This window comes from Agrobacterium sp. 5Ca39, assembly GCF_055382365.1.
This window is the reverse complement of sequence record NZ_AP026437.1, coordinates 586,644-817,329: the sequence shown is the minus strand read 5'-3', so window position 1 is coordinate 817,329 and position 230,686 is coordinate 586,644. Positions and strand designations below refer to the sequence as shown.

201 protein-coding genes and 1 riboswitch (2 of these 202 only partly in view) are annotated in these 230,686 nt (G+C 59.5%); of the genes, 93 read left to right on the top strand and 108 right to left on the bottom strand.

Annotation, left to right across the window (positions count from 1 at the left end):
- The 3 genes in view from ACZ47E_RS17490 to ACZ47E_RS17480 are tightly spaced (at most 2 nt apart) and all read left to right on the top strand, a layout consistent with a single transcriptional unit that may run on beyond the window.
- Positions 1-399, top strand: the final stretch of a protein-coding gene (locus tag ACZ47E_RS17490; protein ID WP_022563733.1) for an ABC transporter ATP-binding protein. The gene continues 705 nt to the left of window position 1, outside the view; the window shows 399 of its 1,104 coding nt (coding positions 706-1,104); its start codon lies beyond the left edge, outside the window; the stop codon is at positions 397-399.
- A 1-nt stretch (position 400) separates the two neighbouring features.
- The gene (locus ACZ47E_RS17485) at positions 401-1,396 is read left to right on the top strand and encodes a carbohydrate ABC transporter permease (protein WP_112765364.1); all 996 of its coding nucleotides are present in this window, start codon (positions 401-403) and stop codon (positions 1,394-1,396) included.
- Between the two features lie 2 nt (positions 1,397-1,398).
- Positions 1,399-2,448 carry a carbohydrate ABC transporter permease gene (locus ACZ47E_RS17480; RefSeq protein ID WP_022563731.1) on the top strand — a complete coding sequence of 350 codons (1,050 nt, stop codon included), beginning with the start codon at positions 1,399-1,401 and terminating at the stop codon, positions 2,446-2,448.
- Between the two features lie 90 nt (positions 2,449-2,538).
- On the opposite strand, the gene ACZ47E_RS17475 is transcribed toward ACZ47E_RS17480, so the two are convergent.
- Positions 2,539-5,238: a DNA translocase FtsK gene (locus tag ACZ47E_RS17475; protein ID WP_034498134.1), complete on the bottom strand. Its 2,700-nt coding sequence runs from the start codon at positions 5,236-5,238 to the stop codon at positions 2,539-2,541.
- A 375-nt stretch (positions 5,239-5,613) separates the two neighbouring features.
- Between ACZ47E_RS17475 and ACZ47E_RS17470 the strand changes: the two genes are divergently transcribed.
- The 10 genes from ACZ47E_RS17470 to ACZ47E_RS17425 all read left to right on the top strand — a co-directional run bounded on the left by ACZ47E_RS17470 (position 5,614) and on the right by ACZ47E_RS17425 (position 13,341).
- Entirely contained in the window at positions 5,614-7,221 is a 1,608-nt protein-coding gene (locus ACZ47E_RS17470) for an ABC transporter substrate-binding protein (RefSeq protein WP_034498136.1), read from the top strand.
- A 9-nt stretch (positions 7,222-7,230) separates the two neighbouring features.
- The gene (locus ACZ47E_RS17465) at positions 7,231-8,220 is read left to right on the top strand and encodes an ABC transporter permease (protein WP_112765366.1); all 990 of its coding nucleotides are present in this window, start codon (positions 7,231-7,233) and stop codon (positions 8,218-8,220) included.
- A complete protein-coding gene (locus tag ACZ47E_RS17460) occupies positions 8,217-9,047 on the top strand; it encodes an ABC transporter permease (RefSeq protein ID WP_112765367.1) in 831 nt (276 codons plus the stop codon). Before ACZ47E_RS17465 ends, ACZ47E_RS17460 begins: the two co-directional genes overlap by 4 nt.
- A complete protein-coding gene (locus ACZ47E_RS17455; protein WP_112765368.1) occupies positions 9,044-9,844 on the top strand; it encodes an ABC transporter ATP-binding protein in 801 nt (266 codons plus the stop codon). Before ACZ47E_RS17460 ends, ACZ47E_RS17455 begins: the two co-directional genes overlap by 4 nt.
- Positions 9,841-10,620 (top strand): ABC transporter ATP-binding protein, encoded by a 780-nt coding sequence (locus tag ACZ47E_RS17450; RefSeq protein WP_077986378.1) that lies wholly within the window; start codon positions 9,841-9,843, stop codon positions 10,618-10,620. The genes ACZ47E_RS17455 and ACZ47E_RS17450 overlap by 4 nt, the downstream gene beginning before the upstream one ends.
- A gap of 9 nt (positions 10,621-10,629) precedes the next feature.
- Complete coding sequence (locus ACZ47E_RS17445) at positions 10,630-11,748, top strand: pyridoxal-phosphate-dependent aminotransferase family protein (protein ID WP_112765369.1); 1,119 nt, start codon at positions 10,630-10,632, stop codon at positions 11,746-11,748.
- A gap of 164 nt (positions 11,749-11,912) precedes the next feature.
- Positions 11,913-12,101 carry a hypothetical protein gene (locus tag ACZ47E_RS17440; RefSeq protein WP_003506556.1) on the top strand — a complete coding sequence of 63 codons (189 nt, stop codon included), beginning with the start codon at positions 11,913-11,915 and terminating at the stop codon, positions 12,099-12,101.
- 66 nt (positions 12,102-12,167) lie between these two features.
- Positions 12,168-12,656, top strand: a complete 489-nt coding sequence (locus ACZ47E_RS17435; protein ID WP_112765370.1) for a helix-turn-helix domain-containing protein — start codon at positions 12,168-12,170, stop codon at positions 12,654-12,656.
- Between the two features lie 14 nt (positions 12,657-12,670).
- A complete protein-coding gene (locus tag ACZ47E_RS17430) occupies positions 12,671-13,075 on the top strand; it encodes a VOC family protein (RefSeq protein ID WP_112765371.1) in 405 nt (134 codons plus the stop codon).
- Between the two features lie 56 nt (positions 13,076-13,131).
- Positions 13,132-13,341, top strand: coding sequence for a hypothetical protein (locus ACZ47E_RS17425; RefSeq protein WP_112765372.1), 210 nt, complete (start codon positions 13,132-13,134; stop codon positions 13,339-13,341).
- Positions 13,342-13,505: 164 nt separating this feature from the next.
- Here ACZ47E_RS17425 and ACZ47E_RS17420 read toward each other — a convergent pair whose 3' ends face one another.
- Positions 13,506-15,317, bottom strand: coding sequence for an IlvD/Edd family dehydratase (locus ACZ47E_RS17420; protein ID WP_035208190.1), 1,812 nt, complete (start codon positions 15,315-15,317; stop codon positions 13,506-13,508).
- 525 nt (positions 15,318-15,842) lie between these two features.
- Here ACZ47E_RS17420 and ytfQ point away from each other — a divergent pair.
- The 5 genes from ytfQ (at position 15,843) to ACZ47E_RS17395 (ending at position 21,394) form a co-directional block, all read left to right on the top strand.
- Positions 15,843-16,802: a galactofuranose ABC transporter, galactofuranose-binding protein YtfQ gene (ytfQ, locus tag ACZ47E_RS17415; RefSeq protein ID WP_464017066.1), complete on the top strand. Its 960-nt coding sequence runs from the start codon at positions 15,843-15,845 to the stop codon at positions 16,800-16,802.
- Positions 16,803-17,101: 299 nt separating this feature from the next.
- Positions 17,102-18,625, top strand: a complete 1,524-nt coding sequence (locus ACZ47E_RS17410; RefSeq protein WP_112765373.1) for a sugar ABC transporter ATP-binding protein — start codon at positions 17,102-17,104, stop codon at positions 18,623-18,625.
- The gene (locus ACZ47E_RS17405) at positions 18,625-19,665 is read left to right on the top strand and encodes an ABC transporter permease (protein WP_162699263.1); all 1,041 of its coding nucleotides are present in this window, start codon (positions 18,625-18,627) and stop codon (positions 19,663-19,665) included. Before ACZ47E_RS17410 ends, ACZ47E_RS17405 begins: the two co-directional genes overlap by 1 nt.
- Positions 19,662-20,642: a galactofuranose ABC transporter, permease protein YjfF gene (gene yjfF / locus ACZ47E_RS17400; RefSeq protein ID WP_333898647.1), complete on the top strand. Its 981-nt coding sequence runs from the start codon at positions 19,662-19,664 to the stop codon at positions 20,640-20,642. Before ACZ47E_RS17405 ends, yjfF begins: the two co-directional genes overlap by 4 nt.
- Positions 20,643-20,659: 17 nt before the next feature.
- Positions 20,660-21,394: a FadR/GntR family transcriptional regulator gene (locus ACZ47E_RS17395; protein ID WP_006697251.1), complete on the top strand. Its 735-nt coding sequence runs from the start codon at positions 20,660-20,662 to the stop codon at positions 21,392-21,394.
- Between the two features lie 65 nt (positions 21,395-21,459).
- On the opposite strand, the gene ACZ47E_RS17390 is transcribed toward ACZ47E_RS17395, so the two are convergent.
- Complete coding sequence (locus ACZ47E_RS17390) at positions 21,460-22,677, bottom strand: MFS transporter (protein ID WP_022563720.1); 1,218 nt, start codon at positions 22,675-22,677, stop codon at positions 21,460-21,462.
- A gap of 184 nt (positions 22,678-22,861) precedes the next feature.
- Between ACZ47E_RS17390 and ACZ47E_RS17385 the strand changes: the two genes are divergently transcribed.
- The 4 genes from ACZ47E_RS17385 (at position 22,862) to ACZ47E_RS17370 (ending at position 26,119) form a co-directional block, all read left to right on the top strand.
- Positions 22,862-23,800 carry an AraC family transcriptional regulator gene (locus ACZ47E_RS17385; RefSeq protein WP_035208187.1) on the top strand — a complete coding sequence of 313 codons (939 nt, stop codon included), beginning with the start codon at positions 22,862-22,864 and terminating at the stop codon, positions 23,798-23,800.
- Positions 23,801-24,123: 323 nt separating this feature from the next.
- A complete protein-coding gene (locus ACZ47E_RS17380; RefSeq protein ID WP_035208332.1) occupies positions 24,124-24,477 on the top strand; it encodes a DUF1304 domain-containing protein in 354 nt (117 codons plus the stop codon).
- 4 nt (positions 24,478-24,481) lie between these two features.
- A complete protein-coding gene (locus ACZ47E_RS17375) occupies positions 24,482-25,753 on the top strand; it encodes a glycerate kinase type-2 family protein (protein ID WP_464017065.1) in 1,272 nt (423 codons plus the stop codon).
- A 114-nt stretch (positions 25,754-25,867) separates the two neighbouring features.
- On the top strand, positions 25,868-26,119 hold the full coding sequence (locus ACZ47E_RS17370) for a hypothetical protein (RefSeq protein WP_112765376.1): 252 nt from the start codon (positions 25,868-25,870) through the stop codon (positions 26,117-26,119).
- An 86-nt stretch (positions 26,120-26,205) separates the two neighbouring features.
- Here the strand turns inward: ACZ47E_RS17370 and ACZ47E_RS17365 are convergent, their stop codons facing one another.
- The 6 genes from ACZ47E_RS17365 to ACZ47E_RS17340 all read right to left on the bottom strand — a co-directional run bounded on the left by ACZ47E_RS17365 (position 26,206) and on the right by ACZ47E_RS17340 (position 32,851).
- Complete coding sequence (locus ACZ47E_RS17365) at positions 26,206-27,393, bottom strand: Gfo/Idh/MocA family protein (protein WP_035208184.1); 1,188 nt, start codon at positions 27,391-27,393, stop codon at positions 26,206-26,208.
- Positions 27,394-27,414: 21 nt separating this feature from the next.
- Positions 27,415-28,467 (bottom strand): sugar phosphate isomerase/epimerase family protein, encoded by a 1,053-nt coding sequence (locus tag ACZ47E_RS17360; RefSeq protein WP_112765417.1) that lies wholly within the window; start codon positions 28,465-28,467, stop codon positions 27,415-27,417.
- Between the two features lie 144 nt (positions 28,468-28,611).
- The gene (locus tag ACZ47E_RS17355) at positions 28,612-29,685 is read right to left on the bottom strand and encodes an ABC transporter ATP-binding protein (protein ID WP_006697244.1); all 1,074 of its coding nucleotides are present in this window, start codon (positions 29,683-29,685) and stop codon (positions 28,612-28,614) included.
- 17 nt (positions 29,686-29,702) lie between these two features.
- Complete coding sequence (locus ACZ47E_RS17350; RefSeq protein ID WP_022563716.1) at positions 29,703-30,551, bottom strand: carbohydrate ABC transporter permease; 849 nt, start codon at positions 30,549-30,551, stop codon at positions 29,703-29,705.
- Positions 30,544-31,482 carry a carbohydrate ABC transporter permease gene (locus tag ACZ47E_RS17345; RefSeq protein ID WP_004438845.1) on the bottom strand — a complete coding sequence of 313 codons (939 nt, stop codon included), beginning with the start codon at positions 31,480-31,482 and terminating at the stop codon, positions 30,544-30,546. The genes ACZ47E_RS17350 and ACZ47E_RS17345 overlap by 8 nt, the downstream gene beginning before the upstream one ends.
- A 67-nt stretch (positions 31,483-31,549) precedes the next feature.
- Positions 31,550-32,851: an extracellular solute-binding protein gene (locus tag ACZ47E_RS17340; protein WP_034498157.1), complete on the bottom strand. Its 1,302-nt coding sequence runs from the start codon at positions 32,849-32,851 to the stop codon at positions 31,550-31,552.
- Between the two features lie 196 nt (positions 32,852-33,047).
- On the opposite strand from ACZ47E_RS17340, the gene ACZ47E_RS17335 reads away from it, so the two are divergent.
- The 3 genes from ACZ47E_RS17335 to ACZ47E_RS17325 are packed head-to-tail and all read left to right on the top strand — an operon-like array spanning position 33,048 to position 36,058.
- Positions 33,048-34,247, top strand: a complete 1,200-nt coding sequence (locus ACZ47E_RS17335; protein WP_004438840.1) for an ROK family transcriptional regulator — start codon at positions 33,048-33,050, stop codon at positions 34,245-34,247.
- A 51-nt stretch (positions 34,248-34,298) separates the two neighbouring features.
- Positions 34,299-35,399 carry a Gfo/Idh/MocA family protein gene (locus ACZ47E_RS17330; protein ID WP_107340042.1) on the top strand — a complete coding sequence of 367 codons (1,101 nt, stop codon included), beginning with the start codon at positions 34,299-34,301 and terminating at the stop codon, positions 35,397-35,399.
- Positions 35,400-35,416: 17 nt separating this feature from the next.
- Positions 35,417-36,058: a ThuA domain-containing protein gene (locus tag ACZ47E_RS17325; RefSeq protein ID WP_003506506.1), complete on the top strand. Its 642-nt coding sequence runs from the start codon at positions 35,417-35,419 to the stop codon at positions 36,056-36,058.
- Positions 36,059-36,191: 133 nt separating this feature from the next.
- Here the strand turns inward: ACZ47E_RS17325 and ACZ47E_RS17320 are convergent, their stop codons facing one another.
- The gene (locus ACZ47E_RS17320; protein WP_112765378.1) at positions 36,192-37,550 is read right to left on the bottom strand and encodes an amidase; all 1,359 of its coding nucleotides are present in this window, start codon (positions 37,548-37,550) and stop codon (positions 36,192-36,194) included.
- A gap of 302 nt (positions 37,551-37,852) precedes the next feature.
- Here ACZ47E_RS17320 and ACZ47E_RS17315 point away from each other — a divergent pair, with 302 nt between their 5' ends.
- The 3 genes from ACZ47E_RS17315 to ACZ47E_RS17305 all read left to right on the top strand — a co-directional run bounded on the left by ACZ47E_RS17315 (position 37,853) and on the right by ACZ47E_RS17305 (position 42,090).
- Positions 37,853-40,195 (top strand): EAL domain-containing protein, encoded by a 2,343-nt coding sequence (locus ACZ47E_RS17315; protein WP_112765379.1) that lies wholly within the window; start codon positions 37,853-37,855, stop codon positions 40,193-40,195.
- Between the two features lie 29 nt (positions 40,196-40,224).
- Positions 40,225-41,118: an amino acid ABC transporter substrate-binding protein gene (locus ACZ47E_RS17310; RefSeq protein ID WP_108081225.1), complete on the top strand. Its 894-nt coding sequence runs from the start codon at positions 40,225-40,227 to the stop codon at positions 41,116-41,118.
- Positions 41,119-41,187: 69 nt separating this feature from the next.
- Entirely contained in the window at positions 41,188-42,090 is a 903-nt protein-coding gene (locus ACZ47E_RS17305) for an amino acid ABC transporter substrate-binding protein (RefSeq protein WP_112765380.1), read from the top strand.
- A 39-nt stretch (positions 42,091-42,129) separates the two neighbouring features.
- On the opposite strand, the gene minE is transcribed toward ACZ47E_RS17305, so the two are convergent.
- The 3 genes from minE to minC are packed head-to-tail and all read right to left on the bottom strand — an operon-like array spanning position 42,130 to position 43,966.
- Complete coding sequence (minE, locus tag ACZ47E_RS17300) at positions 42,130-42,390, bottom strand: cell division topological specificity factor MinE (protein WP_004438814.1); 261 nt, start codon at positions 42,388-42,390, stop codon at positions 42,130-42,132.
- Positions 42,387-43,202: a septum site-determining protein MinD gene (gene minD / locus ACZ47E_RS17295; RefSeq protein ID WP_004438810.1), complete on the bottom strand. Its 816-nt coding sequence runs from the start codon at positions 43,200-43,202 to the stop codon at positions 42,387-42,389. The genes minE and minD overlap by 4 nt, the downstream gene beginning before the upstream one ends.
- Positions 43,203-43,237: 35 nt before the next feature.
- The gene (minC, locus tag ACZ47E_RS17290) at positions 43,238-43,966 is read right to left on the bottom strand and encodes a septum site-determining protein MinC (protein WP_022563707.1); all 729 of its coding nucleotides are present in this window, start codon (positions 43,964-43,966) and stop codon (positions 43,238-43,240) included.
- Positions 43,967-44,372: 406 nt separating this feature from the next.
- Between minC and ACZ47E_RS17285 the strand changes: the two genes are divergently transcribed.
- From ACZ47E_RS17285 to uxuA, 7 genes are all read left to right on the top strand, one after another.
- Positions 44,373-45,059, top strand: coding sequence for an HAD family hydrolase (locus tag ACZ47E_RS17285; protein WP_045534486.1), 687 nt, complete (start codon positions 44,373-44,375; stop codon positions 45,057-45,059).
- 368 nt (positions 45,060-45,427) lie between these two features.
- Positions 45,428-46,144: a FadR/GntR family transcriptional regulator gene (locus tag ACZ47E_RS17280; RefSeq protein WP_004438798.1), complete on the top strand. Its 717-nt coding sequence runs from the start codon at positions 45,428-45,430 to the stop codon at positions 46,142-46,144.
- A gap of 62 nt (positions 46,145-46,206) precedes the next feature.
- Complete coding sequence (locus ACZ47E_RS17275) at positions 46,207-47,181, top strand: sialic acid TRAP transporter substrate-binding protein SiaP (RefSeq protein ID WP_004438795.1); 975 nt, start codon at positions 46,207-46,209, stop codon at positions 47,179-47,181.
- 60 nt (positions 47,182-47,241) lie between these two features.
- On the top strand, positions 47,242-47,814 hold the full coding sequence (locus ACZ47E_RS17270; RefSeq protein ID WP_035208172.1) for a TRAP transporter small permease: 573 nt from the start codon (positions 47,242-47,244) through the stop codon (positions 47,812-47,814).
- Positions 47,815-47,818: 4 nt separating this feature from the next.
- Positions 47,819-49,225, top strand: coding sequence for a TRAP transporter large permease (locus tag ACZ47E_RS17265; protein ID WP_112765381.1), 1,407 nt, complete (start codon positions 47,819-47,821; stop codon positions 49,223-49,225).
- 69 nt (positions 49,226-49,294) lie between these two features.
- Complete coding sequence (locus ACZ47E_RS17260; RefSeq protein ID WP_112765418.1) at positions 49,295-50,362, top strand: L-idonate 5-dehydrogenase; 1,068 nt, start codon at positions 49,295-49,297, stop codon at positions 50,360-50,362.
- Positions 50,359-51,567 carry a mannonate dehydratase gene (gene uxuA / locus ACZ47E_RS17255; protein WP_112765382.1) on the top strand — a complete coding sequence of 403 codons (1,209 nt, stop codon included), beginning with the start codon at positions 50,359-50,361 and terminating at the stop codon, positions 51,565-51,567. The genes ACZ47E_RS17260 and uxuA overlap by 4 nt, the downstream gene beginning before the upstream one ends.
- Positions 51,568-51,591: 24 nt before the next feature.
- On the opposite strand, the gene ACZ47E_RS17250 is transcribed toward uxuA, so the two are convergent.
- A complete protein-coding gene (locus ACZ47E_RS17250; RefSeq protein WP_112765383.1) occupies positions 51,592-51,945 on the bottom strand; it encodes an antibiotic resistance protein VanZ in 354 nt (117 codons plus the stop codon).
- Positions 51,946-52,188: 243 nt separating this feature from the next.
- Here ACZ47E_RS17250 and ACZ47E_RS17245 point away from each other — a divergent pair, with 243 nt between their 5' ends.
- Positions 52,189-53,700 (top strand): aldehyde dehydrogenase (NADP(+)), encoded by a 1,512-nt coding sequence (locus ACZ47E_RS17245; RefSeq protein ID WP_112765384.1) that lies wholly within the window; start codon positions 52,189-52,191, stop codon positions 53,698-53,700.
- A 53-nt stretch (positions 53,701-53,753) separates the two neighbouring features.
- Here ACZ47E_RS17245 and ACZ47E_RS17240 read toward each other — a convergent pair whose 3' ends face one another.
- Genes ACZ47E_RS17240 through ACZ47E_RS17225 form a run of 4 tightly spaced genes read right to left on the bottom strand, consistent with a single transcriptional unit; the run spans position 53,754 to position 58,620 of the window.
- A complete protein-coding gene (locus ACZ47E_RS17240) occupies positions 53,754-54,752 on the bottom strand; it encodes a TRAP transporter substrate-binding protein (protein ID WP_045534491.1) in 999 nt (332 codons plus the stop codon).
- A gap of 15 nt (positions 54,753-54,767) precedes the next feature.
- Entirely contained in the window at positions 54,768-56,600 is a 1,833-nt protein-coding gene (locus ACZ47E_RS17235; RefSeq protein WP_045534493.1) for a TRAP transporter large permease, read from the bottom strand.
- A 29-nt stretch (positions 56,601-56,629) separates the two neighbouring features.
- On the bottom strand, positions 56,630-57,757 hold the full coding sequence (locus ACZ47E_RS17230; protein ID WP_022563695.1) for an LLM class flavin-dependent oxidoreductase: 1,128 nt from the start codon (positions 57,755-57,757) through the stop codon (positions 56,630-56,632).
- On the bottom strand, positions 57,754-58,620 hold the full coding sequence (locus ACZ47E_RS17225; RefSeq protein WP_112765385.1) for an ABC transporter substrate-binding protein: 867 nt from the start codon (positions 58,618-58,620) through the stop codon (positions 57,754-57,756). Before ACZ47E_RS17225 ends, ACZ47E_RS17230 begins: the two co-directional genes overlap by 4 nt.
- A 213-nt stretch (positions 58,621-58,833) precedes the next feature.
- On the opposite strand from ACZ47E_RS17225, the gene ACZ47E_RS17220 reads away from it, so the two are divergent.
- Both ACZ47E_RS17220 and ACZ47E_RS17215 read left to right on the top strand, forming a co-directional pair.
- Entirely contained in the window at positions 58,834-59,199 is a 366-nt protein-coding gene (locus tag ACZ47E_RS17220; protein WP_004438767.1) for an ArsR/SmtB family transcription factor, read from the top strand.
- A 1-nt stretch (position 59,200) separates the two neighbouring features.
- Positions 59,201-59,830, top strand: coding sequence for a glutathione S-transferase family protein (locus ACZ47E_RS17215; protein ID WP_022563693.1), 630 nt, complete (start codon positions 59,201-59,203; stop codon positions 59,828-59,830).
- 4 nt (positions 59,831-59,834) lie between these two features.
- Here ACZ47E_RS17215 and ACZ47E_RS17210 read toward each other — a convergent pair whose 3' ends face one another.
- Together ACZ47E_RS17210 and ACZ47E_RS17205 are read right to left on the bottom strand one after the other, a co-directional pair.
- Positions 59,835-61,670 carry an ABC transporter ATP-binding protein gene (locus tag ACZ47E_RS17210; RefSeq protein ID WP_045534550.1) on the bottom strand — a complete coding sequence of 612 codons (1,836 nt, stop codon included), beginning with the start codon at positions 61,668-61,670 and terminating at the stop codon, positions 59,835-59,837.
- A gap of 211 nt (positions 61,671-61,881) precedes the next feature.
- Positions 61,882-63,078: an aminotransferase class V-fold PLP-dependent enzyme gene (locus ACZ47E_RS17205; protein WP_022563691.1), complete on the bottom strand. Its 1,197-nt coding sequence runs from the start codon at positions 63,076-63,078 to the stop codon at positions 61,882-61,884.
- An 88-nt stretch (positions 63,079-63,166) separates the two neighbouring features.
- On the opposite strand from ACZ47E_RS17205, the gene ACZ47E_RS17200 reads away from it, so the two are divergent.
- Positions 63,167-64,003 carry an IclR family transcriptional regulator gene (locus ACZ47E_RS17200; RefSeq protein ID WP_004438758.1) on the top strand — a complete coding sequence of 279 codons (837 nt, stop codon included), beginning with the start codon at positions 63,167-63,169 and terminating at the stop codon, positions 64,001-64,003.
- Positions 64,004-64,009: 6 nt separating this feature from the next.
- On the opposite strand, the gene ACZ47E_RS17195 is transcribed toward ACZ47E_RS17200, so the two are convergent.
- The 5 genes from ACZ47E_RS17195 to ACZ47E_RS17175 all read right to left on the bottom strand — a co-directional run bounded on the left by ACZ47E_RS17195 (position 64,010) and on the right by ACZ47E_RS17175 (position 69,260).
- Positions 64,010-64,504 (bottom strand): RidA family protein, encoded by a 495-nt coding sequence (locus tag ACZ47E_RS17195; protein ID WP_004438756.1) that lies wholly within the window; start codon positions 64,502-64,504, stop codon positions 64,010-64,012.
- Positions 64,505-64,586: 82 nt separating this feature from the next.
- Entirely contained in the window at positions 64,587-65,810 is a 1,224-nt protein-coding gene (locus ACZ47E_RS17190) for an amidohydrolase/deacetylase family metallohydrolase (RefSeq protein WP_004438755.1), read from the bottom strand.
- Position 65,811: 1 nt separating this feature from the next.
- A complete protein-coding gene (locus ACZ47E_RS17185; protein WP_004438752.1) occupies positions 65,812-66,687 on the bottom strand; it encodes an ABC transporter permease in 876 nt (291 codons plus the stop codon).
- Positions 66,687-67,628: an ABC transporter permease gene (locus tag ACZ47E_RS17180; RefSeq protein WP_006698531.1), complete on the bottom strand. Its 942-nt coding sequence runs from the start codon at positions 67,626-67,628 to the stop codon at positions 66,687-66,689. Before ACZ47E_RS17180 ends, ACZ47E_RS17185 begins: the two co-directional genes overlap by 1 nt.
- Before the next feature lie 105 nt (positions 67,629-67,733).
- Positions 67,734-69,260, bottom strand: coding sequence for an ABC transporter substrate-binding protein (locus tag ACZ47E_RS17175; protein ID WP_034498193.1), 1,527 nt, complete (start codon positions 69,258-69,260; stop codon positions 67,734-67,736).
- Positions 69,261-69,687: 427 nt separating this feature from the next.
- Between ACZ47E_RS17175 and ACZ47E_RS17170 the strand changes: the two genes are divergently transcribed.
- The 4 genes from ACZ47E_RS17170 (at position 69,688) to ACZ47E_RS17155 (ending at position 77,124) form a co-directional block, all read left to right on the top strand.
- The gene (locus ACZ47E_RS17170) at positions 69,688-70,812 is read left to right on the top strand and encodes a glycosyltransferase family 4 protein (protein ID WP_034498196.1); all 1,125 of its coding nucleotides are present in this window, start codon (positions 69,688-69,690) and stop codon (positions 70,810-70,812) included.
- A gap of 396 nt (positions 70,813-71,208) precedes the next feature.
- Positions 71,209-72,405, top strand: coding sequence for a polysaccharide biosynthesis/export family protein (locus ACZ47E_RS17165; RefSeq protein WP_006698533.1), 1,197 nt, complete (start codon positions 71,209-71,211; stop codon positions 72,403-72,405).
- A gap of 283 nt (positions 72,406-72,688) precedes the next feature.
- Positions 72,689-73,987 carry an efflux RND transporter periplasmic adaptor subunit gene (locus ACZ47E_RS17160; protein WP_034498197.1) on the top strand — a complete coding sequence of 433 codons (1,299 nt, stop codon included), beginning with the start codon at positions 72,689-72,691 and terminating at the stop codon, positions 73,985-73,987.
- A complete protein-coding gene (locus ACZ47E_RS17155) occupies positions 73,984-77,124 on the top strand; it encodes an efflux RND transporter permease subunit (RefSeq protein ID WP_006698535.1) in 3,141 nt (1,046 codons plus the stop codon). Before ACZ47E_RS17160 ends, ACZ47E_RS17155 begins: the two co-directional genes overlap by 4 nt.
- Here the strand turns inward: ACZ47E_RS17155 and ACZ47E_RS17150 are convergent.
- The 5 genes from ACZ47E_RS17150 to ACZ47E_RS17130 form a co-directional block, all read right to left on the bottom strand.
- Positions 77,121-77,669 (bottom strand): invasion associated locus B family protein, encoded by a 549-nt coding sequence (locus ACZ47E_RS17150; protein ID WP_006698536.1) that lies wholly within the window; start codon positions 77,667-77,669, stop codon positions 77,121-77,123. The genes ACZ47E_RS17155 and ACZ47E_RS17150 overlap by 4 nt on opposite strands.
- A 32-nt stretch (positions 77,670-77,701) precedes the next feature.
- Positions 77,702-81,673 (bottom strand): autotransporter domain-containing protein, encoded by a 3,972-nt coding sequence (locus tag ACZ47E_RS17145; protein WP_112765388.1) that lies wholly within the window; start codon positions 81,671-81,673, stop codon positions 77,702-77,704.
- Positions 81,674-81,879: 206 nt separating this feature from the next.
- Positions 81,880-82,404 carry an NADH-dependent FMN reductase SmoA gene (smoA, locus tag ACZ47E_RS17140; RefSeq protein ID WP_006698538.1) on the bottom strand — a complete coding sequence of 175 codons (525 nt, stop codon included), beginning with the start codon at positions 82,402-82,404 and terminating at the stop codon, positions 81,880-81,882.
- Entirely contained in the window at positions 82,404-83,297 is an 894-nt protein-coding gene (locus ACZ47E_RS17135; protein WP_006698539.1) for an aldo/keto reductase, read from the bottom strand. Before ACZ47E_RS17135 ends, smoA begins: the two co-directional genes overlap by 1 nt.
- The gene (locus ACZ47E_RS17130) at positions 83,297-84,454 is read right to left on the bottom strand and encodes an LLM class flavin-dependent oxidoreductase (protein ID WP_004438724.1); all 1,158 of its coding nucleotides are present in this window, start codon (positions 84,452-84,454) and stop codon (positions 83,297-83,299) included. Before ACZ47E_RS17130 ends, ACZ47E_RS17135 begins: the two co-directional genes overlap by 1 nt.
- Positions 84,455-84,555: 101 nt before the next feature.
- Here ACZ47E_RS17130 and ACZ47E_RS17125 point away from each other — a divergent pair, with 101 nt between their 5' ends.
- The 11 genes from ACZ47E_RS17125 to thiD all read left to right on the top strand — a co-directional run bounded on the left by ACZ47E_RS17125 (position 84,556) and on the right by thiD (position 96,098).
- Positions 84,556-85,260: a GntR family transcriptional regulator gene (locus tag ACZ47E_RS17125; RefSeq protein ID WP_022563683.1), complete on the top strand. Its 705-nt coding sequence runs from the start codon at positions 84,556-84,558 to the stop codon at positions 85,258-85,260.
- 334 nt (positions 85,261-85,594) lie between these two features.
- A complete protein-coding gene (locus ACZ47E_RS17120) occupies positions 85,595-86,671 on the top strand; it encodes an ABC transporter ATP-binding protein (protein ID WP_006698542.1) in 1,077 nt (358 codons plus the stop codon).
- A 47-nt stretch (positions 86,672-86,718) separates the two neighbouring features.
- Positions 86,719-87,969 (top strand): ABC transporter substrate-binding protein, encoded by a 1,251-nt coding sequence (locus tag ACZ47E_RS17115; protein ID WP_022563682.1) that lies wholly within the window; start codon positions 86,719-86,721, stop codon positions 87,967-87,969.
- 172 nt (positions 87,970-88,141) lie between these two features.
- Entirely contained in the window at positions 88,142-89,053 is a 912-nt protein-coding gene (locus tag ACZ47E_RS17110; protein ID WP_162699264.1) for a carbohydrate ABC transporter permease, read from the top strand.
- 4 nt (positions 89,054-89,057) lie between these two features.
- Entirely contained in the window at positions 89,058-89,915 is an 858-nt protein-coding gene (locus ACZ47E_RS17105; protein ID WP_006698545.1) for a carbohydrate ABC transporter permease, read from the top strand.
- Between the two features lie 11 nt (positions 89,916-89,926).
- Positions 89,927-91,918: an alpha-glucosidase gene (locus tag ACZ47E_RS17100; protein WP_022563680.1), complete on the top strand. Its 1,992-nt coding sequence runs from the start codon at positions 89,927-89,929 to the stop codon at positions 91,916-91,918.
- A gap of 36 nt (positions 91,919-91,954) precedes the next feature.
- Positions 91,955-92,057, top strand: a riboswitch (TPP riboswitch).
- Between the two features lie 128 nt (positions 92,058-92,185).
- Complete coding sequence (locus ACZ47E_RS17095) at positions 92,186-92,971, top strand: ABC transporter permease (RefSeq protein ID WP_006698546.1); 786 nt, start codon at positions 92,186-92,188, stop codon at positions 92,969-92,971.
- Positions 92,968-93,918 (top strand): ABC transporter substrate-binding protein, encoded by a 951-nt coding sequence (locus ACZ47E_RS17090; RefSeq protein WP_108081219.1) that lies wholly within the window; start codon positions 92,968-92,970, stop codon positions 93,916-93,918. The genes ACZ47E_RS17095 and ACZ47E_RS17090 overlap by 4 nt, the downstream gene beginning before the upstream one ends.
- Positions 93,915-94,655: a hydroxyethylthiazole kinase gene (locus tag ACZ47E_RS17085; RefSeq protein ID WP_108081218.1), complete on the top strand. Its 741-nt coding sequence runs from the start codon at positions 93,915-93,917 to the stop codon at positions 94,653-94,655. The genes ACZ47E_RS17090 and ACZ47E_RS17085 overlap by 4 nt, the downstream gene beginning before the upstream one ends.
- Positions 94,642-95,304 (top strand): thiamine phosphate synthase, encoded by a 663-nt coding sequence (gene thiE, locus ACZ47E_RS17080; RefSeq protein ID WP_108081217.1) that lies wholly within the window; start codon positions 94,642-94,644, stop codon positions 95,302-95,304. Before ACZ47E_RS17085 ends, thiE begins: the two co-directional genes overlap by 14 nt.
- Positions 95,301-96,098 carry a bifunctional hydroxymethylpyrimidine kinase/phosphomethylpyrimidine kinase gene (gene thiD, locus ACZ47E_RS17075; RefSeq protein WP_006698550.1) on the top strand — a complete coding sequence of 266 codons (798 nt, stop codon included), beginning with the start codon at positions 95,301-95,303 and terminating at the stop codon, positions 96,096-96,098. Before thiE ends, thiD begins: the two co-directional genes overlap by 4 nt.
- Positions 96,099-96,114: 16 nt before the next feature.
- On the opposite strand, the gene ACZ47E_RS17070 is transcribed toward thiD, so the two are convergent.
- Positions 96,115-96,573, bottom strand: a complete 459-nt coding sequence (locus ACZ47E_RS17070) for an Lrp/AsnC family transcriptional regulator (protein WP_004438693.1) — start codon at positions 96,571-96,573, stop codon at positions 96,115-96,117.
- Positions 96,574-96,700: 127 nt separating this feature from the next.
- On the opposite strand from ACZ47E_RS17070, the gene alr reads away from it, so the two are divergent.
- Positions 96,701-97,867 carry an alanine racemase gene (gene alr / locus ACZ47E_RS17065; protein ID WP_034498210.1) on the top strand — a complete coding sequence of 389 codons (1,167 nt, stop codon included), beginning with the start codon at positions 96,701-96,703 and terminating at the stop codon, positions 97,865-97,867.
- Positions 97,868-97,874: 7 nt separating this feature from the next.
- Entirely contained in the window at positions 97,875-99,131 is a 1,257-nt protein-coding gene (locus ACZ47E_RS17060; protein ID WP_006698552.1) for a D-amino acid dehydrogenase, read from the top strand.
- 66 nt (positions 99,132-99,197) lie between these two features.
- Here ACZ47E_RS17060 and ACZ47E_RS17055 read toward each other — a convergent pair whose 3' ends face one another.
- Positions 99,198-99,908 carry a GntR family transcriptional regulator gene (locus ACZ47E_RS17055; RefSeq protein WP_004438680.1) on the bottom strand — a complete coding sequence of 237 codons (711 nt, stop codon included), beginning with the start codon at positions 99,906-99,908 and terminating at the stop codon, positions 99,198-99,200.
- Positions 99,909-100,087: 179 nt separating this feature from the next.
- On the opposite strand from ACZ47E_RS17055, the gene ACZ47E_RS17050 reads away from it, so the two are divergent.
- On the top strand, positions 100,088-100,591 hold the full coding sequence (locus ACZ47E_RS17050) for a BA14K family protein (protein WP_004438678.1): 504 nt from the start codon (positions 100,088-100,090) through the stop codon (positions 100,589-100,591).
- Between the two features lie 127 nt (positions 100,592-100,718).
- On the opposite strand, the gene ACZ47E_RS17045 is transcribed toward ACZ47E_RS17050, so the two are convergent.
- Both ACZ47E_RS17045 and ACZ47E_RS17040 read right to left on the bottom strand, forming a co-directional pair.
- Complete coding sequence (locus ACZ47E_RS17045) at positions 100,719-102,083, bottom strand: sigma-54-dependent transcriptional regulator (RefSeq protein WP_034498212.1); 1,365 nt, start codon at positions 102,081-102,083, stop codon at positions 100,719-100,721.
- Position 102,084: 1 nt separating this feature from the next.
- Entirely contained in the window at positions 102,085-103,926 is a 1,842-nt protein-coding gene (locus ACZ47E_RS17040; protein WP_034498214.1) for a sensor histidine kinase, read from the bottom strand.
- A 236-nt stretch (positions 103,927-104,162) separates the two neighbouring features.
- On the opposite strand from ACZ47E_RS17040, the gene ACZ47E_RS17035 reads away from it, so the two are divergent.
- Together ACZ47E_RS17035 and ACZ47E_RS17030 are read left to right on the top strand one after the other, a co-directional pair.
- A complete protein-coding gene (locus ACZ47E_RS17035; protein WP_004438672.1) occupies positions 104,163-105,509 on the top strand; it encodes a dicarboxylate/amino acid:cation symporter in 1,347 nt (448 codons plus the stop codon).
- 183 nt (positions 105,510-105,692) lie between these two features.
- Positions 105,693-106,130, top strand: coding sequence for an EamA family transporter (locus tag ACZ47E_RS17030; protein ID WP_034498216.1), 438 nt, complete (start codon positions 105,693-105,695; stop codon positions 106,128-106,130).
- Between the two features lie 40 nt (positions 106,131-106,170).
- On the opposite strand, the gene ACZ47E_RS17025 is transcribed toward ACZ47E_RS17030, so the two are convergent.
- Positions 106,171-107,523 (bottom strand): aspartate aminotransferase family protein, encoded by a 1,353-nt coding sequence (locus ACZ47E_RS17025; RefSeq protein WP_006698559.1) that lies wholly within the window; start codon positions 107,521-107,523, stop codon positions 106,171-106,173.
- A 36-nt stretch (positions 107,524-107,559) separates the two neighbouring features.
- A complete protein-coding gene (locus ACZ47E_RS17020; RefSeq protein ID WP_034498544.1) occupies positions 107,560-108,294 on the bottom strand; it encodes an SDR family NAD(P)-dependent oxidoreductase in 735 nt (244 codons plus the stop codon).
- A gap of 231 nt (positions 108,295-108,525) precedes the next feature.
- Here ACZ47E_RS17020 and ACZ47E_RS17015 point away from each other — a divergent pair, with 231 nt between their 5' ends.
- Both ACZ47E_RS17015 and ACZ47E_RS17010 read left to right on the top strand, forming a co-directional pair.
- Positions 108,526-110,172: a GNAT family N-acetyltransferase gene (locus tag ACZ47E_RS17015; RefSeq protein ID WP_034498218.1), complete on the top strand. Its 1,647-nt coding sequence runs from the start codon at positions 108,526-108,528 to the stop codon at positions 110,170-110,172.
- A 57-nt stretch (positions 110,173-110,229) separates the two neighbouring features.
- A complete protein-coding gene (locus tag ACZ47E_RS17010; protein WP_022563668.1) occupies positions 110,230-111,384 on the top strand; it encodes an amidohydrolase in 1,155 nt (384 codons plus the stop codon).
- Between the two features lie 28 nt (positions 111,385-111,412).
- On the opposite strand, the gene ACZ47E_RS17005 is transcribed toward ACZ47E_RS17010, so the two are convergent.
- The 5 genes from ACZ47E_RS17005 to bcsN all read right to left on the bottom strand — a co-directional run bounded on the left by ACZ47E_RS17005 (position 111,413) and on the right by bcsN (position 120,515).
- Positions 111,413-113,740 (bottom strand): cellulose synthase, encoded by a 2,328-nt coding sequence (locus tag ACZ47E_RS17005; RefSeq protein WP_162699254.1) that lies wholly within the window; start codon positions 113,738-113,740, stop codon positions 111,413-111,415.
- Positions 113,731-114,786, bottom strand: a complete 1,056-nt coding sequence (locus tag ACZ47E_RS17000) for a glycosyl hydrolase family 8 (RefSeq protein WP_034498225.1) — start codon at positions 114,784-114,786, stop codon at positions 113,731-113,733. Before ACZ47E_RS17000 ends, ACZ47E_RS17005 begins: the two co-directional genes overlap by 10 nt.
- On the bottom strand, positions 114,783-117,272 hold the full coding sequence (locus tag ACZ47E_RS16995; RefSeq protein ID WP_034498227.1) for a cellulose biosynthesis cyclic di-GMP-binding regulatory protein BcsB: 2,490 nt from the start codon (positions 117,270-117,272) through the stop codon (positions 114,783-114,785). Before ACZ47E_RS16995 ends, ACZ47E_RS17000 begins: the two co-directional genes overlap by 4 nt.
- Positions 117,269-119,458, bottom strand: a complete 2,190-nt coding sequence (gene bcsA, locus ACZ47E_RS16990) for a UDP-forming cellulose synthase catalytic subunit (RefSeq protein ID WP_108081212.1) — start codon at positions 119,456-119,458, stop codon at positions 117,269-117,271. The genes ACZ47E_RS16995 and bcsA overlap by 4 nt, the downstream gene beginning before the upstream one ends.
- A gap of 67 nt (positions 119,459-119,525) precedes the next feature.
- Complete coding sequence (gene bcsN / locus ACZ47E_RS16985) at positions 119,526-120,515, bottom strand: cellulose biosynthesis protein BcsN (protein ID WP_162699255.1); 990 nt, start codon at positions 120,513-120,515, stop codon at positions 119,526-119,528.
- A gap of 336 nt (positions 120,516-120,851) precedes the next feature.
- Here bcsN and ACZ47E_RS16980 point away from each other — a divergent pair, with 336 nt between their 5' ends.
- On the top strand, positions 120,852-122,033 hold the full coding sequence (locus tag ACZ47E_RS16980) for an AGE family epimerase/isomerase (RefSeq protein WP_034498233.1): 1,182 nt from the start codon (positions 120,852-120,854) through the stop codon (positions 122,031-122,033).
- A 53-nt stretch (positions 122,034-122,086) separates the two neighbouring features.
- Here the strand turns inward: ACZ47E_RS16980 and ACZ47E_RS16975 are convergent, their stop codons facing one another.
- From ACZ47E_RS16975 to ACZ47E_RS16955, 5 genes are read right to left on the bottom strand one after another with little or no spacing between them, the layout of a single operon-like run.
- Positions 122,087-123,049, bottom strand: a complete 963-nt coding sequence (locus ACZ47E_RS16975) for a glycoside hydrolase family 26 protein (RefSeq protein ID WP_004438632.1) — start codon at positions 123,047-123,049, stop codon at positions 122,087-122,089.
- Positions 123,050-123,062: 13 nt separating this feature from the next.
- Complete coding sequence (locus ACZ47E_RS16970; protein WP_034498547.1) at positions 123,063-123,566, bottom strand: DUF995 domain-containing protein; 504 nt, start codon at positions 123,564-123,566, stop codon at positions 123,063-123,065.
- 14 nt (positions 123,567-123,580) lie between these two features.
- On the bottom strand, positions 123,581-125,512 hold the full coding sequence (locus ACZ47E_RS16965; protein ID WP_333898818.1) for a glycosyltransferase family 2 protein: 1,932 nt from the start codon (positions 125,510-125,512) through the stop codon (positions 123,581-123,583).
- Complete coding sequence (gene galE / locus ACZ47E_RS16960; protein ID WP_022563658.1) at positions 125,509-126,492, bottom strand: UDP-glucose 4-epimerase GalE; 984 nt, start codon at positions 126,490-126,492, stop codon at positions 125,509-125,511. The genes ACZ47E_RS16965 and galE overlap by 4 nt, the downstream gene beginning before the upstream one ends.
- 1 nt (position 126,493) lies before the next feature.
- The gene (locus ACZ47E_RS16955) at positions 126,494-127,516 is read right to left on the bottom strand and encodes a UDP-glucuronic acid decarboxylase family protein (RefSeq protein WP_108081210.1); all 1,023 of its coding nucleotides are present in this window, start codon (positions 127,514-127,516) and stop codon (positions 126,494-126,496) included.
- Between the two features lie 392 nt (positions 127,517-127,908).
- On the opposite strand from ACZ47E_RS16955, the gene ACZ47E_RS16950 reads away from it, so the two are divergent.
- A complete protein-coding gene (locus ACZ47E_RS16950) occupies positions 127,909-128,256 on the top strand; it encodes a hypothetical protein (RefSeq protein ID WP_006698574.1) in 348 nt (115 codons plus the stop codon).
- Between the two features lie 42 nt (positions 128,257-128,298).
- On the opposite strand, the gene ACZ47E_RS16945 is transcribed toward ACZ47E_RS16950, so the two are convergent.
- Positions 128,299-129,069: a helix-turn-helix domain-containing protein gene (locus ACZ47E_RS16945; protein ID WP_022563657.1), complete on the bottom strand. Its 771-nt coding sequence runs from the start codon at positions 129,067-129,069 to the stop codon at positions 128,299-128,301.
- A 915-nt stretch (positions 129,070-129,984) separates the two neighbouring features.
- On the opposite strand from ACZ47E_RS16945, the gene ACZ47E_RS16940 reads away from it, so the two are divergent.
- The 5 genes from ACZ47E_RS16940 (at position 129,985) to ACZ47E_RS16920 (ending at position 137,344) form a co-directional block, all read left to right on the top strand.
- Entirely contained in the window at positions 129,985-130,950 is a 966-nt protein-coding gene (locus tag ACZ47E_RS16940; protein ID WP_006698576.1) for a hypothetical protein, read from the top strand.
- A gap of 149 nt (positions 130,951-131,099) precedes the next feature.
- Positions 131,100-133,121, top strand: a complete 2,022-nt coding sequence (locus tag ACZ47E_RS16935; RefSeq protein ID WP_037091123.1) for a hypothetical protein — start codon at positions 131,100-131,102, stop codon at positions 133,119-133,121.
- A 68-nt stretch (positions 133,122-133,189) separates the two neighbouring features.
- A complete protein-coding gene (locus ACZ47E_RS16930) occupies positions 133,190-135,397 on the top strand; it encodes a type I secretion system permease/ATPase (protein WP_022563652.1) in 2,208 nt (735 codons plus the stop codon).
- An 8-nt stretch (positions 135,398-135,405) separates the two neighbouring features.
- Positions 135,406-136,764, top strand: a complete 1,359-nt coding sequence (locus tag ACZ47E_RS16925) for an HlyD family type I secretion periplasmic adaptor subunit (RefSeq protein ID WP_022563651.1) — start codon at positions 135,406-135,408, stop codon at positions 136,762-136,764.
- Positions 136,765-136,849: 85 nt separating this feature from the next.
- Positions 136,850-137,344: a hypothetical protein gene (locus ACZ47E_RS16920; RefSeq protein ID WP_004438593.1), complete on the top strand. Its 495-nt coding sequence runs from the start codon at positions 136,850-136,852 to the stop codon at positions 137,342-137,344.
- On the opposite strand, the gene ACZ47E_RS16915 is transcribed toward ACZ47E_RS16920, so the two are convergent.
- From ACZ47E_RS16915 to ACZ47E_RS16900, 4 genes are all read right to left on the bottom strand, one after another.
- Positions 137,341-138,609, bottom strand: coding sequence for an O-antigen ligase family protein (locus tag ACZ47E_RS16915; RefSeq protein WP_034498243.1), 1,269 nt, complete (start codon positions 138,607-138,609; stop codon positions 137,341-137,343). The two genes, ACZ47E_RS16920 and ACZ47E_RS16915, sit on opposite strands and share 4 nt — an antisense overlap.
- A gap of 7 nt (positions 138,610-138,616) precedes the next feature.
- Positions 138,617-139,873, bottom strand: a complete 1,257-nt coding sequence (locus ACZ47E_RS16910; RefSeq protein ID WP_022563649.1) for a polysaccharide biosynthesis/export family protein — start codon at positions 139,871-139,873, stop codon at positions 138,617-138,619.
- A 184-nt stretch (positions 139,874-140,057) separates the two neighbouring features.
- Positions 140,058-140,738: a sugar transferase gene (locus tag ACZ47E_RS16905; RefSeq protein WP_004438583.1), complete on the bottom strand. Its 681-nt coding sequence runs from the start codon at positions 140,736-140,738 to the stop codon at positions 140,058-140,060.
- Between the two features lie 616 nt (positions 140,739-141,354).
- Positions 141,355-141,903 (bottom strand): cupin domain-containing protein, encoded by a 549-nt coding sequence (locus ACZ47E_RS16900; protein WP_004438580.1) that lies wholly within the window; start codon positions 141,901-141,903, stop codon positions 141,355-141,357.
- Between the two features lie 146 nt (positions 141,904-142,049).
- On the opposite strand from ACZ47E_RS16900, the gene aptA reads away from it, so the two are divergent.
- Positions 142,050-143,384 (top strand): omega-aminotransferase AptA, encoded by a 1,335-nt coding sequence (gene aptA / locus ACZ47E_RS16895; RefSeq protein ID WP_034498245.1) that lies wholly within the window; start codon positions 142,050-142,052, stop codon positions 143,382-143,384.
- Between the two features lie 209 nt (positions 143,385-143,593).
- Here aptA and ACZ47E_RS16890 read toward each other — a convergent pair whose 3' ends face one another.
- From ACZ47E_RS16890 to ACZ47E_RS16865, 6 genes are all read right to left on the bottom strand, one after another.
- A complete protein-coding gene (locus ACZ47E_RS16890; protein ID WP_022563647.1) occupies positions 143,594-144,520 on the bottom strand; it encodes a homocysteine S-methyltransferase family protein in 927 nt (308 codons plus the stop codon).
- Between the two features lie 17 nt (positions 144,521-144,537).
- Positions 144,538-145,227, bottom strand: a complete 690-nt coding sequence (locus ACZ47E_RS16885) for an ABC transporter permease (protein ID WP_022563646.1) — start codon at positions 145,225-145,227, stop codon at positions 144,538-144,540.
- A 12-nt stretch (positions 145,228-145,239) separates the two neighbouring features.
- On the bottom strand, positions 145,240-145,962 hold the full coding sequence (locus ACZ47E_RS16880) for an ABC transporter permease (protein WP_034498247.1): 723 nt from the start codon (positions 145,960-145,962) through the stop codon (positions 145,240-145,242).
- Between the two features lie 19 nt (positions 145,963-145,981).
- A complete protein-coding gene (locus ACZ47E_RS16875) occupies positions 145,982-146,755 on the bottom strand; it encodes a transporter substrate-binding domain-containing protein (RefSeq protein WP_022563644.1) in 774 nt (257 codons plus the stop codon).
- Between the two features lie 23 nt (positions 146,756-146,778).
- Positions 146,779-147,558, bottom strand: coding sequence for an ABC transporter ATP-binding protein (locus tag ACZ47E_RS16870; RefSeq protein ID WP_022563643.1), 780 nt, complete (start codon positions 147,556-147,558; stop codon positions 146,779-146,781).
- A 210-nt stretch (positions 147,559-147,768) separates the two neighbouring features.
- Positions 147,769-147,969: a hypothetical protein gene (locus ACZ47E_RS16865; RefSeq protein ID WP_022563642.1), complete on the bottom strand. Its 201-nt coding sequence runs from the start codon at positions 147,967-147,969 to the stop codon at positions 147,769-147,771.
- A 368-nt stretch (positions 147,970-148,337) separates the two neighbouring features.
- Between ACZ47E_RS16865 and ACZ47E_RS16860 the strand changes: the two genes are divergently transcribed.
- The 3 genes from ACZ47E_RS16860 to ACZ47E_RS16850 all read left to right on the top strand — a co-directional run bounded on the left by ACZ47E_RS16860 (position 148,338) and on the right by ACZ47E_RS16850 (position 149,626).
- A complete protein-coding gene (locus tag ACZ47E_RS16860) occupies positions 148,338-148,865 on the top strand; it encodes a DUF4142 domain-containing protein (RefSeq protein WP_004438555.1) in 528 nt (175 codons plus the stop codon).
- A 176-nt stretch (positions 148,866-149,041) separates the two neighbouring features.
- Positions 149,042-149,209, top strand: a complete 168-nt coding sequence (locus ACZ47E_RS16855) for a hypothetical protein (RefSeq protein ID WP_022563641.1) — start codon at positions 149,042-149,044, stop codon at positions 149,207-149,209.
- A gap of 114 nt (positions 149,210-149,323) precedes the next feature.
- On the top strand, positions 149,324-149,626 hold the full coding sequence (locus tag ACZ47E_RS16850; RefSeq protein ID WP_022563640.1) for a DUF982 domain-containing protein: 303 nt from the start codon (positions 149,324-149,326) through the stop codon (positions 149,624-149,626).
- Positions 149,627-149,789: 163 nt separating this feature from the next.
- Here the strand turns inward: ACZ47E_RS16850 and ACZ47E_RS16845 are convergent, their stop codons facing one another.
- The 4 genes from ACZ47E_RS16845 to ACZ47E_RS16830 all read right to left on the bottom strand — a co-directional run bounded on the left by ACZ47E_RS16845 (position 149,790) and on the right by ACZ47E_RS16830 (position 153,006).
- A complete protein-coding gene (locus ACZ47E_RS16845) occupies positions 149,790-150,575 on the bottom strand; it encodes a L,D-transpeptidase (protein WP_022563639.1) in 786 nt (261 codons plus the stop codon).
- Positions 150,576-150,594: 19 nt separating this feature from the next.
- Positions 150,595-151,650, bottom strand: coding sequence for a L,D-transpeptidase family protein (locus ACZ47E_RS16840; RefSeq protein WP_464017064.1), 1,056 nt, complete (start codon positions 151,648-151,650; stop codon positions 150,595-150,597).
- Positions 151,651-151,825: 175 nt separating this feature from the next.
- Positions 151,826-152,611, bottom strand: coding sequence for an SDR family oxidoreductase (locus ACZ47E_RS16835; RefSeq protein ID WP_034498250.1), 786 nt, complete (start codon positions 152,609-152,611; stop codon positions 151,826-151,828).
- Positions 152,608-153,006, bottom strand: a complete 399-nt coding sequence (locus ACZ47E_RS16830) for a hypothetical protein (RefSeq protein WP_464017063.1) — start codon at positions 153,004-153,006, stop codon at positions 152,608-152,610. Before ACZ47E_RS16830 ends, ACZ47E_RS16835 begins: the two co-directional genes overlap by 4 nt.
- 91 nt (positions 153,007-153,097) lie before the next feature.
- Between ACZ47E_RS16830 and ACZ47E_RS16825 the strand changes: the two genes are divergently transcribed.
- Positions 153,098-153,682 carry a DNA-3-methyladenine glycosylase gene (locus ACZ47E_RS16825; RefSeq protein ID WP_108081208.1) on the top strand — a complete coding sequence of 195 codons (585 nt, stop codon included), beginning with the start codon at positions 153,098-153,100 and terminating at the stop codon, positions 153,680-153,682.
- Here ACZ47E_RS16825 and ACZ47E_RS16820 read toward each other — a convergent pair.
- The 3 genes from ACZ47E_RS16820 to ACZ47E_RS16810 all read right to left on the bottom strand — a co-directional run bounded on the left by ACZ47E_RS16820 (position 153,679) and on the right by ACZ47E_RS16810 (position 155,452).
- Entirely contained in the window at positions 153,679-153,837 is a 159-nt protein-coding gene (locus ACZ47E_RS16820; RefSeq protein WP_004438532.1) for a hypothetical protein, read from the bottom strand. The two genes, ACZ47E_RS16825 and ACZ47E_RS16820, sit on opposite strands and share 4 nt — an antisense overlap.
- A gap of 230 nt (positions 153,838-154,067) precedes the next feature.
- Complete coding sequence (locus ACZ47E_RS16815; RefSeq protein WP_006698591.1) at positions 154,068-154,265, bottom strand: hypothetical protein; 198 nt, start codon at positions 154,263-154,265, stop codon at positions 154,068-154,070.
- A 173-nt stretch (positions 154,266-154,438) separates the two neighbouring features.
- On the bottom strand, positions 154,439-155,452 hold the full coding sequence (locus ACZ47E_RS16810; RefSeq protein WP_108081207.1) for a substrate-binding domain-containing protein: 1,014 nt from the start codon (positions 155,450-155,452) through the stop codon (positions 154,439-154,441).
- A gap of 270 nt (positions 155,453-155,722) precedes the next feature.
- Between ACZ47E_RS16810 and ACZ47E_RS16805 the strand changes: the two genes are divergently transcribed.
- From ACZ47E_RS16805 to ACZ47E_RS16780, 6 genes are all read left to right on the top strand, one after another.
- Complete coding sequence (locus ACZ47E_RS16805) at positions 155,723-156,988, top strand: ABC transporter substrate-binding protein (protein ID WP_004438522.1); 1,266 nt, start codon at positions 155,723-155,725, stop codon at positions 156,986-156,988.
- 63 nt (positions 156,989-157,051) lie between these two features.
- Entirely contained in the window at positions 157,052-158,026 is a 975-nt protein-coding gene (locus tag ACZ47E_RS16800; RefSeq protein ID WP_004438520.1) for a carbohydrate ABC transporter permease, read from the top strand.
- Entirely contained in the window at positions 158,023-158,856 is an 834-nt protein-coding gene (locus tag ACZ47E_RS16795; protein ID WP_004438518.1) for a carbohydrate ABC transporter permease, read from the top strand. The genes ACZ47E_RS16800 and ACZ47E_RS16795 overlap by 4 nt, the downstream gene beginning before the upstream one ends.
- 10 nt (positions 158,857-158,866) lie before the next feature.
- Entirely contained in the window at positions 158,867-159,895 is a 1,029-nt protein-coding gene (locus tag ACZ47E_RS16790) for an ABC transporter ATP-binding protein (protein WP_034498255.1), read from the top strand.
- A 55-nt stretch (positions 159,896-159,950) separates the two neighbouring features.
- Positions 159,951-160,736 (top strand): ThuA domain-containing protein, encoded by a 786-nt coding sequence (locus ACZ47E_RS16785; protein ID WP_004438513.1) that lies wholly within the window; start codon positions 159,951-159,953, stop codon positions 160,734-160,736.
- A gap of 18 nt (positions 160,737-160,754) precedes the next feature.
- Entirely contained in the window at positions 160,755-161,804 is a 1,050-nt protein-coding gene (locus tag ACZ47E_RS16780; protein ID WP_022563630.1) for a Gfo/Idh/MocA family protein, read from the top strand.
- Positions 161,805-162,045: 241 nt separating this feature from the next.
- On the opposite strand, the gene queE is transcribed toward ACZ47E_RS16780, so the two are convergent.
- The 9 genes from queE to ACZ47E_RS16735 form a co-directional block, all read right to left on the bottom strand.
- Positions 162,046-162,801, bottom strand: coding sequence for a 7-carboxy-7-deazaguanine synthase QueE (gene queE / locus ACZ47E_RS16775; RefSeq protein WP_034498256.1), 756 nt, complete (start codon positions 162,799-162,801; stop codon positions 162,046-162,048).
- The gene (gene queD / locus ACZ47E_RS16770; protein ID WP_004438504.1) at positions 162,798-163,154 is read right to left on the bottom strand and encodes a 6-carboxytetrahydropterin synthase QueD; all 357 of its coding nucleotides are present in this window, start codon (positions 163,152-163,154) and stop codon (positions 162,798-162,800) included. The genes queE and queD overlap by 4 nt, the downstream gene beginning before the upstream one ends.
- On the bottom strand, positions 163,154-163,864 hold the full coding sequence (gene queC / locus ACZ47E_RS16765; protein ID WP_034498257.1) for a 7-cyano-7-deazaguanine synthase QueC: 711 nt from the start codon (positions 163,862-163,864) through the stop codon (positions 163,154-163,156). The genes queD and queC overlap by 1 nt, the downstream gene beginning before the upstream one ends.
- Positions 163,865-164,014: 150 nt before the next feature.
- Positions 164,015-165,148, bottom strand: coding sequence for a Gfo/Idh/MocA family protein (locus ACZ47E_RS16760; RefSeq protein ID WP_022563627.1), 1,134 nt, complete (start codon positions 165,146-165,148; stop codon positions 164,015-164,017).
- Positions 165,149-165,171: 23 nt separating this feature from the next.
- Positions 165,172-165,936 carry a sugar phosphate isomerase/epimerase family protein gene (locus ACZ47E_RS16755; protein ID WP_464017062.1) on the bottom strand — a complete coding sequence of 255 codons (765 nt, stop codon included), beginning with the start codon at positions 165,934-165,936 and terminating at the stop codon, positions 165,172-165,174.
- 55 nt (positions 165,937-165,991) lie between these two features.
- Positions 165,992-167,080, bottom strand: a complete 1,089-nt coding sequence (locus tag ACZ47E_RS16750; protein WP_034498259.1) for an ABC transporter ATP-binding protein — start codon at positions 167,078-167,080, stop codon at positions 165,992-165,994.
- Positions 167,081-167,085: 5 nt separating this feature from the next.
- Positions 167,086-168,027 (bottom strand): carbohydrate ABC transporter permease, encoded by a 942-nt coding sequence (locus ACZ47E_RS16745; protein WP_004438490.1) that lies wholly within the window; start codon positions 168,025-168,027, stop codon positions 167,086-167,088.
- Entirely contained in the window at positions 168,020-168,922 is a 903-nt protein-coding gene (locus ACZ47E_RS16740) for a carbohydrate ABC transporter permease (protein WP_004438488.1), read from the bottom strand. The genes ACZ47E_RS16745 and ACZ47E_RS16740 overlap by 8 nt, the downstream gene beginning before the upstream one ends.
- Positions 168,923-169,063: 141 nt before the next feature.
- Positions 169,064-170,296: an ABC transporter substrate-binding protein gene (locus ACZ47E_RS16735; protein WP_034498262.1), complete on the bottom strand. Its 1,233-nt coding sequence runs from the start codon at positions 170,294-170,296 to the stop codon at positions 169,064-169,066.
- 222 nt (positions 170,297-170,518) lie between these two features.
- Between ACZ47E_RS16735 and ACZ47E_RS16730 the strand changes: the two genes are divergently transcribed.
- A complete protein-coding gene (locus ACZ47E_RS16730) occupies positions 170,519-171,241 on the top strand; it encodes a CPBP family glutamic-type intramembrane protease (RefSeq protein WP_108081205.1) in 723 nt (240 codons plus the stop codon).
- Between the two features lie 57 nt (positions 171,242-171,298).
- Here the strand turns inward: ACZ47E_RS16730 and ACZ47E_RS16725 are convergent, their stop codons facing one another.
- From ACZ47E_RS16725 to ACZ47E_RS16715, 3 genes are read right to left on the bottom strand one after another with little or no spacing between them, the layout of a single operon-like run.
- Positions 171,299-172,729 (bottom strand): mannose-1-phosphate guanylyltransferase/mannose-6-phosphate isomerase, encoded by a 1,431-nt coding sequence (locus ACZ47E_RS16725; RefSeq protein WP_004438481.1) that lies wholly within the window; start codon positions 172,727-172,729, stop codon positions 171,299-171,301.
- On the bottom strand, positions 172,726-172,950 hold the full coding sequence (locus ACZ47E_RS16720) for a hypothetical protein (RefSeq protein ID WP_034498265.1): 225 nt from the start codon (positions 172,948-172,950) through the stop codon (positions 172,726-172,728). Before ACZ47E_RS16720 ends, ACZ47E_RS16725 begins: the two co-directional genes overlap by 4 nt.
- A 56-nt stretch (positions 172,951-173,006) precedes the next feature.
- Positions 173,007-175,436: a glucose/quinate/shikimate family membrane-bound PQQ-dependent dehydrogenase gene (locus tag ACZ47E_RS16715; RefSeq protein ID WP_045534382.1), complete on the bottom strand. Its 2,430-nt coding sequence runs from the start codon at positions 175,434-175,436 to the stop codon at positions 173,007-173,009.
- Between the two features lie 399 nt (positions 175,437-175,835).
- Between ACZ47E_RS16715 and ACZ47E_RS16710 the strand changes: the two genes are divergently transcribed.
- The 8 genes from ACZ47E_RS16710 to ACZ47E_RS16675 all read left to right on the top strand — a co-directional run bounded on the left by ACZ47E_RS16710 (position 175,836) and on the right by ACZ47E_RS16675 (position 185,457).
- Positions 175,836-176,735: a LysR family transcriptional regulator gene (locus ACZ47E_RS16710; RefSeq protein WP_081093338.1), complete on the top strand. Its 900-nt coding sequence runs from the start codon at positions 175,836-175,838 to the stop codon at positions 176,733-176,735.
- Positions 176,736-176,895: 160 nt separating this feature from the next.
- The gene (locus ACZ47E_RS16705) at positions 176,896-179,184 is read left to right on the top strand and encodes an NADP-dependent malic enzyme (protein WP_034498268.1); all 2,289 of its coding nucleotides are present in this window, start codon (positions 176,896-176,898) and stop codon (positions 179,182-179,184) included.
- A 224-nt stretch (positions 179,185-179,408) separates the two neighbouring features.
- A complete protein-coding gene (locus ACZ47E_RS16700) occupies positions 179,409-180,248 on the top strand; it encodes a transporter substrate-binding domain-containing protein (RefSeq protein WP_004438468.1) in 840 nt (279 codons plus the stop codon).
- A gap of 187 nt (positions 180,249-180,435) precedes the next feature.
- A complete protein-coding gene (locus ACZ47E_RS16695; RefSeq protein WP_035208545.1) occupies positions 180,436-181,179 on the top strand; it encodes an amino acid ABC transporter permease in 744 nt (247 codons plus the stop codon).
- A complete protein-coding gene (locus ACZ47E_RS16690) occupies positions 181,176-181,958 on the top strand; it encodes an amino acid ABC transporter permease (RefSeq protein WP_108081204.1) in 783 nt (260 codons plus the stop codon). The genes ACZ47E_RS16695 and ACZ47E_RS16690 overlap by 4 nt, the downstream gene beginning before the upstream one ends.
- Positions 181,959-181,970: 12 nt before the next feature.
- The gene (locus ACZ47E_RS16685; protein WP_108081203.1) at positions 181,971-182,768 is read left to right on the top strand and encodes an amino acid ABC transporter ATP-binding protein; all 798 of its coding nucleotides are present in this window, start codon (positions 181,971-181,973) and stop codon (positions 182,766-182,768) included.
- Positions 182,769-182,772: 4 nt separating this feature from the next.
- Complete coding sequence (locus ACZ47E_RS16680) at positions 182,773-184,128, top strand: MmgE/PrpD family protein (RefSeq protein ID WP_108081405.1); 1,356 nt, start codon at positions 182,773-182,775, stop codon at positions 184,126-184,128.
- A gap of 9 nt (positions 184,129-184,137) precedes the next feature.
- On the top strand, positions 184,138-185,457 hold the full coding sequence (locus tag ACZ47E_RS16675; RefSeq protein WP_022563613.1) for an LLM class flavin-dependent oxidoreductase: 1,320 nt from the start codon (positions 184,138-184,140) through the stop codon (positions 185,455-185,457).
- 81 nt (positions 185,458-185,538) lie between these two features.
- Here ACZ47E_RS16675 and ACZ47E_RS16670 read toward each other — a convergent pair whose 3' ends face one another.
- A complete protein-coding gene (locus tag ACZ47E_RS16670) occupies positions 185,539-187,275 on the bottom strand; it encodes a methyl-accepting chemotaxis protein (protein ID WP_464017061.1) in 1,737 nt (578 codons plus the stop codon).
- A gap of 318 nt (positions 187,276-187,593) precedes the next feature.
- Here ACZ47E_RS16670 and ACZ47E_RS16665 point away from each other — a divergent pair, with 318 nt between their 5' ends.
- Entirely contained in the window at positions 187,594-188,847 is a 1,254-nt protein-coding gene (locus ACZ47E_RS16665) for an NAD(P)/FAD-dependent oxidoreductase (RefSeq protein WP_108081201.1), read from the top strand.
- A 50-nt stretch (positions 188,848-188,897) separates the two neighbouring features.
- Here ACZ47E_RS16665 and ACZ47E_RS16660 read toward each other — a convergent pair whose 3' ends face one another.
- A complete protein-coding gene (locus tag ACZ47E_RS16660) occupies positions 188,898-189,431 on the bottom strand; it encodes a hypothetical protein (RefSeq protein WP_045534371.1) in 534 nt (177 codons plus the stop codon).
- A gap of 66 nt (positions 189,432-189,497) precedes the next feature.
- A complete protein-coding gene (locus ACZ47E_RS16655; protein ID WP_004438441.1) occupies positions 189,498-189,722 on the bottom strand; it encodes an aa3-type cytochrome c oxidase subunit IV in 225 nt (74 codons plus the stop codon).
- 413 nt (positions 189,723-190,135) lie between these two features.
- On the opposite strand from ACZ47E_RS16655, the gene ACZ47E_RS16650 reads away from it, so the two are divergent.
- Entirely contained in the window at positions 190,136-190,675 is a 540-nt protein-coding gene (locus ACZ47E_RS16650) for a TRAP transporter small permease subunit (protein WP_022563609.1), read from the top strand.
- Positions 190,676-190,706: 31 nt separating this feature from the next.
- Positions 190,707-192,188 carry a TRAP transporter large permease gene (locus tag ACZ47E_RS16645; RefSeq protein WP_108081200.1) on the top strand — a complete coding sequence of 494 codons (1,482 nt, stop codon included), beginning with the start codon at positions 190,707-190,709 and terminating at the stop codon, positions 192,186-192,188.
- 369 nt (positions 192,189-192,557) lie between these two features.
- Here ACZ47E_RS16645 and ACZ47E_RS16640 read toward each other — a convergent pair whose 3' ends face one another.
- Complete coding sequence (locus ACZ47E_RS16640; RefSeq protein ID WP_003510333.1) at positions 192,558-193,655, bottom strand: TRAP transporter substrate-binding protein; 1,098 nt, start codon at positions 193,653-193,655, stop codon at positions 192,558-192,560.
- 293 nt (positions 193,656-193,948) lie between these two features.
- On the opposite strand from ACZ47E_RS16640, the gene ACZ47E_RS16635 reads away from it, so the two are divergent.
- On the top strand, positions 193,949-194,704 hold the full coding sequence (locus ACZ47E_RS16635) for a gamma-glutamyl-gamma-aminobutyrate hydrolase family protein (RefSeq protein WP_045534367.1): 756 nt from the start codon (positions 193,949-193,951) through the stop codon (positions 194,702-194,704).
- An 81-nt stretch (positions 194,705-194,785) separates the two neighbouring features.
- Here the strand turns inward: ACZ47E_RS16635 and ACZ47E_RS16630 are convergent, their stop codons facing one another.
- The 19 genes from ACZ47E_RS16630 to ACZ47E_RS16540 all read right to left on the bottom strand — a co-directional run bounded on the left by ACZ47E_RS16630 (position 194,786) and on the right by ACZ47E_RS16540 (position 219,257).
- Entirely contained in the window at positions 194,786-195,817 is a 1,032-nt protein-coding gene (locus ACZ47E_RS16630) for an ABC transporter permease (protein WP_022563607.1), read from the bottom strand.
- Between the two features lie 32 nt (positions 195,818-195,849).
- Positions 195,850-197,391 carry a sugar ABC transporter ATP-binding protein gene (locus ACZ47E_RS16625; protein ID WP_004438421.1) on the bottom strand — a complete coding sequence of 514 codons (1,542 nt, stop codon included), beginning with the start codon at positions 197,389-197,391 and terminating at the stop codon, positions 195,850-195,852.
- A 236-nt stretch (positions 197,392-197,627) separates the two neighbouring features.
- The gene (locus ACZ47E_RS16620) at positions 197,628-198,557 is read right to left on the bottom strand and encodes a sugar ABC transporter substrate-binding protein (RefSeq protein WP_108081199.1); all 930 of its coding nucleotides are present in this window, start codon (positions 198,555-198,557) and stop codon (positions 197,628-197,630) included.
- A gap of 503 nt (positions 198,558-199,060) precedes the next feature.
- Positions 199,061-200,503, bottom strand: a complete 1,443-nt coding sequence (locus ACZ47E_RS16615) for a M20 family metallopeptidase (protein ID WP_045534364.1) — start codon at positions 200,501-200,503, stop codon at positions 199,061-199,063.
- Positions 200,504-200,630: 127 nt separating this feature from the next.
- Positions 200,631-202,175, bottom strand: coding sequence for an ABC transporter substrate-binding protein (locus tag ACZ47E_RS16610; RefSeq protein WP_464017060.1), 1,545 nt, complete (start codon positions 202,173-202,175; stop codon positions 200,631-200,633).
- 29 nt (positions 202,176-202,204) lie between these two features.
- A complete protein-coding gene (locus ACZ47E_RS16605) occupies positions 202,205-203,047 on the bottom strand; it encodes a serine hydrolase (RefSeq protein WP_045534363.1) in 843 nt (280 codons plus the stop codon).
- 13 nt (positions 203,048-203,060) lie between these two features.
- On the bottom strand, positions 203,061-204,695 hold the full coding sequence (locus ACZ47E_RS16600) for an ABC transporter ATP-binding protein (protein ID WP_108081197.1): 1,635 nt from the start codon (positions 204,693-204,695) through the stop codon (positions 203,061-203,063).
- Positions 204,692-205,510: an ABC transporter permease gene (locus ACZ47E_RS16595; protein WP_004438408.1), complete on the bottom strand. Its 819-nt coding sequence runs from the start codon at positions 205,508-205,510 to the stop codon at positions 204,692-204,694. The genes ACZ47E_RS16600 and ACZ47E_RS16595 overlap by 4 nt, the downstream gene beginning before the upstream one ends.
- Positions 205,507-206,451: an ABC transporter permease gene (locus ACZ47E_RS16590; RefSeq protein WP_004438407.1), complete on the bottom strand. Its 945-nt coding sequence runs from the start codon at positions 206,449-206,451 to the stop codon at positions 205,507-205,509. The genes ACZ47E_RS16595 and ACZ47E_RS16590 overlap by 4 nt, the downstream gene beginning before the upstream one ends.
- A 178-nt stretch (positions 206,452-206,629) precedes the next feature.
- A complete protein-coding gene (locus tag ACZ47E_RS16585) occupies positions 206,630-207,535 on the bottom strand; it encodes a LysR family transcriptional regulator (RefSeq protein ID WP_022563601.1) in 906 nt (301 codons plus the stop codon).
- Between the two features lie 104 nt (positions 207,536-207,639).
- Positions 207,640-208,584 carry an isoaspartyl peptidase/L-asparaginase family protein gene (locus tag ACZ47E_RS16580; RefSeq protein ID WP_034498298.1) on the bottom strand — a complete coding sequence of 315 codons (945 nt, stop codon included), beginning with the start codon at positions 208,582-208,584 and terminating at the stop codon, positions 207,640-207,642.
- Between the two features lie 44 nt (positions 208,585-208,628).
- Positions 208,629-210,167, bottom strand: a complete 1,539-nt coding sequence (locus tag ACZ47E_RS16575) for a hydantoinase/oxoprolinase N-terminal domain-containing protein (RefSeq protein WP_464017059.1) — start codon at positions 210,165-210,167, stop codon at positions 208,629-208,631.
- Positions 210,164-211,240 (bottom strand): DUF917 domain-containing protein, encoded by a 1,077-nt coding sequence (locus tag ACZ47E_RS16570; protein WP_045534354.1) that lies wholly within the window; start codon positions 211,238-211,240, stop codon positions 210,164-210,166. The genes ACZ47E_RS16575 and ACZ47E_RS16570 overlap by 4 nt, the downstream gene beginning before the upstream one ends.
- 117 nt (positions 211,241-211,357) lie before the next feature.
- Complete coding sequence (locus ACZ47E_RS16565) at positions 211,358-212,953, bottom strand: ABC transporter substrate-binding protein (protein WP_464017058.1); 1,596 nt, start codon at positions 212,951-212,953, stop codon at positions 211,358-211,360.
- Between the two features lie 43 nt (positions 212,954-212,996).
- Positions 212,997-214,130 (bottom strand): DUF917 domain-containing protein, encoded by a 1,134-nt coding sequence (locus ACZ47E_RS16560; protein ID WP_464017057.1) that lies wholly within the window; start codon positions 214,128-214,130, stop codon positions 212,997-212,999.
- Positions 214,123-215,679, bottom strand: a complete 1,557-nt coding sequence (locus ACZ47E_RS16555) for a hydantoinase/oxoprolinase N-terminal domain-containing protein (RefSeq protein WP_464017056.1) — start codon at positions 215,677-215,679, stop codon at positions 214,123-214,125. Before ACZ47E_RS16555 ends, ACZ47E_RS16560 begins: the two co-directional genes overlap by 8 nt.
- A 17-nt stretch (positions 215,680-215,696) precedes the next feature.
- Positions 215,697-217,343 carry a nickel ABC transporter ATP-binding protein NikE gene (gene nikE, locus ACZ47E_RS16550; RefSeq protein WP_464017055.1) on the bottom strand — a complete coding sequence of 549 codons (1,647 nt, stop codon included), beginning with the start codon at positions 217,341-217,343 and terminating at the stop codon, positions 215,697-215,699.
- 4 nt (positions 217,344-217,347) lie between these two features.
- Positions 217,348-218,229, bottom strand: a complete 882-nt coding sequence (locus ACZ47E_RS16545) for an ABC transporter permease (protein WP_004438385.1) — start codon at positions 218,227-218,229, stop codon at positions 217,348-217,350.
- On the bottom strand, positions 218,229-219,257 hold the full coding sequence (locus ACZ47E_RS16540; RefSeq protein ID WP_464017054.1) for an ABC transporter permease: 1,029 nt from the start codon (positions 219,255-219,257) through the stop codon (positions 218,229-218,231). Before ACZ47E_RS16540 ends, ACZ47E_RS16545 begins: the two co-directional genes overlap by 1 nt.
- Positions 219,258-219,392: 135 nt before the next feature.
- Between ACZ47E_RS16540 and ACZ47E_RS16535 the strand changes: the two genes are divergently transcribed.
- Positions 219,393-221,744, top strand: a complete 2,352-nt coding sequence (locus tag ACZ47E_RS16535) for a helix-turn-helix transcriptional regulator (protein ID WP_464017187.1) — start codon at positions 219,393-219,395, stop codon at positions 221,742-221,744.
- Between the two features lie 3 nt (positions 221,745-221,747).
- Here the strand turns inward: ACZ47E_RS16535 and ACZ47E_RS16530 are convergent, their stop codons facing one another.
- The 9 genes in view from ACZ47E_RS16530 to ACZ47E_RS16490 are tightly spaced (at most 57 nt apart) and all read right to left on the bottom strand, a layout consistent with a single transcriptional unit that may run on beyond the window.
- Positions 221,748-222,458 (bottom strand): ribonuclease activity regulator RraA, encoded by a 711-nt coding sequence (locus ACZ47E_RS16530; protein WP_003506768.1) that lies wholly within the window; start codon positions 222,456-222,458, stop codon positions 221,748-221,750.
- A 34-nt stretch (positions 222,459-222,492) separates the two neighbouring features.
- Positions 222,493-223,290 carry an NAD-dependent epimerase/dehydratase family protein gene (locus tag ACZ47E_RS16525; protein WP_464017053.1) on the bottom strand — a complete coding sequence of 266 codons (798 nt, stop codon included), beginning with the start codon at positions 223,288-223,290 and terminating at the stop codon, positions 222,493-222,495.
- Between the two features lie 10 nt (positions 223,291-223,300).
- Positions 223,301-225,025, bottom strand: coding sequence for an L-arabinonate dehydratase (gene araD / locus ACZ47E_RS16520; RefSeq protein WP_464017052.1), 1,725 nt, complete (start codon positions 225,023-225,025; stop codon positions 223,301-223,303).
- Positions 225,026-225,062: 37 nt separating this feature from the next.
- On the bottom strand, positions 225,063-226,142 hold the full coding sequence (locus ACZ47E_RS16515; protein WP_464017051.1) for an ABC transporter ATP-binding protein: 1,080 nt from the start codon (positions 226,140-226,142) through the stop codon (positions 225,063-225,065).
- Between the two features lie 19 nt (positions 226,143-226,161).
- Positions 226,162-227,205, bottom strand: a complete 1,044-nt coding sequence (locus tag ACZ47E_RS16510; protein ID WP_035208507.1) for a carbohydrate ABC transporter permease — start codon at positions 227,203-227,205, stop codon at positions 226,162-226,164.
- Positions 227,198-228,166: a carbohydrate ABC transporter permease gene (locus ACZ47E_RS16505; protein WP_004438359.1), complete on the bottom strand. Its 969-nt coding sequence runs from the start codon at positions 228,164-228,166 to the stop codon at positions 227,198-227,200. Before ACZ47E_RS16505 ends, ACZ47E_RS16510 begins: the two co-directional genes overlap by 8 nt.
- Positions 228,167-228,223: 57 nt before the next feature.
- A complete protein-coding gene (locus ACZ47E_RS16500) occupies positions 228,224-229,495 on the bottom strand; it encodes an ABC transporter substrate-binding protein (RefSeq protein WP_035208505.1) in 1,272 nt (423 codons plus the stop codon).
- A gap of 22 nt (positions 229,496-229,517) precedes the next feature.
- Complete coding sequence (locus ACZ47E_RS16495; protein WP_464017050.1) at positions 229,518-230,591, bottom strand: Gfo/Idh/MocA family protein; 1,074 nt, start codon at positions 230,589-230,591, stop codon at positions 229,518-229,520.
- Positions 230,588-230,686: the 3' portion of a Gfo/Idh/MocA family protein gene (locus ACZ47E_RS16490; protein ID WP_312939412.1), read on the bottom strand. The gene runs 918 nt beyond the window's last position; only the last 99 of its 1,017 coding nucleotides appear in the window; its start codon lies off the right edge, out of view — the gene reads right to left on this strand; the stop codon is at positions 230,588-230,590. The genes ACZ47E_RS16495 and ACZ47E_RS16490 overlap by 4 nt, the downstream gene beginning before the upstream one ends.

Below are 230,686 nucleotides of genomic sequence, written 5' to 3'. Positions count from 1 at the left end.
TCGCCGCGCATGAACATGCTGAAGGGCACCATCATCAAGCGCGACGACGGCACCATTTCCATCGATGCCGGCTATGGCGTGTCGCTTCCCTGCCTCGTCGATCCGGCAACCGTCAGCCCCGGACAGGCGGTTCTGGCGGGCATCCGACCCTCGCATTTCACCATCGCGGATGCCGGCCTGCCCTTCGAGGTGCAATACCACGAAAGCCTCGGCACCGAGACCTATCTCTACGGCAATATCAAGGGTGAGAAGGACCAGATCATCGTGCATCAGGCCGGCCATTTCGCGCCAGCCTCCGGCGCGGTGCTGAAGGTCATGCCAGCACGGGAGAAGGTTCATGTCTTTGATCCCGCCACCGAACTGGCGCTGCCGCGCCTAACGGGCGAAGGGAGAGGGTAGCATGGCCAATCCGACCCTTGCGAGACTGTCCGACCGCGCGCTTGACGCCGTTATGGCGATTGCCGAGGTGCCGCTCAACTTCATCGAGCGGCTGATCGGCAAAAGGCGCATGCCCTATATCTTCCTGATGCCGAACCTCGTTCTTTTTGGCATCTTCACCTTCCTGCCGATTGCGATTGCCGTCGGTTATGCCTTCACCGGCGGCACCGAACTTTTGATCACCGACCGCCCCTTTGTCGGTTTGGAGAATTTCGGCAAGCTGCTGGATTGCCAGAGCTATATGGACCCGGGAAGCTGCCGGGAATCGCTGTTCTGGACGGCGATCTGGAACACGCTTTGGTTTGTCGGTTTCAATGTCATCGCCACGTTGCTGGTCGCGCTCATAACCGCCCTCATCCTCAACAGGGCGATAGCCGCGCGCGGTTTCTTCCGCGCCATGTTCTTTTATCCCGTCCTGCTGTCGCCCGTCGTCATCGGCCTCATCTGGAAATGGTTTCTGGACCGCAACGGCCTGCTCAACGCCTTCTTCCAGATGCTGGGCGTGCCGCCGGAAATCTTCCTGCTGGATGTCGGCTGGTCGCGCTTTTTCGTGGTGGTCGTTTCGGTCTGGTTCCACATGGGCTTTTATACGCTGATCCTGCTCGCCGGCCTTCAGACCATCCCGAAGGATCTCTACGAAGCCGCCGCCATCGATGCCGCCTCGCCCCGGCGCACGCTTTTGCGCATCACCCTGCCACTTCTCGGCCCCAACCTGCTCGTCGTGCTCATCCTGTTGATGATCCGCTCGGTGCAGATATTTGATGAAGCCTGGGTTTTGACGAATGGCGGCGGGCCAGGCACGGCCAATACATTCGTGGTGCAATATATCTATCAAATGGCCTTCGGCAGCGATCTCAGGCTGTTTGGCCTTGCCTCCGCCGCGTCGGTGCTGATGGGCCTTGTGCTTCTCGCACTGACGCTCGTGCAGCTGCGCCTTGGCAAAAAGATGGAGTCCTGACCATGTCCAATGCCGTCTCTTTCCTCACGCGCACCCGCCGTCCCGGCCGGATCGGCCTCACCGATATCCTCTCCTGGGTCTGGCTCATCGGCGGCACACTCGCTGTCCTCATCCCGGTTGTCTGGGCCGCCATGTCGTCGCTGAAACCGGAGGCTGAAATCACGCGGTTTCCGCCAAGCCTCCTGCCGCGCGCTGCCGTGCAAGTGGAGGTTCAGGGCTACGACAGGCCGCTCAGCCTGTGGAAGGCCACCATCGACGGCGCAGAGCGTGAGATGGCCATGGTCCGCCGCATCGGCCTCAAAGCTCAGATGGTGGACCCAGCCAATCCGGGCCCGCCAATCAGTGTCGACACACGGGAAATAACGCCAGTTCAGAAGCTGACCATCGCGACGGAGAACTTCACCGATCCCCTGACACAGTTCAGCTTCCTGACCTTCCTCAAGAACTCGGTCTTCGTCACCGTCGTCGCAACGGTCCTGACGCTGATCGTCAACGCCATGGCAGCCTTTGCGCTCTCCAAATACCGTTTCCGTGGCGAAAAGGCGATCTTCGTGCTGATCATCTCCACCCTGATGATCCCGCTCACCGTCGTCATGGTGCCGGCCTATCTCGTCATCGTCGGTGTCGGTCTCGTCGATAATCTCTGGGGTGTCATCATTCCCACCGTCGCAACGCCGACAGGCGTCTTTCTGCTCCGGCAATATATGCTGACCATCCCCGATGAGCTGATCGAGGCGGCGCGCGTCGATGCCGCCAGCGAATTCCGCATCTTCTGGCGCATCATCCTGCCGCTGACGGCCCCGGCGCTCGCGGTTCTCGCCATATTCTCGGTTTTGTGGCGCTGGAACGACTTCCTCTGGCCGCTAATCGTTCTCAGCAGCCGTGAGAATTTCACGCTGCAGGTGGGGTTGAACGCCTTTCAGGGCGAGTTCTCGGTGCAATGGCACTATATCCTCGCCATGACCTTCCTCAGCCTGGCACCCGTCACGGTCGTGTTCCTGTTCCTGCAGCGCTACATCACAACAGGCATCGCCGGAACGGGAATGAAATAGGCTTCGCAGACATTAGCGCCGAACGCCACAGAAAGAAAAAGGGAGATGTTGTTTGCAACATCTCCCTTCGTTCATTTGGTGACGCGATGATCAGTCGTCGGAGCCCATCGCATCGTAAGGGTCGCGCTCGCCGGCGATGATGGCGCGCTTGCCGACATGGTTGGCAGGTCCGACGATGCCTTCCTGCTCCATTCGCTCCACCAGCGAGGCGGCGCGGTTATAGCCCACCGAAAGGCGGCGCTGGATATAGGAGGTCGAGCACTTCTTGTCGCGCATCACGATTTTGACGGCCTTTTCATAGAGGTCATCGCTGTCGTCGTCGCCCATCGAGGTCTTGTCGAAGACAGCCGTATCCTCTTCCGCCTCTTCTTCCGCTTCCTCGGCATCTTCCGTGACCGTGCCCAGATATTCCGGACGACCCTGCGTCTTCAGATGCGCCACGACCTTTTCAACTTCCTCGTCGGACACGAAGGGGCCGTGAACACGGGCGATGCGGCCACCGCCCATCATGTGCAGCATGTCGCCCTGGCCGAGCAGATGCTCCGCCCCCTGCTCACCAAGGATCGTGCGGCTGTCGATCTTCGAGGTGACCTGGAATGAGATGCGGGTGGGGAAATTGGCCTTGATAGTGCCCGTGATGACATCGACCGAGGGACGCTGGGTTGCCATGATGAGATGGATGCCGGCGGCGCGCGCCATCTGCGCCAGACGCTGGATCGCACCTTCGATCTCCTTGCCGGCGACCATCATCAGGTCGGCCATTTCATCGACGATGACAACGATATAAGGCATCGCCGTCAGGTCCATTTCCTCCTGCTCATAGACCGCTTCGCCGGTGGCGCGATCGAAGCCGGTCTGCACATTGCAGAACACCGTCTCGCCCTTGGCACGGGCAGCAGCGGCCCTTGCATTGTAACCATCAATATTGCGCACGCCGAGACGCGACATCTTGCGGTAGCGGTCTTCCATTTCACGCACCGCCCACTTCAACGCCATCACCGCCTTTTTCGGATCGGTGACGACAGGCGTCAGGAGATGCGGAATACCGTCATAGACCGAGAGCTCGAGCATCTTCGGGTCGACCATGATCAGGCGGCATTCTTCCGGCTTCAGGCGGTAGAGCAGCGACAGAATCATGGTGTTGATGGCGACGGACTTGCCCGAACCGGTGGTACCGGCGACCAGAAGGTGCGGCATCTTCGCAAGTTCGGCGATAACCGGTTCGCCGCCGATGGTCTTGCCGAGGCAAAGGGCAAGCTTCTGGCGTGTCTCGGCGTAATCCTGCGCCTCGATCAGTTCGCGCAGGTAAACCGTCTCGCGCACCGGGTTCGGCAGCTCGATGCCGATGACATTGCGGCCGGGCACGACCGCAACGCGAGCCGAGAGCGCCGACATGGAGCGCGCGATATCGTCAGAGAGACCGATGACACGCGAGGACTTGACGCCAGGGGCGGGCTCGAATTCATAGAGCGTGACGACAGGACCAGGACGGACATCGATGATCTCACCCTTGATGCCGAAATCCTCCAGCACGCTTTCGAGTAGACCGGCGCTCTGTTCCAGGGCTTCCGGTGTCATGGTCGTGGTCTGCTGGACGCGGGCTTCCTGCAGGAGGTCAATCGAAGGATACTCATATTCCCCATCGGCGAAGACAGGTGCTTCACGGAACATGGGCTGAGAAGACTGGATAGGCGCTCGCGGCGTAAAACGCGGCTCGGCAACGATCCTTTCCGCCGGCTGAACCTGCTCTGCAAGCTGCTGCGGCGCGACAACCATGGCAGCTTCCGCTATCAGCTGCGACGCGAACTCCTGTTCGGGAGCCACGCCGGCGGCTGGAATGAATGTCTGCCGTACGCCAATTTCCCGATAGAGCCGGATGGCGGAGCCGCCGGGTACGGTGACGACAGGTGGCTCGGCCGAAAGGACAACCGGGGCGGCTGCGGGCGAGACGGGAGCGACAGCCACTGCGGATGAAGGCGCTGTCAGAACGGTGTTTACAGGCGCCGGAGCTGCGGGCGCCGAAACGGAAAATGCGCTCCGCACCTGGGCGGTAAGAGCTTCAGCCGCATCGCCGGGCAGATCAAGCGTCATCACTTCCCAGAACAGCTCATCCGGCAGATGGGCGGCAAAGGCGGGAATGGAAGCCTGCGTCTCAGCTTCCGGCTGCGCGGCAGGTTGCGGCTCAAACGTCTGCGGCGCTGCGGGTTCCGCATCGGGCGCGGCAGACGTCGATGAAGATGGATCCCGCACGGCTGCGGCTGCCTCTTCCGCCTGTTTACGGGCAAGCTCCAGCCGCAATTTGTAAGTCAAGGCGCGAGCACCGCGGGCGTCGGGCGGCTGCGGCAGAAACGGCATGCGCGGCGGCGCCATGCGTTGCTCGGCCGGCTTCTCGGCGGGCTGGGGTGCCGGCGCATCCTGGCGAGCAGCCGTCTCGGGCTCTGCGGCAGCCGGTACGGAGGCAGCGGGCGCCTCCTCGTCCGGGATATTCGGCGTCTCCACCGGCATACGCCGGTTAAAGACGCTCTCCGGCGTGCGGGTAAAGCGGACATTCGGGCCAAGCACGAAGGCATTCTGCCAGCCGGGCATCTCGGCGCGGCCTTCGATGGCATCGGCTGCGATCACGTCAGCATTCTGCCGCGGCGCTGCACCTGCAGCCGTCACGATCGTCCGCTGCCCCGCAGGCGTCTGGACACCGGCATGACGGGCATTTTCGCTCCCCTCCCCTACGCTATTGGACGAATTCTGAAATCTGGATCGGGAGAAGCTCATGGCAGCGTGCACACTCATCATAAACGTACATATTTCGGTCTCCTTGAAATAAAAAATAAAGGTTAATTACCCCTTTCCAAACGGGGTCGTACCGACGGATTTTCAACCGCTCCACAAGTTCGCAGCGCCATCCGCTGCCTCGCAAAACACATATCAAACGATTGGTTTCATTCGGTTATGTCGAGTTTTCCGCCGTGAATTCGCCGCTGATGGCGGACTGGAGAACCGAATTTTCCGAGACGGGGCATATTGTTTCCGCAAAGCTCTCCGCAACGTAAAATCATTGCTGTAAAGGGCGCGAATTAACGTGGACACTGCCGAGGTTGCAGCCTTAAGATCGGCACGCCGCGGGCCAAGCGGAAAAGCCCGCCTCGCCCTCATTCCGGAGTGAAATTCATGTCGCCTGTCCAGCTTTCCCGCCGCTCGCTTCTCAAGACCTCGCTCGCGCTGGCCGCAACCACAGGATTGGCGGGAATTACCGTCGCACAGGAGAAATCCGGCGGGCGACTGATCGTCGCGGCCGATTCGGAACCGAAAAACCTCAATCCGGCCATCGTTGCCTCCAACGGCGTGTTTTACATCGCCAGCAAGATCGTCGAGCCCCTGGCCGAGGCCTCCTTTAACGGCACCGACGGGCTGGAGCCGCGACTTGCGACGGAATGGCAGGGAGCCGATGACGGGCTCAGCGCCACCTTCAAGCTGCGCGAGGGTGTGACATGGCATGACGGCAAGCCATTCACCTCGGCGGACGTTGCGTTTTCGGCGCTTTCCGTCTGGAAACCGCTGCAAAATCTCGGGCGGCTGGTCTTTGCCAATCTCCAGACGGTGGAAACGCCTGATGACCACACGGCAATTTTCCGCTTTTCCAAACCCACGCCGTTCCAGCTCATCCGCAATGCGCTGCCGGTGGTTACCAGCGTCGTGCCGAAACACCTCTATGAGGGTACCGACATCGCCACAAATCCGGCCAATACCAAACCGGTGGGCACCGGGCCTTTTGTCTTTTCCGAATATAAACCCGGCGAATATTACCGCCTGACGAGGAACCCGAACTATTGGGGCAAGGGTCAGCCGCAGCTCGAGGAAATTATCTATCGCGTCCTTCCCGACCGGGCCGGCGCGGCCTCTGCGCTGGAAGCTGAAGAAATCCAGCTGGCCGCCTTTTCAGCCGTGCCGCTCGCCGATCTTGCCCGCATCGCCAAGGAGCCCGGCATAAAGGTTATTGCGGATGGCTATGAGGCACTGACCTATCAGCTGGTGGTGGAAATCAACCATCGCCGCAAGGAACTGGCGGATCTCAAGGTCAGAAAGGCGATCGCGCACGCCATCGACAGGAAATTCGTCATCGACAAGGTCTTTCTCGGTTACGCCACTGCATCGACCGGCCCCGTACCGAAGAATGCGCCGGAATTTTACACGAATGACGTTGAGACCTATGATTTCGACGTCGCCAAGGCCAACGCTCTCCTGGATGAGGCGGGTTATCCGCGTGGTGCGAATGGAACACGTTTTTCGCTGAAGCTTCTGCCCGCGCCCTACTTCAATGAGACCCGCCAGTTCGGTTCTTATCTGCGGCAGGCGCTTCAGGAAATCGGGATTGATGCAGAACTGGTGAACAATGACGCCGCGGCGCACCAGAAGGCCGTTTACACCGACCACGCCTTCGATCTCGCCATCGCGCCGCCGGTGTTCCGCGGTGATCCCGCAATATCGACCACGATTCTCGTCCGTTCCGGCATTCCGGCCGGCGTCGGCTTCTCCAATCAGGGCGGCTACGAGAACAAGACGCTGGACGAATTGATCGACAAGGCGGCGATAACAGTGGATGCCGCCGCGCGCACGGCGCTTTACAAGGACTTCCAGAAACAGGTCGCGGCCGATCTGCCGCTGATCAACGTCGCCGAGTGGGGTTTCATCACTGTGGCGCGCGATACGGTCAAACATGTCGCCAGTAATCCTCGGTGGGCGGTGTCCAACTGGGCGGATACGGCGGTGGATACCTGAGGCAACGCCGTGAGACGTGCGGCGAAATTGCTGCGGCGAAGGGCATTCACCGCCATTCCGGTGCTGCTGATCGTGCTCGTCTTCACCTTCCTGCTGCTTGAAAACGCATCGGGTGACGCGGTCGACGCCTATCTCGTTTCCATCGGCGGCGGCGATGCCGGGCTGCGCGATGCGCTGCGTGAACAATATGGTCTGAACGGCTCCGTGCTGGCCCGTTTCTGGCTCTATGCGAGTTCGGTGCTGCGGCTTGATCTCGGCTGGTCGCTTGCCTTTGACCGGCCTGTGCTGGGGCTGATCCTGGAAAGGCTGCCGAACACGCTTCTTCTGATGGGCAGTGCGACAACGCTCGCCTTCATCCTCGGCACAGCACTCGGCATCGTGGCGGGCGCGCGTCCGGGCGGGGCGACAGACCGCGCGCTTTCCACACTCTCACTCGCGCTTTACGCCACGCCCGGCTACTGGCTTGGGCTCGTGCTCGCCATCGTCTTCGCGGTGAAATTCAGATGGCTGCCTACCTCCGGCATCGAAACCATCGCTTCGGGCAAGCACGGCATGGCGAGGGCGGTTGATATCGGCCGCCATCTCGTGCTGCCGGTCGCCAGTCTCGGGCTGATCTATCTTGCGCTTTTCCTGCGCGTGATGCGCACCGCCATGGCGGCGATCTGGCCGTTGGATTTCGTGCTCTTTGCCCAGTCCAAGGGGCTTTCAAAACGACGGATCGTGCTGCGCCACGTCGCCCGCAACGCCGCCCTGCCGCTTGTCACCGTGCTTGGCCTGCAGGCGGCCACCATGCTGGGCGGCAGCGTGGTCATCGAAAGCGTTTTTGCCATTCCCGGGTTTGGTCGGCTGGCGCAGGAGGCCGTCACTGGCCGAGACGCCCCGTTGTTGATGGGCATTATCCTGACGAGCGCGGTTTTTGTCATCCTCGTCAACCTCTCCGTCGACATTGTCCATTCCGTGCTCGATCCGCGCATTGGCAGCGGGGAACAAGGCGCATGAGTTTCGCTTTCCGGCTCCTGCGCAGTTTCGAAGGCATGACGGGAACCGTCATACTGGTGCTGTTTTCCCTGACGGCGCTTGCCGCACCCGCCGTCTTTCCAGGTGACCCGCTGGCCATCGTTGGCGAACCGCTGATTACGCCTTTTACGGATGCGGCCCTACCGCTCGGCACCGATCGGCTGGGCCGCAACGTGCTGGCCGAGCTCGCCCATGGTGCGCAGGCCTCCCTGCTCGTCGGCATAGGCGCCGCCGCAGCCGCGCTGATTATCGGCACCGTCATCGGCACCATTGCCGGATTTGCCGGCGGCGTTGTGGACGAAGCATTGATGCGCGTCACCGACGCCTTCCAGATCGTCCCGAACTTCCTGCTAGCGCTCGCCTTCGTCAGTACAATCGGCCCCTCCATGCCGATTGTCATACTCGCCATTGCGCTTGGCGCATGGGCGGATCCGGCGCGGTTGATGCGGGCGCAGGTCTTGAGCATCCGCGAGCGCGACTATGTTCAGTCCGCCCGCGCCATCGGCATGCACCCGCTTGAGATCGCATTCAGGCAGATCCTGCCAAATGCCCTGCCGCCGGTCATGGCGCTTGCCGCCATCATCGTCGCCGCGGCCATTTTGACCGAAGCCGCCCTATCCTTCCTCGGGCTCGGCGATCCCAATATCGTTACCTGGGGTTCGATGATCGCAGAAGGACGCAATGTCCTTCGCTCGGCCGCGTTTTTGTCGGTCATTCCCGGCATCGGCCTTCTGGTTATGGTTCTCGGCGTTCATCTTCTCGGTGAAGGCATCAACAAGGCGATGGCGACAGGGAGGCGAGCGCCATGAGCGGAAATGCGCTGTGCCGGATCGACGACCTCAGCGTTTGGTATGCGGCAAGTGATGCGCCGGCATTGCAGAATGTCTCGCTGACGATCCGGCAAGGCCAGAGGCTGGCGATCATCGGCGAAAGCGGCTCGGGGAAATCGACGCTCGGCAAGGCGATTGCGGGGCTTCTTCCCGGACATGCAAAGGTTTCCGGTGATATTTCGTGGAGCCGCGATAGCCTGTTCCACGGCAGGCCGCTGCCAGGGCGGGATATCGGCACGATCTTTCAGGATACAGGCGCAACGCTGAATCCGGTCCTCACCATCGGCGAACAGGTGGCGGAAGGGGCTGTCCGGCATCTAGGTCTCTCATGGCGGCAAGCGCGCGATCTTGCCCGCGATCTTCTGGAGCGGGTTCGGCTGCCGCACCCTTCCCACCTCATCCGGGCCTATCCACACCAGCTCTCCGGCGGCCAGAGGCAACGCGTGACGATTGCCGCCGCCATTGCAGCCAGCCCTTCAATCCTGATTGCCGATGAAGCCACGAGCGCGCTCGATACGGCTAGCCAAGCCGCCATCGCCACGCTGCTGGACGATCTGGTGCGGCAGGAAAACAAGACGCTGGTCTTCATCACCCATGATATCGGCCTTGCGTCCAGCCTTGCCGACGAGATTGCGGTTCTGCGCTCGGGATTGCTGGTGGAACATGGCCCGACGAGGCGGGTGCTGTCCGCACCCGTCCATGACTATACGCGTGCGCTGCTTGCCGATTACCTCGATCTGTCCACGCCGCCGCTGGTCAGCGAGGCCGCGTCATGAACGATGCCCTGCTCACCGTCGACGGCTTGTCCAAGACCTACCGCACCGGCGCAAGAAGGGTGGCGGCGCTCTCCGACATCTCTTTTTCGCTTCGGCCCGGTGAGACGCTGGGACTTGCCGGTCCCTCCGGCTGCGGAAAATCCACGCTTGCCCGCATTCTCATGCGATTGATCCCGGCCGACGAAGGCACGATCCTTTTCAGGGGCCACAATTGGCTGACACTGGACGGCGGCAAGCTTCGCGCCGCCCGCCAGCACATGCAGATGGTGTTTCAAGACACTCATGGCGCTTTCAATCCACGCGCCAGCGTCGAAGATGCCATCGGCGAACCGTTGCGCATTCATCGCACGGTCGCAAGACGCGAGCGTGCGGCGGAAGTCCGCCGCCTTCTCGACCGCGTTGGCCTGCCCGCCAGCTATGCCGGCCGCTCGGTCTTCGAGCTTTCCGGCGGCCAAAGGCAGCGCGTCTCGATCGCACGGGCGATTGCGCTCAAGCCGTCGCTTCTCATCCTGGACGAAGCCGTCTCCGCGCTCGATGTTTCGGTTCGCCGGCAAATCCTTGAACTGCTGGTGGAAATACAGCGAGAGACGGCGGTTTCCTGTATTTTCGTCTCCCATGATCTCGCGGTCATTCGCGCCGTCTGCCACCGCGTCGCCATCATGGAAGCAGGAAGGATCGTTGAAATCGGCCGGACAGGAAATATCGTCTCGGCGCCGCAATCCTCGACCGCCAGAACCCTGATCGACGCCGCACCGCGCCTGACCATCACCACGTAAGGAAAAGACATGCCCGCTCCGGATTATGCATTGCTGCTCGACCCACCCGCTTTTCCTGCCGAGCGTTATGCTGCCCTTGCCGACCGGCTGGCCGCGCTGATGAGCACAAGCAACGACGTGCTGCTGATACAGGCGGAAGCCGTGCTGGCACTCGAAGCCGCAGCCACCAGCCTTGCGCGACCGGGCCTGAAAGCGCTCAACATTGTCACCAGCCCTTATGGTACGTGGTTTGGCGGCTGGCTGGAAAAGGGCGGCGCGACCGTGCGCAATCTGACCGCCAGCCCGGCAAGGCCGGTCACCCTGGAGGAAGTGGAACGGGAGCTGGACGAAGGGCCGGATTTCGACCTTCTCGCCATCGTCCACGCGGAATCGGCAAGCGGCATCCTCAACCCCCTGCCCGCCATCGCCGCGCTCGCCCGGGAACGGGGCATCGTGACCCTTGTGGACGCCGTCGCGTCCATTGGCGGACATGCTTTCGACGTCGACCGTTTAGGTATCGATATCGCCGTCATCGGCCCGCAAAAGGCGCTGGCCGGCCCCGCCGGCATTTCCACCATTTCCGTCAGCGAAAGGGCCTGGACGCTTCTTTCGCATGACGGCGCTCCTGACAACTCCATGCTCTCGCTTATGGACCAGAAAAAACTCTGGCTCGATGCCGGTCGCGGCGCACTGCCCGGAACGCCCGCCCCGCTGGAGTTTTACGCGCTGGAGGCCGCCCTCGACAGGATCGAGTCAGAAGGGCTGGCATCCGCCAATCGACGCCACAAAACGGCAGCGACGGCCACCCGAAACGGCCTCAGGGCGCTTGGCATTCCAACCTGGGTGGAAGAGGCGCACGCTTCCGCCCTCGTTTCCACGGCGATCCTGCCTGATACCCTCGAAGCCAGGGCATTCCTCGCGGCTGTGTCCCAGAAGCAAGGCGCGGACATTTCCGGTGGCGTCGGCCCCGGCGCGGAACGGTTGATCAGGCTTAATCACACCGGTCGGAGAGCGCATCGGGATGCAGTGAAAGCCAATATCCTGGCCTTCTCCGGCGCCCTGAAAAGCCTCGGCCACGCTGCAAATACCGATTTCGCGCTGGAAGCCGCAGAAAAAACCTATTTAGACGCACCTGCGGATGGCGTTTAACGGTGTCGAAGAACATTCATTGCGCAAAATCCGCTCGCGATGGAACGCCGCTCACGACATTGTTGTTAAAAATGGTAGACAAATTCCTCCGCCAATCTTGACGAAATCATGGCAACGCGCGAAACTTAACGCTACGTTAACTCGCGTGAAGAAGGGAAACGGCCATGGTAGCAGGGTTCAACATGCTCTCCTTTGACCTCTTTGGCATCGGCCGAAGGATGCCCGTCGTCAATGAGCGGGTGGAGACCGAGTTTCAGGACAAAACACCGCGCAGACCCGACGACGAATCGCATGATGACGATCGCGATCAGGAATATGAACTGTTTTTCTGGTCGCTTTACCCGGTGATCTGAGCGTCCGCCGGCGACTTGCAGCCGTGAACCTTGCCAAGGACCGCCGGTTCATTCAATGATTGCCGCATGCGCCGGTCCGGAAATGAAAAGAACTCTGCAAACAGAGACTTGAAACTGCTGCGCCGCCTTCTGCGGGCCAAGGATCATATGGACGCGGCGCCACAAGAGGCGTGGCCTGTTTCACGCCTTGCAAGCGTCAGCGGCGCCTCACAGGCGCACTTCGCGAGATCGTTTCGCGATGCTTTCGGCATACCCCCTCACCGCTATCTGCTGACCCGCCGGGTGGAGCGGGCCGTGGCGCTGTTGCGTGACACGGATCTTCCAGTCATCGAGATCGCGCTGCAAACCGGCTGGAACAGCATCGGCACGTTCGGCCGTGTTTTCCGCGACGTGACGGGGGAAAACCCGAGTGAGTTGCGGCGCAGGATGCGGCTTTTGGCCGCCGACCTTGAGCAGGTTCCCCATTGCTTCGTCAGCGCCGCGCATCGCCCCCATCTCACAATCGCAGTTTCGGAGAAGCGCCGGCGAACGGAAAGCGGTAGGCACGGTGAGTGAAAGGGAGATAGCTCATGAAAAATGGTGTTCAAGTCGTCGGGCTTTACGTTCATGACCAGGACGAGGCACTGCAATTTTATGTCGAAAAACTTGGATTTCGTGTGCATACGGACGCACGCAACGGCGATTATCGCTGGTTGACCGTGCAACATCCGGACCAGCCGGATTTCCAACTCGGCCTGTTTCGGCCGCAGGCCCCGACCGTTGACGAAGCAACAGCGCAGGATCTGAACGAAGCCGTGGCCAAGGGCGCCATGCCGCCTTTGGTTCTGGTGGTCGAGGATTGTCAGAAGGCCTTTCACGCCATGCACAAACGCGGCGTCGAATTCACCCAGGAACCGATCACGCGTTACGGCTCGGTAGATGCGAGTTTCCGCGACCCTTCCGGCAATGGCTGGAAGCTCGTCCAGGCCCGTTGAGGCAACCGTGTGTCACATTCCATCATGGATGCTTTTTCTCGGGGGCGACTTTGATCTTGCAAAAATGGATAAGGCAGAGCCATCGGTGGCTGGGCATTCTGCTGACCGTCACCATTCTGGCGAACCTCGCTTCGATGGCTTTCGGCCCGACACCACCGGTAATCGTTTATGCCCCGCTTATTCCGCTGACTTTGCTTGTCTTTAGCGGGCTCTACATGTTCTTCTTGCCTTATATGGGAAAGCCGCTCTACCCCTCGAAGGAGTAGGCAGGCGGGGGACGGGGCGCTGTATGCCTCACACATCAGGAACATTGCGGCGGTTTTGAAGAGTGACGCTTATCGAATGTCCGAAAATATTCAGCCCCGGGGCGGCACCCCGAGGCTGATCTTTAGCTGATTTTTAAAAGCGACCGGCCGAAACGGCCTTGCCTTTAGTGGTTGTCGCGCGGCAGGCCCTTGGTCTGGGCGATGCGCTGGTACTTTACCGCCGGTTCCAGAACCGCGCCGGTTTCCATCTGGCTGACGATGCCGCGCTGGATTTCCTGCCATGGCGTCTGGTGGTCAGGGAACTTGTAGCCACCCTCTGCATGCAGAGCCTCGTAACGCTTGGCCAGTTCTTCACCAGAAATCAGGATATCCGCCTTGCCGCGGCCCACATCGATGCGGACGCGGTCGCCCGTCTGCAGGACGGCGAGACCGCCGCCGGCCGCCGCTTCCGGCGAGGCATTGAGGATGGACGGGCTGCCCGACGTGCCGGACTGACGGCCGTCACCGATGCAGGGCAGCGAGTTGACGCCTTCCTTCAGCAGATAATCCGGAGCGCGCATGTTCACGACTTCTGCCGCGCCGGGATAACCGATCGGGCCGGCACCGCGCATGAACAGGATGGTGTTGGCGTCGATCTTCAGCGACGGATCGTCGATGCGGTGATGGTAGTCTTCCGGACCGTCGAACACCACGGCACGTCCTTCGAAAGCTTCGGGATCGTTCGGGTTGGAAAGGTAACGGTTGCGGAACTCTTCCGAAATCACACTCGTCTTCATGATGGCGGAGGAGAACAGGTTGCCGCGCAGAACGCGGAAGCCGGCGCGCTCCTTGAGCGGCTGTTCATAGGGGCGAATAACCTTTTCGTCCTCGATGATCGCGCCACGGCAGTTTTCGCCGATGGTCTTGCCGTTGACCGTCATGGCATCTTCCATGATCAGCCCCTGGGTCATCAGCTGGTTGACGACAGCAGGAACGCCACCGGCATGGTAATAATCCTCGCCGAGATACTCACCGGCCGGCTGCAGGTTAACGAGCAGCGGTACGTCTTCACCATAGGTCTGCCAGTCATCCACTGTCAGCTCGACGCCGACGTGACGTGCAAGGCCGTTCAGGTGGATCGGTGCGTTGGTGGAGCCGCCAATCGCCGAGTTGACGCGGATGGCGTTGATGAACGCATCCTTTGTCATGATGTCCGATGGCTTCAGGTCTTCCTTGACCATTTCGACGATACGCAGACCGGTGAGGTAGGAGACTTCCTGGCGGTCGCGATAAGGCGCCGGGATGGCGGCGGAGCCTGGAAGCTGCATGCCCAGCGCTTCGGCAAGCGAATTCATGGTCGTCGCCGTGCCCATGGTGTTGCAATAGCCGGTCGACGGAGCCGAGGAAGCGACAAGCTTGACGAAGCCCTGATAATCGATCTCACCCTTCGCCAGCAGTTCGCGCGCCTTCCAGACGATGGTGCCGGAACCGGTGCGTTCACCGCGGAACCAGCCGTTCAGCATCGGGCCGACGGAAAGGGCGATGGCCGGAATGTTGACGGTGGCCGCTGCCATGAGACAGGCAGGCGTGGTCTTGTCACAGCCGATGGTCAGAACGACGCCGTCGAGCGGATAGCCATAAAGCACTTCCACGAGGCCGAGATAGGCGAGGTTGCGGTCGAGACCTGCGGTCGGCCGCTTGCCGGTTTCCTGGATCGGGTGAACCGGAAATTCGATGGCGATGCCGCCAGCTTCACGGATACCTTCGCGCAGGCGGTTTGCCAGTTCCAGATGGTGACGGTTGCAAGGAGAAAGGTCCGAACCCGTCTGCGCGATGCCGATGATCGGGCGGTCGGACTGAAGCTCGGCCTGGCTGAGACCGAAGTTCATGTAACGCTCGAGATAAAGCGCGGTCATATCCGCATTTGCGGGGTTGTCGAACCAGGCGCGCGAGCGAAGCTTGCCTTGTGTTGCAGGCAGTTTGTCGGATGTAGTCATGATGCAGGTCTCCAGCCGGAAGTGGCCAACGGTAAAATATTACGAAATGCGACAAGCTTATGTTGTGCGCAAGGAAAATGGAATCAGCTTTCGGAGAACACGCATAACCGACAGAGCAGCGCCAGACGAGTGACCTGAAGCCGTTCTTCGGATTTAGCCGAATATTTTTCGGTATTTATGGTGATACCGGTGTCGCGCAACGGCCTCTCCCTCCCATGCCTTGCGGGAATGCGGCTAGCTCTTCGGCTCCCCGCTCCGCCTTTTATAAAGTCTCTTTATTTGTATTACTATTAGAGACAATCGCCTTCTGTCAAGTCGCCTCTGAGGCCACGTCAGGCCAGTTCCGCAAGCCGAAAAATGAGGCTTTCTTTCGTTCAACCCATTGATTCATCGCATTTTATGGCGAAAATTCACCGCAGTTCACCGAAGCCAAATTGCGGAAAGGCTAAAAAATCGCTTTTCAAGAGTATTACTATATGCTCATAGTGATCGCGTCACGCTGACATCATCTCTGGGAGGATTAAGATGAGAAAAGCTCTCGCGACAGTTACTGTCGCCGTTTCGCTGTGCCTTGCATCAAGTGTTTCCGCCAAATCGCTTACAGTCGGCTTCTCGCAGATCGGTTCGGAATCCGGCTGGCGCGCGGCTGAAACCACCGTTACCAAACAGCAGGCCGAGAAGCGCGGCGTCACGCTTAAGTTCGCCGACGCGCAACAGAAGCAGGAAAACCAGATCAAGGCCGTCCGCGGCTTTATCGCGCAGGGCGTCGACGCAATCCTGATTGCACCGGTCGTCGCAACGGGCTGGGATGCTGTCCTGAAGGAAGCCAAGGAAGAGAAAATCCCGGTCATCCTGCTCGACCGCCAGATCGAGGCTCCCGATGATCTTTACCTGACCGCAGTTACCTCGGACCAGGTCCACGAAGGCAAGGTTGCCGGTGACTGGCTGGTGAAGGACGTCGGTTCCAAGGATTGCAAGGTGGTGGAATTGCAGGGCACGACTGGCTCCTCGCCCGCCATCAATCGCAAGAAGGGCTTCGAGCAAGCCATCGCTTCGCACGCCAATATCAAGATCGTCCGCTCGCAGACGGGTGACTTTACCCGCACCAAGGGTAAGGAAGTGATGGAAAGCTTCATCAAGGCCGAAGGCGGCGGCAAGGACATCTGTGCCGTCTACGCCCACAATGACGACATGGCCGTTGGCGCGATCCAGGCGATCAAGGAAGCCGGTCTCAAGCCCGGAACCGACATCAAGGTCGTGTCGATCGACGCCGTGCCTGACATCTTTAAGGCCATGGCAGCCGGTGAAGCCAACGCCACCGTGGAACTGACGCCCGACATGGCCGGCCCGGCATTCGACGCGCTCGAAGGCTATCTGAAAGACAAGAAGGCTCCGGCGAAGTGGATTCAGACCGAATCCAAGCTCTACACGGCATCTGACGACCCGATGAAGGTCTACGAGGCGAAGAAGGGCCTGGGTTACTAAGCCATTCTTTGCAGAAACGGCGCGTTGATTGCGCCGTCTCTTTCTGTTGAGGAGAGCGAAACCTCTCCGATCCAGTCTGCAGAATGATCTCGTATGGAGCGAGCGCATGCCACTTGTTTCTTCTCCCCGTCCGGGGAGAAGTCCGCGGCAGTGGGATGAGGGGGCAAGCCTGGAGATGTCAGGAGAGCTTGCCCCTTCATCCGACCCTTCGGCCCACCTTCTCCCCGGCGGGGATGAAGAAATACGCCGCTCCCTGCCGATTGCTCTACCAAAACCCATTGCAATACGGAAACTGCTCAATGTCCGAAACGGCACCACTTCTGGAAGCACGCGCCATCGGCAAATCCTTTTTAGGGATCACGGCGCTGGATGGCGTCGACTTTTTGCTTGGGCACGGCGAAATCCATGCCCTGCTCGGCGAAAACGGCGCGGGCAAATCGACGCTGATCAAAATCCTGACGGGCGTCTACAGCCGCGGCAGCGGATCAGTCTTTCTGGAAGGCAGCGAAATCTCGCCCGCCAATGTGGGTGAGGCGCAGGCCCTTGGCATCGGCACCGTCTATCAGGAGGTCAACCTTCTCGAAAACCTCACCGTTGCGGAGAACCTCTACCTTGGCCGCCAGCCGCGGCGCTTCGGGCTGATCGACCGCAGCACGATGCAAAAGAATTCGCAGGCGCTGCTTTCCCAGTACGGCCTTTCCATTGACGTCAACGCCCTTCTCTCCAGCTATTCCGTCGCCATCCGTCAGATCATCGCCATCGCCCGCGCCGTCGATCTTTCCGGCAAGGTGCTGGTGCTGGACGAACCGACCGCCAGCCTCGACGCTCATGAGGTTGAAATGCTGTTCGGCGTACTGAAAAAGCTGCGGGCGCGCGGTATCGGTATCGTAATCATCACTCATTTCCTCAATCAGGTCTACGATATCGCCGACCGGGTGACGGTGCTGCGCAACGGTCGGCTTGTCGGCACACGCGAAATCAGCAGCCTGCCGCGTTCCGAGTTGATATCGATGATGCTCGGCCGGGAACTTCAACAGATTACCCATGACCATCAGGCGACTGAAGAAACAATCGCCGAAGGCGAGCCAAGCATTCGCTTCGAAGGTTATGGCAAACGCGGCAGCGTCTCTCCCTTCGATCTCGGGATACGCCCCGGGGAAATCGTCGGCGTGGCAGGGCTTCTCGGCTCCGGCCGGACCGAAACGGCATTCCTGCTCTTCGGCATAGACCGCCCCGACACGGGCAAAGCAACGATCGACGGGCAGGCGGTGACGATCTCTTCTCCCGAGGCGGCGATTGCGGCCGGTTTCGGTTTCTGTCCCGAAGAACGCAAGACGGACGGCATCATTGGTGATTTCTCCGTGACCGACAACATCGCGCTGGCCCTTCAGGCCCGGCAGGGATGGGCGCGGCCGCTGTCGCGCCGGCAAAAGGCAGAGCTGGCGGAAGGTTTCATCAAATCCCTTGATATCCGCCCGGCCGACCCCGACCGGCCGATCAAGTTCCTGTCCGGCGGCAACCAGCAGAAGGCCATCCTGGCCCGCTGGCTGGCCACCCATCCCCGGCTTCTGATCCTCGATGAGCCGACACGCGGCATCGATATCGGCGCCCACGCGGAAATTCTCAAAATGATCGAAAAACTCTGCAGCGAGGGCATGTCGCTTGTCGTCATATCCTCCGAACTGGAAGAACTCACCGCCGTGGCGCATCGTGTCGTCGTGCTTTCCGACCGCCGGCATGTCAGCGAGCTGAAAGGCGGCGAAGTGACGGCCGACAATATCATGCGTGCGATCGCAGATGCGGCCAGAACGGAGGCGGCATGATGACGGCAGTCAATCGGCGTCTTAGAAGACTTGCACCGCAGCTTGCTGCGCTTTTCATCATTCTCGCAGCGATTACAATCATTTCGCCCGGCTTCCTCAATGTGTCGTTTCAAAATGGCAGGCTCTATGGCAGTCTGGTGGATATTCTTGTGCGCGCCGCCCCCGTGACGCTGCTCACCATCGGCATGACGCTGGTCATCGCGACCAAGGGCATCGATCTTTCCATTGGTGCTGTCATCGCCATCTGCGGCGCCGTCGCCGCCACTCTCATCAGCAATGGACATTCCATTCCCGCCGTCATCGCCATTTCGCTTGGCGTGGGAATTGTCTGTGGCCTCTGGAACGGCGTGCTGGTTGCCCTTCTCGACATACAGCCCATCATCGCCACGCTGATCCTCATGGTGGCAGGGCGCGGCATCGCGCAGCTCATCACCGAGGGCGTCATCCTCACGTTCAACAATGACAGCTTTTCCGCGATCGGCTCCGGCGCATTTGCCGGTGTGCCCCTGCCCGTCATCATCTGGATAACGGCCGCGCTCCTGATAGGCTTTCTCGTTCGCAAGAGCGCACTCGGTTTCCTGATCGAAGCGACCGGCATCAATCGCCGCGCAGCGGCTCTTGCCGGTGTAAGGGCGCGCTTTCTGCTGTTCTTCGTCTATGCCGTTTCCGGTCTTTGCGCGGCGATCGCCGGCATGATCGTGACGGCGGATATTCGTGGTGCGGATGCCAACAATGCCGGCCTTTGGCTGGAATTGGACGCCATATTGGCGGTGGTCATCGGGGGCACTTCACTAAATGGTGGCCGCTTCTCCATCACCGCATCGCTGATCGGCGCGCTCATCATCCAGACCATCAATACCGGCATCCTCGTCTCGGGCTTTCCGCCGGAATTCAACCTCATCATAAAGGCCGGCATCATCATGGTGGTGCTGACGCTGCAATCTCCGGCGATCATGGCCGTCCTCGGTTTCGTGAAAGCGCCAAAGCAGCACGCCAAAACCGCCACCAACGGTATGACCAAGGAAGGAACCGCGCGATGATCCACAGCCGCAACCTGCCCTTCCTCACCACGCTGACGATTTTCGTCGTCGCCTATCTTCTTTGCGTGATGCAATATCCGGCGATCTTTTCGACGCGGGTGATCGGAAATCTTCTTACCGACAACGCCTTTCTTGGCATAGCCGCCGTCGGCATGACTTTCGTCATCCTGTCAGGCGGCATCGATCTCTCAATTGGTTCCGTCATTGCCTTCACCAGCGTCTTTGTGGCCGTCCTGGTCGGCAATTATAACATCCATCCGCTGCTTGCCTTCGCCATCGTGCTTTTGATTTCCACGCTGTTTGGCTGCCTCATGGGCGCGATGATCCGCTTTCTGTCCATCCCGCCCTTTGTGGTGACACTCGCAGGCATGTTCCTGGCGCGCGGGGCTGCCTATCTGATCTCCACCCAGTCGGTGCCGATCTCACATCCTTTCATCGATGCGATACAGGGCTTTTATTTCCGCTTTCCAGGCGGCGGCAGGCTGACGGCGCTCGCCATGCTCATGCTTCTCGTCTTCGCCGCCGGCATGCTGATCGCAAGCCGCACGCGCTTCGGCGCCAATGTCTATGCGCTGGGCGGCAATCCGCAATCTGCCGAGCTGATGGGCGTGCCGATCGGGACCACCACCATTGGCATCTATGCACTTTCCGGCTTTCTCTCCGGCCTCGCTGGCATCGTTTATACGCTTTACACCTCGTCAGGTTACTCGCTGGCGACGGTGGGCGTGGAGCTGGACGCGATCGCCGCCGTCGTCATCGGCGGTACACTTCTGACCGGCGGCACGGGATTGGTCGCGGGAACCTTTGTGGGGCTTTTGATCCAGGGCCTGATCCAGACCTACATCGTTTTTGATGGAACCCTGTCCTCCTGGTGGACGAAAATCGTCATCGGCGTGCTGCTTTTCGTGTTCATCGTGTTGCAGCGCGCAATCATCTGGTATTCAAACAGGAGACTGGCCGGACCGCATCCGGCATAACGCAAACGGAGGCTTGCTTGGGGCTGCTCGAAACGACGATTAGCGGGCGAAAACGCCGGAACAGCCACGCGCATGTGGTTTCCGAACTCGGCAGCGCCATCGTCTCGGGCAGGATCGCCGAAGGCTCTCTGCTGCCCAACGATGCGGAGCTCTCCATGCGTTTCGGCGTCTCGCGCACGGTGCTGCGCGAAACCATGAAGACGCTGGCGGCCAAGCGGCTGGTGGAACCGAAGGCGAAGGTGGGCACCCGGGTGCTCGACCGTTCGAGCTGGAATTTCTTTGATCCAGATGTGCTGGGCTGGCGCTGCGAAGCCGGCATCGACCAGGAATTTGTGAAGCACCTAGCCGAAATTCGGCTGGCGCTGGAGCCGGCGGCGGCGGCGGCAGCAGCTCTCCAGGCCTCCAATGAAGACATTGTCTCGCTTTACGTCATCGCCGCAAAATTCGACAATCCGCAGCATACGCCGGAGAGCATCGCCAAGGTGGATCTCGAGTTCCATCTTGCCGTCGCGCATATGTCCGGCAATCCCTTCATGCGTTCGGCAAGCGGGCTGATCGAGGCGGCGCTTGCCATCTCATTCCAGCTTTCGTCACCGGCCGCATCGCCCGGCACCATCGCGGAGATCGCATCCAACCACCTTCGCATTGTCCACGCCATCGCGGCGCGGGACGCGGATGCGGCGGTGAAGGCCATGCGGCATGTGATCGAAGTGGGCAAGGACCGGACGCAGAAGGCGATCAAGACGGTTTGAAACCCGAAACCAGTCGTAGCGAAGGCGGGCCCACAAGAATGCAGGCCCTTCCTCTCGCCAGGTCCTCAGCCCTGCGATGCCTCTACCTGCGGCACCACGCCGCGCCGCGACGCCATCAGCGAGGCGCCGAGAAGGGCTGCGATGGCCACGAAGACGAACACCATGGTTGCGCCCTGGAGATCGATCAGCAGGCCGCCAAGAACCGCACCGCTGGAAATAGCGATCTGGAATGTCGTAAGCAGCAGCGCACCCGCGCTCTCGGCCTCATCCGAGGCAACACGCGTGATGAAACTCTGCACGCTGACGGGCAATGCGCCGAAGGCAAAACCCCAGGAGGCGATGGCAAGGCCCGCAACAACGGGAGATGCGCCGGCGATCACCAGGATGGAAGCCGATGCGGCGATCAGCGTCGCGGCGAAGGTCACCGCCCAGGCCGTGTTCTTTTCGGCGAGGAAACCACCGAAAAGATTGCCGAAGAAACCGCCGATACCGTAAATCAGCAGAACAAGCGAAATCGCCTCCACGCCAAGCTGCGGCACGTCTTCCAGGAAGGGTCGGACATAGGTGAAGCCGGCAAAGTGGCCCGCAACGATAAATAGCGTCGTCAAAAGACCGATCCGGACCTGCGTTCGCTGAAGCAGCCGGAACATGGTGGAAAGGCCGGGGGCACCGGCCGGCGGCAGCGAAGGCACGGTGAGCAATTGCACGGCGAGCGCAATGACGCCGAGCACGCCGGCAACGACGAAGGCCGATCGCCAGCCGAGCGTCGCGCCAATCCACGCGCCCACCGGTGCCGCACACACGGTTGCGACGGAGACCCCGGTAAGGATGATGGCCATGGCGCGTGGCATTTTTTCAATCGGCACGAGCCGCAACGCCAGCGCCGCCGACATGGCCCAGAAGCCGCCAAGACCGATGCCCAGCAGGACGCGCGAGGCAAAGAGCATGAAAAGCCCATTGGCAAAGGCGGCCAGTGTGCTGGAGATTATCAGCAGCGTGGTCAGCCCCAGCAGGGTCCAGCGCCGGTCAATGCCGCGTGTGCCGATGACGACACCCGGGCCCGCAACCGCAGCGACCAGCGCCGTGACGGTTATGGATTGTCCGGCAATGCCGGAGCTAATGGAGAGATCGGCCGATAACGGCGTCAGGAGGCTGACGGGCAGGAATTCCGCCGTTACCAATCCGAAAACGCCGAGCGAAAGTGAAACCACAGCGGCCCATTTCGCATCCGGCTCGTGTCTGCGCGGCGTATATTCCAGTTCGTTTATGGTCCGGCTATTCATGAAAATCTCCTGATGCGCATTCCCGGAACGCGTCGTGAAACGGAAAGGGTAAGGCGAGGAAGCCGGTTGGGAGCCCCGCTTCGACGACTGCAAATCGATGCAAGCAGGCTATGCGTGACAGCCCGGCGTTTCCATGCTAGAAAATCCGTATTCCTTAACCAATCGTCCGAATATGCGAGATACCATGAACGATGCCCTGACGGAAATGTTGCGTGGCCTTAGGCTTGACGGTGTGGAATATGGCCGCTGCCGCATGGCCACCCCCTGGGCGACGGCTTTTCCCGAACAGGAGGCGGCGCGGTTTCATTTCATCGGCGTGGGGCATGCGAAATTGCAAAAACCCTCGGGTGAATGGCTGACCCTGACATGTGGCGACGCCGTGCTTCTGCCGCGCGGGCATGCACATGTGCTGGCGAGCGGTGAAAAGGTGGCCCCTTCCCCCTTCGACCGGTTCGGCAAGAAGGAAGTGTGTCAGGGCATTTTCGACATGGAGTGCGCGAGTGCGGGTGGCGATACCGTGGCTTTCACCGCTTCGATGCGTTTCAACATGGATAACCTGCATCCGCTGCTGCAGCTGATGCCTGACGTGATGCTGACCAGCGATCTGGCCAAAAGCGATCCGGCCATTCCCCATCTTCTGGAAGCCATGACGCGGGAGGTCGAGCTGAACCGCGTCGGCGCGGGTGGCATTCTGGCGCGGCTGGCCGATGTGCTGACTGCAACGCTGATCCGTACTTGGGTGGAATATGGCTGCGGCGATTCCAGCGGCTGGCTTGCCGCCGTGCGCAATCCCGAACTCGGCCGCGTGCTCGCCGCCATTCATCTCAACCCCGAAAAGGACTGGAGCGTGGAAGAACTCGCCTCCCTGATGGGCGCGTCCCGCTCAAGTTTCGCGGAACGTTTCACCCGCGTGGTAGGAGAAAGCCCCGCGCGTTATGTGGTTCGGGTGCGCATGCATCAGGCGCGGCTGTGGCTGCGAGAGGGCATGCGGGTGACGCTAGCGGCCGAAAAGCTCGGTTACGATTCCGAGGCCTCTTTCAGCCGCGCCTTCAAACGGGTAATCGGCGCACCACCCAGCCAGTTCCGCAGGAAAGATGCGGCAGGGCTGGAGGATGCGGCTTAAGACGCGCCCTCTCGGCGGATATCACAGACTTGGCGGAAATTACGGGAAAGGATCTTTATCCGCTCCACCGCATCTTTCTCATGGGCGGCCGGCGGCGGTCTTTCCCTGATTGTGCGGTGATCCGCTTATTCATATTTTTTCTTGATTTGTTCCTATTTCCCGCAAAGAGTCAAACAGCAGTTGGCGCTCTTCACCAGTTCGTACGGGAAGAGAGGATTCTGGCCTTGCGGCTATCTGTTGCACCGTTAAAACGGAATGATCCGTTTGCCACCTGTTACCCTGACAGACCGGGCGACGGGCATCAGGGTTTGGAGGAACCGATGATGATCGCCAGCTTTCTGATCGCCGTGATCGCGGCAATTCATATTTACATCGTCATCCTGGAAATGCTGCTTTGGGAGAAGCCTGCCGGTCGCAAGGCCTTCGGTCTTTCCGCGGATTTTGCCCGGCAGACGAAAGTGCTGGCCGCCAATCAGGGTCTTTATAATGGCTTTCTCGCAGCGGGGCTGACCTATGGGCTCACGCAGGGTGACGACGGGCTGAACTTCAAAGTCTTCTTCCTGAGCTGTGTGCTGGTGGCCGGTATTTTTGGCGCCGTGACAGCCAATATCAAAATCCTGTTTATTCAGGCATTGCCGGCATTGTTTGCGCTCGGCTTCCTCTGGATCGGAGTATGAACAAATGACCGCATGGAACGATACGTCCGCAAGAGACGCTCTCAACCGCATCTTCATGACCGCAGTAACCAGCGCCGATCCCTCTAAAGTGTTGCAACAACACCTGCCCTCCCCGCCTAGAGGGCGGTGTGTGGTGGTTGGCGCAGGCAAGGCTTCCGCCGCAATGGCCGCAGCGCTTGAGGCGGCATGGCCAAGTGTCGATCTTTCCGGCGTGGTGGTGACGCGTTACGGCCATGCCGTCCCGACCGGGCGCATTGAAATCATCGAAGCCTCGCATCCGGTGCCGGACGACAGGAGCGCCGAAGCCGCAAAACGTATTCTCGCCGCCGTTGAAGGGTTGACTGCAGACGACATGGTCATCGCGCTGATTTCCGGCGGTGGTTCGGCGCTGATGGTCTCACCCGCCGAGGGAATGACGCTTGCGGACAAGATGGCGGTCAACCGCGCTTTGCTTGCCAGCGGCGCCACGATTTCCGAAATGAACGCCGTGCGCAAGCACCTCTCCCGCATCAAGGGCGGGCGACTGGCGATGGCCGCCAAACCGGCGAGGGTCGTTTCCCTGCTGATCTCCGACGTGCCGGGCGACGATCCCTCGGAAATCGCCTCGGGCCCGACGGTCGCCGATCCGAGCGATATTGAAACCGTGCGGGAAATCGTTTCCCGTTATGCGCTCGATCTTCCCGAAAATGTGCGCAAAGTGCTGGAAAAGGGCGAGGAAACCCCGAAGGCCGGCGATATCGCGGAAGATATCCGGCTCATCGCCGCCCCCTCGCTCGCCTTGCAGGCGGCAGCGGATGAGGCGGTGAAGCTTGGCTTAACGCCGCTCATCCTCGGGGATTCGCTGGAGGGTGAATCCAGGGATGTCGGCGCGGTCATGGCCGGTATCGCGATTTCCGCCCGCCGCAAGGGCCTGCCACTCAAAGGCCCGGCCGTTTTGCTTTCCGGCGGCGAAACCACGGTTACGATCGGCAAGGGGCCGGCCGGCAAGGGCGGCCGCAACACGGAATTCCTGCTGAGCCTTGCGCTGACGCTCAAAGGTGCTGATGGCATATGGGCCATTGCCGGCGATAGCGACGGCATAGACGGAGTGGAGGATGCCGCGGGCGCCGTGGTGACGCCGGACACACTTGCCCGTATGCGCGCAGCCGGCGTCGATCCGCGCCAGTCACTCGTGAGCCACGACAGCTATACGGCTTTCAGGGCGGCAGGAGATCTTGTCGTGACCGGCCCAACGCTCACGAATGTCAATGACATCAGGGCGATTTTGATCGGCTGAAGCGGGGCATTGGCAGAGACTACTGAGCTTCCGGCACGTGCTCGTAGAGGAGCACGTTTTGACTATGCTCTCGGACAGGAGTAATCTGGCGAGATATCCTTTGGAGCCTCAGCCATGCGTCCTGGAGTGCTCATACTTGGCTTGGCCATCGCCCTTATCCCAGCTTTGGCGGATGCCCATAATTGCAAATGCCGAAATCGCGGTGTCATTTTTCAGCTCGGCCAGACGTCCTGCCTCAGAGTCGATGGCGGGTCCTATCTGGCCCGCTGCGAGATGAAACTCAACGTTTCCTCCTGGACCAAAATCCAGGACGGCTGCCCCGTGACGCAACGTGTGGAGTCGATATCGTCCAGCGCTTATCACTGAGTTTTGTGCCCCAGTCTATGAAGGGCTAGCACATCAGCTTTTTTCTTCTCCCCGTGGCGGGGAGAAGAAATACGCTGCAACTCGCCTCAGAGCTTCACCCAGCCACCGTTCTTCTTGCCGGACTCGATGCAGGCCGTAACAAAGGCGACACCCTTTACGCCATCATCGACGGTCGGGTAAATCACGGCCTTGTCGAGCACCGAGCCGGTGCGGCGGGCTTCGATGGCATGCGCCGCCTCGGTATAGATCGTTGCGAAGGCTTCGAGATAACCTTCCGGGTGGCCGGAAGGGATGCGGGTGACGCGTGCTGCGGCAGCCCCTGCCCCGGCACCGCCGCGGGTGATCAACTGCTTCGGCTCGCCAAGCTTCGTGAACCAGAGATAGTTCGGGTCGGCCTGCGTCCATTCGATGCCGGCCTTGTCACCATACACACGAACTTTCAGCCCGTTTTCGTGGCCGACCGCAACCTGGCTGCACCAGAGCAGCCCCTTTGCCGGCTGCTTGCCACCCTTCGGCTTGAAACGCAGCATCACATGCGCATTGTCGTCCAGCCGGCGGCCTTCGACAAAGGTATGCACATCTGCCGCCAGTTCGTCGACTTCCAGACCGGAAATGAAGCAGCCGAGATTATAGGCATGCGTGCCGATATCGCCTGTGGAACCACCCGCACCGGATTGGGCCGGGTCGGTGCGCCAGACAGCCTGTTTGGCACCCGTCTGCTCGATGGGTTCCGCCAGCCAGTCCTGCGGATACTCCATCTGCACCAGACGGATCGTGCCGAGAGCGCCGGATTCCACCAGTTCCCGTGCATGCCGCACCATCGGATAGCCGGTGTAATTATGCGTCAGGATGAATAGCGCATCGGCCTTGTCGGCGACGTCCTTCAGCTTTTTGGCGTCCTCCAGATTGGAGGTCAGCGGCTTGTCGCAGATGACATGGATGCCACGCTCCAGAAACGCCTTCGCCGCCGGATAATGCACGTGGTTGGGCGTGACGATCGCCACCGCCTCTATGCCATCCTCGCGTAGCGCCTCCTTTTCGGCCATCTCCTCGAACGAGCCGTAGCAACGCTCGGGATCGAGCCCCAGTTCACGACCGGAGGCGAGGGATTTTTCCGGGGTCGAAGACAGCGCCCCTGCCACGAGATCGAAACGGTTGTCGAGCCGCGCCGCCATGCGGTGAACACCACCGATAAAGGCACCCGAGCCGCCGCCCACCATGCCAAGGCGAATCCGCTTGTTCGCCTTGTCGGTTGTCTTTCCTTCAATAGCCATAATGTTTCCTCTGCAATGCTCTCAAAGCCCAAGCATACGGCGGTTGGCCGCATCGTCGGTGCCACCAGATGCGAAATCGTCAAAGGCTTTTTCCGTGACGCGGATGATATGCGCCTTGACGAATTCAGCCCCTTCGCGGGCGCCGTCTTCAGGATGTTTCAGCGCACATTCCCACTCGACCACGGCCCAGCCGTCGAAATCATTGGCGGCCATTTTCGAGAAAATCGCACCGAAATCGACCTGCCCGTCGCCCAGCGAACGGAAGCGGCCGGCCCGTTCCACCCAGCCCTGATACCCACCGTAAACGCCCTGCCGTCCGGTCGGGTTGAACTCCGCATCCTTGACATGGAACATCTTGATGCGGTCTTTGTAGATATCGATATTATCGAGATAATCGAGGCATTGCAGCACGTAATGCGAGGGGTCGTAGAGCATGTTGGCACGGGGGTGGTTCCTCACCCGTTCCAGGAACATCTCGAATGTGACGCCATCATGCAGATCTTCACCCGGGTGGATTTCATAGCAGACATCCACACCCTGCTCATCGGCATAATTGAGGATCGGCGTCCAGCGTTTGGCAAGTTCGTCAAAGGCTGTTTCTACAAGACCGGCCGGGCGTTGCGGCCACGGGTAGACGAAAGGCCAGGCGAGCGCGCCGGAAAAGGTCGCATGCGCCTTGATGCCGAGATTTCTGGAGGCTTTCAGCGCAAACTTCACCTGCTCCACCGCCCATTGCTGACGCGCTTTCGGGTTGCCACGCACTTCCGGTGCGGCAAAACCGTCAAAAGCCTCGTCATAGGCTGGATGAACCGCAACAAGCTGGCCCTGCAAGTGGGTGGAAAGCTCGGTCACTTCCACACCGTTCTGGCGCGCGACACCGGCGAATTCGTCGCAATAGTCCTTCGATTCCGCCGCTTTCTTGAGATCGATCAGCTGCCCGGCCCAGGTCGGCACCTGCACGCCGGCATAGCCTTTTTCCGCCGCCCATTTGGTAATGCCGTCCCAGCTGTTGAAGGGGGCCGCATCACCGGCGAACTGACCGAGAAAAAGACCCGGTCCCTTGATCGTTCTCATAAAAATCTCCTCCTGCATCGATACAGTTGCGCGGTAACTCCGCTTTTTTCCCAATCACCAAGCTAACCGCTCGTGATTTTCAGACAAGCCCCAAAAGCGAAGGGGCAAGAGAATTTCAGCATTTCATCAAGAACATCTGGGCACTTAAAGCGCCAGTCCGCTCGCCCTGTCGAAGACGTGCACGCGCTCATGGTGCACGGTGGCGGCAAAGGGGGTGTTGACCTTCACCGGCTGCTCACCATCCACCACTGCCGTGACTTGATCGCCCGCCAATTCGAAGACCACATGGGTCTGCGCGCCGGTTGGCTCCACCAGCACCGTTCTGCCGGTAAGCGAGATATCTCCCCCAATCGCGGAACCGATATGTTCGGGGCGAAGCCCGATCGTCACGGGCTGGCCGCGCTTGACCTTGCGGGAGGCGGCAATGCGGATCGCGGTTCCGTCCTTCAGCCGGGCGGCGGGCTGGTCACCCTCGCCATCCACCACGCCTTCTATAAGGTTCATCGCGGGCGAACCGATGAAGGCGGCGACGAAGAGATTTGCCGGCGTCTTGTAAAGCTCAAGCGGTGTGCCCTGCTGCTCGATGCGGCCGTGATTGAGCACCACGACCCGGTCGGCCAGAGTCATAGCCTCGATTTGGTCATGGGTGACATAGATGGAGGTCGTGCCGACCTTCTGGTGCAGCGCCTTGATTTCGCTGCGCATCTGCACGCGCAGCTTGGCATCGAGGTTAGAGAGCGGCTCATCGAACAGGAAGACAGCGGGGTTGCGAACGACAGCGCGGCCCATGGCGACACGCTGGCGCTGGCCGCCGGAAAGCTGCGACGGCTTGCGGTCCAGCAGCTTGCCGAGATCAAGCATACGGGCAGCTTCCGCAACACGCTCTTCAATGACGTTTTTCGGCTGGCCGGCAAGCTTCAGATTGAAGCCCATGTTTTCAGCCACCGTCATATGCGGGTAAAGCGCGTAGGACTGGAACACCATGGCGATGTTGCGCTCGCGCGGGGTCATGCCGTTGACCACCTTGTCGCCGATGAGAATATCGCCATCGGTGATTTCTTCCAGCCCGGCGATCATGCGCAGCAGGGTGGATTTGCCGCAACCGGAAGGGCCGACCAGCGCGATGAATTCTCCATCAGCAATATCGAGCGATATGCCGTGAATGACATCGAGCGCGGCATAGGACTTGCGGATCTCTCTAAGTTCGACGGAAGCCATATTTTGCTCCTTTCACGTCACGATTTGACGGCACCGGCCGTCAGGCCCGCGATGATGTGTTTCTGTGCGAGGAAGAAGACGATGACGGTCGGCAGGATCGTCAGCGTGATGAAGGCGAGAACGAGCTGCCACTCCGTGCCGAATTCGCCGCGATAAACCATGATGCCGAGCGGCCAGGGATATTTCGATTCCGAATTCAGCATGATCAGCGGCAGGATGTAGCTGTTCCAGCTGCCGACAAAGGAAACGATGCCAACGGTCGCCACGATCGGCCGCGAAAGCGGCACGGAAATATGCCAGAAAAAGCGCAGATAGCCGCAGCCATCCACAAAGGCCGCCTGAAACAGCTCGTCGGGCAGATTACGGAAGTAATTGCGGAACAGGAGAATGCTCATGCCGAGGCCAAAGGCCACCTGCGGCAGCACCACGCCCCAATAGGTATCGAGCAGGCCAAGATCGCGAATGCGGATGAAGAGCGGCAGAATGGCTGTGGCCGCCGGGAACATCAGCCCGAGCAGGAAATAATTGAGCAGGAAAGACGAGCCAAAGAACTTCACATGCGCGAAAGTGAAGGCCGCCATGGCCGAAACTGTCAGCGTCAGGAACACCGTCAGCAGTGCGATGACGAGCGAATTGAAAATCTGCAGCCAGTAGCGTTTGCCAAGCAGGATATCGCCGTAATTGGCCCATTGCCATTCGGCCGGAATTCCGAACGGGTTAACGCGCAGGTCTCCCAGCGTCTTGAAGCCACCGAGCGCCGTCGTCAGAAGCGGGATGAGCACGATGGCCGCAATCAGGCTCAATGAAATATAGAGATAAAGCTTGGTTTGCAGCGGCATGCGGACGGAAGTGGATGTGTCAGTCATGGCGCATGAAAATCCTTTTGTAACCGAAGGCGAGCGTCACGCAGATGACGAAGAGAACGACGCCAACCGCGCTGCCAAGCCCCACCTGCATGCGCATGACGCCGTAGGTGTAGAGGAAGGTGACCATGGTCTGCGTGGAGTTGGACGGGCCACCGCCGGTCAGCGGCATGATCATGTCGAACAGCTGCAATGAGCCGATGACCGCGAAGAAGACGGAAAGGCGCACCGTGGAGCCCAGCATCGGCAGCGTGACGTAACGGAATTTCTGCCAGCCGGACGCGCCGTCGATTTCGGCCGCTTCCAACACGTTCTTGTCGACGGATTGAAGGCCGGCGATGAACAACATCATGTGGAAACCGAAATATTTCCAGACGATGACGCCGAGCACGGCATAGATCGCCACATCCTTGTCAGCCAGCACATAGGGATTGGCGAAACCGAAGAAATTGGAAATGGCGGCAAACAGGCCATAATCGCCATCATAAACGAAACGCCAGATCAGACCCGCCGCGACGTCAGCCAAAACGTAAGGCAGGAAGAATACCAGCCGGAAGGCGACGACACCGGGAATGCGGTGCGCCAGCATCATGGCGAGCCAGATGGCCAGCGGAATCTGGATCAGGATCGAAATGAGGATGATGAGGCCGTTATTGATCAGGGCCTGCGAGAATGCGGCATTGCCGAAAAGCACCTGGAAATTCTTCAAGCCGACAAAATCGGTCGGCGTGCCGTAGCCGTTCCAGCGATAAAGGCTGTACCACGCCGCCTCGCCCATGGGCAGGATGACAAACAGGGTAAAGAGCAAAAGTGCGGGCGGCAGGAAGACCAGAAGGGTCAATGCCCGGTCATGCGCGACCGAACTTTGCTTGCGCCTGGCCTTGGCCGCGCCGCGCGCCGGTATGGACGCAGAAGTCATGGAAATATCCGTCATCTCTATCCGCTTTCATGGAGGCAGATAAGCAGCGCCGCACATTCGCGGCGCCGCCATGGAAACCAGATCAGCGCAGTTCGAATGCGTCTTGAATCTGCTGGGCGCCCTCTTCGGCAGTCATCTGGCCGGAAACGATCTCAACCGAGATATCGTTGACGACACGACCGACGGCAGCGCCGAGCGTCTGGTCGAAGAAGTTCTGGTGCCAGGTGGAAGCAGCCAGCTGCTTGGCGGAATCCGCCAGCAGCGGGTTCTTCACCGCACCGGCAGCCCCTGTGGCAACCGGCAGGATCATACCGGCGGTCGCCATTTTCTCTTCGCTTTCCTTGCTGGTCAGGAAGGTGGCGAAATCGACAGCCTCCTTGGAGGCGTTCTTGGTGAGCGCCCAGCCGTTCAGGCCGCCCAGAGTGTCTGTAGCCTTGCCTGCGCCGCCTTCGACCACTGGGAAAGCGAAGCGACCGATATTTTCAGGGGCCAACCCCTTGCCGTCGCCGGCATTCTTGCGCTGGTTCGCTTCGGTATTGTCAAAGCCGAGAATGATTGCGGCCTTGCCATCGCCAAAGACGCCCAGTGCCTGTGGCCAGGTTGCACCGAGATACCCCGGCTGGAAGGGTTCGAGCTTGCCGAACTCGGCCAGTTGCTCTCCCGCCTTGATAATCGCCGGATCCATAAAGCCTTCGCCTTCACCCTTGCGGGCTGCGTCAAACACGGCCTGGCCGCCATTGCGCATCACGAGATAGCTCCAGTAGAAGTGGATCGGCCATTTCTCACCGCCGCCACCTGCAATCGGCACGATGCCGGCGTCTTTGATCTTCTTCACCGTCGCGCTGAAGTCCGCCCAGGTCTTGATGTCTTCGGCCTTCACACCGGCCTTGGCGAAAAGCTCCTTGTTATAGAAGAAGCTGACGAGGCTGACACGATAAGGTACGGCCCAGACCTTGCCGTCGAAAGACAGGCCGTCAATTGCGGAAGCGTTATAGGCCTGGCGCAGCTTGCCGCCATCGGCGTCGAAAACCTCCGTCAGATCCTTCAGCGCACCGGTTTTGGACTGTTCCTCAAGAACGCCGCCGCCCCAGCTATAGAAGAAGTCCGGAACATCGTTCGATTGCAGCAAGGTCGGCAATTTTGCCTTGAAGGCTTCGTTTTCGAGGAACTGCAGTTGAACATCCACATCGGGGTGCTTGGCCTCGTATTCCTTGGCAATTTCTTCCCAGACAGCCACGGATTTCGGGTCCAGCTCAACATGCATCCATTTAACGACCGTCGCGGCCGAGGCGCTTGCTGCGCCGAGCATGAGAGCAATGCTTGTCGTTGCGGCAAAGCCTGTCAGCCTGCCGCTCAGGCTTGCGCCTGCGTGCCAAATCGTCATGATGGTGATCCTCCCTCGGGGATTTCCTCATTTATTCCCCAATGCGGATTAATTCACATTAGCCCTCGCCCAATGTCAAGGCACTATGCCGATTTTTTGCGCGAACAGCTTGACACACCCCTCCCCTACACCGTTATTTAATCCGCAACCCGACGTAAATCGGTTCTCGAACCGGCATTGATCGCAGCAGGACCCCATGAAGACCGCAGACCCCGAACTAATGCGCGCGATCAACAGGCTGAGCGTGCTGGACAGCATCCGCCGACATGGGCCCATTTCCCGCGTTGAGATCAGCGAACGCACCCAGCTTTCCACCACGACCGTTTCCGCCATTACCGCCTCACTTTTGGATGACGGGCTCATCCTGACCCGGCACCTGGGCGATATCCGCACCGAAGGTGGGCGCGGCAGACCGCGTGTGATGCTGGAACTGAATCCGGATGCCGCCCGCGTTGTGGGCGCCAAGATTGCCGCAAACCGCATGGTCTTTGTCGTCACCGATTTTTGCGGCAATGTACTCTCCACGCTTGCCTTGCCGATCCGGGTAGACCGTCAGCCCATCGGCGTCATCGCCGATCTGGTGGAGGACGGCGTAAGACGTTGCGTCGTCGATGCCGGTCTATCGCTTGAGGATGTGGACATGGTCTGTCTCGGCCTGCCCGGCGTCATCGAACATCGCACCGGCAAGATTCGAAGCAGCCCGATTTTGCGGGAAGTGAATGTTAATTTCGCTGAGGAAATGACAGCACGGCTGAATTCGCCGACCATTATCGAAAGTGACGCCCACGCGATCACGCTTGCCCATCACTGGTTCGGCCATGCGCGCGATCTCGAAGACATGGTGCTGATTTCGCTGGAACAGACGCTCGGCCTTGGCGTGCTGCACCAGAACCAGCTCTTCCGTGGCGCGGGCGGTCTCAGCCACAATCTGGGTGACCTCGTCATCGGCCTTGCCAATGAAGGCACGGTGCGGCTGGCGAGCCAGGCCGGTGAAAACGCAATTTTGGGCTCCCGCCCGGCGGATGGGCGTTTTGCCGAAGCGATCCGGCTCGGCCGTGGCATGCAACATGCTCATGCGCTGATTGCGGCCGAAGATCACGACCTCATCACGGCCGCCTTGCGAGCCGGTGCCGCCCTCGGCCTGACACTTGCCAATATCGTCACGCTGTTTGCACCGCCGCGGGTCATCATTACCGGCTCCAGCCTCGAACTTGGCGAACCTTTCATCGCCAGCATTCGCAACAGCTACAATGCCGCAGTGCCGCCATCTCTGGCCGGTGTGGCGGAACTGGTTTTCGATGTTGCAAGCGACGAATTGTGGGCGCAGGGGGCCGCGGCCGTTGCGCTTTACGAACTTTACGAATCGCCATGGAACACGACCGGGCCAGCGCTCTAACCCGCAGGGGTAAGCACAGGCCAAGGCATTTCTGATTTACGGGAGGATTATATGAACAAAGTCGGCATCGGCATCATTGGCTGCGGCAACATTTCCAGCGCCTATCTCAAGGCCATGGCTTCGTTTCCCATTCTCGACATTCGCGGTCTTGCGGATATGAACGAGCAGGCGGCAAAGGCCCGCGCCGACGAATTCGGCCTCCAGGCGGCAAGCATCGACGCACTTCTCGCCGATCCCTCGGTGGAGATCATCGTCAACCTGACGATCCCCAAGGCGCATGTGGAAGTGGGTCTGCGCGCGCTGGACGCCGGCAAGCACGCCTATTCGGAAAAACCGTTGGGCATCAATTTCGCCGAAGGCAAACGCCTTGCGGACGCGGCAAAGGCAAAGAGCCTGCGTATCGGTTCGGCTCCGGACACCTTCCTCGGCGGCGGGCACCAGACAGCGCGCCGGTTGATCGACGAGGGTGTGCTTGGCCAGCCCGTGGGCGGCACCGCCACCTTCATGTGCCCCGGCCATGAACGCTGGCACCCCAACCCAGCCTTCTATTATGAGGTTGGTGGCGGGCCGATGCTGGATATGGGACCCTATTACATCACCGATCTCGTCAACCTGTTCGGCCCGGTCGCCAGGGTGGCGGGTTTTGCCATTGCCCCCCGCAACGAACGCCTCATTACAAGTGAGCCAAAGAACGGCGAAAAGATCCCCGTCCATGTCGCCACCCATGTGTCCGGCGTGCTGGCCTTCGAGAATGGCGCCGTTGTGCAGGTGGGTATGAGCTTCGATGTCGCCGGCCACAAACATGTGCCGCTGGAACTCTACGGCACGGAAGGTACGCTGATCGTCCCCGATCCCAACCATTTTGGCGGCGAAGTGCAATTGTTGAAGAAGGGCGGACAGTTCGAGCCGCAGACCCTGTCTTCGCCCTATGCAGACGGAAATTACCGTTCGATCGGCGTCGCCGACATGGCCTACGCCATCCGCGAGAACCGTCCGCACCGCGCCAATGGCGATCTTGCCCTCCACGTGCTGGAAGTCATGGAAGCCTTCCAGACGGCGTCAGATAGCGGCACGACCGTTTCCATCACCACCAAGGCGGAACGTCCTGCTCCGCTTGAAACATCGCTGGTCGACGGCCAGCTCGGCAAATAATCCCGAGGAGGAAATAAATGCGCGAAGCACTCATCGTCTGGGGCGGCTGGAGCGGCCACGAGCCGCAGGAATGCGCCACCATCGTCAAGGACATTCTGGAGGAGGACGGTTTCAAGGTCTATGTCGAGCACAGCACCGAGGCTTTCGCCGATCCGTCGGTGCATGATCTCAGCCTTGTTGTGCCTATTGTCACCATGTCAAAGATCGAGAAGGAAGAAATCAAGAACCTGACGGCGGCTGTTGAAAACGGCGTCGGCATCGCCGGCTTTCATGGTGGCGCGGGCGACAGTTTTCGCGAATGCGTGGAATACCAGTTCATGATCGGCGGGCAATGGGTCGCCCATCCCGGAAATATCATTGACTACACGGTCAACATCACCCGCCCTGACGATCCGCTGATGGAGGGGATTTCCGATTTTCCTTACACGTCAGAGCAATATTACATGCATGTCGACCCCTCCAACGAGGTTCTGGCGACGACGAAATTCACCGGTGACCACGCCTGGTGGATCGACGGCGTGGTGATGCCGGTGGTCTGGAAACGCAAATACGGCAAGGGCCGCGTGTTTTATTCGGCGCTCGGCCACCAGGCCAAGGAATTTTCCGTGCCGCAGATGAAAACCATGTTCCGCCGCGGCGCCAACTGGGCGGCGCGTTGAGGTTATCGGCAGCCTCTCCCTCGCAACGTCATCCTCGGCCTCGCGCCGAGGATCGGCAGCAAATCCTCGGGACAGGCCAGAGGATATCGGGGGATAGGTTCCACGTTCCCGACAAGCCGAGAAGATGAACACCTCAAGCCCGAACAATTTCTTCCATCGCCATCGCCGCCCCCAGCACATGGTCATCCGTACCGTCCAGGCCTGAAAGCAGCACACCGACCGGCATGCCTGCGTCACCCGTTCCACAGGGGATCGAAACACCGCAGAGATCGAAGAAGTTACCGATCTGCGTGTTGCGCAGGGTTTTTGCATTCATGGCGAAAAAAGCATCGTCACTTTGGAGAAGCGGCGCGACCCTGGCCGCAACATGCGGCAATGTCGGCGACAGCAGCAGTTCGCCTTTCCCCATCATTCCCGAAAACGCCGCAGTCATGCGTTCACGCGCATCGACGATGGCTATGTAATCCGGCACTGAAATATTGGCCCCCAGCTTCGTTCGTGCGACAACGCGCGGGTCCATGTGCGCGGCATCAGCACCTTCCAGCCGGGTTTTGTGCAGGGCGAAGGCCTCCGCGGTCACCAGCGCGCCCTTTTCCTTGATAAGCTCGAACAGTTCCGAAAAAATCGGGAATGCCTCTCGCCGCACCGAGGCACCGGCGCGGACAAGACGGTCTATCGCCTGCTCGAAAGCGGCCGCGACTTCGTCCTCGATTCCGTCGAAAAATACGGTCTCGGGCACCACAAGAGAAAGGCTGGAAAGTGGCACGCGCTGCACATCGGCGGCAGTCCTACCCCGCATGGCGGCATCCACCCAGACCGCATCCTGAACCGTGCGGGTGAGGGGCCCGAGCGAATCGAGACTCTTCGCCAATGGATATACGCCGCGCATCGAATAACGGCCGCGGCTGGCCTTGTAGCCTACCACGCCATTGAAAGCGGCGGGGATGCGGACCGATCCGCCGGTATCCGTGCCGATCGCCACCGGCACCAGACCGGCCGCCACGGCCACGCCCGCACCGGAGGAGGAGCCGCCGGGCAGACGGTGTCCATCCTTGGAAAGGGGATTGCGCGGCGTGCCGTAATGCGGATTGATGCCAAGACCGGAAAATGCAAACTCGCTCATATTCGTTCGGCCGATGCAGATCATGCCGGCCTGTTTCAGCGCGGTCACCACATCAGCGTCCCGCGACGCAGGCTCATCATCCGCAAGCACGGTCGATCCGGCCGTGGTCACCGTTCCCTCCAGATCAAAAAGATCCTTCCAGGCCACGGGAATGCCGTCGAGAAGCCCGCGGGAACGGCCTTCGCGAATGCGTGTCGATGCGGCCTCCGCTTCGGCGGCGGCCCGCTCCGCCGTCAGCCCTATGAAAATGGCCTGATCGGCCTCCTGACGGATCGCATCGACTGTCTCTTCCACCAGGGCGCGCGGATCAAGGTGGCCACCCTGGATGAGAGCGGAAAGCTGCGCGATGTTCTTGCCCCTGTGAGCCATGACGAAATTCCCTAAAATCGGCGTATGATGCCCAACATGCCGTTTATGCAAGGCTTGGCAAGGCCGGTCGCGGGATTTTCCCGGGCGGCCGTTGCCGCCACTGGAACTCGGCTGCCAGAGTCTATTTCTCAACCTGAAGTGCAAGGAAGGACAACTTATATAAGCAGCGACTGTAAAAAGACGGATTAATTCTTAATCGCATCTAAACTTTGTTGAATTATTTAGCAGACACCATTGAAGTGCATGCCCTATAAAAATTCCATAAAACAATCATAACGCGACATCGCGGGGGACTATCGCGAATGGAAGAGACTGCCTATCGGGGGATGGATAGACAGGTAGAGCCCGGCCACATGCTTCGCTCAACGACGCCGCCGGAAAAGGGCCGGTCGTCGCGGCGGCGCTCGCTCGCCAGCAAGATCACCCTGATTTTCCTGGGTGGGGTGATTTTCGCCTACAGCATCGGCGCGCTTGTGGGCTGGTACATGTTCGTTGCCGCCGCCAGCGAACAGTGGCTCAATCAGGCTCGCGTCAACTCCCAGATTGCCAGCGCCACCCTTCGAAGCATCTACACCTATGTCAGCGTAACGGCTGATGCCGATGGCCAGGTCAACGGCATTTTGACCGACAAGCCCATCGGCGACGATGAATCCATTCTCGTTACGGGCTTCAATCCAAGCGATGTTCTCGCGCTCATAGGCGCCCAGACGAAAAATGCCGTCTGGCTGTTCCGCTATGATGACGCCGATTCCGGTTTCAGGCAGATCGCAGCCGCCTTCGACAACGCTACAGACGATGATGAAAAACCGCTCGCTACCGACCCGATCTTCGCCAGAGATGCCGTGGCGGCGCGCTTCGCGACGGGGTTTGCAACCATAGGCGACTCCAGCCACTATATCGGCCTGCTGCCGATCATCAGTACGGAGACGAAAAAGCCGATCGGCGCGGTCGCCGTCAGCATCGGTGGTTCGGATGCGCTTTATGGTGCGCAGCGCAAACTGATCTACAATTCGCTCATCGCGCTGATCGTGGTGCTGACCGTGACAGGTGTTCTGGTAACGGTGATCGCGCGGCATTTCCTGAAACCCGTACCGGCGCTGGTGCAGGCGACCCTGCGGATCGCCCGCGAGGAAACCGATGTCGCAACCCCCTTTCAGGATCGACGGGATGAAATCGGCGACATGGCAACCGCCATCGAGACGCTGCGCGAAGCCGTTCTGGAACGCGGACGCCTGCGGCAGATACGCGACATGGCGCAGCAAATGGAGCACATGGCCCATCACGATGCGCTGACCGGGCTTCCAAACCGGGTGCTGCTGATGAAGACGCTGGAAAACCGCCTTGAGCATCTCTCCGCGTCCGGCCAGCTGTTCAATGTCATGCTGCTGGACCTCGACCGTTTCAAGGCCGTTAACGACACGCTCGGGCACGCGGCCGGCGACGCCCTGCTGGTGGCTGTCGCTTCGCGGATCTCCTCCGTCCTCGGAGAAAACGACATGGTGAGCCGCCTGGGCGGCGATGAATTCGCGATCATACAGTCGACAAGCGGCGACTTTGAGAGCGATGCGGCGATGCTGGCAGCGCGGGTGGTGCATGCCGTGTCGCGCAGTTTCGCGCTCGAAGGCAGCGACATCAGCATCGATACCAGCATCGGCATCGCCTGTGCGCCCGGTCACGGCACATCGGCCACACAGCTGCTGCAACATGCCGATCTCGGCCTTTACCGGGCGAAATCCATGGGTTGCGGCTATTTCGTCTTCTATGAGCCAGGCATGGACATGGCTGCGCAGCACAAGCACGCGCTGGAAATAGACATGAAATCCGCCCTCGAAAACCATGAGTTCGAGCTGCATTACCAACCCGTGGTCAATCTGCAGAGCGGCCGCATCGTCGCGTATGAAGCGCTTGCCCGCTGGCGCCACAGCAAGCTTGGCCTGATCTCTCCGGACCGCTTCATCGCGCTTGCGGAAGAAAACAACTTCATCAGGCCCTTGGGCGAGTGGGTTTTGGCGCAGGCCTGCATGGATGCAATGACCTGGCCGAAGGATATCAGACTTGCCGTCAATCTATCCGCCGTTCAGCTTTGCAATGACGATATCGTCCCCATTGTGGACCGGGCGCTTGAAGCATCCGGATTCCCGGCCGAACGGCTTGAGCTGGAAGTGACGGAAACGGCCATGCTTGAGCGCGACAGCAGCACGCGCGTTCTAAAAATGCTGAAGGAAAGAGGCGTCCGCCTCGCGCTTGATGATTTCGGCACCGGTTATGCGGGGCTCAGCACGCTCACCCACGTCGCTTTCGACAAGATCAAGATCGACCGCGAATTCGTTTCCGGCCTTCCGACCAATCCCATGTGTTCGGCTATCGTCAACACCGTCATCGACATGGCCGAACAGATCGGGCTGAAGGTGACCGCCGAGGGGGTGGAAAACATGGAGCAAGTCGAGGTGCTCAAACTTTCCGGATGCGACGAGGCCCAGGGCTATTATTTCGCCGAGCCTGCACCGCTTGCGCAGGTTCTAAAAAACCGTGCGGTCATCGTCCAAGTGGGAAGAACCGAAATCGCCGATCGAGCCGCGCAAACGGGCCACGATGCCGGACGACCGACACAGGAAACCTATTGCCCTTCACAAAAAGCGATTTGAGAAACCGGCCGCCGGCCAAGAGGACATAAATGCGTATTGCAGTCTATTGCCTTTTCCTCACATGCTTTGCCCCCCTCACCCCGCTGCAGGCCGCCGGTGAAGGCGACACGCTTCAGCAGATCGCCAGGACCGCAAAAATCCGCATCGGCTATCGTGAGGCTGAACCTCCCTTTTCCTATCAGCTGCCGAACGGAGAAGTGACCGGTTTCTCAACCGATCTCTGCAGGACGATCAGCGAGGACATTCGCAAGTCCCTGAAACTCGACAAGCTCGACGTCGAATATGTCAAGGCCACGCCCGCCACCCGCTTCATCCTTGTCCGCGGCGGTCAGATCGATATCGAATGCGCCGCCACGACCAATAATAGCGACCGTCGCAGGATCGTGGACTTTTCCTATCCGAATTTCATGACGGCAACACAGTTTCTCTCGCGCAAGCAGGACAATCTGAAAAGCCTCGCCGATCTGGCAGGCAGGTCAGTCACATCCGCCTCCGGAACCGTTAATATTGAGCAGCTCAATGCCGTGAACCGCGAGAAGAACCTTAATATCTCCGTCATGCCGACGAAAACCAACGAGGAAGCCTTCGCCCTCGTCGTTTCCGGCAAGGCTTCGGCTTTCGTGATGGATGGTATCCTGCTGGCGGCGCTGGCGGCGACATCTGAAAATCCGGATCTTTATGCGCTTTCCGAGGAGACGCTGAGCGCACCCGAACCCTATGGGCTGGTCTTCCGTCGCGACGACCCGGCCTTCAAGGCGGTCGTCAACGACAGTCTGAAACGGATTTTCACTGGCCCCGCCATTCATGATCTCTATGAAAAATGGTTCACCAGACCCATTCCGCCAAACGGCATGAATCTGAACCTGCCGATGGCAGCAGCTCTGAGACAGGCCTACGAACAACCGAAAGAATATCAGGATTAAGGTGCTCGCACCCCCGCCTCCATTTTCATGAAAACACGTTTCGACAGATACTTTAGCTGGAGATGCGCGATGCAGAGATCGACATTATGGCTTGCATTAGGAATTTTTAGCCTTTTATCCACTTATGCGGCCGGGCAGGAAGTGCAGCCGCCGACACTCGAGACCATTGCTAGAACCGGTATCATCCGGCTGGGTTATGCCGATCGCAATATCCCCTTTTCGTATCTCGGCACCGGCCCGGAGCCGATCGGCTACAGCATCGAGCTTTGCCTCAAGGTGGTGGATTCCATCAGGGAAAAACTGGATTTGCCGGGACTGAAGGTCGACTTCGTCAAACGCACGCCCAGCAATCGGATCACGCTTCTCAATGACGGCACGATCGACATGGAATGTGTGGCGAGCACGAACACGGAAGAACGGCGCAAGGCCGTATGGTTCTCCTACAGCCACTTCATCACCGGTACGCGATACGTGGCGCTGAAATCGAGCGGCCTGAATACCGTCGCGGATCTTGCCGGGCGTACCGTGGTGGTAACGACGGGAACCATCAATATCGGCCAGTTGAACGTGCTCAATCGCAAACTGGGGCTGAACATCGCCGTGCTGCAAAATGACAGCACCGAAGGCGGTTTCGAGATGGTGACGGAAAACCGTGCTTCGGCTTTCGTCATGGACGATATTCTTCTGCGATCCTTCGTCGCCGAAACAGGCAGGCCTGAGGATTACGCAATTTCAAATGAATATCTTGCGCCACCTCAACCCTACGGCCTGATGCTTCGCCACGGCGATACCGGTTTCAGAGATGCCGTCAACGAGGCCCTGGGTGAAATCTATGCGAGCGGTGAAATCGAGAAAATCTACGAGAAATGGTTCAACGCTCCGATCCCGCCGAACGGGATGAACCTTCAGCGCCCGCTTCCGGACGATCTCGCTGACGCGTTTCGAAATCCCGTGGATACGACCGCGCAATAAAACGCCGCCCCGGTTGGGGCGGCGTCTTTCATGCCTATGTCACGCGGCGCGGAGATCTGCGCCGAGCGGAATTTCGACGTCGATCTCGAGAATCGAGAAATGTTCGTCGCGATCCATCTTCACGTGCACACGGTCGCCGTCGATCTGTACATGCTTGGCAATGACGCCGAGAATTTCTTCCCGCAGGATGGCGACAAGATCAGAGCCCGATGAGGCCCGCTCATGGGCGAGCAGCACTTGCAGGCGCTCACGCGCAAGCGGTGCCGACTTCTGTTTGCGAAAAAGATTGAAGAGACTCATGCAGCCCTCCTTGCGAAGATCTTGGAGAAGATGCCACGCTTTTCGCCCGGAATAACCACCGGAATATCTTCCCCCGATAGGCGGCGGGCAGCGTCGAAATAGGCCATGGCCGGCGCGCAACGGGCATCTGCGAGCGTGACCGGCGCACCGACGTTGGAGGCGCGCAGCACATCCGAACTCTCGGGAATGATGCCAATCAACGGGATCGACAGGATTTCGAGAACGTCGTCGACCTTCAGCATATCACCCCGCTCCGCACGCGCAGAATCATAGCGGGTAATGAGAAGGTGTTTTTCCATGCGCTCGCCGCGCTCGGCCTTCAGCGTCTTTGAATCGAGCAGGCCGATGATGCGGTCGCTGTCGCGCACCGAGGAGACTTCAGGATTGGTAACGACCACAGCCACATCTGCATGGCGCATGGCCAGCGTCGCGCCGCGCTCGATGCCGGCGGGGCTGTCGCAGATCACCCAGTCGAAGTGCTTCTTCAACTCGTTGATAACCCATTCGACACCTTCCGGCGTCAGATTGTCCTTGTCCCGCGTCTGCGAGGCGGGCAGCAGGAACAGCGTCTCCAGGCGCTTGTCGCGGATCAGCGCCTGCGTCAGCTTGGCATCGCCCTGAATAACGTTGACGAGATCGTAGACCACGCGGCGTTCAGCACCCATGACGAGATCGAGGTTGCGCAGACCGACATCGAAATCGACAACCACGACCTTCTCTTTATTCTGCGCCAATGCGGCGCCAAGCGCTGCGGTCGAGGTGGTCTTGCCGACCCCGCCCTTGCCGGAAGTTACAACGACTACCTTCCCCATATGGCTCTCTCCTGTTCGTGCGTGTTTATCTGTTATCAGCCGAGTTTTGCGGCCTTGATCGTATCGTCTTCCAGCCAGAGCTGAACGGGTTGCCCGCGCAGCTTGTCGTCAATGTCCTCAGCCACCTTGTAGACGCCGTCGATTGCCAGAAGCTCGGCCTCCAGCTTGCGGCAGAAGATGCGCGCAGAGACATTGCCGAGCGAACCGGCCATGGCCCGCCCGCGAAGCGCGCCATAAACATGGATCGAACCGCCAGCGATGATCTCCGCCCCCGAGGCGACCGAGCCGATGACGGTCACGTCACCTTCGGGAAACATGATCGACTGGCCGGAGCGCACGGGCTCGTTGATGACGAGCGACTGCACGACGGCGCGGATTTCACCCGATGTACGGGGCTTTTCCTCCGGCAATTCGGCAACCACGGCGACCGGCTCGACCTCGACATCGGAAGCCGGCTTTCCGCCCTTCAGCGATGGGGGCATGCCCGGCTCGATCATCGAGGGACGAACGCCCTCGATGCCCATGATGCCGACATTGCGCTCCCTGAGCGCCGCCAGCAGGTCCTTCAGACCCGCCTTGTCGAGCGACAGTTCCGAAACATCGAGGACCACCGGCCGCGACAGGAAGAAGCCCGCCGAACGCGCCGCGAGATCATCGAGCCTTTCCAGCCATTGAGCGACCGGAGCTTCGGGGGACAGGACGACTGCGAGGAAGGAGCGGCCTTTGATGCGGATGGAACGCTGGTCTGTTAGCACTTTGGTCATCTTGGTAAACAAATCGTTGACAATTAGGTACCTCGAATATGGTTAACAAATAGTTAACGCCACCCTCAAGAGAGGGAAATCGTTAAGAAAATTCCGCTTTCGAAACTCTCATGCAGAACCTTCAATAACATCTGTTATCCCTTTGAATCCGGTACCTTCCCTGGCATATGAAGGCAAAGGATAACAGCGCATCCTTGCTGCAGGCTGACTCCGGGTGTGGCTCTGTTCACCGCCGCCCTGCCTGCCGACGACCTCGACTCGCGTGAGTCTGACCGCCTCCGATTCCGGGACAACATCTCCCACCCGCAGCAGATGACCATCGGCCCTTGGCGGCCGAAAAACGATTCCGTTATGCCTGACAATACTGTAGAGACAGGCGAGGCCGACAGTTCAACGGAAGAATGATATGCACAGCAAAGTCCCGCCGCAAAAGCAGATTTTTTCGCAACAGTTTGCGGCCTTCCTGTTCGACATGGATGGCACACTCGTCAATTCGATCGCCGTCGTCGAGCGCGTATGGCGGGAGTGGGCAGTGGCGAATGGCATCGAGCCGAATGCCTTCCTGCAGCGCATTCACGGCATGCGAGCTTCGGAAGTTATCCGCCGTGAGGCCATTCCGGGTCTCGACGTGGATGAGCAGGCCGAAATGATCCTTCGTGCAGAGATGGATGATGTGGATGGCATTGTTCAGATACCGGGCGCCGGCGCTTTCCTACAGTCGCTGCCGGCGGGCAAGTGGGCTATCGTGACGTCGGCCGTACGTGAACTGGCTGAACGCCGGCTCGCTGCGGCGGGCATTGCACCGCCGCCTGTCATGATCTGTGCGGAAGACGTGGTGAACGGCAAACCCGATCCTGAAGGCTATCGAAAAGCGGCCGAAAAGCTCGGCGTATCACCGCAAGACTGCATTGTCTTCGAGGACGCCCCCGCCGGCATCCAGGCGGGGGAAAACATGGGGGCGTCAGTGGTGGTCATCAACGCCACCCATTTGCATCCTATCGAGACGCCACACCTTTCCATTGGCGGCTATGGTGAGGTGAATGTAATTATCGACGGTAAAGACGGCCTGAAGCTGGCGACGGGCAGGGGCTGAAAAGCCTGCCCTCAAAGGGAAAGAAGCGATCGCTTGCCAGCCGATGTCGCGAACTGCTGGCAAGCCATCGCGCCCCGACATCATCCAAAACATTGAGAGAGGCAAAGTTTGCGACTTTGCCGTCGTTCTCCACCCAAGGAATCCGGCTGCCCGGCCAGCTCGCGGACAGAATGAGGAAATGGCAGAACCCCCGGGAGCCAGAGCCCCGGGGAGCGTGACAATACCGCCCCGCTGAGCCTCCTGACGACCTCCGTATATTTTTCATTAACGTCTAATTGACAGCGTCGCCCAAATGCGCCCTAATGAAATTGGTAAGACAATCTTACCGCTTGCGCGATTGGGGGAGACTTTCGCGCTGGGAGGACATCATGTTTGTGGCTCTTGAGCCGCGCCGCCTTTACCGGCTGGTTGCGGAACAAATTCGCTTGCTCATCGAAAGCGGGGAACTGACGGACGGTCAGCGCCTGCCGGCGGAACGCGACCTTGCGGAACGCTTCGGCGTATCACGCCCCACGGTGCGGGAAGCGCTTATCGTTCTTGAAGTGGAAGGCCATATCCATATTCGCATGGGTTCGGGCGTTTATGTAAACGCAACCGGCAAACAGGGGAAAGAAAAGCCAACAGTGCCGGATGCGCATGGGCCTTTCGAAATCCTGCAGGCGCGTTGCATCATCGAAAGCGCTATCGCGGAGGAAGCCGCACGGCTCGCCACGCCGGAATGCATCGTCAAACTGGATGACATCATCGAGCGCATGGCCGGCGCACTCGACAATTCACCGCAGGCGCTCAATCTCGACCGGGCCTTTCACACCGCCATCGCCGACATCATCGGCAACTCGGCGCTCAACCGCTTTACCGGCCTGATCTATGACGAGCGCAGCCTGTCACCCTTTTTCGAAAAGCTCGCCAGCTATTTCGAAGGTCCGCACACCTGGAACCTCGCCGTGCAGGAACACCGGGTCATCCGCGACGCCATTGCCGCGAACGATCCGGAAGGTGCCCGGGAGGCGATGCGGCAGCATCTGACGCTGTCGCAGAAGAGATTTTCCGAAAGTTTCGGGGAGGAAACGCTCGGAGAAGAATAACCGCCGCCACAACCGGCGACGGGAAAAACGGAAATCTGGCTTTAATTCGGGAGGAGTTAAGAATGAAAATCAGATTGTCGACTTTGATGGGCGCAACAGCGGCCATCCTGCTCTCGGCGCTTGCGGCGCAGGCGCAGACCGCACTGAAATGGGCACATGTCTACGAGACCTCAGAGCCGTTCCATACGGATTCGGTCTGGGCCGCGGAAGAGATCGCCAAGCGCACCGATGGCCGCTACAAGATCGATGTCTTTCCGGCCTCGCAGCTCGGCAAGGAAGCCGATATCAATCAGGGCCTGAAGATCGGCACGGTTGATATCATCATTTCCGGGTCGAGCTTTGCCGCGCGTGACTTCAAGCCGATCGGCGTCACCTATTTCCCTTACATCTTCCGCGATCCGAGCCATCTGATCGCCTATACCAAAAGCGATATCTTCAAGCGGCTCGCCAAGGGTTACGAAGACAAGACCGGCAACCATATCGCTGCCGTCAGCTATTACGGCACACGCCACACAACATCGAACAAGCCGATTGCCACCTGCGCCGACATGGGCGGGCTGAAAATGCGCGTGCCTGATGTTCCCGCCTATCTCGCCATGCCACGCGCCTGCGGCGCGAACACCACGCCGATTGCCTTCGCGGAAGTCTATCTGGCGCTCCAGAATGGCACCGTCGATGCGCAGGAAAACCCGCTGACAACCATCGAGGCAAAGAAGTTCTTCGAAGTGCAGAAGAACATCGTCCTGACAGGCCATATCGTCGACCACCTCAACACGGTGATCTCGAAGAACCTGTGGTCCAAGCTCTCAGATGAAGACAAGAAAATCTTCACCGAAGTCATGCAGCAGGCCGCCGAGCGCACCACCAAGACCATCGAAGGCCGCGAGAAAAGCCTCGTCGAGGACTTCAAGAAGCGCGGCCTGACCGTCGCCGAAGTCGACAAGGCCGACTTCGAGAAGAACGTCCTCGAAAAAGTGAAGTTCGAGGATTTCGGTTACGACAAGGCCGACTGGGAAGCCATTCGCGCCGTCAAGTGAAGCAAGATCCGGTGCGGCCCTCTTGCCGCACCGCCCTTTCTCTCCAGACGGGATATCTCAATGTCGCAGGAAATTCATACTCAGGTCACGCCTGAGGAACTCGCCCATACGTTCGACGAGGCGCCGCCGGAGGTCGATCTCAAGGTTTATTCATTCGAAGACTGGGTCACGCTTGGCCTCTTCTGGCTGATGACAGGTTGCGTGTTCCTCCAGTTCTTCACCCGCTACGTACTCAATGACAGCTACGCCTGGACGGAAGAAATCGCCGTCAACTGCCTGATCGGCGTCGTCTTTTTAGGTTCGGTCATGTGCGTGCGCATGTCGCGCCACATCCAGGTGGATGTGCTTTATCACTACGTGCCGCCGCAGGTGGCCCGCGCCATGTCGATCCTCGTCGATGTGCTGCGGATCCTGTTCTTCGCCTACACCTCTTGGCTGATGTGGCGCTACATGGAAATCGTCGCGGATGAGGAGATGGTCACCGTGGCCCTACCGCGCAGCATCGTCTTTTATACGGTTCTGGCCGCTTTCGTTCTGATGTTCTTCCGGTCGGTACAGGTCTTCATCGCCAATATGCAGCGTGGTTATTCCGTGCTGGAGCGGCCCGAAGAATTCCAGAGCGCGGGGGATTGATCGCATGCTGCTTCTCATCGGCTCCTTTCTTCTCCTGATGGTGATCGGCCTGCCAGTCGCCATTTCCATGGCCTCGGCTTCTCTGCTCTACATCGTGTTTTATAATGTCGCGCCCGATATCATAGCGGCGCAGCGCCTGATCGCGGGTGTGGAAAGCTTCCCGCTGTTGGCCGTGCCATTTTTCATCCTTGCCGGCAACCTGATGAATACGGCAGGCGTGACAGGACGTATCTATTCCTTCGCCGTCGCGCTCGTCGGCTGGATGAAGGGTGGTCTCGCCCAGGTCAACATCATCGGTTCGGTGATCTTTTCCGGCATGTCGGGCACCGCGCTTGCAGATGCGGCCGGTATCGGCACCATCGAGATCAAGGCCATGAAGGACCACGGTTATCCGGTCGAAGCGGCCGTCGGCGTCACTGCCGCTTCCGCAACGCTCGGCCCGATCTTCCCGCCATCGCTGCCCTTCGTCATCTACGGCATGATGGCTAATGTCTCGATTGGCGCGCTGTTCATGGCCGGCATCGTTCCGGGCGTCGTCATGACGCTTCTGATGATGATCACGGTTGCCGTGTTCGCCTATATCAAGGGCTGGGGCTCAGATACGCCGTTTAACCTCAGAACCATTTTCGGCGCGTCACTGGAAGTCCTTATCGTCATGATGGTGCCACTCGGCATCTACATCCTCACGGCGCTCGGCCTTTCCCTCAACCTGTCGATCCTGATCGTACTGGTCATCCTGCTCGCCTGCGACTGGTATTTCGACTTCTCCGCCGTGATGGCGCTGATGACGCCCGTGATCCTGATCGGCGGCATGACCATGGGCTGGTTCACACCGACGGAGGCAGCCGTCGCCGCCGTGCTCTGGTCGCTGTTTCTCGGCCTCGTCCGCTATCGCACGATGACCTTCAAGACGCTGGCGAAATCGACCTTCGACACGATCGAAACCACCGCATCGGTGCTCTTCATCGTCGCGGCGGCCTCGGTCTTCGCATGGCTGCTGACCGTCAGCCAGGCAGCGCAGCTCCTGTCGGCGGCGATCCTGACGATCACGGACAGCAAGTGGATTTTCCTTGTGCTGGTCAATCTCCTGATGCTGTTCGTGGGCTGCTTCCTCGATACGATTGCGGCCATCACCATCCTCGTGCCGATCCTTCTGCCGCTCGTGCTGCAGTTTCATATCGATCCGGTGCATTTCGGCCTCATCATCACGCTCAACCTGATGATCGGTCTGCTGCATCCGCCGCTCGGCATGGTGCTGTTCGTGCTCTCGCGCGTGGCGAAACTCTCCGTCGAACGCACGACCATGGCCATCCTGCCCTGGCTGGTGCCGCTATTCGTGGCGCTGCTGTTGATCACGTTCGTTCCGGCAATCACCCTGTGGCTGCCGACCGAAATGGGCCTGATCCGCTGACGAGGCACCCTGCCCGCGCGGTTCGCTGCGCGGGATCATCATTCCATATCAAGACATGAGGGCATGGTCATGCAGACCCGCGTGGCACGTCTATACGGCGAGAAGGACATTCGCGTCGAAACAGAGAATCTCGCTGAGCCGGGACCCGGCGAGGTGCTGCTCGCCATGGCAGCGGGTGGCATCTGCGGCTCCGATCTCCATTATTTTCAAGATGGCGGTTTTGGCCCGGTCAGGGTGCGCGAACCAATCATCTCCGGGCATGAGGCATCCGGCCATGTGCGGGCGCTGGGGAAAGGCGTCAGCGGGCTCGCCATCGGCCAGCTCGTCGCCGTTAATCCCTCGCAACCCTGTGGCCATTGCCAGTTCTGCCTGAAGGGCCAGCCGATCCATTGCCTCGACATGCGCTTCATGGGCAGCGCCATGCGCCTGCCGCACGAACAGGGCATGTTTCGCGACCGGCTGGTGGTTCCCGCCAAACAATGCGCGACATTTTCGGAGGCGACCTCGCCCGCGGAGGCTGCCTGCACCGAACCGCTCGCCGTCTGCCTGCACGCCGTGATTCAGGCCGGCGACCTTAGAGGGGCAAAAGTGCTTGTGACCGGGGCGGGACCTATTGGCCTTCTCACCATCGCAGCTGCCCGCCACGCGGGAGCAGGCGTCATCGTCGCTACGGATCTTACCGATGCAGCCTTGCAACGCACGCCGGCCATGGGTGCTGATCGCTCAATCAACGCTGCAACAGATGCCGATGCCCTTCTGCCGTATCAGGAGAACAAAGGCTACTTCGACGTCATCTTCGACTGCTCGGCAGCAGCCCCTGCGCTTCGTACCGCCTTTGCCTGCGTGCGCCCGCGCGGCACGATCGTACAGGTCGGCGTCACCGGCGACATCACCATTCCGCTCAATGCGCTGGTGGGTAAGGAAATCCTCTGGCGCGGTTCGCAGCGTTTCCACGACGAATTCACCATCGCCGCCGGGCTGATCTCAACGCGCAAGATCGATGTGCGGCCGATCATTTCCCACAGCTTCCCGCTTGATGAGGCGAAGGCCGCATTCGAGCAGGCCGGAGACCGCTCCACCGCCTGCAAGGTGCAACTGACTTTTTCCGCAGACGGAATTTTTGAGGACGAAAGATGAGACATACATGGCGCTGGTTCGGCCCGGTCGACAAGGTCACGGTTCAGGATGCGGCTCAGGCGGGTGCGGAAGGCATTGTCAGCGCGTTGCACCACATCGCCACCGGCGATGTCTGGCCGGTGGACGAAATAACCAGGCGGCATGAGGCCATCAAAGCCGGCGGGCTTTATTGGGACGTGGTGGAAAGCGTGCCCGTCTCCGAGTCCATCAAGACCCAGACGGGCGACTGGAAAACCCATATCGCCAACTGGCAGGAAACGCTGCGCCGCCTCTCGGCGTCAGGCATCCGCACTGTCTGTTACAACTTCATGCCCGTGCTGGACTGGACCCGCACTGACCTGCGCTGGGAAACGAAACACGGCGCGAAAGCGATGCGCTTCGACCTCACCGATTTCGCTGCCTTTGATATTCACATTCTCAAGCGCCCGGACGCGACGCGGGATTATCCTGACTGGTTGCTGGAGGATGCGGCAAAGCGGTTCACCGAGATGCCCGACACAAAAATCATCGCGCTATCGCGCAATATCGGTGCTGGCCTGCCCGGCTCGGCGGATGGTTATACCCTGCCGGAACTCATCGAAAAGCTGCGTTCCTACCATGGCGTTAATCGCGAAAGGCTGCAGCAGAACCTGATCGACTTTCTCTCCGAGGTGACGCCGGTTGCCGAAGACGTCGGCATCAACATCTGCGCCCATGGCGATGATCCGCCCTGGCCGCTTCTCGGCCTGCCGCGTATTCTTTCAACGGAGGCGGATTACGCCCATATGCTGTCGCAGGTCGACAGCCGCGCCAACGGCGTCACGCTCTGCACCGGCTCTCTCGGTGCGCGTGCGGATAACGACCTGCCCTTTATCGCCAGCCGTTTTGCAGATCGAATCCATTTCGTGCACCTGCGCAACGTGACGCGCGACACGGACACCGTGCCCTGCTCCTTCTTCGAGGACGAACATCTGGAAGGCGGAACCGACATGGTCGCCGTCATTGCCGCCCTGATCACCGAAGAAGCCCGTCGACGCGCCGAGGGCCGTGAAGACCACACCATTCCGATGCGGCCGGATCACGGGCAGGAAATTCTTGACGACCTGACGCGCGGCGCGCAGCCCGGTTATCCCGCCATCGGCAGGCTGAAGGGGCTGGCGGAACTGCGCGGCATCGAGCGGACGCTGTCACACAGCCGCTTCGGTCTCGCGAATGGGAATGGCTAATCGGAACTGACCGCAGGGGATGTGTCAGCCTGCGGCCATCTTCGCCCGAAACATGAGATAGGAATAGGCGGCCAATCCGCCGGCAACAGCCCCAACGGCCTTCACGGCTGCGTCGGTCAGATGCGGATGGCGTGTCGGCGACAGGAATTGCAGCGCCTCGATGCCAAAAGCCGCAACAATGCCCGCGACGATGATGGCAAGCCAGTAACGCGGATAGGCGAGCACGAAGGCGGCCGAACAGAGGGCGAAGGCACCTGCGCGGTCAATGCCGACCGTCGTCAATGTGTGGGGCCTCAGCCCAATGGGGCTGACAGTCACGATTACAATCAACAGAAGAAGCGACCAGGCAACATATTTCGGAAATCTGTTTGTCATCATGGCGTCACATTAGAGCGTCGTGTGCGTAAACGGAAGCAGGTCTTTTTCACGCTTCGCCCAATTAATCACACTTTTTGGTCAGATAGTTGAAAAACCGGCTTTCGCTCAGGCCCTACACGGGCTAAGGCAGAAGGCAACCGGGCGAGGATCGCGGCTGATGGCGCTTGCGCTGTCGCCTTTCGGTGCAACGTCACGGTGTCGGGTGGGTTTTCCACACAGGATCAGTTTTCAGGGAAGAGCACAATGAGTTTCAAGCCGCACGGCAAACATCTGGTTGCAGGAGAATGGGTCGCAACGGAAGCAAAATTCCGCAGCGAGCCTGCACATGGCGAAGCTTTCGATTTTTCGGTCGGCACCGTCGATCTGGTGAATGCCGCCTGTGAGGCAGCTGAAGAAGCCTTCTGGAGCTACGGTTACACCACCCGCGAAGAGCGCGCCGCATTCCTCGACACCATTGCCGACGAGATCGAAGCCCGCGCCGACGCCATTACCGAAATCGGCTCGTCCGAGACCGGCCTGCCCGCAGGACGTTTGCAGGGCGAACGCGGCCGCACCGTCGGCCAGCTCCGCCTGTTCGCCTCGCACATCCGCAAGGGTGACTATCTCGACCGCCGCCATGACGAAGCACTGCCGGATCGCCAGCCGCTGCCGCGCCCGGATATCCGCCTGATGCAGCGTCCGATCGGCCCTGTCGCCGTTTTCGGCGCGTCGAACTTCCCGCTCGCCTTCTCCACGGCCGGTGGTGACACCGCTGCGGCTCTGGCTGCCGGTTGCCCTGTTGTCGTCAAGGGTCACTCCGCCCATCCCGGCACCGGTGAAATCGTTGCCGAAGCGGTTCTTGCCGCCGTCAAGAAGCACAATCTGCATCCCGGCGTCTTCTCGCTGATCCAGGGTGGCCGCCGCGATGTCGGTTCCGCGCTCGTGCAGCATCCGCGCATCAAGGCGGTCGGCTTCACCGGTTCGCTCGCTGGCGGTCGTGCGCTGTTCGATCTCTGCGCCCAGCGCCCCGAGCCGATCCCCTTCTTCGGCGAACTGGGTTCGGTCAACCCGATGTTCCTGCTGCCGGAAGCCGTTGCCGCCCGTGGTGAAGCCATCGCCAAGGGCTGGGCGGGTTCGCTGACCATGGGTGCGGGCCAGTTCTGCACCAACCCCGGCATCGCCGTCATCCTCTCCGAGCAGGCGGATGCGGTTGCTGAAACCGCACGCGCCGCTCTTTCCGAAGTTGGCCCGCAGGTCATGCTGACAGACGGTATCGCCGCTGCCTATCGCGATGGCCGTGATCGTATCGCTGCCGGCAACGGCGTGCGCGACGTGCTGACCACCACCTGCAACCTGCGCAATGCAACGCCTTACCTGTTCCGCGTTTCGGGCAAGGACTGGGTTGCCAACCATGCGCTTGCTGAAGAAGTCTTCGGACCCCTTGGCCTGATCGTGACTGTTGATAGCACCGAAGAAATGCTTGAGGTTGCCAAGAGCTTCGAAGGCCAGCTGACGGCGACATTGCATCTCGATGCAGGCGACGCCGAACTCGCCCGCAAGCTGCTGCCGATCTTGGAACGCAAGGCGGGCCGCGTTCTCGCCAACGGTTTCCCGACCGGCGTGGAAGTTTCCGAAGCCATGGTTCACGGTGGCCCCTACCCGGCCTCCACGAACTTCGGCGCAACCTCTGTCGGCACCATGTCGATCCGCCGCTTCATGCGCCCGGTTTCCTATCAGAACATTCCCTCGGACGTTCTGCCGGAAGACATTCGCTAATAAAAGAGGGGAGGCGCTCACACGCCTCCCTGTTCTTCGTCTGACCCGTAGTCTCAGGCAGACTGCACGGCCTGTATCTTCTCGATACCCCCAACAATGCCGGCGAAATCCTGCCAGACGCCCTGAGCGCCCTTGCGCCACCCATCCAGCGCTTCCGGCTGCAGCACCTTGCCACCCTTGGACAACGCAAGCTCAACGGACTTCGTTTCATCTTCAACGATCAGCTGGTTGAAGTACTTCGCGCCTTCGCTGGAAGCCTCCGACAGCACCTTCTTTTCTTCGTCATCCAGCTGGTTCCAGAAGGTCGCGCCATAATAAACGACGCCTGAAGCCCAGATGTGGCCGGTCTCCGTTAGATAAGGCACGACCTCGTATAGCTTGAAGCCGGCATAGGCGGACTTGGTAAGATCCATGGCATCGGCCACGCCTGTGGCCAGCGCATTATAGGTCTCGGTGATCGGAATACCGACCGGCGTGGTGCCGAAGGCGCTCCACAGCTTGGTGTGCAGCGGGCTCTGGATGACGCGGATCTTCTTGCCTTCCAGCTGCTCGGGCCGTGTTACCGGTTCCTTGGTCAGCAGATGGCGCGCGCCGTAATTGATGAAATCGGCAGCGATGAATTGCTGGGCGGCAAGCTTCGTCTTCAACTCGTTGCCAGTCTCGCCGGTTACCACCTTGCGCACGTGCTCCCCATCACGGAACAGGAAGGGCAGATCGAGGATCTGCAATTCCGGCACCCAGCCTGAAAGCGAGGAAACGGTTGAAAGACTGGCCTGAACCGATCCCAGCCGAATATTCTCCGCCACTTCCTTTTCGCCGCCCAGCGCACCGCTCTTTACGATATTGAACCGGAAGCGACCGGGCAGCTTCGCTTCCATCAGTTCACTGATCTTCACCCAGATTTTCGTCTCCGGCTTGTCGTCAGCGAAAAGCGACGCAACGGTGAGGCTGCGGGTTCTGGCACTAGCCGTGCGCACGAAGGCCGGTGCGGCGAGCGTTGCCGCGCCGAGAGCGGAGAGTTTGAGGAGATGACGACGGTCGATAATAGTCATGAATAAAGCCCCGGATTAGAAGAAAATGGCCCAGACGCACAGAATGGCGAGGGAAACGAGAAGGGAGAGGAGATAGGGAACGACGGCCCGGAAAAGGGCTGTCGCCGGAATGCGGGTGACGCCGCTCACCACAAAGATCAGCATGCCGAGCGGCGGTGTCAGGCCGTGGATCATGAGATTGACCACGAGAATGACACCGAAATGGATGGGATCGATACCGGCTGCCACGGCAGCGGGCAGAAGGATCGGCCCGAACAGCAGGATGGCAGCACCGATATCAAGCACAAGACCGACCACGAGCAGAATAAGGTTGGACAGCAGAAGCACCGCGATCTTGCTGCCACCGAGCAATGTCACGAAGTCGGTGACAAGACCGGAGACATTATCGACCGCCAGGAGAAAGGCGAAGGGGCCAGCCGTGCCGATCAGAAGGCCGATCGCAGCTGCTTCACCGGCCGATTGGCGGAAGGTTGTAAAAATGCGGCGCGCGCCCAGCCGGTATCCGAAGCCGAGAAACAGCGTGTAAAGCGCTGCAAGCGCTGCGGCTTCCGTGGTCGTGACGACGCCAATGCGGATGCCGACCACCACGATGACGCCAAGACCGAAGGCAGGTATCGCAGCCACGGCCGAGCGCCACCGCTCAGAGCCCGTAGCGCGAGGCAGGGTATCAACGCTGCGCACGCTGAAATGGATCGCCACCGCCAGGCAGACCGCCATCAACCCGCCCGCAAAGAATCCGCCGACCAGCAGCGACCCGACGGAAAGGTTGGTGGCCGTTGCGAGGATGAGAAATGCGATGGAGGGCGGAATGACGTTGTCCAGCACGGACGTGGCGGCGATGATCGCACCCGCCTGCGCGGGTGGATAACCATGCTTGACGAGTTCCGGCTGGAAGGTGGAGGCGCCGAAGGCGGCATTGGCGACTGAAGAACCGGATGCGCCGGAAAACAGCACGCTGGTTAGAAGCGTCGTCTGCGCCAGCCCCGCCCGTCGGTGGCCGACCATGGAGGCGGCAAAACGGACGAGCTGGTTTGCGACGCCCGATTCCGTCAGCAGACTTCCCGCCAGCAGGAAGAAGGGGATGGCGAGCAGCAGGAATTTCGACATGCCTGTGACCGTCGAGGAAACGATGGCCGGCTCCGGCAAAGTACTGCCGAAGGCAATCGCCACATAGGCGGCGGCGAGGAAGGCATGGGCAAGCGGCGCGGCCAGAACCAGCCCCACGGCTGCCGTAAGCGCCAGAAACAGGCTCGGCGGCAGGGTCGTATCGACGAAAATTTCCGGCAGGCCCACATAGGAAACAACAGCAATGACGACGGAGAGCAGAACAGCAAACGCCTTGCCTTCACTGACGCGCTGAAGCGCGAGATAAACAAAAATCAGTGCACCACCCGCACCGAGAAAACCGAAACGCACCCATTCCGGCAGACCAAGCGTCGGGGACGTCCCGCCCAGCATTGCCGCAATTTCTACCCCGCCGAAGGCGAGTATGAGCGCGGCAACGAACGAGAAAGCATCGGCCAGGACTTCCGTGGCAGCATGGAAACGTTCCGGCAGGAAGCGCACAAAAACATCGAGCCGCATCGCAAGCGCGCTTTTGAGACTGAGAGGCGCGCCGACAGCGATCATCGCGACATTAAGCCAGATGCCCAGATCTTCCGCGCCGATGAAGCCGGTGTGAAACAGATAACGCAGGGTCACATTGACCAGAACCACCACGAGCAGCGTGGCAAGGATTGCTGCCGCGACCGCACCGAGTACCTTGTCCAGAATGGCCAGCAGCCGCCCTGCCACACGCTGCGGGCCGATGCGCCCTCGTGCCGATGTCGTTACGGGACTCGCCATCATGTCTTTCTTCTCCACTCCCGAAGCCATGCTCATGAGGCCTTGGCCGAGAGGTCACGGTCGAACAATGTCGACCACGTGAATTGTTTTGCCGCCGAAACCTCACGCGATACGTCAAGACGCGGAAGCACCTTTTCCCCGAAACGGAAGGCTTCTTCCAGCAATGGCATGCCGGAAAGGATAAAGGTGTTCACGCCCGCCTTCTTATAGGCCTCCAGCGTGCGGATGACAGTATCCGGCGAGCCGACGATAGCTGTTCCCGGACCTGGACGAACGAGACCGATGCCGGCCCAGAGATTTGGCGCTATTTCAAGATCGCGCAGGTTCTCCGGCTTCTGGCCGCCATGCATCGCCGTCATGCGCTGCTGGCCGACGGAATCGGTCTTGCCGACGAAACGCTGGTTGGCGGCAATCGCTGCCTCATCCATGCGCCGGTAGAGATCGGCGGCGGCAGCCCAGGCCTCTTCATCCGTATCGCGCACGATAACATAAAGGCGAATACCGTATTCCAGTTCTCGACCGAGCTTTTCCGCCCGCGCCTTGACGAGATCGACCTTCGCGCCAATCTGATCAGGCGTTTCGCCCCACGAGAGATAGGTCTCGACATGTTTGGCCGCAACGTCGATGGCCTTGTCCGAAGAGCCGCCAAACCACAGCGGCGGCGGCTCGATGCCCTGCCCCACCGGCAGAGCGAGCTTTGCGCCCTGCGTCTGGAAATAATGCCCGTTGAAATCCACCGTTTCGCCGGCGAAAAGCCGGTGCCAGATTTGCAGATATTCATCCGCCATCTCGTAACGCTCGTCATGCGGCATGGTCATGCCATAGGCGCCGAGCATCTTCGCATCGCCCGAGACGACATTGATAAGCAGGCGCCCGCGCGAAAACTCCTGAAGCGTTGCCGCCATCTTGCCAAGCAGCGTTGGCGCGATCAGGCCCGGATGAATGGCGACCAGCAGCTTCAGCCGCTCGGTATAGGAAAGAAGCGCACCCGCCAGAACCCAGACGTCATGCGCGCCGGTGGCAAACAGCGCCCCGGTATAACCGAGCTGGTCGTAAGCGAGCGCCAGTTGCTTGTAATAACCGAGATCGACCCTGCGGGAGCCTTCCGGCTGCCAGGGATAGGCGCCGTCGGGGGCGCACATGTACCAGAAAACATTCATCTGTCGCCTCCCGCGCTGGCTGCCTGCTGAACCATGCTCTGTCCGGTGTGAACCGGTAAGGAAAAATGGCCGTGCCTGTAAAGCGTATCGGCCTCCTCCTGCTGTTCGGCAAGAATATTTTGAGTGGCAGGCACGACTGAAAGATCGCGAGAGCGCAATACCTTTGCCCAGGACGAAGCGTCGCCTTCGCTGCCAGGTTCGGCGGCGAGCAGCGCAGCCGCCTGCTCTACATTAGCCATAACGGCGCGGCCGACGCGGTCCAGTTCAGCCGCAATCGCTTGCCTCGTTTCAGGCGCAAGAGCGTGACGATCCAGCGTCCAGAACAGCGAACGGTTGGGAATGGTGGAGCCGCAGCGAACCAAAAGTCTGATTTCTTCATGGGTCAGAGCCTTTTCCAGCCGCGGCGACATCGTCACCCAGGCATCGACGCGACCTTCCACGAGGTCCCTCAGGCTGTCACTGTCGCCGCTTTCTATCCGGCTGACATCCGAGAGGCCAAGCCCCGCTCCTTCCAGGCTGCGCGCCAGAAGATAGGTATGAAACGATCCGTCGATCAGGGATATGCGTTTTCCCGAGAGATCGGCGGCGGAACGGATCGGGCTGTCGCGCCGCACGAGGATCGCGCCATTGGCCGGCCTCGGTGCGGAGGCGGCAATATAGACCGCCGAGAGCCCTCGCGCATCCGCCTCGATGGGCGGTGTCGACCCAGTGCCGCCGAAATGTATTTCACCCTTTTCCAGAAGCGCCGCGGTATCGCGCCCTTCTCTATAGGGCACGAATTCAGGCTCGAATGCCTTAAAAGAACCGGGCCAGAGCCGGGCGAGCCGCAAATGCAGATTGTTGGGATGGACCCCGATTTTCATGTCGACACCTCATTTCACAATCAATCTACTTTTTTATAGAGTGTTTTCGAGAAACGTTTTGGCGATCCCCGGGCGGAAAGCGAAAGAGAAATCTACTAATCCTGTAGATTTTAAAAAATGCCTGATTGATCTGGGATGAGGCTTATCAAACCATTGAAATTTATCGCCACACAATTTACTTTTTTATAGTTTGAAAAATGGGCCTCTTCAGTCGTGACCAAACCGGTTTCCAATCTCATCTGCCGCAGCGTGGTTGAAGCAAGCGAGCTCCTGAAGCTTGTGGCCAATGCCAACCGTCTGGCCATCGTCTGTTACCTCATGGAAACGGAAGCCTCCGTTTCCGCGCTTGAATATGAACTCGGCATCCAGCAGCCGACGCTTTCACAGCAGCTGGCCGAACTGCGCGATGCGGGGGTCATCGAAGGCACGCGGGAGGGCAAGGCGGTGATCTATCGTGTTACCGATCCGCGTATTGTCCAGTTGGTTCTGACATTACGCGGCCTCTATGCTGATCTTTCCGATGTGACCGGCAAGAAAGGCAGGCGCGCTTTGCCGCTGGATGAGGCAATGTTCGACTAACATGATCGACCTTTACACCTGGATCACGCCGAACGGCCTCAAAATCTCGATTGCGCTGGAAGAACTTGGCCTGCCCTATGTCAGCCATGCCATAGATATCGAAAAAGGCGAACAGTTCTCGGCCGAGTACATTCGCATCAACCCTGGCTCCAAAATCCCTGCAATCGTCGATCAAGACAATGGCACCGTTTTAACAGAGTCCAACGCAATCCTGATCTATCTCGCGGAGAAAGCCGGACGGCTCATGCCCGTCTCTGCCGCGGCACGGCTTACAGTCACCGAGTGGCTGATGTGGCAGGCCGCCAACTTCGGCCCGACACTCGGTTACGCCCATTATTTCCTGACGTACAATACAGGAAAGGCACCCTTCGCCGAGACACGTTTCGCCTCGGATACCGAACGCCTCTACCGGACGCTGAATGACCGCTTGGCAGAGCGCGGGTTCGTCGCCGGCGATTTTTCAATAGCCGATATCGCCATCTGGCCATGGGTTTCGCGTTTCGCCCGTCATAAAATCGATCTCGCTGATTTTCCCTCAGTAAACCGCTGGTATCGCCAGCTTGGACAGCGCGAAACCTTCCAGCGCGGTTATCGCGTGCCATTTGTGACATCTGACGTTCCGGGACTTTGATCGCTTAGCTGGCGACAAGATGGCCGGGTGAGACTTCGCGATATTCCCGCGGCTTCACGGAATAATCGACTGAGCGGATAGGGCTTTTCAACTCGTCATTGGCGGCACCGCGACGCGTGTTTCTGCGGTCCGGGTCCGGCACCGGCACGGCCGCCATCAGCTTGCGGGTATAGTCATGTTGCGGATTGTCGAAGACAGCCGCACGCGGGCCGATTTCGACGATCTCGCCGAGATACATCACCGCCACCCGGTGGCTGACGCGCTCCACCACCGCCATGTCATGGCTGATGAAGAGAAAGGCGAGATCGAGGCTCTGCTGCAAGTCCAGCATCAGGTTGATGACCTGCGCCTTGATGGAGACATCCAGCGCCGAAACGCTCTCATCAGCGACGATCACCTTGGGCTGGAGTGCCAGCGCGCGGGCGATGCAGATGCGCTGCCGCTGACCGCCGGAAAACTCGTGCGGGTAACGCGCCGCCATATCGGGCGAGAGCCCGACCTTTTCCAGCATGTCGGCCACCACATCCTTCGCCTCGCGGGCGCTGCCCATACGGTGTTCCAGAAAAGGTTCGGCGATCGCCGCGCCCACCGTCATGCGCGGATTGAGTGAGGCAAAGGGATCCTGAAAGATCATCTGCACCGTCTTGCGCATCTCTCGCATGCCTGACTTGTCGAGGGCGAGAATATTCTCGCCGTTCACCACCACGGAACCTGCATCCGGCTCAATGAGCCGCATGATAGCGCGACCGGTGGTCGACTTGCCGCAGCCGCTTTCGCCCACCAGTGACAACGTCTCCCCGGCCCTTAGATCGAAGGACACGTTTTCCACCGCATGCACGCGGCCGCTGAGCCGCCCCAAGAGACCGGAGTGGATATCGAAGCGCTTGGTCAGCCCCTCAACTTTGAGCACCGGCTGGGCTGCGGCATTGACGGTATCGGCCGGACGCGCCGGTTCCTGCGTTTCTCCCGTGGTGGTGTTGACAATGGGAAACCGCAGCGGCCTTTCCTCGCCCGTCATGGAACCGAGAACCGGAACCGCGGACAACAGTGCACGCGTGTAGGGATGTTTACCGCGATGGAAAATATCCGCGGTCGCGCCGACTTCCACCTGCTCGCCACGATACATGACGACCGTGCGATCGGCGATCTCAGCCACCACGCCCATGTCATGGGTGATGAACAGGACGGAGGTACCTTCCTCTTCCTGAAGTGTCTTGATGAGATCGAGAATCTGGCCCTGAATGGTGACGTCAAGCGCCGTCGTCGGCTCATCCGCGATCAGCAGCTTCGGTTTGGAGGCAAGCGCCATCGCGATCATCACGCGCTGGCGCATGCCGCCGGAAAACCGATGTGGATATTCATCGAAACGCGAGGCGGCGGAGGGTATGCGGACTTTTTCGAGCAGGCGGATCGTCTCCGCTCGCGCTTCCGCTTTCGACATGGGCTGGTGGCACAGAAGAGCCTCGGAAATCTGGTCGCCGATGGTGAAGAGCGGATTGAGACTGGTCATCGGCTCCTGAAATATCATGGCGACTTCATTGCCCCGGACCTGCCGCATGGCGTCTTCGGAAAGTGACAGTAGGTTGCGACCGCCGAGCAGAATTTTGCCCTCGACCCTGCTGCTTTCCCGATCCAGGAGCCGCATGATGGAGAGCGATGTCACGCTTTTGCCCGAACCGCTTTCACCGACGATCGCCACCGTCTCGCCCGGCCCGACATCAAAGGAAATATCACGCACCACCGGTTTCCAACCGCCATCCACGTGAAAGGACGTGGTGAGGTTGCGGACGGAAAGCACGGCATCTTTTGCACCAAGCGGTACTGCCTGCGGCATGGTCATGATCGTTCCCTTCTTTTCTTCTCGTTTGAATTCAGGCACGGCGTCACGGCCTGTTTCTTCTCCCCGTCGGAGAGAAGGTGGCCCGAAGGGTCGGATGAGGGGGCGACGTTCACGATAGATCGCACCCCTGCCCCTCATCCCGCTGCCGCGACCTTCTCCCCGGCGGGGAGAAGAAACTCGCGGCACCCGCTCGTTCGATATGCAGTCGTTATTAGTCCGGCCAGTGCAGCATGCCGTCGAAACGGTGGCGGCTGCGGTCTTCGAACGGTGTCGCAATTACCTCGTTGGAGGCGCGTGCCTTGTCCAGTTCCTCCGCCAGACGGGACGCAACGATAGTCTCCTGGCCGGGATGCAGATTGCAAGGGTCGAGATAGAAATAGCGATGTTCCACCTCGTGATCGCGGGTGATGATCGGCGGGTTACCCTTGGCCAGCGCCGTCGTCAGGTCCCATGCCGTGATATGCGCATCTTCGGCATTGATGATAACGCGCAGCCGGTCGAGCGGGTTGTTGGTCGGGTCGGGCTCGATCAACGCCGTCACGCCCGGCCGTCCATCCAGCGTCCTTTTCCACAGGTTGAGATAACCGGTTTCCCGTTCGCGGATGCCGGCATGGTCGCGCTTTTCCCAGGCCTCAAGCGCCGCCATGACACCATAGATACTTTCCTTGCCGACTTTCATGCCGCGGCCGATGCCCATATTCTGAAGGAAAGCATGACGCACCAGTTCCTTCTTACCCGCGACGATGCCCGAGGTGGGTCCGCCGAGGAACTTGTGGCCGGAATAGAGCACGACATCCGCACCCGTGGCCAAAAACAGCTTCAGGTCGTATTCGGAAGCGGCATCGACAATGACAGGGACACCCTTGGCGTGGGCGATCTCGACGAATTCGGAAAGACGCAGCAGACCGTAATCCACCACATGATGCGAGACGACATAGACAGCGGCAGCCGTCTTTTCGGTGATGGCGTTTTCCATATGGAAACGGTGGGTCGATGTTGCCTGCCCGATCAGCACCACCTTGCCGCCGCCGAGCCGGATGGCCTGATCCACCGGCGCGCCATAACTCACCACATGCCCCATCTGCACCAGCACTTCGTTCTTCTGAGGCGCAACATCGGGCAGCTTTTCGATGGCCAGCAGATTATTGCCGGTAATGGCGCCCGCCACCGCAAGGCTGATGCCGGAGGAGCAGGACGCCGTCACGAAACCGGCCTCGCCGCCCGTCAGCCTTGCAATGATCGCGCTTGCCTTGCGCTGCAGATCGTTGATCTCGACAAATTGCGGCAGGATGGCCGCCATAGCTTCAACCGCTTCCGGAACGACGATGGAAGCGCCGAGCGAGGTCATGGTGCCCGAGACGTTGATGACCGGGCGAAGGCCGATCCTGCTTCTAATATCCTCGGTCATGTCTTTCTCCTGTCTTTGCGATGCGATGGGCATCGACATATATGCCATAATAATGTAATAGCTTCTCAAAATCGATGAGGAGCCAAAATTGGACGCCCATAAGCTGGACGAAACGCCTTTATCCGCCCTTCCCGATACGGCGGAAAACCCGGACGCGAAGGCGGCCAAGCGCTCTCGCGTCAGCGGCATCGACCGCGCCCTTCAGGTTATTGATTACCTCTACGAAACCGGATCCCCCGCCGGCGCTTACGCCATTGCCAAGGCGATCAAGGCCCCGCTGTCCACCGTCTATGTGATCATCGACGATCTCATCGAAAAGAACATGCTGGCGCGCAATGCCGACGGCAACATCTGGCTCGGCGCGCGGCTTTACCACTACGGTCTTGCCTATGCCCGCTCGCTCGATTTCATGGGTGTCGCCACCCACGAAATGCACGATCTCTGCCGCCATGCGGGCGAGACGGTGCAGCTTTGCGGCCGCGATGGCGACCATATGTTGGTATTGGCCATGGCGGACGGACCGAGCCATTTTCAGGTCGCGTCCCGTGTCGGCACCCGCGTTCCCTTGAACTGGACGGCGTCCGGACGTCTGCTCGTCGGGCATCTGCCGGAAGCCGAACGTCTCGAACTTTTCCGTCGCTGCGCCCGTTCCTCGCCGACCGGACGCGCCGAAATCAACCCGGAAACGCTGTCCCAGTCTGCGGCGGCGGCGTTCCGTGACAGGCTGTCTATCCAGGTCGCCGAGTCCGATTACGCCGTGGCATGCATCGCTTCGCCGATTTGCGACAACAGGGGCGAATGCGTTGCGACGATTTCCATCGTGCTGCCCGAGCAGAAGGTGCTGGCGGACGAGAACCACTACACCGAGCAGGTCAGGGTCTCGGCGGAACGGATCGAAAAGCTGATGGGCTGGCGCAACCATTGAACGGCCTCACCCCTTGAGCGCGACGATGGCTTCGATTTCGACGGTTATATTGCCCGGCAGTGAGCCGAAGCCCACGGCGGAGCGGGCATGTTGTCCCGCATCGCCGAACACATCGATGAAGAGATCGGAACAGCCGTTGATGACGCTCGGGTGATCGCGGAAATCGCTGACGGCATTGACCATGCCCAGCAGCTTCACCACCTTCTTCACCCGCGACAGGTCGCCCAGCGCCTCGTGCATGACGGCAAGCAGGTTGATGCCGGTGAGACGCGCATGGTTATAGGCCTCTTCCAGCCCGATTTCCGCGCCCACCTTGCCGGCATAGAGGTGGCCATTTTCTTCCCGCGGCCCCTGGCCCGAAAGATAAAGCATGTTGCCTTCCACCACATGCGTGACGAAATTGGCAATCGGCGGCGGCGGCGGCGGCAGGGAGATGCCGAGCGCGGCGAGCCGGTCATAGGGCGAGACGTGCCCTTCTGCGTCGAGCGAAGACTGTTTCACGCGAATTCCTCATAATGCCGGGAGCGGTTTCCCGTAATGGCTGCGAACGGCGGAGGAAGGACCTCCGCCCTATCAGTCGGGGTCAGCGCCAGGAATAACCATGGCTGTGGCGCACCAGCTTGCGCGCCCTTGGAATGTAACGGCTGGCCGCGATGGCTTCCGCGCCGATAACCGCGTAACGCGGCTCGAACAGGCGCTTCAGGCGCGACACGTCGCCGTTGGAATCGGTCGCTTCCAGATCGGCATCGACAAGATCAAAAACAGTGAAATCTGCGCGCTGACCGACCTCGAGACGGTTTTCCATATCGAGGCGGATGATGGAGGCGGGGTTACGGGTCACGGCTTCAACCACGTTTTCGAAGGGCATGTTGACGGAGAGCAGCTTCGACATGGTGGTTGCCAGATCCCAGACCGGGAAATTCATCGAATGGCCATGCAAATCCGTAGAGATGGAGAACGGAAGCAACCCGCGTTCAATCGCGGCTTCCGCAACCTTGAAGGAAAAGGATGCGCCGCCATGGCCGATATCCAGTCGGATGCCTTCACCGGCGCAGCGTTCGGCAAGGTTGAACAGGTCCTCGTCTTCCATGATGCTGGAGCCCGACTTGCCGTTGAAGCAATGGGTCACGACATCGCCGGGGCCAAGAATTTCCAGCACCTCGTCATAAAGTGCGGGCGGTTCGCCCACATGCACCATCATCGGCACTTTCAGGATCTTGGCGATCTTCTTGCCGAGCTTGACCGGCGTCACACCCCAGGAGCCGGTGATGACATGGCTCGCCCGCACCTTCAGGCCGACTATATGCTCGCTGTTTTCCGCGTAACATTCGAGGATACGGTCGAGATCGATATCCTTGATGTCGCGCAGTTCAGGCACCCGGTTGCAGGCAACGAGGCCGATGGAGCCGAGGTTGAGGAAGGCCTTGATGCGCTCCCTTGAGGGTTCGATGATATATTCCCTGAAACCGTGGAAATTCGCCTCGCCCGCCGAACCGGCATCCACCAGTGTGGTTACGCCGCGCTCGGCCCCGCATTCGGAGGGGCGGATGGAGATGTCGGTGCCGCCGTGCCAGATATGCACGTGCAGATCGACCCAGCCGGGCGAAATGAAGGCACCCTTGGCGTCGATACGCTGCGCATCCGCAGGCACCTGCAGGGCAGAGCCTACCGCGGCAATCTTGCCGTCGCCGCCGATCAGAATATCGGTTGAAGCCTCAGACGCACCTTTTCCGAAACCGACAGGTTTGACATTGGTGAGAAGAATGGGAGCTTGAAGAGGCGTTTTTGCCTGTTCACCTGATGTCATATTACAAATCCCTTCGCAGTCTTGGGTCGAGCATGTCCCGCAGTCCATCGCCAACCATTTGCAGCGACAGCACGGAAAGAATGATGGCAAAGCCGGGAAAATAGGTCATCCAGTCGGCCTGTCCGATATATTGGCGGCCGGCGGAAATCATGGTCCCCCACGTTGGAATTTCGGGGCTGACACCAAGTCCCAGAAACGACAGGCCGGCCTCCGCCAGCATGGCGCTGGCAAAAAGAAAGGTGCATTGCACGAGGATCGGCGAGACCAGATTGCGCAGGACATGCCGCGTCATGATGTGGAAAGTGGAAATGCCGAGCGCCTTTGCCGCCTCCACATAGGGCAACTCACGAATTACCAGCGTCGAGGCGCGCACGATGCGGGCAAGGCGCGGCGAATAAACGACGGCGAGCGCGATGATGACAGTCGTCAGCGACGGGCCGAGAGCCGCCACCAGCGCAATCGCCAGCAGAATATCAGGAAACGCCATCATCGCATCGATCAGCCGCGCGATCGGCGTATCCAGTTTCTGGAAGAAACCGGCAAGCAGGCCGAGCGTGATGCCGATCAGCGCCGAAAGCGCCACCACGGCGGCCCCGACCAGAAGCGACAGTCTTCCGGCGTATATGGTACGGGAAAAGACGTCGCGACCAAACTCATCGGTGCCGAACCAATAGAGTTCGCTCGGCGGCTTCAGGCGGTTCACGATCGACAGTTTTGAGGGCGAGTACGGCGCTATCATCGGCGCGAAAACCGCAAGCAGCACGAAGACAAGGAGCACGAGCAGGCCGGCGGCGACTGTCTTGCGCTTCAGGAGACGCCGAATGAACAGGACGGTCGGGTTGCGTGCCGGGGGAACGGTGGAAACGATATCGGCCATCAGTAGCGAACCCTTGGATCGACCAGCAGGTAGAGCATGTCGATTGCAAAATTGATGAGCACGTAGAGCCCGGCGATAACGAGAAGCGCGCCCTGAATGACCGGATAATCACGCCGGAGCACCGCCGAGACGACGAGATTTCCGACCCCCGGCAAACCAAAGACGGTCTCCGTTACCACCGCACCCGAAATCAGCACGGCGGCGGTGAGGCCAAGCACGGTGAGAATGGGTATAAGCGCATTCTTCAGCGCATGTTTCATCACCACCCGACGCTCCTTGACGCCCTTGGCGCGTGCAGTGCGGACATAGTCGTCACCGAGGACATCCAGCATAGAGGCGCGGGTGAAGCGCAGAATGAGGGCGGAGGACACGAGGCCAAGCGCGATAGCCGGCAACGTCAGATGATACATGCGCTCGACGAAACTCGACCCCGGCCCGCCATAACCCGATACCGGGAACATATCGAGCCTGACGGCGAAGACCTGCATGAGGATGAGGCCGAGCCAGAAGCTCGGAATGCTCGCCGCCAGCATCGCGACCGTCGTTGCGGCCTGGTCCACGAACGAGCCGCGCCGGTAAGCGGCATAGATGCCGATCGGGAGAGCGATGACGCTGGCGATCAGCAGTGAAAAGATTGTCAGGAAAAAGGTCGGTTCGGCCCGATCCAGCAGGGCTGATCCGACAGGCATATTGAGAAAGATCGACTGGCCGAGATCGCCCTTCAGCAATTGGCCGATATAGTAGACATATTGCACCCCAAGCGACTGATCGAGGCCGAGGCGGGTGCGCAGTTCCGCAATGTCCTGTGCCGAGGCATCCGGCCCCAGCATCACGGCGGCCGGGTCTCCGGGCGTGACGCGCAGGATGACGAAAACGATGGTAACGACGAGGAACATCACCACGATCATTCCCGCAAGTCTCTGGAAGATATACCGTATCACGAATAAGGGCTCCCGATCGCAAAAGTGGCGGACCACTTATGCGCGATAGTTGAAGCGAAGCTGCTGAAGGGTGCCGGCAGCCGGCACCCGATTGCCGTCCTGGCTTTATTTTGTGACCGAGGCATTCCAGAAATACGGCCACGGAGCGGGATCGACGCCTTCCAGCTTGTTGGACTTCGCCGCCACGGCATTGAAGTCACCGATCTTGAGAAGCGGCAGCTCGGCATAGATCGTCTTCTGCACATCGGCCCAGAGAGCGATGCGTTTATCCGGATCGACTTCGGCAGTGAAGGCATCAACTGCAGCCTTGCGTGCCGGCGTATCCCACCAGCCCGGCGAGCTCGTGGAAAGCGCGCCCATCAGCGCCGGTTCCGGCAGGAACGGGCTGTGGCTGATATAAATATCCCAGAGCTTCGGGTCAGCGCGGCGCTGTGTCAGCGTCGCCCAGTCCACCACCTGCATATCCACCTTGAAACCGGCCAGTTTCAGATATTCTGCAGCAACCTGCGCCATCTTGTAATGGAACTCATACTGGCGGCTGGTAAGGATGCGCAGCGGCTCACCATTGTAACCGGCCGCCTTCAGCTTTTCGGCGGCGGCTTCCGGATTGCCGACATTATAGTTGCCCTCGACACCTACTTCTGAATGCCAAGAGAAGTTGTCGGGATAATAAGCGCCGTCGAGCGCGTAGAAATCCGTGCTGCCGAAAGCCGCCGCGAGCATGTCTTCCATGTTTAGCGCTTCCGTCACCGCCTTGCGAACCTCAAGCTTTGAGGACAGTCCCTCCTTGGTGTTGAAGACGAAGACCGGATAGCCGAAGGGCTTCAGCATCAACGGCTGCGAGGCGGAGGACGACTTCACCTTCTCGAAGGATTCCACAGGAATGGAATCGACATAGTCGTATTGGCCCGAAACGGCGGCTTCGACGCGGGTGTTCGGATCAGGCACCGGAACGAAGCGGATTTCATCGAGATATTGATGGCGCGCACCGCCGTAACCGTCGCTTTCGCCGCCGCGGGACTTGTAGCCATCGAAGCGCACGAGCTGGATATACTGGTCGGCCTTGCGTTCCTTCAGCATATAGGGACCGGTGCCGATGAATTCGGCCATCGGCTCCGCCTGCTTTTCGGCCGGCAGGATGATCGCCGCGGAATTGTTGAACGCGAGCAGCGAGGTGAGCGGGGCATAGGGCTGCTCGAGGGTGATCGCCACCGTACCGGCGTCGGGTGCGGAGATATTCTCGATAAAGCCGGCGGCCTGCTTGCCGCGCGAGGCGATCTTCATCCAGCGTCCGAGCGAGGCGACGACATCTTCAGACGTCATGTCGCTGCCGTCGTGGAACTTGATGCCCTGCCTGAGCTTGATCGTGTAGGTTTTGCCATCTGCGCTGATCTCGGGCAGGCTTTCCGCCAGCAGCGGCGTCACCTTCCAGCCCTTGTCGAAAGTATAGAGCGTTTCGAAAATATGCTGTGTGACGATGCCGACGAGATCGGCGGTAGACGCCATGGGGTCCAATGTCGGCGGCTCGCCGATGGTGGCGACATTGATCACGCCGCCCTTTTCCTGGGCCATCATCACACCCGGTGCAAGCAACAACGCGGCGGTGGCGAGAAATGCAATTTTACGTCTCATGGTCAAGCTCCCAGCTCTTCTGTGTTCCATTATTATGTTATATGCATCTTTATAACAGAATATCTTGCTGCGACGCCTTGTCAATAACCTTGAAGGGAGGAGGAATGATTACCAGACCGACGGGGAAGCATTTTGGTACGCACCGCCCGCCCGGCGCGCTTTCGGCAGCCACAGCCAGACGCCGGGTCGGCGCAGATGTCAGGAAATTTGGAAGCGGGATATTTCGCATCTGCGAACAAGATGCTATTCAAGAGACGGCGCAGGACAGGATTCCGACAGACATAACCCTGCGTCCATATTATTTTCGCATTGTTTCGTCTTCGCAGCCGCGCTTTTGCGGGTGAAGACAAGATTGATATTCGATACTGCCGGCTTATTTCCAGGTCGGATTACAAATTTTTATTACGTTGATATTATTGAGGAAACTATGAAGACGGCGATCGTCCATGACTGGCTCACCGATAGGGGTGGGGCTGAAAAGGTCCTTCACAACCTTCTCGAAATCTATCCTCAGGCAGATCTTTTCTGCCTCGTCGATTTCATGAGCGAGCGTGATCGCGGCTTTCTCGGCGGCCGCCCGGTCAATACCTCCTTCATCCAGAACCTGCCCTTCGCCCGGAAGAAATATCGCTCTTACCTGCCGTTGATGCCGCTCGCCGTCGAGCAATTCGATTTGAGCGGTTATGATCTCGTCATTTCCTCAAGCTATGCAGTAGCCAAAGGCGTCATCACCGGGCCGGGCCAGTTTCACGTTTCCTATATCCACAGCCCCATCCGTTATGCGTGGGATCTTCAGCATCAGTACCTCAAGGAAACGCGGCTGACGCACGGCTTCGCCTCGTGGATCGCCCGCGCCATCCTACATTATATCCGCATGTGGGACATCCGCACCGCCAACGGTGTCGACCTGATGACCGTCAACTCCAAATTCATCCGCAACCGGGTGCGCAAGTGTTATGGGCGGGATTCCACGGTGATCTATCCCCCAGTGGATACCTCCCACCTCTCTCCCTCTGATCGCAAGGGCAATTATTTCGTCACGGCATCACGGCTGGTGCCCTACAAAAAAGTGCATCTGATCGTCGAAGCCTTCGCCAAAATGCCCGACCGGCGCCTCGTTGTCATCGGAGACGGCCCGGACATGAAGCGCATTCGCGATATCGCGACTCCCAATATCGAAATCCTGGGGTTTGTCGGCAATGAGGAGCTTCACAGATACATGGCGGAAGCCAAGGCATTCATCTTTGCGGCGGAAGACGACTTCGGCATCGTGCCCGTCGAATCCCAGGCTCTGGGCACACCAGTGATCGCTTATGGCAAGGGCGGCGTGCTGGAAACCGTCATACCGCTCGGCGGCTCCAACCAGCCCACGGGCCTTTATTTCCGCGAACAGACGCCTGAAGCGATCTGCCGCGCGGTGCAGGAGTTCGTCGACAATTCCGACCGCTTCGACAAGACCGCCTGCATCGACAATGCCGCCCGTTTCTCCCGCGAACGCTTCCTGAGGGAATTTGCCGACACCGTCAATTTCGCGCTCGCTGAACGGGCGTGATCGCCTGCAAAGTGAAACTCGACTATCAAAACTGATTACATGGTGTCGACAAAGGAAAAAACTGCATAAGCGTGACAAAACTGCACTAGCACAATGCAGCAATCACAGAGATGATAGTGGGCGGACGAATGTTGAATTGCAGCGAAAATAAAACAGTGCGTCTTGCATAACATAAGCAATACACAAGATTTAGCCCGAGATACCTTAATAAAATTGAATTACGCTCCAAAATTGCATATTACTTTCGCAGTTCAACACGTTTTTCGATCCTATCCTTTCTGAACAAATGCAAACCGGCTGAGACTTTCTTTACCGGGTTATTTACGAAGTGATCATTTTTAAAAACCTATACGTGTCCGTTTATGCTTTTCGCACGATATTCATTTTGAGGACCAAATGCGTTTATTGAATGTTTCGATTCTGCTCGCCTCTGCGGCTCTGGCAGGCTGCACTGTCACAGCGGCATCTGGCCCCGACGCAGCCACAATCGAATCCAACGCCTCCGTAAAATTCGGATCAAAGGACAAGAAAAAAACCGCAGGCGTGGATTATGCGCTTATCGACATCAACAGCTCCGTCCTTAACTATGTCGGTGATACCACCACGACCACCTTGCTCGGCAGCTTCGGTGGTGGCAAGGGCGGCGTCCCGGCATTGCCGATGGGTGTCGGCGACGTAGTCCAGGTTGCCATTTTCGAAAGCCAGGCCGGCGGCCTGTTCATTCCAAACGATGCAGGCAGCCGCCCGGGTAACTTCATCAGCCTGCCCAACCAGACGGTCGACCGGGAAGGCAATATCAGCGTTCCCTATGCAGGCAAGATCCGCGCAACCGGCCGCAATGTCGAGGATGTGCAGAGTGAAATCGAGGAGCGCCTGGCAAATCGCGCCATCGAGCCGCAGGTTCTGATCACCAAGATTTCCAGCCGCTCCGCACAGGCCTCGGTTCTGGGCGACGTCAAAGAGCCGACAAAGGTGCAGCTGTCGGAAGCGGGTGATCGCGTTCTTGACGTCATCTCTTACGCGAAAGGCCTGAGTGCTCCCAACATAGAGTCCTATGTCACGCTCATTCGGCGCGGGAAGACGGCCCGCGTCAACTATAATCACCTTGTCAGCACGCCTTCGGAAAACATCTATGTGGTGCCGGGCGACACCATCATGGTGGAGCGGGAGCGCCGTACTTATCTAGCCTTCGGCGCTTCCGGCCTCAACGGCCGTTTCGAGTTCGAGGACGCCGATCTCAAGCTCTCGGACGCCCTTGGCAAGGCGGGCGGATTGCTCGACTCCCGTGCAGATCCCGCCCAAGTCTATGTCTACCGCATCGTCAAGCGCGATCTCCTCGTGAAGCTCGGCATCAACACGTCGAAATTCGCTGGCCAGGACGTTCCGGTCATTTTCCGTGCCAATCTGCGCGATCCCTCGACCTTCTTTGCCAGCACGAAATTCCCGATGCAGGATCGCGACATTATCTATGTCACGAACTCGCAGGCTACCGAACTCTACAAGTTCCTGGATCTCGTCGGCTCCGTGCCCGCCACCACAGGCAATGTTGCTGAAGATGTGCTGGCGACCCGCAACGCCATCCGGGCTTTCTGACCTCCGGCGTATCGCATCGCGCAAAAGGCCGCCCCGGAAACGAGGCGGCCTTTTCCTGTGCAAACCGGCGCGAAGAATACGCGCAATGGCGGGGTTGCATGCGAGCGCGATCCGCTTCAGCCCCTGTACGGCAGGGCAAACGGCCCTCGCACACGGTTACTGCCATTACAAAAGTTTAAGGTGATTTCGCAGCGTATTGGGTGTCTTGTGGAGGAAAGCTGCTCCCAAGGCTTGCCGCACATGTCGGGAAACATGTATCGCCTTCATTACGCGGAACCGTCAGATGAAACGTTTCTGGACCGCCCTCAGCGTTCTTGCCATCGCAGCCGCCGGCGCGTGGTATTTCAAGGACCGCCTGCCGCTTGATCAAATTCCCTATCTGAAACAATTTGCCAGCACTCCACCGCAGGCGGAGACCGCAACCGCAGAAACGACTGCAAGTGCAAAACCGCAATCCTCCCGCAATGGCCAGCCAGGCGCACAACAGGGGCAACGGCAGGGGGGCGGGCGGCGCAATGGCGGACCACCGACCGTCAGCACCATTTCGGTCAGTAAGGCGACGCTGCCAATGGACGCGGCGGCAACAGGGTGGGCGGTAGCAGCCGACATCACCAATATCGCACCGCTCCAGGCCGGCCTCGTCACCGAAATCGAGGCAAAGGACGGCCAGCACATCAAGGCGGGGGATCTGATCCTCAAGATGGACGATCGCATCGCCCGTGCGGCGGTCGACAAGGACAAGGCGAATATCGCCGCCGACCAGGCGACACTTGAACAGACTGAAGCCGCTTTTCAGCGTGCCGCCAACCTCGTCAAGCAAAGCGCCGAGTCACAGCAGGTGCTGGATCAGGCCAGAGCGGCGCGGGACAGCGCCAGCGCCAAGATCGATGCCGACCGCGCAACGCTTGCGTCCGATCAGGTGGCGTTGGAACATATGGAAATCCGTGCTCCCTTCGATGGGAGACTGGGTCATATCAGCGTCAGCCCGGGGGCTTACCTTAGTGCCGGCGTGAATATCGTGACGATCACGAAATACGACCCCATCTCGGTCAGTTTCCGGCTCTCTCAACGCTATCTGCCGCAATTGCGCGAAGGCGTAGCGAAAGACACGGCAGTTGATGTCGACTCTGCGGCGACCGGCGGCGAGGCGATGCGCGGCGTACTGCGTTTTTACGACAACACTGTGGACCAGACCTCCGGCACAGTGCTGGCAAAGGCGGAGTTCAAGAACGACCGCGGCCTTTTGTGGCCCGGTCAGTCCGTCAACGTCACCGCGCATTTTGTTTCCGAAGACGAAATGGTCGTCGTACCGACGGTCGCTGTGCGGCCCGGACCGAGAGGCAATTTTGTCTACACGGTCGACGGCGATCATCATGCTCATATGACGCCAGTTGAGGTCGCGCGTTCGAACGGCGACCTCACCGCCATTGCGAACGGCCTTAATGGCGGAGAGCATCTCATCGTCGAGGGCCAGTCGGAACTCGCCGACGGCCAGCTCGTGATCGAGCAATTTTCCGACAAGGGCGGGGCGGCAGGCAATCTGGCCGCCAATATTCCGCAGGAAAAGGCTGGCCGCCAATGATCCCGAATTTTTGCATCAACAGGCCCGTCGCCACCACGCTTCTCGCCATCGGCCTCGTTCTGGCAGGCCTTGCCGGTTTCCGTTTACTCCCGGTCGCGGCCTTGCCGAAGGTGGATTTTCCGACGATCAACGTGTCGTCATCACTCTCCGGCGCCTCCCCGCAAACCATGGCCACCTCGGTCACCACGCCACTGGTCAAGCAGTTCGAGACAATTCCCGGCGTCAGCGAGATCAGCGCCACCAATACGCTTGGCAACAGCTCGATCGTGCTTCAGTTCGATCTCAACCGCGATATCGACGCGGCCGCTGCCGACGTGCAGGCCGCAATTTCCCGCGCGCAACGGCAGTTGCCAAGCAATATGACGACGACGCCCAGCTATCGCAAAACGAACCCGGCCGATGCCCCGGTACTCTTGCTTGCGGTCAACAGCAAGGAAATGCCCACCAGCAAGGTCGATGAAATCGCCGAGAACATTATCTCCCCGCTCCTTTCCACCATTTCCGGCGTGGCGCAGGTAAGTATCTACGGTGCGCAGACCTATGCCGTGCGCATTGGGCTGGATCCGGCGCAGCTTCAGGCAAGAGGCCTCGGCGTCGATACGGTCACCACCGCCATTGCCCAGGCGAACAATCAGGTTCCCGTCGGCGCACTGCAGAACGATAATCAGCGCTTGACGATCGAAGCCGATACCCAGCGCACGAACGCAGCCGCCTTCCGTTCGCTGGTCGTATCGACGAACAACGGCGCACCCATTCACCTCGGTGATATCGCCAACGTCACCGACAGCATTGACAACACCAATGCGGGCAGCTGGTTCGACGGCGAACAGGCCATCGTTCTCGCCGTTCAGCGGCAACCGGATGCCAACACCGTCGATGTCGTGGACGCCATCAAGGCCAAGCTGCCGGCGCTTCACCAGCAATTGCCGCCTTCCGTCAACATCAACGTGATGAACGACGCCTCGACCGCGATCAAGGACGCGATTTCCGACGTTCAGTTTACCCTGTTCCTGACCATCGGGCTGGTGGTGGCAGTGATCTACCTCTTCACCGGGCATCTGACGGCAACCGTCATTCCGGGTCTTGCCGTGCCGTTGTCGCTGATCACGGCGTTCGGCGCGATGTATGTGCTGGGTTACAGCATCGACAATATCTCCCTGCTTGGGCTCACCCTGTCAGTAGGTCTTGTGGTGGACGATGCCATCGTCATGCTGGAAAACATATTGCGCCTGCACGAAGAGGGGCTGCCGATGCGGGAAGCCGCGCTGCAGGGTGCAGCGGAAGTCAGCAGCACCATCCTCTCCATGTCGATTTCGCTTGTCGCCGTCTTCATCCCCATTCTGTTGATGGGCGGGGTGATCGGCAGGCTCTTTAATGAATTCGGCATGGTCGTCACGCTCGCCATCATGGCCTCGGCTCTGGTATCGCTGACGGTCACGCCAATGCTCGCCTCGCGCCTTTCCGGCCACTCCTCCCGGCCACCGGCGATCATCCGCTGGTTCGATGCCGGCTTCGAGCGGACGCTTCGCGCCTATGGAAACGCCGTGAGCTGGTGCCTTTCCCATCGCCGGATTGTTTTGGCGTCATTTCTCGCCTCGGTCGCGGCATCTCTTTATCTATTCGAAGTGCTGCCCTCCAGCTTCTTCCCCCAGGAAGACATCGGCCGTCTTTCGGTTTCCACGCAGGCGCGAGAGGATATTTCCTACACGGCGATGCGCGATCTCCAGGCGCAGGTTGCCGATCAGATCCGCAAGAATCCGGCCGTGGTACACGTTACATCCATCGTTGGCGGCAATTCGCGCAATCCGCTGAACAACGGCTCGATGTTTGTCGAACTCAAGCCCAAGGAGGAGCGTGCACCTCTGAGCCAGGTTCTGACGGAACTGGGCCAGGCCAGCTCGAAAGTCGCGGGCATCCGCACCTATATCAACCCGCAGCAGAGCCTGCGTTTCGGCGGGCGCAGCTCCGCCAGCCAATATCAGCTCGTGGTGCAGGGCTTGAACGCTGATATCACCAATGAATGGTCGAACAAGCTGATGGAGGCGATGCGCCGCGACCATACCTTCACGTCAGTCACCTCGGATGCCCAAAACGGCGCCATCGCCGCCACGATTTCGGTCGATTCGGAAAAAGCCGCTGCCTTCGGGATTACCAATGATCAGCTGCGCAAGACACTGGAAATGTCCTTCGGCGGTTACACCGCCGCACAGATCCAGTCGACCGGCGACAGCTACGATGTCATTGTCGAGTTCGACAGCTCGAAGCCGTGGAATGACGATTTCCTGAGCGACATCAATATTCTTTCGGCCAAAACGGGCGTACTGGTGCCGCTTTCCAACTTCGCTGCTCTCACCCGGACGCAAGCGCCTGTTACCATCAATCAGACGGGCCAGCTCGTCTCCACCACCATCTCCTTCAACCTTCCGGATGGTGTGGCACTCTCCGACGCCACAAGTCGGATCGACCAGCTCAAGACCACGATAGGCCTGCCGCAGGATGTCTTCACCAGCTATGGCGGCACGGCGGCAATCTTCCAGCAGAGCCAGGGGAACACCGGAATCCTCATTCTGGCGGCGGTGCTCACCATCTATGTCGTTCTCGGCGTTCTCTATGAGAGCTTCATCCACCCGCTGACCATTCTTTCCGGCCTGCCGGCAGCGGCCTTCGGCGCCCTTGTGGCGCTGAAGGTTATGGGCATGGATTTCTCCATCATCGCCCTGATCGGGCTATTGATGCTTATCGGCATCGTCAAGAAAAACGCGATCATGATGATCGACGTGGCGGTGGAACTGATGCGCGAAAAAGCGGAACCACCCACAACCGCCATTCACGAAGCCTGCGTGCGCCGGTTCCGCCCGATCATGATGACGACATTCTGCGCATTGCTTGGCGCTCTTCCCATCGCGCTCGGCTCGGGCGCCAGTTCAGAACTGCGCCAACCGCTCGGCATCGCGGTGGTCGGCGGTCTCATCGTCTCGCAATTGCTGACATTGTTCATCACGCCTGTCATCTTCGTGGAAATGGACCGCTTCGGCCGGTTTCTGTCAGGGCTATTTTCCCGCAAGAAAAATGTCGAACTCCATGCGCAAAAGCAGGAACAGGGCGCGAAACCTGAGCCGGATTCCGTAGCGGCCTAACGCACTTCCTCAAGGCGTTTCAACGCCTCCGGAAACCCTTTGCCCTGCAGCTGGAACGAGACAATGCGACCCTGCAGATCGGGTGCCTCTATCGTCAGTGTCTGTTCCGCCTTCAGCGCCGAGACCAGCTCGACAAAGGGCGAGAAGGAAACAACGCAGCCAACCGGTAAGCAAGTGCTGACCTGCACCTCCTGCAAGCGCATATTTCCCGATTTGACGGAAAAGAGCTTGGTCACGGCTAGACCGAAGGGCAGAACCATCGTGCCCGCAAGTTTCCCCGGTGCTTTTTCACCGGCGAGCCGGAACTCCACGGAAACGGCGAGTTTGCGGGTCTTTTCCTCCAATTGGACCTGAGCTATCGCGCATGTCCGCTTGATTTCCTGCGTCGCGCCAGACGCTCTATCTGGCTCATCGTTATTTTCGGGTCCAGCGCAGGCAAGCTGCCAGCTTCCGTGGGCCTCGTGGAAGGATACCGCGCCTTGCGACGTCTCCTGCGCAGCTGCGCTGTCGAGAGAACTTGCGACGAACAGCAGAGTGGCAGCCATGGCACTTGCGCAACGCGTCTTTTTACACTGCATCAAAAGCGAACCCCAAGTTCGGCGGCAGCGGACTGATCTAGCAGCCCAGCGCCGAAAACTGCACCATAACGGAATGTCAACGTAGCCGATGGCGTGAGATCGTAGCTTAGCCCCAGATTAAGTGTTGCTGCGTCTCGCGAACCTCTCGTGCTCACGACCGAAAACGCCTCGCCGCCTTCGTAGAAAAGGCTGCTGTTCATGTCAGTGTCGCCATAATTGTGACGCCAGGCGAGATCGAACATTGCGCGGCCAAGCATGCCTTCCAGCGCGACATCCCTCGTGATGCGCGCGCCGAGCGTCGTGTAAAGCTGATCGTAGCGTGCCGATGCTGAGGATACTGCGGCGATCCCGCCTTTTTCGCCAAAATCTCCGGTGCGGCTGTTTACGTAGGCGATGTTGGCATAGGGCTCGACATGGGTCAGATCAAAATCGAAACGCCAGGCTGCTTCGGCAAAGACCTGCGACGTCGAGCCGCCATAGCTGGCGGAGAGGTTTTCGCTCAGTGTCGAGAAAGAGACCGAGCGGCGCGTATCCATATCCTGAAAAGCATGGATCGCCCCAAACCGCAGAGACGCAGGCCCGATCATCGTGCCCGCATAAGCAGCCACAAAATAACTGTCGACCTCTGCTGAAGCAGCAAATGTCTTCTGCTCGATCCTCTCGTGACTGTAACCGCCCGCCACACCAGCGCGCCAACTTTTCCCGAGCTCACCATCAAGTCCGAACAGAATGCCGCCGCCCTTGCTATCAACCGATGAGCCATTGCCATCGCCATCAACACGTCCACGCGATCCCAAACCGCTGGTCCAGAAGCTCGGCGATCCTTCTTCCTCGAACAAGAGGCCCCCGTCGTCCTTCACAAAAGCGACGGGCATGATTGGCCGCGCATCGATGCTGTCGAAAGCGCGGCGCAGCCGTTCTAGAACGACGTCCCGGGTTTGGCTGCTGCGATTGATCAAGGTCATGGCAACAGACGGGTGGATTTCTCCGGCAAGCTGCGAAAATGCCAGTTGCGTTTCACCGCCCTGAAGGAAAATGGCGGACCGATACAGGGCTGCATTTTCTCCGAGGGCCTCAACGGCGTTGGCCGCGGCTCGCGCATTGGCCGTGGTCGCTTGCGCGGCAAGAAATCCGGGGGCCGACGATGCCGGGCTGAACGACAGATAAGCGGTGCCAGTGTCGTCGCTCTTTGCGATGGTAGCGGTCAGATAGGCAAAGCTCTCATCGATGCGGGAAAAAGCCCCGGTTATGCCACCCGTCGCAGTGAGTATCTGGTAGCGCGTATTCAGACTGAAAGCAGATCGGTTCGTCAGCGGCGTGACGACGAGGGTTACATCATTGGCGATTGTTACGGTACCGTTCACAGCAAGCCTGTCGGAATTCCCGGCGGTATCTATATCAACCGCATATTTGCCGCCCGCAGCGAATGTAGCGTCGCCTGTCGATGTCAACGTTCCAAGCAGATTACCCGGAGCCAGCGTCCCGCCCGGACCGATGGAAAGGCCGGCAACGGTACCCGTACCGCCGAGCGCCGCGCCGTCGACCACTGAAACCGCGCTCGCCAACGAGCCATTGACGCTCAGCTTTCCGCCTGAGACTGTCGTCGGACCCAGATAAGTGCTGACGGCCGAGAGTTCGAGGTTGCCTGCGCCAGTCTTTTCGAAACTGCCCGTGCCGTGAATCGCATTCGAAAGCCTGCCGGCGCCATCCACGACCAGCGCCGCGTCATTGGCGATCTCGCCGGAGCCAAAACTTCCAGCGATTCCCTTCAAGGTACCGCCAGATATCGTGGTGCCGCCGGAATAGCTGTTGTTTCCAGCAAGCGTCGTCACGCCATTTTCAGCAACAACGCTGCCCGCTCCCGAAATATCGGCTTTTACGAGGTACGCCGTCTGCGAGTGATTGAAAACGATCCAGCCAGCGCCGGCTCCAAAGCTGATCGCCTGAGCGTCAATGGTGCCGGCCGAACGGGCCGTTTGTCCGGAAGCTGCGCCGACATTCAGGACGCCAGCCGAACCAGCAGACGACGCAATGAGGATGGTAGGCGCCGCGAGCGCTGCGCCGCCGGTTACTTCAACGCTGCCGTTCCCCGCAGCGCCGATGACCAAGGTGTCGCCAACGGAGACGCGCGAGCCGATGCCGTTGACGAGGACGGCCCCATCAGACCCCGCCGAAGAACCCACGGAAAACAGATAGGCATTGAGCGACGCACCATTCGTCACAGTCAAACCGCCGGAACCGGATTGTCCGACCGTCATGCGGCCGGAAGCCCCAAGCCCGCTATCGACGTAAGCCGTTACATTCGAGCTGGCACCCATGATGGTCATCGTTCCCGATGAGCCCGAAAGATCTCCCAGGACCACCTCCCCTGCCCGGATATTTCCGCCGGCGCTGGCTGTAACCTCGGCCGAAGCCGTGTCCTGATAACCGGCGATCAAGGTACCGGTCATCGTCCAGCTGGAGCCACCGCCGGTAACAGTGACCGATGACGACGAACCGCCGAGCGCAGCGACGACACCGTTTCTACTCTCGACAGCCCCCCCTGCTTCAACCGACATCATGGCGTTGCCACCGCGACCGACGATGATGTCACCCTCGCTGCGCAACGTGCTGCCAACGCCGGAAATCCGGGCGGAGCCGGTACTGGCGGCACTGTTGCCGAGTACGACGGCTTGACTGCCGACGATGCCGCCACCCGTTACGGCCAACGATCCGGTGCCGGCATCGCCGATCGCAAGGCCGCCACTGCCGACAGTCCAGGCCGATCCCTCGCCATCGATAATGGCTGCCCCGGTCGCGCCGGCAACAGTGCCGAGCCGGGCGGCGGTGCTATTAACCTTGCCACCGGCGGTCACATTCAAGGTTCCGTTACCGGAAGCCCCGCCGGGGTCGGCGACATCGCCACCGATCTGAAGATCGCCCGCGACCCAGGTGGACCCGTCGCCGGTCACCGTCGCAACGGAGGTGGAATGGCGTCCGATGATGGCGCTGTCGCTGGTCGCTGATGCCGCCGCCTCGACAGTCAGGCGAGCACTGCCCTCATTTCCAACGATCAATTGACCGGTTTCCAGTGAAGAGCCGAGCCGGGTAAGAGTGACTTCGCTTCCCGATGCGGAATAAAGATTGGCAATGACGGTTGTCGTTCCGCTGAGGAGTTTTCCGCCGCCCGTCACCGTGAGTGTGCTGACACCGGCATTGCCGATGACGGTGTCGGCTGCAACCGTCCAGCGGCTGCCGGCGCCCGATATAAGCGTGGCACCTTCGGTTCCAGCCCCCTCGCCCAGAATGGCCCTTTGGCTGTCTACCGTGCTTCCGGCAAGAATTTTAAGCTCGCCGTTTCCGCCGCCGGAGGGCGCGGACCCGCCGCCGTATCCCACAAAGATCGTGCCTGCCGTAACGAGACTGGACGAATTGTCGAGTGTCAGGAAACCGTTCCCTGTTGCCCTTTCGCCGATGTAGACGGTCCCGGTCGAGACCGCGCTGCCATGTAACAGGGAGAGGGTACCGATGCCGTTACCGCCGACCGATAAGAGACCCTGGTTTTGCAGGGTCGCGCCCGAGAACGTGACGGTACCACCGATTCCCGCGGCGACGCCAAGGCTGAGCGAATTTGATAACAGGCTCCCATTGATAACCAAAGTACCGGACGAAACCTGCCCGACCTTGACGGAATTGGCCGTGGCAGATGTGCTGGCCACGACAACCGGGCCATCGCTGTTGATCAACACGTCATCGCCGGCATCGGGCACGTGGGCTGACGGCGCCCAGTTCGTCGAGGCAGACCAACTGCCGCCCCCAGCGCCGGTCCAGTTCAAGGTTTCCGCACAAGCACTCTGACCAAGGCTAACGGAAAGAAGAATCGACAAAAACCAGCCTGTGCCGAACACCGAAAGGCGCCCGGCAGCTTTCCTGCATGCAATACTTTCCGGAGAGGTTTCCCCATCCAAAAAGAGGCAGAAACAACCGGACATTCAAACTTCCCTAATGAGCGCCGCACTATATCCATGATTCGGCGAATCATTTCTTCACCGAACCAAGTGCATTAAGCCATTTTAGAAAGTCAGCGCCAGCTATAACGTCACTAGGACAGGGGTTTACTTTGAACGCTGGATGAGTGCCGTGAAAAGCGGGCGGCTGCAGCTGATATCTTGCATTAAGCGCTTATGACATCGCAGGATTACTGCCGGGCGAACCGTCCGAAGGCTCCACCCGAAAAGCACAGCGGATCACCATCACGATGGGCAGCGCGCAACACCTCGCCGACGATGATAGTGTGATCGCCCGCATCATGCGCCGCCGCCTGCCTGCACTCAAAACGGGCCAGCGTTCCGGGGATGACCGGTACACCTTCATCGTTCAATTCCCATTCAAGATCATCGAAAGCACGGCCGTTGCGGGTGAAGCGGGCGCTCAGCACGTCCTGATCGGCGCTCAGCACATGAATGGCGAAATGGGTCGCGCCGCTGAAGGCCTGATAACGCGACGAGCTTTTCGCAGGTGACCACAGCACCAACGGCGGATCGAGCGAGACGGATGCGAAGCTGTTGACCGTCATGCCGATCGGGCCTTCCGGGGTCGTGGCTGTTACCACCGTAACACCTGTCGTGAAAGCGCCGAGCGCATTGCGAAAGCTGCGGCTGTTTTCGCCGCCGGGAACGAATACATGTTCATTGGGCATTTTGATTGCCTCTGCAACTGTCATCACGCCACCTCTTTTCCAATCGCAAGGGTGTAGAGTTCAAACCATGTCTGGCGGTCCATCGTCACGCGAAGCGCATCGGCAGCGGTTTTGATGCGTTCGAGATTGTTGGTGCCAAGCACCGGAACGATCTTTGCCGGATGGCGCAGCAGCCAGGCGATCGCGACGGCCGTCGCGTCGACGCCCTGTTCCTTGCCGACGCGCTGCAGGGCAGCCATGGTACCGCCATGCGCGCCTGAGAACAGCGAACCGCCACCGAGCGGCGACCAGGCCATGGGCGAAATGCGCTTTTCCTGCAGGTAGGCGAGATCGCCATTCGTGAAGGAATCGGTGGCAAGCAGGCTCATTTCGATCTGGTTCGTCACCAGCCGGTTGCTCATGGCCGATTGCAGCAGCGAAAAATCCCACGGGCGGAAATTGGAGACACCAACCGCCTTGACCTTGCCCGACGCCACCAAGGCATCAAGTGCCTTGCCGGTTTCTTCCGCGTCGATCAGCGGGTCGGGGCGGTGAATGAGCAGCAGATCGACGTGATCCGTTCCCATGTCGCGCAGCGACGCTTCCACCGACGCGTTGATGTGGACCGCGGTCGTGTCGTAATGCTTGACGCGGGCGGCAGCATGACGGCCGGCCGGGGCGACGATGCCGCATTTGGTGACGATTTCGATTTTGTCGCGCAGTCCTGGCGCGGCTTTCAATCCGGCGCCAAGAATGGCTTCTGCCGTGTATCCGCCATAGATATCGGCCTGATCCATCGTTGTGATGCCCTGTGCGAGGCAGGCCTCGATCTTCGCCTGTACATGCGCCGGCGAGGTGTCTACATCGTCACCAATGCGCCACATGCCGTAAACGATGCGGCTGAGTTCGAGTGTGTCAGAAAGAGCGATACGTTCCATCAGTGGCGTTCCCCATTGCCGAGCGGCGTCGCTGGCGTTTCAGAAGGCACCCGGCCATAGGCATGCGGCAGGGAGCAGGTTTTCATCTGCGGCAACACCTTGGTGCCGAAATGTTCCGCCTCGTCGAGATGCGGATAACCGGACAGGATGAAGGCGCGGATACCCATCTTCTGGTAATCCTCCAGCGCCGAAAGAACCTGATCCGTCGAGCCGACAAGTGCTGCACCGCAGCCGGAGCGCGCCCGGCCGATGCCGGTCCACAGATTGGGTTCGACATAACCGAACTTGTCAGCGAGTTCACGGGCCCGTGCCTGATGCGACACGCCAAGTGAACCGCTATCGTGGGCGCGGTTGCGGATCAGCTGGCCATATTCATCATCGAGCTTGGAGACCAGATGTTCGGCATATTCGCGGGCTTCCTTTTCAGTATCGCGCACCACCATATGGACGCGCAGACCATAATCCAGCGTGCGGCCATGGGCGGAAGCGCGCTCGTTGGCGGCGCGCATGCGGTCCGCCAGCTGGTCCTTCGTCTCCGGCCACATCAGATAGACGTCGCATTGTGCGCCACAGAGCTCAAGGGCATCCGGAGAATAACCGCCGAAATAAAGAAGCGGGCCTCCATTCTGCTGGTAGGGTCTCGCCGGCTCGGTCGATACGCCCTTGAACTGGTAGATTTCGCCGTCGTGGTCGATGGTGTCGCGGGTCCAGGCCTGCCGCAAAATCTCGACGACCTCGTGGCTGCGCTTGTAACGAAAGGCGCTGTCGGCGACTTCGCCCGGGAAGTCCGAGCTGATGACATTGAGGGTCAGGCGGCCTTTCAGCATGTGGTCGAGCGTGGCAACCGTACGCGCCAGCATGATCGGCTGCATTTCGCCACAGCGGATAGCGGCAAGGAAATTGATACGGTCGCTGATCGGCGCACAGCCGGCGACAAAGCTCAGCGTATCCTGCCCCACCTGATAGGACGACGGGCAGAGAATGTTGCGGAAGCCAAGTTCCTCAGCTTTTTTGACGATATCCGAGCAATGTTCGAAGCTGGAACGCAGGCTTCCATCCGGCACGCCGAGATAGGCGTAATCATCGGAACACAAAGCGGAAAACCAGGAGACCTCGGCAGCATCGAGATCAGCGGATGTAACGGGTACGACGGTCATGCAATTCCTCCTCAGGGCCGCTCTCGTTGTTCTTGCATAACATCAAGAAATATGTAAATCAATGATGTATCAATTTTTGTTTCGGGTGGAGGAAACGGCATATGAGACACACTGGTGGCAGTTTGCCCATGTATCTGCAGATCGCCGAAATGCTGGTGCGCGAGGTGTCAGCAGGGCGGCTGATCGACGGCGAGAAGCTTGCGCCGGAGCGCGATATGGCTGCCGATCTCGGCATCGCCGTCGGTACGCTACGCAAGGCGCTCGCCGAATTGCAGGAGCGCGGCCTTCTGGAGCGCGTACAGGGTTCCGGCAACTACATCCGCGCGGTCAGCGATCCGCAAAGCGTCTACGCTTTCTTCCGGCTTGAACTGATCGAGGGCGGCGGCCTGCCGACAGCGGAGGTTCTGGATGTGACCCGGCTAGCGAAGCCCGTCGATCTGCCCGCTTTTGGCACCTCCTCCGAAGGACACAGGATTCGTCGTCTGCGGCGCATTGCCGGCAAACCGGCCGCCATCGAGGAAATCTGGCTTGATGGTTCCTATGTTGACACGATCACCATCGAAAATATGTCGGAATCTCTCTACCTCTATTACCGCACTCGCCTCAACCTCTGGATATCGAAGGCGGAGGATCGCGTCGATCTCGGCGAAGTGCCCGAATGGACGCCCGAAGCGTTCGGCCAGAAAGCAGGCGCATCCGTGCCCCGCGTCCTGCGTCTCAGCCAGGCGCAGGATGGTGCAGTGGCAGAAGTTTCCTGGACCTGGTTTGACCACACCGTGGCGCGCTACGTTTCTCGCATACGTTGAGTCTGCGCAAAATTCGCGTGATCTACAGGAGTGACGGAATTTGACGGCAGGCAAGCCAACCACTAGCCGCCAGCGGGCGATTTTGCGGATATATTTCTTTTAATCAATGACTTAGTAGTTTTTGATTTCTGTCAGAAATAAAATTGATACACTATTGATTTCCTTTTTGTGAAAGGTAATATCACGACCTCAGGGAGACAGGCGTTTCGCCACCCCACGTTACTGCCAGACAATCGGGCTCGATTTTCGAAGATGCAGTACGGGGAACTTGAAGGTTGATCCCGGCTATTGCGTCCATTGAAATTTCGGGCGTGCCGGTCGTGAGGAGGAAAATATGGCTTCAGTCAGCCTGCGCAAGCTGGACAAGAGTTACGGTGCGCTTCGCATCGTCAAGGGCATCGACCTTGAAATCAACGATGGCGAATTCGTCGTATTTGTCGGCCCTTCCGGCTGCGGCAAATCAACGACGTTGCGCATGGTCGCAGGGCTGGAGAGCATTACTGGCGGCGAGGTGAAGATCGGCGACCGTGTCGTCAACCGGCTGCCGCCGCGCGAGCGCGACATCGCCATGGTGTTTCAGGACTATGCGCTCTATCCGCACAAGACGGTGCGCGAAAACATGGGCTTCAGCCTGAAGGTGCGTGGCGTCAGCGCCTCGCAGGCCAATGCCAGCATCGATGAGGCGGCAAAGATGCTAGGCATCGAGCATCTTCTCGATCGGCGGCCTGGACAGCTTTCCGGCGGCCAGCGCCAGCGTGTTGCCATGGGGCGCGCCATCGTGCGCCGCCCGCAGGTATTTCTGTTCGATGAGCCGCTTTCCAACCTCGACGCTAAACTCCGCGGACAGGTACGCACGGAAATCAAGCGCCTGCACCAGCAGCTCGGCACCACCATCATCTATGTCACCCATGACCAGGTGGAGGCGATGACGCTGGCGGACCGCATCGTCATCCTGCGCGGCGGCGATATCGAACAGGTCGGCACGCCAGATGAGGTTTATAACCGCCCGGAAAGCGTGTTCGTCGGCGGTTTCGTCGGTGCGCCCGCGATGAATTTTGCCCGCGCCAGGGTCAATGGTGACCGGCTGACATTTTCCGACGGCAATTCCCTGCCGATGGCGGCTATCCGGCCATCACGCGAAACGGGGCTGGAAGGACGCGACGTCATCGTTGGCATCCGCCCGGAACATTTCGGCCCCGCCGAAGGCTTCGGCAGCCAGCTTGCCGTGAAGGTGCAGGTTGTGGAACCGCTGGGCTCGGACACGCTCGTCCATTTCAGCCTCGGCGACGCGGCGCTGACCGCACGAATGCCGCCGCAGCTTCGGCCAACGCCGAACGAGGAACTGCGGATCGGAGTCGATCCGTCCAAGGTCCATCTTTTCGACGCAACAACGGAGCGCTCGATCCACTGATTGCCGTGCAAAATGCCACGGCCAAGGGTTAATAACGGGAGGAACATATGACACTTAAATCTACCAGGGGCAAAGCCTTCATGGGCGCTGCGCTCTGCGCAACCGTGCTCGCTTTTTCAGGTCAGGCCTTTGCCGATGCCGAATTGAAGATCTTCGTTTCCAGCCAGCATCAACCGGATGTCTGGCGCAAGGCGCTCGATCAATATGAGGCGAAGACGCCGGGCGTGAAGGTGGTCATCGAGACCGGCGGCAACACCTCGGAAATGCAGGCGCAATATCTCAACACCGTGATGTCGGCCAAGGATTCGAGCCTCGACGTATTGATGCTCGACGTCATCCGTCCCGCGCAATTTGCAACAGCCGGCTGGACCAGCGATTTTGCCGGCAAGGACATGTCCGCCTATCTGCCGACCTATGCCGAAGCCAATACGGTGGATGGCAAGATCGTGGCGTTGCCAGCCTTCGCCGACTCCATGTTCCTCTATTACCGCAAGGACCTGCTGGATAAATACGGCATCAAGCCGCCGACCACCTGGGACGAGCTGAAGGAAGCGTCCAAGAAGGTCATGGAAGGCGAAAAGAACCCGGAGCTTCAGGGCCTGTCCTTCCAGGGCAAGGCGATCGAAGGCGCGGTCTGCACCTTCCTCCTGCCCTACTGGAGCGAAGGCAAGTCGCTGGTTGAAAACGGCAAGCTGAACTTCGACAATAAGGCGGCGGTGGATTCGCTGAAGCTCTGGAAGAGTTTTGTCGACGAAGGCATTTCCAAGAAGAACATTTCGGAGGTGGCGACCGACGACACCCGCAAGGAATTCCAGGCCGGCAAGGTCCTCTTTGCCGTCAACTGGTCCTATGCCTGGACCCATTTCCAGGGCAAGGAATCGCAGGTGAACGACAAGGTCGGCGTCGCCCGCCTTCCCGCCGTCAAAGGTGGTGAGCAGACGACCTGCCTCGGCGGCTGGGAATTCGGCGTGTCCGCCTATTCCAAGCAGCAGGATGAAGCCAAGAAGCTTGTCGAATATCTCTCCAGTCAGGATGTCTCGAAGTTCATGGCCATCAATGCAGCGCTCCTGCCCACCTACGCCGCTCTCTACAAGGATGCCGACGTGACCAAGGCAATCCCGTGGTTCGCGGATGCCCTGCCGGTCGTCGAAACAGCAAAGGCCCGTCCGGTGACGCCGCGCTACAACGAGGTCAGCGAGACCATTCGCACCACGGTCAACGGTGTGCTCGCCGGCGTCATGACGCCGGAGGATGGCGCAAAGCAGATGGAAAGTCGTCTGCGGCGCGTTCTGCGATAAGCTTCGGGCCGGAAGGCGGCGTGTGCACCGCCCCCCTTCCGGCCGTTTCGACTGACAGGATGAAAGGCGCCTCAAGGGCGCGAAACGGGCCGGACATAAACCGGTCCGACCGGGAGACGATGACGTGAATCCAGTTGCGGGAGTGGCAGACGTGACAATGCCGGAAAGAACCATGGTTCGGGTGGACGAGAAACCGCAGCCGCGCTGGACGCGGTGGCTCGATCTCGGCGACCGGTCGCTGGCCGTGCTGCTACTCGCACCGGCGGCGATCCTGCTTTCGCTCATCATCGTTTATCCGGTGGCGCGGCTCGTCTATACGAGCTTCTTCAGCCTGTCGCTGACCTCGGGCCTGCCGGCGGAATTCATCGGCTTTGAAAATTACACGGCAATGTTCGACGATCCGATTTTCTGGGAAACGACCTGGAATACGGTGCTGATAACGCTGATCACCGTGCCCGGCGCACTGTTCATGGGCCTTGGCCTCGCATTGCTCGCCAACCTGCCTTTCTCCATGCAGTGGCCAATGCGGCTTTCCCTTCTCATCCCCTGGGCGCTGCCGCTCTCCTTTGCAGGTCTCATCTTCGCGTGGTTCTTTCATTATGAATATGGTGTGGTCAACGACGTGCTGAACCGGCTGGGCTTTGAAGGCATCATCTGGTTCAACTCGCCGAACTGGGCCTTTGCCGCCATCTGCCTGACGATCATCTGGAAGACCTCCTCCTTCATGGCGCTCATGATCCTCGCCGGGTTGCAGACCATCCCGCGCTCGCTTTACGAGGCAGCGGATGTGGATGGCGCTGGCAGGATCAGGCAGTTCTTCGAAATCACCCTGCCGCTTCTGAAGCCATCGATTATCGTCGCCCTCATCTTCCGCACGATCACGGCGCTACAGACCTTTGATATTCCATACATGATGACCAGCGGCGGCCCCGGCACATCCACCACGACGCTTGCCATGTATATCCACCAGAACACCGTCTCCTTCCTCGATCTCGGTTACGGTTCGGCCTTAGCGGTCATGATGTTTGCGCTTTCCATGTGCGTCACCGCCGTTTACCTCCGTATCATCAGGACGAAGGACTGATCCCATGAGCAACGTTGCCACCTCTTCCGGTCTGTCCTCTTTCTTCTCGGGCAAGCCGCTGCGCTTCATCGCGGCCTCCATTCTTCTGATAAACGGCCTTTTCCCGGCTATCTGGATCCTCTTCACCTCGCTGAAAACCGAGGCGGAGCTGACTGTCAAGCCGATCACCTGGTTTCCGCACGCGCCGACACTTGCGAACTACGTGCAGGCCTTTTCGGATCAGCCGCTGCACCTCTTCCTGTTCAACAGCTTCATGGTGGCGCTGCTTTCAACGGCACTGACGATCCTGATTTCGGTGCTCGCGGCTTACGCGCTGGCGCGGCTGAACCTTAAATACCGGGCGCTTATCCTGTCGCTCATCATCGCCGTTTCCACCTTTCCGCTGGTGACGCTGCTTGTGCCGCTGTTCGAAATCATGCGGGCGCTCAATCTGCTCAACAGCTGGACGGCGCTGATCCTGCCCTACACGGTGCTGTCGCTGCCGGTCTGCACCTTGATGCTGGTCTCCTTCTTCGAAAGTATTCCGCGCGATCTCGAAAACGCTGCCATGATCGATGGCTGCACCCGCATCGGCGCACTGTTCAAGGTCGTCGTGCCGCTTTGCGCGCCTGGTGTTTTCACCGCAGGCATCCTTGCCTTCGTGAATGCCTGGGACGAGTTCCTGCTGGCGCTTTCCTTCAATTCCAACCCTGCGCTACGCACACTGCCCGTTGGCATCCAGCTTTATCAGGGGGAGTTCGCTTTCCCCTGGCCGGTCATTTCGGCAGCGTTGGTGGTCGGTATCGTGCCGGTCGCGATCCTCATCGTCATCTTCCAGGAACGGGTTGTCTCTGGCCTCACCGCCGGTGGTCTCAAGGGCTAAAAGGTTAAGTCATGCATTTCGAAAAGACCCACGATGGATTTACGCTTGCGATCGGTAACCGCACCATCCTTTCCCATTCGCCCGACGAGCCGGCCCTATTCGCCGGTTTCGGCAAAGAGCGGATGGATATGTATCGCGGCAATTTCGATATCGAAGACTACGTCATCGAACGAACCGCCCTGCGCCACGCCGAGGTGAGCGGCGACAGCGTCACGCTTTCCTCCGCACCGGGACAGACCCCTCGCCTTCGCCTGACACTCGAAAGCAATGCCATCCTGCTGACAGCGCTGGACAAGACCATCAACCGTCTCTGGCTGCGCGTCTTTGCGGAAACGGACGAGCATGTCTGGGGCGGCGGCGAGCAGATGTCCTATTTCGACATGCGCGGCCGGCGCTTTCCGCTCTGGACCTCCGAGCCCGGCGTTGGCCGCGACAAGACCACCGAAATCACCTTCAAGTCTGACGTCAACGGCAAGGCAGGCGGTGATTATTACAACACCAACTATCCGCAGCCGACCTATCTCTCGTCGCGTAGATACGCGCTGCATGTGGAAACGAGCGCCTATTCGGTCTTCGATTTCCGCAATGGCGATTTCCACGAGATCGAAATCTGGGCCATCCCGGAGAAGATCGAATTTTTGGCCGGCGACAGTTTCACCGATATCGTCTCCGCGCTGTCCCTACGGTTTGGACGGCAGCCGCAAATGCCGGAATGGATATATAATGGCGCGATCATTGGATTAAAGGATGGCGTCAATTCGTTTGCGCGGCTGGAGAAAATCCGCGCAGCAGGAACGCAGGTGTCGGGCCTGTGGTGTGAGGACTGGGTGGGGCTTCGCCAGACATCCTTCGGCGCACGCCTGTTCTGGGACTGGCAGGCGAACGAAACCCGTTATCCGCATCTGCGCCAGAAGATCGCCGAGCTTGCCGATCAGGGTATCCGTTTTCTGGGGTACGTGAACCCCTATCTCTGCGTTGACGGCCCGCTTTTCCCGGTGGCCGAACAGGCCGGTTATTTCGCAACGGATGCGGAAGGGAAAACGGCGCTGGTGGATTTCGGCGAGTTCGATTGCGGCGTGGTCGATTTCACCAATCCGGCTGCCGCCGACTGGTTTGCCGAAGAAATCATCGGCAAGAACATGCTGGATTTCGGCCTTTCCGGGTGGATGGCTGATTTCGGCGAATATCTTCCGATCGATATAACGCTCTTCAACGGTGTCGACGCTAAGCTGATGCACAATGCATGGCCCACCCTGTGGGCCGAGGTCAATGCAAAAGCCGTCGAAAGCCGCGACAAGACCGGCGAAACGCTGTTCTTCATGCGCGCAGGCTTCACCGGAGTGCAGGCCCATTGCCCCCTCATCTGGGGCGGTGACCAGTCGGTCGACTTCTCCCGTCATGATGGGCTTGTCACCGTCATTTGCGGCGCGCTTTCATCCGGCCTCATGGGCAATGCCTATCACCATTCCGACATCGGCGGTTACACCAGCCTGTTCGGCAATGTCCGCACCGCGGAACTCATCATGCGCTGGACGGAGATGGCCGCCTTCACGCCTGTCATGCGCACCCATGAGGGCAACCGCCCGCGTGACAATCTGCAGATCGATCAGGATGAAGCGGTTCTCGCCCATTTCGCCCGCATGACGACAGTCTATGTCGCGCTTGCCCCCTATCTGAAATCGCTCTCCGCCGAAGCGGCCAGGACGGGGCTTCCGGTGCAACGCCCGCTTTTCCTGCATTACGAGAATGACCGGCAGACTTACGCCATTCAGGACAGCTATCTCTATGGCCCCGACATGCTGGTGGCCCCTGTCTGGAAAGCGGGAGAAGCGCAACGCACTCTCTATCTTCCGGGCGATGGCCAGTGGGTACATCTGTGGAGCGGCGTGCATCATCGCGGTGGAAACGAGGTTACCGTGGAAGCACCACTCGGCCGGCCCGCGGTTTTCTACCGCGCCGATAGTGGCAACGTCACCCTGTTTGAACAGCTCCGCACCATCTGAGCCGTTGACAGCCAGCTAAAAAAACGACAGTTTCCGACCCATTCCGAGGGGAGCACCAGACGGTGCTGAGATGGCGTTGAGCCGGACCCTTGAACCTGATCCGGATCATGCCGGCGTAGGAACGGAAACTGTCGCGCCTTTGAGGCGCTGCCCTTTCTCTTCTCCGCTTTGTCCTGATCTCCGCGATTGTCACGTGTGGAGACCGAATGATGATGCTGAAAGTTTTTGTCCGTCGCACCCGGTGCGTCTGCGTCTGAGGTTCGGCTCATGCGTGCCGCCCATGCGTTGAACGGTGTCGGTCTCCTGCTTGTTCTCTGGCAGGCAGGCACATGGCTGTTCTCCCCACCCCGTTATATCCTGCCGGCGCCGGCCGATGTCGCCGCGGCCTTCCTGCGCCACCCCGGTTTCCTGTTGGGGCAGGCCATGGTTACATTTCTCGAAATGGCCGTTGGACTGACGGCCGGCGTCCTGGTCGGTATTCTCGTGGCTTTCTCCATCGCGGCAATCCCCCGTCTCGGTCGCCTCGTCTGGCCGATGGTTCTGGTTTTGCAGGCCTTTCCGGTCTTCGTGCTGGCGCCCATCCTCGTCCTCTGGTTCGGCTTCGGCATGGCCTCGAAAGCGGTGATGACAGCGATCATCATCTTCTTTCCCGTCGCCTCCTCCTTCACCGATGGCCTCAACCGGACGGATCGCGCCATTCTCGATGCCGCCTCGCTGACGCAGGCAAGCCACTGGCAGGTTCTCACCCGGTTGCGCGTGCCACTGGCACTGCCTTCGCTTATCTCCGGGCTGCGGGTGGCCGCACCCCTCGCACCGCTGGGCGCTGTCATTGGCGAATGGGTTGGCGCATCGGCAGGGCTTGGATTCGTGATGATCCAGTCAAACGCCCGCATGCAGACCGACACGATGTTCGCCGCCATGGCGATACTCGCCATCATGGCGGTGCTGCTGCGACTGGCGGTGGATCGCGCCACCGCCCATCTGGCGCCCTGGGCCAGGGAAACAGAACACACCATTCCTTTCGGGTATTTACGGAGACTTTCAGCATCATGAAGCGAACTCTTCTTTCTTTCGTCGTCGCGGCGACAAGCATATTTGCCCCCGTTCAGTCACAGGCGGCCGACAGGCTTACGGTATTGCTGGAATGGTTCGTGAACCCCGACCATGCGCCGATGGTCATCGCGAAAGAGCGGGGCCTTTTTGCGGATGCGGGGCTCGAAGTTGAACTTGTTCCTCCGGCAGATCCTTCCGCCGTTCCGCGCCTCGTTTCGGCAAAACAGGCCGATATCGGCGTGCACTACCAGCCCAACCTCTATCTCGACCACGATGCCGGCCTGCCGCTCGTCCGTTTCGGCACACTGGTCGAAACGCCGCTAAACACCGTCACCGTGCTGGCTGACGGACCGATCAAAAGCCTGAAGGACCTGAAGGGCAGGAAAGTCGGTTTTTCCGTATCCGGCTTCGAGGATGCCATGTTGAAGCGCATGCTGGAAAAGGACGGTCTGACGAAAGACGATGTGGAACTCATCAACGTCAATTTCTCCCTGTCGCCATCGCTCATCGCCGGCAAGGTGGACGCCACGCTCGGCGGTTTCCGCAATTTCGAACTGACGCAGATGAAGCTCGAGGGCCACGAAGGCCGATCCTTCTTTCCCGAGGAACATGGTGTTCCGGCCTATGACGAGCTGATCTTCGTCACCCATCGCGATCTCGCAACAGACAGCCGCCTGCCGCGTTTCCTCTCCGCCGTGGAACAGGCCGCTATTTTCATCACCAATCACCCGCAGGAATCCTGGCAGCTTTTCATCAAGGCCTATCCCAATCTCGATGACGCACTGAATAAGCAGGCTTTCTTCGACACAGTGCCGCGTTTTGCCAAGCGCCCTGCCGCACTCGACCGCGCCCGCTATGCGCGTTTTGGCGCCTTCATGCAGGAAATGCAGCTCATCAAGCAGGCGCCGGCGGCGGACGAAGTCGCCGTGGAGCTACAGCAGCCATGACAATCCCTTTCCCCACGACCACGCAGGCCGCCGAAATCCTTGAAAAAGTCAGGCAAGCGCGTCCGCGCGTACATTGCCTTATGAATACCGTGGTGCAAAAATTCACCGCCGACGGGATTACCGGTGTCGGCGGCATTCCCTCCATGACCACGTCGCTGGAGGAAATCGAAAGCTTCGTTACCAAGGCGGATGCGCTGACCATCAATCTCGGCACGCTGGATGCGGAACGGCGCAAGGTTATCCTGCTGGCAGTGAAGATCGCCAACGCCTCAGGCAAGCCCTGGATCGTCGACCCCGTGCATTGTGACTATTCTCCATCCCGGCTGGCCTTCGCGCGTGAGCTCATCACTCTCTCTCCCGCGATCGTGCGTGGCAACCGTGCAGAAATGAGACTGATCGGCGAGGTGCCAGATGCAATCAGGATCGAAACCGGGCCGGTCGATCACCTGAGCGACGCGACGCGACGCGTCAGGATCGTAAACGGCCATCCCTGGATGGCTAAGGTAACGGGTACGGGCTGCCTCTCGGGGGGCGTCATCGCTGCTTTCATGGCCGTGGAACGGGATGCTTTGGCAGCGGCGGCGTCCGCCCTTGCCGTCACCGGCGTCTCCGCCGAACTGGCCGCGTCCTGTGCCAGAGGTCCCGGCACGTTCGAACCGGCATTCCTGGACGCGCTTTCGGCGATTACCGGCGAGGATATCATCAATCATGCGAGGATCGAGAATGAACAAGGTTGATTACCGCCTCAACGCGCTTGTGGATGGGAGCCTCGGCGATGTCGCGCCTCTCTTTGAGCTTGCTCTGGCGGCTGCACTTAATGGCGCGACCATCCTGCAATATCGCGACAAGCACGGCTCGACACGGGAGATGATCGAAAACGCCCGCGCCATCCACGAGGCCATCGCCGGCACCGGCGTGCCGCTCGTCATCAATGACCGGGTGGATGTTGCGCTCGCCTCGGGCGCAGATGGAGTGCATCTTGGCGCCGACGATATGGACGCCAGAACCGCTCGGCGCATTCTTGGCGATAAGGCGATCATCGGCCTCACGGTCAAGAACCGCGCCGACGCCGAGCGGGCAGCCTCCATGCCCGCCGATTACGCCTGCATCGGCGGCGTGTTCGACACAGTTTCAAAGGTCAACCCGGACAAGCCTGTGGGTATCGATGGATTTTCGACACTCCGCGGCCTGCTGAGGGAATGGCGGCCGGACATGCCGGTGGGCGCCATCGCCGGCATCGATCTCTCCCGCGTCCCCTCTGTCATTGCCGCCGGTGCGGATGGAGTCGCGGTGATCTCCGCCATCTTCCGCGCGGCAGATATTGCCAGCGCGACCAAGGAGTTCCGTTCCGCAATCGATGCCACTCTGAAAGCGAGACAGCCATGACATCAATTGCGTTGACCATTGCCGGATCCGACAGCGGCGGCGGTGCGGGCATACAGGCCGACCTCAAGACATTCTCCGCGCTTGGCGCCTATGGCGCCAGCGTCATCACCGCCATCACCGCACAGAACACCAGAGGCGTAACTGCGGTCGAGGATATTTCGGTGGCCACCATCATCGCGCAGATGGATGCGGTGTTTTCCGATCTCACCGTCAATGCGGTGAAGATCGGCATGGTTTCCCGTATCGAAACCATTGCAGCCATAGCGGAACGGCTCCGGCGGCAATCGCAGCCCGTGGTGCTGGATCCAGTCATGGTGGCGACGTCAGGCGACCGTTTGCTGCAAGAGGACGCCATCGAGACATTGCGGCGCGAGCTTCTGCCAATCGCGACCGTCGTTACGCCGAACCTGCCGGAAGCGGCGCTTTTAACCGGCACGCCGATAGCGGAGACGGAAACGGACATCAATCATCAGGCCGCGGCGATCCTGAAAGCGGGCGCAAAAGCGGTGCTCATCAAGGGCGGACATGGTGCGGGGCCTGAGAGCACGGATTATCTGTTTGCAGATGGCACCATGCAGGCGCTTTCCGCTGCGCGCGTAGAGACGAAGAACGATCACGGCACCGGCTGCACGCTGGCGGCGGCGATCACGGCGCATCTTGCGAGGGGAAGCGAGTTGCTGGAGGCCGTGGAGCTGGCGAAAGATTATTTGAATGGGGCGCTTGATGCTGGGCGGAGCCTTGCCGTTGGACATGGGCGGGGGCCGGTGCATCATTTTTATCGGTGGTGGGGGTGAAGCCCCACACTCGATGCTACCTCGCCTTCGGCGTCGCCAGCACATTCCGGATCGCGAAACTCGAATGAATACGCGAGACCCCCGGCAGCTTCGAGAGTATCTCCTTGTGAATGCGCTCGAAATCCCCCGCACTTTCTGCCTCGCAACGCAGGAAATAATCCGAACCGCCAGTCATGAGATAACATTCGCGGATTTCCGGATATCGCCGCACCGCATTTTCGAAACGGTTGAGAAAATCCTCCGTCTGCCGGTCGAGCGTGATCTGCACGATAACCGAAATGACCTCACCGCCGGCCAGGCCGCTGGTAAGCGCCGTGTAACCGCGGATGATCCCTTCCCGTTCGAGAATATCGACGCGACGCAAGCACGCGGATGGCGAAAGCCCGACCTCTGCAGCAAGCTTTGCGTTGCTGATGCGGGCGTTGAGCCGAAGCAGCCGTATGATATGGCGGTCGGTCGCATCAAGTGACGACATAGAAAATTCCAATCAGCAAAAGAAAATTGCGCGCTTGCCAATTATATCGCATTTCCTTCGAATAATTGCCAAGAAATTCGATAATCGTTGCAATACTCTCATAAGATAAAAATGAGGGTGAACGACCATGGACATGCAGATCAGCCGCCAGCAGGCAGCGGGTGGTGCAAGCGGCCATCTGACCATCGATCTCGGCGCATTGCGCGACAATTATCTGGCACTTGCGGCGATGGCGCCCGCATCCCAGACGGCGGCGGTCGTCAAGGCCGATGCATATGGCCTCGGTGCGGATATGGTCTCGCAAACCCTGTTCGATGCGGGGTGTCGTCATTTCTTCGTCGCTCATATTGACGAGGCGCTGGCGCTTCGGCTGCGTCTTCCCGCCCAGGCGCGGATCTTCGTCCTCAACGGCCTTCAACCCGGCAATGAGACCTCCTGCGCCGCCATGGCGATCACACCGGTTCTCAATTCGCTGGAGCAGATCGCCCAATGGGCGGTCCATGCCAAGACGCTCGGTAGGAAACTTGCAGCCGCCGTGCAGATCGATACCGGCATGTGCCGCCTCGGCCTTTCCCCCGAAGAGCTGGAAACCCTCATTTCCCAGCCGCAACTGCTCGATGGTATCGACATCGCCTTCGTCATGAGCCACCTCGCCTGCGCCGACGAACCGGGCCATGCATGCAATGCGGCACAGCTGTCGGCGATGCGGCAGGCCACGATTGCGCTTCCTGATGTCCCGGTCTGTTTTTCCAACTCCGGAGGTATTTTTCTGGGTCGTGAGTACCACAACCACATGCTGCGCCCCGGCATCGCGCTTTACGGCGGCGCACCCTCTGCCGACCGCCCGAACCCGATGAAGCCGGTCGTTCGCCTCGATCTCGCCGTGATCCAGACCCGCACCGTTCCCGCCGGTTCGCTGGTTGGTTACGGCGGTTCCTTCGAAGCGTCCGGCTCCACGCGTCTGGCGACCATCGCCGCCGGTTATGCAGACGGCCTGCCGCGCTCGCTCAGCAATCGCGGCGCGGCATGGTATGATGGCGTGCGCCTGCCGATTGCGGGGCGCGTTTCGATGGACAGCATCATTCTGGACATATCCGCCCTGCCCGAGGGAACATTGACCCAAGGCAGTTTCGTGCAGATGATCGGCCCCGAGCAAACGCTTGAAGACATCGCGGACGATGCAGGCACGATCGCCTACGAAATCCTGACCGGCTTCGGCCGTCGTTATCGCCGTACCTATATTCAGCCGGACGAAACCCCGGCCTTTGCCTCAACATCAGTCAATCACAAGTGAGACGATCATGAACGTCACTATCCTCGGAGCCGGCGTCGTCGGCGTGACATCCGCCTGGTATCTGGCCAAAGCCGGGCACAAGGTGACGGTGATCGACCGGCAGCCGGCTGCAGCGCTCGAGACCAGCTTTGCCAATGCGGGTGAGGTTTCCCCCGGCTATTCTTCGCCCTGGGCCGCGCCGGGCATTCCGGTCAAGGCCATGAAATGGCTGTTCATGAAACATGCACCGCTGATCATTCGACCGACGGTCGATCCGGCGGCCTGGCGCTGGATGAGCCAGATGCTGCGCAACTGCACCTCGGCGCGTTATGCCATCAACAAGAGCCGCATGGTGCGCGTCGCGGAATATAGCCGCGACTGCCTGATGGCACTGCGGGAAGAGACAGGCATCCAGTATGACCAGCGCATGCAGGGCACGCTGGAGGTATTCCGCACACAAAAGCAGTTTGACGCCATCGGCAAGGACGTGGACGTGCTGACGGCGGGCGGCGTGCCTTTCGAAATTCTCGACCGCGACGGCTGCGCCGCCGTGGAACCCGGCCTCTCGCCATCGAAGGAAAAGATCGTCGGCGGGCTGCGCCTGCCTGGCGACGAGACCGGTGACTGCTACATGTTCACCACCGAGCTTGCCCGCATGGCGGAAGAAGCGGGCGTTACCTTCCTGTACGACACGGGGATCATGCGCCCCATCGTTGAGGCAGGACGCGTCAAGGCGGTGGAGACCACCCGCGGGCTTGTGGAAGCGGATATTTTTGTCGCCGCGCTTGGCAGCTACTCTCCGCAGTTCCTGCGTCAGCTCGGTCTGACCCTGCCGGTCTACCCGGTTAAGGGTTACTCCATCACGGTGCCGATTGTGAAAGAGGAACGGGCACCCGTCTCCACGGTGATGGATGAAACGTTCAAGGTCGCGATCACCCGGCTCGGTTCGCGCATCCGTGCTGGCGGAATGGCGGAAATCGCCGGCTTCAGCAAGGACTTGCCCGCAGCGCGGCAGGCAACGCTCGCCCATTCGGTGGAAGACCTGTTCGGCGGCGCGGGCGATCAGTCGCAGGCGAAATTCTGGTGTGGCCTGCGCCCGATGACGCCGGATGGTACGCCTGTCATCGGTGCCACCCGCTACAGCAACCTTTACCTCAACACCGGCCACGGCACGCTCGGCTGGACAATGTCCTGTGGCTCCGCGCGCGTCCTTGCGGACATGATCAGCGGTGCGACGCCCGAGATCGACACCCACGATCTGGCAATCAGCCGCTACGCGGCATGACCGGCACGCCGCGGTTTCCGCTGATATCGCCCTCGCACGTCGTGTGAGGGCCGATGCACCGATGTCCTAAAGCGCCAGAGCGTCCCTGAGGGCTAGACCTTCCTTGGTACGAAGGTCAAGATCGGCCTCTATATGATTGAGATGTTGCAGCATCAGCGCCCGGGCCCTTGCCGCATCCTTCGCCTCCAGCGCATCCAGAAGATCGGCATGTTCGTTATGACCGCAACTCGATACGCCGGAGCGCCCATAGAGCGCGATGACCAGCGATGAGCGCGCAACCAGTTCATCCATGAATTTTTCCAGGATGGCATTGCCGGCAATTGACGCCAGCATCAGGTGAAAATCACCCGAGGCCTTGATTTCGGCCCGCCGTGCGCTCGGCCCGCGTTCCTGCTGATGCCTGCTCTCCTCCAACAGATGTTCCCGCAGCTTTTTTACCGCCGCAGGCGTGATTTTTTCGATTGCCGCGTCAACGACGCCGGGCTCGATCAGCCGGCGGGACGCAAATACCTGCCGCGCCTCGTCGGGCGTCGGATTAGAAACGAAAGCGCCCCGATTGCGCTCGGCCTTCACGAGGCCCTCATAGGCAAGCATCTGCAGCGCCGCGCGCACCACCGTGCGACTGACATCGAACAACGTTCCCACTTCCGATTCCGACAATTTCGTTCCCGGCGCCAGCCGGCGATCGACAATGGCGTCGCGCAAAGTGTCTCGAATGGCCTGGGCACGATCCTCATGTGATGAATCGGGAGATACGGTTATGTGGGCAAGGCTCATGGGCGCGTCCTGTTTGCTCCCGAGTTTTAGCGCGAAGCGTGGGACGCAGGCAAACGGGAATTGTGGGCGACAGCCGGTCTGCCACAATTCATTCAGCGACCGTTCAGCAGGCGGGCTGTATTTCCTTAACCATCGAATTTGCAACTGGCAGCACCCTGCCACCTGGATGGAAAAACACCATGTCGTCCTTTGCAGCTAAAACCGTTATGGCTATCGCCGTCGCCGCCGCAACCATCGCTCCCTTCAACAGCGCATCCGCCGGTGACTGGGACCGCCACGACCGCCGCGACGCGGCGCTTCTGGGAGGTGTGCTTGGCCTTGCCGCCGGTGTTGCCGTTGGTTCCGCCCTTTCCCGCCCGGCACCGGTGGAGGAGGAACGGGTCTATATCGATCCGGCACCGCGCCGTTATCAGGCCTATGAGCCGAGCTATGTCTATGAAGAGCCGGACTATCGTTACTACCGGCCAGCACCGCAGCCGGTTTATCGCCCGGCGCCGGTCTATCGCGCCCAGCCGGTTTACGACAGCCGCCCCGTCTATAATCAGCGCCAGACCTATCGCACCATCGAGCCGTGGACCAACGCCTGGTACGATTATTGCTCGCAGCGTTACCGCAGCTTCAATTCCCGCACCGGCACCTACACGGATTATGACGGTCAGCGTCATTTCTGCGTAGCAGGCTGAAACGACGGCCCTTGCCGCAATTGCTGCGATTATTGCCAGGCCGCAGACGGAAAAGTCTGCGGCTTTTCAGTGGGGGTCGGAGCAGGACGACGTCGCGCTGTCGCCATAAGTCGTCCTCTGCGCAGTTTCAGGCCGCGCCGTTCTTCACATAGTCCGCCCGGTTGATACCATGGCGTTGCAGCTTGTCGTAAAAAGTCTTGCGGGCGATACCGAGCGTGGCGATGGTTTCCGCAACGTCGCCATTGGATTGCTCCAGTGTCTCGCGGATGATGCGCGCCTCGATCTCGTCCATACGCTCCGGCAAGGTGCCGGAAGCCGGGATTTCCGACTGCAGAACAGATGTGGCCGCCAATTCCGTCTCAAGCCCCAGAACTACCCTCTCGGCAAAATGGCCGAGTTCCCGGACATTGCCAGGCCAATCATGATCGTTGAGACGACGGGAAACCCCGGCGCCGATCTGCGGCACCGGCATGTTGAAGCGGTTGGCTGCCTTGGTGACGAAGTGGGAAAACAGGAGTGGAATATCCGCCCTGCGTTCACGAAGCGGCGGTATCGACAATGTGACGACATTCAGCCGGTAATAAAGGTCCTCACGAAACGCGCCGCGTTCGGCCGGATCGCCAAGGTCAACCTTGGCCGCCGCAACCACGCGGATATCGACAGGTCGCTCCTCGTTTGAACCAAGCGGCGAAACCTCGCGCATTTCCAGCACACGCAGCATTTTCACCTGCACGGCAAGCGGCATGCTTTCGATCTCGTCCAGGAACAACGTGCCACCACTTGAATGTTCGATGCGGCCGACACGTTTTTTCTGTGCCCCGGTAAATGCCCCCGGCTCATGGCCGAAAAGCTCGCTTTCGATCACCGTTTCCGGTAGCGCACCACAATTCAGCGCCACGAAATTGCCCTTGGCGCGCTTCTTGCTCCAGCGATGAAGGGCCGTTGCCACCACTTCCTTGCCGCTGCCCGTTTCGCCGGCCACCAGCACATCGACATCCGTATCGGCAATATGCCTGAGCGTCATGCGCAAGCGCTCCATGGCGGGCGTCTGCCCGATCAGCGGCAGGTCGTCCTCCGCCTGCCCGGCTGCCCGGCGAAGCGCGCGATTTTCCAGCACGAGGCGGCGCTTTTCGAGGGCTCTGCGGGCGCTTTCCACCATCCGTTCGGCGGGAAACGGCTTGGCTATGAAGTCATAGGCGCCGTTGTGGAGCGCATCGACGGCCATGGGTACATCACCATGGCCGGTAATGAGGATGACAGGCAGATCCGCATCGATCTTGCGGACATGGTCGAAAAATTCCAGCCCGGTCATGCCGGGCATGCGCACATCAGTGATAACGACGCCGTCGAAATCTTCACTCAAAGCTGCAAGCGCCTGCTCGGCTCGGGAAAAGGAAGTGACCGGCAGCCCGTCTAGCTCCAGCGTCTGCACCATCGCCTTGCGCAGCTGCGAGTCGTCATCGACCAGAAATATAGTACCATCCGCCGTCATGTCATGCTCGCTTCAGATATACGGAAAAACACGTGCCTGCCTCGCCACTCTTCACCTCAATGCGCCCGCCATAGTCCGAAGCGATATCGTTTGAGATGACAAGGCCAAGGCCGAGACCGCCCTCCTTGGAGGTATTGAAGGGTGAAAAAAGCTGGGCACGGATGGCTTCCGGAATGCCCCCGCCATTGTCGCCAACCGAGATTACAACCGCGTCGCCTTCTTCGCGAACACGCACCTCCACCCGGGCCGTATCAATCGCTTCAGTCGCTTCCAGCGCGTTTTGCAGAAGATTGATGAGGATTTGCTCCAGCCGGATGCGGCTGCCGAGCACTTTCAGATCCTGATCGGGCAAGACAATATCGAGCGCGTCCATCTGACCGGAAAAACGGCTGCGCAGCAGCATCACCGCGCCTTCGATGACGGTTCGAACACTGACAGGTTCAGCGCCGGTTCGGCCCTTGCGCGCGAGTATCTTCAAATCGCTGGTAATCGTGCCGATACGCTCGGTAAGGGCGGCAATGTCCTCAAGATTTTCACTGGCTTCAGCCAGACGTTCACGCTTCAGCAGAGTGCGCGCATTATCGGCAAAGGCGCGGATTGTCGCCACAGGCTGGTTTATCTCATGGGCCACGCCAGCCGCCACCTGCCCAAGAATGGAAAGGCGGTTGGCCTGCACCAGCTCATGCTGGACATTGCGCAACTCCCCGGTGGTCTTTTCGTGCAGGGCGATTTCCGCCTGAAGATGATCGCGCGTCTTCGTCAGATCTCGGGTTCTCTCCTGTACCTTAAGTTCAAGCTCGGCGCGGGCCCTTTGTTCTTCTTCCTTTTCTTTCAGAGCCTTGTGCCTGCGCCACAGCCACAGCGCCGAAAGCGCAATCAGCGGCATGAGCGTCGCCAGCGCCACCGCCCTGCCCTCGCGGATGGCGGCATTCAGAGCGGGTGCGACGGGCTGAAGATAATGCAGGGTCCAGGATGTCGTCGGCACCGGCATTTCCAGCCGAAGATAATCGCCGCGTTCGCGCCCCGGCTCATCAACGTGGATGAGCGGAACACCGTCGCCCAGTGATCGAGCCGTTCGGAAAGGCAGCGTCGCCAGCGCCTCATTGCCGAATTGCAGGCTTTCGGAAATGGTGTTTCGTCGCGCCTCGTCGATGGCCGCGACTGTCTTGAAGCGCCACTCCGGCACGCTCGTCATCAGCACGACACCGTTTCTGTCGACGACATAGACCGGCTTGCCTCCGATATTCCAGTCCGCTTCCAGCCGGTTGAACTCGACCTTGGCAATCACGACGCCAAGCGGCCGGCCATCAGCCGCATCGATCCGGCGGGAGATATAGAGACCTGGCCGGCGACTGACATTGCCGAGCGCATAATGTTCGGACATGCCAGTCTTCATCGCCGCCTGAAAATACTCACGGAAGGCATAGTTGGAACCGACAAAGCTGTCCGCCTGCCGCCAGTTGCTCGACGCGATGGTCAGGCCGGTCGGCCCGGTCACGTAAATAACAGAGGACTGGGTTCCTTCGATAAGCCCTTCAAGCTTTCGATTGAGCCGATCAAGAGCCGAAGAGCCGCCGCCATCGAGAGCGACGGCAAGATCGGGATCGCCGGAAAGAACCAGCGGAATAGCCCGCGGCCGCTCCAGCGCAACATTCAAAAGGGCGATCTTCAGTTCCGCATCGGTGGAGGCCTCGGAACCCGCCGCACGCAGGGCCTGATGGCGGGCAAATTCATCGGCGACAAGCAGCATGCCAAAACCGATAAGCAGCCAAAGCCCCGCGAGCGCCAGCCATTGCGCCCGTCGCTTCGCCTGGGAATGAAGTGAATTCTCTATCTGGCTCATAAGCCAATTGTGCGGATTTACGCACAGACCGCAAGAGTTTTTGTCCGGAATTCCGCACAGTCAACTGCCGCGTCTTCCATCCCTCCAAAAAAGAACTTTTTGAATCAGTCAGTTACGGCAAATAATCAAGTCTGGCATGCGTATTGCACATGACTCCACAATCGGCTCGAAGCCGTCAACGACACGGCGATCCCGGGAGGCCAATCAAGGCAGGGTGAGGCCGAGGAGGAAAAAACATGATCGATACGACAGCCGTGGCCGCGGGCCACGCCAAATTGCCATTCTACAAGCATCTGTATTTTCAGGTTCTGGTGGCCATCATAGCCGGTATCGCACTCGGCCATTTCTATCCGGCCTTCGGTGAAGAACTGAAGCCGCTCGGCGACGGCTTCATCCGCCTCGTCAAGATGATCATCGCGCCCGTCATCTTCCTCACTGTCGCAACCGGCATTGCCGGCATGAACGACATGAAGAAGGTTGGCCGCGTGGCCGGCAAGGCCATGATCTACTTCCTCGTATTCTCCACCCTTGCGCTTATCGTAGGCCTCATCGTCGCCAACACCGTGCAGCCCGGCGCGGGCATGAACATCGATCCGGCAACGCTCGATGCCAAGGCCGTCGCGACCTACGCCGACAAGGCCCATGAGCAGACCATTACCGGCTTCCTGATGAACATCATCCCGACGACCATCGTCGGCGCATTCGCCAGCGGCGATATCCTGCAGGTGCTGTTCTTCTCGGTGCTCTTCGGTATCGCGCTCGGCGTCGTCGGCGAAAAGGGCAAGCCGGTCACCGATTTCATGCACGCCCTGATGTATCCGATTTTCAAGCTGGTCGCGATCCTGATGAAGGCTGCCCCGATCGGTGCTTTCGGCGCCATGGCCTTCACCATCGGCAAATACGGCATCTCGTCCGTCACCAATCTTGCGATGCTGATCGGCACCTTCTACGTCACGTCCTTCCTGTTCGTGTTCGTGGTCCTCGGCGCCGTCTGCCGCTATAACGGCTTCTCCATCGTCGCGCTGATCCGCTACATCAAGGAAGAACTGCTGCTGGTTCTCGGTACCTCGTCTTCCGAGGCCGCCCTGCCGGGCCTGATGAGCAAGATGGAAAAGGCCGGCTGCAAGCGCTCCGTCGTCGGTCTCGTCATTCCCACCGGTTACTCCTTCAATCTTGACGGCACCAACATCTACATGACGCTGGCAGCCCTCTTCATCGCGCAGGCGACCGGCATTCACCTCTCCTTCGGCGAACAGATTCTGCTGCTGCTCGTCGCCATGCTCTCCTCCAAGGGTGCCGCCGGCATTACCGGTGCAGGCTTCATCACGCTCGCGGCCACGCTCTCCGTCGTGCCTTCGGTTCCGGTCGCCGGCATGGCGCTGATCCTCGGCATCGACCGCTTCATGTCGGAATGCCGCGCGCTCACCAACTTCGTCGGCAATGCGGTCGCCACCATCGTCGTCGCCCGCTGGGAAGGCGAACTGGACCAGGACCAGCTTGCCCGCGTGCTCAGCGGCAAGGAAGAATTCACCGGCATCGCCGATGTGGATCAGCTTCCGGCCTCGGTGCAGCCGGCAGAGTAATACGACCTCCCAAGGTCCTGCCTGCCCGGCCTCGTCCGGACAGGCCTCGCATGAAGGCCGGCGCGTCATCTCGATGTGTCGGCCTTTGTCGTTCAAGCAGGTGTCGGAAAACAGTTTTTATCGGACGGGCGATGCTGTAGGCCAGATCAAACAAGAACCGTTGCGATGAATGGAGTGGCCCATATGAGAAACATTTTCCTGGCGTGGCAATTCTGGGCCCTGTTATCGGCGGCATTCGCGGCTCTGACTGCCATTTTCGCCAAGATCGGCATCGAAAACGTCAATTCCGATTTCGCCACTTTCATCCGAACCATCGTTATTGTCGCTGCCGCAGGCCTGATGGTTTATATCACCGGCAACTGGCAGCAGCCTTCCACCATCTCGGGGAAAACCTGGGCCTTTCTCGTGCTCTCCGGTCTGGCAACCGGCGCATCCTGGATATGCTATTTCCGGGCGCTGAAAATTGGCGACGCCGCCCGTGTCGCACCCATCGACAAGCTCAGTGTCGTCTTTGTCGCCATCTTTGCAGTGCTGTTTTTGGGCGAAAGGCTTTCGCTGCCCAACTGGCTCGGCGTCGTGCTGATCGCCTGCGGTGCGGTACTTGTGGCCTACCGGGGATAGGTCGGCCGGATCAACCGGCCGGCACAATTGCCAAAAATTTTCAGCCTCGGGCGGCCGCAACCTTGTCGAGACCGCGCTTCACACCAGCAAACAGCTCATCCAGTTGCTCCGCGGTAATAATCAGCGGCGGACAGAAACAGATGGATTCACCGATTGGCCGGGTTATGACACCCTCCTCCTCAATGGCGGCGGCGAGGGCAAACGTCGTGTCGCCCGGCTTCATGCCTTCCCATGGCTTCACCTCCAGCGCGCCGATGAGGCCGATACCGCGCGAGGAATGAATGAGCGGGTGATCCGCAAGTGCCTTCAGATGATCGAGGAACCGGCCTTCGAGCCGCGCGACATTGCCGACCAGATCGCGTTCCTGAATGATCTTCAGGTTTTCCAGCCCCACAGCCGTTGCGACCGGGTGGCCGGAGGCGGTGTAGCCATGGCCGAACGATCCGATCCGGTCGGACTCATCGGCGATAGGCTGGTAGAAATTGTCATTCATGATGATCGCCGAAAGCGGCATGTAGGACGACGAAATCTGCTTTGAGACCACAAGCACGTCCGGCTTGATACCGTAGGTCTCGCAGGCGAACATCTTGCCCGTGCGGCCAAAACCGCAGATGACCTCGTCGACCACAAGCAGGATGTCATATTTCTTCAGGATCGCCTGTACGCCTTCCCAATAGCCCTCCGGCGGCAAAAGAACGCCACCGGCGCCCATTACCGGCTCGCCCCAGAAGGCGGCGATGGTTTCGGGACCTTCGCGAAGGATCAGATCCTCCAACTCCCCGAGGATACGCGCGGTGAAATCCGCCTCACTTTCGCCCTCCTTCCCGAAATGCACATAGGAGGGGCAGGCCGTATGCAGCATGCGGTCCAGCGGCAGATCGAAACTCTCATGGTTGCGCGGCAAGCCGGTGATCGAGGCCGACGCAATGGTCACGCCATGATAACCCTTGATGCGGCCTATGATCTTTTTCTTTTCCTTCTTGCCCAGTGCATTCGAACGATACCAGACCATCTTGGCGACCAGATCGTTGGCTTCCGAGCCGGAGGAGGTGAAATGAACTTTCGACATCGGCACCGGCGAAAGCTCGATCAGCAGTTCGGCGAGATCGACGGACGGGCTATGCGTCTTGTAGGAGAAGGTGTGGTAATAGGGCAGCTTCTGCATCTGCTTTGTCGCCGCTTCCACCAGCCGCTGTTCACCAAAACCGAGCGCCACCGACCACAGTCCCGCCATCGCCTCGATGTATCGCTTGCCACTGCTGTCGGTGACATAGATGCCCTCGCCGCTTTCAATCACCAGACCACCGGTCTTTTCGAATTTGCGCAGATTGACATTGGGATGCATCTGATAGGCGATATCGCGTGCCTCGACGGAATTCGGCAGGATGGTCATCGATAATGGCTCCGTTTCGGTTGATTGACTGAGGCGTCAGACGTGCTGTCCGCCATTGATGTGGATTTCCGCGCCGTTGATGTAGCTGGACTGTTCCGAGCAGAGAAAAAGGATTGTTTGTGCCACCTCCGCCGTGGTGCCGAGCCGCCCGAGCGGAACCTGGGCATCCACCAGCTCGGCCGTACCCGGAGACAGAATGGCAGTATTGATTTCCCCCGGCGCAATCGCGTTGGCTCGAACGCCCCGCGGACCGAATTCATGCGCCAGTTCGCGCGTCAGTGCGGCGAGTGCCGCCTTCGACGTGGCATAAGCAACACCGGCGAAGGGGTGAACCCGCGAACCGACGATGGAGGTGACATTGACGATCGAGCCTCTCGCCGCCTCCAGCTCCGGCAGGAGCGCGCGGGCGAGCAGCGCTGTTGAGACGAGATTGACATTGAGCACCCGCGTCCAGATATCCGCCGTCGTATCCATCACACCGAGGCGGCTTCCGCCTTCGCCCTTCGGCGAAATTCCGGCATTGTTGACAAGCGCCGCAAGCTTTCCTTCAGGCAGGCGTGAACGCACCTCATCTGCCAGATCTTCTACCCGCGACAGGTCTTCCAGATCGGCCTGGATATGGCTCTCGCGTGCGGAGGGCCAACGGCATTCCTCGGAAAAGGGCTGCCGCGAAACGGTCAGGATCCTCCAGCCCTTTTCCTGAAACAGCTTGACGGTGGCATGCCCAATTCCCCGGCTGGCACCGGTCAGAAGCATGTAAGGAACAGCCATAGAGAACTCCTGTGCCATGCGGATCGTTGAGCCGGCCTCGCATTCAACACGCATGTTAGAGCGCTTCGGCCGGGTGACAAGGGCTTTTTTGTCGCGGTGGGCGAAGTAAGGCCGCTCGCGGGCTAATCCCATTTGATGCGGGGGTTTCACCCGAAGGGAATATTTGAAGCGGATCATTTGCCCATAAAATGAAACCTCCCGAATGTGTGATCTGTATTGGGAGGGGGACACATGCGCATCGACATCATTGACACCGACGCCGGCTTCGAGGCGGTTCGGGAAAACTGGGAATCGGTGTTCATGGCCGATCCCCATGCCCGGCATTTTCTCTCCTGGGGCTGGCTGCGCGATTACATGCCGCGCCGCAGGCGCTGGTTCGTTCTGGCTCTGAGGGAACGTTCGGAAGGCTCGCCCTATGTGGCGTTTTTTCCGCTGCGCATCGTCACCGAACCCGACAAGAAAACCGGCCGCTTTCACGACAGCATCGTCATGGCCGGCAATGCTGCCGCGGATTATACTGGTTTCATCACCCTGCCGGACTATGAAGATCACGCCGTCGCCGGTTTCTGCGCCTATATAAGACAACAGAACTGGACCGAGCTGAAACTCGATTATCTTTCAGGCCCGCCGGAACGGCGCGATGCCATGATCAGGGCGCTTCAGGGCCCGCTCGTCATGTTCCGCGACAATATGCCGACCAACCCCTACAACATCAACAATTGCATCTGCCCGGTGGTGACCCTGCCGGACACGTTTGACGGGTATCTTGAAAGCCACATGAGCAGCCAGACCCGGCAAAAGCTCAGGCGTTTCATGAGAAAGGTCGAGGGCGGGGACGAATATCGCATCAGCTTCGCGACGAAAGACACCATCAAGCGGGACATGGACATCCTCTTCGATTTCTGGCGCATCCGCTGGGCGCCGCATAAGGGCAGGGAACGCACCGAGCTCCTGATCGGCGCGACCCGCCAGATGCTGATGGATGTCTATATTCGCGGTGATCTAGAGGTACCTGTGCTGTGGTTCGGCGACCAGCCGCTTGGCGCACTCGCCAACATAATCGATCGCCGGAAAAAATCTGTAATGTTCTACATCACCGGCCGCGACGAGAACTGGAAGACGCCTTCCCCCGGTCTCGTGCTGCACGGGCACTGCATCCGGAGGGCAATCGAGCAGGGTTTCAAGACCTACGACTTCCTGCGTGGCAACGAGCCCTATAAATATTTCTTCGGGCCGGAGGAGCAGAAGCTGAGCTGCACGCTGTTTCGCACCCGCTCGGGTGATAATCTCGGCGGCACGCTTCACCCGCGCAGTATCCGATTTGTCTACGAACAGGGACTCAAATTTTACAAGGCGGGCAGGAAGGCTGCCGCAAGCATCGCCTTCAGCCAGGTGCTTGCCGCAGCGCCCGGTCATTCCGGTGCCCAATTCGGGCTGGCCAACCTGTCTCTTGATCGGGGCGAGTTCCGGGAGGCGGAAATCGCCTTCCTGGCGCTTCTCGCCAGCGGCCAGGACCCGGTTCTGCTTTGGCTCCGCATCGGTGAGGCACGGCTGGCGCAACAGCATTATCACGAGGCATCCGAGGCCTTCCGCCAGGTCACCAATCGCGCGCCGTTCCACCGCGAAGCGCTCTACAAATGCGCCGTTGCTCTCATCGCCGCCGAAAGAAAGATGGAAGGTGCCGAAATCCTTGAAAGATTGCAGCATTATCATTCGGACGAGGCCCAACATCTCGAATATGCGGAGAAGGCGCGGGCCGCGCTTGCGCGGCTGGAACTGACGAAAACAAAGATCCCACTCCCTGCCGATGTCATCCCGCTCACCGTCAAACCGAAAACGGCGGGCAAGCGCTGGCACCCGCCAAAGGTTTTGCATTGAAGACAATGATCTGTAAGTTGCGGCAGCAAAACGCCGACCGACCTGCAGGGAATTTTGATGTTTCTGACAAATAAGGACATGCTCGATCTCATTGAGCTTCGCCACGATTTGCATCGCCATCCGGAAATTTCCGGAGAGGAGAAAGAAACCGCCCGCCGCGTCCATGCCTTTCTTGAGCAGGCACCACCTGACCGGCTTCTTGCCGGCCTCGGCGGCCATGGCGTGGCGGCTGTCTATGACAGCGGCAGAAGCGGCCCCTCGGTTCTGATCCGCTCGGAAATCGACGCGCTGCCTATCCACGAAAAGGGTGAAGTTGAATATCGTTCGAGCGTCGATGGAAAAGGCCATCTGTGCGGTCACGACGGCCACTCCACCATTCTGACGGCACTGGCGCTTGGCCTTGCCCGCCAGCGGCCGGAGACAGGACGGGTCATTCTTCTCTTTCAGCCGGCGGAGGAAACCGGTGCGGGCGCAGCCGCCGTTATTGCCGATCCCCGCTTTACGGAGATAAAACCGGACTATTCATTTTCACTTCACAACCTCCCCGGCCTGCCCTTCGGCCATGTCAGCGTGGTGGAAGGGCCGGTCAATTGCGCATCGCGCGGCATCAAAATCACATTAGCGGGCAAGACGGCACATGCCTCCTCACCGGAACACGGCATTTCCCCCATGCGGGCGATTGCCAGGCTGATGCCGTCCCTGAGCGATCTCGGTTCCGGTTTTCCGCCGGCACCGGATTTTTCGATGGTGACGATCACCCACGCGATCATGGGGGAAGCGGCCTTCGGCATTTCCCCGGCTGACGCGGAAATCTGGGCGACACTCAGAACGCTGACCGACGACCGGATGGAAAACCTGTGCAACGCCGCGGAGACGCTCGCAAAAAGGGTGGCAGACGAAGAGAGGCTGGCGCTCGATATCACCTATGACGATATTTTCCTGCATTGCGAAAACGCCCCGGACGCCGTCGATCATATCCGGCAGGCGCTGGACGACGAGAAAATCTCCCACGGTTCCCAAGGTCTGCCCATGCGCGCTTCCGAGGATTTCGGCCGTTTCCGTGGCGTCTCGTCGTCGGCGATGTTCTTTCTCGGCGCGGGCCGGGACTATCCCAATCTGCACAACCCCGATTACGACTTTCCGGACGCACTGATCGGTATCGGTGCGCGCATCTTCATGCGCCTCATTCGTAATCTCACTGGCGGGAAATAAGCCGTGGCCGGCTGCACGCCGGCCGCTGTCAACCGCCTTGCGGACCGTTGCTCGGCCGGGCGGCGCGCACTGCCGCGAGCCCCCTGATGCCATCGCGATTACCGATGGAGGCGAGGCTTTCGAATATCTGGGCGGCTTCCCCATAACGGCGCATGGCGAGATAGGAGTAACCGCGCAGCACCATTAGATCAGCACGCTCGTCAGCCAGCCGAGCCCGCTGGTCGAGGAGCAGAAGCGTTTCGGCATAACGTTTCGACTGGAAGGCGGAAACCGCGCGATCGGCAAGGATCGAAACCTGGAGCTCCGTGGCTCGCGGACGATCCATGCGCGATTTCGTCGCCGAGACCGCAGCATGATCCGTCAGCCCCATGCGCAGATAGGCGAGGCTCTGACCATAGGCCGCATCGCTTTTGACACTCGACTGACCGCCGGCAATGGCGGCTTCAAAGGCTTTCAGCGCCTCGGCCGGTCTGTTCGTCTCCATCAGGCACCAGCCGAGATCGAGCGCCTGCTGGGGCGGCAATCGCTGCGGATCAGGATAGGCGGCACAAGAGCGTGGACGCGAAGCCGTGTTGTTTGCTCTTTGCGCTGGCGAAGACAGTCTCGCCTGCTTGCGTGACGGTTCAGGCGCCTGGACGACGGGTTGAACATAGGCCACCGTCCCTCCCTGCGCCGTCTGAGGCACGGGCGCTGTCTGCTGCGGGGCGGTGGCGAGAGGCGGCGCGGTTACCGCCACGGCCGGCTGGCCGGACTGATCCACCATGCGTGCGGTACCCACATCGGCAATACGCTGCGACCGACTTGCCCATTGCTGCTGAATGCCCCGCAGGCCAGCGAGGTTGCGCAGGTCATGATAGCTCAGTGCCACGCCATAGGCAGACGGCTCATCATCCGCTTTCCAGCCAAGCGCAGTGCTGAACCATTGCAAGGCGAGCTGGCTCTGACGGAACGCAAGCGAATACCAGCCGAACTGTTGTGCCGTCGCCGCGTCCTTGCGCGCGACGGTTTCCGCTGCAATGCGCTGCAATACATCCGGCGGCAGCACCACGGGCGGCTCGAGCGCGAGAAGATTGGCGGTTGCGGCAAGATAGGTTGCGAGCGCATCGTCAGATGTCGCGCGCCATTTGTACATGACGTCCTCGGCTTCACGCGGCTCGTTGCGGTCGATCAGCGCCAGCGCCAGCCCTTGCGAGGCCGACGCGCTGTCCTCTTCCTCTCGCGCCTTGCGGAACCACTTTTCGGCCTCCGACATATTTTTCTGGCGAATATTGTACCAGCCGAGCAGCAGCGCGTCGCTAGCGAGCTTTTCCGTTTCGGCAAGCCGTTCAAGCCGGATCAGATAGGCAGAAGGGACGGTGATCCCCTCTTTTTCTCCTGCCTTCGCCACGAACTGGCGCGCGAGATCGTTCTTGACCGGCTCGAATTCCAGCTGTCCATCGGCGCCGGGCTTTTCCTTGGCCAGAAGCTCACCCATCATTTCCGCCGGCAGCAGCGCGGATGCCTTTTGCACGGTGGCGAGCCTGTCACTTGCGACAGTGCAATTGTTGAGAATGTAGAGATAGGCGTCGCGCGCCCGTGCCATCCTGTCCGTATTGGCAAAGGCATCGGCAACCCGCCACAGAACGTCGACCTCGCTGCAGGTCAGCAGACCGGAATTATTGGCGGCCGTATCCACCACCGTCGCATATTGCTTGAGGTCAGACGCGTTGATGAGGCGCTGACGCGCCTCGGCCAGAGACAGCATGCCGGTCAGGTTGTCCGGCGGCTGCCAGCCAGGTTCTGTCTGCTGGCGGTCGGCAATCGCCTTCCTGACCTCGGCATAACGGCCATCGGTATAAAGCTGCCACATGGCATCGAGCTTTGCATCGCCATTTTCCGGAACAGCAAGCGGATCAGCCGGTGGTGTCCAGTTTGGATAAAGCGTGCGAAGTCTCGCGATTTCGGCCTGAAGGCGTTGCGTATCGCCTCTCGCGGCGAAATAGCGTAATGCACTGAGATCGACTTCCGGCATATCACCCGACGCCGGCTCCGCCACGCGCGCGGCAGGCGCCTGCGCCGTCTGTGTTGGCGCTGTCTGGGCGCCGGTCTGTGGCACCGGTCGCGGCTCGGTTGCCGGCACCGTTACCGGCGGTGTCGAGGACTGCGCTAACTGCGCCATCTCGCGATTCTTGACGAAAGCGTTGATTTGCGCCGGATTTGCCGCAGGAGATATCCGCTGCGCGGCGCGATTGTCCCCCACCGCGGAGGTGTGAACGTCCGACACGCGACCGAGAATGCTGTCACGCCAGTGGAAGGCTGCAAGCGCGACTAGAAGCAGGATGAGGGCGGAAGTCGATAGAGGCTTGTTCATCGGCATTCCCCGTTATTCCTTGCCAGAAACGACAATGCCAGAAGGTGCAATGTGGAAGGATAATAAAGTGTTGGCTGAAAGCTCTTCAGTTCTTCCGGAACGGCGACCCCGCCTGCGACACAGGCCGCAAGCGCCGGAATGATGCGATAGCCGGGGTCCGACAGCACATCCTTGACCGCTCCGCTCTTCAGATCGAAAGTGCCAGCCGCACCGCTTTCCAGCGTCATGCCGTTCTTCAGCCGGTTGAGCAGCTCGGGCGAGCCCATATTCGCCCGAGAGAGATAAAGCGGAATGCGCACCGCATTGTAACCGAACTCCAGCGGGAAACCCGATGCCGGCTGGGCTCGCGTCCGCACCGATACCCAGTCGGCCGGTAGTTTCCTCTCGCCAAAGGCAAAGGCACCAATCTGCGTCACCCCGTCATCGGCTACCGCTTTCCAGAGCGGCGACGGCGCGACGAGATTGAGAACCGGGAAGGCCTCGAATATCAGATACGACGGATTGACCACCGGACCGTCATCCCGGTCCCCCTCGCCAAAACCGGTTGCAGCCGGCAGGAGCAACGTACGCCCTGCGCGCTGAACCACGGTTTTTTTGAGGATGGCGGATGCCATGGCCGTGGATGCCTCGGCGTAATCCTGCCGATTCCATTGCCCGGCAGCCAGCGCCAGCGCATAGGCGATCAGGATATCGCCATCCGTAGCGTTGTTGATATCGGTCACATGCGGACGTGTGCGCGGATCCCATTTCCAGGCGGACAGTCCGTCATCCCGCACCAGCAGTTCGGTGCGTGTGAAACTCCAGATCAGCTCGAAGTCGGCGAGGCTGTCGGACAATACCGCAAGCCACATGCCATAACCCTGACCCTCGCTGTGGCTGATATTGCCGTTGCCCGTATCGATAATGCGGCCACCGGGATCGAGAAACGCACTCTTATAGGCCGACCATGCCTCCGGCGGGATCGACGCGGTGCGGCCCGCTGAAACGGCTGTCAGCAACGTCATGATGGAAAGGACGACAACACCGGCCAGTTTCGAAATTCCGCTCTTCATCGATGTCGCCCCATCATGCGCAGCATGGCGAACGTCGCGAGACCGAGGAGCGACACGAAACCAATGAAGGCCAATGAATAGGAGAGAACGTTAGAAGACAGCCAGTTTGCCGCAATCAGCCTGAAGTTCGAGAAGGAAAATGGCCGCGTGCTATAAAGATATGGCCGTTCCACTTCGACGGTCTCGATTTTTTCAGCACCTGCGTCGTAAGCGGCGACACGCCCCGTGACGCCACCCCACCGGTTTTCACGCGTCATCGCCGCCATGCCCTCCAAAAGCTCTCCCGAACTTGGCGCGGTTGCAAGCGTCCAAACCCCTTCACCTGAAGGGCTGAGGCCCTGGGCCAGCATGAAGGAAACATTGGCAGGCGGCGCATAGGGCTGCTCGGCTGCAGGCAGGAAGCGCAATGTATCCGAACTCAGGTCGAAGTTGCGCTTCATCCATTCCTCAAAGGATGAAACCTGTCCTTCCCAGATGCCGCCGTCGACACGTTCACGCCAGTCATTAAAGAGGTTTTCACTGTTTTGCGCAGGCTGCTGAACACCGGCTCCCACTTTCCAGGAGATCTGGCTGGAGGGAACGAGGTTGAACTGGCTGATCAAAGCCTGCGGAAATTGTGAGATCGTACCAACGAACAACGCGTCCCGGTCGCCGATCACCAGTGGCGACGCGACGGTCTCAATGTCGATCGGATGCCCCGCCACGCTCGCCAGCCGGCTGATGAGCGTGGCCGCCGCCGACATCGTGTCCGTGTCAAAACGATCAAGAGACAGGGCGACGGGAGTAGTTCCAGTGCGGTAGGGCTGCCCGGCGCCAGCCATAGCAGCGAGATCGGGTTTGCGACCAATCTGCGCATAGTCCGGAATATGAATTTCCGATGTGTCGAACAATGCAAAACGGGGCGTTGCGCTCGCTGGCGCACCCGGTGCGCAGGCCTGATCCTGCGCCGTCATCAACACCGCTTCGATAGTCACCTTGTTCGGACCGGGCTTGAAGTGCCGCATTGTCACGTTGATCGGCAGATGTCTGAAAATACCCCCGCCATTATTGGAGATAGGCACGGTGGAGGCGATCTGGTCATTGACATAGATGTCGACATGGCTGCCGGGCAACACCTGCGAAGAGTAGGCTGCGTCCAGGAGAAGCGACGCTTCGCCATAGGCCGACGCATAAAAATCGGCGGGCATGCCGATGTAAAATTCATTGCGGAAACGCCGGCCGCTGAACTCGCTGCTTTCGATACCGAGTTCCGAAAGCGCGATCCGACGGTCCGACATGATCAGTGGCACATCGGGTGCGTGCCAGCTGCGCGTCGAAAAAGTGGCTCGCTGAGCGCCCGGTGTTCGCGAGATCGAGGAAAACAGTGTCTCTATCGCCGCTTGCACCGCCTGGGGGGTCGGACCGGTGACGAGAAGCGGCGACGCTCCGCCCGCGACGGCGCTGCCGAAGCCTGCGAAAGCGCCCGCTGATGCTTCAGGTGGCAAAGTTCCGGCCATGCCGGCGATTTCCCGAGCCGTGCCGACGAGGACCGAAAGCGTTCCCGCTTTCCTTTCGACGGGAGGGGCCGTCACAAAACGGACCGTCTGGTTCGGCATCTGGGTTCTGAGCGCCAGCGCCTGCGAAAGACGCAGGAGAGAATCCGCAAATGCCGGATTGCCGAGCGCCGGTGCCACGATTTCGATCGACGTCGTCGCCTTGCCATCAGGTCCGGTCGCCTGGATGTCGTCGATGTTGGCGAAACTGCCTGCAACATCGGCGTTAAAGCCTATGAAGGTATTTGCCGGATCGACATCGGTCCATAGATCATAAGTGGACTGGATCGTGCAATCTGTTCTGTGGCGCTGCTGCACCCCGAGCGACACGACATTCGCGCCGACCTGAAGGACACCGGGCGGAATTTTGAGGGAAATATTCCCCTGACTGTCCGGCGCCTCGATACGCGCTGCACCAAGCCCGACATTGTTCACGCTGACCTGAAAGTTCGAGCTTTCCGGAGCAACAACGATCGCGTTCTGATAACCGACATTCAGCGATACGGCTGCATTCACCTGCTCTGGCGTCAGATAGATACTCCATTGCCGCCGGTCCATTTCGCCCGAAAGGCTGAGCTTTTCATAGGGAAGGATATAGCGGCGGCGGCCATCGGCTGAAGAAGACGAGGCGCGCATGGAACCGGGTGAGACGCTTTCCCGGCGCGCGGGCACGGTCACTGGGGGAACCGGCGGCGGTTGGGCCGTCACGTCTGGGGAAGGCGCAGGCTTAGCCGCGAAGGGTGGCGGAACAGGTGGCTGCACCGGCGTCGGGACCTCCGGCTCGCGACGCGGTTCCACCGGAGAAATGGCGGGCGGCTCCGCGGGCTTTGGCGCGGTCTGGGCCGGCCTCTCCGGCGACATGTCGAAGGGGGATGACTGCGCAATGGCGCTCGTCGCGACTGCACCCCAGATCATCACTGTCAGCGACTGCCTGATAGGTCCGCGGCCGGTCATTTTACGGCTCCAGCAGGCTTGACGGCCTTGGAACCCGGCCGCAACGCGCGCGCAAGATAAAAGAGACCACGCTGCGTCTGGAAGAGCGATATTGCCAGGAAGGTCGCCGTACCGCGAATGAGGCCGGGGTTCCTGCGTCGAACACGCTGAAATTCGCTCCATTGCTCGGAATTGGCAAAAATCAGATCGGCTATAAGGCGGTGATCGACGGCCCGTTGTGGGGAGAAGGTGCAGCCGATCGAAATGAACCCCTCGCCTCTCACCGTCCGAACAATATTGAGAGGCATCGTTTCCGGAACGCCCTCGCTGTGGGGTTTGACCCTGACGATCGCAGTCTCGCCTTTTTCGACCGTGGTTGCGTTATCGAATAGATTGATGAGCAGACCGTGGACGGAAACATTGTCGATGGAGGCCGGCACCCAGGTGTCGCTGCCCTCAAGCTTGACCTCGCAGCGCCGCTTCACGGTGATGCGCCGCGAGGCGGACTTGTCGCCGCGTTCAGAAACCACCCCCAGCGCGCAACCGGCGAAGATGAGGTTCAGCAGGTTCCAGCCGCCGACCACGAGCGTGACATCCGCCTTGTAGGGCTCGCTGTAGATACGCCAGACGGCAAAGATCATCGCCACCACCAGCAATCCGAAAATCACGAAGAACGGCCGGCTGATTTCCGAGAGTCGCGCCTCAGCGATGGATTCATCCTTCGCCGTGACCTTGAAGGTTGGCTTGCCCGGATTGAAGATCACTGAAACGACGGCGGGCAGGAGGTGAACCGTCTGCACATATTCGTAGAGTTCCGATATCCACGGCCAGCGGAAACTGCCGTAGAGATAGTTCTGCATCATGAGGTTCACGAGCATGTAGGCCGCCGTATAGGCTAGAAACTCGCCGCCCGAGGCCACAAATATCTGCAGGTCGAAGAAAAGATAGAACAGCGGCGCAAACAGGAAGATCGTGCGCGGAAACGGAAATAGCCAGAACAGCGTCGAGGACATGTAGCAGAGGCGCTGTGTGAATGTGAGGCCACGCTTGAACAGGGGCTGACGGAAAATCAGGATCTGCATCATGCCCTGTGCCCAGCGGCTGCGCTGACCGATGAAGCTTGCGAAAGTGGCCGGCTGCAACCCGGCAATCAGGGGCTTGTCCACATAGATGCTGTTCCAGCCGCGGGAATGCAGTGCGAGGGCCGTTTCACAATCTTCCGTGATGCTGACACCGCTGAAACCTTCGGTATCCTGCAGGGCCTCGCGCCGCAGTACGGCGGCGGAACCGCAGAAGAAGGCGCCGTTCCACTTGTCGAGGCCGCGCTGGATGATGCCGTAAAACATCTCATTTTCGCTCGGCATCGTCTCGAAGGTTCGCAGATTGCGCTCGATCGGATCGGGATTGACGAAGAAATGCGGCGTCTGCACCAGGAACAGCCGCGGGTCTTCTTCGAAATAACCAACGGTTTCCAGCAGAAAGTCGCGCGCGGGCGCGTGGTCGGCGTCGAAGACCGTGACGAGTTCCCCAGTCGAATGGGCAAGGCCGTTATTGAGATTTCCGGCCTTGGCGTGGACATTGCGCTCGCGCGTCAGATAACGCACGTCTAGGTCTTCGCAGAGCTTCTTCAGCTCTTCATGGCGGCGCTGCGCGGTCTGCGCTTCGACAATATTGGCGGCATTGCGCTTCTGCACCGAGCCGCCATCGTCCAGCAGCCAGACCGTGAAGCGGTCTGCCGGATAATCCATGTTCTTGGCCGCCGCCAGCGTATTGGCCAGAAGCTCCGCATCCTCGTTGTAACTGGGCACGAAGACATCCACTGTCGGACGGTATGTGGGCGAGCCGGGCCTGGTCTTGCGCGACGGCAGCGGCATGGACACGATGACAAGACTGAGCGCCAGCATCACCACGCTATACATTTCCGCCAGATAGAGCAGAAAACCGGGAATGAAGTTCTCAAGCTGATTGACGGGCGGCAACGTGCTTGTCGTGCGCCAGTAGACGTAACGGAGCACGATGGCCGTACCGAAACCGAGGGCCACCAGCCGCCAGACCCCCTGCCCGTTGAAGCCCTTGATCGTTGCGAGGAGAATAAGCGAGATTGCCGTTGCGACCAGGTGGGTCTGCAAGCTGACCGGCATCGTGATGATGGCCAGAACGCAAAGCGACACAAGCAACCAGACAATGATTGTGATGGCCTTGTTCATCCAGAAACTTTCCGTTCTCGTCCCCATCCGGAATTTCGACCCGGAATCTCCGCTCTCGTCCCCGCCATCATCTGCATCCCTGGCCCGCCCCCGAACCGGAAAGGCACGATGGCGAGGGAATGGACACCTGCGGTACGCGCGATGATTGCTGTTCGCCTGTGACTGCCCCACCGCCGGCGGCGCGCGGGGCCGTCACCGCAGGCTGACCCGACGCACCCGCCGATACCGGCGAAGGAATGTTAACTGCTGCAACGGGCGGCAGCGGCTGTTGTTCCGGCTGGACCGGGGCAGTGGCCGCCGCACGACGAACCGGCCGGACCGGCACGCTGGCGGTCACCTCGCCACCGGGTCGCATCGGCACCTCTTCCGACTTTATCGGGTAGACCGGATTGCCGGGACGGCCGAGATTTTTGTCCACCGCCTGCGGCGTGCCGTAGGGGTTCCAGCTTGGCGAGGCATAAGTCCCGGTGATGGTATAATTATACATCACCGCCAGAAGCCGCTCGACGCTTGCGCCGGATTGACAGAGGCGTAGCCGCACCTTGATGCGCCCCAGATTGCGGAAATCCTGCCGCATGCTTTCGGGGGAACGTATATCCTGCCAACCATAAAGGCAGGTATCCTCACCACGTCCCTTGCCAGCGGCATAGGAAAACGCGCCGTAACTGTTCTGCAGGTAATTTGCCGACATGGCGATGGTTTCACCGGGAAATTCCGCACGGATTTCCCGTGCGAGGGAGGAAGCCCTGAAACCGGTGAACGCCAGGGAATCGAAATCTGTATCGCCCGCCTGCTGCGGACCGAAGAACTCCGCCTTGAGATAATTCTGTCCCGGCGTAGCAGCCTCGGAACGCAATATGACCTGCTGCGCCACGGCGTTGGAATAAGTACGGCTGACGACGGTAACGATTTCGGGACCGCCAGGCGGCGGAAAAATCAGCGCTTCGGAGGGTGACAGAAGCTGCGTCCCGCCGAACGACCGAACGCCCGCGGGAGTATTGCAGCCAGAAAGAACCGCAATGGAAAACAGCAATGAAGTATAGGCAGAAAATTTCACTGCCCTTCGCCCCTTTTTTTCCCCGACGCCGCCCAGATTAAAAGGAAACCGAATCACCAATGACCAGACCATTGTTACGAAATACGTGAGGACTGCGAATAAGCAATCGCAAATTTCCATTGTAATTTCTGATAGTTTATGGCGTGCGAATCGCTTTTTCGCTGCCATTGGCGAAGGGCAAAAAGGTGGAACCAATCACGCCGCTGCGGGTTGGCTTTGCGTCAGATCGATAATTTTGCGGTTGCAGCGCAATATGCCACATGGTCTATTTGCCTCCATAGTTACGTATTTTTATTGATCTCAATTTATTCAACTGTAAAAACAGAGAGTTACCGCATGACCGTGCAATTTCCGAGTATCGCGCAGACACTTGCCGAGGAGATCGGAACATTACGCAAATGGCTGGATGAGGACGCCCTGCCATTGTGGTGGGAGGCGGGGTCAGCCCGGCCGGATGGCGGCTTTTACGAGCGTCTCGGTCAGGATGCGAAACCGGTTTTTTCCGATGACCGCCGCGCCCGCGTCCAGCCGCGCCAGGCTTATTGTTATGCCGCCGCCGGCCAGCATGGCTGGCACGGACCCTGGAAAGACGCAGTGTTGCACGGGCTGTCCTGGTTCGAGAAGGTCTATCGCCTTGAAAACGGCCTTTACGGCAACCTGGCCGACCAGACCGGAAAACTGATCGACCCCTCCTTCGATCTCTACAACCAGGCTTTTGCGCTTTTCGCCGCAGCACAGACAGCTGCGATCCTTCCCGAGCGGAGGAATGAGATGCGCAGCCGCGCGCTCGAAATCCTTGCCATTCTCGAGCGCGACTACAGACATCCCATCGCCGGCTTCGAGGAGGCGAACCCGCCGCGCACTCCGCTTTGCTCCAATCCGCATATGCATCTTTTCGAAGCGATGCTGGCCTGGGAAGAACAGGATCGTGACGGCCCGTGGTCGGCGCTGGCGGACGAGATTGCCGGCCTCGCACTTTCCCGCTTCATCGATGACGGCAATGGCGGCCTGCGCGAATTCTTCGCCCATGACTGGACGCCCTACGAGGGGGAGAAGGGCCGGATCATGGAGCCGGGCCACCAGTTCGAATGGGCCTGGCTTCTGGTGCGCTGGGGCAGCCTGCGTGGAAACGAAGAAGCGATCAGGAAGGCAAAACGCCTGTTCGAGATCGGCGAGGCCTACGGCATCTGCCCGCGCCGGAAGGTGGCGGTAATGAGCCTTTACGACGATTTTTCGATGCGTGACGGGCTTGCGCGACTATGGCCGCAGACGGAATGGCTGAAGGCGGCGGTGCGGCTTGCCAGTGTGACTGATGGCGAGGAGCGGCAGCGTTACCTTGCCTCTGGTCTGAGCGCCATCGGCGCGCTGCAGCCTTTCCTTGACACGCCGGTCAAGGGCCTGTGGTTCGACAAATGGCCGGCGGACCGGCCGATGCTCGACGAACCAGCGCCGGCAAGCACGTTTTATCACATCGTCTGCGCCATCTATGAGGCCGAGGCGGTGCTGGCAGCAGGGTGAGGAACGTCACTTACCGGGCGAGCGGCATCGCCGCTCGCCGGTTTTGATACCGGTCAAACCTTGGCCGGACGCACCACGCGCCAGTCAGGTCTGCCGAGATTGTGCGGCCAGGCATGAACGTCCTTGTCATTGAAGTAGACGACTTCTTCCAGCTTTGGAAAATCCGCCTGTTTCAGCGTCACGTCGTTCATCCACGGGCGAACATAGGAATCGCTGCCTTCATAACCCAGTTCTGCGACCCAGACTGGTTTGTCGAAGGTCTCGACGAGTCCGTAGCCCTTGCGCAGCAGATCCGTGAAGGTCTTCGGCGCGCCATATTCGATCTTGTCGTAATCTTCGAGACCGAACACCGACAGACCGACCAGATCGGCGTAATTGTCACCGGGATAATAGGCCCGCAAACCATCCAGACCTTTCGGCGACCACATCACTTTCACACCGGGAACAGCCTTGCGCGTCATATCCACCACGCGCTTGTAGGCGGTGATGTAATCACGCGGGTTCCAGCCCGACCACGAGAAGCGGCCGGTCGTGTCTTCCATTTCCTGCCCCCAGCGCAGGATCAGCGGGCTCTTCATGGCCGACATGCGTGCGGCGATCGCCTGCATGTTCTTATCGTAATCGCCACTCAGAACCTTGCGGCGCAACTCGTCTGAAGAGAGGCGCCAGTTGACGTCCCACGACCAGGGTTCGACCGTGATCATCACATTGCGCTTGCGCTCCAGGGCGTAGGCATCCGCAAGTGCGAGACTATCGAGATCCACGTCTTCCCAGGGCAAGAACAGGTGTTCCGTCGCCACCCCGGACTGGCCGGTGAAATCGCCGTGCGGATCATATGCGCCGAAACGTATTCCGTCCGCATGCAATGTCGGTCTTTTGTCGGCAAGCGTCTTCATGCCCGTCGAGGTCATGGGGGCGACCCCTTGCGCGTCGAGCTTGAGCACCGGATACATTCCGGCGGTAAAGGCTGCGGCGGCACCACTCGCGAACAGAAGTGTTCGTCTTGTTATCTGCATGACACCTTACTCCTTACCTTGTTGCCGTCATCGCCTTGTCGTAGGCGGCGATCTGCGGCGTGACATCGTCCTTGCGGACGAGCTTGAGGAATTCATCGCCAGGGCGGGGCGGATTGTGCCGGAACACGTACCATTGCCCGCCCTGTTTGCGCTGGTAGAGCACCTTGCCGATGCGGCCATGGTCGAAGCAGGTATCGGCCTTGCCGCTTCCCGCCTCGGCTTTCCAGGTGGCGCGCATGCACAATGTGCCATTGGCATCGACAGTCCAGCGGCCTTCACCGATGGACTTCTTGCCCTTTTCTTCCGTTGCAGCGATGAATTTACGGCCGTCGGCGATGAAGCGCCCGCCGCCCGTATCCCATTTCCAGGTCTTGTCGAAATACATCTCCACGACCTCGCTGGTTCTGAGCGGCTTCGGCGTCTTCGTGCCGCCTGCAGCATGGACGACGCTTGGCGCGACCACCGCAAGACAGAGTACGAAAGCGGAGAATCCGCATGTGCTTATTGTTGTTTTCATCACAGCCTCCTCCTTCATTGTCCGACCCTATTGTCGGCCAGCATGATCTCTCCGGTTGCCACCGCTGGCGGCGGCGCAACGATTGGTTCTGCCTGCATTTCCTGCGGCCCGCGCAGTCCAGGCAGTGCAATGCGCAGTTTCAGACGCACCGACCTTGCACCTTCCGCGCCCGCGCCTGCGACCGTGAACCGTGTTTCGGTAAAACTGATATAGGGTTGTCCATGCGAGAGAGCTTCCAGCCCACCAATCGCATGGGAGCTGAGCTCCGCAGCACTTCCCGCCACCAGCAGCAAGGAACAGGCGGCAGCACTCGCTCCACCGCGCAGGGCCGGCAGCTTCGGCAAACCGTTTTCCACTGCATGGCGGATGAGCAGAAACACCGACAGGCCCGCATAGATCGCCACATTGATGGCAGCGAAGATAAAGAACCCCTCCGCGCCGTTTTGGCGCGGCGCCAGAACCATGGCAAGAAGGCTGAGCGCCGCGAGGACCATGTATGGTGCGACTACCCGCAGCGGCAGCGGCGGTTTTGCCTGCGTGCCCTTGGGTGTGATGCGGAAATCGACGAAATCGCCACGGATCGTGTCACGTACGGCGGCCAGCACACCCATAAGCGACCATGGCCAGCGCAGGAACAGGAACACCATGGCCTCCCAGCTGAAAAGCTTCGCATCATGCGGACGGAACGCGCCCGTGGCCCGCCAGAAGAAAGCAAACACGATCATGATCAGCGAAACCGGAAGGAAATGCGCCAGAAACGCCGGATAGGATGCGTTGACCAGCACATGGCCTCTCACCAGCGCCACGGCCGGAAGCACGAACATCAGAGCCATGAAGCCGGAGAACAGCGGATACCAGAGTTGCGAAAACAGGAACTGGAACTTCAGTCGCGCGGGCAGCTTCGGCACGTAATGCCGTGAATACTGCAGCAGAATGGTCATAAGGCTGCGCGACCACTGGAACTCCTGAACGATGAGATCGGCAAAGGTCACCGGCCCGTCGCCATGGGCGATAGCATTGACGGCGTGGACGCCGCGCCAGCCGCCGGCATTCATCAAAAGCGTGGTGGAATGATCTTCGGCAAGCTCCGGCCCGAGGCCGCCCACCTCCCGAAGAGCCTTCGTGCGCACGGCGTAATGCGAGCCGATGCAAAGCGGCGCCCAGCCATTATTGTATCCCAGCTGGAGCGCACCATGCAGGCTTGCCTCGGCATAAAGCCTTCCGCGTGCGGCCCAGCTTTCATTGGCATTGGCGTCGCAAATGCTTGGGGCGGACACATATCCAATCCTCGGATCGGCAAAGGGACGGATTACCTCGCTCAGATAGTCGGGTTCCGGCACGTGATCCGCATCGAACTGGGCGACAAAATCATAACGCTCGTAACCGTAACGGTCGTAAAAATAGGCGAGATTGCCCTCTTTGCAGCGCGTGCGCCGCGGCCAGGTCTTGCGGTGATACTCGGCAATGCCCTGTCGGGTGGAAACGAAAACGCCGTGCGCGCCACACCATTTCAACGTTTCCGCATCCGGGGCTTCATCGGCAAGCCAGACGTCGAACTCCAGACCCTTCTGCTCCAGCATGGCCAGCAACGTCTTTTCCACCACCGCGAAAGGTTCCGACGGCGCTTTGGTGACCACCATCGCCACCCTGCCCCCCGGCAGAGGCGAGCGCCGGTCAACAACCCTCGCGTTGAGAAATATGAAGATGAAATAGGATGGCAGAAGCGTGATCCACGCCAGCGCCAACGTGACCACGGAGTAGTAGGGCCAGTCGATGACGCGATCTCGATCGAGCCACCAGATCCAGAAATGGGCGAGCGTCACCAGCCAGCCACCGATGCCAAGCAGGTAGGCAAGGCGGTTCCAGCCTGTAAAGATCGGCAGCATCCGCAACACGCCTGCAGCGGCGCGGGGGGATGCGACGGAGGGCGTGGAGCGCATCGTCATGACAGCACCTCCAGTCCAAAACCGGGACCGGCCGTGCGGATGATAGTGTCTATATCGGAGCGCCTGGGCGCAAAGCCGAGCGTCTGCCTTGCGCGTTCTATATCGGCAAAGAGCGCCGGAGGGTCTCCTGCGCGCCGTGCGCCAAAATGAACAGGGACTTCCTGCCCCGTCACGCGATGGATTGCCCGAATGATGTCACCGACCGATGTGCCGTGACCAGAGCCGAGATTGACACGCAACGTCTCGCCGCCATCGGCAAGATAGTTGACGGCGGCGACATGGGCATCGGCCAGGTCACTGACATGGATATAATCGCGAATGCAGGTACCGTCACTGGTATCGTAATCGGCACCGAACACATCGAGTTGCGGCAGCCTTGCGGCAGCGGCCATCAGCGCACGGGGAATCAGATGCGTCTCCGGTTCATGACGTTCGCAAAGCTCGCCATCCGGGTCCGCACCGGCGGCATTGAAATAACGCAGTGCAACGAAACGCAGACCATAGGCCGCGGCATAATCGTCTAGCGCCATCTCGAAGATCAGCTTGGTGCGGCCGTAAGGATTGACCGGCGTCTGTGCCGTCTCCTCACTGATGGGCAGTTGCGGCGGCACGCCATAGGTGGCGCAACTGGACGAAAACACCAGTCCGCCGATATTCTGGTCAAGACAGGCGTCCAGCAGCGAAAGACTGCCGCCGACATTGTTGCGGTAGTATTTGCGTGGATCCTCGACGGACTCGCCGACATAAGCGTTGGCGGCACAATGAATAACGAAGGCTGGCGAGAATTCCTGGAGCGTGGCTTTCAGGAGACCACGATCCAGAATGTCGCCTTCGATAAAGGGACCCCAGCGGACCGAATCCGCGTGACCGGTCGATAGATTGTCATAAGCTATGGGCTTGAAGCCGGATTGCGCCAGCGCCTTGCAGATGTGGCTGCCTATGAATCCGGCCCCGCCCGTGACGAGGATTGTGCGGGGCATCTCATACGGCCTCCGCCACTTTCCGGCCCGCCAGCAACGCATCGAAATAGACGATCGTTCTTTCAAGGCCGATTTCGAGCGGTACACGCGGCTGCCATTTCAGCAGCTCGTTTGCCCGCGAAATATCCGGACGACGCTGATGCGGATCATCGATCGCGGCAGGCAGATGGACGATGCGCGAGCGAGAACCTGTCATCCGGATAACAATGTCGGCCAGCTGCCGCACGGGAATTTCTGTGGGATTACCGAGATTGATCGGCCCGGTGCAGTCTTTCGGTTTGGCCGAGAAGCGCAGGAAGCCATCGATCAGGTCATCGACATAGCAGAAAGAACGGGTCTGGCTGCCATCACCGTAAATGGTGATGTCGTCCCCCTTCAGCGCCTGAACGATGAAGTTCGAAACCACACGGCCGTCGTCAGGGCGCATACGCGGCCCGTAAGTGTTGAAAATGCGTCCGACCTTGATATCGACACCGAAAGTGCGGTGATAATCGAAAAACAGCGTTTCCGCGCTGCGTTTCCCTTCATCGTAGCAGGCGCGCGGCCCGATTGTATTTACATTGCCGAAATAGGTTTCCGGTTGCGGATTGACGTGGGGATCGCCATAGACTTCCGAGGTCGAGGACTGCACCACGGTAGCACCGCATCTGCGCGCGACTTCCAGCACATTGACTGCGCCGAGTACATTGGTGAGAAGGGTACCGACGGGATCGCGCTGATAATCAGGCGGCGAAGCCGGAGAGGCAAAGTTGAAGATCAGCGAAACATCGATGTCATAGGGTTTGCGCACATCGTGCTCGACCATCAGAAACCGCTTATTGTTCCGCAAATGCTCCACATTCGCGGTACGGCCGGTCGAAAGATCATCGAGACAGATCACCTCGTGACCGCTGCTCAGCAACCGCTCGCAGAGATGGGAGCCCAGGAAACCGGCGCCACCATTAACGAGTACCCGTTGCCCGGGTTTCCAATCTGAGTAAATGGTAACGCCGTTATCATGTTCGTTGGGAACGAAATTACGCATAACACACACCTCCCCACGGTGAATCAGCACAGCCGATTCAACTAAGTGAATTAAACTCTCCATTTGACGCTATCTGAATATCATCCCTCTATTTTTTCTTCTTCCTGAGGTTTTAATATTCACATCCGATAAATTTCCACTTTCATGATAAGCGCAGGCAAAAACAGGTCAACTTCAATTTATCGAAATATTACAATTGAGTACCCAAAATTACTCAAAATAGCCCTTTGATTTAATACTTTTTAACTACGCCTCCATTATGCCTTTCTTATTGAGCATTAGCGCAAGCTTCGCTCAACCAGTCGGGGCTATCCTGGTTTTGTAAGGCTCGGTCCACCGGGAACAAAAGCGCCCGGCGAGATGCGACAGACAGTCGATTTCAGGGGACACACATGATGAATGAAATGCCTTATTTCCGTGGCGGCAAAACAGTCCGTCAATGTCGTCTTGCGCTCGTTGCCGGCGCACTTTTGACTTTCACTTTCGCGACCGCTTCATGCTCCGTCGTCGAAGACGCCGTTCTCACAACCGCATCGGCCAGCCCGACTACGATCAAGAGCCGCGTCACGCCGGCGAAGGCGGCCTATGGCTATCAAAAAACCGGCAACGCAGCCGTTACGCTTGTTGCAGATGCTTCGGACACACCGGCAGTTTCGCGACCTTCCTATTCGGGCTCTTCTCCCTATATCTGCTCGCCGAGCGGATTTGGGCAAAAGTCCCGCTGCTTCCTAAGGCCCTGAGCCTCCTGCATAACGTCCGGGCTGCCTCTGGCAGCCCGACGCTCAGTTCTTCCAGCCGGAGAACGTCGCGCCTTCATCCTTGCTGAAGAAACGCGACGCCGCCTCCGTGCGGTTGCGAACGTTCATCTTCTTGTAGATGTTGCGAACGTGGACCTTCACCGTGTTCTCGGACAGATGAAGCCGGTCGGCAATGATTTTGTTCTGCGTACCCTTGCATAACAGGTCGAGGATTTGCACCTCACGCGTCGTCAGCGTCGCCATGTCGCTCCTGCTCTCGGCGAGGGCATCGGCACGGTTGGCGATGACAGGGCTGTTCCGCACGCTTTTACCACCGACTGCGGTGGGATAGGGCGTAAGCTTGCCTAGAAGGGCCGCCGGGAAATGCTCCCCGCCCTTCATGAGCAGGTCGACCGCCGCCATGAAGACGTCGAGCCGGAGATTAAGCGGCAGCACACCATCGATGATGCGCATTCCCACCAGCCGCTTCAGTGGCTCTTCAATTTTGTCGATCGTCTCCACGACGAGCGCAATCGGCGCTTCAGGATGTTTTTCACGGATCGCCGACAATACACTATTAAGCCGCTCACCCGCCAGGCGATAGGGCAATACGAGCCGGACGTCGGCGCCGTAATCATCATCAATCGTTGCCGACGATGTCACGCTTACCACGGAGAATGTAGGGAACTTTTTGCCCAACGCCTCCATGAGGCACTCGGAAAACAGGTCCGGATCCGCTACGATCAACAAAGTTCCATTTATATGTGTAACGGCGTTTTTTTGTTTTGCCGCATAATCTGACGTTCCCATGAACATTGACGCCTCCCTCAAGCGCTTACGCATTACTTTCTTTTGGTTGCGCAGTCTTTCATCCGCCCGGCGACCCACCCCTTAAAACTTGGAGGCGATTCTCCGCTTCATGTCATGTCAACTATTATTAATCACCCGTTAATTCGTAAACGCTAATACGAAAAGCTGCGCAAATAAATGGCCCAAACGGGTTATTTTTTACAATTGACATACAAAATAGGTTAAGCCGGATCAGAATCAGTGATCCCGGAACCTGCGTAAAAACAAATATATCGGAAAAGCTTTCGTGCTGGTTTTGCGTTCCGACGAAATGTAACTTCCAGTTGATATCGCTCAACATAGCTCGCCTGCTGCACATGCCAAAGCCTGTGCCTTTTCGGGATGGGGACCTCTCTCCACCGAAATAAACCATGTTTCACGAAACAGCCGCTCTGCCCTGCCGAAGCGGCGTTTTTTTCGAGAATGAACCGGCGAACGATGCGCAGGACAACCGCTTGCGACGTATATATCCGGGTGGAACGCCGATAGGTTTAGCCCAAATTGATATCTAGGAAGCGCAATTTTTCTGCGGCACAGTCTAACCGTCGCTGAACGGCGGCTGATGGAAAGACACTCCCGGCCTTGACGTGTGTTTGAGAGCGCCGGACCCTTTTCAAGAAAACATGCAAGCGAAAAGACGAAGCCACCGCGCTCCCCTGCTGGAGCGAGGAACGGATTTGTGCGCCCTTTTTTACCGAGTAGCGCACAAGGGCTGAACAAAAAGAGCCCGTCCACGGGCCAATACCGAACCGCAGATGATGCGTAACCGAGTCCATCTGCAAAACATCAATCTTCATGCTATCCGGAGCAAGCGCGAAAAAATCCCATTTGAGATGAGAGGGATTTCGAAAGCTGCTCCGAGCTTTTTCGGAGGAAATCGAAATGGGTTATGATCATAAATCCGCTGGCAGCGACGACGATATCACCAAGATCGGCGCGCTTTCCGATGGTTTTGCCAACACGTCTACCAATGACGCCAAGGTGGAAGACAGCAACGTCGGCACCGCGAACGGTGAAAACCGCAACAACGACAATAGCGACAACAGCACCAATGTGGATGTTGATGCCAAGATCGATGTTGCAGTCGGCAATGGTGACAATCGCGATAACGACTATGACTGGAGCTATGACAGCAAGTCGTACAGCGATAACGACACGACGACCAAGACGAGCACCGAAACCAGCACCGAAATCAAGACCGATTACGACTGGAGCTATGAAAGCAAGTCGTACAGCGACAACGACACCAACGTGAAGACGATTACGGATACGGACAACAAGACGTTCTCCTATTCCGACAACGACACCTCCACCAAGGTCTCGACAACCACCGACAGCTTCAACTCCTCGGACAGTTTCTACAAGTCGGATGACGACTTCGGCAACATCACGGGCGTCAAGGATGTCGGCAATCTCGGCATCGCCGGCGGAGACCTCACCTTCAATCTGGGTGACGACTTCTCCTTTACCCTGGATGTCGACAGCATCCTCAACGACTCGCTCAACGGTGACGGCAACGACACGGGCTTCAGCCTCGTGCAGGCCAACCACCTGGCGGATCAGGATGAGGCGTACGACATCAAGATGCAGAACGGTGGCGCCGAAAACCACCTGAGCGCCAATGCAGGCGACGCCTATGGCGCAGAAGGCATCGACGGCAAGGGATGGGATCTCAAGGCCGGCGACGACGCAGCGGGCACCAGCACGGCCGATGCATCGGCAATCCTTGCAAATTCCGGCTTCCATCTGGAGCTGGTGCAGGGCGCCAACATGCTCTCCAATGCCGTTGACGTCACGGTCACAGGGGGCAACTCCAGTGTCTCGGACGTCGGTGAGGATCACTCCTGACAACCATCTCTTGACGAAAAGAGCTGCACCGGCGTCCGCCGGTGCAGTTTGCGGTTCATGGACAGGCCTGGCGACAGAGAAGCACCGCTTCCAAGACGTGTGCCGCCCGCCATCTGTGACGTGCCGCAATGATCGGGGAGGGACCTCCAATGCATATTGACAAGATTTCAGACATGATCGCGCATTTCATCGGCCTGTTCGACACGATGGCCGAAGAAGCACGTCTGCGAAACAACTATAGTGAAGGCCCCGCACGTTCCGGGCCTGAGCAACTGCCGGAAGAGGAAGCAGCAAGGCTGCTCGACAAGAACTATGACGTTGCACTTCAGGACTACGATCCTGGCGTCAAGTACCATGCCGGCTATTACGACTTCGATTATCTGCCGCCGCATTTCGCACGCACGGTCGAACATGACATGCAGCAGTTTGCGAATTCGATACCGGTCGATATTTCCGCTGCGAATTTCCGCTTTCCAGGTCGCCTTTCCTTCGAGGACGAACGTGAGCTGGTAATTCATACCGGCCCAGGCTCGGTTGTCGCCCATATCGCGCAGGTGAATATTCTTCAGGACGATGATTATCTGAATATGACGGACGGCCCCAACGTGGCCCGCGACACCAGCTTCGTCACTGAACGTACAGTCGAATTCTACAACGAAGCGTCCGTCTTCACCCCTTTTTCCGGTTTCCAGCGCACCGACAGCTATGATGCGCTGCAGGCTCTCGCCAAGACCGCGCATGATTATATCGAGCACGCCCGAGACAACGACGTTACCTCACTCGGGACCGGCGCAGATCAGGATTTCGTCCTGGCCGGCAACGACATCAATGGTCTTTATATCAATGGCGTTGCCGCCGCTGAGAAGCCGGCGCTGGACGACTACATGCCGGATCGCGGCATTGCCAAGCCTCCGGAAGAACCGGAACGAAGTGACGTTGCGCTGCATGAAGAAAGTCCCGCCGGCAACAGTCTCGATGTGGCCGCAGGCGCCAATGTCGTCGCCAACGTCGCCACATTGGTCAACACCGCCGTCATGACCTCCGTCACCGCCGTAATGGGTGACTACCACCAGATCGATGCGATCACCCAGGCCTATATCTATAGCGACAGGGACGAAATCGCTTCCGTTTTCACCCGTTCCGAGGATCAGGCCGACACGGCCGCCTATAACATCGCCAACTTCGAACGCAGCGTTTTCCCCGGCGCGGAAAATACGGCGACGGAGAGCCCTGAAACCGGCGAAATGCCGATTTTCCCCACCGCGTGGCGCGTCAGCGTATTGGAGGGTGACGTTTCCTTCGTGCATTGGATCGAACAATACCAGTTCGTCAGCGACAACGACACGATGATGATCACGACATCCGGTGCGAGCGTCAGTCTTTTGACAGGGGGAAATGCCGCACTCAATATTGCGAATTTCCTCGGCATCGGAATGCAGTATGACCTCATCATCGTTGGCGGCAATGTGCTGGACATGAACCTCATCAGCCAGATCGCCGTGCTTTACGACAATGACTGGGCCCGCGCCAATCCCGATGCACCGGGAGGCGCCACTATTCAATCCGGCAACAATCTCCTTTGGAATGATGCCTCCATCTATAACGTCGGGTCCAACGACCGTTTCGAAACGATGCCCGACTACATGGCGCAGACGGTGTCCGCGATCAATGAGCGCGATCCGAACATGCCGGATGCACTTGCGCATGACAGCAATTTTGCCGGCTATCAGGGACTGAACGTGCTCTACATCACCGGCAATCTCTACGATGTCAGCATCATCAAGCAGGTGAGTGTGCTCGGCGATTCCGACGACGTTACCCAGGCCGCTGCCAAGGTGCTCGAAAACAACGAGAATACCGACGTCCATATCGATACCGGCAGCAATGCCGTCATCAATCTCGCGCAGATCATTGATTACGACAGCTTCGGTTCCACCACCTATGTTGCCGGCGGCGTTTATTCCGACGCCATTCTGATACAGGGCGGCATCATCGAAAACGATACGTCGCAGCCGGCGCAACCGGGCCAACTTGCCAACGAGGTCATCGCCTTTCTTCACGACGATCCCGCCACCATCGAAAACGAATCCGACGGCGTCATCAATGCCGGGCACGACCTGTCGTGGTCCAATGCTCACTCATCCGACGTCATGCAAGCGGTCACCGCGTAGGTTTTGCCGGCGGTAGTTCCGCCTGCGTAACCGCAAAAGCCGCAAGATCACCGAGGGGACCGATAAAAATGGATCATATTTCAAGAAGAACGATTGCGGATGGACGCTCGCTGGATTTACCGCTGGATCAGGACGCGGAAGACAGCAAGCTGACAGACGCCTGTATCTCAGCCATCAATGAAGCCGTAGAGAACCTTCGCCAGTTGTCGGGTGCGGAACAGATCGCTAGGGCAACCCCGCCCTCTCCGGAGGTGGCCCCACCGCCCTCGCCTACGACTCCGCAATCCGGCACATTGCGGGATATGCCAGCGGGAAACCCCGCACCACAGCAGGAGCCACACCCCGCGTCGCGACCTGCCCCCAAAGCCAAGATCGACAATGCAGAACTGAAGAGCGCGCCCGACCTCCCCTTCGTCAAGACTATCGACAACAATGACGGTCCGATCCGTGAAACCGAACGCCGCCCGGCGACGGGCGGTGGCGGCGATGGCAAGGAGCCAACGGGCAATGGCGGCGGTGGCGGCGGCGGTGGCAGCAGCCAGAGCGGCTTTCATAAACGCAGCGAACCCATCAATTTCGCTGCAAGCCTTGCCAAGGGCATCGCCGCGGTACGCCGCAACATGATTGTGGTGATGCTGTTCACCGTCGCCATCAACGTCCTGCTTCTCGCCATACCCCTTTATCTGTTTCAGATTTCGGACCGCGTGCTGACGAGCCGCTCGATGGATACGCTCGTGATGCTGACGGTCGCGGTTCTCGGAGCGGTACTGCTGCAGGCTTTCATGGATGCCATCCGCCGCTTCATCCTGATGCGTACCGCTGTGGAGCTCGAGGTCCAGCTCGGCGCTCCCATCCTGTCTGCCGCCGCACGAGCCTCCCTGCATGGCAGCGGCAAGGATTACCAGATATTGCAGGATTTACAGCAATTGCGCTCATTCCTCACCTCGGGAACCCTTATCGCTTTTCTCGATGCGCCGCTGATGCCGCTCTTCATCGTGGTGGTTTATCTGGTCCATCCGCATCTCGGTATTATCATCATGGTCTGCTGCGCCGTGCTGTTCACCATCGCCTGGCTGAACCAGCGCTTCACCGCACGGCAATTCTCCGAAGCCTCGGGTTATCTGAGCCGCGCCAATTTCCATCTCGATTCCATGTCGCGCAATTCGCAGATCATCAACGCGCTCGCCATGATCCCCGAAGCGGTAAAAATGTGGGGCCGCGAAACGGCGGGCTCGCTGAAATCGCATGTGGCCGCACAGGATCGAAACATCATGTTCTCTGGCGTGTCCAAGGCCGCGCGTATGATCACACAGGTTGCGCTTCTCGGCTGGGGCGCGCATCTTTCGCTCTCCGGCGAGCTGACAGGCGGGATGGTGATTGCGGCCTCCATCGTCTCGGGCCGTGCGCTCGCGCCCATTGAAGGAGCGATCGAGGGCTGGCACCAGTTCAACAAATCGGCCGCCTCCTATGGCCGCATCAAGCAGCTCCTCATCAGCTCACCGCTCAATTTCCCGCGCCTGCGCCTTCCCAATCCGGAAGGACGCCTGGATGTTGAGCGCATTCTCTTCGTACCGCCGCCGCAGAAGAAAGTGATCCTGAACGGTATCTCTTTTTCGCTGAAAAAGGGTGAATCGCTTGCCATCATCGGCAATTCCGGCTCCGGCAAGACGACACTTGGCAAAATGCTGGTCGGCTCCATCCTGCCTACATCGGGCAATGTCCGTCTCGATCTCATGGACCTGCGCAACTGGGACCAGCGGCAGTTCGGGGAAAGCATCGGTTATCTGCCGCAGGACGTGCAATTGTTCCCGGGCACCATCAAAGCCAATATCTGCCGCATGCGCGACGATATAGAGGACAGGCAAATCTATGAGGCCGCAGTTCTGGCCGACGTTCACGAGTTGATTGCCGGTTTCCCGCAGGGTTATGAAACCGTGGTCGCCGCCGATGGCGCACCACTTTCCGGCGGGCAGAAACAGCGTATCGCACTTGCTCGGGCCTTCTTCGGCGACCCCAAATTCGTGGTACTGGACGAACCGAACTCAAATCTCGACACCCAGGGTGAGCAGGCCCTGGCCAAGGCTCTGCTGCACGCCAAAAGACAGGGCATCACCACTGTCACAATCACCCAGCGGCCGGCGCTTCTGCAATGCGTCGACAAGATCATGGTGCTGAAGGACGGGTCGGTCGCCATGTTCGGCGAAAGGATGGACGTGCTGAAAGCGCTCTCCGGCAATGGCCGCCAGGCCAGCCAGTCCCCGCAGATCGAGGGTTGAGGATCGTCATGTTCAGGAAAAAGAACGCCATTGCCGAAGTCAAACCACAGGGTCAGCTGGAATGGTACAGCGAGGTACCGCGCTCAATCCGCCTGCACAGCTCGATCGGTCTTGCCGTGCTGCTCGCCTCCTTCGGCGGGTTCGGCTACTGGGCTGGCACCGCGCCGCTCTCCTCCGCCATCATCGCCCAGGGCAGCTTCGTCGCCACCGGCAATAACAAGGTCGTGCAGCATCTGGAAGGTGGCATCATCAAGGAGATGATGGTCAGCGAAGGCGACACGGTCAAGGTAGGCGACGTGCTGCTCACACTCGACAAGACGACGGCGCTCGCCAACGAACGCATGTTGCAGCTGCGGCGGCTTCGGCTTGAGACCATCGTCACGCGCCTGCGCGCCGAAGCGCAGGGCGCAAAGAGCTTCAAGGTGCCAGACATCGTCATGAAGGAAGCCGGCGATCCGGATATCAACGCCATCATCCAGAGCCAGAACATCGTGTTCCATAGCAAACTCATCAAGCTCGAAGAGCAGTTGAACCTGATCGAGAAGAACATCAGGTCGCTGGAGTTTCGTTATGCGGGTTATGACGGGCAGAAGCAGTCCTTTGACCGGCAACTCGCGCTTCTCACACAGGAACGCGATTCCAAGGATAGGCTGGCCAAGGATGGTGTCATCCGCAAGACCGACATGCTGGCGCTGGAGCGCGCCATTGCCGATGCGATGGGAGACATTGCCCGTCTGAGCGGCGAAATGAACCAGAGCGAAGCGGAAATCGCCAAATTCAAGCAGGAAGCGATCATTGCAGTCAACGCCAACAAGCAGGCGGCGCTTGACGCGCTGGAGACGGCGGAGTCCGATCTTGACAGCGTGCGCGAACAGGTCCGTGGGGCCGCCGAAGTGCTGGAGCGCACCGTCATCCGCTCCCCCGTCAACGGAACTGTCGTGCGCGCTTATTATCACACGCCCGGCGGCGTCATCACGACAGGCAAGCCGATCATGGAAATCCTGCCAGCCCATGTTCCGCTGATCCTCGAGGCGCAGGTGCTCAGAACCTCGATTGACCAGCTGCACGAGGGCCAGACGGCAGCGATCCGTCTTTCAGCGCTCAACCGCCGCACCACGCCGGTCCTGAACGGCAAGGTTTTTTATGTTTCCGCCGACAGCATCGAGGAGAACGCCGGTCTGCAGGTCAAGGATGTTTATATCGTGCGCGTGCAGGTGCCCGATGAGGAAATCGCCAAGGTCCATAATTTCCACCCGGTGCCGGGCATGCCGGCCGACGTATTGATCCAGACTTCGGAGCGTACTTTCTTCGAATATCTGACCAAGCCGATCGCTGACAGCATGTCCCGTGCTTTCAAGGAAAGATGAAGAAATATCAGTAACCTACCCTGTCTTTTCCGCGGCAGTCGGCATATGATGTCGAAGGATGTTTTGTCGGGGCAGGAGAAGCGTCATGGCGGCGATGTCGGATGTATTGCTGCTGGTCGGCAGGCTGAACTATGTGTGGACCAACACCGAGAGCCTGATGATCTATCTGATCGTCCACCTTTTGAAAGTGGACAAGGAGGCTGCCATCGTTGTGTTCCTCACCCTCAACACCACGCGGGCGCGCATGGATCTCATCGAACGCCTGGCAAAGCTTCCCTCCACCGACGCGAAGGACCGGAAGACTGTCCTCTCCATCATGGCGCGGCTGAAGAGGGAAGCGAAGACGCGCAACAAATACAATCACTGCATCTATTCTTTTGACGAAAAGGGCGATATCGCCAGCACCCAGCTGATGCGTCTGGTGGAAGATGACAGCCAGGTCCGCTACGGCAAGGTCGAGCGCATGGACGAAAAGGAAATCGGCCAGCTCGAAAAATCAATCGCCGACATTGTCGAGGTCAGTAAGGACATGTGGAGCTTCATTCACGCCAGTCCACATGTCTCGGCGGATTATCTCTAGGGTCTGGTCTGCAGCCTCATGCCGATCGCGGGGTGAGTCTCACCGTTCCGCGCCGCCTTTACCGGAAGGCAAAGTTTTCCGGCCGCGAAATAAAGCAGGAACGAACCGATCTGATAGGGGAAGATGATGTCAATCTCCACGAAGGATCGCACCACGAACAGCGCGCAAATCGCAAAAAGGATAACGCCCTGCGGGTCGCTTCGACGCATCAGCACCGATCTCAGATGCCCCAGCAGCGTGCCGTAAAGCACCATGCCCAACAGGATCATGCCGACAAAGCCGTTTTCCACCACTGTCTCGATATAGGTATTGTGGAAATGGAAGCCGCTGCGGCCGGTGATGAAGAAGTCGTTCCACAACCGTTCGGCATCGGCAAACCCTGCGACCCAGAATCCCTGATAGCCGACCCCCAGGATCGGAGCCTGCTTTGCAGCCTCTATGCCCTGCTGCCAGAGATAGGTTCGGCCGGTCAGCGTCGAATCCTTGCCGAAGACACCGAGAATGGCATCTAACAGACCGAATTGCAGCGAAGCCACCGCAAGCAGTGCTCCGAGACCGCCGAGAGCAAAAAACATCATTTTACGGTTTGCGGGCGAAAGCATCCCGATCGGGATAAAACCGATGATGAGGGCGACAACGGCCGCGGTGGTGATGGCGGAGGTGGCAGATTGGGATGCGATGAGACTATAGGCCGACAAGAGTCCCGTCACGCCTGCAATCGGCAGCCAGATGCCCCTTTGCTTCAGTACCAGCACAGACGAGGCAGCAAAAATGACGCCCAGCGACGCATAGAAACCGAGCTGGTTTTTGGATGAGAAGGCACCGACGAAACTGTAGGTCCCATCAAGCGCGTCAAAAAGATAGATGCCGAACAGAAGCGAATAGAGCAGGACGACGCCTATGCCAATCAGAGCGCCCCGCGTCAGGGTGCGGATTGAAATCACGCGCATGGCAACCAGCGCGCAGACGATATGGGTAAGGTATTGAATGGAGGCGCGCATGGTTACAGACACCGCCTCCGACCAGAAGCTGGACAGGACGGTAAGAATGCTGAAGGCGAAAATCCACAGGTAACGTGGATAATTGCCGAGCACGCGCCGGTAGTCGACCGCCACTAACGGCAACCACATGCCATAATAGGCCAGAACCGAGACTTGCCCGAAACGCGACGAATAGGCGAAGACGAAGAATGACAGCGCAACGGCCGTCATTCCATAAATCTCATTGCGTTCGGGATCGATCAGCGCCGACTTGGCGATCCGCATTGAAACCTCACTGCATCAGGATTTCGGAAGAGACCTTGATGACGTCGCCGGGCTGAAGCAAGGCATTTTCATCGACTTTCAACTCCTTCGGCTTGCCGTTTTCTTCACGCACCACGACATAGCTTATCGTCGCGGACTTACCCGATGGATCGAAGCGGATCGCCTCGGCCGATTGCGCCAGTGCCTCCGACATCAGTTCGCGACTGGTGGTCAGCTGCAGATTGAGCTTGTCGAGTTCCGCTTCCGTATCCTGCAACTCCTTGGAGCGCTGCGCCACCCAGTCGTTGCGCAGGTTGATCTCGTCCTGGGTTGCCTTGTTGATATCCTGTTTTGCGCGCAGCGACTGCGTGTCGATATCGAGGAGGGTGGATTCCACCTCGGCCGCACGTTCTTCTGCCGAAATGCGCCGCTGCGACAAGGCAAGGCCTTGCTCGTTCAGCCTGTTGACGCGGTCGCGGTCTTCATTGGCGAGTTGAAGCTGCCGGTTCTGCGTTTCGGACTTTTTCTTCAGGGATTCGACTTCGCTCTGCAAAAGCGCGTGCAAGTCCGTCAGCGCTTTGAGCTGAAGTGTATAACGCTCGGTCCGCGATTTCATCAGCGCGCTTTCGCTGGCGAGAAGCGTGTCGATCTCGGCGATCTTTTCCATCTCCGGCGTCTTGGTAATCGTCTGATCGCCCTTTACCTCGGCGATCAACCGCGCCTGGCGGGCAAGCAGCCTTGCCCGCTGGTTATCATAGACCGCGGCGTCACCACGTGCATTGATGAAGTCGCGGGCAAAACGCTGTCCGGCGTCGGACCTCCGCAAGCCGCCTGCAAGACTGACAGCCTTCAGCACCGTAATGTTGGGGGCATAGGGATATTCACCCGGTGTCTGCACATCGCCACTCAGAAAGATCGGCCGGAACTGGGCGATCTCCACGGAGGCCGAAGGCAGGTTGCGGAGGGCGAACTTGCTCTGAAGCTGAGCACCGATCTGGTCGCTCACCTCGGAAGGCGTCTTGCCTGCGACGTCGAGCTGACCGATGAAGGGCAAGGACAGCGTACCGGAGGGCCCGACGGAATAGTCGCCGTTGATGACATCCCAGTTGCGGATGCTGCCGTCGGCCGGTTGCCATTCGGCAACGCGGATACGCAGCTTGTCCGCGGTACCGAGCTTATATTGAGCGCCATCCGCAGCCATTGCGGAAAGCGGCGCGGAAAAAGCGACGGTAGCAGCAAGAACGAGGGCCACAAACGGGCGGTGGGCGGCGGAAAAGCCGTTCATCGGGAAACTCCCTGTTAGCGGATCGCCATACAGGCGATCAGGCCGTCGCGCGACCGGCAAGGCGGCGCCGCAAGAAGCGGCCGGTATGATTAGCACCAATGACGCACCCGAAGACCGGACTTGGGATCCCGGTCAGGGTGCGTGTCGAAGCGAAGATCGATATAGCCGAACTCAATATCGGTTTTCAGTAGCTTCCGCGTGACAAGCACACGGCGGGAATGGTCTTGACGATGATGAATACATCCTGCCGCATCGACCAGTTCTGGACATATTGTGTGTCGAAGGCAACGCGGGTCTTGTAAGACACGTCGTTACGGCCGCTGATCTGCCACAGGCCGGTCAGACCCGGGCGGGTGCTGAGATAATAGGCGGCAGCGCTTTCATAGTAGCTCAGCTCCTCGTCCACGACGGGACGCGGACCAACCACACTCATTTCACCACGAAGGATGTTAATGAGCTGCGGCAATTCATCAAGGGAGAGCTTGCGCAGCACGGCGCCAACGGCCGTAACACGCGGATCGTTCTTGAGCTTGCGGGTAGCCCGCCATTCCTCGGCGGCCTCCGGATTGGCGGCAAGATATTGCCGCAGGATCTCATCGCCGTTCATCGCCATCGTCCTGAATTTCAGGCAATGGAAATAGCGGCCATTATGTCCCACACGACGGTGACCATAAAAGATCGGACCGGGGTCGGACATCTTCACCAGAACGGCGATCAGCAGGAATATCGGGCTGAAGATGAGCAGCGCAAGAGCAGCCGATGTCATATCGAAGCTGCGTTTTGCGATGCCCCCGATAGGGAAACTGACATCGAAATCTTCGGAGCTGCTGAGTGTCTGTTCAGCCGATTGGGTCGCGGACTTCATAGAGAGAACTCCATTTATGTTTTGCGATTGGTCGGTGCCCGGAGGCGCGTCTTTCCGTCTAAAGGAGATAACAAGTCTGTGTTCGGAATTTGATGCTAATGGATTTTTTGTAAGGCACTTTGCCCATAACCGTCTATGCGATTTCTTGCGTGAGCGGCCGATCAACGTCCGGGCAATATTAACAGTTGCATAAAAAAGCAACAAATGTGCTGGACGCCATGTCTTGAGAGCATGGGTGACGCCGTCGCATGTATTGGTTTTTGTGCAAGCGATCGCCTTTTCTTATGTGTTTCTTATAACTTGGCGAGATGAGACAGGAACGTTAAGAACAGCGCGGCATATAACAGACTATTAAATTTTTTTGCGGCGCAGCAAGATTGTGGCAATGCATATAAAATTTGACATATTGGCTGGGATTTTTTGCCCCCTACCTGCACCTCGCCAAGAAAAAGCGATAGAAAAATCGCTAAAAGGCGGCAAAGGCGGCAAAAGAGTGGCGAGAAACTGCATTATTGTCATGGCAGCCACGCAAAAACCGCATAGCTGACGGCCTCTTTTTTTGAACGCAGTCCTTCGAGCCTGTCCTGGAGGTGGTTCCAGGCCCTAATTTGGGGAATCAGAAGGTCGGCGGTGTGCAGGCGCTGATGACCTCACAGGCCACCGGTCCGACGCAGCGGAAGCGATGTGGCCTTCGACTTTCGAAATAATAGGCATCACCCGGGCCGAGCACTCGCCTCTCCTCGTCCACCGTCACCTCCAGTCGCCCTGAAAGGATAATGCCGCCTTCTTCGCCATCATGGACCAAGGGCACCTTGCCGGTATCGGCGCCGGGCTGGTAGCACTCTTTCAGTATCTGCAGGCTACGGCCGAAGACATTCTCGCCCACCTGGCGAAACGAGATCGGGCCCTTGCCAATTTCAACCAGCTCGTCCGCCCGGTAAAAAGCCTTACGGCTCGTCTCGGGCTCAAAGGCGAAAAATTCGGCCAACCCTATCGGTATGCCATCCAGAATGCGTTTCAGCGCGCCCACGGAGGGGTTCGAGGTGTTCGATTCGATCAGGGAAATCGTAGAATTAGTGACACCAGCACGCCTTGCCAGTTCCCGTTGGGAAATATTGTGGCGCAGCCGCAGATGGCGCAAACGTCCCCCTATATCCACCGACATCCCGTCGCCCCCGTTGCCGTTGTTCGAAATATCGAAAACCCGTCTTCACGCTTACAGTATTTTCAATCACTTCGCCACATGGAGAAAAGGGCTTGTTCGGTGAAGAAAATAGCTTTCAATCGTCGGCCATGAACAGGAGAACCGTGATGGACAACCCGAGCCGATCTAATTCCACATCGCTTGACAGCTACTGGATGCCTTTTACCGCCAACCGGCAGTTCAAAGCCAATCCCCGTCTGCTGGCGAGCGCCGAAGGCATGTATTACACCAGCAATGATGGCCGTCAGGTTCTCGACGGAACGGCTGGCCTCTGGTGCGTTAATGCCGGCCACGGACGCCAGCAGATTGCCTCCGCAGTGAAGCACCAGCTTTCCATTATGGATTACGCACCTTCATTCCAGATGGGTCACCCGGTCGCATTCGAATTTGCCGAACGGCTGGCGGAAATCGCCCCCGGCCCGGAAGGCGGCAAACTGGACCGCGTCTTCTACACTGGTTCGGGATCGGAATCGGTCGATACGGCGCTGAAAATCGCGATCGCCTATCAGCGCGCCATCGGCCAGGGAACGCGCAGCCGCCTCATCGGCCGCGAACGTGGGTATCACGGTGTCGGTTTCGGCGGCATTTCCGTGGGCGGCCTCGTCAACAACCGCCGCGTCTTCCCGCAAATCCCCGCCGACCATCTGCGTCACACCCACGATCTTACGAAGAACAGCTTCGTTAAGGGCCAGCCAGAGCACGGCGCCGAGCTCGCGGACGATCTGGAACGGTTGGTCGCCCTGCACGGTGCGGAAACCATCGCCGCCTGCATCGTGGAACCCGTGGCGGGCTCCACCGGTGTCCTCGTGCCACCGAAAGGCTATCTGGAACGCCTGCGCACCATCTGCGACAAGCACGGCATTCTGCTGATCTTCGATGAGGTCATCACCGGTTTCGGACGCATGGGCTCATCCTTCGCCAGCAATTACTTCGGCGTGACGCCCGATATCGTCACCACGGCGAAGGGGCTCACAAATGGAGCTATCCCCATGGGCGCGGTATTCACCAGCCGCGAGGTTCATGATGCCTTGATGCATGGCCCCGAAAGCCAGATAGAACTGTTCCATGGCTATACCTATTCCGGCCATCCTGTCGCCTGCGCCGCAGGCATCGCAACGCTGGACATCTATCGCGACGAGGGCCTCTTCACCCGCGCCTCCGAATTGCAAGACGCCTGGCACGATGCCATTCATTCGCTCAAGGGCTCGCCCAACGTCATCGACATCCGCACCATCGGTTTCATCGCCGGCATAGAACTCCAGCCGCGCGACGGCGCGATCGGCGCCCGTGCCTATGATGTCTTTGTGGATTGCTTCGAACGTGGCCTGCTCATTCGCGTCACCGGCGACATCATTGCTCTTTCGCCGCCGCTGATCGCCGAAAAATCCCATTTCGACGACATCGTTTCCATTCTCGGCGACGCGCTGAAAAGAGCAGAATAACTGCATCTATCAAGAAGGCTGCAATCTAAATTGCAGCCTTTTTCACTTTTCTACCAGTAACATGGAAAGTTCCTGAATCGAGCGCAGGCCGCCCTCGCCCGTGGGACGCTCATATGTGCCCTGTCAGATGACCATGCGGCCGGGACCGGCGCTTGAGCTTGGCCAGGCGGCTGGCGATGGACGCGCCTTTTCGACAAGGGGCTCTCTTTTCAGATCGTTCTGCTAGTGCCACGCCGGCGAAGCGTATCGGCAACCGTATGGATATGCGCAGCGCCAATACCGCAACAGCCGCCGATCAGGGTGGCGCCTGCATCTGCCCAGGAGCAGGCGAAGCGGGAATAGACATCATCCGTCAGATCCGCTCTCGTGCCGTGCAGCCCCTCATTGGCGGCGGAGTCGCCCTGTTCGCCTTCGAAGGCATTGGCATAGACGCCAATATCCAGAGCAACACCCTTTTCCTTGAAGACGGCGGATGCGGTTTCCACGGCAGCCCTCATCACTTCCGGCTTGCTGCAGTTGAAGAGCAGCGCTGCGGCACCTGATCCGGCGGCCCATTCGGCGGCGGAGCGCACGGTCTCGCCGGAACGCAGCTTCGGCTCCGCACCGTTCACTTGAGCAGGTTCGTCGTTCAGCGTGAAGGAAATCCAAAAAGGCTTGCCCGTCTCGGCCACCGCCTGCCGCACCGCCTCACCCTCAGCGATAAGGCTCAGGGTCTCTCCAAGCCAGACATCCACATGTGGCTGAAGATTTTCGACCAGCACCTTCAGATAGTCCTGAACGCGAGAGGGATCGAAATTTTCTGGCTCGTAGGAACCAAAGATCGGAGGAAGCGAGCCGGCCACGGTCACGTTACGTTTCGAAGCCTCCGCCGCTTCACGCGCCAGGCGACCGGAAAGGGCGATCAGTGAAGCACCTTCTTTGTCGAATCGGTATTCGCCGATATGAAAAGGGACCAGCGCATAGGAATTGGTGGTCACCACATCCGCGCCGGCCTCGATGAATTCCGCATGCACCTGGCGGACGATGTCCGGGGCGTTGATGAGCGCGAGCGCCGACCACTCGGGCTGCTTCAGCTCAGCGCCCAGCCGCTGCAATTCACGGCTCATGCCACCGTCCAGAATACGAATATCGCTCATGAGAACTCCTTGATAGACTATCGGCGCACCGGCACCTGCGCCTCGATTAAACCGAAGCAGCGGGCAATGATGGCGGTGAGGATGAGATAAAAAATCGTCACGACGAAAAGCGGCTCGTAGACCAGCAGCGTGTCCTGCCGCACCTTGTAGGCGACGGCATAAAGATCCATGACTGTCACCGTGAACGCAAGCGGCGTGGCTTTCAGCTGCATCACCACTTCACCCGCGATCGTCGGGAGCGCCGCGCGGATCGCACGCGGCAGCCAGATGCGACGCGCCAGCGTGAAGCGGCTCATGCCGAAGGCCCTACCCGCCTCGAGTTCGCCTTTTGGAACGCCCAGCAACGCACCACGAAGAACTTCGGCTTCATAGGCTGCGTAGTTCAGCGTGAAGCTGACCGCCGCAAAAAAGAAACCTTCGCGCAGCACCGGCCACAGAAAGCTTTGCCGCAGCCCCGGCACCATGGGCAAGAGCGACCCCACGCCGTAATAGAGCAGCCAGAGCTGTATCAGCAGCGGCGTGCCCCGAAAAAAGGTGCAATAACCACGCGCGAGAAGCCGGGTCATTCGGCCGCCGCTGACCTGCGCGAAGGCAAGTCCGATGGCGAGAACGAAACCGCAGCAGACGGAGATCACGAGCAGGGCGATCGTCTGCCATGCGCCGGAGAGAAGAAGCGGCCAGTATTTCCCGACCCAGGAAAAATCCATCGCCAATCTCCCTCACGCCAGACTGGGCTGACCACGGCGCACGTGCCGTTCGATCTGCCTGAAGATGAAATTGGAGACGAGGGTGATCGCCAGATACATCAGGGCCGCAGCCATGAAGAACAGGAAATACTGCTTGGTACTTGCACCGGCGAGCCGGGTCGCGAGCGCCAGTTCCTGATACCCCACAACGGCGACAAGCGCACTGTCCTTGGTGACGGCGAGCCACAGGTTGGAAAGCCCCGGCAGGGCATTGGGCAAAAGCGCCGGCAAAACGACACGACGAAACCGCAGGAGGGGAGACATGCCGAAAGCCCTTGCCGCTTCGATCTGGCCGTTGGGGATCGCCATTATCGCCCCGCGCAGCACTTCCGTCATGTAGGCGCCCTGCACGAAGCCCAGAACCGCCACTGCTGCTATGAAGCCGTTGACCTCGAGCACCGGCAATCCGGCCAGCTGCAGCAGGCGATTGAGCCCGTCGGTTCCGGCATAATAAAGCCCGACAATCAGGATCAGTTCCGGCACGGAGCGGATGAGCGTGGTGTAGAGATTGAGGACGGTTTCGAGCACGCGGTTGCCCGAAAGCTTGCCCAAGGCGCCCAACATGCCGATGACGATGCCGATGAGATAGGCCCCGGCCGAGATGGCAAGCGTCGCTGCAGCACCCGTCAACAGGGTACCACCCCATCCCGGAGGATAGGGCGACAGAAGCTGCAACATTGTATCCAGGCTTGCCATCTGCCGAACCCGACCCGGATTACTTCGCGCCGTAGATATCGAAGCTGAAGTACTTCCTGGTGATCTCATCATATTTGCCGCTGGCGCGGACGGCGGCGATGGCGGCGTTCAGCTTCTGCTTCAGTTCGGTGTCGTCCTTGCGCACGCCACCCGAAACGCCAAGTCCGAGGATTTCCGGGTCGTCAGCAACATTGCCGGCATCCGCGCAGCAATCCTTGCCGGCATCGCTTTTCAGAAAAGTGTCGAGAACAAGTGAGTCACCAAAGACGTAATCGATACGACCCGCAGCCAGATCCTGAAACGCCTCATCCAGCGTCTGGTAGGTTTTTTCGTCGGCTACATCCTTGAAATATTTTGCATAATAGGCAGACTGAATGGTGGCGACCTGGATACCGATGGTCTTGCCTTTCACGTCTTCAGCCGTTGCCCCCGGCTTTCCGTCCTTGGCCCCGATCAGCTTGCTCGGGGTATTGTAATATTTGTCGGTGAAGCCAATCACCTTCTGGCGCTCCTGCGTGTTGGACATGGAAGACCAGATCACATCGAATTTCTTGCTCTCAAGCGCGGGAATGAGACCGTCCCAGGATAGCGCGACGATGGAGCATTTCTCCTTCATCTCGGCGCAGACGGCATCCATCAGGTCGATTTCCCAGCCCTGCCACTTGCCGCTGGCGTCCTGCGCGAAGAAAGGCGGATAGCTTTCGTTCATGACGCCGAAGCGGACGTCTGCGCTGGCGGAGAGAGCGGACAGTGCGAAAGCCGCACCGGCCAGCATTGAGGCGAAGAATTTCATTTAAATCTCCTGTTACGAAAAAATCAGCTCGCGAGCGCGCCGGTGAATTCCCGGCACCTTGCACTCAGAGGATTGCCGAAGACCCGTTCCGGCGGTCCTTCTTCTTCCACGCGGCCTTGATGCAGAAACATGACATGGCTCGACACATCGCGCGCAAAACGCATCTCATGTGTCACCAGAAGCATGGTGCGGCCTTCCTCGGCGAGATCACGGATCACCTTCAACACCTCGCCGACCAGCTCCGGGTCCAGCGCCGAGGTGGGTTCGTCGAACAACATCACCGCCGGCTCCACGCAGAGCGCGCGGGCTATGGCTGCCCTCTGCTGCTGACCGCCGGACAAGAACGCCGGATAAGTATCCTTCTTCGCGTAAAGCCCGACCTTTTGCAGCAGCGCTTCAGCCTTCTCGATGGCTTCCGCACGTTTCACGCCCATCACATGCACCGGGGCTTCTATGATGTTCTCAAGTACAGTGCGGTGGGCCCATAGATTGAAATTCTGAAAGACCATGCCAAGACCGGTGCGCAAACGCTCCACCTGGCGCCAGCTCTGCGGCATGGCCTTGCCGTCCCGACCGTACTTCACGACCACTTCCTCGCCATTCACGATCACGCGGCCACGATCCGGAACTTCGAGAAAATTGACGCATCTGAGGAAGGTGCTCTTGCCGGAGCCTGAGGAGCCAATGACGGAAATGACGTCCCCTTTGTGCGCCTTGAGCGAAATACCTTTCAGAACCTCGTGAGAACCAAAGCTCTTGTGGATATCGTCAACCGCCAATGCGCAGGGAACGTCAGTAGTCATCAAAGGGTCCGGGTCATGTCAATAGCTGCGCACATCTAGCAAAATGCGCGTTTTCTGACGCGGAAATAACCGCTCTATTGCATCTCGGAAAGGAAAAAACATTCCTGCCAACGGAAAAGAAAGAAAATTGCGATCAACTGCCGATATCCGGCCACCGTTCTCCGCACAGCCTTACGGCGCAATCGGAGAGATATCACTGCGGAAATACCGCTATTGCGGGGATGCGCCGCGTCCTTCGGCCACGTCAACCGGCGGCGCCTGATTTTGCTGATCTCCTTTCACACCAAACTCGCATAACGCCAACCGGCGCATCGTCGCGAGCAACTCGAGGTCGATGGCTGCGCCATCATCCTTCAGCAGAGAATCCTGAAGAGTTTTGCGTATCGTCTTTTCCACGAGTTTGGCCTGCAACGTCTCATCTAATGTGAAACGGGCGGCCCACCGAACCAGAATTCGTCGTAGCAGACACTATTCGAAATTTGACGGATACAACATATGTGCATCTCCGCAAAAAGCAGGCGGGAGCACATAGTAACCCTCAGTTACCACCGCCTACGAATTCGGTTGGTGGCAATGTATGAACCATAGCATCATTCGGATCGAAGTCGACCCGTGAATTCTGGCCCGTACAGAGTGCCCGCCTCGCATGGACATCATCCCGAGGCGATGCGTCAACTCCTGCAACCGGCAAAGCCGTTCAAGCGGGCTTTTCTTTCGCCCCGAGGAACATTTCTTGCCCATCACGGTTGGTGGTGCCTCAACCATCAGGAGGCTCAACAATGAAGACCATTCTTTCCCTCGCGTTCGCGCTCGTCGCCGGAACTGCTTTGGCGCAATCCGCGACGGAATCCACTGGCGTCAATTCCGCACTCGGCGTCGCGCCAAAAACCGAGGATTTCATCTTGCAGGCCTCGGCAAGCGATATCTTCGAAATTGAATCAAGCAAACTCGCCCTCACCAAAGGAAACGAGGAAACCAAAGCCTTTGCGCAGCAAATGATCACCGAGCATGAGAAAACCAGTTCGGAACTGAAAACCCTGTTATCCGGCGGCAAGGTGAACGGGACACCGGTCACCGCTCTGACAGATGATCACAAGGAAGAGGTAGACGACCTCGCAAAACTCGACGGCAACGAGTTCAACGAAGAATATATCGATGACCAGGTCGATGCGCATGAAGACGCCGTTGATCTTTTCAAGCGCTACGCCGAAGGCGGCGATAATCCGGAGCTGAAGGCGTGGGCGGCAAAAACACTACCGGCGCTCCAGCATCATCTGGAAATGGCCCAGGGCCTCGACAAAAACTAACGATAAATGGCTGCTGGTGATCTTTGTGTGATGGAGAAGCTGGCGCGACACGGCTAGGCTCGCACCCAGACGTGCGAGTTGATCAGGCGGCGCGCCGGCGAAATTCTTCAGGCCGGATCCCGGCAGCAGAACTTCATAATCCTCCGCGCGTTCATCGCAAGAAGGACGGCTGAAAAATGAACGATGCGAACACCCGAAACTACACTATCGAACAGATTCAGGAAGTATATGCGTTGAGCTTGGTGCAGGCGGCAGAACTGTTTGAACGGTTTGCAGGTGATAAGGCGGCCATCGACAGAATGATGAAGCGCTGTCCGCACAGGGAGGATAAAGAACAACGCTAGGTGCCGACGCTTATCGGCGCAGCGAAAATTCGTGTTTCCGATCTTGATCCGGGGCGCCGCCGCCCCAATATTTTTCAGGCTTCTTGATCTGGTTGTTTAAGATTGGAGGTAAAGATGAACAGCCCGGAAGTTTTGTTTAGAGCACCTGTTCGGGTGCGCATGCAATGCGGCCTTGAGAGATCGTTTCTCAGCGTTTACGACGCCCTGGATTTTCTGGAAAACGAATGGCCGCTTCGCCGTGGTGAACGCTATAAGCGGGCCGTGCAAAAATGCCGCGCCGCGCTGTCCAGGCTCGAAGCCGCGGAAGTGGCACGGGAAGCATTCATCTCCGCCTGCCTTGAGGCGAGCATGCCTCTGGTTATGGCCGGTCCGGTCCATTTAGATGAAATGTTGCCCATGAGCCGCGCAGTCGGCTAGAGGGCTGTGCCAGAACACATTTCCTGGCTAAGTCCCGCTGTTCCGGCGGGGCACCGGTAGCGTGCTGCGTCGTTTACCTGCGAGGTGCAACGCCATGAATGATACCGACAGCGGACCGCCCGACGCGGTTGGCCGCCGTTGCCGGCGGCCCACATCTCTTGGGTCAGTAGGTCTGCATCGGCTGTGACAAACCGTCACCGACCGCGCCGTTGCCATATTGCGCGACAGGCACGCCTTCCTGACCAATCGGCACACCCTGCTGTGCGGGACCGAGCGCTGTCACCACAATCGGCGTCCCATCGGGCACGCGATTGTAGAGATCGACTATGTCCTGGTTCAGCAGGCGAACGCAGCCCGAAGACACGGATTTGCCAATTGTCCACCATTCGGGCGAGCCGTGCAGACGATAGATCGTGTCCTTACCATCCTTGAAGATATAAAGTGCACGCGCACCAAGCGGATTCTTGAGACCCGGCTCCATGCCGCCATTGCGGCTGCTATAAGGCTCCAGCTCCGGCTGACGGGCGATCATTTCGTCTGGCGGTGTCCAGCGCGGCCATTGCCGCTTGTACTGGATGACGCCGCGGCCCGACCACTCGAAGCCTGCGCGGCCAAGCCCCACGCCGTAACGCATTGCCTGCCCGTTTTCATAGGTCAGATAAAGGAAATGGTTGGCAGTATCGACCACGATCACGCCGGGGCGCTCGCCGGTAGGGTTCGCCACCATCTGCCGCAGGAACTGGCGCGGAATGCGCTTATAGGGAATTTCCGGCAGCGGGAACTGCTCGTCCGGTTTAGGGCCGTACATCAGCGCATACATCGGATCTTCCGCGGGAGCGGCCGGCCTCGCGGTTTCACGTGCCGTGGTGTTGCAACCCGCAAGTCCGGCAAGTGCCAAACCGCCTGCTCCAAGCAGGAAACCCCGCCGGGTCGTCATCGTCTCGTTCAATTGAAAAACCTCATTTACGTCATCTCACCCTGGCAAAGGGATCTGCCAGCGCCGCCTCGGGGCGGCTTATAGGGTACTTCGTGCCGGAAACCTGCGATGCCATTGCCTTGGCGCCGCTCGATTTCAGTATTGCCCGGAAGCTCGGATGCATGCCGCCGTCTACATACGCGCTGAGGGGGGCGGAAGTTCCCTCGCTCATCGCCGCGGCAAGTTTTTGTTGCTCCTCGGCCAGCCTCGATGCCACCAGCGGGTCATTCTGGTTGACGGCCGGCGGGCAGGCTGCCAGCGGATCGGCAGGCTCGCCTTCGGCAAATTCACTATTGAAGACATAACGGCGGCCGCAGACGGAGACCTTGGGCTGGCGCCGCGTCACCTCGAAATAATCGTAACCTTCCTTCAGCGTCTTCCAGAAGGGCATGTTGGGATCGTTCCGGTGAGCCACCATGTTCCTTGCGGTCATGCGGAAGGGATAGGCCTGGACCTGGAAGCGGTCCTGCCCACCCTGCAGCGCACGCGCGACAATGGCATAGATCTCACCCACCTGCGCGTCTGTCATCGCGTAGCAGCCGGAAGACGAACAGGCGCCGTGCACCATCAGCGCCTCGCCGGTATAGCCGAGCGCGGATTCCAGCCGGTTGGGGTAACCGAGATTGAATGAGACGTAATATTGCGAATTCGGGTTCAACATGCCGGCCGACACATGATAAAAACCCTCCGGCGCCTGACGGTCCCCCGTTTTCATCTTCGGCCCGAGTTTTCCGGACCAGCGACACATGGGATATGTCTTCAGCAACGCATAATTGCCGGTCTTGTCGATCTTCCAGACCTCGAGCTCGCTCTCCTGCTTGAAGATGCGAACGAGAACCGGACTTTCCGGACGCATGCTTTTGGCTGACATCTGCGCCATCATCTTGGACGACAGCTTCGGCGGGTCTTTTTTCACGCTGTCGAGACCCATTGAGGTGCACGCGGCAAGGCTACCGCCGATCGCGATGACCGCAGCCACTCTTGCCCCCGTCTTGAACTTTTGCCTCAACCCCGCCACCGCGAAGTTCAGCACAGCCTGCATACCCATGGATATTGCTGCCCGCCTGATTTGCCCGCCTTTTCGGCAGACGCTTAACTATCGAAGGTGGCCACAACACGGCAACCTCATCCATGGACAAAGTCTCGTGAACAGACGTTACCCTTTCGTTAATCATAGGGACACAAGCCCGTGATGGTCTCCGGGCATGACGCCGGAGAAGCATCTAGCGGAGAAGCCCCTGGCCGCCATCGATCCAGACCGGTGTGCCGGTCACGTGGCGGGACGCATCGGAGGCGAGAAAACCGATCAGCTCGGCGACATCCTCGCTCGTTCCCGCCACACCCCCCGTTACCGGAATATCTCCCGCTGGGAAGCGAACCGGCACCTCGGTTTTTTCCCGTGCGCGTATCTTCGTATTCTCGTCGATTGCCGTTTTGATCGCACCCGGGCACACTGCGTTGACACGGATGCGGTGCCGCCCAAGCTCCAGCGCCAGTTGCTGGGCCATGGCAAGCTGCCCTGCCTTTGTAACCGAATAGGCGGTCGCGCCGGGCGAAGTGAAGGTGCGGGTGCCGTTGATCGAGGAGACAATGACGATGGAACCGCCGCCTGCCGCCTTCAGATGTGGCACGCTGGCATGAACCGTGAGATAGGTGCCACGGAGATTGATGCGTATCGTGTCGTCCCACTCCGAGGGTTTGAGTTCATCGATAGGCGCCCAGACACCGTTCACGCCAGCATTAGCCACCACGACGTCAAGGCGGCCAAAATCCTCCACAAGCGCTGCAACGGCGCTCCGCATGGCCTCCTCATCCGACACGTCGGCGATGAGAATTTTCGAGGCGCCGGAACGGGCGGTAATGTCGTCGGCAACGTCCTCCAGTTCGGATTGCGTGCGCCCGAGCAGCCCGAGCGAAAAACCCTGGCTGGAGAGATGAAAGGCGGCGGCGCGTCCGATACCTGAACCGGCCCCGGTCACGAGAGCGACTTTGCGAACAGTCAATGTCATAGCCCCCCTTTTCGCGAGGCGATGGAGGTAACGGTCGCCGAGACGGGATCACTGGCCGGAAAGCTGTCTTCCAGCCCCTCTTCCAGCTCCTCCTCCAGAACGTCGCGGTCCCTCGCGGTCCGGGCGCTCGCCTGCACGCGCTCACCCTGCTCGCGCGTTCCATCATTTTGAGCCGTTCCAAGGCGGGAAAATTGCGAGTGTGCGTCGGCACCCTGGCGCGTTCCAAATGCGGTAAGTTGGACCATCACGGCGCTCGCCCGTTTAATCGCTTCCGCGTCGTCGATCCCTTCCAGGCCGTCGGCAAGGCGAACCGAAACGTGATCGCCGTCGCTGCCGGCAAACTCGACGGAGATAGATCCGTCATTGCGTTTTACATAAGTCGTCGAAAGTTGCATGACATGCCCTCCGGCTGGATTCATCGACAAGGCCGATGCGGGAAATGAGTAAAAGCTCACTTCAGAACGACACAGCGTGGAAGGGGTTCCGATGAATCAGGTCTTTGGTCCGGAAATGGACAAGAGTTTTTTCCTTCGCGACGCAGTGGATGTGGCCCGCGCGCTCATCGGAGCGGAATTTCGCGTCGGCAATACCGGCGGCATCATCGTCGAGACCGAAGCTTATCATCCAGATGATCCTGCATCCCACAGCTTCAATGGGAAAACCCCGCGAAACGGGGCAATGTTTGGGCCGGCTGGACGTCTCTACGTCTACCGGTCGTACGGCATTCACTGGTGCGCCAACTTCGTCTGTTCCCCGGGTTCCGCCGTGCTTCTTCGCGCGATCGAACCGCGAACCGGTATCGACATGATGAAACTGCGACGGGGAACTGACAAACTCAGACTCCTATGCTCCGGCCCGGGAAGGCTTTGCCAGGCAATGGCCATCACGGGAGAGATGGACGGCACCGCGCTCGAGGCGCCACCTTTTTTCCTGCAACTGCCGAAAACGGCAACCGCCGTCAGCATCGGCAGGCGGATCGGCATCAGCCGAGGGACCGATTATCCCTGGCGTTTCGGACTCGCGGGCTCACCTTTTGTGAGCAAAAAATTCGAGTCACCCGATCCGGCCTAAAACACCTTCGGGGGCTCGTCGTTTTCGTCGGGATTGGGTGTGGGCACCTCGTCCGGCAATCGGTCGGGCTCCGGCTCTTTGATCGGGGGGATGTCGGGCTGGGGTGGAACCGGCATCGGCGGCTCCGGGTAGGGCTCGACCGGAATTGTCGTCATTGCGGTCTCCTAATGTCAGCGCGGCGGACCTCACGGAAGTCGCTGCTCTTGATCTATGGCGACACTGCGTTGCAATGCTGCCACTCAGACGGCGCAACACCCAGTTCGCCCACCGGTCATAAAGCCGGGAAGGTCCTCTGGATCAGTTTGCGCCGCCCTGCGGGTCGTGGGAAGGAAACGCAGGCGCAGTCCGTCCGTTCCGTTTTTTTCGAGGAAGATTTCGTGATCGCTCAGGCAAAACCGAGAGCGCTACGGGAAATGTCGCGATTTTCACAATAATCGCGTGAATGGGCTTCATGCCCGTGTTCGCGGGCCGTGGAACGTGTCAATTCCGGGCTCGTTACGTTGAGCAACGCATCGGCATAGGTGCCGGTCGCCTCGACGTCATCGATTACAGGCTGCTGTTGCGGTTTTAAAAATTCAAACATCCATCGTCCTCCATCGACACGTCCCTCAACGCGCCGGTCCGGGTCTCTGTTCCATGAACCCGACACCCTTCCGATTATACATGAGATGATGCGGTCGTATAGATGACGAAAGGCGAACGTTCTCAATCGGCGTTCACAAAATGGAGTGGAATCAGTGAGCTATGGCCCAAAGCTCAGACAGGGCCGACCGATTCTCGCAAAATCAGCTCCACAGGCCACAGTTCCTGAACCTCACGGACGGGGCGACCGCCGATGATTTGCAGAAGAAGGTCCGTCACCCTTATTCCGGCCATGCGCATGGGCGAGCGGGTGGTGGAAAGCGGCGGCATCATGCTTTCAGGCGTGAGGTAAGGAAACACATCGTCATGGGCGATGACGGAAACATCCTTGCCGATTGTCAGCCCCATCTGGGTCGCAGCACGGTAGACGCCCTGTGCAGTCATCATCGCACCCGCAACAAAGGCTGTCGGGCGCGGTGTCTGCTCCAGCAGCGAACGGGCGAAGCGGAACGCGGTCTCTTCGCTGAAGTGCTCATTCATCATGAAGCGCGGATCGGGCGTAATGCCATGGGTAGCCAGCGCCTCGCGGAAACCCTGTTCACGATCCCGTACGAAGGTTCGTCCGACCGGCCCATTGATGAGGGCTATACGCCGGTGGCCGCGCTCGAGAAAATGGATCGTCGGACGATAGGTCACATCATGGTTGTCGATATCAAGCCAGGCATGTTCGAAGGGTGTCTTTGAGCGCCCGTGCACGATGAAGGGGACGCCGAGCCGGTTGAGCAGCGCGATACGCTCATCCTCCGGACGCGGTGAGTGCACGATAATGCCATCCACACGACCGCTCGCAGCCAGCCGGCTGAAAATAGCCAGCTCCTCATCGAGATTGTTGTCAACTGTCACGCTGACGAGAATGTCGGTCTCTTCCCGTTCCAGCCGGGTGGCCATGCCGCCCATGAATTCCGAAAAGAAATGTCCTCCGCCCGACCGGCCCATAACGACACCGATAGCGCCGGCCCTGCCGGTTGCCAACCGCACCGCGTTGGCATTCGGCAAATACCCGTATTTGAGCGCAGCCTGCATGACCCGCTGACGCGTTTCCTCACGCACTTCGGGATAGCCGCCCAGCGCTCTGCTAACGGTGGTGGGCGATAGGCCAACCTTTTCTGCGAATTCCTTGAGCTTCATGTTTTTTTGCCAATTCGCCCCCTGCATGCGTCGCCGCTGCGGATTTTTCAAGTCGACAAAAATTGAAAACGATTTCAATTTCTTCCCGCCTGAAACTTTACAGTCCATCATCTTGAAAGGCAACTGATGAAAATTTGCAGGCAAAAACGCCCGATTTTCGCTCGATTAGAAAGAGTATTGACAGATTGCCCGGCTTTTGCGAGCTTCCTTTTAGTCAAAAGCGCTTTCAATTTTGAGGACAATCGGGAGCGTCAACGGAGGAGTTTGACAATGAATATTTCCATGAAGACTTTGTTCCTGTGCGGCAGCGTACTTTCCGCCGCCGTTTCCGCGCAGGCGGCCGAGATTTCCATCGCCGCCAATTCCACCGGCAAGAACGTCGCATTCTTCAAAGAACGCATTGCGGCTTTCGAAAAACAAACCGGCCACAAGGTCAATCTCGTCACCATGCCATCATCCTCCAGCGAGCAGTTCAGCCAGTACCGGCTGTGGCTTGCCGCGGGTAACAAGGATGTCGATGTCTACCAGACGGACGTTATCTGGGCGCCGCAGCTTGCCGACCAGTTCGTGGACCTGACCGCGGCGACCAAGGATGTCATCGGAGATCATTTCCCCTCCATCGTTGCATCGCAAACCGTGGACGGCAAACTCGTCGCCATGCCGATGTTCACAGACGCGCCCGCGTTGTTCTATCGCAAGGACCTGCTCGAAAAATACGGCAAGCAACCGCCGAAAACCTGGAAGGAGCTGAGCGAAACCGCGAAGGAAATCCAGGACAAGGAGCGTGAAGCGGGCCAGAAGGACCTCTGGGGTTTTGTCTTCCAGGGCAGCGCCTATGAAGGCCTCACCTGCAATGCCCTGGAATGGATTGCTTCCGCCGGCGGCGGCCATATTGTCGAAAGCAATGGCGATATCTCCGTCAACAATGAAAAGGCTGCTGCCGCCATCGAAACTGCCAAGGGATGGGTCGGCACCATCGCGCCGCAGGGCGTGCTTGCCTACAAGGAAGAGGAAGCGCGCGGCGTCTGGCAAACCGGCAACTCCGTCTTCATGCGCAATTGGCCCTACGCCTACGCGCTCGGCAATGGCGACGACAGCGCCATCAAGGGCAAGTTCGGCGTAACACCGCTCCCGGCTGGCGCCGAGGGCGAGGCACCGGCTTCAACGCTCGGCGGTTGGAATCTCGCCGTATCCAAATATTCAGCCAACCAGGAAGCTGCCATTGAGCTCGTGAAGTTTATCGCATCCAAGGAAACCCAGAAGATGCGCGCCGTTCAGCTTTCCAACATGCCGACGATCGCTTCGCTTTACGACGACAAGGATGTTGCGGCCGCGCAGCCCTTCATGCCGACATGGAAGCCGATCTTCCAGACCGCCGTCCCGCGTCCTTCCGCCTCGGCCAAGGTGAAATATAACGAGGTTTCGGCCAAGTTCTGGGGTGCGGTCCACAACACGCTCTCCGGCAACGGCACGGCCGCTGAAAATCTTGAGCTTCTCGAGGTTGAACTGACCGATCTCAAAGGCAACGGCTGGTAATACGGCCCGCGCGGGAACGGTCTCGCCTGATCGTCTCCCGCGCCCCAACCGCGAGATATCCCCATGAACGACATCGCCCTTCAAAGACCGGTCACGGCATCCGGCACAGGTTCCGATCTACAGTCAGAACGCTTGAAATCCGCCTGGCTGTTCCTTGCCCCCACATTTCTCGTGCTGGCGCTGGTGGCGGGCTGGCCGCTCGTGCGCACCGTGTGGTTCAGCCTCACCGACGCCTCGCTCACCAATCTGGAGGGAGCACAATTCGTCGGCCTCAAAAACTATCTCACCTGGATCACGCTCAGCAGCGGCCGCACGATCTATCGAGGCCTGCTTGCCGACCCCGCATGGTGGGGGGCGGTTCTCAACACGCTGAAATTCACCATCGTCTCGGTCAGCCTCGAAACGGTGCTCGGCCTCATCGTCGCTCTGGTGCTGAATGCCGAATTCAAGGGACGCGGCCTCGTACGCGCTGCCATTCTTGTGCCATGGGCCATTCCCACCATCGTCTCTGCGCAAATGTGGGCGTGGATGCTGAACGACCAGTTCGGCATCTTGAATGACCTGTTCCTTAATCTAGGCCTGATCTCCAACAAGATCGCCTGGACCGCCAACCCCGAGACTGCGATGATCGCCGTGCTTATCGTCGACATCTGGAAGACCACGCCCTTCATGGCGCTGCTCATTCTCGCCGGTCTGCAAATGGTGCCGAAGGACATGTATGAAGCGGCCAAGGTGGATGGCATCCACCCCGTGAAGGTGTTCTTCCGCGTTACACTGCCGATGATCCGCCCTGCCCTGATGGTCGCCGTCATCTTCCGTATGCTGGATGCGATGCGCGTTTTCGACCTCATCTACATCCTGACGCCGAATAATGCCCAGACCCGCACCATGTCGGTGCTGGCGCGCGAGAATCTGTTCGATTTCGACAAGTTCGCCTATGGCGCCGCCGCCTCCACCATGCTGTTCCTCATCATCGCCTCGATCACGGTCATCTATATGTGGCTCGGGCGTGTCAACACCGATGGAGCCCAGCGATGACCTTGCCCAGCATCCTGAAAACCACCGCCTTTTATGCGCTGGTCGCCGTCATCATGGTGATTTCGGTATTCCCGTTTTATTATGCGATCCTGACCAGTCTGAAATCGGGCTCGGCATTGTTCCAGGTTAATTACTGGCCGCGCGAATTTTCGCTCACCAATTACAGTTTCGTCATTGGCAACGGCACGTTCCTGCGCAATCTCGGCAATTCGTTGCTGGTCGCATCATCCGTCGTCATCTTGTCGCTGTTTCTGGCGGTCACCGCATCCTATGCGCTGGCTCGCGTCCGCTTCCGGGGCCGCGCGTTGCTGCTGCTCACCATTCTGTCGGTTTCGATGTTCCCGCAGATTGCCGTTCTCGCCGGCCTGTTTGAACTGATCCGCTGGGCGGGCATCTTCAACACGCCCTTGGCGCTGATCTTTTCCTACATGATCTTCACCCTGCCTTTCACGGTCTGGGTGCTGACGACCTTCATGCGCGACCTGCCGATCGAAATCGAGGAAGCAGCCATCGTTGACGGCGCGTCGCCCTGGGTCATTATCACCCAGGTGTTCATGCCGCTGATGTGGCCGGCGCTCGTCACGACGGGGCTCCTCGCCTTCATCGCGGCATGGAACGAGTTCCTCTTCGCGCTCACTTTCACCTCATCGAACGAGCAGCGCACGGTGCCGGTCGCCATCGCGCTGCTGTCGGGCGGCTCGCAGTTCGAAATCCCCTGGGGAACGATCATGGCGGCTTCCGTCATCGTCACTGCACCCCTCGTCGTCCTCGTTCTGATCTTCCAGCGACGCATCATCTCCGGCCTCACCGCCGGCGGCGTCAAAGGCTAGGAGAAACATCATGACCACCATTCAATTGCGCGATCTTCGCAAATCCTTTGGCGCCTTCGATGTCATCAAGGGCATCGACATGGATATCCGCTCCGGCGAGTTCATGGTTTTTGTCGGCCCCTCCGGCTGCGGCAAGTCCACGCTTCTGCGCCTCATCTGCGGACTTGAGGAAATCACAGGCGGTACGCTGTCTTTCGACGGCGAAACCGTGAACCGCCTGCCGCCCGCCAAGCGCGGCGTCGCCATGGTCTTCCAGTCCTATGCGCTATATCCGCACATGACCGTGTTCGAAAACATGGCTTTCGGCATGAAGTTGTCGGGCGCAGACAAAGAACAGCGCAAGAAGCGCGTCGAAGCGGCAGCGGAGATGCTGCAGCTCACGCCCTATCTGGAGCGCCTGCCGAAGCAGCTTTCTGGCGGCCAGCGCCAGCGTGTCGCCATCGGCCGCGCCATCGTGCGCGATCCGAAGGTCTTCCTGTTTGACGAGCCGCTCTCCAACCTCGATGCAGCGCTACGCGTGGCCACGCGTCTCGAGATCGCCAAGCTGCATCGCTCGATGCATGACACGACGATGATCTACGTCACGCACGATCAGGTGGAGGCGATGACACTCGCCGACCGCATCTGCGTCCTGCGCGACGGTCGGGTCGAGCAGATCGGCACGCCGCTCGAGCTTTACGAAAGTCCCGTCAACACCTTCGTCGCCGGCTTCATCGGCTCGCCGAAGATGAACTTCCTGGCAGGCAAGTATGCGGAATTAGAAGGCGCGACAACGATCGGTGTCCGGCCGGAACACATCACCATCGCCAGCGACGGCAGCGGGTGGAGTGGAGAAATCGTGCATTCGGAAATGCTTGGATCGGACAGCTACATCTATGTCGAGATCGGCGCCGGCGAGCCTGTTGTCGTACGTGAAGAGGGTGTGACCGGCCGCAAGGCGGGCGAGCGTATCACCATCGTGCCCGATATGGCGCAGATTCACCGTTTTGACGCCGAGGGCCGGGCAATCGCCCGCAACCCCGCCCGCGGCGCCGCCTGAACCCAACTTCCGCCGGGACAACCCAAGTAGCCGGCTTTCACCAAGGAGCATGAGAATGACCATCAACACCGTTGTATGGGGCGAGAATATTCACGAACACATCAATGAGACGGTGCGTTCGATCTATCCAAACGGCATGCACAACACCATCGCCGACGCGCTGAACCAAAATCCCGAGATCAACGCCACCACCGCCACGCTGCAGGAGCCGGAGCACGGCCTTTCACAGGAGCGTCTCGACAAGACCGACGTTCTCGTCTGGTGGGGCCACAAGGACCACGGCGCAGTTCAGGATGACATTGTGGAGCGCGTCGCCAAGCGCGTCTGGGAAGGCATGGGCCTCATCGTCCTGCATTCCGGCCACTTCTCCAAGCCGTTCAAGCGCCTGATGGGTACGCCCTGCGCGTTGAAATGGCGCGAGGCGGGCGAACGCGAACGCCTGTGGACCATCAATCCCCGCCACCCGATCGCCGCCGGCCTGCCCGAGCATTTCGAGCTGGAAAACGAGGAGATGTATGGCGAGCAGTTCTCTGTGCCGGAGCCGCTCGAGACCGTCTTCATCTCCTGGTTCCAGGGCGGTGAGGTTTTCCGTTCGGGTCTCACCTGGCGTCGTGGTGCCGGCAATATCTTCTATTTCCGCCCCGGCCATGAGACTTATCCGACCTATCACGACGCCAATGTGCAGAAGGTCATCAGCAATTCTGTAAAATGGGCCTATAATCCTGTCGGCGCCCTGAAGAGTATTCACGACGCGCCGAATGTTCCCGTCGATAAGGCGCTAGAGCCTATCGAGGAACGTGGCCCCAAGCTGCATAAGGCAGGCGAAGCAGGTTACAGGTAAGGGCTTGGAGATACTGGCATGAGACTTCTCATTCTCGGAACCGGTGGCATGGCCAACAACCATGCCACATATTTCTCTCAGATCCCCGGCGTCGAACTGGTTGCGGCGGTGGATGTGGACGACGTGGTGGCACGGGCCTTTGCGCTGCGCCATAACATCCCGCTCTCTTTCACTTCGCTGGATGACGCCATTGCCTGGGGCGAATTCGATGCGGCGGCGAATGTCACGCCCGATGCCATCCATCACCCCACGAGCCTGAAGCTGCTTGCGGCGGGCAAGCACGTTTTCTGCGAAAAACCGCTGGCGGAAAACTACGCGAATGCTGCCGAAATGGCCGACGCGGCTGAAAAGGCCGGCCTCGTTGCCATGGTCAATCTCACCTATCGCAACGTCGCCCCCTTGCAGGCGGCGCGCGAGATGGTGCTGGCCGGCAAGATCGGCAAGGTTCGCCATCTGGAAGCCTCCTATCTCCAGAGCTGGCTCGTTTCCAAGGCCTGGGGTGACTGGATGACAGAGAGTAAGTGGTTGTGGCGGCTTTCCACCAAGCACGGCTCGAACGGCGTGCTGGGCGATGTCGGCATCCACATACTCGACTTCGCCTCTTATGGCGCGGGAAGCGATGTGCAACGCATCTTCACTCGGCTGAAGACCTTCGACAAATATGAGGGCAACAAGATCGGCGCTTACGATCTGGATGCAAATGACAGCTTCACCATGACGGCCGAACTGGAAAACGGCGCCATGGGCGTCATCCATGCCAGCCGCTGGGCGACAGGCCATCTCAACGAACTTCGTTTGCGCATCCACGGCGATAAGGGCGCACTCGAAGTCATTCATACGCCCGACTATTCCAGCCTGCGTGCCTGCATCGGCGAGGATGTGGAAAAGGCGATCTGGAAGACGATCGAGGTCGATCCCGTGCCGACGAACTACGAAAAATTCGCCAAGGCCGTGATGGAAGGCGGCGTCGCCGATCCCGACTTCCGCCACGCTGCCAATCTGCAGAAGGTACTCGATCTGTCGATCATTGCGGATCGGGAGAGACGCGAGTTGGCCGTTTCGGCTTGATGTGAAAGAACAACCTGCGGCATCACTTTGCCGCAGGTTTCTTCTCCCCGAGGGGAGAAGGTGGCCCGAAGGGTCGGATGAGGGGGCAACGTTGCCGGATTTCGGAGAGCTCGCCCCCTCATCCCGCTGCCGCGGACTTCTCCCCCTGGGGGAGAAGAAACAAGCGGCTTACACTCGCTCAATACATTGTGCGCGTCTTGAGGATGCAAACTACAGCGTAGAATTTCACTCCCGCGCAGCTTCAAACCCCGCGCTTGTTCCCCCATATCAACACATGCAGCTGCGGCAGCACGCGGGCGGAAAACCAGCGATCTTCGCTAACCTTGTCCACCAGCCACAACATCCGGTCCATCACCCCATCGATATCGACACGCGCATCGTCATCATCCGGCGGCGGCGGGGTGTGATTGCCGGGCTGGAGGTAAACCGGCAAATACGGGAAACGCGCGGATGCCGCTTTGGCATAGGCGTAATCCGCATCGTCAAAGACCACGATTTTCAGGGCCAGCTGCGGCCCCTCGCCGGCAGCGGCAAGACAGTCTTCGAAAGCCTGCCAGTCCGTTCCCATGCCGCTCGATGGCGGCTTGGGGCTCAGAACAAGATGGTCGAGATCGGCAAACCAGTCTTTGGCGATACTGCCCTGTGTTTCCAGCGCGAAACGATAGCCTTCAGCCTGCCCCTTGGAGATCAAAGGTCCGAGCGGCTGGACGGCCGGATTGCCGCCAGACAGCGAGACCGTCAGCGGTACGCCACCGGAAAGCCGCCGCACCTCCTGCCAGATTGCATCGACCGGCATCGGTTTCCACGTGTCGCGATAATCGCTATCGACCGCGTGCAGCGTATCGCACCAGGAACAGCGATAGTCGCAGCCGCCAGTGCGAACGAAAACCGTCGGCAGACCGATCAGCAGACCTTCGCCCTGAATGGTCGGGCCGAAGATTTCACTGATGCGTATCGTGGTGTCCTTCGCTGCGATCTTTTGTCCAGTCGCCGTCATGGCCTGTATTCTGCCCAGGTCTTGGCGGTTTCGCTGACGCGGATGGCACTGGTTTCAGGCAGACGATCCTTGCACCAGTCATAGAAATGCTTCGCCAGGCATTCCGCCGTGACCCGGTCATGGCCGAGGACATCATTCAGATGACGATGATCGAAATGATCGTCGATATAGCGCTTCAACGGTGCGAGCTCGTGATAGTCGCGCACAAAACCGTGCTCGTTCAGCTCTTCGCCTGACAGTTCGACTTCGACGATGTAATTATGCCCGTGCAGCCGATTGCACTGGTGATCCGACGGCAGGCTTTTCAACTGGTGCGAGGCGGAAAAGTGAAATTCCTTGGTGATGCGGAACATCAACGCACCTCCTGCGCCGCAAAGGCATGGGTCGCGGCCACCCAGAAATCCGGGTCCTCATAGTCTGTCGGATCGGTGACGCCGGCAAGATGGAAGGCTTCGCGCCGCTCCACGCAGGTTCCGCAGCGGCCGCAGTGACGCAAGCCGCCCTTGTAACAGGACCATGTTTCACCGAAGGGCGTTCCATATTTCGCGCCATCGGTCACGATGGCCGCCTTGGAAACGGTAACGTAGGGCGCAAAAAGGTTTACATCAGCATAGCCTTCAAGCGCATGCGCCTGCATGGCGTTGAAGCTGTCAATGAAGCCCGGCCGGCAATCCGGGTAGATGAAGTGATCCCCGCCATGAACGGCAATCGCCACTGCTTCCGCCTGTTGCGCGGCAGCCAGGCCGAAAGCGATGGTGAGCATGATGGCATTGCGGTTGGGCACCACGGTGGAGCGCATGGTCTCTTCGGCGTAGTGGCCATCAGGCACCTCCACATCGTCGGTCAGTGCGGAACCGGTGAGATGCGCGCCGATGGTTCTGATGTCGATGACATGATGCGGCACGCCGAGCCGTCTGGCGCAATCGGCGGCAAAATCCAGTTCCTTCCTGTGGCGCTGGCCATAATCGAAGGAGACGAGAGCGAGAAGTTCATGTTCCGCGGCGATTTTATGCGCAAGCGAAACGGAGTCCAATCCGCCGGAGCAGATGACGATGGTTTTCATAAGTTGGGATCCCTTGTTTTGACCGGGTGGGCTGCGACCGGATTACAGGGCGGCTTTAAAGCAAAGCGGGGAATTTGTGAAGGCTCTAGCTGAAAACACGAAAAGCGGCAAAGTTACCTTCACCGCTTTTCAAGGAATGATCTTCCGTCCTCAGCGCAGCAACGCCTGCGCCTCCTCAATGCCGAGCGCGGCCGGCTGCGTGCAGGTCGTCGTCATCTCGATGAAACGGCCCTCTTCGCCGGACTTCAGGATCGACGTCATCACGTCGATCCCGTGCAGGGACCGATCCAGCGAGCAGCGGGCGTCGCGCCCCTCCAGAATGGCAATCGCCATATCGGCAAGACCGGCCGTGCGGTAATTTGCACGCGGACCGTTCGGGCTTTCCTGATTGGCGATGCCGAAGGGGTGCGCCCAGCCTTCCAGCGGCTGGATATTCTTGTCGCGACCGCTGGCTTCGACAACACCGCCGAAGAAATTCGGATCCGGCACGTAGATCGAGCCTTCCGTGCCATAGAGTTCCATATTGGCATGACGATGTGACCATACATCCCAGCTCGCCGAAAGCGTGATCGTCGCACCATTCACGAATTCCAGCAGGGCATGGATATTTGTCGGGGTCTCGACAGGGATGATCTCGCCGTTCAGCGGCTGACTGGTCACCGTGCGGGTCGGATTTGCCATCGAAGTGAGCGCGCCGACACGTTTCACCGGGCCGATGAGGTTGATAAGATTGGCGATGTAATACGGACCGAGATCGAGGATCGGCCCGCCGCCCTTGAGGAAAAAGAAGCCCGGATTGGGGTGCCACATTTCCATGCCGGGGCTCATCACATGGCAGGTGCCGGACGTGATGCGCCCGACCTTGCCGTCATCAATATATTGCCGGGCAAGCTGATGCGCGCCGCCGAGGAAGGTGTCCGGTGCGCAGCCGACGGAGAGGTTCTTCTCGCGGGCGATGCGCCGCAGTTCCTCGCCCTCTTCCAGAGACAGCACCAGCGGCTTTTCCGAATAGACGTGCTTACCCGCCTCGAGAATGGCTTTCGACACCGGAAAATGCGCGGCGGGGATGGTGAGGTTCACCACCACGTCGATTTCCGGGTTGGCGAGCAATTCCTCGATGGACTGGGCGACAACACCGAATTCTTCCGCTCTCAGTTCCGCTGCATTGCGGTTGAGGTCGGCGCAGGCCAGCACCTTTATGCCCTTGAAAAGCGGTGCCAGCGAAAAATAAGCAGACGAGATATTGCCGCATCCGATGATGCCGACGCCAAGATCTCTGGCCATGATGAAACTCCGAAATCTGAGACTTAGTAGGTTTTGAACGACGCGATAGAACGGGTAATCAGCCGATCGATGTCTTTCGGGTTGTCGTGTTCGACCACGAAATGTTTCGTGGCGGATTTCGCCTTCAGCGCCGCGACGAGACCTTTCCAGTCCACCGTGCCGTGGCCGACATCGGCCCAACCATCTTCATCCTTATTCTCCCCTGCGGGCGCGATGTCCTTCACGTGCACGGCGGTGATGCGCTTGCCGTAGCTTTCGATCCAGGCGAGCGGATCGGCATTGCCCCTGATAATCCAGGCGATATCCGCCTCCCATTTCAGGTCGGGGCCACCGGCAAATATCTGCTCCTGCGGCGTTGAACCATCGGCAAGCGCCTTGAACTCGAAGTCGTGGTTATGCCAACCAAAGACCAGCCCGGCATCCACAAAGGGCTTTCCGGCTTCCTGCAGGCGCTTGCCAAAGGCGAACCAGCCGGCGGCATCGTCAGGGCGCTGGTCGGGCATAAGGTAAGGGCAATAGATCGCTTCCACACCCAGAGCGCTGGCAATATTCAGCGCCTTTTTGGGATCGCCTTCAAGAAGATCGAGACCGAAATGACCGGTGGGCATGGTCAGGCCGTTGGCGTCCAGTTCGGCACGCAGACCTTTCAGGCCGGCGTCATCCAGCGAAGCATACATGGCGCCGTAACCTTCCACGTGTTTATAACCCGCCGCCGAAAGCTTCCTCAGAATATCGGAAAAGGGTTGAAAATTACGGGCGCTGTAAAGCTGAAAACCGAGTTCTGTCATTGTCTCCTCCATAGAGATGTGGGTCCTGGGAATGTGTGGGAGTGGTCAGCGCCCTTTAGAGCCGTTCCTCGCTTTGCGCGTCGAACAGCGAGGCCATGGTCATGTCGAGGCCAAGGCGCACCTTGGTGCCGGGTGAAAACCGTCTGTGGCCGCCAACGCGCACGGACATGGTATGCCCGGCATGTTTAAGCCAGATCAGATTGTCGGCGCCCATCGGCTCCTCGATATCGACGACCGCCTCGTGCACCTCCCCGCCGACGATATCGGCATCAACGCGCACATGTTCGGGGCGAACGCCCAGAACCACCGCGCGACCGGCGGCAAGCGACGTTTCCGCATGATAACCGTCCAGTGCGAAAGTCACGCCATTGGTGGTGAAGACCACCTTGCCGTCTTTTTCGATCAGCTCGCCGCGCAGGAAATTCATCGAGGGCGAGCCGATGAAGCCTGCGACGAACAGGTTCCTTGGCTTGTTGTAGATGGTGACGGGGTCAGCCAGCTGCTGGATGACGCCGCTTTTCATGATGGCGATGCGATCAGCCAGCGTCAGCGCCTCGATCTGGTCGTGCGTCACATAGATCATGGTGTTCTTCAGCGACTGGTGCAGCCGCTTGATTTCGACGCGAAGCTCCGAGCGCAGCTTGGCATCGAGGTTGGAGAGCGGTTCATCGAACAGAAAGACATCCACATCCCGCACCAACGCCCGGCCGATCGCCACGCGCTGGCGTTGACCGCCGGAAAGTTCGGCCGGCTTGCGTTTCAGCAGCGGCTCGATCTGCAAGATGCCGGCTGCCCTTTTGACCCGGCGATCAATCTCCTCTTTCGGCACTTTGGCGACCTGAAGGCCGAAGGAAAGGTTCTTTTCCACTGTCATTTGCGGATAGAGCGCATAGGACTGAAACACCATGCCGATGCCACGATCCTTCGGCTCTTCCCAGGTAACGTTACGGTCCTTGATGAATATCTGTCCGTCGGTCGGCTCCAGAAGCCCGGCGATGCAGTTGAGAAGGGTCGACTTGCCGCAGCCGGAAGAGCCGAGCAGCACGAGGAATTCGCCGTCGTAAATATCGAGATTGAGGTCTTTCAGCACGGTAACGGCACCGAAGGACAGCGAAAGATCGCGGATGGAAACGCTTTTGTTCATATAGCTCAACCTTTTACTGCGCCTGCAGCAATGCCGCGGACGAAAAGCCTGCCGGAGAGGAAATAGACGATCAGCGGCACGGCCCCGGTCAAAAGGGTTGCGGCCATGTTGACGTTGTATTCCTTCACGCCCTGCACGGAGTTGACGATGTTATTGAGCTGCACCGTCATCGGGTAATATTCCGGCCGCGTGAACACCACGCCGAACAGGAAGTCGTTCCAGATGCCGGTCACCTGCAGGATCATCGCCACCACAAAGATCGGCAGTGACATGGGCAGCATGATGCGGAAATAAATCTGCCAGAAATTAGCGCCATCGATCCGCGCCGCCTTGAACAGTTCCTCCGGCAGTGAGGCGAAATAGTTGCGGAACAGCAGCGTCAGGATCGGCATGCCGAAGATGGTGTGAACGATGACGAGGCCGCTCAGTGTGCCGTAAATACCCAGTTCGCGAAGCACGATAACGATCGGATAAATCATCACCTGATAGGGAATGAAGGCGCCGATGATGAGGATGGAGAAGAACAACTCCGATCCCTTGAACTTCCAGTTCGCCATGGCATAGCCACTGACGGAGGCGACGATGATGGAAATGACGACCGACGGCACGAGGATGCGTACGGAGTTCCAGAAGCCCCGCGAAAGCCCGTCGCAATTCAGCCCTGTACAGGCATTCGCCCAAGCCTTGACCCAAGGCTCGAAGGTAATCTCCACCGGCGGTGCGAATATGTTGCCGAGCCGGATTTCCGGCATGCCCTTCAGCGAGGTAACGACCATCACGTATAGCGGCAGCAGGTAATAGGCCGCAGCCACGAACAATGTGCCGTAAAGAATGATGTTGCGGCGGGAAAAGGTTTTCCTTGGCTTCTTGCCGCGCGGGCCGGATAGCTCATTGGAAACCGCATCGTTGGCGGCAACAACCGTGTTCAATGTGCTGAGATTAGCCACGTTTCTTGCCTCCGAATTCAAGGTAGGCCCATGGAATGATGATGATCGCAACCGTCAGGAGCATCATCGTAGAGGCGGCAAAGCCCTGCCCCAGATTCTGCGCCTGGAACATGTAGTCATAGACATATTTTGCCGGGACCTCGGACGCGATGCCCGGCCCGCCGCTTGTCTGCGCCACCACGAGGTCGTAGACCTTGACGATGCCGCTGGCGATGATGACGAGCGTGGTGATGAAGACGGGACGCATCATCGGGATGATTATGAGGGTGTAGGTCTTCCACATCGGAATGCCGTCAACGCGCGTCGCCTTCCAGATGTCTTCATCAATGCCACGAAGACCGGCCAGCATCAGGCACATGACGAGCCCCGTGCCCTGCCAGAGCGCCGCGATCAGAATGCCATAGATAACGATCTCGGAATTGTAGAGCGGGTCGAACGTGAAGCTTTCCCAGCCAAGCGAACGAACAACGGACTGGATGCCAAATTCCGGGTTCAGCAGCCACTGCCAGACGAGGCCGGTAACGATGAAGGACAAAGCGAAAGGATACAGGAAGATGGTGCGGAACGCGTTTTCAAAACGTATTTTCTGATCCATCAACGCCGCCAGCACGAAGCCGATGACAAGGCTGAAAATTAGCGACAGGATGCCGTAAATCGCCAGATTCTGGATTGAGACGATCCAGCGCGGCGCGGCCCACAGCCGCTCATATTGATCAAAACCGATGAAGTTCGCCCGCGGCAGAAGCTTGGAATTGGTGAAGGAATAAACCACCGTCCAGACCGTGCCGCCAAGAAAGATCACCACGGCGGTCAGTATCATCGGAATGGAGGCAATCTTCGAATTGAGATTGCGGAAAAGCTGGTTGGGCCGCCGTGAGCGCGCTTGACCTGCCATGTTACCTCCTCCTGTAACGTTACAGTCAACGGCCGAGCACGGGGCTCGCCGCGAGAAACTCCGGCCATTGCCTGTTATCCTGGCATAGCCCGGACGTTGGAAGGGGAGCGGCGAACCGCTCCCGATCCGAAGAGATTACGATCAGTCAGCCGAACCGATAATGTCCGCGAAACGCTTCTGCCCGTCTTCCGCCGACATCGAGCCCGCGAAGAATTCCGCCATCAGATCTTCCTTCTGTTTCTGCGTATCGGCGGAAATCAGCTGGTCGGTGCTGGTCAGCGCATTGCCCTTGGCCAGAATTGCTAGACCCTTTTTCATGCAGTCATTGGCTGCATTCAGGTCGACGTCGCCGCGGATCGGCAGCGAGCCTTTCTTCAGGTTGAAGGCAACCTGCGTTTTCGGATCAACGATGGTCGCGGCAAGAACATCCTGCGCCTTGGTTTTCGCCTCGTCCTTCAAAACGGGGAAATAAAAGGCGTCGCCACCCGTGGTCAGGTATTCACTCAGGCCAAGGCCAGGAAGGCAGGAATAATCAGTGCCGGCTTTCTGGTTGGCGAGCTGGAATTCACCCTGGGCCCAGTCGCCCATGATCTGGCCGCCGGCCTTGCCGGTGATGACCATGTTGGTGGCCTGGTTCCAGTCCTGAACATTGGTGCCCTTGGCCATGTCGCGCGCTTCGACGGCAGCTGCGAAAATCTTTGCCATCTCAGGACCTGCCGCTGCTTCGGCATCCTTGTCGCCATAGACCTTCTGATAAAGGTCCTTTCCGCCGATCGAAAGCGTCAGCGTGTCGAACAGGCCGTTCGCCTGCCATGCCTGGCCGCCAAGCGCGAGCGGCTGGATACCGGCCTTTTTCAGCGCCGGCGCTGCCGCAACAAATTCCGTCCAGTTCTTCGGAACTTCGACGCCCGCTTTCTTGAAAGCCGCATTGGAAAGCCACAGCCATTGCCACGAATGGATATTGACCGGCGCGCAATAGATCTTGCCGTCGATGGTGCAGCTGTCGAGCAGGCTCGCCGGCTTGATGACCTCTTTCCACTTACCCTTTTCGGCAACGTCGGACAGGTCCCGCATCAGGCCGGCCTGCACCAGTTCTTCCGCCTGCCGGCCGTGGTTGAACTGGGTGGCACCCATCGGATCGCCGCCGGTGATGCGGCTGATCATGATCGGCCGGGCCGTGCCGCCCGAACCGGCAATCGCGCCGTCCACCCATTTATTGCCGGTCGCGTCGAAAGCCTTGGCCAGTTCGGCCACCGCCGCGGCTTCGCCGCCCGATGTCCACCAATGGGTCACCTCAAGATCAGTGGCCCCGGCAAAGCCCGCCGGAATCATCACGCTGGCCAGAAAAGCCGCAGAAATAACACGCATTCGCATGAGTCTCCTCCCTCACTGAAACGTTGCAGTTGGAACGTATGCGAAGATTTTTGATTAGGCAACCGCCTAAAATACGAATCTCGTTACTGCATTCAGCGGCGTCTCGAAGGATGGCAAAATCCGCCTGACAGGCGGACCGTAGAGGGGCTTGAGCGCCGTAATCCACACGGAATGCCACCGGTTTAAAAACTCTGCGCAGCAAGTAAACAGGTGCAAGAGACAATGAAACGCTGGCATATTCTCCTGATCATCGGATTGATCGGTGTCGCATCGCTCCTACTCGCCGCGTTTGAGCAGATCATACCGGGACAGCAGGTTTCAATGGCGATGCGCCTGTTGATACTCCTCCAACCAGCAGTCCTGACCGTCGCCTCGGTCGCCACCGGCCAAGCCCTCGCCGCAAAAATCGGGCTCCATGCGCCTTTGATCGATAGCTGGCTGACGGGCGGCGATCCGCATGCGGTACTGCGAAAACAAGTGCCTCCTGCACTTGCTGCGGGTGTTGCCGTTGCCACTGTGATGATCGTCTATTTGTCGGCGATCCTGCCCTTGGTCACAGATGCAGCAACCATGGCAAATATGACCAGATTTGGCATTCCCCTGGCCACCCGGCTTCTCTATGGCGGCGTCACCGAAGAGCTATTGACCCGATGGGGCATGATGTCGTTTTTCGCGTGGATTCTCTGGCGCTCTACAGGAGGCGGGCAGATTCGAGCGTTCATAATGTGCGCCGCCATCGTGATCGCTGCCGCTCTGTTCGCCGCTGGTCATCTGCCGTTTCTGTTTACCATTGCCGCGCAGCCCCGGCCGGCACTCGTCCTTGCGGTGCTGACCGGGAATTTTATTCCCCGACTCATCTTCGGATGGCTATTTTGGCGCCGGGGACTGGAGGCGGCAATTCTCTCTCATGGCTTTGCCCATTGTATAAATGCACTGGCGGCCTGAACCAAAAGGCAAAGCGTGCAGACGTCCGCTTCGCTTATTCTCTTGGCTAAGTAACGCCTATTGCCTCTTGTAATCGTCCTCGATGCGGATGACATCGTCCTCACCGATATAGGCTCCGGTCTGGATTTCGACCAGTTCGAGCGGGATCTGCCCCTCATTGGCAAGACGGTGCGGCTGGCCGATCGGGATATAGACCGACTGGTTTTCCGTCAGCAGCCGGGTCTCGTCACCAATCGTCACGGTGGCCGTTCCCTTGACGACGATCCAGTGTTCCGAGCGGTGATAGTGTTTCTGGAACGAGATGCGGTGGCCAGGATCGACGGTGATATGACCGACCCGATAACGCTCATCCACATACATGTGCTCGATGTAACCCCAGGGCCGGTAAACGCGCTTGTGGGTCTGCGTCTGTGGCGCATGTTCGCCGTCCTTCAGCGTCTCCACCAGACCCTTCACGTCCTGCACCCGGTTCTTCGGCACCACCAGAACCGCATCCTTGGTGGCCACCACCACCATGTCCTTCGCGCCCACCACCGTCGTCAGCAATTGCGTCGAATGGATGAGGCAGCCTTCGGAATCGATGAAGACGCCGTTACCTTCCAGCGCATTGTCATTGCTGTGTTTGTCGGCGATCTCCCAGATCGCGTCCCAGCTGCCGATATCCGACCAGCGAAAATGGCCGTGCACGACAGCCATGCGCCTGGTCTTCTCAATCACGGCATAGTCGATGGAATTCTTGGGCGAGGCTTCGAAGCTTTCCTGATGCAGACGCACGAAACCGAGGTCGCTTTCATATTGCTCGACGGACTGCGTTACCGCGGCCAGAATTTCCGGCGCAAAGGCCTCCAGTTCGGCAATCATCACGTCGGAGCGGAACAGGAAGTTTCCGGAATTCCAGAGATAGCCTTTTTCGAGATAGGAGATCGCCGTCTTCATGTCAGGCTTCTCCACGAAGGCCTCGACCTTGCTCAGATCCTTTTCACCATCAATCGCCTCGCCCGGCTTGATGTAACCATAGGAGGTGCGCGGCTCCGTCGGCACCAGGCCGAAGACGACGATATTGCCCTGATCGGCTGCTTTGGCGCCGAGTTTCACGGCATCGGAAAACTTGTCGGCATCGAGCACCACATGGTCGGCAGCAAGCGCCAGAACCAGGCATCCGGGCTCGCGGCGCTCAGCCAGCACGGCGGCGGCGGCCATGGCGGCGGCGCTGTCGCGGCGGGCGGGCTCAAGCACCACGGTGGCCGGCAGATCGATCTCCTCCGCCTGACGGCGGGCAAAAAAACGGAAATCCTCGTTGGTGATGACGAGTGGCTCGGAATAAAGCGTTTCGTCACCCACCCGCTGCAGGGTCTGCTGATAGGTCGAAAGATTGCCGACCAGCGGCTGAAACTGCTTGGGCAACTGATCGCGCGAGACCGGCCATAGCCTGGAGCCAGCACCACCGGCCAGAAGAACCGGCGTGATCTTTCGAGATTGTTCCTTCACAATAAAACCTTTCCAACATCAAAAAATTTCCCGGCGCGCCGGACAATATACATTTTTCCCAATACCGCCATCATCGGTTCATGGGCGGACAAGCGCAAGCTCATAAATCCCCCTTGTGAAAGCTTGGTGAACGGCTGGGCGTCTGCCCCGGCACGCTTTCCTAACGCCACGCGACAGGTGAGGTTCCGCTCGATTTCTTCGCGCGGATCGATGCGGAGCAAATAAAAACCCCGGGATTGCTCCCGGGGCCGGTTTCAAGTGAGGCGTGACGCAAGCGTCAGCCCGGCAATGCATAGGCGATGACATAGTCGCCACGGTCAGGAGACTGGCGTGCGCCGCCAGCTGAGATGACGATATACTGCTTGCCTGTCTTCGGAGACTTGTAGCTCATCGGGCCGCCCTGGCTGCCGACCGGAAGGCGGGCCTTCCAGACTTCCTTGCCGGTCGCCGTATCGAAAGCGCGCAGATAATAATCCTGCGTGCCGGCGATGAAGACGAGACCGCCCTGAGTGGCCAACGTGCCGCCGAGCGTGGGCATGCCGATCGGGATCGGAAGGCCCATCTTGATGCCGAGCGGACCGGTATCCTCGACAGTGCCCACGGGCACCTGCCACTTGATCTTCTGGGTCTTCATGTCGATAGCGGTCATCGTGCCATAGGGCGGGGCCTGGCAGGGTATACCGAGAGCCGACAGGAAACGGTTCTTGTTCACCGCATAGGGCGTGCCCTTCATGGGAACGACGCCCATACCGGTATTGACGCTTTCGCCGCCACTCGCGACAGCCTTGGTCGGTGCCGCTTCCTGCATCTGGATCCAGAGACCGAGGCGCATGTCGTTGACGAAGATCGTGTTCGTGGTCGGGTCCGTCGAAAGACCGCCCCAGTTCATGCCGCCGAGCGAGCCCGGGAACGAAAGGGAGAGGTCCGTGCCCGGCGCCGTATAAAGGCCCTCATAACGCATGCCCTTGAAGGCAATGCGGCAAAGAAGCTGGTCAAACGGGGTCGCGCCCCACATGTCCGCTTCCGTCAGGGTCTGCGCACCGATCTGCGGCATGCCGACCGAGCGTGGCTGTGTCGGCGCGTAGCGCTCGTTCGGAATATTGGCGGGCTTGACCGGCACTTCTTCAACCTTGGTCAGCGGCTGGCCTGTCGCCCGGTCGAGAACATAGATCTGCGCCGCCTTGGTGCCGAAAACCAGTGCCGGAACAGTGGTTCCATCCGCTTTCGGGAAATCGACGAAGCTCGGCTGCATCGGCACGTCGAAGTCCCAGAGGTCGTTATGAACCGTCTGGTAGACCCATTTTTCGCGACCGGTGGTGGCATCGAGCGCCAGCATCGAAGCACCATATTTATGGTCGAGCGGTGTGCGAGTCGCGCCGTACAAGTCCACCGAAGGGCTGCCGACCGGCATGAAGACGGTGTTCAGCTCCGGATCATAGGACATGGACGCCCAGACGTTGGGTGTGGAACGCGTGTAGGTCTGTCCCTCGGGCGGAAGTCCGGTAATATCAGGGTTACCAGGGTCGAAGGCCCAGCGAAGCGCGCCCGTCACCACATCGAAACCGCGCATCACACCGCCGGGCATATCGACCTGAACGTTGTCGGCGATACGGCCGCCGACAACGACAGTCGTGCCGGCAAGCGTAGGTGCGGAGGTCAACACATATTGCGGGTCCGGCGCATCGCCGAGACCGATCTTCAGGTCGACGCGGCCATTGGTGCCGAAATCAGGGCAAAACGCGCCGGTGTCGGCATCAAGCGCTATCAGTTCCGCATTGATGGTGTTCATCAGAATGCGACGCTGGCAAAGCGCGCCCTCGGCCACCACAGCCGGGGTAACCGGCGTGGAGCCCGGCACGGTCGGCTGCTTCAGCGGCGCCTTGGCGTCGAAATAGGCAAGACCGCGGCAACGCATCCAGACGGAAGATTTCGCGTTGATTTCCGTCTTCCACTTTTCTGCGCCGGTATCTGCATCAAGAGCGATGACATTGTTATGCGGCGTGCACAGGAATACGGTGTCGCCAACCTGCAGCGGCGTTTCCTGATCTTCCGCACCATTCGCGCCGGGGCTGATCGGGGTATCGCCGGTGTGGTAGGTCCAGGCGACTTCGAGGTTCTTGACGTTGTCGCGCGTGATTTCATCGAGAGCGACAAAGCGGCTGCCGCCGGATGTATTGCCGTAATGTTCCCAGTTCTTCTGCTCCGTTTCCGGTGTGACAGGCGTCAGGGCTGCCGGTTCACCATTGAAGGCGACGGTGGGGTGCGGCACGAACATGCCGGCAAAACCCGCGCCGGTGGCGATGGCGAGAATGGCGGCAATGGCGAAAGAGGCGCCGTATGCCGGAGCCTTGCCGGCCGCGCGACGCAGGAGAGGATAGGAGAGCGCAACGACAATGGCACCGACGCCCATCGCGAGAAGGCGTGAAATGAGCGGCCAGAAGTGCAATCCGGCTTCCCACACCGCCCAGATGCCGGTGAGGACGAAGACAAAGCCGAAGAGAACCGCACCGGCAGGCTTGCGCAGCAGGATGAGCAGGCCCGAGACGATGAGCGCGATGCCTGCCGTGACGAAATAGAGGCTGCCGCCGAGGGCCACAAGCTGGCCGCCGCCAATGGCGAAGAACAGGCCTGCGGCAACGATGACAGCGCCGAGCACCAACAGCCACAATCTGGCTGGGAGCGATAAAGAAGTTGCTGGATTACCCATGAAAGAATGTCCGGTTAGAAGAGCTGCCCCAAAAGGCTGAAGCCCGTTGATTGTTCAGCGTCCGGCGATGCCGGGACAGCCTGCGGCCGCAATGGCCAGGCGAAAATGCGCCGAAGGCGGCGCGGCTGAACGGGGAACAATGGTGGGGAAGACTTCCGTCGTGACTGTCATGCGTGACCCATTCACTGCAGGTAACCGCCGGCCCCATGGACGGCGGGCAAGATGCTTGAACAAATCCTCCCCGGTTTCTCCCATCAAAGTCTGCAAAGCGGCAAAGACGATCGAAACACTGGCTGCGGTATAACGTCGCCTGCGACAAGATGACAATGCGCAAGCTGGGCAATTTCGATAAGCTATGCTTATATCACATCACACCCGACAAAACAAAGAAATCTCCCGATGGATATTCGTCAACTCACGATATTCGTGGAAGCGGCAAGGGCGAGGAACTTTCGTGCCGCCGCCCTGCAGCTCGGCATTGCCCAGCCCGCCGTCACCCAGCGCATTCGACAGCTGGAGGAAAATCTGGGCTTCAAGCTCTTTCACCGCATCAATCGCGGTGTGGAACTTACCCCGGCCGGTCAGTCCATGCTCATCGAGGCGGAAGAAATCCTTGCACGAACCAAAAGTGCGCTGGAAAGGGCGCAGCAGATCCGCCGCGGCCAGCTTGGCACGCTGCGCATCGGTTACGGCACCAGTGTCATGGCCGAGCGTAAACTACCCGCGCTCATTACCCGCTATGGTGACGAGCACCCAGACGTGACGCTTGAACTGTTGCCCGGCATGACAATGGAACAGCTGATCGAGCAGGTGACGACCCGCGAGACCGACGTTGCCTTCATCCGCGCGCCTCTTCCCACGCTGCCGCAGACCTTGCGAACCATGCCGTTCGACCGCTCGAGGCTTTGCGTCGCTTTGCCGGAACGTCACGTACTCGCCAAGCGCCCGCAGGTTTCCGTCAGCGATATCCTGCACGAAAAACTGCTGCTGCCGGTTGACGAGATTGGCCTCGGCCTCAGCAGCAGCGCGCTTTCGCTTTTCGAAGATGCCGGCTGCACGCCGCAAGTCGGCATGCGCATCGCCAACGTCAATACGATTCTCGCGCTCGTGGAGGCCGGTGCAGGCATTTCCATCCTGCCGGAAAGCACGGTGCTTTCCGCAAGGGGCACTGCCGCCGTGTCACTCGATAGCGCGGAGGCATGGTCCGACTGCGTACTGCTCGTCAGGCGCGGCGCGCTTGCCCTGCATGTCGAAGCCTTCGTGAATATGGCCCGCCGAGCCTACAGACTGAGCCTTTGACAAGCAGGACGCGGAATTAATCGATTGAATCGGCCGCAAATTTCATCCCGCTTAAATTTGCTGCACTGAACAACATTCAAGGCTTGGCAGGCGCGCGAAAAATACAATAACAACAGCGGATATTTTTACATTGTTATAGACACGAAAGCACACACAGCCCATGTCCGACACGACCAAGCCCGCCAGCACAAGAACATCGGTTACGGATCAGGAAGCCCTGGATTTCCACGCGGAAGGCAGGCCGGGCAAGCTGGAAATCACCCCGACGAAGCCGATGGCAACACAGCGGGATCTGTCGCTCGCCTATTCGCCCGGCGTGGCGGTGCCGGTGAAAGCCATCGCCGAAAATCCGGCGACCGCTTACGATTATACGACACGCGGCAACATGGTGGCCGTCATCTCCAACGGCACCGCGATCCTCGGGCTGGGCAATCTCGGCGCGCTGGCCTCGAAGCCGGTCATGGAAGGCAAGTCGGTCCTCTTCAAGCGTTTCGCCGATGTCGATTCCATCGATCTCGAGGTCGATACCGAAGACGCCGATGAGTTCATCAATTGCGTGCGTTACCTCGGCCCCTCCTTCGGCGGCATCAATCTGGAAGACATCAAGGCGCCGGAGTGTTTCATCATCGAAAGCCGCCTGCGCGAATTGATGGATATTCCCGTATTCCATGACGACCAGCACGGCACCGCCATTATTGCCGCCGCCGGCCTGATCAACGCCATCGAACTGACCGGACGTGACTTCAAGACCACCAAGCTCGTCTGCAACGGTGCGGGTGCGGCCGCAATCGCATGCATGGACCTCATCAAGGCCATGGGTTTCAACCCGGAAAACATCACGCTCTGTGATACCAAGGGCGTCATCTATCAGGGCCGAACCGAGGGCATGAACCAATGGAAATCCGCCCATGCGGTGAAAACCGACAATCGCACGCTGGCGGAAGCCATGAAGGGTGCTGACGTGGTGTTCGGCCTCTCACAGAAGGGCGCGTTCAGCGAAGAAATGATCCGCTCCATGGCGCCGAAGCCGATTATCTTTGCAATGGCCAATCCCGACCCGGAAATCACCCCGGAAGAAGTGTCCCGCATCCGCGATGACGCCATCATGGCGACGGGACGTTCCGACTATCCGAACCAGGTCAACAACGTCCTCGGCTTCCCCTATATCTTCCGCGGCGCGCTCGATGTGCGTGCCCGCCAGATCAACGATGCCATGAAGATAGCCGCCGCGCAGGCGCTGGCGGATCTGGCCCGCGAAGACGTGCCTGACGATGTGGCCGCGGCCTATCAGGGCAACCGCCCGCGTTTCGGACCGCAATATATCATTCCGGTCCCGTTCGATCCGCGCCTGATCTCCGCCATTCCTGTCGCCGTGGCAAAAGCCGCTATCGAAACCGGCGTCGCCCAGCGCGAAATTCCCGATCTCGACGCCTATGCCCGCGAGCTTTCGGCCCGTCGTGATCCGATGGCCTCGACCACGCAACGCCTTTACGAGCGTGTGCGTCGTTCGCCCAAGCGCGTGGTCTTTGCCGAAGCGGAAGAAGAACAGGTCATGCGCGCGGCGATTTCGTTTACCGCTCAAGGGCTTGGTACCGCCATCCTGCTCGGCCGTGACGATATCATCAAGGCCAATGCGGAGCGTGCCGGTATCGATCTCGACCGCGCCAATATCGAAATTACCAATGCCCGCCTCTCCAGCCGGGTCGATGCCTATATCGATTACCTCTATGCGCGGCTGCAGCGCGGCGGCTTCCTGCTGCGCGACGTGCAGCGCCTGATCCACAACGACCGCAACCACTTCGCCGCCTGCATGGTGGCGATGGGCGATGCGGACGCGGTGGTAACGGGCGTGACGCGCAATTATTCGACGGCGCTGGAAGATATCCGCCGTTGCATCAACACCAAGCCCGGCCATCGCGTCATTGGCGTATCCCTCGTTGTCTCGCGCAACCGCACCGTCTTCGTGGCCGACACGGCCGTGCACGACATGCCGAATGCCGAGGACCTTGCCGATATCGCGGAGGAGGCAGCCGGCCTCGCCCGCCGTTTCGGTTACGAGCCGCGCGTTGCCATGCTCGCTTATTCCACCTTCGGCCAGCCGGTCGGCGAACGCTCCGACAAGGTGCGCGAGGCGGTGAAAATTCTCGACAAGCGCAACGTCAATTTCGAGGTCGATGGCGAAATGTCGGCGGATGTGGCGCTGAACCATCACCGCATGCAGAGCCAGTATCCCTTCGCGCGCCTTTCCGGCCCCGCCAACGTGCTGGTCATGCCCGCCATCCATTCTGCCTCCATCTCCACCAAGATGCTGCAGGAATTGGGCGGTGCGACCGTCATCGGCCCTCTTCTCGTCGGCCTCGACAAGTCGGTGCAGATAACCTCGATGGGGGCCAAGGACAGCGATATCGTCAACATGGCAGCAATCGCGGCCTATAATGCCGGACGATAATTGAAACGCAGTGCGGCTTGCTTCTCGCCTCTTGGTTGAAACAAGCCGCACACCGCTAAAACCTAAAGAACAAGATTCTACGATTTTAAATTATTGGGATATTTTTTCTGTCCGGCAACATTATTGGAACTCGTTTCTATTCATAGTATTTTTTGCGCAATGCCAATTCTCGCTCTCTGCAAGTCCGTCATGTAGGTTCCAGCCACAAGCAAAAGGAAATACCCATGGCCTTCTCCCTCCCCAAGTTTGCCGCGAAACTCATCGCCGGGACCGTTGTCATCGCCTCGTTGGCAACCACCGCCCACGCGGATGCAACGCTTGACCGCATCAAGGGTCGCGGCAAGCTCACCGTCGGCGTCATTCTTTCCGGCGCTCCTTTCGGCTTTATCGATCCAAAAACGCAGGAGCAGAAGGGCCTCAACATCGACGTCGCGAAGGCGCTCGCCGCAGGTCTCGGCGTTGAACTGGTGACTGAGACCGTGACCCCGCCAAACCGCGTGCAGTTCCTGCAGCAGGGGAAGGTCGATATTCTTATCGCCAACATGCAGTACACCGAAGAACGTGCGAAAACGCTCGACTACGTGCCCACTCCCTATGACCGTCAGGGCGGCGCCGCCATCGGTCGAAAAGACTCTGGCATCAAGGACTGGTCCGACCTGAAAGGCAAGATCGCCTGCGTGTCTCAGGGTTCCAACTACACTCAGCCGCTGATCGAGCAATATGGCGCGCAGGTAAAGGCGCTGCCGAGCCAGCCGGAATCGCTGCTGGCGCTGAAGGGTGGCAATTGCGATGTGTCCGTTCACGTCAACGGCACGCTGAGCCTGATGCTTCAGGACCGCGCTGATGAGTGGAAGGATTACGGCATCCTCATCCCCACAGATCTCATACCGTCGGATTCCGTGATCTGGCTGCGCAAGGGTGAAAGCGACACGCAGGCGGCTCTCGACAAGATCGTCAAGGAATTGCACGCTTCCGGCAAGATGCTGGAATTCGCCAAGGCAAACCGTCTGCCGAGCATCGGCTATATGGAAGAACAGCAGAAGAAGCTGTCCGCCGCGCAGTAAAGGTCAGGCGCAGGGCTTTCCTGTCGTCCCCCGTCACGCCGCAACGTGGTGAGGACGATGGCATAGAGATGGTTCCCATGATCATCAGGAACGGCCGGTTCACCTGCCGTTCTTTTCTGCTTTATAATGGCAGGCCATTCTGGCGCCGCCCGCGTGGCGGCACCCGCAATAACAGCATGGATTTCCAATGCAGGATTCATTTACAGCGCGCTTCATAGAACTGGCCGCGCATCTTGGCCTCAACTATGATTTTCTGAACAGCGGCTATGAGGTTCAGATCTGGCTCGACGGCATGAAGATGACGCTGATCCTCGTTGCCGTCACCTTGCCGCTCAGCCTCGTCTTCGGCTTCATTTTCGCCGCAATGCTCACGTCCGGGAAGACCTGGCTCGCCGGTCCCGTGCGCGCCTATGTGGAACTGACGCGCAACACGCCGACGCTGGTACAGCTGATGTGCGGTTTCCTCGTGCTCAACATGCTGATTTCCAATGCGCTGGGTGGCGCGCAGAACAATCCGCTGACACCGTTTTTCTGGGTCGTTGCGGTCACGGGGCTGCACATTGCCGCCTTCCATGCTGAAGCGCTGCGCGGCGGCATCGAGGCGGTGCCCGGCACCACAATCGAGGCAGCGCGTGCAATCGGTTTCAGTTCCTTCGAGATTCTGCGTTATGTGGAGTTTCCACTGGCGATCCGCACAGCGCTGCCCTCCATCATCAACAATCTCGTCAATCTGGTAAAGCTCACCACGGTCGGCTCTGCAATCGCCGTGGGTGAGATCACCTATGCCTCCATCCTGATCTGGACGCAGCGCGACAATGTGGTCGAGCTGATGATCGTTATCCTCGTTTTCTTCAGCGTCATCAATTTCATCGTCGCAAGGGCCGGTCTCTGGCTTGAACGGCGTCTTGCGGTTCCGGGGTTCGGTCAATGAGTGCGGTGGTTTCTCCAACACGGACGGTGAAGAAGCCGCCTTTCGGCACCATTCTGCTGCTGGGCGTCCTGGTGGCCGTCATCCTGTGGCGGGTCCTCGATCCGTCGCTCGGCCAGGTGCTGCTGGAATGGCTGCCCTATCTCGCCAAGGGTTTCGCCATGAATGTGCTGATAAGCATTCTGGCGATCGCCATCGGCACATTTATCGGCGTTCTTCTCGGCATCATGGAGCTTGCGCCCTACCGTCTGGTTCGCGCACCGGCACTGACCTATGTGCAGATTTTCCGCAATGCCCCGCATCTGGTGCTGATCTTTGCCGCGACTTACATCTTCCCCTTCGAGATCGTGGCCTTTGGCAACTACATTCCTTTTCCGGACTGGATCAAGGCGGTTGTGGGCCTTGCCATTCCCGCCAGCGCCCATATCGCCGAAATCACCCGCGGCGCCATCCAGTCCATTCCGACAGCGCAATGGGAAGCCGCTCAGGGGCTGGGCTTTTCGCGCAACCAGACCCTGCGCTGGATCATCCTGCCGCAATGCATAAAACGCTCCCTGCCGCCGTGGATGAACCTCTACGCATCGATCACCATGGGCACGGCGCTCGCCTCGCTGGTCGGCGTGCATGAGCTTCTCCACGCCGCGACGGACGCGAGCACCGCCGTGCAGCGCAACGATTTTACCGTGGTGGTCTATCTCACCGTTCTGATGGCGTTCTTCCTGTTCTGCTATCCCGTCTCCCGTTTCACGCAGCGCCTCGAGCGGCGCTTCGCTTCCCGCTGATTGGAACAAGCCATGCCCGCATCCATCGCCCAAAACGCCCAGCCGCTTGTTGAACTCGAAGCAATCCATCTTGCTTTTGGTGACAACCAGGTCCTGAAAGGCATTGATCTCACCGTCAACAAGGGGGACGCCGTCTCCATCATCGGCCCTTCCGGCTCCGGCAAATCCACCATCCTGCGCTGCATCAACGGCCTCCTCATTCCGCAATCGGGCAAGATCACCGTTGGCGGCACGCGAGTAGACCAGCTGAAGACCGAGGCCGAGCGCATCGCGCTGCGCAAGCGGATCGGCATCGTGTTCCAGCAGTTCAACCTCTTCCCGCATCTGACGGTGATGGAAAACATCACCATCGCGCCGATCAAAATACTTGGTACGCCAAAAACGGAAGCGGAGCGCCATGCCCGCGAATTGCTGGAAAAGGTCCGCCTGTCCCAGAAGGTCGACGCCTATCCCGGCCAGCTTTCCGGCGGCCAGCAGCAGCGCGTGGCGATCGCCCGCGCGCTCGCCATGCGGCCGGAGCTGGTGCTGTTCGATGAAGTCACCTCGGCACTCGATCCCGAAACGGTTGGGGAAGTGCTCGCCGTCATCCGCGACCTCGTCAACGAGGGCATGACGAGCATTCTCGTTACCCACGAAATGCGCTTTGCCGAAGAAATCAGCGACAAAATTGTCTTCACCGAAAACGGCCTGATCGTCGATCAGGGCACGCCGGAGCACATATTCTACAAGTCGACCAATCCGCGCATCAACGCCTTCGTCAAGGGTCTCGGCGGACAGGGCGCGCGCGTGAATGACGGCGAAGGGATCTGATGCCATGGTCGCGGAGGAAAAACTCACACTTCGTCTTGCCGGAGCCATTGCCGCTTCCGATCCGCTACACGATGATGAGGCGGTCACCATTGCCCGCACGGCACTGATCGATTTCTTTGCCTGCGTGCTGGGCGGCGCTGCCGACAGGAGCACGAAAATCCTGATCGACACCTTCACCTCAGGCACGCAAGGCGCAGCCGGCATCGTCGGCCACGATCTGCGTACGGATGCCTTCACCGCCGCCCTTATCAACGGCCATGCCGGTCACGTGCTTGATTACGACGATGTCCATGGCAGTGTGCGCGGCCACCCCACCGTCGCCATTGTTCCAGCCCTGCTGGCTGTTGCGGTCGAGGAAGGCTCGACGGCCGATGCATTCATCGCCGCCTATATCGTCGGGCTGGAAACCATGGCCCGCATTGGCCTGTCGCTCGGCACCAGACATTACGAAAATGGTTTCCACGCCACCGCCACACTTGGCCCCATGGGTGCCGCGGCGGCGATCGCCCATCTGCTGAAATTCGATCCGCAGACAACGGCCGTGGCGCTCGGCCTCGCCGCCACGCAATCGGCCGGGCTTCGCCTGCAATTCGGTTATGACGCCAAGCCGCTCCATGCGGGGCTTGCCACGCGTGCCGGACTCACCGCAGCACGGCTGGCACGATCCGGCTTTCAGGGCGCGCCGGATTTTCTGGAAAATTCCATCGGCTTTTATTCGGCCTTCGCCTTCGGCGCCGAGCAGCCGAAGCGTGTTCTCTCCGGCTGGGGCGCACCCTGGCAGATCATCTCGCCGGGCCTGACCCTCAAGGCCTTCCCGTGTTGTACCGCGGCACACCCCGTCGCCGTGGGCGCGCTGGCGCTGCGCAGCACCCATGAGCTGCAGCCGGAAGAAATCGAGGCAGTCACCATCACCTTCCCGCCCGGAGGCGATGCCGCGCTTGTCGGCCCTGCCACGCCCGCAACCGGCATAGACGCGCGCTTCAGCCCCGAATATGTCTTCGCTGCGGCGCTGACGGATGGGTCACTGGGGATCGGCCATTTCGACGAACGCCCGGCACGCGCCGACCTGCTCGGCCTTTCCGCGAAAGTCTCGCGCCGGCATGACGAGACCGCTCGCCGCCTGTCGCCAGACCCAACCACCCGTTTCGTGGTGATAGATGTCACGAAGAAGGATGGTACGGTGCTATCGCGCCGCGTCGACGGGCTTCCCGGCATTGATGACCCGGCCGAAAAATTTGCCGACGCGACCGGCGGCAATGAAAAATTCGCCGGTATCCCGGCCTTGGTGCGGACCATGAAAACCGCAGCCGACCTCAGGAAGCTCGAAATGCTTCTGGTATCGCCAATATTACTCGACTGACATGAAGGCATGATTCCCATGACCACCACGACCCGCAAAAGACAGATGCATCTCGGCCTTTTCCTGCAGGGTGCCGGACACCACGTTTCCGGTTGGCGTCATCCCGATGCGGAGGCCGGCAGCGAAAACCTCGATCTGCTCACCCGCGTGACGAAAATGGCCGAAGCGGCGAAGTTCGACATGGTATTTCTCGCCGACGGGCTGACCAGCGGCGTCGACGCCCATCCTTCGATGATCGCACGTTTCGAGCCGTTGACCTTGCTTGCCGCGCTGGCAATGGTGACGGAGAAGATCGGGCTGGCCGCAACCGCCTCCACCACCTATGGCGAGCCCTATCACACCGCTCGCGCCTTCGCCTCTATAGACCATTTAAGCCATGGTCGAGCGGCCTGGAACATTGTCACCACCTCTTACGCACGGACGGCAGCGAATTTCTCCAAGGACCACCCCGAGCATGACGAGCGTTATGCGGTGGCGGAAGAATATGTGAACGTCGTTCGCGGCCTTTGGGACAGCTGGGATGACGACGCCTTCATCAAGGACAAGCAGGCGGGCCGCTACGTCGATCCCGAGAAAGTCCATGTTCTCAACCACGAAGGCAAATATTTCACCGTCAAGGGACCGCTCAACATTCCGCGCTCGCCGCAGGGCCATCCGGTTCTCATCCAGGCCGGTTCCTCCGGGCCGGGTCAGGATCTCGCCGCACGCACCGCCGATATCGTCTTCACCGCCCAACAGGCAATTTCCGAAGCGCAGGCTTTCTACACGAGCCTCAAGGCGCGCGTCGAAAAATTCGGCCGCGATCCCGCCAGCGTTGCCGTGATGCCCGGCTTCATGCCGATCATCGGCAGGAGTTTCGAGGAGGCGAGTGAAAAGCTGAAGGAACTGAACCGCTGGACGGACATCAAGAGCGCGATGCCGCTGCTCGAAGAGCGCATCGGCCACAGCCTGGCCGACTATGATCTCGACGGCCCGTTGCCCGAACTTCCCATCTCCGACCAGTTGCGCAGCCGCGCCGAGTTGCTGACCGAGCTGGCACGGCGCGAAAAGCTCACGATCCGAGAACTGGCGCTGCGCGTCGCGGCCGGCCGTGGCCACCATATCGTCATGGGAACGGCGAGCGATGTTGCCGACAGGATGCAGCAATGGTTCGAGAACGGCGCGGCCGATGGCTTCAACGTCATGCCGCCCTTCTTCCCCGGCGGGCTGGAGGAGTTTAATCGCGAGGTGGTACCGCTCTTGCAGGAACGCGGCCTGTTCCGCCGGGAATATGAGGGCTCCACATTGCGCGACCACCTCGGCATCACGCGCCCGGCCTTGCGGGGTTAACCGCGCGCAGATGCCCTATCAAGGGCATCCGTATCAATTGATGATCAGCAATAAGCGGGGGCCGGCGAAAGCCGGCTCCCTTCATGCTGCTGCGCGCCCGACCTCCTGATCGTGCCGAGCAGCAGTCGAAAAATCAGACCGTATTGAGGCACCATCCTCACGCTGAACCGTGCGGCGGTTCAGTTTGAACAGGCTGACAAGCTGGGCCAATGCATCCGCACCCTGCGCGAGCGTGGTGCTGATTACGGTGGTGCGTGCGCTCATGGCGGCATTTTCCTGCGTCATCCGGTCCAGCCGGTTGACCGCCTTGTTGATCTCACTGATGCCGACAGCCTGCTCGTCCGCTGCCTTGGCGATCATGTCAACGTTGCCGTCAATATGCCTGACCAGCGCGTCGATCTGCTTCAGCGCTTCGCCCGTTTCACCCACGAGCCTTACCCCTTCAAGGACCTCGCTGCCGGAATTGTTGATCAGCGCCTTGATTTCCTTGGCGGCACCAGCGGAACGCTGTGCAAGCTCGCGCACCTCCTGCGCCACCACGGCAAAGCCCTTGCCGGCTTCACCCGCGCGGGCGGCTTCCACGCCCGCATTCAGCGCCAGCAGGTTGGTCTGGAAGGCGATCTCATCGATAACACCAATGATCTGACTGATTTCCCGCGATGCTGTCTCGATGCGCTGCATGGCATTGACCGTGCGCTCAACGACCTCGGTCGAGGCCGCGGTGGATGTGCGTGCACTGTGAACCAGCTTGCGGGTCTCTTTCATGTTTTCCGTGGATGAACGAACCGTCGCCGTGATTTCCTCCAGTGCCGCAGAGGTTTCTTCCAGCGCTACGGCCTGTTCGCGCGAACGTTCCGCCAGATTGACGGAAGCCTCGCTGACTTCCTGGCTGCTGCGGGTCAGATCGCCCGTCTGGCCGAGAACATTTTCCAGCGTCTTCTGGAATTCCGCGATGGACTTGTTGAAATCGCGCCGCAGGCTCTCAAATTCACCCACGAAGGGTTTGTCCAGCGTGACACGGATGTTGCATTGGGAGAGCCGCTCAAGCGCCGCGCCAAGCTCCTCCACCGCATGCATGCGGTCCGTCACGTCGAAGGCAAACTTCGCCACCTTCAAGACACGGCCCTGCTCATCCAGTATCGGATTATAGGACGCCTGGATGAAAACGCGTTTGCCGTCCTTGCCGAGCCGCATGAACTGCCCGGCAGAGAAACGGCCGCTCCTCAGCTCCTGCCAGAAATCACGATATTCCTGGGACTGGGCATAAGCTGGCTCACAGAACATCGAATGATGCTTGCCTACAATTTCCTGCGCCGTGTAACCAAGCGCCGCGAGGAAATTCTCGTTGGCGCTGAGGATCTTCCCATCTGGTGTAAATTCGATCATGGCCTGCGCGCGGGAGAGAGCAGCCAGCTTGCCGTCATCTTCCATGCTCTTGCGCTTGATCACGGTGATATCGGTTGCAACCTTGACGATCTTGTAAGGTTTGCCGAAACGAAAGACGGGATTATAGGAAGCTTCGATCCAGATTTCGTCGCCGTTTTTTGCCCGGCGCCGATATTGACCCTGATCATATTCGCCGCGCGAGAGTTTCGCCCAGAACGCGTTGCATTCCGCATTGGCAGCCTCTTCGGGAGCGACAAACATGCTGTGGTGCCGTCCGATGATTTCGGACTGCTGATAACCCACCGCTTTGCAGAAATTATCGTTCGCCTTCAGAATTTTCCCGGTCAGATCGAATTCGATGATGGCCTGCGAACGGTTCAGGGCGTCAAGTACCGCAGATGCATCCAGACCGAGTTTGGAAAAGTGAGACATGCCTTTAAAACCCCCAAATTAACCGCTGTGCAGACCCACTGCCCCTCCGAATGAGAAGGGATGAACATGGATGGGCCTAACTGCACGCGAAACTAGCCAGACACTGTTAAATAGCGATTAATAATGACTCATAACTATCTAAGCCGCGACCTGGCCGATGGGCAAAACGCACTGATGTGCATGGCGGCCTCCCCCACCGCAGAACCGCTTATTTGCCACAGTGCTGATATTTCTATCGCCGCAGCGTGATGCGACCTTTCATACCCTCTGCATTCATTGTTATGGCGGGCTTGAGAGTTTTGTATTGCAGGAGCGCCGATGACCAAAACCCTGAAATGCGACGTGCTGGTGGTCGGCACCGGCATTATCGGTTCCATGGCAGCGCTTTATCTGCAGAATGCCGGGCGTGACGTCGTGCTTCTTGAGCGTGGCGACATCTCCCGCGGTGCGAGTTCCGGTAATGCCGGCATATTGGCCTTTCCGGAAATCATCCCCATTCCCGCGCCCGGTATCATGAAAAAAGCCCCGCGCTGGCTTTTTGATCCGCTCGGACCTCTCAGCGTGCCGCCGGCCTATGCACCGAAGATCGCCCCATGGCTTTGGCGTTTCTGGCGCGCCAGCGCCGAACGCAATTTCCGCCATGGGCTGAAATCACTCACGGAAATCAACCGGCTGGCGGCCATCGAAATGGCCCACATCGCTGCCATGCCCGAGCTCTCGCCCTTCATCTCAAAAACCGGCACGCTTGATATTTATGACAGCGAGGCGAGCCTCAACGCCGCCCGTAGGGATTGGGACGAAAAGGAAAAAGCCGGCTTCTCATTCCAGCGCGTTGACCGCAACGAAATCGAAGAGCTGCAGCCGGGCCTGGCGCCGCAGTTCCGCCATGCGGTGTTTTCGGCGGATGGCCTGCAGGTCTCCGATCCCTATGATTTCACCCGCGCCATATTTGATCTTGTGATCTCACGAGGAGCCAGCCTCCGCAAAGGCGAAGCTCAGCGTATCGACGCAGTGGGCGAAAGTACGATCGTCACGCTGGAGAACGGCGACAAGATCGACGCCGACAAAGTGGTGATCGCCTGTGGAGCATGGTCCAAAAAACTTGCGGCGACGCTTGGCAACATCGTGCCGCTGGAAACGGAACGAGGATACAACACGACCCTGCCTGTCGGTGCTTTCAACCTGACACGCCAGCTTTATTTCAACGACCACGGCTTCGTCGTGACCCCCTTGTCGACTGGCATCCGCGTCGGCGGCGCCGTCGAACTCGGCGGACTGGAACTGAAGCCGAACTTCCGCCGCGCGGAAGCCATGTTGAAAAAAGCGGAACGTTTCCTTCCCGGCCTTAAACTGGAAGGCGGACGGCAATGGATGGGGTTCCGCCCCTCCATGCCGGACTGTCTTCCCGTCATTGGCACCGCGCGGACGACACCCTCCGTTATCTACGCCTTCGGCCACGGTCATCTGGGGTTGACCCAGTCGGCAGCCACAGCCCGGCTGGTGACGCAGATGGCAAACGGCGAGGAAACGTCGATCTCGGTCGATCCCTTCCGCCCGGGACGTTTTTCCTGAAATGGGGTAGCACTGGCAACGCCAGGGCCCGGCCTCGCCAGCAATACGGGTTATTTCACCGTCTGCGTGGAATCGTCAGGGAATTCCACTGTCGCGAAGGACGGGTAGACCTTTCGCAGGATGGTCACCTGCTGCTGATCGCTCACCCGGAGCAAATACCAGTCCGAACCGTCGATCAGCGCCAGCGTGTGGGACTTCGCCTCTATGGTCTGACCGCCGGTTTCCATCACGGTTTTTGTCGGAATGAGCGCATAGGGCGTGCCATCCGGCGTCTCAGCCAGGCTGATCGCCCGCGCGTCCATGGTGAATTCGGTTATCTTGACCGCCGCGAGCGCCATCTGCATCTGCGCCGTCAAGGCACTCCGCAACTGCTCCACGGTGACACCCGCATCACTGGCGATGAACTCGAAGATTTTCGGCGGCACAGTCTTGCCGACCGTTTCGAAATCCTGCGCATTCAGGGCGATGCTGAAACGCTCGATCTGGGCACGCAGCCTCTCCTGCTCGGCAGGAGAGAGATCACGCGCGGAGACGGGACATGCAACCGCAATCAACAGAAACAGACAGGATAAAAGGCGTTTCATGCCCGGCCTTCCCGGTTGTCCGGCAGAACCCTTACCCGTAAGGGCAACAGCCCGCAAACGGTTCGATCAGCGCAGCAGAACGAACCCGGCCGCCGACAGAACGAGAAAGACAACGAGACCGCCAAGGAAGCCCGCGGATGTGAAAAAACCGGCAACCATGGCCAGCATCAGCACGCACAGCATCATCGTGCCGTATTTGGTCAAGGCCAGAAAACCGTTATAGGTCTTTTCGTGTTCGGCGTAGTTCATTTCAGCGCCAAGTTCGACCGGACCTGTATGGTGTTCGCTCATTCCACTTCCCCTTTGCTCCATCCGTCATTCCCGTCCTGCGGGGAAATCTGCCCCGCGGACGATCACGGGCCATGCCGGATTCTCCGGTGCCAGAGGTAACATAAAGTGATCGAAAAGCGCAATGCGTTCCGCACGAAAGTGTCACGCCGCCATCCGTCGGACCGGCTCTCAAGGACAATACTTGCCTTCCGGCAACATTCTTTCGTTAATAGTTGAAAAGGGCCACCGTTCTTGCTCTTTGCGTGCGGTTTCGGTTGCTTTTCGAACCGCCTGCCCATACACGGATTCTGTGGGGAGGAACTCCGGAACCGATGGGTGCGGACGCGCGTGGAGGCGCGGCCGTTGCAGGGATATCGGGCTTTGCTCTCCGCCATAAACCCGCAAAGGGCCCGGCAAGGGAAGAGGGGAAAGTCATGAAATCGCTTTTAAAAATAAGTGCGTTGATAGATTCTGCGAGCGAGGCACTGGGCAAGGTCGCCGGTTATCTCGTGCTCATCTGCTGCCTCGTCAGCGCCGGTAACGCGATGGTCCGTTACGCCTTGAACTACAGCTCCAACGGCTGGCTCGAAATCCAGTGGTACATGTTCGCCTTCATCGTGCTGATCGGCGCTTCCTATACGCTGCGCATGAACGAGCATGTTCGGGTCGACATCATCTATGGTGCGATTTCACCGCGCAGCCGCATCTGGGTGGATATTGTCGGCATTGTGCTGTTCCTGCTGCCCGGCTGCCTTTATCTAGCCTGGCTGTCCTGGCCCATGTTCACGCTGTCCTGGAATCAGGGCGAAATGTCTTCCAATGCCGGCGGCCTGATCCGCTGGCCCGTGAAACTAATCATCTTCGCCGGTTTCGCCCTTCTGGTTCTTCAGGGGTTTTCCGAACTCATCAAGCGCATAGGCGCCCTCAACGGGCTTTATGCGCTCGATACGAAGTACGAAAAACCCCTGCAATGATCGCGCCGATCTGAACCTTCAGGATATTCCCATGTTTGAATACGGTATTCTTCCGCCACTGATGTTCATCGGCATGATTATCTTCATGCTTTACGGATTTCCGGTGGCTTTCTCGCTTGCCACCGTCGGCCTCGTTTTTGGCGTCATCGGCATCTTCACCGAGCATTTTTCACCGGCTTTTCTTCAGGCCCTGCCCCTGCGCATCTTCGGCATCGTTTCGAACGACCTTCTGCTGGCTATTCCCTTCTTCACCTTCATGGGCGCTATTCTGGAGCGTTGTGGCCTTGCGGAAGACCTGCTCGAAGGAACGGGGAAGCTTTTCGGTGCTATCCCGGGCGGACTTGCCTATGCCGTCATCATTGTCGGCGCGATCCTGGGCGCGATCACCGGCACGGTTGCGGCCTCGGTCATCACCATGGGCGTCATCTCGCTGCCCATCATGCTGAAATACGGCTATAATCCGCGACTTGCCACCGGCGTCATCGCCGCCTCGGGCACGATCACACAGGTCATTCCGCCCTCGCTGGTGCTGATCGTCCTTGCCGACCAGCTCGGTAAATCCGTGGGCGACATGTATCTCGGCGCGATCGGTCCGTCGATCCTGCAGGTGGCGATCTTCATGCTCTTCATCCTGCTGATGTCGATCGTGCGGCCGAAGGATCTTCCGGCTTTGCCGCCGGAGGCACGCGGTGAGCTTAACCGGGCGCTGGTGTTGCGTGTGCTGGCGGGCATGATCCCCTCCATCGTGCTCATCTTCCTCGTGCTCGGCACCATCTTTCTCGGCCTCGCAACACCGACGGAAGCCGGAGCGCTCGGCGTTGTCGGCGCGATGGCGCTGGCGGCGGCACATCGGCGGCTCAGCTGGGACCTCGTCAAGCAGGGAATGCATTCCACCATGCACATCACGTCGATGGTGGTGTTCATCCTGGTCGGCGCGACCTGCTTTTCGCTCGTTTTCCAAGGCATGGATGGTTCGCTTTGGATCGAGCACATGTTGTCGGGCATTCCGGGCGGTCCTATCGGCTTCCTGATCTTCGTCAACATCTTCATCTTCTTCCTCGCCTTCTTCCTCGATTTCTTCGAGATCGCCTTCATCGTCATTCCAATGCTGGCGCCGATAGCCCAGTCGCTCGGCATTGACCTCATCTGGTTCGGCGTGCTGATCTGCATCAACATGCAGACAAGCTTCATGCACCCGCCTTTCGGATTTGCATTGTTCTACCTGCGTTCCATCGCGCCGCGCACCGTCAAGACATCGGATATCTACATGGGCGCCATTCCCTGGCTCGGCATGCAGCTCATCCTCGTCGCCATCGTGATATTCTGGCCGGAATCCGTCACCTACTGGATAGACAAGGCTCCCGACGTCGATCTGAACTCCATCAAGATCGAGGTGCCCGCCTTCGGTAATCAGGGTGGCAACACCATGCCCAATTTCGGCTTGCCAGGAGGCCAGCCAGGAGGAATGCCGGGCATGCCAAATCTGGGCGAGCCGCCGAAGATGGGGCCTTGACAGGCATCCTGTAAGGGCGCGGAAACGCCTGTGATTGCGAAGACGGGGTACGCCCCCGCCTTCCGTTCATTCTCTTTAGAAACGGACCCCGGCAGTCACTATACTGCCTGTCCGGTTCTTCTTGATGACGAATGCAACGCTCAGCGTTTTCCACATCGCGTCACGTCCACAATTGAGACCAATGGCCGGGGCTGGGGGCGCCGATCTCAGCCGGCACTCCGGCTGGTCGCCCATCCTGCGATTGTGCTCTGAAGGACCCGATCATAATCCATCCATTGTTGTCGAATGCATGAGGGTACGCGCACAACAAAAACCCCGGAGACCGAAATCTCCGAGGCCTTTGCCCGGTCCGCCGCCGTTACTGAATAATCAGAGCTTGCCGTTACGCTGCTGGATCATCATGAAAGTATCGAAGGTGTATTCCGCCAGCTGCATCCACAGATAGCCTTCGCGCTTGAAGGCGACCTGGTCCTCGTAAATCTTCTTGAAGTCCGGATTGGAAGCCGAAATATTGGCGTATACCTCAAGGGCCGCCTTATAGCACGCTTCCAGAATTTCCTGGCTGAAGGGTCTGAGTACCGCGCCTTCAGAAACGAGCTGCTTGATGGCAATCGGGTTTTTGGCGTCGTATTTCGCCATCATGCTGGTATTGGCGAAGGCGCAGGCGTCCTGCAGCGCCGTCTGGTAGTTCTTGGGCAGGCTGTTCCACTTGTCCAGATTGACAAAGGAGTGAATGACCGGGCCGCCTTCCCAGAAGGCCGGATAATAATAGTATTTTGCGACTTTCTGAAAACCGAGCTTGTGGTCGTCATAAGGGCCGACCCACTCGGCGGCGTCGATGGTGCCCTTTTCCAGCGCCGGATAGATATCACCGCCGGCGATCTGCTGCGGCACGACACCAAGCTTTTCAACCACTTTGCCGGCAAGGCCGGCAATGCGCATCTTGACGCCTTTGAAATCGTCAACCGTGTTGATCTCCTTACGGAACCAGCCTCCCATCTGCGCGCCGGTATTGCCCGAAATCATGCCGTAGAGGTTATGTTTGGCGTAGAATTCATTGAGCAGTTTGTTGCCGTTGCCTTCATAGAACCACGAATTGGTCAGGCGGGCATTCAGGCCAAAGGGTATCGCCGTCCCGATCGCGAAGGTCGGATCCTTGCCGACATAATAATAGGAGCAGGTATGGCACATTTCCACAGTGCCTGACGATACGGCATCGGCCGCCTGCAATCCGGGAACGATTTCCCCGGCGGCAAAGGGCTGGATGGTAAAATTGCCATCGGTGGCGGCAGCGACGTGCTTCGCAATATCCTCGGCACCGCCATAGATCGTATCAAGCGATTTCGGAAATGACGACGTCAGGCGCCAGTTGATCTTGGTATTCTGCTGCGCAATGGCGGGCGCGGCAAGGGCTGCAGTGGCAGCTCCCGCGAGCGCACCTTTTTTCATAAAGGAACGGCGATCCATCTATATCCTCCCAGATATGAACGCTGCCTGCAGCTTTGAATTCCCCTCGTTGCTGTTCAGGCATTGTAGCGAAGTAAGCACGGTTATCGCCCGACTGACAAGCTCCCGCACCAAGAATTAATCGCGGAAAAACGCCGTGTTTCCGGGAATTTTCTTCGCATTTTATATTCAACTGAAATATCTTGGCATCGCCTTATACTTTAGGCGCATGCCGGATCGGCAGGAGGCAAAGGCATGCTTGACTTGGTTCGCCGGCGGTCGCACATAATTCGAGGATTCGTTCCGGAGCCGCCATGCCAAAACCCATCATCGCCGTCCCCGCCGACATAAGGCATTTTACCGGAGCCGACTGGCACGCCGCGCAGAACCAGTATGTTTCCGCCGCCCTGAAAGTGGCTGGTGTCATGTCCTTCATCGTGCCGGCCTTTGAGGACGGAAACGACGTGGACGCCATTCTCGACCGGGTGGATGGCCTGCTCGTCTCCGGCTCCGCCACCAATGTGCACCCTTCCCTCTACGGAAAGGAGGCGCGGGAGAGCGACGGTCCGTTCGACCAGGCCCGCGATGCCACCAGCCTGCCGCTCATTCGCCGTGCGATCGAGCGTGGCATTCCGATGCTGGCCATCTGCCGAGGAATACAGGAACTGAATGTGGCGCTGGGCGGAACGCTGGCGTCCGAAATTCAGGAGCAGCCGGGCATATGGGACCACCGCAAGCCAGAACATGACGACCGCGACGTCGCCTTTGCCATCCGCCAGCCAGTGCATGTGCGCGAAGGCTCCTGCATTGCACAGCATCTCGGCATGTCGGGCGAAATCCAGATCAACTCGCTACACAGGCAGGCCATTGCCGAAACCGCGCCGCGCCTGCAGGTGGAGGCGACGGCCGCCGATGGCACAATAGAGGCGGTGTCTGTCATTGACGCAAAAGGATTTGCTGTCGGGGTGCAATGGCATCCGGAATACTGGGCCGAAACGGACGCGCCCTCCCGCGCCCTGTTCGAGGCCTTCGGTAAAGCCGTCCAGGACTATCGAAACAGCAAAGCATGAGCCGCTGCTGATCCCCTCGCCGCATGAGGACACAAAAAAGGGGCAAGCCTGAAGGCCTGCCGCAAGGTCTGGGAGGAGGATTTAACGCTTGGCGCGCTTCTTCTGCCGGTAGACGTCAGCGACGACGGCCGCCACGATGATGAGACCTTTGACGATCTCCTGATAGTAGGCGTCCACTCGGAGGAAGGTGAAGCCCGATGTCATGACGCCGAGAATGATCGTACCGATTACCGTTCCGGTGATGCGGCCGGCGCCGCCGGATAGCGAGGTGCCGCCGATGACGGCCGCGGCGATGGCGTCAAGCTCATACATCACGCCCATGCCGGCCTGCGCGGTCTGAGCGCGGGCGGCGGTGACAACACCGGCGAGACCGGCGAGCATTCCGGCAATGGCATAGACCTTGATCAGATGTGCCTCGATATTGATACCGGATACACGTGCGGCCTGCTCATTGGCACCGATTGCATATGTGAACTTGCCATAGCGGGTGTAACGCAGCGCGACGTGGAAAATGATTGCCACGAGCAGGAACACCACGACTGGCCAGATGCCTGTGCCAATGAAATTGAAACCGTCGGTCAGGCCGGAGATCGGCTGACCCTTCGTATACCATTTGGAAATGCCGCGCGCGGTCACCATCATGCCCAGAGTGGCAATGAAGGGCGGGATTTTCGTGCGGGCGATGAGCTGCCCATTGATGAAACCGGCCAACATGCCGGCGAGAATGCCGACAGCAAGCGGGATGATGAATGGCAGGTCGGTGAGCCCGGGATAAAGTGCCCGCGGCCAGGTTGAGGACTGCGCCATGCTAGCGGACAACATCGCCGTGAGGCCGACGACCGACCCGGAGGACAGATCGATGCCGCCGGTAATGATGACCTGCGTCACACCTACCGCTATGATGCCGATCACGGAGACCTGCAGGATCATGATGGTCAGTCGCTGCTGGTTCATCAGGAAGCTCTGGCCGATGAATATCCAGCCGAGAATCTCGTAAATCAGCGCTATGCCGATCAGAATGAAGAAAATATTGGCTTCCGGCGGTATGCGCCGGTGCGGTTTGCGTCCGGATTTGGCATCCAGCTCCGGAGTGGCGGCGGCGTTGCTATTCATATCTGTTCCTCCTCGAGAAATCCCGGCGCGCCTCACCGCGATGCGAGATCCATCACCTTAACCTGCGTGGCTTCACTTCTATCAAGGAAGCCGGTCACCCGACCTTCATGCATGACCATGATGCGGTCGCTCATTCCCAGAACCTCCGGCATTTCGGAGGAAATCATGATGACGGCGACGCCCTGGCGCGCCATCTCACAAACGAGCTTGTGAATTTCTGCCTTGGCGCCCACATCGATGCCGCGCGTCGGCTCATCGAGGATCAGAATGCGCGGCTTGGTCAGCATCCAACGACCGATCAACACTTTCTGCTGGTTGCCGCCCGAAAGATTTTCGATGCGCTCGTAAAGATGCGGAGTTTTCACCCTCAGCTTGCGGCACATTTCCTCGCAGGCGTCCGACAACGCGTTTTCCTGCACGAAACCATTGGCGACATATTTGTCCTGCAGAACGGCGATCTGCATATTTTCCAGAATATTCAGGATCAGCAGACATCCCGTGTCCTTGCGATCCTCGGTCAGAAACGCCATGCGATGACGAATGGCTTCCGTCGGGCTGGTGACTGAAACGGGTTTGCCATCGATGCTGATCGTCCCGGAAGACGCGGGCGTCACACCGAAGACTGTCTCTGCAACATTGGAACGACCGGAACCGACCAGGCCCGCGACGCCGAGAATTTCACCGGCGCGAACGTCGAAGGAAATATCGTGGAACACGCCATCAAGCGTCAGGTTTTTGACCGACAGGACAACGTCGCCGATAGGAACCTCTTCCTTCGGGAACATCTGCGTGATCTCGCGGCCCACCATCATACGGATGATGTCGTCGCGCGTTACATCGGTAGAGGCATGCGTGCCGATATATTTCCCGTCTCGGAAAACAGAGAACTCGTCGGCGATTTCGAACAGCTCGTTCATCTTGTGGGTGATGTAGACGATGCCGATACCGCGTTCCCTGAGATCGCGAATGATGCGGAAGAGATGCTCCACCTCGCGCTCCGTCAGCGCGGATGTCGGCTCGTCCATGATGAGAACGTCGGAATCGTAGGAAACCGCCTTGGCAATCTCGACCATCTGACGGCTGGCGACGGAAAGCTCACCGACCCTTGTTTCCGGATCGAGATCGATACCGAGGCGATCCAGCAGGGCTTCGGTACGGCGGTACATCTCGCCATGGTCGATAAGGCCCAGCCGGTTCTTGGGTTCCCGTCTGATCCAGATATTTTCCGCGACCGTCATGTAAGCCATCAGGTTCAATTCCTGATGGATCATGGCAATGCCGTTTTCCAACGCATCAAGCGGGGAATCGAGACGAATGTCGGCGCCTTTCAGGCGAATTTCGCCGCTGTCTGGCTGGTAGATGCCAGCCAGAATCTTCATCAGCGTCGATTTTCCAGCGCCGTTCTCGCCCATCAGCGCGTGCACGGTGCCGCGCTTTAGCTTGAACTGCACATCATCGAGCGCCACCACGCCGGGAAATTCCTTGCGTATGCCTTCGACGGCGAGAAGGTATTCCGCATTCGGCACGGCGCCGCTGGCGCGCACGGCGGCCATTGTCGATGGACTGACGACCATCTCATCCTCCACAATAGACAAAATTGACCGGAAACAGGCTTCGCCCAATGGCGCACCTTGCCTCCGGGGAGGCTTACAGCGCCATGTCGACCACAACATGCAGGGCGCTGCAACACTTTGAATTCACTGGAATTCAATCACGATCCCCTCATGCGCCGAAGCTTGTTCGGCGCCGTCGGGAACCGGCATCTGCCTCCAATATCAATCTGAACGGCGCAGATGCCGGAAGGCGGCCACTAGTTCTTGGCCACGTAGTCCTTGACGTTTTCAGGCGTGACGAGCTGGAAGGGGATGTAAACCTTCTTCTCGACCTTCTCGCCCTTGACGAGCTTCAGCGCGGCATCAAGTGCGCCCTTGCCCTGGCCTGCTGCATCCTGGAAGACCGTGGCGTCGAGATCGCCCGCCTGCATGGCGGCGAGAGCATCCTGCGTGGCGTCCACACCGGCGACGACATAATCCTTCATGTCCTTGCCAGCAGCCTTCAGAGACTGAATGGCGCCGATCGCCATTTCGTCGTTATTGGCGATGACGGCGTTGAACTCGATGCCGCTCGACAGCCAGTTGGTCACGAGGTCGGAACCTTGCGTGCGCTGCCAGTTGGCGGTCTGCTCTTCAACCACGGAAATGCCTTTGCATTCGTCGGTTTTCAAGACATCCTTCGCAGACTGCGTGCGCATGCGCGCCGCCTGGTTCGAGAGCTCGCCCATCATGATGACGGCATTGCCCTTGCCACCGAGGAGGCGGCAAACCTCTTTCGCCTCAAGCGTACCAGCCACCGTTTCGTCGGAGGCGACAAACGCCTGTCCGTCCGGCAGGCTGTCGACGTTCACCGGCTGGCGGTTGACGTAAACGAGCGGAATCTTGGCGTCGGCTGCGAGCTTGGACATGGCCGCTGTCGCATCCGTGTCCACAGGGTTGACGATGATTGCGTCGACCTTGGAAGCGATGAAGTTCTGGATCTGGCTCTGCTGCTTGGCGACGTCGTTCTGCGCATCCTCGACCTGCAGGGTGACGCCCTTCAGCTCCTTGGAATAATCCTGCATGCCATTGCGCAGCACGGTCAGGAAGTTGTCGTCAAACAGCGCCATCGAGACACCTACGGTCTCCGCATTGGCCGCCGTGCCGAGAAGCACAGACATAGCTGCGCCGATGATAAATTTCTTCATTGTTTTCTCCTCCGTGGCGTCCGGCGCCGCCTCTCCCAGCCGGAGGCGAACCCGAAAGCCCGCCGCAACCTCCTCACATCAGAAAACGGAATAATGAAACCGATTTTCTGTCTGTTCGATATATTTATTCCATTTTTGGTTCGAACGTCAATGTTTTCTTCGCAGCCCCGCAGCGGAGTGGTGCACAAGGCTGTGATGATGGGAAATTGCGGAGAAAGCGCCTTCCGGATCGCATAGCCGTGGAAGATGCAGAGGCTCGCTCGGCCTCGTTCCCAACCGGGAGGCCGGGTCCATAAGCCGTTGAAATTATGGTTTACGGCTCGAAATCGGGAGAACTCGGCCGGGATGGAAGATTTATTCCAAACCGGCATCCACCGGCTCTCCTTGGAGAAGGCCGGCCGCGCATCAGCTTTTCTTCCGCTCGAAACAGTCAGGGGATCTTCCGTGCCGCCTGTGGAAATATGGCGGCACGGGGACGGCGGCAAAAGGAGGTGCGTAGCGCCTTACCGGTGGGAACCCGGCATGACATCGGCGGGGATCGGGCAGACATATTTGCTGCCCTCCGTCTTTTCCCGCCATTCCTTCTTGGCGCTGGCGAGCAGTTGCGGCGATGTCATCAGTGAAAGACCTGTCGCTGCAAGCGTTTTGGCGGCATGCACCATGGCCTTGTGGGCGGCAGGAGTTTTGCCTTGTGCCACCACCTGCCAGGTATGCGGATTGGTCCCGATCGCCCAGGCGGGTGTCCAGCATTGTGCCGTCGGTGTCACCCAGCTGACGTCACCGACATCGGTGGAGCCGGCCCGAAAATGCGAATGCCCCTCGAAATCCCGCAGGCCGAGATGCAGGGGCGTCGAGCCGTCGATCTTACGGTTGGAAAAGACATCACCCTTTATCTGGTAGAGCCGGATGCTGCTTTTGATCGCCTCGTCAGTAAAAGTGTCCTGGATGCGTTTGGCAAAAGCGATATCCGCTTCGTCGAAAGCGACGGGGCCAAGCGCCACCATGTTTTCATGCATCGCCGTTTCCAGCGCGATGTTGGGCAGCAGATTGGTGGAGGCGGTATCAAAGACGATCTCCACCTCGGTCTCGGTCATCAGTGCCGCACCGCGCGCCACCTTGTCCACCCGCGCGGCGAGATCAAGCGCCTGACGCATTTCCGGGGCGCGGATCAGATAAAGGACTTCCGCCTTGGCCTGCACCACATTGGCCGCCTTGCCGCCAGTGTCAGTGATTGCATAATGTACCCGGCAATCCTGCGGCATGTGTTCGCGCAGGAAATTGACGCCGACATTCATGAGTTCGACGGCATCGAGCGCCGAGCGGCCGAGATGGGCTGCATTGGAAGCGTGGGCCGCAACGCCCTTGAAACGGTAAAAATATTCCAGCACGGCCAGATTATTGGTCGAGCGTACCCCGTTGAACGGTGCCGGGTGCCAGGTCAGCGCAGCATCAACATCGTCAAACAGGCCGGCACGCACCATGAAGGTCTTACCGGAACCGCCCTCCTCGCCGGGGCAGCCGTAATAACGGACGGTGCCGGGCATATTATTCGCCTTCAGATGCCGGGCGAGCGCAATAGCGGCCATCAATGAGCCGACGCCGAGCAGGTTATGGCCACAGCCGTGGCCGGTGGCGCCCTCCTCTCGCGGCTGCACCTTCGCCACATCAGCCACCTGGCTCATGCCAGCCAGCGCATCGAATTCACCGAGGAAGGCGATAACGGGCTTGCCCCTGCCAAATTCGCCGATGAAGGCGGTTTCCATGCCCGCCACACCGCGCCGAACCGCAAAGCCATTTTCCTCAAGCGCGGCGGCCAGAACGCCGGCAGATTGCCGTTCTTCAAATTTGAGTTCGGCAAAATCCCAGATGCTGTCGCTCAAAGTGGTGAAATCAGGCTTCATCGCCTCGATTTCGGCGGCAATCGACATCACGGCATCACGGTTCATGGCTTTTCCTCGCATTTCCGCCCTTTTCGGGCACGCGCAGGCGCTTCGGCAGAGGCACCGCCAAATTACCGCGCTTAATAATGGAAAGCCCGCGCCGGGGTCAGCCGCCGGCGCGGGCAAGGGTGGGTCAGTTGTCGACCGAGACCTCCCAGAGGCGAGCGTTCGACTGCCAGACAGGCTGGCCCTTCAGCTTATTCGTCGCGCCCCAGACATCGACCATGTCATAGAGGAAGATACCCGGCATTTCCTTCAGCATCAGCTCATGGAACTCATCGAAAATCTTCTGGCGTTTCGTCTGGTCGGCCTCAACATAGGCGGCCTTCATCAGCTCGATCGCCTTCGGATCATCCCACATCAGGGAAGCGTTCTTGTCCTTGTTGCCGACATAAAAGGCATACATCAGCGCCGGGTCGAGGCGCGGAGCGACCGACTGCGAGATCACCTGATAATTGCCGGAGCGGCGGCGATCCACCTGGGTGGCATAGTCCAGCACCTCGATCTGCACGTTGAGGCCCGCCTGCTGCATCATCGCCTGCGCCATGACTGCGGCCGGGAAGCTCGGCACGTTGCCACGCTTGTTGGCGATGATCGAGATTGGTTCGCCCTTGTAACCGGCCGCCTCAAGCTCCTTCTTGGCGGCATCGATGTCATAGGCCGGACGCTTCTTCTGGGTCTCACCATAATAGACAGAATCCTGCGAAACCATCGAACCGTTGGCCTCGCCCGTGCCGTTGGATGCGGCGGCAACCAGTTCATCAAGATCGAGTGCCATCGCCATGGCGCGACGCACGCCGGGATTGCTCAGCACCTTGTCACGGGTCTGGATGTAGAACAGGTTCTTGCCGTTGTTGCGGGAAACGATGAGTTGCATCTTTTCGTTGGTCTTGAACTCCGGAATGAGATCGGGGGAAATCTCGGCCGTATCAAGCACGCCGGATTCAAGACCCGCCTTCACGGTCGATGCATCGGGGATGACCATGAACTTGACGCCATCGGCCAGCGGCCGCTTGGAGCCGACCATGCCGTCAGGCTTACCGTCATTTGCCGGAGAAACGTAGTCGGCAAACTTGGCGAGACGGATATACTCGCCCTTCTTCCACTCGTCCCACTGAAAGGGCCCGGTGCCGATCGGCTTGACGAAACTGCCATCGGAAGCAACCGATTCCGGTGAGATCATGCCCGTATAACCGCATTCCGGCCGTGACATGAGGCCCAGGAAAACGCCGGATGGTTTTTCCAGGGTGATCTCGACAGTGGAAGCCTCCGTGGCCTTGACGCCAGTGACGTGTGCTGCGCCGCCCTCGACGAAATCGTTGAGGCAGGCCCATTTGGTTTCCGGCTTCAGGTAACGCGTCCAGTTCCAGACGACATCCTCCGCGGTGAGCGGCTTGCCGTTGTGGAATTTCACGTCCTTGCGCAGCTTGAACGTATAGGTCAGGCCATCAGGGGCGACCTCGACGCTTTCTGCGAGAAGCGGCTTCACCTCACCGGCATTGTTATAGCCGACGAGACCCTCGACGATATGCAGGATGACCCCATCCGTATTGCCATCGCGGTTCACCCCCGGGTTGTTGCTGCGCAGATCCGAGCTCTGCGCAATGGTGATGTCGCGTGCTGCGGTTATGTTGGCCGTTACGAGCAGGGCAACGCCTGCGAGAAGAAGTTTTTTCACTGTTCTACCCTCTTTGTTGTCGTTGATTGTTATTGATGAAAGCCATCCCAGCACGCCTGCGCCAGCCGGCCGATCGTTTCGAGCGCGATGGTGTATCCCGGCGTGCCGTCAGGCATGGTTTGCGGCACCTCATCGGTATAGGCCGTGATGATGAAGGACGGCGCGCCGTTTCTGTAGACGATGCCCGCATCCATGCGACCACGTTTGCCGCGACCGCTCTTGCTCGCCACCACGGCCTCGAACGGCAGGCGGGAGCGAATTCCATAACGCAAAATCTGGTTCTTCAGCGTCTGCATCGCCCATTCGCACAATTGCGCACTGCATCCGAGCTTCGCCTGCGCTTGCCGCGAGGACTGGGCATCGAGAATGGTCTGCAACAGCAACACCTGGTCCGCCGCCGACGTTGTGGTGACGGTTTTAAGCGGATGGTCCGCCGCCAGTGCCAATGGCGGAATGAGAAAACGATGATGGGTGTTGGACATGCCGAGCGATTTGCAATAGCCGTCCACCTCTTCCAGCGTCAGCCTCTCCAGCACCATCTTGGTGCAGACATTATCGCTCAGCACCATCATGCCGGCGACGGCATCGCGTAGCGAAATCACGATACCCGGGGTCATGTAGCGGAACATGCCGCTCGCCACCTCTTCCGCCAGCCGCTTTTCGTAGACGACGGGCTGGTCGAGATCGATCCGCCCTTCGCTGGCGGCCTTGAGCACTGCCATCATGATCGACGTCTTGCGGGTGCTGCCCGATGGCGTCTCCTCGTTTTCTCCCCGGCCGATCTCTTCACCGGTCAGGAGATTGCGCACCATGAAGCGCGTCACGAAAGGCTGTGCATCACAGATCGCATTTAATTGGGCAGCCACTGTCATTGTCATCTTCCTGTTAAACTTCATCTTCCAGACGCCATTTCAGTGTCACGCCGCCCTTTTCATTCTGGTCGAGGGCGGGAATGGCCGAGAGCAGCCGGCGCGTATAGGCTTCCTTCGGACTGTCGAAAATCGTGTCGCGGTCACCCTCTTCGATGATGCGCCCGTCCTGCATGACGACGACACGGTCCGCCACCTGCTCCACCACACCGAGATCATGGCTGATGAACAGGCAGGAAAAGCCGTAACGTTTCTGCAAATCGGAAAAGAGATCGAGCACCTGCGCCCGCACCGTCACGTCGAGTGCCGAGACCGGTTCGTCGGCGATCAGGAACCGCGGACGGCGGGCAATGGCGCGGGCAATCGCCACGCGCTGGCGCTGGCCGCCGGAAAGCTCGTGCGGATAACGGGCGGCGTAGTCAGCGCCGAGCCCCACTTCCTCCAGTGTTTCCAGCGCCCGCTTGCGCTTGGCGGCCTGATCGAGGTCAGGCACGAGGCGCAATGCCTCCTCCACCAGCGCCTGAATGGTCATGCGCGGATCAAGCGAGGAATAGGGATCCTGAAACACCATCTGGCAATTCAGGCGATAATCCTTCCAGTCCTCGTTGCGCTCGCGGCCCTGAAAGCGGATATGCCCTTCGCTTTCCTCGACGAGCCCGGCAATGGTGCGGCCAAGCGTCGTTTTGCCGGAACCGGAGCCGCCAACCAGCGCCACGACCTCTCCCTCATGAATATCGATGCTGACGCCATGCAGCGCGCGCTTTGGCTTGGCTTTCTTCAGCAGGGATTTGCGGCCGGCATAATCGACAACGATATCGCGGGCCGAAACCATCGGCGCTTTGGAGGTGTCGATACGGCGCGGCTCGCCACGGAACGGCAGGGAGGAAAGCAGCTTCTTGGTATATGGGTGCTGCGGCGCGTCCAGCAGGTCCTCGGTACGGCCCTGCTCGACAATCGCGCCTTTTTCCATGACCACGATGCGTCTGGTATAACGCGCCACCATCGGCAGATCATGGCTGATGAGCAAAACGGCGGTGCCTTCCGCACGTGTCAGCTCCACCATCAGTTCCATGACATCGCGCTGGATGACAGCGTCAAGTGCCGTCGTCGGCTCGTCGGCAATCAGCAAAGCGGGTTTCAACAGCATGACCGAGGCCAGCATGATGCGCTGGCGCATACCGCCGGAAAACTCATGCGGATAGGCCGTCAACGCGCCTTCGGGATCGCGGAGGCCGACCCGGCTCAGCATGTCGAGAATTCTCGCGCGGCGCTCTTCTCCCGACTGTTTCGTGTGAAGGATCAGCCCCTCTTCCAGCTGCCGGCCTATCGTCATTGATGGATTGAGGGAGGTCATCGGCTCCTGAAACACCACGCCGATCTCCGCGCCGCGCAGATTTCGAAGCGCCTTCACCGGCAGGGACATCACATCCTGCCCCTTGTAGACGATCGACCCGCCGGTGACAGCGATGGCCGGTGGCAGAAGCGAGATGAGCGCGCGGGTGGCGAGCGTCTTGCCCGAACCGCTTTCACCGACGATGCCGAAGATTTCGCCCGCGGCTATATCGAAGGAAACATCCTTGACCACCCGATGGCCGGTTCTGGCGACTTCGAGCGAAAGGCCCCGGACGGTGAGAAGTGTATTATCAGTCATTTGAGACCTCTCATGCGCGGGTCAAGCCTGTCGCGGAGGGCATCGCCCAAAAGATTGATGCCGAGCAGCGTCAGCGCGATGCAGAGACCGGGGAAAAGACCCAGCCACACGGCCTGCTGGATGAAGGGTCGGCCGGCGGCCAGCATGTTGCCCCAGGTGGGGGCCGGCGGCGGCACACCAAGGCCAAGGAAGGAGAGCGCGCTTTCCGACAGAATGGCCCAGCCAAACATGGAAGTGGCAAGAACCGTGATCGGCGCGATGCAATTGGGCAGGATGTGGCGGAACATGGTGTAGATTTCACCATTGCCCATCACCAGCGACGCCTCGATGAATTCACGCTCACGCAGAGAAAGCACGGCACCGCGCACCACGCGGGCCATGGATGGCGTATAAGCGATACCGAGTGCGAAGATAATGCCATACTGGTTTGCGCCGAACACCGCGAGCAGGCCCAGCGCCAGCAGAATGCCGGGAAAGGCGAGAAGCGCATTGTTGATGGCCATGATGACGCCATCCACCCAGCCCCGCGCATAACCGCTGACAAGGCCGATCAGCGTGCCGCAGATCGTCGCGAAGCTGACCGTCAGGAAGCCGATCCAGACGCTGGCACGTGCGCCGACCATCAGGCGGCTCAAAACATCGCGCCCGAATTCATCGGTGCCGAGAAGATGGCTGGCGCTTGGACTGGCCAGACGCGAGGCGAAACCGAGCTTCATTGGATCATAAGGCGTCCAGAACAGGCCGGTCGCGGCGGTGATGAGCAGGAGGGCGATGAGAAAGCCACCGATAAGCCCGTTGAGTGTGAACTTTTTCATTCGGCAACCACGCGCGGATCGAAGAGGGGATAGAGGAGGTCGACGAACAGGTTGACCAGAACATAGGAGAGCGAGACGAACAGCAGACAGCCCTGTATGACCGGATAGTCGCGGGCAAAAATACTGTCGACCATCAACCGCCCGAGGCCCGGAATGGTGAACACCGTTTCGATAACGGCGATGCCGCCGAGAAGATTGCCAAGGATGAGGCCGATCATTGTCCAGGTCGGACCGAAGGCATTCTTGAAGGCGTGCCGCCAGAGAACGGCGCTTTCCGAAAGGCCCTTGGCGCGGGCGTGGGTGATGTAATCCAGCCGCAGAACCTCCAGCGTCGAGGCGCGCGCCATGCGGATCAGAACACCCATTTCGTGGATTACCAGCGTCATGACGGGCAGGACGAGATAAAGCATGCCGCCGACGAGATTGTCGCTGATCGACACATATCCGAGCACCGGCAGCCAGCCGAGTTTCAGGCCGAAAAACAGAAGGAGCAGAAGGCCAAGCCAGAACGTGGGAATGGACAGAAGCAGCGTCGCCGTTCCGACCAGCGCGAGATCAGTCAGGCTGTTCTGTTTCCAGGCGGCGATCACGCCTGCCGGAACCGCAATCAGGCTGGCGAGAAGCACCGCGACCACGACGATCTCGGCGCTGACGAGAAAGCGCGAGACGACCAGCGGCAGCACCGGCTCGTCATTGACGATGGAGCGACCGAAATCGCCCTGCACCACATTGCCGGCCCAGATGACGAACTGTTGCGGCATGGACTTGTCGAGGCCGAGCTCGGTCCTCATGGCTTCGATCTGTTCCGGTTGCGCCATGTCGCCCAGCATCAGGGCGGCCGGATCGCCGGGAATGAAGCGGATGAGCGCAAACACCGTGATCGACACGAATGCGATCGTCGGCAGCGCCATCAAAAGACGGCTCAGTATGAATCTTATCATCGGTTCCCCACGATTGATGGCAGGTAGTGACAGCCCGCCTCTATCGGTTTCATTGCTGGCGACTATGACGGATTGAGAAATATCACGCAATATTATGCATAAACGTCATACCTCTATGCATAATGACGGCGCGGTCATCCCGATGAGGACAAGGACATCTTCCGCCCAAAATCCCGCTTCAGACGATCTTTTGCGAGAGCTGGATTTTCCGCTTCAAGGCATCGCTCAGCGCCTGCGCAGCGATGGAGAGCGGTGCCCCGGAGGCGCGGGCAAGACCGAACTCCTGCGTCGCCTGCGGGACGAACGGCCGCGCGACAACGGGCAGGTGCCGATAGAGGTTGGCATAAAAACTGCTGATGATCGTTACCCCCAACCCGTGCGCCACATAGGCGCAGGCGGAACTGTTGGTGTGAGTCTCGATCTTCACCATCGGTTTGACGCCAGCCTTTTTGAACACCTGATCGAGCGCCATGCGATTTGGCCGCTGGCGGCCGATCAGGACGAGCGGAATGTTGCGCAGGTCCTTCACGGTAATTTCGTCAAGCGCTGCCAGCGGATGATCCTCCCGGACCACGCACACACTCTTGCCGGTCGCGACACGCTCGACGTCGATGCCCGGCCCGATCTCACCTTCCATCCGCAGGAAACCGAGATCAATCACCCGCTCGCCGACAAGCTTGTTGATGGCGGTCGTCGTCTCGAAAAAAGTCTCGATGCGAACGCCGGGAAAATCCCGGACATAGTCGATCAGCATGGCGGGCGCGAAATTTTCCCACATACTGCTCGGCAGCCCGATGCGCACGATTTCCGGACCAGCCGCACCATTCCGCAAATCTTCCGCATGACCGGACATGCGGTCGACCGCAAGCAGCACGTTTTCCGCATCCCGCGCAAGCAGCACCGCCTCCGGTGTCGGAATGAGCCGCCCTTTGTCGCGGGCAAACAGCGTCAGAGACAGGTCGGCCTCAAGCTGCGCCAGCAGCCGGCTGATACCGGATTGGCTAAGCCCCATTGCCTTGGCCGTGGCGATGGTCGAGCCGGTGGAAAGAAGCGTGCGAAGAACTTCGAGCTGCTTGATGTTCATGAGGCCAGCACCATGGATGAAGAGACAAGCCGGTTTCGGTTCTGACGTTTTGCCGCCGATAACGCTTCATGTCACCGGTTTTTTATCTCGCACGCGGCAACTGCCTAAAGTTCCACCGAATACACGGTGTCATGGGTGGCCACGCAAGCATCACCCGTGGAGGTAACCCAACCGCGGAACATGCCGGGGGTATTGTAGGGCGCTGCAATCCCGCCTTCGGCATCGATAGCCACAAGACCCGCGCCAATATCGTAGGGCGCCAGATCCTTATGGACGAGATTGCCAGCAGCAGTCTCCAGATCCTGCCCGAGATAGGCGACGCGGGATGCGATCTCGTGACCGACGACGTAGCGGATGAAAAATTCGCCCTTGCCGGTGCCGGAAACCGCGCAGGCCCCATCCCGTGCATAGGTGCCTGCCCCGATCACCGGGCTGTCACCCACCCGGCCATCGGGCTTGTTGGTGTAGCCACCTGTCGAGGTGGCCGCGGCAAGATGGCCCGCCGCATCGAGCGCCACCGCACCCACGGTTCCGTGTTTCTCGTTTTCCGTCGCTTCCGTGCCAGCGGCGGCGTGGCGCTTCATCGCCGCCAGTGCTTCACGGCGCTTTTGAGTCGTGAAATAGGATTGCGGCTCGGTCGCGAGCCCCTTTTCCTCTGCAAAGCGGTCGGCCGCCTCCCCCGTCAGATAGACGGCACGGTCATCCGCCATCAGTGCGCGGGCTGCTTTCACCGGATTGCGAATGGCGCGGGACGCGCTGATCGCGCCCGCTGCCAATGTGGCACCATCCATGATCGAGGCATCGAGTTCGTGGATGCCGTTCTCGTTCAGTGCGGCACCATGCCCTGCGTTAAAATGCGGGCTGTCCTCCATGACAACGACCGCCGCCTCGACCGCCTCAAGCGCGGTTCCGCCAGCCTTCAATACGCCATAACCGGCACGCAGCGCCGCTGCCAGATCATCGCGCGCAGCGGTCCACTCCTCTGAAGTCATACTGTCTTCCGGCATAACGCCGCAACCACCGTGAATGGCCAGTGCGATCTTCGTCATGTTCTCTCCCCTCGTCGCCCCGCTCACCGCAGGGCCTCTTACCATCAATGAAAGGCGATATCGCCGATGACCCGCACGCGAACCCGCCGCGCGCCGCCAGGCAGATAGGCAATCGGGATATCTTCCACCTCAAGCGTCTTCAGGCTCGCTCGCTCCGCTCCAGAAGCAATCGCCGCGTTCTGCGCCTCGGTCTCTGCTTTCGCAAGGGCCTCCTCGCGGCTCAGGCCGGAAAAGACCTGGTCAACCTCGCCGGAAACCTGCGCCATCGCCGCGCCCAGCGCATTGGCAACGCCGGCATTTTCCACACGCAGCACTTCCAACGCACCCGGAACCGTCTCGGGAATCAAAAACGCCCCGCCGCCGACGGCAACGAGCGGCACATCTTCCGCCGAGGTCTTCATCTGGTCGAAACTGTCGGCCACCATGTCACGGATGCGTTGGAGTGTGGCCTGCACGAAAGCCGGATCGAGGCCTTTGACACGGTCGCGGTCACCCATCTCGATCAGCCCCGCGGCAACGGCAATATCCGAGGTCGTGAGCGTATCGCCGCCGAAAACACGGGCCTGCGTCAGGATGCGATAACCGACCGAGCGTGGACCGATCTTGCCCGTCTCAGGATCAACGATCGTGCCGCCGCCGAGCGCAATCGGCAGAAGATCGGGCATGCGGAAGAGCGTGCGCACCCCGCCAATATGGACGATATTGTTCGCTTCCCGCGGAAAACCGCCGACAAGGCAGCCAATATCGGAAGTCGTGCCGCCGACATCCACCACCATGGCATCGGTTAGCCCGGTGAGGAAGGCAGCACCCCGCATTGAGTTCGTCGGGCCGGAAGCGAAGCTGTGCACCGGGTTGGCAGCGGCGACATCCGCGAGCGCCACCGTGCCGTCATTCTGGGTCAGATAGAATGGCGCCTTCACACCTGCTTCGCGCAACGCATCCGAAAATGCCTGAACAGTGGTCTTGCCAAGGGTTTGCAGTGCCGCGTTCAGCAGGGCGACGTTTTCCCGCTCCAGAAGCCCGATGCGGCCAAGCGTATGGGAAAGCGTGATGCGTGCATCGGGAATGACCGAACGGACGATTTCCGCCGCCCGCACTTCGCATTCCGTTGTCAACGGCGAGAAGGTTGCCGAAATGGCGATGGAAGTGATGCCCGCATCGCGAATTTTCATCGCCGCCTCCCGAATTTCATCGGGAATCATCGGCACCAGCGGGCTGCCATCATATTCATGGCCACCATGGACCATGAAAATCAACGGATCGACAGCATCGTACAAATCTTTTGGCCAGTCGCACATGGGCGGCAGCGAAGAACCGGTCGGCAGAGCGATGCGGATGGCTGCAACCCGTTCCAGCCGGGCGCGCTCCACCACTGCATTGGTGAAATGGGTGGTGCCGATCATCACCGCGTCGATCGGTCGATCCGTCGCGCCGACATGGCCGGACACATGGGCAAGCGCTGCTTTTACGCCCGAGAGGACATCCTGCGTGGTCGGAACCTTGATGGAGGCGACAATGGTGTCTCCATCGATCAAAACGGCATCCGTATTGGTGCCGCCAACGTCAATACCGATGCGTTTCATGGGAATACCGATCTGAAGTCAATGTCATAACCGAAGGCGCGCGGGCCGACGGCGGCGATGCCGGCAGGCGTCGTCAAAAGCTCGGGTGCCGGCAGGGCGACAACCGTCACGCGCTGGCCGTAACGCACCGATTCCGTACCGATGGCGCCGCCGGAAATCGTATCGAGAAGGCAAAGCAGGTCCGGCGTCATGGCGACTGGCTGGCCATCGCGGAAGGCAACGGCCCACTCATTCTGGAATGCGAGCTCCATGCGCGAGCCACGGTCGGCATCAATGCCTTCAATGGTGGTGCTGCCGCGCAGGAAACCACCCGTGGTCTCGCGGGCCACGTCCACCACCTTGCCGCGAAACAGCTGCTTGCCGCCTTCGTGGTCGAGAACCGCCTGAACGGGATTGTCATGGCGCGCACGCGCCTCCATCACGGCGCGCCCGAGTTCGGTCGCCTTGGTGACGGTGTAATGAATGCCCCACTCCTTCACTTCCTTGCCGGTGCGCGGCGCTTTGCAGGTGGCGGCGGTGGAGCCCACTTCGGTGCAGACCTTACGCGAGATACGCTCCATCCATTTCCATGAGGCAGCCCGCGTTACGATCACCTCATTGTCGCGCACATCGACCAGCGACAGCGGAAACATCGGCAGGTTGCCGATGGCGAAGGATGTCATCTGCGCTTCCGGATAGGCACGTCCCATGGCGTCGGCATTGACGACCGGCCGGTCGAGGACGGCGGCAGCGAGGAAAGACGAGAGCGCGTTGGAGCCGCCGATCTCCACACTCATGATCGCCCGGAACGGCTTGCCGAGATAATCCTCCATGACCTCGACAGCGCGGGCAAGATGCACGGGGTCTCCCAGCCGTTCCTGACCGACAAGCGGGGCACCCATCTTGGACACGACGGCGACCATGTCGTCATCGGCAAGCGCCATGGGATCCATGACCTTGACGCGTCGCCCCTCGGCATAGAGACGCCGCAGATTGAGCGTCGAGATATAGGGATTGCCGCCGCCACCCGTTCCCAGGATCCAGGCGCCGGTGGCCAGAGGTTCGATATCGTCTTCGGAAAATTCCTGGATCATGCGTCATCCTCGGGCATGCCGCAGCCTTTCCGGCCGCAGGCGATGCTCCTTCCCTTTGAAGTTCCAAGTCTGGCAGGCCCCGCCTTTGTGGCGGGGCCGGTTTTCATGAAGTGAAGATCACTCCGCTTTGCAGTCCCAATGGAAGTTTGAAAAGTTCAGATCCCAGCTCTGCATGGGAATGAACTCGTAACCCTGAAGGCAATTGTTCGCCGCATAACGGCGGTTCGGCGCAACCGCCCAGACGTCAGGCTGAAGATCGACGATCTTTGTCTGCAGCTCCTTGTAGGTAGCGTTCTGCTCGTTGACGTCAGTGGTGGAGCGAACCTTGTCGATCAGCCCGTCGATTTCCGCGTTCTGCAGCCATTCCATCGACATCCAGGTGCCGGATGCCTTGGAATGATACTGGTTGTAGAACATCGAATCCGGCGACGGATAGGTCGGCGAGATGTTCAGCTGCGTCGATGCCGGCGTTGTTTCGGGCTTGGAAGAAAGCTCGACGATACGGTTCCACGGCTCAGGCTTGATATCGAGCGTGATGCCGATCTGCTCGAGGCTGGACTGCAACAGCAGCGCCACTTCCGCCTCGAAGGCGAGCGACGCGACATAGCTGTTGACGAGCGTGATCTTCTGGCCGGCATATTTCGACTTCGCCAGCTCTTCCTTGGCTTTTTCCAGATCGTAGACGCCCGGCTGGATATCGCCATTATGCGCGTCCTTGAACGCGTCAGAGAGCGGTCCCTTCATATCGAAGCCCGGATAGATCACTTCCTGGATCGTCTTGTAGTCGGTCGCATAGGCGATGGCGCGACGAACGTGGACGTCGTCGGTCGGATAGACCTTGGTATTGAGCTTGATGACGAAGCCGCCGGCGGTGCGGGTCTGGATCAGCTTGTAACCCTTCATCCGGCCGATGGATTCATAGGTGTCGTTGCCGAGCCCGTGCGAGGAAAGGCCGAGCTCACCCTTTTCCGCCAACGCCTTGACGGTGGCGTCGTCGCTGGTCTGCACGAAGCGCACTTCATCGATCGGCTTGCCCTTGGTCCAGCCGAGGAAATAATCGGCATTGCGGGCGATGACCATGTCGGCGGAGCGGTTGTAGCTGATCAACTTGTAGGGGCCGGAACCTGCGGAATGTTCGCCGACATAAGCCTCACCCCATTTGTCTTCGGGCTTGGCATTGGCTTCGATCAGCGTCTTGTTCATTGCCATCATCAGCGGCGTCGCCGCCATAAAGGGCGAGAACTGGCGGTCGATCTTCATGACCAGGGTTGCATCGTCAGGTGCGGTCACGTTTTCAGGCTTCAGCACGCCGACGATGAGGTTCGACGGGCCCTTGTTTATACCGAGCAGGCGCTGGATCGACCAGGCAAGATCGGCCGCCTTCACTGCCGTACCGTCCTGGAATTTCGCATCGTCGCGCAGGTGGAAGGTGTAGGTCAGGCCGTCCTCGGAAATCTCCCAGGATTTCGCCAGATGCGGCACGATTTCGCCCTTGGCGTTTACCGTGGTCAGACCGTCATACATGTTCACGATGGCCATGTAGCCGGTGTAGTCAGTCACTTTCGCCGGGTCGAGCGAGCTGAATATCTGCATGGTGTTGACCGCGACCGACACCTTGTCTTCCGCAAAGGCTGCAGAAGAAAAAATCGGCAACGCAAGCGCCGTGCCGAGTGCCAGCGCGGCGAGACGGGAAGAAACTACAGGCATTTTCATTATCGTTCTCCTCTTTATTGTGGGTCATCGGGCCCGCTTATGGTTAGGCAGCCTTGCTGACCGGAACGGGCAGCGGTGAGAAAGGAATGTCCGGGTAACCGAAGGCCGCCGGCCCGACGACCTCAAGCGCGCGGGCGCTGCGCAGCAGGTCGTGACAGGGAATGGCGATGACGGCCACGCGCTGGCCGTAGCGCAGTACTTCGGTGGTGATCGGATAACCGGTGTCGACATCGAGCAGGACGATCAGATCGGGAACCGTCACTTCCACCTTGCCGTCACGGGAAAACAGCAGGAATTCGTTCTGGATGGCGACGCCCGCCGTCTGGCCGGCGCAATCGTCGAAGCCGGAGAGCGTAAGATCGCCGACGGCGAAACCGCCGCGAAGATGGCGCTTCAGATCGGTGATCTTGCCGTTGAAGATGCGCCGCCCGCCTTCGAGCGCGCAGACTGCAGCAATAGGGTCTTCCTGCTGCTTGCGGGCACGGATCACCGCCTCACCGATGGCAATGGCCTTGGTGTAGGTTTTCGGAATGCCATACTGGTGCACGTAGTGCGCCTGCATCGGCGCGGTCGCCAGCATTGCGCCACCCCCCTGCGAGACGACGCAGGCGCGTGCCATACGCTCGTGCCAGACCTCGGAAACGGCATGGCTGAAGATGACGGCATTACCGTGCAGATCGCACATCACCGACGGCGTGGAACTATGGCCATAGATGGAGAAGGTGGTCATCTGCATTTCCGGGAAAGCCCGGCCCATGCCGTCGCAATCGAGGATCGGCAGGCCACCCAGCGCCGCCGTCACCAGCGGGTTCATGGAATTGGAACCGCCGATTTCCTCGCAGACGATCGCGTCGACTGGCGTGCGGATCAGCTCTTCCATCGCCCGCAGGCAACGCAGGCCTTCACGGCCTTCGCGAATGCGCTCGACGCCGACGACAGGCGCGCCGATACCGCCGATGGACATGCAGAGCGCGTCCGGCTCGATGGCGTCGGTTGCGAGAATCTTCATCTCGTAGCCGGCCTTCATGGCCTCCAGCGCCAGAAGCTTGCCGAGATAGGGATTGCCGCCGCCGCCCGTGCCGAGAATGCCTGCGCCGATTTCCAGTGCGTCGAGATCTTCACGCGTCAGCGTCCGCAATGCCTCTTCGTCATATTTCAGCTTGCGTGTCTCAGCCATGATTGGCTCCCATTTCTCCAACAACTTTCACATGAATGCGGGTGGCGTTGCCGGGCAGGTAAGCCAGCGGCATATCCTCGCGCTCGATCACTTCGAGCGTTTCGGCAACCGCGCCGGCGGCAATCGCCTTTTCGCGGGCCTCCGCTTCTGCCTCAGCCAGTACGCTCTCGCGCGTGCGTCCATCGACGAGTGAGAAGACCCGGTCGGTCTCACCGCTGATCTGCGCAATGGCCGCGCCAACGGCATTGGCCACCGCGAAATTCTCAGGCCGGATAACCTCAAGATCACCGATGCGATCCGGCATCAGGATGGAACCGCCGCCAACGGCGATAACCGGCACTGGTGACGATGAGATGCGGCTGCGCTCCACGCAGGCTTCAAGCATGTCGTTGATCTTGTTGACGGCCGCATCCACGAGCTTTTTGTCGAGGCTGGAAACCAGCTTTTTCTCGCCAACATCCGCCTTGCCGGAGGCAACCGCGATATCGGTCGCCGTCAGGGTCGAGCCACCGAAGCAGAGCGCCTCGCGGCGGACGCGGTAACCAACGGATTTCGGCCCGACAGTCAGGCCATGGTCGCCATTGACCACGAGGGAACCGCCGCCGAGACCGATGGAGAAAACGTCAGGCATGCGGAAATTGGTGCGCACGCCGCCAATATCCACCGTGGTCGAGGCCTGACGCGGGAAGCCGTGTGAAAGCGAGCCGATGTCCGACGTGGTGCCGCCGACATCCACGACCACGGCATCCTTGAGGCCGGTGAGGAAGGCAGCACCACGCATGGAGTTCGTCGGACCGGAGGCAAAGGTGAGCACGGGGAAACCGCGCACCACATCAGCCGCCATCAGCGTACCGTCGTTCTGAGTAATATAGAAAGGGCAGGTGATGCCCGCAGCCTTCAGCGCTTCGCCGAAAGCCGCAACCGTGCGGTCGGCGAGCGACAGCAGGCTGGCATTCATGATTGCCGCACTTTCCCGTGCAAGCAGGCCATGGCGGCCGATATCCTTGGACATCACCACCGGCAGACCGGGGCAGCGTTCCTGCAGGATTTCCTTCGCCCGAAGTTCCATCGCATCGTTGATGCCGCTGAAAACGCAGGTCACGGCGGCGGCCTTCAGGCCCTTGGCACGAATATCGGCGGCGATGCGGACGATTTCGTCCTCATCGAGCGGTGAAATTTCGCGGCCGTCGAATTCATAACCGCCGCGCACCTGATAACCGTGGTTGCCGACGATTTCTTTGAGATCATCCGGCCAGTCGACCATGGGCGGCAGGCCGGCACCGGACGGCAGGCCGAGCCGGATGGCTGCAACCTCGTCCATATGCCGGCGCTCGATCACCGCATTGGTGAAATGCGTGGTGCCGATCATCACGGCACCGATGCGCGCCCTGTCTATGCCCGATGCCTCGATGACCTTTTCAAGGGCTTCGATGACGCCTGACGTCACATCCTCTGTCGTGGAGGCCTTCACCCCCGCCAGAACGGTCTTATCCTGCAACACAACGGCATCGGTATTCGTGCCGCCGACGTCAATTCCAACGCGATACACGTCAGGCTCCTCTTTCATCAATCGGTCGTTTTGACGAGGAAGCGCATGCGCTCTTCCTCGGTCACCGTGGGTTTGAGACGTTCTTCCTCGTCGGTGACGACGGGGATGGCCGCGATCAGGGCGCGGGTGTAGGGATGGGCCGGTTCGGCGAAGACCGCCGACGTCACGCCCTCTTCGACAATCTCGCCCCGCAGCATGATGGCGATGCGCGAACAGAAATTGCGCATCAGCGACAGGTCGTGCGAGATCATCAGATAGGTCAGGCCAAGCTCCTCACGCAGCTGCAGCAGAAGGTCGATAACCGTCTTCTGCACGGAGACATCGAGTGCGGCCGTTGGCTCATCGAGGATGAGAATTTTCGGCTCGGCCGCCAACGCCCGGGCAATCGCCACACGCTGCTTCTGGCCGCCGGACAGCTCATGCGGATATTTGCCGAGATAGGATTGCGGCAGCCGCACCAGCCCCATCAGTTCCTGCATGCGGTTTTCCCGCGCCTGCCCATCCATGCCGATGGATTTCAGCGGCAGGGCAAGCGTCTGTTTCACCGTGCGCTTCGGATTAAGCGAGGTGCCCGGGTTTTGATAGACGATCTGCGTCAATCGCTTGCCGCGCGCAGGCGCGGGAGCGTCAATGACAAGATTGCCGGAGGTCGGGCGCGAAAGGCCCATGATCATACGGGCGACGGAAGTTTTGCCGGAGCCGGATTCACCGGCCAGGCCGAATACCTCGCCTTCCTTCAGCGTCAGATTCACATCCCGCACGGCGTGATAACCGTTGCGCCGACCATAAATCTTGTTCAGCCCTTCGATGGTGACGATGGGCGAACGCGTGCTCTGCGCCAGATCGGTGACGCGCGGGCCATAAAGCGGAGGCACGGCATCGAGAAGCGAGCGCGTATAATCCTTGGCAGGGCTATGGAGGATTTGCGTGCAGGGTCCGGTCTCGACGATATCGCCGTGATGCATGACCACGACCCGATCCGCCACCTTGCGTACGACGCCGAGATTGTGGGTGATCATCAAGAGCGCCATGTTTTCTTCGGCGACCAGCTGGTTGATGAGATTGAGGATTTCATCCTGCGTCGTCACATCAAGTGCCGTGCCCGGCTCGTCCGCGATCAGGAGCTTCGGCTGATGCAGCAGGGCAAGCCCGATCAACACGCGCTGGCGCATGCCGCCCGAAAGTTCGGACGGATAGGCGTCCATCACCCGCTCGGTGTCGGCAAGCTGCACCCGGCGCAGAACGGCAGCTATGCGGTTGCGACGCTCGGCCTTGGACGAGTTGATTCCATCGCGCTTGTCGGCGAAGCGCATGACATCATCCAGATGCGTGCCGATCTTGAAGACCGGATTGAAGGAGGAGAGCGGGTCCTGCATGATCAGTGAAAACGCGGTCCCCTTCAGGGCCTCACGCTCCCTGCGTGGCATGGACAGCACATCCCGGCCATCGATGACGATGGCACCTGATGTGATCGCGGCGTTTTTCGGCAGGGTACCGATGATTGCCTTCGCCGTGACGGATTTGCCCGACCCGGTTTCGCCGATCAACGCCACGCGTTCGCCGGCGGCAACCGTGAAGGCGACATCGCGCAGCACCTGCCGGGTGCGGCCGTAATTGGTGAAGGTGACGTTGAGATTTTCGACCTTGAGAAGCGATTCAGTCATGGTCTTAGCTTTCCACGTCGAACATGTCGCGCAGGCCGTCGCCCAGCAGATTGAAGCCCAGCGTCACGTAAAGCACGGCCGCGCCGGGGCAGAGCACTTCCCACCAGAAATCCGGCATGAACTGGCGCCCGTCGGCGACCATCGATCCAAGGTCAGGCGTCGGCGGCTTGACACCGAAACCAAGGAAGCTCAGCGTCGCGCCAAACAGAATGACGAAGGCGGCATCGAGCGTCGTCTTGACCGATATGACCGAAACGCAATTGGGCAGGATTTCGCGGAAGAGGATGTGCAACGGGCCTGCACCGGCAAGACGTGCCGCTTCGATATAGTCTTCCGAGGCGATAGACTTCGATACCGAATAGATCAGCCGCGCATGCCAGGTCCACCACAGCAGCGTGATCGCGATCATGGCGTTCATCAGTGTCGGTTCCAGCAGGTTGGAGACCGCGAGCGCCATGACGAGCGGCGGCATGGCCAGCATCACATTCGTCAGGCCGCTGATGAGTTTTTCGGTCCAGCCGCCGAAATAACCGGCGATCAGGCCGAGCACAGTTCCGACCGGAACCGAAATACCGAGCACGCCGATGACGAGAAGCAGCGAGACACGCAGCCCGAAGATGGTGCGGGAAAAGATATCGCGCCCGGCCTTGTCGGTGCCGAACCAGTGTTCCAGATCCGGCGGCATATGGCGGGCGCGGAAATCGACGACCGCGCCGATATGTTTCGGATAGGGCGTAAGCCAGGGTGCGAAAACCGCCAGTATAAGCACCGACAGAAGGATCAGCGAGCCGATGACCGCCGCCGGATTGCGACTGAAGCGATACCACATCATGTAACCGGCGCTTAAGCCCCGATCGGTGGGTTCGAGCATTTTCATATCGGCCATCAGCGAGCCTCCTTGCGGCGCAGACGCGGGTCGATGATCGAGATCAGAACATCCACGATCAGGTTCGCAACGATGAAGAACAGGCCGGCCACCAGCACCACGGCGGTCACGGCGTTGAGGTCTTTCTGCAGGATGGCGTTGAGCCCGTAGGAAGCAAAACCACCCCAGGCGAAGACCATCTCGATCACGAAGGCATTGCCGATCAGCGACGCGAATTCGAGACCCATGATCGTTAGCGGCGCGATGGAAGAGAGCTTCAGCAGGTAACGGAAGATGATGACCCGCTCCGGCACGCCGAAGCTTTGCAGGGTCAGCACATGGTCCTTGCGCTGGTTCTCGATCATAGAGGAGCGCGTGATGCGGGTGATCTGGCCGATGCCGGCCATGGAAAGCGCAAAAGCCGGAAGCGCGAGATGCTTCAACGCATCGAGCACGACGTCGAAACGTCCGGCCAGCATGCCGTCGACAAGGATGAAACCGGTGGGGCCGCCCTGCCAGCCAAGCGAATGATCGAGCCTGCCGATGATCGGCCAGCCGGAGAGAAAGCGCGCTGCCAGCAATTGCAGCGTGATGGCGAAGAGAAAGCTTGGGATCGTGACCCCGGTAAGCGACAGGATGCGACCGATATGATCCAGCGGCCGGTCGCGATAATGCGCCGTGATGACGCCGAGCGGGATGGCGACGAGGAACATGAAGATGACCGAGACCAGCACCAGCTCGACGGTCGCGGGAACAGTCTGCGCCAGATCGGTTGTAACGGGGCGCTGCGAAACCAGCGAGAAGCCCAGATCACCATGCAATGCATTGCCGATATAATCGAGATATTGAACGGCGAGCGGCTTGTCGAGGCCCATCTGCCCGCGCAACGCATCCACCTGGTCCTGCGTTGCAGCCGGCCCCAGCGCCATGCGGGCGGGATCTCCCGGCACCACGCGGGCCAGCACGAAAATCATGATGGACAGGGCGATCATGACCAGCACGAAGGTGCCGAGCCTGTTCAAAATCGCGACCAGCGGATGTTGCTGCATCGGTGGAACGTTCCTTGTGCATCGGTTGCCTGAGCACAAGTTTTCACCACATGGCCATTCGAACAATCGCTGAAAGGTATAGTTTTTTAAAGAATGAGTATAGGTTTTTTGAAACTGATATCCTATCCCTTTCCCATGATGCTTCTGCCCCGGACCCACCTCTGCAATCGCATTGCCAGCGAAACCGCGGGCGTGGTGTTTCTGCGCGCACCGGCGGGTGCGGGAAAAAGCGTATTGCTGGAGACGCTGGCAAAGGAGCTCGGAGCTCAGATATGCCGCACGCACCAGCCGCAAAGCGATGACGCGGTCAATGGCAACCTGCTGTGGGACATTCCAGTTTTTGCAAGGGCGGTACGCATGCCAGCCCCCATTCTGGAATCGGTGCGTTTCGTCGTCATCGCCTGCCGGCCGGACCAGAGGATCAGCGGCATGGCGCGTCACATCCTGCATCACGGCTCGCTCACCATAGGACCGGAAGAACTCGCCTTACGGCCAGATGAGGCGGACGACCTTCCGCCCGGGCAACGACGGCTGGCACTCGAGGATTACGCGGGATGGCCGGCCTTTCTTTCGCTGGCGCGCCTGCCGGATGACACGTTATGCGCCGACTATCTGCGCGAAAGCTATCTGCCCCATCTCACGCCCGCCCAGACCGTCGAACTTTCCTTCTGGCTCGAAAACCCTTCCGCCGCCCCAGATGCTGACTGGGCCATGCTTCTGCCGCCCTTTCTGACGGGAAAACCCGACAATCACCACACACTGATACGGCTCCTAACGGTCGCGGCAAGAGAACGCCTCGCCACCTTGCAGGCCGGCAGCGCCGTGGTGGAGGTCGCCTCGGCCTTCGAAAAGGCAGGGCATTCGCTCGCAGCCATGGCGATGCTGCTCGATCGCGGTTACGAGACCCATGCCGCGCAAATCCTCGAACGCGCCCATGGGCGGGAACTCATCTACCGAAGCAGCGTCGACAGGTTTCGCGAGATCATCATGCGATTTTCGCAGGATATGATCACCTCCAATGAAACCGTCCTTTTCGCGGTTACCCGCGCCTTGCTGAAACAGGGCGAATTGCAGCGCGTGCGCCATCTGCTCGGCAAAAGCCTCGGCTCGGATTACCTTGACCCGCTGAAGGTGCTAGCCCGCGGCTCGCGGTTTTCCTTCGCCGCCCGCACCTTCCGGCTGAACCTGATGATCGCCGAGGACCTGACGCCCAATGACGCGGTGATAACGCGGCTTGGCGAGTTCATGGCGGATTACCCCATGGACGATCACGGGAAATGGGCGGCCTATTACAATGCGCTGCTTGAGTTCGAAATCCGCCGTCGCAATTTCCGCGAGGCAGAGGCGGCCGCCGCCCGCGCGCTTATCTATCTGCGCAAGATGGGCGGACAGCCTCTGCTCGAATTCTTCATCCATCTGCACCAGATCGTGCTGCGGCTGATGAGCGGCGATGTACTTCTGGCACGCCGGGCGGCGCAGGAAGCGCGCGCACGGCTGGAACAGGTGCCGCATGATGCCATGCAGGAGTTCCGGATGCTGCGACTGGCGGAAGCCTGCCTTGCCTATGAGGCCGGAAAACCGCGCGACCTGCTGCATTTCGTCGAACATGACTTCGATCATTTCGCCGTCGCCGAAATCTGGCCGAGTCTGATGCAGTTTGCACTTCATTACGCCTCGCAGGTGCTGATCGACCATTTTCCGATGACCGTTCGTCCGGGTTTTCTGGACGGACTCTGGATTCATCTGTCGGAGGGGTTGCAGTTTCATGCGATGATGGAGATCAGAACGGCCATCGCCTATCAGAACGCCAACCGTTGGGCAGATGCCGCAGCGACGCTTTCAGCAGTTCGCATGCCCATGGGCCGTAACTGGGTGGAGAGCGCCCACGAAGACCTCTCCCGCCTGACACGTCGTGATGAAATCGCCTATGTCATGGCCTGGCTGCGCGATGCGGTGCATCTGTTCACACCCCGCGCCTATCTCTCCCGGCAGATCGATGCGATGATCGCCAATCCAAAGGTCACCAATCGCGAGAAGGTCGCATTGAGAATCTGGCAGAGCTATGCCGCGCACCAGCGCCGTGACAACGCCGCCGCCCGCGCGCATATACTCACCGCGCTTGAATCGGCGACCCGCCTTGGCTGCAACGGTGTGCTGTCGGAAGAGCGCGTCTTCCTTTCGCCGCTTCTCAACAATCGCCGCATCCGCAGTTTCATCGAAACCTCATCCGATGTCCGCACCGCGCTGTCTATTTTCGCCGCCTCGGTGAACTCACCGCAGGCCCGGGCGCTGCATGGCGGCCTTTCTCAACGGGAAGCACAGATGCTGCAGCTATTGGCCAGCGGCATGTCGAACAAGAAGATTGCTCAGACGCTCAACATCTCGGAAGTGACAGTGAAGTTTCACCTTGGCAACCTGTTCCGCAAGCTGGATTGCAAACGCCGCGCGGAGGCGATCCGCGCGGCGAAAGCACTGGGCTGGTTATGAGGCTCAGCGGTTATTCTTCTTGCGCCATTCGGCAAAGGCCGTCTGGTGCTCTTCCTTGGTGCAGGGGTAAAGGCCGATGATCGTCTGGCCGGCCTTGACCTGCTCTACCACGAAATCCTCATAGGCTGTCATTTCAACCGCTTCCGTCGCCACTTCATCGGCAATGCCGGCGGGGATGACGATGACGCAATCGGCATCACCCACGATGATGTCTCCGGGAAACACCGGTGCATCGCCGCAGCCGATGGGGCCGTTGATCTCGATGGCCTCGTGTTTGGTCAGATTGGTGGGGCTCGAAGGGCGGGTGTGGTAGGCCGGAATGTCCAGTTCGGCAATGGTGGCCGCATCCCGGAAACCGCCATCGGAAACGATGCCCGCACCACCGCGAACCATCAGACGCGTCACCAGAATATCGCCGGCCGAGGCGGCAGAGGCGTCCTTGCGGCTGTCCATGACAAGCACGTGGCCCGGCGGGCAGGTTTCGATGGCAACACGCTGCGGATGGGCGGGATTGCGGAATTCTACGAGCTGGTTGCGATCCTCGCGGGCCGGCATGTAGCGCAGGGTAAAGGCCGGGCCCACCATGTTCTTGCCCTTGTAGCCCAGCGGGCGAACGCCCTGAATGACCTGGTTTCGCAGGCCGCGCTTGTAAAGCGCTGTCGCTAGCGTGGCGACGGAAATCGTCATCAGTTTTTCGCGCGTTTCATTATTCATGTCTGTTTCCTCGCAATGGCCGGATGGATATGTTTCAAGTCCTGTGAATGGGCTCATCGATAAAAATGCCGCCCTGATATTTTGCGATCGCAGCCTCGGGGCCGGGGCGCGGGACGTCGCGCTCGATTTCAGCCCGGTAGCGCGCGGCATTGTCGCGCCGCTGCCAGCCGAGAAAATCGACATGGGAATTATCCCACCAGCTCTCGTCATTGGCCGAAACGCCCCAGATAACCGGGCATCCGAGTTTCGGCACGCGGAAGGTGGCCTCGATCAGAGACACGAAGTCACCGTAGCTGAGCCAGGTCGACAACATGCGCCAGTTCGTGGGTTTCTCGTCACAGGAGCCGATACGCACGATAGCCGTCTCCTGTCCGAATTTGGAATGGTAGAGGCTTGCCATTGCCTCGCCAAAAATCTTCGAGACGCCGTAAAGGCCATCCGGCTGAAAGGGTGTCTCCGGACCAAGCTGCTGCCCCTGCGGGTAATAGCCGATCGTGTGGTTGCTGGACGCGAACAGGATGCGAGGTTTGCCGTGCGCCCTCGCCGCCTCGTAGAGATTGTAGACACCACGCAGATTGGCAGCCTCGATGGGATCAAACGCCCTTTCTACGGAAACTCCGCCGAGATGGACGATGCCGTCGCAATCCTTGACCAGATCGTAAACTGCCTGCTCATCCTCCAGCGCGCAGTGGACGAACTCTTCATGAGGCGCTGGCGAACCGAGATCAACCACATCAGAAAGACGGATGGTTTCGGCAACATGGCCAAGCCGCCCGCGCAACATGCTGCCCAGCTTGCCGCCGGCACCGGTGATGAGCAATCGCTGCAACATGATGGGCCTCTTAGAAAATATCGGGCTCGCCGGCGGAACGGCCAAAATCCGTCTGCAGGAAGTCGAAGTCGCAACCCTGGTCGGCCTGCGTCACGTGCTTGGAGAAGAGATAGCCGTACCCACGTTCATAACGCGGCGCAGGCGCTTGCCATGCCGCCCGGCGCTGAGCGATTTCCTCTTCGCTGACCAGCATGTCGAGACGACGCTGCGGCAGGTCGAGGCGGACGATATCGCCCGTTTTCAGGAGCGCCAAGGGACCGCCAACGAAGCTTTCCGGTGCGACATGCAGTACGCAGGCACCGTAGGACGTGCCGGACATGCGGGCGTCTGAGATGCGCAGCATATCGCGGTGCCCTTTTTTGATCAGCGCCTTTGGAATGGGCAGCATGCCCCATTCCGGGAAGCCGGGGCCGCCGAGCGGACCGGCATTGCGCAGCACCAGCACATGATCGGGCGTCACATCGAGATTTTCATCGTCGATGGCGGCTTTCATTTCAGGGTAGCTGTCAAACACCAGCGCCGGACCCTGATGTATATGGAGTTTGGGGTCGCAGGCGGCGGGCTTTATGACGGCACCGTCAGGGCAGAGATTGCCGCGCAGCACGGCAAGAGAGCCTTCCGCATAGACGGGATTGTCCAGCGAGCGGATGACGTCGTCGTTGTAGACCTTTGCACCCTCAAGGTTTTCGCCCATGCTGCGGCCAGTCACGGTCAGCACGGAACAGTCGAGACGACTTTCCAGCTGCTTCATCAGCGCCCTCAGGCCACCGGCGTAAAAGAAGTCCTGCATCAGATAGTTCTTGCCGGAGGGGCGGACATTGGCGATGAGCGGTGTAACGCGGCCAAGTTCGTCCAGCTCATCCAGCGTCATCGGCACGCCGGCGCGGCGCGCCATGGCGATGAGGTGGACGACGGCATTGGTGGAACAACCCGTCGCCATGGCGACGATGGCGGCGTTGCGGAACGCTGCCCCCGTCAGAATAAGGTTAGGGGTCAGATCTTCCGACACCATCTCGACAATGCGGCGACCACAGGCCGCGGACATGCGCTGATGTTCGGAATCGACTGCCGGAATGGAGGAGGCACCCGGCAGGGTGATGCCGAGCGCGTCGGCAATGGCCGTCATGGTCGAGGCCGTGCCCATCGTCATGCACACACCGGCAGAACGGGCAATGCCGCCCTGCACGCCACGCCATTCCTCGTCCGTAACATTGCCTGCGCGGCGCTCATCCCAATATTTCCAGGCGTCCGAACCCGAGCCCAGCACCTTGCCGGCATAATTTCCGCTCAGCATCGGGCCGGCGGGCAGATAGATCATCGGCACACCGGCCGAGATCGCACCCATGACGAGGCCCGGCGTCGTCTTGTCGCAACCGCCCATCAGCACCACACCATCCAGCGGATGCGAGCGGATCATTTCTTCCGTCTCCATCGCCAGCATGTTGCGGTAAAGCATCGATGTCGGCTTGGTGAAGCTCTCATCCACGGAAAGCGACGGCATTTCGACGGGGAAGCCGCCAGCCTGCAACACGCCGCGTTTCACGTCCTGCACGCGCTCTGGAAAGTGCGAATGACAGGTGTTCAGCTCCGACCAAGTGTTGAGGATGCCGATGACGGGTTTGCCGATAAAATCCTCCTCCGCATAACCCAGCTGCATCATGCGCGAGCGGTGGCCGAAGCTGCGCAGGTCATCGGGTGCGAACCAGCGGTCGGAGCGGAGTTTTTTATCGGTCATGTCATTGGTCCTACGTTGCGGGTGGTGCCTAAGGCTGTCAGTCCTGCCGGAGCGTCAGCCCGCTCGTTGTGTCGAAAAGATGGACATGTTGAAGTGGCGCCGACAGGCGGATGACTTCGCCCGCCGATGTCGAGGTCTGGCCGGAAAGATGCAGCGTTACGGGAGTGCCGTCACCGAGATTACCGTAGAGATAGGACTCGCCGCCCAGCTGTTCCGCTGTGCGAACCGACATCGTCAATGCGCCGCCTTCACCCGGCTCCACATGGTTGGGGCGAATGCCAAGCGTCACTTTCTGGCCGGGCTTATAGGCAAAGCCGGTCTGCGGCAGCGGGATAGTCTCGCCCGTCGCGATTTTGAGAGCAGGCGTTGCGTCCGACGTCACTTCGCCAGCAAAGAAATTCATCTTCGGAGAGCCGATAAAGCCCGCCACGAAGAGATTGGCCGGGCGGTTGTAGAGATCGAGTGGCACGCCGAACTGTTCCAGCTTGCCGGCGCGCAGAACGGCAATCTTGTCAGCCATGGTCATGGCTTCCACCTGATCATGCGTGACGTAGATCATGGTGTTGCCGAGACGCCGGTGCAGACTGGAAATCTCACCGCGCATATCGACGCGCAGTTCCGCATCGAGGTTGGAAAGCGGTTCGTCGAAGAGGAACACGCGAGGTTCCCGCACCACGGCGCGGCCGATGGCGACGCGCTGGCGCTGCCCACCCGACAAATCCTTGGGACGACGCTCGAGAAGCTGATCGATCTGCAGCATCTTGGCGACCTGCGCGATCTTCTCGGCGATCTCCTTCTTCGGCGTGCCGATATTCTCAAGACCGAAAGAGAGGTTTTCGCGTACCGTCATATGCGGGTAGAGGGCGTAGGACTGGAATACCATGGCAAGGCCGCGATCCGCAGCTGGCACCGTATTGACCACATCGCCGCCGATGACGATGTCACCACCGCTCAACTCTTCGAGGCCCGAGATCATGCGCAGCAGGGTGGACTTGCCGCAGCCGGATGGGCCGACGAAAACGCAGAATTCGCCGTGCTTGATATCGAGATCAACGCCTTTGATCACATCGAGTGCGCCATATGTCTTTTTGACCTGACGAAGCTCTATACTTGCCATTGTATTTCCTCCCTGAGGATTATTTGCCGCCCGTGGACGCAATGCCAGTGGCGATATATTTTTGCAGGAACATGAAGACCAGCGCGATGGGCGCAAGCGTCAGCACGGTCATGGCCAGAAGGTTGCTCCATTCCGTCGTCATCTCGCCCTGGAAGGAGTTGAGCGCCAGCTGCAGGGTGAAGTTGTCGTTGCGGGTCAGCACGATGAGCGGCCAGAGGAAATCGTTCCAGCGCCACATGATCGCAAGGATCGCGAGAACCGCGAGCGCCGGTGCTGAGAGCGGCAGGATGATGCGCCAGTAGATTTTCCACTCGCTGGCCTTGTCCATGCGCGCCGCATCGAGGATCTCGTCCGGGATCGTCAGCATGTATTGCCGCAGCAGGAAGACGCCCGTGGGTGTCGCGGCACCGGGAATGATGACGCCCCAGAGACTGTTGATCAAACCGAGTTGGCTGGTGATGAGGAACAGCGGCACAAGCACGACGGTCTGCGGGATCATCAGCGTACCGACCACCAGCGCCAGCACGGCGCCCCTGCCCTTGAACTGATATTTCGAGAGCGCGAAGGCCGCCATGGAATTGACGATCAGCATGATGATGGTCGAGGTGACCGTGATGAAGGTCGAGTTCCAGAAATAGAGCGGGAAATTGAAGCGCTGGAAAAGCTCGGTGTAGTTTTCCGTCGCGAGCGCCACCTTTTCAGCCGGCTTCAGCTCGTTAAACTGCATCTTCAGCACTTCCGCCGGCTTGGCGGGATCAACCACCTGCGCCACGAGGCCGATACGCCTGATCATGCCGAGCTTGCGGCCATCCTTGTCGACATAGGCCGGCAGCGGATTTGGCTGCCCGTCCACCACCATGGTTTCCTGGCTATAGGGCAAAAGCCGTGGCGGAAAGCGCTGGAGATCGGCTTCCGTCTTGAACGACGAGAGCACCAGCCAAACGACAGGACCGAACATCATCAGCACGGCCACGCCGAGATAGGCGTAGGACAGCCAATCGGTCCAATGCAGTTTGCCGTTACGGCCGCGGGTACGGGTCAGAAATGCGCCAATCCTAGCCATCGACCTTGCTCCTGTTTGCCCGGAATTGCAGGGCGGTCAGCACCACGAGCACCACGGCGAGCAGCAGCGAAGCGGCAGCCGCAAGTCCGAAATTCCGGGGCGTCCCGGCAAAGCCGGTCTGATAGATGAATTGAATGATGAAGGTCGTCGCCGAACCCGGGCCACCGCCGGTAAAGGCAAAGACTTCATCGAAAGTCTGCACGCCCTTGATGACCGACAGGACGAGAACGACGAGCATGGTGGGCGCAAGCAGCGGAAGGGTGATGCGCCGGAAGATGCGCCATGGGCTTGCCTTGTCCAGCTGCGCCGCCTCGTAGACATCGCGCGGGATCGCCTGAAGGCCGGCGAGGAGAATGAGCGTGTAAAAACCCATATGCGCCCAGACCGACAGGAAGACCGACCAGCCGAAGGCAAGATTGGCTTCGAGCAACCAGTCCACCGAACCGAGGCCTAAGCCTTCCATCGCCGCATTGAGAACGCCGAAACGCTGGAGTATCCACTTCCAGATCAAGGCCACGACGACAGGCGACAGCAAAACAGGGAAGAAGAACACCGCACGGAAAAAGCCGCGCGCCCGGATATCGCGGTTGAGCACGATGGCCGTGATCAGCGAAAAGCCGACCATGAAACCTACCTGCAGCACGACGAAGAACAGCGTGTTCCAGACGGAACGCCAGAAGAGATCGCGCGCACAGGAATTGGGATCGAGATAATTCTGACAGGAAAGAAGGACCGAAAAGTTTTCGCCGCCCACCGAAGGGCGCTCGGAAAGCAATATGTGTTCGCTGCCGGTCACGGAATAGGCCATGTTCAGCAGGATCGGCAGGAAGGCGAAGACCGCAAAGAGGATCAGGTTGGGCGTCAGAAACACCCACGCAATCCGCCTGTGGCCAAGAACCTTCTGCAGGAAGGAAAAGGGCAGTTCGACAATGCCCATGACGGGCGCAAGAAATTTATACATGAGGGTCCTCCTTCGATCCGGCGCGGCGCGGCATGCGCCGCGCCGGAAGGCGATGGATCACTTCGCCTGTTTCAACGCTTCCTCAAGGTCCGTCTTCGCACGGGCCATGGCCTCATCAACGGTGCTTTCACCGACGATAGCCTGCGTGATGCGCTGGACTGAGATGTTGAACATGGCGCGGTTGTTCTTGTAGCCCTGGTAGGCGTAGGCAATCGGGCTGAGACCGGGGATCTGGTCGAGCCAGGCATTCATGGCCTTCTGCGTCGCAGGCGTCGCACCGGTATAGGTCACGCCCTTGTCAGCCACCGACTTGTTCGCCGGAACGTTGCGGGTGCGCACCGTAAAGTCGAGATAGTTTTCGTCCTGAGCAAGGAAGTTCAGGATGTCGGCAACGATCTTCGGGTTTTTGGTCTGCTTGAAACCGACGATGCCGGTGCCGCCAGGCATGCCGGTGCAGGCTGCGCCACCGCAGGGCTGCGGCACGACTTCCCAGTCAAAGGCGTCGCCCACCTGGCTGTCGAAGCGCGCTGTCTGCCAGCTGCCGGAATAATAATAGACCAGCTGGCCGTTGATGAATTCCTGCGCGGCGTCGCGGTAGGTATTGCCGCCCTGACCAGCCCAGACGTCACGCGCCATGGTGCCGTCCTTGTTCCACTCCACGAACTTCTTCACGAACGTGGTGAAGCCTTCATCGACGAGGATCGGCTTGCCGTCAGCATCAAAAATCTTCGCGCCGTAAGAAATGGCCGGGCCGGCGATGCGGTGGCCGGAACGGTCGATCGCCATCGGGTAAGGCGTGCCGGTTGCCTTGGCTACGGCATTGGCGGCCTTTGCCCAGTCATCCAGCGTTGCATCCTTGCCGGGAACGGCGACGTTTGCCTGATCGAACAGCGTGCGGTTGATGAAGGCGCCGGTGATGGTGAGCTGCGTGTGCATGCCGTAGATGCCCTTGTCGTCAGGGCCGCTGCGGTACCATTTCAGCACGTTGGAGAAATTGTCTTCCCAATACTTCGCGTCCACATAGGGCGTCAGATCGAGATAATAGCGGTTGAGACCGCCAAGATCGGTCACGGTTGCGAAGTCAGGACCACTGCCGCCGGCGAGCTGAACGGGCAGACCTTCCAGCAGCGCCTTGTAGGGCACGACATCGGTGACGATCTTCACATCGGGATGCTGCTTTTCGTAACGTGCGAGAATATCCTTCAGGATTTCGCAGCCGTTACCGTCATAAGCGCAGGTGAAGCGCACTTCCTGCGCCGCCTGCGCGGCACCGGCAAAGGACGCCACGCCAATGGCGAGCGCCAGTGCCATGCTGTATTTTCTGGTCATCTGGTTTCCTCCCGTTAGATGATTATGCTTTTGCGGATGCGCTCGGAGCCCAGCCCTTGATCCACTCACCTTCGGCGGCATCGGACAGACAAACCGGCTTTCCTTCCCGGACGGATCGGTAGATGGCTGTCACGAGTTCGATTGACTGCAAGCCGTCATGAACCGTCACTTCCTTGCCGCCGCGTCCTTCCATCGCGTCGGCAATGGCTTCGACAAAACCGGCAAAGCCGTTTTCGCCATCAGCCACCGTTGCCAGAACAGCGTCGATCTGATCCTGCGTCGTCGGGGCGCGGGCAATGAAACGCCAGGTGTCTTCCGCCGGACGATACGGCAAGGTGCCGCTTTCCGCCGTGAAGCCCTCGAAGCAGAAACGCAGGCGCGAGGTGTCTTCGGCCGCGCCGAGCGTGACCGAGCTGGTTGCGAGCGCACCGCTTTTCATGCGGAAGCTGAGTGCTGCGCAATCTTCGGTTTCGATTTTGTTGACCCGCGTATCGGCCATGGCGAAAACTTCTTCGACCGGGCCGAGGACGTGGCAGAGAAGATCATGGGCATGAATGGCATGACCGAGGATTGCGCCGCCGCATTCACCCTTCCAGGTGCCGCGCCAGGGAATGTCGTAATAGCTCGCGCCACGGTTCCAGTGAACTTCCGAGCTCGCGACGAAGGCCTTGCCGGCAAGACCGGCATCGATCAGCGCGCGCAGCTGCCGCATGGCGTGTCCGAAGCGGTACTGGAACACGGGAAACACGCCGCGGCCGGTCTTCTTGACGGAATCGATCAGCGCATTGGCCTCTTCCAGAGAGCGGACCAGCGGCTTTTCGCAGACGACGTCCTTGCCCGCCGCATGCGCCTTCAGCGTCACCGGAAAATGCAGGTGCGGCGGCAGGCAGACGTCGATCAGCTGGATGCTCTCATCGGCCAGAACCTCATCGAGATCGGTGGTCAGACGAATGGAGGTATCATCGCCGGCGACGGAGCGAGCGCGCTCCAGATCGAGATCGCAGATTGCCTTGACGACGAAGCGATTGGGTAGCGCCCGATAGCCGCTCAGATGCTGGGCGCCGATGCCGGCGCCAATAATGGCAACACCAATCATTTCGAGGCTCCCTCAGCCTTGGCCTGTGCCTGCAGCGACAGGTCGCAGACCTTGAAGACGTGTTCCTGCGTCATCGCCGTTTCCGTGCGGTTGCG

Coding starts and splice junctions, on each gene's coding strand:
- ACZ47E_RS17485 (WP_112765364.1), top strand. CDS start 401: ATGGCCAATCCGACCCTTGCGAGACTGTCCGACCGCGCGCTTGACGCC.
- ACZ47E_RS17480 (WP_022563731.1), top strand. CDS start 1,399: ATGTCCAATGCCGTCTCTTTCCTCACGCGCACCCGCCGTCCCGGCCGG.
- ACZ47E_RS17475 (WP_034498134.1), bottom strand. CDS start 5,238: ATGATGAGTGTGCACGCTGCCATGAGCTTCTCCCGATCCAGATTTCAG.
- ACZ47E_RS17470 (WP_034498136.1), top strand. CDS start 5,614: ATGTCGCCTGTCCAGCTTTCCCGCCGCTCGCTTCTCAAGACCTCGCTC.
- ACZ47E_RS17460 (WP_112765367.1), top strand. CDS start 8,217: ATGAGTTTCGCTTTCCGGCTCCTGCGCAGTTTCGAAGGCATGACGGGA.
- ACZ47E_RS17455 (WP_112765368.1), top strand. CDS start 9,044: ATGAGCGGAAATGCGCTGTGCCGGATCGACGACCTCAGCGTTTGGTAT.
- ACZ47E_RS17450 (WP_077986378.1), top strand. CDS start 9,841: ATGAACGATGCCCTGCTCACCGTCGACGGCTTGTCCAAGACCTACCGC.
- ACZ47E_RS17445 (WP_112765369.1), top strand. CDS start 10,630: ATGCCCGCTCCGGATTATGCATTGCTGCTCGACCCACCCGCTTTTCCT.
- ACZ47E_RS17440 (WP_003506556.1), top strand. CDS start 11,913: ATGGTAGCAGGGTTCAACATGCTCTCCTTTGACCTCTTTGGCATCGGC.
- ACZ47E_RS17435 (WP_112765370.1), top strand. CDS start 12,168: ATGCGCCGGTCCGGAAATGAAAAGAACTCTGCAAACAGAGACTTGAAA.
- ACZ47E_RS17430 (WP_112765371.1), top strand. CDS start 12,671: ATGAAAAATGGTGTTCAAGTCGTCGGGCTTTACGTTCATGACCAGGAC.
- ACZ47E_RS17420 (WP_035208190.1), bottom strand. CDS start 15,317: ATGACTACATCCGACAAACTGCCTGCAACACAAGGCAAGCTTCGCTCG.
- ytfQ (WP_464017066.1), top strand. CDS start 15,843: ATGAGAAAAGCTCTCGCGACAGTTACTGTCGCCGTTTCGCTGTGCCTT.
- ACZ47E_RS17410 (WP_112765373.1), top strand. CDS start 17,102: ATGTCCGAAACGGCACCACTTCTGGAAGCACGCGCCATCGGCAAATCC.
- ACZ47E_RS17405 (WP_162699263.1), top strand. CDS start 18,625: ATGACGGCAGTCAATCGGCGTCTTAGAAGACTTGCACCGCAGCTTGCT.
- yjfF (WP_333898647.1), top strand. CDS start 19,662: ATGATCCACAGCCGCAACCTGCCCTTCCTCACCACGCTGACGATTTTC.
- ACZ47E_RS17390 (WP_022563720.1), bottom strand. CDS start 22,677: ATGAATAGCCGGACCATAAACGAACTGGAATATACGCCGCGCAGACAC.
- ACZ47E_RS17385 (WP_035208187.1), top strand. CDS start 22,862: ATGAACGATGCCCTGACGGAAATGTTGCGTGGCCTTAGGCTTGACGGT.
- ACZ47E_RS17380 (WP_035208332.1), top strand. CDS start 24,124: ATGATCGCCAGCTTTCTGATCGCCGTGATCGCGGCAATTCATATTTAC.
- ACZ47E_RS17375 (WP_464017065.1), top strand. CDS start 24,482: ATGACCGCATGGAACGATACGTCCGCAAGAGACGCTCTCAACCGCATC.
- ACZ47E_RS17370 (WP_112765376.1), top strand. CDS start 25,868: ATGCGTCCTGGAGTGCTCATACTTGGCTTGGCCATCGCCCTTATCCCA.
- ACZ47E_RS17365 (WP_035208184.1), bottom strand. CDS start 27,393: ATGGCTATTGAAGGAAAGACAACCGACAAGGCGAACAAGCGGATTCGC.
- ACZ47E_RS17360 (WP_112765417.1), bottom strand. CDS start 28,467: ATGAGAACGATCAAGGGACCGGGTCTTTTTCTCGGTCAGTTCGCCGGT.
- ACZ47E_RS17355 (WP_006697244.1), bottom strand. CDS start 29,685: ATGGCTTCCGTCGAACTTAGAGAGATCCGCAAGTCCTATGCCGCGCTC.
- ACZ47E_RS17350 (WP_022563716.1), bottom strand. CDS start 30,551: ATGACTGACACATCCACTTCCGTCCGCATGCCGCTGCAAACCAAGCTT.
- ACZ47E_RS17345 (WP_004438845.1), bottom strand. CDS start 31,482: ATGACGGATATTTCCATGACTTCTGCGTCCATACCGGCGCGCGGCGCG.
- ACZ47E_RS17340 (WP_034498157.1), bottom strand. CDS start 32,851: ATGACGATTTGGCACGCAGGCGCAAGCCTGAGCGGCAGGCTGACAGGC.
- ACZ47E_RS17335 (WP_004438840.1), top strand. CDS start 33,048: ATGAAGACCGCAGACCCCGAACTAATGCGCGCGATCAACAGGCTGAGC.
- ACZ47E_RS17330 (WP_107340042.1), top strand. CDS start 34,299: ATGAACAAAGTCGGCATCGGCATCATTGGCTGCGGCAACATTTCCAGC.
- ACZ47E_RS17325 (WP_003506506.1), top strand. CDS start 35,417: ATGCGCGAAGCACTCATCGTCTGGGGCGGCTGGAGCGGCCACGAGCCG.
- ACZ47E_RS17320 (WP_112765378.1), bottom strand. CDS start 37,550: ATGGCTCACAGGGGCAAGAACATCGCGCAGCTTTCCGCTCTCATCCAG.
- ACZ47E_RS17315 (WP_112765379.1), top strand. CDS start 37,853: ATGGAAGAGACTGCCTATCGGGGGATGGATAGACAGGTAGAGCCCGGC.
- ACZ47E_RS17310 (WP_108081225.1), top strand. CDS start 40,225: ATGCGTATTGCAGTCTATTGCCTTTTCCTCACATGCTTTGCCCCCCTC.
- ACZ47E_RS17305 (WP_112765380.1), top strand. CDS start 41,188: ATGCAGAGATCGACATTATGGCTTGCATTAGGAATTTTTAGCCTTTTA.
- minE (WP_004438814.1), bottom strand. CDS start 42,390: ATGAGTCTCTTCAATCTTTTTCGCAAACAGAAGTCGGCACCGCTTGCG.
- minD (WP_004438810.1), bottom strand. CDS start 43,202: ATGGGGAAGGTAGTCGTTGTAACTTCCGGCAAGGGCGGGGTCGGCAAG.
- minC (WP_022563707.1), bottom strand. CDS start 43,966: ATGACCAAAGTGCTAACAGACCAGCGTTCCATCCGCATCAAAGGCCGC.
- ACZ47E_RS17285 (WP_045534486.1), top strand. CDS start 44,373: ATGCACAGCAAAGTCCCGCCGCAAAAGCAGATTTTTTCGCAACAGTTT.
- ACZ47E_RS17280 (WP_004438798.1), top strand. CDS start 45,428: ATGTTTGTGGCTCTTGAGCCGCGCCGCCTTTACCGGCTGGTTGCGGAA.
- ACZ47E_RS17275 (WP_004438795.1), top strand. CDS start 46,207: ATGAAAATCAGATTGTCGACTTTGATGGGCGCAACAGCGGCCATCCTG.
- ACZ47E_RS17270 (WP_035208172.1), top strand. CDS start 47,242: ATGTCGCAGGAAATTCATACTCAGGTCACGCCTGAGGAACTCGCCCAT.
- ACZ47E_RS17265 (WP_112765381.1), top strand. CDS start 47,819: ATGCTGCTTCTCATCGGCTCCTTTCTTCTCCTGATGGTGATCGGCCTG.
- ACZ47E_RS17260 (WP_112765418.1), top strand. CDS start 49,295: ATGCAGACCCGCGTGGCACGTCTATACGGCGAGAAGGACATTCGCGTC.
- uxuA (WP_112765382.1), top strand. CDS start 50,359: ATGAGACATACATGGCGCTGGTTCGGCCCGGTCGACAAGGTCACGGTT.
- ACZ47E_RS17250 (WP_112765383.1), bottom strand. CDS start 51,945: ATGATGACAAACAGATTTCCGAAATATGTTGCCTGGTCGCTTCTTCTG.
- ACZ47E_RS17245 (WP_112765384.1), top strand. CDS start 52,189: ATGAGTTTCAAGCCGCACGGCAAACATCTGGTTGCAGGAGAATGGGTC.
- ACZ47E_RS17240 (WP_045534491.1), bottom strand. CDS start 54,752: ATGACTATTATCGACCGTCGTCATCTCCTCAAACTCTCCGCTCTCGGC.
- ACZ47E_RS17235 (WP_045534493.1), bottom strand. CDS start 56,600: ATGATGGCGAGTCCCGTAACGACATCGGCACGAGGGCGCATCGGCCCG.
- ACZ47E_RS17230 (WP_022563695.1), bottom strand. CDS start 57,757: ATGAATGTTTTCTGGTACATGTGCGCCCCCGACGGCGCCTATCCCTGG.
- ACZ47E_RS17225 (WP_112765385.1), bottom strand. CDS start 58,620: ATGAAAATCGGGGTCCATCCCAACAATCTGCATTTGCGGCTCGCCCGG.
- ACZ47E_RS17215 (WP_022563693.1), top strand. CDS start 59,201: ATGATCGACCTTTACACCTGGATCACGCCGAACGGCCTCAAAATCTCG.
- ACZ47E_RS17210 (WP_045534550.1), bottom strand. CDS start 61,670: ATGACCATGCCGCAGGCAGTACCGCTTGGTGCAAAAGATGCCGTGCTT.
- ACZ47E_RS17205 (WP_022563691.1), bottom strand. CDS start 63,078: ATGACCGAGGATATTAGAAGCAGGATCGGCCTTCGCCCGGTCATCAAC.
- ACZ47E_RS17190 (WP_004438755.1), bottom strand. CDS start 65,810: ATGACATCAGGTGAACAGGCAAAAACGCCTCTTCAAGCTCCCATTCTT.
- ACZ47E_RS17185 (WP_004438752.1), bottom strand. CDS start 66,687: ATGGCCGATATCGTTTCCACCGTTCCCCCGGCACGCAACCCGACCGTC.
- ACZ47E_RS17175 (WP_034498193.1), bottom strand. CDS start 69,260: ATGAGACGTAAAATTGCATTTCTCGCCACCGCCGCGTTGTTGCTTGCA.
- ACZ47E_RS17170 (WP_034498196.1), top strand. CDS start 69,688: ATGAAGACGGCGATCGTCCATGACTGGCTCACCGATAGGGGTGGGGCT.
- ACZ47E_RS17165 (WP_006698533.1), top strand. CDS start 71,209: ATGCGTTTATTGAATGTTTCGATTCTGCTCGCCTCTGCGGCTCTGGCA.
- ACZ47E_RS17160 (WP_034498197.1), top strand. CDS start 72,689: ATGAAACGTTTCTGGACCGCCCTCAGCGTTCTTGCCATCGCAGCCGCC.
- ACZ47E_RS17155 (WP_006698535.1), top strand. CDS start 73,984: ATGATCCCGAATTTTTGCATCAACAGGCCCGTCGCCACCACGCTTCTC.
- ACZ47E_RS17150 (WP_006698536.1), bottom strand. CDS start 77,669: ATGGCTGCCACTCTGCTGTTCGTCGCAAGTTCTCTCGACAGCGCAGCT.
- ACZ47E_RS17145 (WP_112765388.1), bottom strand. CDS start 81,673: ATGTCCGGTTGTTTCTGCCTCTTTTTGGATGGGGAAACCTCTCCGGAA.
- smoA (WP_006698538.1), bottom strand. CDS start 82,404: ATGACAGTTGCAGAGGCAATCAAAATGCCCAATGAACATGTATTCGTT.
- ACZ47E_RS17135 (WP_006698539.1), bottom strand. CDS start 83,297: ATGGAACGTATCGCTCTTTCTGACACACTCGAACTCAGCCGCATCGTT.
- ACZ47E_RS17130 (WP_004438724.1), bottom strand. CDS start 84,454: ATGACCGTCGTACCCGTTACATCCGCTGATCTCGATGCTGCCGAGGTC.
- ACZ47E_RS17125 (WP_022563683.1), top strand. CDS start 84,556: ATGAGACACACTGGTGGCAGTTTGCCCATGTATCTGCAGATCGCCGAA.
- ACZ47E_RS17120 (WP_006698542.1), top strand. CDS start 85,595: ATGGCTTCAGTCAGCCTGCGCAAGCTGGACAAGAGTTACGGTGCGCTT.
- ACZ47E_RS17115 (WP_022563682.1), top strand. CDS start 86,719: ATGACACTTAAATCTACCAGGGGCAAAGCCTTCATGGGCGCTGCGCTC.
- ACZ47E_RS17110 (WP_162699264.1), top strand. CDS start 88,142: ATGGTTCGGGTGGACGAGAAACCGCAGCCGCGCTGGACGCGGTGGCTC.
- ACZ47E_RS17105 (WP_006698545.1), top strand. CDS start 89,058: ATGAGCAACGTTGCCACCTCTTCCGGTCTGTCCTCTTTCTTCTCGGGC.
- ACZ47E_RS17100 (WP_022563680.1), top strand. CDS start 89,927: ATGCATTTCGAAAAGACCCACGATGGATTTACGCTTGCGATCGGTAAC.
- ACZ47E_RS17095 (WP_006698546.1), top strand. CDS start 92,186: ATGCGTGCCGCCCATGCGTTGAACGGTGTCGGTCTCCTGCTTGTTCTC.
- ACZ47E_RS17090 (WP_108081219.1), top strand. CDS start 92,968: ATGAAGCGAACTCTTCTTTCTTTCGTCGTCGCGGCGACAAGCATATTT.
- ACZ47E_RS17085 (WP_108081218.1), top strand. CDS start 93,915: ATGACAATCCCTTTCCCCACGACCACGCAGGCCGCCGAAATCCTTGAA.
- thiE (WP_108081217.1), top strand. CDS start 94,642: ATGAACAAGGTTGATTACCGCCTCAACGCGCTTGTGGATGGGAGCCTC.
- thiD (WP_006698550.1), top strand. CDS start 95,301: ATGACATCAATTGCGTTGACCATTGCCGGATCCGACAGCGGCGGCGGT.
- ACZ47E_RS17070 (WP_004438693.1), bottom strand. CDS start 96,573: ATGTCGTCACTTGATGCGACCGACCGCCATATCATACGGCTGCTTCGG.
- alr (WP_034498210.1), top strand. CDS start 96,701: ATGGACATGCAGATCAGCCGCCAGCAGGCAGCGGGTGGTGCAAGCGGC.
- ACZ47E_RS17060 (WP_006698552.1), top strand. CDS start 97,875: ATGAACGTCACTATCCTCGGAGCCGGCGTCGTCGGCGTGACATCCGCC.
- ACZ47E_RS17055 (WP_004438680.1), bottom strand. CDS start 99,908: ATGAGCCTTGCCCACATAACCGTATCTCCCGATTCATCACATGAGGAT.
- ACZ47E_RS17050 (WP_004438678.1), top strand. CDS start 100,088: ATGTCGTCCTTTGCAGCTAAAACCGTTATGGCTATCGCCGTCGCCGCC.
- ACZ47E_RS17045 (WP_034498212.1), bottom strand. CDS start 102,083: ATGACGGCGGATGGTACTATATTTCTGGTCGATGACGACTCGCAGCTG.
- ACZ47E_RS17040 (WP_034498214.1), bottom strand. CDS start 103,926: ATGAGCCAGATAGAGAATTCACTTCATTCCCAGGCGAAGCGACGGGCG.
- ACZ47E_RS17035 (WP_004438672.1), top strand. CDS start 104,163: ATGATCGATACGACAGCCGTGGCCGCGGGCCACGCCAAATTGCCATTC.
- ACZ47E_RS17030 (WP_034498216.1), top strand. CDS start 105,693: ATGAGAAACATTTTCCTGGCGTGGCAATTCTGGGCCCTGTTATCGGCG.
- ACZ47E_RS17025 (WP_006698559.1), bottom strand. CDS start 107,523: ATGACCATCCTGCCGAATTCCGTCGAGGCACGCGATATCGCCTATCAG.
- ACZ47E_RS17020 (WP_034498544.1), bottom strand. CDS start 108,294: ATGGCTGTTCCTTACATGCTTCTGACCGGTGCCAGCCGGGGAATTGGG.
- ACZ47E_RS17015 (WP_034498218.1), top strand. CDS start 108,526: ATGCGCATCGACATCATTGACACCGACGCCGGCTTCGAGGCGGTTCGG.
- ACZ47E_RS17010 (WP_022563668.1), top strand. CDS start 110,230: ATGTTTCTGACAAATAAGGACATGCTCGATCTCATTGAGCTTCGCCAC.
- ACZ47E_RS17005 (WP_162699254.1), bottom strand. CDS start 113,740: ATGCCGATGAACAAGCCTCTATCGACTTCCGCCCTCATCCTGCTTCTA.
- ACZ47E_RS17000 (WP_034498225.1), bottom strand. CDS start 114,786: ATGAAGAGCGGAATTTCGAAACTGGCCGGTGTTGTCGTCCTTTCCATC.
- ACZ47E_RS16995 (WP_034498227.1), bottom strand. CDS start 117,272: ATGACCGGCCGCGGACCTATCAGGCAGTCGCTGACAGTGATGATCTGG.
- bcsA (WP_108081212.1), bottom strand. CDS start 119,458: ATGAACAAGGCCATCACAATCATTGTCTGGTTGCTTGTGTCGCTTTGC.
- ACZ47E_RS16980 (WP_034498233.1), top strand. CDS start 120,852: ATGACCGTGCAATTTCCGAGTATCGCGCAGACACTTGCCGAGGAGATC.
- ACZ47E_RS16975 (WP_004438632.1), bottom strand. CDS start 123,049: ATGCAGATAACAAGACGAACACTTCTGTTCGCGAGTGGTGCCGCCGCA.
- ACZ47E_RS16970 (WP_034498547.1), bottom strand. CDS start 123,566: ATGAAAACAACAATAAGCACATGCGGATTCTCCGCTTTCGTACTCTGT.
- ACZ47E_RS16965 (WP_333898818.1), bottom strand. CDS start 125,512: ATGACGATGCGCTCCACGCCCTCCGTCGCATCCCCCCGCGCCGCTGCA.
- galE (WP_022563658.1), bottom strand. CDS start 126,492: ATGCCCCGCACAATCCTCGTCACGGGCGGGGCCGGATTCATAGGCAGC.
- ACZ47E_RS16955 (WP_108081210.1), bottom strand. CDS start 127,516: ATGCGTAATTTCGTTCCCAACGAACATGATAACGGCGTTACCATTTAC.
- ACZ47E_RS16950 (WP_006698574.1), top strand. CDS start 127,909: ATGATGAATGAAATGCCTTATTTCCGTGGCGGCAAAACAGTCCGTCAA.
- ACZ47E_RS16945 (WP_022563657.1), bottom strand. CDS start 129,069: ATGTTCATGGGAACGTCAGATTATGCGGCAAAACAAAAAAACGCCGTT.
- ACZ47E_RS16940 (WP_006698576.1), top strand. CDS start 129,985: ATGGGTTATGATCATAAATCCGCTGGCAGCGACGACGATATCACCAAG.
- ACZ47E_RS16935 (WP_037091123.1), top strand. CDS start 131,100: ATGCATATTGACAAGATTTCAGACATGATCGCGCATTTCATCGGCCTG.
- ACZ47E_RS16930 (WP_022563652.1), top strand. CDS start 133,190: ATGGATCATATTTCAAGAAGAACGATTGCGGATGGACGCTCGCTGGAT.
- ACZ47E_RS16925 (WP_022563651.1), top strand. CDS start 135,406: ATGTTCAGGAAAAAGAACGCCATTGCCGAAGTCAAACCACAGGGTCAG.
- ACZ47E_RS16920 (WP_004438593.1), top strand. CDS start 136,850: ATGGCGGCGATGTCGGATGTATTGCTGCTGGTCGGCAGGCTGAACTAT.
- ACZ47E_RS16915 (WP_034498243.1), bottom strand. CDS start 138,609: ATGCGGATCGCCAAGTCGGCGCTGATCGATCCCGAACGCAATGAGATT.
- ACZ47E_RS16910 (WP_022563649.1), bottom strand. CDS start 139,873: ATGAACGGCTTTTCCGCCGCCCACCGCCCGTTTGTGGCCCTCGTTCTT.
- ACZ47E_RS16905 (WP_004438583.1), bottom strand. CDS start 140,738: ATGAAGTCCGCGACCCAATCGGCTGAACAGACACTCAGCAGCTCCGAA.
- ACZ47E_RS16900 (WP_004438580.1), bottom strand. CDS start 141,903: ATGTCGGTGGATATAGGGGGACGTTTGCGCCATCTGCGGCTGCGCCAC.
- aptA (WP_034498245.1), top strand. CDS start 142,050: ATGGACAACCCGAGCCGATCTAATTCCACATCGCTTGACAGCTACTGG.
- ACZ47E_RS16890 (WP_022563647.1), bottom strand. CDS start 144,520: ATGAGCGATATTCGTATTCTGGACGGTGGCATGAGCCGTGAATTGCAG.
- ACZ47E_RS16885 (WP_022563646.1), bottom strand. CDS start 145,227: ATGGATTTTTCCTGGGTCGGGAAATACTGGCCGCTTCTTCTCTCCGGC.
- ACZ47E_RS16880 (WP_034498247.1), bottom strand. CDS start 145,962: ATGGCAAGCCTGGATACAATGTTGCAGCTTCTGTCGCCCTATCCTCCG.
- ACZ47E_RS16875 (WP_022563644.1), bottom strand. CDS start 146,755: ATGAAATTCTTCGCCTCAATGCTGGCCGGTGCGGCTTTCGCACTGTCC.
- ACZ47E_RS16870 (WP_022563643.1), bottom strand. CDS start 147,558: ATGACTACTGACGTTCCCTGCGCATTGGCGGTTGACGATATCCACAAG.
- ACZ47E_RS16860 (WP_004438555.1), top strand. CDS start 148,338: ATGAAGACCATTCTTTCCCTCGCGTTCGCGCTCGTCGCCGGAACTGCT.
- ACZ47E_RS16855 (WP_022563641.1), top strand. CDS start 149,042: ATGAACGATGCGAACACCCGAAACTACACTATCGAACAGATTCAGGAA.
- ACZ47E_RS16850 (WP_022563640.1), top strand. CDS start 149,324: ATGAACAGCCCGGAAGTTTTGTTTAGAGCACCTGTTCGGGTGCGCATG.
- ACZ47E_RS16840 (WP_464017064.1), bottom strand. CDS start 151,650: ATGGGTATGCAGGCTGTGCTGAACTTCGCGGTGGCGGGGTTGAGGCAA.
- ACZ47E_RS16835 (WP_034498250.1), bottom strand. CDS start 152,611: ATGACATTGACTGTTCGCAAAGTCGCTCTCGTGACCGGGGCCGGTTCA.
- ACZ47E_RS16830 (WP_464017063.1), bottom strand. CDS start 153,006: ATGCAACTTTCGACGACTTATGTAAAACGCAATGACGGATCTATCTCC.
- ACZ47E_RS16825 (WP_108081208.1), top strand. CDS start 153,098: ATGAATCAGGTCTTTGGTCCGGAAATGGACAAGAGTTTTTTCCTTCGC.
- ACZ47E_RS16820 (WP_004438532.1), bottom strand. CDS start 153,837: ATGACGACAATTCCGGTCGAGCCCTACCCGGAGCCGCCGATGCCGGTT.
- ACZ47E_RS16815 (WP_006698591.1), bottom strand. CDS start 154,265: ATGTTTGAATTTTTAAAACCGCAACAGCAGCCTGTAATCGATGACGTC.
- ACZ47E_RS16810 (WP_108081207.1), bottom strand. CDS start 155,452: ATGAAGCTCAAGGAATTCGCAGAAAAGGTTGGCCTATCGCCCACCACC.
- ACZ47E_RS16805 (WP_004438522.1), top strand. CDS start 155,723: ATGAATATTTCCATGAAGACTTTGTTCCTGTGCGGCAGCGTACTTTCC.
- ACZ47E_RS16800 (WP_004438520.1), top strand. CDS start 157,052: ATGAACGACATCGCCCTTCAAAGACCGGTCACGGCATCCGGCACAGGT.
- ACZ47E_RS16795 (WP_004438518.1), top strand. CDS start 158,023: ATGACCTTGCCCAGCATCCTGAAAACCACCGCCTTTTATGCGCTGGTC.
- ACZ47E_RS16790 (WP_034498255.1), top strand. CDS start 158,867: ATGACCACCATTCAATTGCGCGATCTTCGCAAATCCTTTGGCGCCTTC.
- ACZ47E_RS16785 (WP_004438513.1), top strand. CDS start 159,951: ATGACCATCAACACCGTTGTATGGGGCGAGAATATTCACGAACACATC.
- ACZ47E_RS16780 (WP_022563630.1), top strand. CDS start 160,755: ATGAGACTTCTCATTCTCGGAACCGGTGGCATGGCCAACAACCATGCC.
- queE (WP_034498256.1), bottom strand. CDS start 162,801: ATGACGGCGACTGGACAAAAGATCGCAGCGAAGGACACCACGATACGC.
- queD (WP_004438504.1), bottom strand. CDS start 163,154: ATGTTCCGCATCACCAAGGAATTTCACTTTTCCGCCTCGCACCAGTTG.
- queC (WP_034498257.1), bottom strand. CDS start 163,864: ATGAAAACCATCGTCATCTGCTCCGGCGGATTGGACTCCGTTTCGCTT.
- ACZ47E_RS16760 (WP_022563627.1), bottom strand. CDS start 165,148: ATGGCCAGAGATCTTGGCGTCGGCATCATCGGATGCGGCAATATCTCG.
- ACZ47E_RS16755 (WP_464017062.1), bottom strand. CDS start 165,936: ATGACAGAACTCGGTTTTCAGCTTTACAGCGCCCGTAATTTTCAACCC.
- ACZ47E_RS16750 (WP_034498259.1), bottom strand. CDS start 167,080: ATGAACAAAAGCGTTTCCATCCGCGATCTTTCGCTGTCCTTCGGTGCC.
- ACZ47E_RS16740 (WP_004438488.1), bottom strand. CDS start 168,922: ATGGCAGGTCAAGCGCGCTCACGGCGGCCCAACCAGCTTTTCCGCAAT.
- ACZ47E_RS16735 (WP_034498262.1), bottom strand. CDS start 170,296: ATGCGAATGCGTGTTATTTCTGCGGCTTTTCTGGCCAGCGTGATGATT.
- ACZ47E_RS16730 (WP_108081205.1), top strand. CDS start 170,519: ATGAAACGCTGGCATATTCTCCTGATCATCGGATTGATCGGTGTCGCA.
- ACZ47E_RS16715 (WP_045534382.1), bottom strand. CDS start 175,436: ATGGGTAATCCAGCAACTTCTTTATCGCTCCCAGCCAGATTGTGGCTG.
- ACZ47E_RS16710 (WP_081093338.1), top strand. CDS start 175,836: ATGGATATTCGTCAACTCACGATATTCGTGGAAGCGGCAAGGGCGAGG.
- ACZ47E_RS16705 (WP_034498268.1), top strand. CDS start 176,896: ATGTCCGACACGACCAAGCCCGCCAGCACAAGAACATCGGTTACGGAT.
- ACZ47E_RS16700 (WP_004438468.1), top strand. CDS start 179,409: ATGGCCTTCTCCCTCCCCAAGTTTGCCGCGAAACTCATCGCCGGGACC.
- ACZ47E_RS16695 (WP_035208545.1), top strand. CDS start 180,436: ATGCAGGATTCATTTACAGCGCGCTTCATAGAACTGGCCGCGCATCTT.
- ACZ47E_RS16690 (WP_108081204.1), top strand. CDS start 181,176: ATGAGTGCGGTGGTTTCTCCAACACGGACGGTGAAGAAGCCGCCTTTC.
- ACZ47E_RS16685 (WP_108081203.1), top strand. CDS start 181,971: ATGCCCGCATCCATCGCCCAAAACGCCCAGCCGCTTGTTGAACTCGAA.
- ACZ47E_RS16680 (WP_108081405.1), top strand. CDS start 182,773: ATGGTCGCGGAGGAAAAACTCACACTTCGTCTTGCCGGAGCCATTGCC.
- ACZ47E_RS16675 (WP_022563613.1), top strand. CDS start 184,138: ATGATTCCCATGACCACCACGACCCGCAAAAGACAGATGCATCTCGGC.
- ACZ47E_RS16670 (WP_464017061.1), bottom strand. CDS start 187,275: ATGTCTCACTTTTCCAAACTCGGTCTGGATGCATCTGCGGTACTTGAC.
- ACZ47E_RS16665 (WP_108081201.1), top strand. CDS start 187,594: ATGACCAAAACCCTGAAATGCGACGTGCTGGTGGTCGGCACCGGCATT.
- ACZ47E_RS16660 (WP_045534371.1), bottom strand. CDS start 189,431: ATGAAACGCCTTTTATCCTGTCTGTTTCTGTTGATTGCGGTTGCATGT.
- ACZ47E_RS16655 (WP_004438441.1), bottom strand. CDS start 189,722: ATGAGCGAACACCATACAGGTCCGGTCGAACTTGGCGCTGAAATGAAC.
- ACZ47E_RS16650 (WP_022563609.1), top strand. CDS start 190,136: ATGAAATCGCTTTTAAAAATAAGTGCGTTGATAGATTCTGCGAGCGAG.
- ACZ47E_RS16645 (WP_108081200.1), top strand. CDS start 190,707: ATGTTTGAATACGGTATTCTTCCGCCACTGATGTTCATCGGCATGATT.
- ACZ47E_RS16640 (WP_003510333.1), bottom strand. CDS start 193,655: ATGGATCGCCGTTCCTTTATGAAAAAAGGTGCGCTCGCGGGAGCTGCC.
- ACZ47E_RS16635 (WP_045534367.1), top strand. CDS start 193,949: ATGCCAAAACCCATCATCGCCGTCCCCGCCGACATAAGGCATTTTACC.
- ACZ47E_RS16630 (WP_022563607.1), bottom strand. CDS start 195,817: ATGAATAGCAACGCCGCCGCCACTCCGGAGCTGGATGCCAAATCCGGA.
- ACZ47E_RS16625 (WP_004438421.1), bottom strand. CDS start 197,391: ATGGTCGTCAGTCCATCGACAATGGCCGCCGTGCGCGCCAGCGGCGCC.
- ACZ47E_RS16620 (WP_108081199.1), bottom strand. CDS start 198,557: ATGAAGAAATTTATCATCGGCGCAGCTATGTCTGTGCTTCTCGGCACG.
- ACZ47E_RS16615 (WP_045534364.1), bottom strand. CDS start 200,503: ATGAACCGTGATGCCGTGATGTCGATTGCCGCCGAAATCGAGGCGATG.
- ACZ47E_RS16605 (WP_045534363.1), bottom strand. CDS start 203,047: ATGACAGTGGCTGCCCAATTAAATGCGATCTGTGATGCACAGCCTTTC.
- ACZ47E_RS16600 (WP_108081197.1), bottom strand. CDS start 204,695: ATGACTGATAATACACTTCTCACCGTCCGGGGCCTTTCGCTCGAAGTC.
- ACZ47E_RS16595 (WP_004438408.1), bottom strand. CDS start 205,510: ATGAAAAAGTTCACACTCAACGGGCTTATCGGTGGCTTTCTCATCGCC.
- ACZ47E_RS16590 (WP_004438407.1), bottom strand. CDS start 206,451: ATGATAAGATTCATACTGAGCCGTCTTTTGATGGCGCTGCCGACGATC.
- ACZ47E_RS16585 (WP_022563601.1), bottom strand. CDS start 207,535: ATGAACATCAAGCAGCTCGAAGTTCTTCGCACGCTTCTTTCCACCGGC.
- ACZ47E_RS16580 (WP_034498298.1), bottom strand. CDS start 208,584: ATGACGAAGATCGCACTGGCCATTCACGGTGGTTGCGGCGTTATGCCG.
- ACZ47E_RS16575 (WP_464017059.1), bottom strand. CDS start 210,167: ATGAAACGCATCGGTATTGACGTTGGCGGCACCAATACGGATGCCGTT.
- ACZ47E_RS16570 (WP_045534354.1), bottom strand. CDS start 211,240: ATGATCCAGGAATTTTCCGAAGACGATATCGAACCTCTGGCCACCGGC.
- ACZ47E_RS16565 (WP_464017058.1), bottom strand. CDS start 212,953: ATGAAAATGCCTGTAGTTTCTTCCCGTCTCGCCGCGCTGGCACTCGGC.
- ACZ47E_RS16560 (WP_464017057.1), bottom strand. CDS start 214,130: ATGGCTGAGACACGCAAGCTGAAATATGACGAAGAGGCATTGCGGACG.
- nikE (WP_464017055.1), bottom strand. CDS start 217,343: ATGACTGAATCGCTTCTCAAGGTCGAAAATCTCAACGTCACCTTCACC.
- ACZ47E_RS16545 (WP_004438385.1), bottom strand. CDS start 218,229: ATGGCCGATATGAAAATGCTCGAACCCACCGATCGGGGCTTAAGCGCC.
- ACZ47E_RS16540 (WP_464017054.1), bottom strand. CDS start 219,257: ATGCAGCAACATCCGCTGGTCGCGATTTTGAACAGGCTCGGCACCTTC.
- ACZ47E_RS16535 (WP_464017187.1), top strand. CDS start 219,393: ATGATGCTTCTGCCCCGGACCCACCTCTGCAATCGCATTGCCAGCGAA.
- ACZ47E_RS16530 (WP_003506768.1), bottom strand. CDS start 222,458: ATGAATAATGAAACGCGCGAAAAACTGATGACGATTTCCGTCGCCACG.
- ACZ47E_RS16525 (WP_464017053.1), bottom strand. CDS start 223,290: ATGTTGCAGCGATTGCTCATCACCGGTGCCGGCGGCAAGCTGGGCAGC.
- araD (WP_464017052.1), bottom strand. CDS start 225,025: ATGACCGATAAAAAACTCCGCTCCGACCGCTGGTTCGCACCCGATGAC.
- ACZ47E_RS16515 (WP_464017051.1), bottom strand. CDS start 226,142: ATGGCAAGTATAGAGCTTCGTCAGGTCAAAAAGACATATGGCGCACTC.
- ACZ47E_RS16510 (WP_035208507.1), bottom strand. CDS start 227,205: ATGGCTAGGATTGGCGCATTTCTGACCCGTACCCGCGGCCGTAACGGC.
- ACZ47E_RS16505 (WP_004438359.1), bottom strand. CDS start 228,166: ATGTATAAATTTCTTGCGCCCGTCATGGGCATTGTCGAACTGCCCTTT.
- ACZ47E_RS16500 (WP_035208505.1), bottom strand. CDS start 229,495: ATGACCAGAAAATACAGCATGGCACTGGCGCTCGCCATTGGCGTGGCG.
- ACZ47E_RS16495 (WP_464017050.1), bottom strand. CDS start 230,591: ATGATTGGTGTTGCCATTATTGGCGCCGGCATCGGCGCCCAGCATCTG.